The organism is Mesorhizobium sp. WSM4821, assembly GCF_055901555.1.
On sequence record NZ_CM148371.1, the window covers coordinates 3,419,290 to 3,638,035 of the forward strand.

The 218,746-nt window shown below is 63.0% G+C and carries 234 protein-coding genes, 1 tRNA gene and 11 pseudogenes (2 of these 246 running past the window's edge); 156 read left to right on the plus strand and 90 right to left on the minus strand.

Going from position 1 to position 218,746, the window contains the following annotated elements; genetic code table 11:
- A pseudogene (locus tag AC0NID_RS16445) lies at window positions 1-595 on the plus strand (Zn-dependent hydrolase) (it extends 628 nt beyond the left edge of the window).
- 57 nt (window positions 596-652) lie between these two features.
- On the opposite strand, the gene AC0NID_RS16450 reads toward AC0NID_RS16445, so the two are convergent.
- Window positions 653-1,075 (minus strand): VOC family protein, encoded by a 423-nt coding sequence (locus tag AC0NID_RS16450; protein WP_473453662.1) that lies wholly within the window; start codon window positions 1,073-1,075, stop codon window positions 653-655.
- Between the two features lie 278 nt (window positions 1,076-1,353).
- On the opposite strand from AC0NID_RS16450, the gene AC0NID_RS16455 reads away from it, so the two are divergent.
- The 4 genes from AC0NID_RS16455 to AC0NID_RS16470 all read left to right on the plus strand — a co-directional run bounded on the left by AC0NID_RS16455 (window position 1,354) and on the right by AC0NID_RS16470 (window position 5,641).
- Window positions 1,354-2,559, plus strand: a complete 1,206-nt coding sequence (locus AC0NID_RS16455) for an MFS transporter (protein ID WP_473453660.1) — start codon at window positions 1,354-1,356, stop codon at window positions 2,557-2,559.
- Between the two features lie 335 nt (window positions 2,560-2,894).
- Window positions 2,895-3,869, plus strand: coding sequence for a UDP-glucuronic acid decarboxylase family protein (locus tag AC0NID_RS16460; RefSeq protein WP_473453658.1), 975 nt, complete (start codon window positions 2,895-2,897; stop codon window positions 3,867-3,869).
- Window positions 3,866-4,840 (plus strand): UDP-glucose 4-epimerase GalE, encoded by a 975-nt coding sequence (gene galE / locus AC0NID_RS16465; protein ID WP_473453656.1) that lies wholly within the window; start codon window positions 3,866-3,868, stop codon window positions 4,838-4,840. Before AC0NID_RS16460 ends, galE begins: the two co-directional genes overlap by 4 nt.
- 516 nt (window positions 4,841-5,356) lie before the next feature.
- Window positions 5,357-5,641: a hypothetical protein gene (locus AC0NID_RS16470; RefSeq protein ID WP_473453654.1), complete on the plus strand. Its 285-nt coding sequence runs from the start codon at window positions 5,357-5,359 to the stop codon at window positions 5,639-5,641.
- A 35-nt stretch (window positions 5,642-5,676) separates the two neighbouring features.
- Here AC0NID_RS16470 and AC0NID_RS16475 read toward each other — a convergent pair whose 3' ends face one another.
- The 5 genes from AC0NID_RS16475 to AC0NID_RS16495 all read right to left on the minus strand — a co-directional run bounded on the left by AC0NID_RS16475 (window position 5,677) and on the right by AC0NID_RS16495 (window position 11,635).
- Window positions 5,677-6,912, minus strand: a complete 1,236-nt coding sequence (locus AC0NID_RS16475) for an ABC transporter ATP-binding protein (protein WP_473453652.1) — start codon at window positions 6,910-6,912, stop codon at window positions 5,677-5,679.
- Between the two features lie 5 nt (window positions 6,913-6,917).
- The gene (locus AC0NID_RS16480) at window positions 6,918-8,546 is read right to left on the minus strand and encodes a glycosyltransferase family 2 protein (protein WP_473453650.1); all 1,629 of its coding nucleotides are present in this window, start codon (window positions 8,544-8,546) and stop codon (window positions 6,918-6,920) included.
- Between the two features lie 233 nt (window positions 8,547-8,779).
- Window positions 8,780-9,730, minus strand: a complete 951-nt coding sequence (locus AC0NID_RS16485; RefSeq protein ID WP_473453648.1) for a glycosyltransferase — start codon at window positions 9,728-9,730, stop codon at window positions 8,780-8,782.
- Between the two features lie 88 nt (window positions 9,731-9,818).
- Entirely contained in the window at window positions 9,819-10,664 is an 846-nt protein-coding gene (locus AC0NID_RS16490; protein WP_473453646.1) for an ABC transporter permease, read from the minus strand.
- Entirely contained in the window at window positions 10,664-11,635 is a 972-nt protein-coding gene (locus AC0NID_RS16495; protein WP_473453644.1) for a polysaccharide deacetylase family protein, read from the minus strand. Before AC0NID_RS16495 ends, AC0NID_RS16490 begins: the two co-directional genes overlap by 1 nt.
- Before the next feature lie 373 nt (window positions 11,636-12,008).
- Between AC0NID_RS16495 and AC0NID_RS16500 the strand changes: the two genes are divergently transcribed.
- Complete coding sequence (locus AC0NID_RS16500) at window positions 12,009-13,145, plus strand: glycosyltransferase family 2 protein (RefSeq protein WP_473453642.1); 1,137 nt, start codon at window positions 12,009-12,011, stop codon at window positions 13,143-13,145.
- 104 nt (window positions 13,146-13,249) lie between these two features.
- Here AC0NID_RS16500 and AC0NID_RS16505 read toward each other — a convergent pair whose 3' ends face one another.
- On the minus strand, window positions 13,250-14,242 hold the full coding sequence (locus tag AC0NID_RS16505) for a glycosyltransferase family 2 protein (protein WP_473453640.1): 993 nt from the start codon (window positions 14,240-14,242) through the stop codon (window positions 13,250-13,252).
- A gap of 927 nt (window positions 14,243-15,169) precedes the next feature.
- Between AC0NID_RS16505 and AC0NID_RS16510 the strand changes: the two genes are divergently transcribed.
- The 4 genes from AC0NID_RS16510 to AC0NID_RS16525 all read left to right on the plus strand — a co-directional run bounded on the left by AC0NID_RS16510 (window position 15,170) and on the right by AC0NID_RS16525 (window position 17,370).
- Window positions 15,170-15,382, plus strand: coding sequence for a hypothetical protein (locus AC0NID_RS16510; protein WP_473453638.1), 213 nt, complete (start codon window positions 15,170-15,172; stop codon window positions 15,380-15,382).
- Between the two features lie 359 nt (window positions 15,383-15,741).
- Window positions 15,742-15,933 (plus strand): hypothetical protein, encoded by a 192-nt coding sequence (locus tag AC0NID_RS16515; protein WP_473453636.1) that lies wholly within the window; start codon window positions 15,742-15,744, stop codon window positions 15,931-15,933.
- Window positions 15,934-16,115: 182 nt separating this feature from the next.
- The gene (locus AC0NID_RS16520) at window positions 16,116-16,922 is read left to right on the plus strand and encodes a class I SAM-dependent methyltransferase (RefSeq protein ID WP_473453634.1); all 807 of its coding nucleotides are present in this window, start codon (window positions 16,116-16,118) and stop codon (window positions 16,920-16,922) included.
- A gap of 142 nt (window positions 16,923-17,064) precedes the next feature.
- Complete coding sequence (locus AC0NID_RS16525; protein ID WP_473453632.1) at window positions 17,065-17,370, plus strand: hypothetical protein; 306 nt, start codon at window positions 17,065-17,067, stop codon at window positions 17,368-17,370.
- Window positions 17,371-17,402: 32 nt separating this feature from the next.
- On the opposite strand, the gene AC0NID_RS16530 is transcribed toward AC0NID_RS16525, so the two are convergent.
- On the minus strand, window positions 17,403-18,233 hold the full coding sequence (locus AC0NID_RS16530; RefSeq protein WP_473453630.1) for an aldo/keto reductase: 831 nt from the start codon (window positions 18,231-18,233) through the stop codon (window positions 17,403-17,405).
- 469 nt (window positions 18,234-18,702) lie between these two features.
- Here AC0NID_RS16530 and AC0NID_RS16535 point away from each other — a divergent pair, with 469 nt between their 5' ends.
- The 3 genes from AC0NID_RS16535 (at window position 18,703) to AC0NID_RS16545 (ending at window position 21,342) form a co-directional block, all read left to right on the plus strand.
- Entirely contained in the window at window positions 18,703-19,953 is a 1,251-nt protein-coding gene (locus AC0NID_RS16535) for a PQQ-dependent sugar dehydrogenase (RefSeq protein ID WP_473453628.1), read from the plus strand.
- A gap of 159 nt (window positions 19,954-20,112) precedes the next feature.
- The gene (locus tag AC0NID_RS16540) at window positions 20,113-20,346 is read left to right on the plus strand and encodes a c-type cytochrome (RefSeq protein WP_474033453.1); all 234 of its coding nucleotides are present in this window, start codon (window positions 20,113-20,115) and stop codon (window positions 20,344-20,346) included.
- An 87-nt stretch (window positions 20,347-20,433) separates the two neighbouring features.
- Window positions 20,434-21,342 (plus strand): alpha/beta fold hydrolase, encoded by a 909-nt coding sequence (locus AC0NID_RS16545; RefSeq protein ID WP_473453624.1) that lies wholly within the window; start codon window positions 20,434-20,436, stop codon window positions 21,340-21,342.
- 79 nt (window positions 21,343-21,421) lie between these two features.
- Here AC0NID_RS16545 and AC0NID_RS16550 read toward each other — a convergent pair whose 3' ends face one another.
- Entirely contained in the window at window positions 21,422-21,940 is a 519-nt protein-coding gene (locus AC0NID_RS16550) for an SRPBCC family protein (RefSeq protein ID WP_473453622.1), read from the minus strand.
- Window positions 21,941-22,096: 156 nt separating this feature from the next.
- Between AC0NID_RS16550 and AC0NID_RS16555 the strand changes: the two genes are divergently transcribed.
- The 10 genes from AC0NID_RS16555 (at window position 22,097) to AC0NID_RS16600 (ending at window position 32,034) form a co-directional block, all read left to right on the plus strand.
- The gene (locus AC0NID_RS16555; RefSeq protein WP_473453620.1) at window positions 22,097-23,563 is read left to right on the plus strand and encodes an FAD-binding oxidoreductase; all 1,467 of its coding nucleotides are present in this window, start codon (window positions 22,097-22,099) and stop codon (window positions 23,561-23,563) included.
- 10 nt (window positions 23,564-23,573) lie between these two features.
- Entirely contained in the window at window positions 23,574-24,305 is a 732-nt protein-coding gene (locus AC0NID_RS16560) for a FadR/GntR family transcriptional regulator (protein ID WP_473453618.1), read from the plus strand.
- A gap of 2 nt (window positions 24,306-24,307) precedes the next feature.
- Window positions 24,308-24,745, plus strand: a complete 438-nt coding sequence (locus AC0NID_RS16565) for a VOC family protein (protein ID WP_473453616.1) — start codon at window positions 24,308-24,310, stop codon at window positions 24,743-24,745.
- 68 nt (window positions 24,746-24,813) lie between these two features.
- Window positions 24,814-25,860 (plus strand): ABC transporter substrate-binding protein, encoded by a 1,047-nt coding sequence (locus AC0NID_RS16570; RefSeq protein ID WP_473453614.1) that lies wholly within the window; start codon window positions 24,814-24,816, stop codon window positions 25,858-25,860.
- Window positions 25,860-26,636, plus strand: coding sequence for an ABC transporter ATP-binding protein (locus AC0NID_RS16575; RefSeq protein WP_473453612.1), 777 nt, complete (start codon window positions 25,860-25,862; stop codon window positions 26,634-26,636). Before AC0NID_RS16570 ends, AC0NID_RS16575 begins: the two co-directional genes overlap by 1 nt.
- A complete protein-coding gene (locus AC0NID_RS16580; RefSeq protein WP_473453610.1) occupies window positions 26,633-27,391 on the plus strand; it encodes an ABC transporter permease in 759 nt (252 codons plus the stop codon). Before AC0NID_RS16575 ends, AC0NID_RS16580 begins: the two co-directional genes overlap by 4 nt.
- Window positions 27,392-27,552: 161 nt before the next feature.
- A complete protein-coding gene (locus tag AC0NID_RS16585; protein WP_473454035.1) occupies window positions 27,553-29,076 on the plus strand; it encodes a serine hydrolase in 1,524 nt (507 codons plus the stop codon).
- A 106-nt stretch (window positions 29,077-29,182) separates the two neighbouring features.
- Entirely contained in the window at window positions 29,183-29,602 is a 420-nt protein-coding gene (locus tag AC0NID_RS16590; protein ID WP_473453608.1) for a DOPA 4,5-dioxygenase family protein, read from the plus strand.
- A 362-nt stretch (window positions 29,603-29,964) separates the two neighbouring features.
- The gene (locus AC0NID_RS16595; protein WP_473453606.1) at window positions 29,965-31,737 is read left to right on the plus strand and encodes an adenylate/guanylate cyclase domain-containing protein; all 1,773 of its coding nucleotides are present in this window, start codon (window positions 29,965-29,967) and stop codon (window positions 31,735-31,737) included.
- Between the two features lie 144 nt (window positions 31,738-31,881).
- Window positions 31,882-32,034, plus strand: a complete 153-nt coding sequence (locus AC0NID_RS16600; RefSeq protein ID WP_474033476.1) for a sulfotransferase — start codon at window positions 31,882-31,884, stop codon at window positions 32,032-32,034.
- Between the two features lie 268 nt (window positions 32,035-32,302).
- On the opposite strand, the gene AC0NID_RS16605 is transcribed toward AC0NID_RS16600, so the two are convergent.
- Complete coding sequence (locus AC0NID_RS16605; RefSeq protein WP_473453604.1) at window positions 32,303-33,253, minus strand: transcriptional regulator GcvA; 951 nt, start codon at window positions 33,251-33,253, stop codon at window positions 32,303-32,305.
- Window positions 33,254-33,423: 170 nt separating this feature from the next.
- On the opposite strand from AC0NID_RS16605, the gene AC0NID_RS16610 reads away from it, so the two are divergent.
- The 3 genes from AC0NID_RS16610 to AC0NID_RS16620 are packed head-to-tail and all read left to right on the plus strand — an operon-like array spanning window position 33,424 to window position 34,908.
- Complete coding sequence (locus tag AC0NID_RS16610) at window positions 33,424-33,624, plus strand: DUF1127 domain-containing protein (RefSeq protein ID WP_473453602.1); 201 nt, start codon at window positions 33,424-33,426, stop codon at window positions 33,622-33,624.
- Between the two features lie 41 nt (window positions 33,625-33,665).
- Window positions 33,666-34,127, plus strand: coding sequence for a VOC family protein (locus tag AC0NID_RS16615; protein WP_473453600.1), 462 nt, complete (start codon window positions 33,666-33,668; stop codon window positions 34,125-34,127).
- 49 nt (window positions 34,128-34,176) lie between these two features.
- Window positions 34,177-34,908 (plus strand): SDR family oxidoreductase, encoded by a 732-nt coding sequence (locus AC0NID_RS16620; protein WP_473453598.1) that lies wholly within the window; start codon window positions 34,177-34,179, stop codon window positions 34,906-34,908.
- On the opposite strand, the gene AC0NID_RS16625 is transcribed toward AC0NID_RS16620, so the two are convergent.
- On the minus strand, window positions 34,905-35,141 hold the full coding sequence (locus tag AC0NID_RS16625; protein ID WP_473453596.1) for a hypothetical protein: 237 nt from the start codon (window positions 35,139-35,141) through the stop codon (window positions 34,905-34,907). The genes AC0NID_RS16620 and AC0NID_RS16625 overlap by 4 nt on opposite strands.
- Before the next feature lie 77 nt (window positions 35,142-35,218).
- On the opposite strand from AC0NID_RS16625, the gene AC0NID_RS16630 reads away from it, so the two are divergent.
- The 4 genes from AC0NID_RS16630 to AC0NID_RS16645 all read left to right on the plus strand — a co-directional run bounded on the left by AC0NID_RS16630 (window position 35,219) and on the right by AC0NID_RS16645 (window position 37,849).
- A complete protein-coding gene (locus AC0NID_RS16630; RefSeq protein WP_473453594.1) occupies window positions 35,219-36,178 on the plus strand; it encodes a GlxA family transcriptional regulator in 960 nt (319 codons plus the stop codon).
- A gap of 87 nt (window positions 36,179-36,265) precedes the next feature.
- A complete protein-coding gene (locus AC0NID_RS16635) occupies window positions 36,266-36,967 on the plus strand; it encodes a DJ-1/PfpI family protein (protein WP_473453592.1) in 702 nt (233 codons plus the stop codon).
- A gap of 113 nt (window positions 36,968-37,080) precedes the next feature.
- Window positions 37,081-37,467, plus strand: a complete 387-nt coding sequence (locus tag AC0NID_RS16640; protein WP_473453590.1) for a RidA family protein — start codon at window positions 37,081-37,083, stop codon at window positions 37,465-37,467.
- 67 nt (window positions 37,468-37,534) lie between these two features.
- Window positions 37,535-37,849 (plus strand): hypothetical protein, encoded by a 315-nt coding sequence (locus AC0NID_RS16645; protein WP_473453588.1) that lies wholly within the window; start codon window positions 37,535-37,537, stop codon window positions 37,847-37,849.
- Window positions 37,850-37,911: 62 nt separating this feature from the next.
- Here AC0NID_RS16645 and AC0NID_RS16650 read toward each other — a convergent pair whose 3' ends face one another.
- Both AC0NID_RS16650 and AC0NID_RS16655 read right to left on the minus strand, forming a co-directional pair.
- Window positions 37,912-38,730, minus strand: coding sequence for a hypothetical protein (locus AC0NID_RS16650; RefSeq protein WP_473453586.1), 819 nt, complete (start codon window positions 38,728-38,730; stop codon window positions 37,912-37,914).
- A gap of 10 nt (window positions 38,731-38,740) precedes the next feature.
- Window positions 38,741-39,352, minus strand: a complete 612-nt coding sequence (locus tag AC0NID_RS16655; RefSeq protein WP_473453584.1) for a hypothetical protein — start codon at window positions 39,350-39,352, stop codon at window positions 38,741-38,743.
- 222 nt (window positions 39,353-39,574) lie between these two features.
- On the opposite strand from AC0NID_RS16655, the pseudogene AC0NID_RS16660 reads away from it, so the two are divergent.
- The 3 genes and pseudogenes from AC0NID_RS16660 (at window position 39,575) to AC0NID_RS16670 (ending at window position 40,743) form a co-directional block, all read left to right on the plus strand.
- Window positions 39,575-39,995: pseudogene (locus tag AC0NID_RS16660) on the plus strand (hypothetical protein).
- A gap of 105 nt (window positions 39,996-40,100) precedes the next feature.
- Window positions 40,101-40,580: a tetratricopeptide repeat protein gene (locus AC0NID_RS16665; RefSeq protein ID WP_473453582.1), complete on the plus strand. Its 480-nt coding sequence runs from the start codon at window positions 40,101-40,103 to the stop codon at window positions 40,578-40,580.
- Between the two features lie 25 nt (window positions 40,581-40,605).
- Window positions 40,606-40,743: a hypothetical protein gene (locus AC0NID_RS16670; protein ID WP_473453580.1), complete on the plus strand. Its 138-nt coding sequence runs from the start codon at window positions 40,606-40,608 to the stop codon at window positions 40,741-40,743.
- Between the two features lie 272 nt (window positions 40,744-41,015).
- Here AC0NID_RS16670 and AC0NID_RS16675 read toward each other — a convergent pair whose 3' ends face one another.
- The 9 genes from AC0NID_RS16675 to AC0NID_RS16715 form a co-directional block, all read right to left on the minus strand.
- Window positions 41,016-41,261 (minus strand): MoaD/ThiS family protein, encoded by a 246-nt coding sequence (locus tag AC0NID_RS16675; protein WP_473453578.1) that lies wholly within the window; start codon window positions 41,259-41,261, stop codon window positions 41,016-41,018.
- A 68-nt stretch (window positions 41,262-41,329) separates the two neighbouring features.
- Window positions 41,330-43,588, minus strand: coding sequence for a xanthine dehydrogenase family protein molybdopterin-binding subunit (locus tag AC0NID_RS16680; protein WP_473453576.1), 2,259 nt, complete (start codon window positions 43,586-43,588; stop codon window positions 41,330-41,332).
- A gap of 2 nt (window positions 43,589-43,590) precedes the next feature.
- The gene (locus AC0NID_RS16685) at window positions 43,591-44,067 is read right to left on the minus strand and encodes a (2Fe-2S)-binding protein (protein WP_473453574.1); all 477 of its coding nucleotides are present in this window, start codon (window positions 44,065-44,067) and stop codon (window positions 43,591-43,593) included.
- Window positions 44,067-44,927, minus strand: coding sequence for an FAD binding domain-containing protein (locus AC0NID_RS16690; RefSeq protein WP_473453572.1), 861 nt, complete (start codon window positions 44,925-44,927; stop codon window positions 44,067-44,069). The genes AC0NID_RS16685 and AC0NID_RS16690 overlap by 1 nt, the downstream gene beginning before the upstream one ends.
- Before the next feature lie 340 nt (window positions 44,928-45,267).
- Window positions 45,268-46,203 (minus strand): hypothetical protein, encoded by a 936-nt coding sequence (locus AC0NID_RS16695; protein ID WP_473453570.1) that lies wholly within the window; start codon window positions 46,201-46,203, stop codon window positions 45,268-45,270.
- 105 nt (window positions 46,204-46,308) lie between these two features.
- Window positions 46,309-47,553: a GGDEF domain-containing protein gene (locus AC0NID_RS16700; protein WP_473453568.1), complete on the minus strand. Its 1,245-nt coding sequence runs from the start codon at window positions 47,551-47,553 to the stop codon at window positions 46,309-46,311.
- Window positions 47,554-47,803: 250 nt separating this feature from the next.
- The gene (locus AC0NID_RS16705; protein ID WP_473453566.1) at window positions 47,804-48,436 is read right to left on the minus strand and encodes a TetR/AcrR family transcriptional regulator; all 633 of its coding nucleotides are present in this window, start codon (window positions 48,434-48,436) and stop codon (window positions 47,804-47,806) included.
- Window positions 48,437-48,701: 265 nt separating this feature from the next.
- Window positions 48,702-50,594 (minus strand): putative bifunctional diguanylate cyclase/phosphodiesterase, encoded by a 1,893-nt coding sequence (locus AC0NID_RS16710; RefSeq protein WP_473453564.1) that lies wholly within the window; start codon window positions 50,592-50,594, stop codon window positions 48,702-48,704.
- A gap of 102 nt (window positions 50,595-50,696) precedes the next feature.
- A complete protein-coding gene (locus AC0NID_RS16715; protein ID WP_473453562.1) occupies window positions 50,697-51,227 on the minus strand; it encodes a putative pterin-binding protein in 531 nt (176 codons plus the stop codon).
- 647 nt (window positions 51,228-51,874) lie between these two features.
- Here AC0NID_RS16715 and AC0NID_RS16720 point away from each other — a divergent pair.
- From AC0NID_RS16720 to AC0NID_RS16745, 6 genes are all read left to right on the plus strand, one after another.
- The gene (locus tag AC0NID_RS16720) at window positions 51,875-52,372 is read left to right on the plus strand and encodes a (2Fe-2S)-binding protein (RefSeq protein ID WP_473453560.1); all 498 of its coding nucleotides are present in this window, start codon (window positions 51,875-51,877) and stop codon (window positions 52,370-52,372) included.
- A complete protein-coding gene (locus tag AC0NID_RS16725; RefSeq protein WP_473453558.1) occupies window positions 52,369-53,352 on the plus strand; it encodes an FAD binding domain-containing protein in 984 nt (327 codons plus the stop codon). The genes AC0NID_RS16720 and AC0NID_RS16725 overlap by 4 nt, the downstream gene beginning before the upstream one ends.
- Window positions 53,349-55,670, plus strand: coding sequence for a xanthine dehydrogenase family protein molybdopterin-binding subunit (locus tag AC0NID_RS16730; protein ID WP_473453556.1), 2,322 nt, complete (start codon window positions 53,349-53,351; stop codon window positions 55,668-55,670). Before AC0NID_RS16725 ends, AC0NID_RS16730 begins: the two co-directional genes overlap by 4 nt.
- Window positions 55,671-55,818: 148 nt before the next feature.
- Entirely contained in the window at window positions 55,819-56,562 is a 744-nt protein-coding gene (locus tag AC0NID_RS16735; RefSeq protein WP_473453554.1) for a 2OG-Fe(II) oxygenase, read from the plus strand.
- 267 nt (window positions 56,563-56,829) lie between these two features.
- Entirely contained in the window at window positions 56,830-57,918 is a 1,089-nt protein-coding gene (gene pstS, locus AC0NID_RS16740; RefSeq protein WP_473453552.1) for a phosphate ABC transporter substrate-binding protein PstS, read from the plus strand.
- A gap of 75 nt (window positions 57,919-57,993) precedes the next feature.
- Window positions 57,994-59,724, plus strand: a complete 1,731-nt coding sequence (locus tag AC0NID_RS16745) for a Na/Pi cotransporter family protein (protein WP_473453550.1) — start codon at window positions 57,994-57,996, stop codon at window positions 59,722-59,724.
- A gap of 69 nt (window positions 59,725-59,793) precedes the next feature.
- Here the strand turns inward: AC0NID_RS16745 and AC0NID_RS16750 are convergent, their stop codons facing one another.
- Complete coding sequence (locus AC0NID_RS16750) at window positions 59,794-60,558, minus strand: pseudouridine synthase (RefSeq protein WP_473453548.1); 765 nt, start codon at window positions 60,556-60,558, stop codon at window positions 59,794-59,796.
- Window positions 60,559-60,780: 222 nt separating this feature from the next.
- Here AC0NID_RS16750 and AC0NID_RS16755 point away from each other — a divergent pair, with 222 nt between their 5' ends.
- From AC0NID_RS16755 to AC0NID_RS16765, 3 genes are all read left to right on the plus strand, one after another.
- Complete coding sequence (locus AC0NID_RS16755) at window positions 60,781-61,509, plus strand: gamma-glutamylcyclotransferase (protein ID WP_473453546.1); 729 nt, start codon at window positions 60,781-60,783, stop codon at window positions 61,507-61,509.
- Window positions 61,493-61,738: a hypothetical protein gene (locus tag AC0NID_RS16760; protein WP_473453544.1), complete on the plus strand. Its 246-nt coding sequence runs from the start codon at window positions 61,493-61,495 to the stop codon at window positions 61,736-61,738. Before AC0NID_RS16755 ends, AC0NID_RS16760 begins: the two co-directional genes overlap by 17 nt.
- A 64-nt stretch (window positions 61,739-61,802) precedes the next feature.
- The gene (locus tag AC0NID_RS16765; protein WP_473453542.1) at window positions 61,803-63,371 is read left to right on the plus strand and encodes a winged helix-turn-helix domain-containing tetratricopeptide repeat protein; all 1,569 of its coding nucleotides are present in this window, start codon (window positions 61,803-61,805) and stop codon (window positions 63,369-63,371) included.
- 152 nt (window positions 63,372-63,523) lie between these two features.
- Here the strand turns inward: AC0NID_RS16765 and AC0NID_RS16770 are convergent, their stop codons facing one another.
- Together AC0NID_RS16770 and AC0NID_RS16775 are read right to left on the minus strand one after the other, a co-directional pair.
- Window positions 63,524-64,198, minus strand: coding sequence for a GntR family transcriptional regulator (locus tag AC0NID_RS16770; protein WP_473453540.1), 675 nt, complete (start codon window positions 64,196-64,198; stop codon window positions 63,524-63,526).
- 626 nt (window positions 64,199-64,824) lie between these two features.
- On the minus strand, window positions 64,825-65,046 hold the full coding sequence (locus AC0NID_RS16775) for a hypothetical protein (RefSeq protein ID WP_473453538.1): 222 nt from the start codon (window positions 65,044-65,046) through the stop codon (window positions 64,825-64,827).
- Window positions 65,047-65,345: 299 nt separating this feature from the next.
- Between AC0NID_RS16775 and AC0NID_RS16780 the strand changes: the two genes are divergently transcribed.
- From AC0NID_RS16780 to AC0NID_RS16815, 8 genes are all read left to right on the plus strand, one after another.
- The gene (locus tag AC0NID_RS16780) at window positions 65,346-65,609 is read left to right on the plus strand and encodes a metal-sensing transcriptional repressor (RefSeq protein ID WP_473453536.1); all 264 of its coding nucleotides are present in this window, start codon (window positions 65,346-65,348) and stop codon (window positions 65,607-65,609) included.
- Window positions 65,606-66,637, plus strand: coding sequence for a cation diffusion facilitator family transporter (locus AC0NID_RS16785; RefSeq protein WP_473453534.1), 1,032 nt, complete (start codon window positions 65,606-65,608; stop codon window positions 66,635-66,637). Before AC0NID_RS16780 ends, AC0NID_RS16785 begins: the two co-directional genes overlap by 4 nt.
- 39 nt (window positions 66,638-66,676) lie before the next feature.
- The gene (locus AC0NID_RS16790; protein ID WP_473453532.1) at window positions 66,677-67,081 is read left to right on the plus strand and encodes a hypothetical protein; all 405 of its coding nucleotides are present in this window, start codon (window positions 66,677-66,679) and stop codon (window positions 67,079-67,081) included.
- 130 nt (window positions 67,082-67,211) lie between these two features.
- Window positions 67,212-70,307 carry an ATP-binding protein gene (locus AC0NID_RS16795; protein ID WP_473453530.1) on the plus strand — a complete coding sequence of 1,032 codons (3,096 nt, stop codon included), beginning with the start codon at window positions 67,212-67,214 and terminating at the stop codon, window positions 70,305-70,307.
- A gap of 51 nt (window positions 70,308-70,358) precedes the next feature.
- Window positions 70,359-71,459, plus strand: coding sequence for a YcaO-like family protein (locus AC0NID_RS16800; protein ID WP_473453529.1), 1,101 nt, complete (start codon window positions 70,359-70,361; stop codon window positions 71,457-71,459).
- Window positions 71,460-71,463: 4 nt separating this feature from the next.
- Window positions 71,464-72,189, plus strand: coding sequence for a TfuA-like protein (locus AC0NID_RS16805; protein ID WP_473453527.1), 726 nt, complete (start codon window positions 71,464-71,466; stop codon window positions 72,187-72,189).
- 67 nt (window positions 72,190-72,256) lie between these two features.
- Window positions 72,257-73,471 carry a gluzincin family metallopeptidase gene (locus tag AC0NID_RS16810; protein ID WP_473453525.1) on the plus strand — a complete coding sequence of 405 codons (1,215 nt, stop codon included), beginning with the start codon at window positions 72,257-72,259 and terminating at the stop codon, window positions 73,469-73,471.
- Between the two features lie 29 nt (window positions 73,472-73,500).
- Window positions 73,501-74,232: a hypothetical protein gene (locus AC0NID_RS16815; RefSeq protein WP_473453523.1), complete on the plus strand. Its 732-nt coding sequence runs from the start codon at window positions 73,501-73,503 to the stop codon at window positions 74,230-74,232.
- 250 nt (window positions 74,233-74,482) lie between these two features.
- Here AC0NID_RS16815 and AC0NID_RS16820 read toward each other — a convergent pair whose 3' ends face one another.
- Entirely contained in the window at window positions 74,483-74,848 is a 366-nt protein-coding gene (locus AC0NID_RS16820; protein WP_473453521.1) for a VOC family protein, read from the minus strand.
- A 143-nt stretch (window positions 74,849-74,991) separates the two neighbouring features.
- On the opposite strand from AC0NID_RS16820, the gene AC0NID_RS16825 reads away from it, so the two are divergent.
- The 3 genes from AC0NID_RS16825 to AC0NID_RS16835 all read left to right on the plus strand — a co-directional run bounded on the left by AC0NID_RS16825 (window position 74,992) and on the right by AC0NID_RS16835 (window position 76,968).
- Complete coding sequence (locus AC0NID_RS16825) at window positions 74,992-75,297, plus strand: hypothetical protein (RefSeq protein WP_473453519.1); 306 nt, start codon at window positions 74,992-74,994, stop codon at window positions 75,295-75,297.
- 10 nt (window positions 75,298-75,307) lie between these two features.
- On the plus strand, window positions 75,308-76,216 hold the full coding sequence (locus tag AC0NID_RS16830; RefSeq protein ID WP_473453517.1) for a sigma-70 family RNA polymerase sigma factor: 909 nt from the start codon (window positions 75,308-75,310) through the stop codon (window positions 76,214-76,216).
- Window positions 76,217-76,527: 311 nt separating this feature from the next.
- Window positions 76,528-76,968: a hypothetical protein gene (locus AC0NID_RS16835; RefSeq protein WP_473453515.1), complete on the plus strand. Its 441-nt coding sequence runs from the start codon at window positions 76,528-76,530 to the stop codon at window positions 76,966-76,968.
- 251 nt (window positions 76,969-77,219) lie between these two features.
- Here AC0NID_RS16835 and AC0NID_RS16840 read toward each other — a convergent pair whose 3' ends face one another.
- Window positions 77,220-77,585, minus strand: coding sequence for a VOC family protein (locus AC0NID_RS16840; RefSeq protein WP_473453513.1), 366 nt, complete (start codon window positions 77,583-77,585; stop codon window positions 77,220-77,222).
- Between the two features lie 190 nt (window positions 77,586-77,775).
- Here AC0NID_RS16840 and AC0NID_RS16845 point away from each other — a divergent pair, with 190 nt between their 5' ends.
- On the plus strand, window positions 77,776-78,027 hold the full coding sequence (locus AC0NID_RS16845; RefSeq protein WP_473453511.1) for a hypothetical protein: 252 nt from the start codon (window positions 77,776-77,778) through the stop codon (window positions 78,025-78,027).
- A gap of 81 nt (window positions 78,028-78,108) precedes the next feature.
- Here the strand turns inward: AC0NID_RS16845 and AC0NID_RS16850 are convergent, their stop codons facing one another.
- Entirely contained in the window at window positions 78,109-79,263 is a 1,155-nt protein-coding gene (locus tag AC0NID_RS16850) for a sulfite oxidase (protein WP_473453509.1), read from the minus strand.
- Window positions 79,264-79,381: 118 nt separating this feature from the next.
- Complete coding sequence (locus AC0NID_RS16855; RefSeq protein WP_473453507.1) at window positions 79,382-80,440, minus strand: class I SAM-dependent methyltransferase; 1,059 nt, start codon at window positions 80,438-80,440, stop codon at window positions 79,382-79,384.
- Window positions 80,441-80,623: 183 nt separating this feature from the next.
- Here AC0NID_RS16855 and AC0NID_RS16860 point away from each other — a divergent pair, with 183 nt between their 5' ends.
- Window positions 80,624-81,508 (plus strand): LysR family transcriptional regulator, encoded by an 885-nt coding sequence (locus AC0NID_RS16860; RefSeq protein ID WP_473453505.1) that lies wholly within the window; start codon window positions 80,624-80,626, stop codon window positions 81,506-81,508.
- 35 nt (window positions 81,509-81,543) lie between these two features.
- Here AC0NID_RS16860 and AC0NID_RS16865 read toward each other — a convergent pair whose 3' ends face one another.
- The 4 genes from AC0NID_RS16865 to AC0NID_RS16880 form a co-directional block, all read right to left on the minus strand.
- The gene (locus AC0NID_RS16865; RefSeq protein WP_473453503.1) at window positions 81,544-82,443 is read right to left on the minus strand and encodes a dihydrodipicolinate synthase family protein; all 900 of its coding nucleotides are present in this window, start codon (window positions 82,441-82,443) and stop codon (window positions 81,544-81,546) included.
- A gap of 222 nt (window positions 82,444-82,665) precedes the next feature.
- Complete coding sequence (dinB, locus tag AC0NID_RS16870) at window positions 82,666-83,907, minus strand: DNA polymerase IV (protein WP_473453501.1); 1,242 nt, start codon at window positions 83,905-83,907, stop codon at window positions 82,666-82,668.
- 260 nt (window positions 83,908-84,167) lie between these two features.
- Complete coding sequence (locus AC0NID_RS16875) at window positions 84,168-84,626, minus strand: GNAT family N-acetyltransferase (RefSeq protein WP_473453499.1); 459 nt, start codon at window positions 84,624-84,626, stop codon at window positions 84,168-84,170.
- Between the two features lie 113 nt (window positions 84,627-84,739).
- Complete coding sequence (locus AC0NID_RS16880; RefSeq protein WP_473453497.1) at window positions 84,740-85,099, minus strand: hypothetical protein; 360 nt, start codon at window positions 85,097-85,099, stop codon at window positions 84,740-84,742.
- Window positions 85,100-85,302: 203 nt separating this feature from the next.
- On the opposite strand from AC0NID_RS16880, the gene AC0NID_RS16885 reads away from it, so the two are divergent.
- Window positions 85,303-85,605, plus strand: a complete 303-nt coding sequence (locus AC0NID_RS16885) for a hypothetical protein (protein WP_126044084.1) — start codon at window positions 85,303-85,305, stop codon at window positions 85,603-85,605.
- 241 nt (window positions 85,606-85,846) lie between these two features.
- Here the strand turns inward: AC0NID_RS16885 and AC0NID_RS16890 are convergent, their stop codons facing one another.
- On the minus strand, window positions 85,847-86,539 hold the full coding sequence (locus AC0NID_RS16890; protein WP_473454032.1) for an XRE family transcriptional regulator: 693 nt from the start codon (window positions 86,537-86,539) through the stop codon (window positions 85,847-85,849).
- Window positions 86,540-87,717: 1,178 nt separating this feature from the next.
- Here AC0NID_RS16890 and AC0NID_RS16895 point away from each other — a divergent pair.
- Genes AC0NID_RS16895 through AC0NID_RS16910 form a run of 4 tightly spaced genes read left to right on the plus strand, consistent with a single transcriptional unit; the run spans window position 87,718 to window position 93,064 of the window.
- Window positions 87,718-88,698: a glycosyltransferase family 2 protein gene (locus AC0NID_RS16895; protein ID WP_473453495.1), complete on the plus strand. Its 981-nt coding sequence runs from the start codon at window positions 87,718-87,720 to the stop codon at window positions 88,696-88,698.
- A gap of 16 nt (window positions 88,699-88,714) precedes the next feature.
- Window positions 88,715-90,352, plus strand: coding sequence for a hypothetical protein (locus tag AC0NID_RS16900; protein WP_474033454.1), 1,638 nt, complete (start codon window positions 88,715-88,717; stop codon window positions 90,350-90,352).
- Window positions 90,345-91,322, plus strand: coding sequence for a lysylphosphatidylglycerol synthase transmembrane domain-containing protein (locus tag AC0NID_RS16905; protein ID WP_473453491.1), 978 nt, complete (start codon window positions 90,345-90,347; stop codon window positions 91,320-91,322). Before AC0NID_RS16900 ends, AC0NID_RS16905 begins: the two co-directional genes overlap by 8 nt.
- The gene (locus AC0NID_RS16910) at window positions 91,319-93,064 is read left to right on the plus strand and encodes a hypothetical protein (RefSeq protein WP_473453489.1); all 1,746 of its coding nucleotides are present in this window, start codon (window positions 91,319-91,321) and stop codon (window positions 93,062-93,064) included. The genes AC0NID_RS16905 and AC0NID_RS16910 overlap by 4 nt, the downstream gene beginning before the upstream one ends.
- Before the next feature lie 16 nt (window positions 93,065-93,080).
- On the opposite strand, the gene efp is transcribed toward AC0NID_RS16910, so the two are convergent.
- Window positions 93,081-93,647, minus strand: coding sequence for an elongation factor P (gene efp / locus AC0NID_RS16915; protein ID WP_473453487.1), 567 nt, complete (start codon window positions 93,645-93,647; stop codon window positions 93,081-93,083).
- Window positions 93,648-93,776: 129 nt separating this feature from the next.
- Here efp and epmA point away from each other — a divergent pair, with 129 nt between their 5' ends.
- Window positions 93,777-94,823 carry an EF-P lysine aminoacylase EpmA gene (epmA, locus tag AC0NID_RS16920; protein WP_473453485.1) on the plus strand — a complete coding sequence of 349 codons (1,047 nt, stop codon included), beginning with the start codon at window positions 93,777-93,779 and terminating at the stop codon, window positions 94,821-94,823.
- Between the two features lie 51 nt (window positions 94,824-94,874).
- On the opposite strand, the gene AC0NID_RS16925 is transcribed toward epmA, so the two are convergent.
- From AC0NID_RS16925 to AC0NID_RS16940, 4 genes are all read right to left on the minus strand, one after another.
- Window positions 94,875-95,471 carry a DUF922 domain-containing Zn-dependent protease gene (locus AC0NID_RS16925; RefSeq protein WP_473453483.1) on the minus strand — a complete coding sequence of 199 codons (597 nt, stop codon included), beginning with the start codon at window positions 95,469-95,471 and terminating at the stop codon, window positions 94,875-94,877.
- 198 nt (window positions 95,472-95,669) lie between these two features.
- The gene (locus AC0NID_RS16930; protein ID WP_473453481.1) at window positions 95,670-97,652 is read right to left on the minus strand and encodes an acyltransferase family protein; all 1,983 of its coding nucleotides are present in this window, start codon (window positions 97,650-97,652) and stop codon (window positions 95,670-95,672) included.
- A 293-nt stretch (window positions 97,653-97,945) separates the two neighbouring features.
- Entirely contained in the window at window positions 97,946-98,308 is a 363-nt protein-coding gene (locus AC0NID_RS16935; RefSeq protein WP_473453479.1) for an SPW repeat protein, read from the minus strand.
- 196 nt (window positions 98,309-98,504) lie between these two features.
- On the minus strand, window positions 98,505-98,726 hold the full coding sequence (locus AC0NID_RS16940) for an alkylphosphonate utilization protein (RefSeq protein WP_473453477.1): 222 nt from the start codon (window positions 98,724-98,726) through the stop codon (window positions 98,505-98,507).
- 175 nt (window positions 98,727-98,901) lie between these two features.
- Between AC0NID_RS16940 and AC0NID_RS16945 the strand changes: the two genes are divergently transcribed.
- Window positions 98,902-99,252, plus strand: a complete 351-nt coding sequence (locus AC0NID_RS16945; RefSeq protein ID WP_473453475.1) for a cupin domain-containing protein — start codon at window positions 98,902-98,904, stop codon at window positions 99,250-99,252.
- A gap of 146 nt (window positions 99,253-99,398) precedes the next feature.
- Here the strand turns inward: AC0NID_RS16945 and AC0NID_RS16950 are convergent, their stop codons facing one another.
- Both AC0NID_RS16950 and AC0NID_RS16955 read right to left on the minus strand, forming a co-directional pair.
- Window positions 99,399-99,629 carry a hypothetical protein gene (locus AC0NID_RS16950; protein WP_473453473.1) on the minus strand — a complete coding sequence of 77 codons (231 nt, stop codon included), beginning with the start codon at window positions 99,627-99,629 and terminating at the stop codon, window positions 99,399-99,401.
- Window positions 99,630-99,862: 233 nt separating this feature from the next.
- The gene (locus AC0NID_RS16955; RefSeq protein ID WP_473453471.1) at window positions 99,863-100,066 is read right to left on the minus strand and encodes a hypothetical protein; all 204 of its coding nucleotides are present in this window, start codon (window positions 100,064-100,066) and stop codon (window positions 99,863-99,865) included.
- A gap of 369 nt (window positions 100,067-100,435) precedes the next feature.
- Here AC0NID_RS16955 and AC0NID_RS16960 point away from each other — a divergent pair, with 369 nt between their 5' ends.
- The gene (locus AC0NID_RS16960) at window positions 100,436-101,374 is read left to right on the plus strand and encodes a hypothetical protein (protein WP_473453469.1); all 939 of its coding nucleotides are present in this window, start codon (window positions 100,436-100,438) and stop codon (window positions 101,372-101,374) included.
- Between the two features lie 200 nt (window positions 101,375-101,574).
- A complete protein-coding gene (locus AC0NID_RS16965; RefSeq protein ID WP_473453467.1) occupies window positions 101,575-103,566 on the plus strand; it encodes an AI-2E family transporter in 1,992 nt (663 codons plus the stop codon).
- 15 nt (window positions 103,567-103,581) lie between these two features.
- Here AC0NID_RS16965 and AC0NID_RS16970 read toward each other — a convergent pair whose 3' ends face one another.
- From AC0NID_RS16970 to AC0NID_RS17005, 8 genes are all read right to left on the minus strand, one after another.
- Window positions 103,582-104,511 carry a phosphatidate cytidylyltransferase gene (locus AC0NID_RS16970; protein WP_473454031.1) on the minus strand — a complete coding sequence of 310 codons (930 nt, stop codon included), beginning with the start codon at window positions 104,509-104,511 and terminating at the stop codon, window positions 103,582-103,584.
- Between the two features lie 11 nt (window positions 104,512-104,522).
- A complete protein-coding gene (locus AC0NID_RS16975) occupies window positions 104,523-105,185 on the minus strand; it encodes a lysophospholipid acyltransferase family protein (RefSeq protein WP_473453466.1) in 663 nt (220 codons plus the stop codon).
- 8 nt (window positions 105,186-105,193) lie between these two features.
- On the minus strand, window positions 105,194-105,622 hold the full coding sequence (locus tag AC0NID_RS16980; RefSeq protein WP_473453464.1) for a hypothetical protein: 429 nt from the start codon (window positions 105,620-105,622) through the stop codon (window positions 105,194-105,196).
- On the minus strand, window positions 105,619-106,986 hold the full coding sequence (locus AC0NID_RS16985; protein ID WP_473453462.1) for a phosphatase PAP2/dual specificity phosphatase family protein: 1,368 nt from the start codon (window positions 106,984-106,986) through the stop codon (window positions 105,619-105,621). Before AC0NID_RS16985 ends, AC0NID_RS16980 begins: the two co-directional genes overlap by 4 nt.
- Before the next feature lie 2 nt (window positions 106,987-106,988).
- Window positions 106,989-108,779, minus strand: a complete 1,791-nt coding sequence (locus AC0NID_RS16990; RefSeq protein ID WP_473453460.1) for a bifunctional alpha/beta hydrolase/class I SAM-dependent methyltransferase — start codon at window positions 108,777-108,779, stop codon at window positions 106,989-106,991.
- 30 nt (window positions 108,780-108,809) lie between these two features.
- Complete coding sequence (locus AC0NID_RS16995; protein WP_473453458.1) at window positions 108,810-109,406, minus strand: CDP-alcohol phosphatidyltransferase family protein; 597 nt, start codon at window positions 109,404-109,406, stop codon at window positions 108,810-108,812.
- A 197-nt stretch (window positions 109,407-109,603) separates the two neighbouring features.
- Window positions 109,604-110,026, minus strand: coding sequence for a BA14K family protein (locus tag AC0NID_RS17000; RefSeq protein WP_473453456.1), 423 nt, complete (start codon window positions 110,024-110,026; stop codon window positions 109,604-109,606).
- 33 nt (window positions 110,027-110,059) lie between these two features.
- Entirely contained in the window at window positions 110,060-110,485 is a 426-nt protein-coding gene (locus AC0NID_RS17005) for an EF-hand domain-containing protein (RefSeq protein ID WP_473453454.1), read from the minus strand.
- 243 nt (window positions 110,486-110,728) lie between these two features.
- Here AC0NID_RS17005 and AC0NID_RS17010 point away from each other — a divergent pair, with 243 nt between their 5' ends.
- From AC0NID_RS17010 to AC0NID_RS17030, 5 genes are all read left to right on the plus strand, one after another.
- On the plus strand, window positions 110,729-111,178 hold the full coding sequence (locus AC0NID_RS17010; RefSeq protein WP_473453452.1) for an EF-hand domain-containing protein: 450 nt from the start codon (window positions 110,729-110,731) through the stop codon (window positions 111,176-111,178).
- 62 nt (window positions 111,179-111,240) lie between these two features.
- Window positions 111,241-111,624 (plus strand): hypothetical protein, encoded by a 384-nt coding sequence (locus tag AC0NID_RS17015; RefSeq protein WP_473453450.1) that lies wholly within the window; start codon window positions 111,241-111,243, stop codon window positions 111,622-111,624.
- Between the two features lie 22 nt (window positions 111,625-111,646).
- A complete protein-coding gene (locus AC0NID_RS17020; protein WP_473454030.1) occupies window positions 111,647-112,252 on the plus strand; it encodes an RNA polymerase sigma factor in 606 nt (201 codons plus the stop codon).
- Entirely contained in the window at window positions 112,249-112,710 is a 462-nt protein-coding gene (locus AC0NID_RS17025; RefSeq protein WP_473453448.1) for a hypothetical protein, read from the plus strand. The genes AC0NID_RS17020 and AC0NID_RS17025 overlap by 4 nt, the downstream gene beginning before the upstream one ends.
- A 32-nt stretch (window positions 112,711-112,742) precedes the next feature.
- Window positions 112,743-113,111: a periplasmic heavy metal sensor gene (locus tag AC0NID_RS17030; RefSeq protein WP_473453446.1), complete on the plus strand. Its 369-nt coding sequence runs from the start codon at window positions 112,743-112,745 to the stop codon at window positions 113,109-113,111.
- A gap of 119 nt (window positions 113,112-113,230) precedes the next feature.
- Here the strand turns inward: AC0NID_RS17030 and AC0NID_RS17035 are convergent, their stop codons facing one another.
- Both AC0NID_RS17035 and AC0NID_RS17040 read right to left on the minus strand, forming a co-directional pair.
- A complete protein-coding gene (locus AC0NID_RS17035) occupies window positions 113,231-113,767 on the minus strand; it encodes an Hsp20/alpha crystallin family protein (RefSeq protein WP_473453444.1) in 537 nt (178 codons plus the stop codon).
- A gap of 57 nt (window positions 113,768-113,824) precedes the next feature.
- Window positions 113,825-114,289, minus strand: a complete 465-nt coding sequence (locus tag AC0NID_RS17040) for an Hsp20 family protein (protein ID WP_473453441.1) — start codon at window positions 114,287-114,289, stop codon at window positions 113,825-113,827.
- A 230-nt stretch (window positions 114,290-114,519) separates the two neighbouring features.
- Here AC0NID_RS17040 and AC0NID_RS17045 point away from each other — a divergent pair, with 230 nt between their 5' ends.
- The 6 genes from AC0NID_RS17045 (at window position 114,520) to AC0NID_RS17070 (ending at window position 118,384) form a co-directional block, all read left to right on the plus strand.
- Window positions 114,520-114,738 (plus strand): hypothetical protein, encoded by a 219-nt coding sequence (locus AC0NID_RS17045; RefSeq protein WP_473453439.1) that lies wholly within the window; start codon window positions 114,520-114,522, stop codon window positions 114,736-114,738.
- Window positions 114,739-114,901: 163 nt separating this feature from the next.
- Window positions 114,902-115,159: a DUF982 domain-containing protein gene (locus tag AC0NID_RS17050; protein WP_473453437.1), complete on the plus strand. Its 258-nt coding sequence runs from the start codon at window positions 114,902-114,904 to the stop codon at window positions 115,157-115,159.
- Window positions 115,160-115,422: 263 nt separating this feature from the next.
- Window positions 115,423-115,737, plus strand: coding sequence for a co-chaperone GroES (locus tag AC0NID_RS17055; protein ID WP_473453435.1), 315 nt, complete (start codon window positions 115,423-115,425; stop codon window positions 115,735-115,737).
- A gap of 57 nt (window positions 115,738-115,794) precedes the next feature.
- Window positions 115,795-117,423 (plus strand): chaperonin GroEL, encoded by a 1,629-nt coding sequence (gene groL, locus AC0NID_RS17060; RefSeq protein WP_473453433.1) that lies wholly within the window; start codon window positions 115,795-115,797, stop codon window positions 117,421-117,423.
- 26 nt (window positions 117,424-117,449) lie between these two features.
- Complete coding sequence (locus AC0NID_RS17065) at window positions 117,450-117,722, plus strand: hypothetical protein (protein ID WP_474033455.1); 273 nt, start codon at window positions 117,450-117,452, stop codon at window positions 117,720-117,722.
- Window positions 117,719-118,384, plus strand: coding sequence for a DUF982 domain-containing protein (locus tag AC0NID_RS17070; protein WP_473453429.1), 666 nt, complete (start codon window positions 117,719-117,721; stop codon window positions 118,382-118,384). The genes AC0NID_RS17065 and AC0NID_RS17070 overlap by 4 nt, the downstream gene beginning before the upstream one ends.
- Before the next feature lie 39 nt (window positions 118,385-118,423).
- Here AC0NID_RS17070 and AC0NID_RS17075 read toward each other — a convergent pair whose 3' ends face one another.
- The 6 genes from AC0NID_RS17075 to AC0NID_RS17100 all read right to left on the minus strand — a co-directional run bounded on the left by AC0NID_RS17075 (window position 118,424) and on the right by AC0NID_RS17100 (window position 123,586).
- Window positions 118,424-118,921, minus strand: a complete 498-nt coding sequence (locus AC0NID_RS17075) for a GNAT family N-acetyltransferase (protein WP_473453427.1) — start codon at window positions 118,919-118,921, stop codon at window positions 118,424-118,426.
- Between the two features lie 46 nt (window positions 118,922-118,967).
- Entirely contained in the window at window positions 118,968-119,984 is a 1,017-nt protein-coding gene (locus tag AC0NID_RS17080; protein ID WP_473453425.1) for an ABC transporter permease, read from the minus strand.
- The gene (locus AC0NID_RS17085; protein WP_473453423.1) at window positions 119,981-121,570 is read right to left on the minus strand and encodes a sugar ABC transporter ATP-binding protein; all 1,590 of its coding nucleotides are present in this window, start codon (window positions 121,568-121,570) and stop codon (window positions 119,981-119,983) included. The genes AC0NID_RS17080 and AC0NID_RS17085 overlap by 4 nt, the downstream gene beginning before the upstream one ends.
- A 224-nt stretch (window positions 121,571-121,794) precedes the next feature.
- On the minus strand, window positions 121,795-122,745 hold the full coding sequence (locus AC0NID_RS17090; protein WP_473453421.1) for a substrate-binding domain-containing protein: 951 nt from the start codon (window positions 122,743-122,745) through the stop codon (window positions 121,795-121,797).
- Between the two features lie 426 nt (window positions 122,746-123,171).
- Complete coding sequence (locus tag AC0NID_RS17095) at window positions 123,172-123,348, minus strand: hypothetical protein (RefSeq protein ID WP_473453419.1); 177 nt, start codon at window positions 123,346-123,348, stop codon at window positions 123,172-123,174.
- A 16-nt stretch (window positions 123,349-123,364) separates the two neighbouring features.
- A complete protein-coding gene (locus AC0NID_RS17100; protein ID WP_474033456.1) occupies window positions 123,365-123,586 on the minus strand; it encodes a hypothetical protein in 222 nt (73 codons plus the stop codon).
- 102 nt (window positions 123,587-123,688) lie between these two features.
- On the opposite strand from AC0NID_RS17100, the gene AC0NID_RS17105 reads away from it, so the two are divergent.
- Window positions 123,689-125,236 carry a LuxR C-terminal-related transcriptional regulator gene (locus tag AC0NID_RS17105; protein WP_474033457.1) on the plus strand — a complete coding sequence of 516 codons (1,548 nt, stop codon included), beginning with the start codon at window positions 123,689-123,691 and terminating at the stop codon, window positions 125,234-125,236.
- A gap of 7 nt (window positions 125,237-125,243) precedes the next feature.
- Here the strand turns inward: AC0NID_RS17105 and AC0NID_RS17110 are convergent, their stop codons facing one another.
- Window positions 125,244-126,251 carry an aldo/keto reductase gene (locus tag AC0NID_RS17110; protein ID WP_473453409.1) on the minus strand — a complete coding sequence of 336 codons (1,008 nt, stop codon included), beginning with the start codon at window positions 126,249-126,251 and terminating at the stop codon, window positions 125,244-125,246.
- 473 nt (window positions 126,252-126,724) lie between these two features.
- On the opposite strand from AC0NID_RS17110, the gene AC0NID_RS17115 reads away from it, so the two are divergent.
- The 9 genes from AC0NID_RS17115 to AC0NID_RS17155 all read left to right on the plus strand — a co-directional run bounded on the left by AC0NID_RS17115 (window position 126,725) and on the right by AC0NID_RS17155 (window position 137,742).
- A complete protein-coding gene (locus tag AC0NID_RS17115; protein WP_473453407.1) occupies window positions 126,725-126,949 on the plus strand; it encodes a hypothetical protein in 225 nt (74 codons plus the stop codon).
- Between the two features lie 109 nt (window positions 126,950-127,058).
- Entirely contained in the window at window positions 127,059-129,539 is a 2,481-nt protein-coding gene (gene ligD, locus AC0NID_RS17120) for a DNA ligase D (protein WP_473453405.1), read from the plus strand.
- A gap of 91 nt (window positions 129,540-129,630) precedes the next feature.
- Window positions 129,631-130,536 carry a non-homologous end joining protein Ku gene (gene ku, locus AC0NID_RS17125; RefSeq protein WP_145719105.1) on the plus strand — a complete coding sequence of 302 codons (906 nt, stop codon included), beginning with the start codon at window positions 129,631-129,633 and terminating at the stop codon, window positions 130,534-130,536.
- 14 nt (window positions 130,537-130,550) lie between these two features.
- Window positions 130,551-131,642 carry a tetratricopeptide repeat protein gene (locus tag AC0NID_RS17130; RefSeq protein WP_473454028.1) on the plus strand — a complete coding sequence of 364 codons (1,092 nt, stop codon included), beginning with the start codon at window positions 130,551-130,553 and terminating at the stop codon, window positions 131,640-131,642.
- Between the two features lie 5 nt (window positions 131,643-131,647).
- Window positions 131,648-132,310, plus strand: a complete 663-nt coding sequence (locus AC0NID_RS17135; protein WP_473562960.1) for a hypothetical protein — start codon at window positions 131,648-131,650, stop codon at window positions 132,308-132,310.
- A gap of 35 nt (window positions 132,311-132,345) precedes the next feature.
- Window positions 132,346-132,993, plus strand: coding sequence for an alpha/beta hydrolase family protein (locus AC0NID_RS17140; RefSeq protein WP_473453402.1), 648 nt, complete (start codon window positions 132,346-132,348; stop codon window positions 132,991-132,993).
- Between the two features lie 7 nt (window positions 132,994-133,000).
- Complete coding sequence (locus AC0NID_RS17145) at window positions 133,001-133,771, plus strand: exodeoxyribonuclease III (protein ID WP_473453400.1); 771 nt, start codon at window positions 133,001-133,003, stop codon at window positions 133,769-133,771.
- Window positions 133,772-133,895: 124 nt separating this feature from the next.
- On the plus strand, window positions 133,896-135,596 hold the full coding sequence (locus AC0NID_RS17150; RefSeq protein WP_473522299.1) for a WD40 repeat domain-containing protein: 1,701 nt from the start codon (window positions 133,896-133,898) through the stop codon (window positions 135,594-135,596).
- A 133-nt stretch (window positions 135,597-135,729) separates the two neighbouring features.
- Complete coding sequence (locus AC0NID_RS17155; RefSeq protein WP_473453396.1) at window positions 135,730-137,742, plus strand: amidase; 2,013 nt, start codon at window positions 135,730-135,732, stop codon at window positions 137,740-137,742.
- A 647-nt stretch (window positions 137,743-138,389) separates the two neighbouring features.
- Here the strand turns inward: AC0NID_RS17155 and AC0NID_RS17160 are convergent.
- Window positions 138,390-138,719, minus strand: a complete 330-nt coding sequence (locus tag AC0NID_RS17160; protein WP_473453394.1) for a hypothetical protein — start codon at window positions 138,717-138,719, stop codon at window positions 138,390-138,392.
- 312 nt (window positions 138,720-139,031) lie between these two features.
- Between AC0NID_RS17160 and AC0NID_RS17165 the strand changes: the two genes are divergently transcribed.
- The 14 genes and pseudogenes from AC0NID_RS17165 (at window position 139,032) to AC0NID_RS17230 (ending at window position 149,326) form a co-directional block, all read left to right on the plus strand.
- On the plus strand, window positions 139,032-139,277 hold the full coding sequence (locus tag AC0NID_RS17165) for a hypothetical protein (protein WP_473453392.1): 246 nt from the start codon (window positions 139,032-139,034) through the stop codon (window positions 139,275-139,277).
- Window positions 139,278-139,480: 203 nt separating this feature from the next.
- On the plus strand, window positions 139,481-140,317 hold the full coding sequence (locus tag AC0NID_RS17170) for a hypothetical protein (RefSeq protein WP_473453390.1): 837 nt from the start codon (window positions 139,481-139,483) through the stop codon (window positions 140,315-140,317).
- Between the two features lie 183 nt (window positions 140,318-140,500).
- Window positions 140,501-141,052, plus strand: a complete 552-nt coding sequence (locus AC0NID_RS17175; RefSeq protein WP_473453388.1) for an isochorismatase family protein — start codon at window positions 140,501-140,503, stop codon at window positions 141,050-141,052.
- 29 nt (window positions 141,053-141,081) lie between these two features.
- Window positions 141,082-141,558, plus strand: coding sequence for a GFA family protein (locus AC0NID_RS17180; RefSeq protein WP_473453386.1), 477 nt, complete (start codon window positions 141,082-141,084; stop codon window positions 141,556-141,558).
- Window positions 141,559-141,671: 113 nt separating this feature from the next.
- Complete coding sequence (locus AC0NID_RS17185) at window positions 141,672-143,294, plus strand: ABC-F family ATP-binding cassette domain-containing protein (RefSeq protein WP_473453384.1); 1,623 nt, start codon at window positions 141,672-141,674, stop codon at window positions 143,292-143,294.
- A 528-nt stretch (window positions 143,295-143,822) separates the two neighbouring features.
- A complete protein-coding gene (locus tag AC0NID_RS17190) occupies window positions 143,823-145,127 on the plus strand; it encodes a mechanosensitive ion channel family protein (protein WP_473453382.1) in 1,305 nt (434 codons plus the stop codon).
- A gap of 146 nt (window positions 145,128-145,273) precedes the next feature.
- Window positions 145,274-146,398, plus strand: coding sequence for a KamA family radical SAM protein (locus AC0NID_RS17195; RefSeq protein ID WP_473454027.1), 1,125 nt, complete (start codon window positions 145,274-145,276; stop codon window positions 146,396-146,398).
- Between the two features lie 129 nt (window positions 146,399-146,527).
- Window positions 146,528-146,986: a mobile mystery protein A gene (locus AC0NID_RS17200; RefSeq protein ID WP_473453380.1), complete on the plus strand. Its 459-nt coding sequence runs from the start codon at window positions 146,528-146,530 to the stop codon at window positions 146,984-146,986.
- Window positions 146,983-147,291, plus strand: a complete 309-nt coding sequence (locus tag AC0NID_RS17205; RefSeq protein WP_473453378.1) for a hypothetical protein — start codon at window positions 146,983-146,985, stop codon at window positions 147,289-147,291. The genes AC0NID_RS17200 and AC0NID_RS17205 overlap by 4 nt, the downstream gene beginning before the upstream one ends.
- The gene (locus AC0NID_RS17210) at window positions 147,174-147,494 is read left to right on the plus strand and encodes a mobile mystery protein B (protein ID WP_473454026.1); all 321 of its coding nucleotides are present in this window, start codon (window positions 147,174-147,176) and stop codon (window positions 147,492-147,494) included. Before AC0NID_RS17205 ends, AC0NID_RS17210 begins: the two co-directional genes overlap by 118 nt.
- 69 nt (window positions 147,495-147,563) lie before the next feature.
- A pseudogene (locus tag AC0NID_RS17215) lies at window positions 147,564-147,834 on the plus strand (KamA family radical SAM protein); the annotation flags it as partial.
- Window positions 147,835-148,076: 242 nt separating this feature from the next.
- Window positions 148,077-148,715 carry a BA14K family protein gene (locus AC0NID_RS17220; protein ID WP_473453376.1) on the plus strand — a complete coding sequence of 213 codons (639 nt, stop codon included), beginning with the start codon at window positions 148,077-148,079 and terminating at the stop codon, window positions 148,713-148,715.
- Between the two features lie 129 nt (window positions 148,716-148,844).
- Window positions 148,845-149,162, plus strand: a complete 318-nt coding sequence (locus tag AC0NID_RS17225; protein WP_473453374.1) for a DUF2934 domain-containing protein — start codon at window positions 148,845-148,847, stop codon at window positions 149,160-149,162.
- A 14-nt stretch (window positions 149,163-149,176) separates the two neighbouring features.
- Window positions 149,177-149,326 (plus strand): hypothetical protein, encoded by a 150-nt coding sequence (locus tag AC0NID_RS17230; protein WP_473453372.1) that lies wholly within the window; start codon window positions 149,177-149,179, stop codon window positions 149,324-149,326.
- Window positions 149,327-149,585: 259 nt separating this feature from the next.
- Here AC0NID_RS17230 and AC0NID_RS17235 read toward each other — a convergent pair whose 3' ends face one another.
- Window positions 149,586-149,765: a hypothetical protein gene (locus AC0NID_RS17235; RefSeq protein ID WP_473453370.1), complete on the minus strand. Its 180-nt coding sequence runs from the start codon at window positions 149,763-149,765 to the stop codon at window positions 149,586-149,588.
- A 136-nt stretch (window positions 149,766-149,901) separates the two neighbouring features.
- On the opposite strand from AC0NID_RS17235, the gene AC0NID_RS17240 reads away from it, so the two are divergent.
- Both AC0NID_RS17240 and AC0NID_RS17245 read left to right on the plus strand, forming a co-directional pair.
- Entirely contained in the window at window positions 149,902-150,162 is a 261-nt protein-coding gene (locus AC0NID_RS17240; RefSeq protein ID WP_473453368.1) for a hypothetical protein, read from the plus strand.
- Between the two features lie 3 nt (window positions 150,163-150,165).
- Window positions 150,166-150,426, plus strand: a complete 261-nt coding sequence (locus tag AC0NID_RS17245) for a hypothetical protein (protein WP_473453366.1) — start codon at window positions 150,166-150,168, stop codon at window positions 150,424-150,426.
- Here AC0NID_RS17245 and AC0NID_RS17250 read toward each other — a convergent pair.
- Entirely contained in the window at window positions 150,423-151,136 is a 714-nt protein-coding gene (locus tag AC0NID_RS17250) for an SOS response-associated peptidase (protein WP_473453364.1), read from the minus strand. The genes AC0NID_RS17245 and AC0NID_RS17250 overlap by 4 nt on opposite strands.
- A gap of 257 nt (window positions 151,137-151,393) precedes the next feature.
- Here AC0NID_RS17250 and AC0NID_RS17255 point away from each other — a divergent pair, with 257 nt between their 5' ends.
- The 4 genes from AC0NID_RS17255 to minE all read left to right on the plus strand — a co-directional run bounded on the left by AC0NID_RS17255 (window position 151,394) and on the right by minE (window position 153,904).
- Entirely contained in the window at window positions 151,394-151,834 is a 441-nt protein-coding gene (locus tag AC0NID_RS17255) for a hypothetical protein (RefSeq protein WP_473453362.1), read from the plus strand.
- A 169-nt stretch (window positions 151,835-152,003) separates the two neighbouring features.
- A complete protein-coding gene (gene minC / locus AC0NID_RS17260) occupies window positions 152,004-152,783 on the plus strand; it encodes a septum site-determining protein MinC (RefSeq protein WP_473453360.1) in 780 nt (259 codons plus the stop codon).
- A 36-nt stretch (window positions 152,784-152,819) separates the two neighbouring features.
- Window positions 152,820-153,635 (plus strand): septum site-determining protein MinD, encoded by an 816-nt coding sequence (gene minD / locus AC0NID_RS17265; protein ID WP_473453358.1) that lies wholly within the window; start codon window positions 152,820-152,822, stop codon window positions 153,633-153,635.
- The gene (gene minE, locus AC0NID_RS17270; protein WP_473453356.1) at window positions 153,632-153,904 is read left to right on the plus strand and encodes a cell division topological specificity factor MinE; all 273 of its coding nucleotides are present in this window, start codon (window positions 153,632-153,634) and stop codon (window positions 153,902-153,904) included. The genes minD and minE overlap by 4 nt, the downstream gene beginning before the upstream one ends.
- Before the next feature lie 129 nt (window positions 153,905-154,033).
- Here the strand turns inward: minE and AC0NID_RS17275 are convergent, their stop codons facing one another.
- Entirely contained in the window at window positions 154,034-154,774 is a 741-nt protein-coding gene (locus tag AC0NID_RS17275) for a sulfotransferase family protein (protein WP_473453354.1), read from the minus strand.
- A gap of 328 nt (window positions 154,775-155,102) precedes the next feature.
- On the opposite strand from AC0NID_RS17275, the gene AC0NID_RS17280 reads away from it, so the two are divergent.
- Both AC0NID_RS17280 and AC0NID_RS17285 read left to right on the plus strand, forming a co-directional pair.
- The gene (locus AC0NID_RS17280) at window positions 155,103-155,330 is read left to right on the plus strand and encodes an exopolysaccharide production repressor protein (RefSeq protein WP_473562961.1); all 228 of its coding nucleotides are present in this window, start codon (window positions 155,103-155,105) and stop codon (window positions 155,328-155,330) included.
- A 743-nt stretch (window positions 155,331-156,073) separates the two neighbouring features.
- Window positions 156,074-156,583 (plus strand): GNAT family N-acetyltransferase, encoded by a 510-nt coding sequence (locus AC0NID_RS17285; RefSeq protein WP_473453350.1) that lies wholly within the window; start codon window positions 156,074-156,076, stop codon window positions 156,581-156,583.
- A 114-nt stretch (window positions 156,584-156,697) separates the two neighbouring features.
- Here AC0NID_RS17285 and yghU read toward each other — a convergent pair whose 3' ends face one another.
- Complete coding sequence (yghU, locus tag AC0NID_RS17290) at window positions 156,698-157,564, minus strand: glutathione-dependent disulfide-bond oxidoreductase (protein WP_473453348.1); 867 nt, start codon at window positions 157,562-157,564, stop codon at window positions 156,698-156,700.
- 283 nt (window positions 157,565-157,847) lie between these two features.
- On the opposite strand from yghU, the gene AC0NID_RS17295 reads away from it, so the two are divergent.
- Complete coding sequence (locus AC0NID_RS17295) at window positions 157,848-158,750, plus strand: S1C family serine protease (protein WP_473453346.1); 903 nt, start codon at window positions 157,848-157,850, stop codon at window positions 158,748-158,750.
- 28 nt (window positions 158,751-158,778) lie between these two features.
- Complete coding sequence (locus AC0NID_RS17300; protein WP_473453344.1) at window positions 158,779-159,726, plus strand: LysR family transcriptional regulator; 948 nt, start codon at window positions 158,779-158,781, stop codon at window positions 159,724-159,726.
- Here AC0NID_RS17300 and AC0NID_RS17305 read toward each other — a convergent pair.
- Both AC0NID_RS17305 and AC0NID_RS17310 read right to left on the minus strand, forming a co-directional pair.
- Window positions 159,677-160,408 carry an SDR family oxidoreductase gene (locus AC0NID_RS17305; RefSeq protein ID WP_473453342.1) on the minus strand — a complete coding sequence of 244 codons (732 nt, stop codon included), beginning with the start codon at window positions 160,406-160,408 and terminating at the stop codon, window positions 159,677-159,679. The two genes, AC0NID_RS17300 and AC0NID_RS17305, sit on opposite strands and share 50 nt — an antisense overlap.
- A 120-nt stretch (window positions 160,409-160,528) precedes the next feature.
- Window positions 160,529-161,140 carry a hypothetical protein gene (locus AC0NID_RS17310; RefSeq protein ID WP_473453340.1) on the minus strand — a complete coding sequence of 204 codons (612 nt, stop codon included), beginning with the start codon at window positions 161,138-161,140 and terminating at the stop codon, window positions 160,529-160,531.
- Window positions 161,141-161,407: 267 nt separating this feature from the next.
- Here AC0NID_RS17310 and AC0NID_RS17315 point away from each other — a divergent pair.
- Window positions 161,408-162,006, plus strand: a pseudogene (locus AC0NID_RS17315) (YdeI/OmpD-associated family protein).
- 92 nt (window positions 162,007-162,098) lie between these two features.
- Here AC0NID_RS17315 and AC0NID_RS17320 read toward each other — a convergent pair.
- A complete protein-coding gene (locus AC0NID_RS17320) occupies window positions 162,099-162,293 on the minus strand; it encodes a hypothetical protein (RefSeq protein ID WP_474033458.1) in 195 nt (64 codons plus the stop codon).
- Between the two features lie 125 nt (window positions 162,294-162,418).
- Here AC0NID_RS17320 and AC0NID_RS17325 point away from each other — a divergent pair, with 125 nt between their 5' ends.
- From AC0NID_RS17325 to AC0NID_RS17335, 3 genes and pseudogenes are all read left to right on the plus strand, one after another.
- Window positions 162,419-162,775 (plus strand): helix-turn-helix domain-containing protein, encoded by a 357-nt coding sequence (locus AC0NID_RS17325; RefSeq protein WP_474033315.1) that lies wholly within the window; start codon window positions 162,419-162,421, stop codon window positions 162,773-162,775.
- 38 nt (window positions 162,776-162,813) lie between these two features.
- Window positions 162,814-163,392, plus strand: a pseudogene (locus AC0NID_RS17330) (IS3 family transposase); the annotation flags it as partial.
- A gap of 339 nt (window positions 163,393-163,731) precedes the next feature.
- Window positions 163,732-164,058: pseudogene (locus AC0NID_RS17335) on the plus strand (helix-turn-helix domain-containing protein); the annotation flags it as partial.
- Here the strand turns inward: AC0NID_RS17335 and AC0NID_RS17340 are convergent.
- Window positions 164,049-164,210 (minus strand): annotated as a pseudogene (locus AC0NID_RS17340) (winged helix-turn-helix transcriptional regulator); the annotation flags it as partial. The pseudogenes AC0NID_RS17335 and AC0NID_RS17340 sit on opposite strands and share 10 nt — an antisense overlap.
- 225 nt (window positions 164,211-164,435) lie before the next feature.
- Here AC0NID_RS17340 and AC0NID_RS17345 point away from each other — a divergent pair.
- From AC0NID_RS17345 to AC0NID_RS17360, 4 genes and pseudogenes are all read left to right on the plus strand, one after another.
- Window positions 164,436-164,609, plus strand: a pseudogene (locus AC0NID_RS17345) (DUF1330 domain-containing protein); the annotation flags it as partial.
- A 231-nt stretch (window positions 164,610-164,840) separates the two neighbouring features.
- Window positions 164,841-165,371: a hypothetical protein gene (locus AC0NID_RS17350; RefSeq protein ID WP_473455316.1), complete on the plus strand. Its 531-nt coding sequence runs from the start codon at window positions 164,841-164,843 to the stop codon at window positions 165,369-165,371.
- Window positions 165,372-165,600: 229 nt separating this feature from the next.
- On the plus strand, window positions 165,601-166,806 hold the full coding sequence (locus tag AC0NID_RS17355) for an NAD-dependent formate dehydrogenase (RefSeq protein WP_473455300.1): 1,206 nt from the start codon (window positions 165,601-165,603) through the stop codon (window positions 166,804-166,806).
- A 145-nt stretch (window positions 166,807-166,951) separates the two neighbouring features.
- Window positions 166,952-169,048 carry an EAL domain-containing protein gene (locus AC0NID_RS17360; protein ID WP_473455299.1) on the plus strand — a complete coding sequence of 699 codons (2,097 nt, stop codon included), beginning with the start codon at window positions 166,952-166,954 and terminating at the stop codon, window positions 169,046-169,048.
- A gap of 135 nt (window positions 169,049-169,183) precedes the next feature.
- Here AC0NID_RS17360 and AC0NID_RS17365 read toward each other — a convergent pair whose 3' ends face one another.
- The 8 genes from AC0NID_RS17365 to AC0NID_RS17400 form a co-directional block, all read right to left on the minus strand.
- Window positions 169,184-169,369 carry a hypothetical protein gene (locus tag AC0NID_RS17365; protein ID WP_473455298.1) on the minus strand — a complete coding sequence of 62 codons (186 nt, stop codon included), beginning with the start codon at window positions 169,367-169,369 and terminating at the stop codon, window positions 169,184-169,186.
- A gap of 167 nt (window positions 169,370-169,536) precedes the next feature.
- Window positions 169,537-169,956, minus strand: coding sequence for a helix-turn-helix domain-containing protein (locus AC0NID_RS17370; protein WP_473455297.1), 420 nt, complete (start codon window positions 169,954-169,956; stop codon window positions 169,537-169,539).
- Window positions 169,956-170,252 carry a type II toxin-antitoxin system HigB family toxin gene (locus AC0NID_RS17375; protein WP_473455296.1) on the minus strand — a complete coding sequence of 99 codons (297 nt, stop codon included), beginning with the start codon at window positions 170,250-170,252 and terminating at the stop codon, window positions 169,956-169,958. The genes AC0NID_RS17370 and AC0NID_RS17375 overlap by 1 nt, the downstream gene beginning before the upstream one ends.
- A 588-nt stretch (window positions 170,253-170,840) precedes the next feature.
- Complete coding sequence (locus tag AC0NID_RS17380) at window positions 170,841-171,023, minus strand: DUF3606 domain-containing protein (RefSeq protein ID WP_473455295.1); 183 nt, start codon at window positions 171,021-171,023, stop codon at window positions 170,841-170,843.
- 82 nt (window positions 171,024-171,105) lie between these two features.
- A tRNA-Gln gene (locus AC0NID_RS17385) sits at window positions 171,106-171,179 on the minus strand.
- 116 nt (window positions 171,180-171,295) lie between these two features.
- The gene (locus tag AC0NID_RS17390) at window positions 171,296-171,811 is read right to left on the minus strand and encodes a hypothetical protein (protein WP_473455294.1); all 516 of its coding nucleotides are present in this window, start codon (window positions 171,809-171,811) and stop codon (window positions 171,296-171,298) included.
- Between the two features lie 522 nt (window positions 171,812-172,333).
- Window positions 172,334-172,807, minus strand: a complete 474-nt coding sequence (locus AC0NID_RS17395) for an Lrp/AsnC family transcriptional regulator (protein WP_473455293.1) — start codon at window positions 172,805-172,807, stop codon at window positions 172,334-172,336.
- 195 nt (window positions 172,808-173,002) lie between these two features.
- Window positions 173,003-173,209: a hypothetical protein gene (locus AC0NID_RS17400; protein ID WP_473455292.1), complete on the minus strand. Its 207-nt coding sequence runs from the start codon at window positions 173,207-173,209 to the stop codon at window positions 173,003-173,005.
- Between the two features lie 398 nt (window positions 173,210-173,607).
- On the opposite strand from AC0NID_RS17400, the gene AC0NID_RS17405 reads away from it, so the two are divergent.
- Window positions 173,608-174,354, plus strand: a complete 747-nt coding sequence (locus AC0NID_RS17405; RefSeq protein ID WP_473455291.1) for a tryptophan 2,3-dioxygenase family protein — start codon at window positions 173,608-173,610, stop codon at window positions 174,352-174,354.
- Window positions 174,355-174,408: 54 nt separating this feature from the next.
- Here AC0NID_RS17405 and AC0NID_RS17410 read toward each other — a convergent pair.
- Window positions 174,409-175,351: pseudogene (locus tag AC0NID_RS17410) on the minus strand (IS110 family RNA-guided transposase).
- A gap of 422 nt (window positions 175,352-175,773) precedes the next feature.
- Between AC0NID_RS17410 and AC0NID_RS17415 the strand changes: the two are divergent.
- Entirely contained in the window at window positions 175,774-176,208 is a 435-nt protein-coding gene (locus tag AC0NID_RS17415) for a DoxX family protein (RefSeq protein ID WP_473455289.1), read from the plus strand.
- Window positions 176,209-176,242: 34 nt separating this feature from the next.
- On the opposite strand, the gene AC0NID_RS17420 is transcribed toward AC0NID_RS17415, so the two are convergent.
- Both AC0NID_RS17420 and AC0NID_RS17425 read right to left on the minus strand, forming a co-directional pair.
- Entirely contained in the window at window positions 176,243-176,548 is a 306-nt protein-coding gene (locus AC0NID_RS17420; protein WP_127293368.1) for a hypothetical protein, read from the minus strand.
- Between the two features lie 160 nt (window positions 176,549-176,708).
- Window positions 176,709-177,326 (minus strand): methyltransferase domain-containing protein, encoded by a 618-nt coding sequence (locus AC0NID_RS17425; RefSeq protein ID WP_473455287.1) that lies wholly within the window; start codon window positions 177,324-177,326, stop codon window positions 176,709-176,711.
- A gap of 127 nt (window positions 177,327-177,453) precedes the next feature.
- Between AC0NID_RS17425 and AC0NID_RS17430 the strand changes: the two genes are divergently transcribed.
- The 3 genes from AC0NID_RS17430 to AC0NID_RS17440 all read left to right on the plus strand — a co-directional run bounded on the left by AC0NID_RS17430 (window position 177,454) and on the right by AC0NID_RS17440 (window position 178,694).
- Complete coding sequence (locus AC0NID_RS17430; RefSeq protein WP_473455285.1) at window positions 177,454-177,747, plus strand: portal protein; 294 nt, start codon at window positions 177,454-177,456, stop codon at window positions 177,745-177,747.
- A gap of 294 nt (window positions 177,748-178,041) precedes the next feature.
- Window positions 178,042-178,482 (plus strand): hypothetical protein, encoded by a 441-nt coding sequence (locus AC0NID_RS17435; protein WP_473455284.1) that lies wholly within the window; start codon window positions 178,042-178,044, stop codon window positions 178,480-178,482.
- Window positions 178,470-178,694, plus strand: coding sequence for a hypothetical protein (locus tag AC0NID_RS17440; RefSeq protein WP_473455283.1), 225 nt, complete (start codon window positions 178,470-178,472; stop codon window positions 178,692-178,694). The genes AC0NID_RS17435 and AC0NID_RS17440 overlap by 13 nt, the downstream gene beginning before the upstream one ends.
- Window positions 178,695-179,095: 401 nt before the next feature.
- Here AC0NID_RS17440 and AC0NID_RS17445 read toward each other — a convergent pair whose 3' ends face one another.
- Window positions 179,096-179,410: a YMGG-like glycine zipper-containing protein gene (locus AC0NID_RS17445; protein ID WP_126043094.1), complete on the minus strand. Its 315-nt coding sequence runs from the start codon at window positions 179,408-179,410 to the stop codon at window positions 179,096-179,098.
- Between the two features lie 591 nt (window positions 179,411-180,001).
- On the opposite strand from AC0NID_RS17445, the gene AC0NID_RS17450 reads away from it, so the two are divergent.
- Window positions 180,002-180,376: a VanZ family protein gene (locus AC0NID_RS17450; RefSeq protein WP_473455282.1), complete on the plus strand. Its 375-nt coding sequence runs from the start codon at window positions 180,002-180,004 to the stop codon at window positions 180,374-180,376.
- Window positions 180,377-180,609: 233 nt separating this feature from the next.
- On the opposite strand, the gene AC0NID_RS17455 is transcribed toward AC0NID_RS17450, so the two are convergent.
- The gene (locus AC0NID_RS17455) at window positions 180,610-180,780 is read right to left on the minus strand and encodes a hypothetical protein (RefSeq protein WP_473455281.1); all 171 of its coding nucleotides are present in this window, start codon (window positions 180,778-180,780) and stop codon (window positions 180,610-180,612) included.
- A 697-nt stretch (window positions 180,781-181,477) separates the two neighbouring features.
- Between AC0NID_RS17455 and AC0NID_RS17460 the strand changes: the two are divergent.
- A pseudogene (locus AC0NID_RS17460) lies at window positions 181,478-181,981 on the plus strand (transposase); the annotation flags it as partial.
- 316 nt (window positions 181,982-182,297) lie between these two features.
- Here the strand turns inward: AC0NID_RS17460 and AC0NID_RS17465 are convergent.
- From AC0NID_RS17465 to AC0NID_RS17485, 5 genes are all read right to left on the minus strand, one after another.
- On the minus strand, window positions 182,298-182,498 hold the full coding sequence (locus tag AC0NID_RS17465; RefSeq protein ID WP_473455280.1) for a hypothetical protein: 201 nt from the start codon (window positions 182,496-182,498) through the stop codon (window positions 182,298-182,300).
- A gap of 114 nt (window positions 182,499-182,612) precedes the next feature.
- Window positions 182,613-182,828, minus strand: coding sequence for a hypothetical protein (locus tag AC0NID_RS17470; RefSeq protein ID WP_473455279.1), 216 nt, complete (start codon window positions 182,826-182,828; stop codon window positions 182,613-182,615).
- A gap of 123 nt (window positions 182,829-182,951) precedes the next feature.
- Window positions 182,952-183,137, minus strand: coding sequence for a hypothetical protein (locus AC0NID_RS17475; RefSeq protein ID WP_473455277.1), 186 nt, complete (start codon window positions 183,135-183,137; stop codon window positions 182,952-182,954).
- Between the two features lie 57 nt (window positions 183,138-183,194).
- Complete coding sequence (locus AC0NID_RS17480) at window positions 183,195-183,377, minus strand: hypothetical protein (RefSeq protein ID WP_473455276.1); 183 nt, start codon at window positions 183,375-183,377, stop codon at window positions 183,195-183,197.
- Between the two features lie 181 nt (window positions 183,378-183,558).
- Window positions 183,559-183,729: a hypothetical protein gene (locus AC0NID_RS17485; protein ID WP_473455275.1), complete on the minus strand. Its 171-nt coding sequence runs from the start codon at window positions 183,727-183,729 to the stop codon at window positions 183,559-183,561.
- Window positions 183,730-184,083: 354 nt separating this feature from the next.
- Between AC0NID_RS17485 and AC0NID_RS17490 the strand changes: the two are divergent.
- The 6 genes and pseudogenes from AC0NID_RS17490 to AC0NID_RS17515 all read left to right on the plus strand — a co-directional run.
- Window positions 184,084-184,387 (plus strand): annotated as a pseudogene (locus AC0NID_RS17490) (hypothetical protein); the annotation flags it as partial.
- Window positions 184,388-184,531: 144 nt separating this feature from the next.
- Entirely contained in the window at window positions 184,532-184,825 is a 294-nt protein-coding gene (locus AC0NID_RS17495; protein WP_473455274.1) for a hypothetical protein, read from the plus strand.
- Window positions 184,826-185,254: 429 nt separating this feature from the next.
- Window positions 185,255-185,590, plus strand: coding sequence for a hypothetical protein (locus AC0NID_RS17500; RefSeq protein ID WP_473455273.1), 336 nt, complete (start codon window positions 185,255-185,257; stop codon window positions 185,588-185,590).
- A 320-nt stretch (window positions 185,591-185,910) separates the two neighbouring features.
- A complete protein-coding gene (locus AC0NID_RS17505) occupies window positions 185,911-186,210 on the plus strand; it encodes a DUF1236 domain-containing protein (RefSeq protein ID WP_473455272.1) in 300 nt (99 codons plus the stop codon).
- A gap of 107 nt (window positions 186,211-186,317) precedes the next feature.
- Window positions 186,318-186,518, plus strand: coding sequence for a hypothetical protein (locus AC0NID_RS17510; RefSeq protein WP_126043069.1), 201 nt, complete (start codon window positions 186,318-186,320; stop codon window positions 186,516-186,518).
- Window positions 186,519-186,630: 112 nt separating this feature from the next.
- Complete coding sequence (locus AC0NID_RS17515) at window positions 186,631-186,870, plus strand: DUF2934 domain-containing protein (protein WP_473455271.1); 240 nt, start codon at window positions 186,631-186,633, stop codon at window positions 186,868-186,870.
- 125 nt (window positions 186,871-186,995) lie between these two features.
- On the opposite strand, the gene AC0NID_RS17520 is transcribed toward AC0NID_RS17515, so the two are convergent.
- On the minus strand, window positions 186,996-187,322 hold the full coding sequence (locus tag AC0NID_RS17520; protein WP_473455270.1) for a hypothetical protein: 327 nt from the start codon (window positions 187,320-187,322) through the stop codon (window positions 186,996-186,998).
- Between the two features lie 416 nt (window positions 187,323-187,738).
- Here AC0NID_RS17520 and AC0NID_RS17525 point away from each other — a divergent pair, with 416 nt between their 5' ends.
- From AC0NID_RS17525 to AC0NID_RS17570, 10 genes are all read left to right on the plus strand, one after another.
- Window positions 187,739-187,963 (plus strand): hypothetical protein, encoded by a 225-nt coding sequence (locus AC0NID_RS17525; protein WP_473455268.1) that lies wholly within the window; start codon window positions 187,739-187,741, stop codon window positions 187,961-187,963.
- Window positions 187,964-188,273: 310 nt separating this feature from the next.
- Window positions 188,274-188,999, plus strand: a complete 726-nt coding sequence (locus tag AC0NID_RS17530; RefSeq protein ID WP_473455267.1) for a GntR family transcriptional regulator — start codon at window positions 188,274-188,276, stop codon at window positions 188,997-188,999.
- Between the two features lie 3 nt (window positions 189,000-189,002).
- Window positions 189,003-190,046: an ADP-ribosylglycohydrolase family protein gene (locus AC0NID_RS17535; RefSeq protein WP_473455266.1), complete on the plus strand. Its 1,044-nt coding sequence runs from the start codon at window positions 189,003-189,005 to the stop codon at window positions 190,044-190,046.
- Window positions 190,043-191,038 (plus strand): PfkB family carbohydrate kinase, encoded by a 996-nt coding sequence (locus AC0NID_RS17540; RefSeq protein ID WP_473455264.1) that lies wholly within the window; start codon window positions 190,043-190,045, stop codon window positions 191,036-191,038. Before AC0NID_RS17535 ends, AC0NID_RS17540 begins: the two co-directional genes overlap by 4 nt.
- A 52-nt stretch (window positions 191,039-191,090) precedes the next feature.
- A complete protein-coding gene (locus AC0NID_RS17545; protein ID WP_473455263.1) occupies window positions 191,091-192,152 on the plus strand; it encodes an ABC transporter substrate-binding protein in 1,062 nt (353 codons plus the stop codon).
- 28 nt (window positions 192,153-192,180) lie between these two features.
- Complete coding sequence (locus AC0NID_RS17550) at window positions 192,181-193,050, plus strand: ABC transporter permease (protein ID WP_473455262.1); 870 nt, start codon at window positions 192,181-192,183, stop codon at window positions 193,048-193,050.
- On the plus strand, window positions 193,050-193,838 hold the full coding sequence (locus AC0NID_RS17555; protein WP_473455261.1) for an ABC transporter permease: 789 nt from the start codon (window positions 193,050-193,052) through the stop codon (window positions 193,836-193,838). Before AC0NID_RS17550 ends, AC0NID_RS17555 begins: the two co-directional genes overlap by 1 nt.
- Window positions 193,838-194,905 carry an ABC transporter ATP-binding protein gene (locus tag AC0NID_RS17560; protein WP_473455260.1) on the plus strand — a complete coding sequence of 356 codons (1,068 nt, stop codon included), beginning with the start codon at window positions 193,838-193,840 and terminating at the stop codon, window positions 194,903-194,905. Before AC0NID_RS17555 ends, AC0NID_RS17560 begins: the two co-directional genes overlap by 1 nt.
- Before the next feature lie 63 nt (window positions 194,906-194,968).
- Window positions 194,969-196,219, plus strand: a complete 1,251-nt coding sequence (locus tag AC0NID_RS17565; RefSeq protein WP_473455259.1) for an aconitase X — start codon at window positions 194,969-194,971, stop codon at window positions 196,217-196,219.
- The gene (locus AC0NID_RS17570) at window positions 196,216-196,656 is read left to right on the plus strand and encodes an aconitase X swivel domain-containing protein (RefSeq protein WP_473455258.1); all 441 of its coding nucleotides are present in this window, start codon (window positions 196,216-196,218) and stop codon (window positions 196,654-196,656) included. Before AC0NID_RS17565 ends, AC0NID_RS17570 begins: the two co-directional genes overlap by 4 nt.
- Here AC0NID_RS17570 and AC0NID_RS17575 read toward each other — a convergent pair.
- Both AC0NID_RS17575 and AC0NID_RS17580 read right to left on the minus strand, forming a co-directional pair.
- Complete coding sequence (locus AC0NID_RS17575) at window positions 196,653-197,738, minus strand: SIP domain-containing protein (RefSeq protein WP_473455257.1); 1,086 nt, start codon at window positions 197,736-197,738, stop codon at window positions 196,653-196,655. The genes AC0NID_RS17570 and AC0NID_RS17575 overlap by 4 nt on opposite strands.
- Before the next feature lie 2 nt (window positions 197,739-197,740).
- Window positions 197,741-199,870 carry a TonB-dependent hemoglobin/transferrin/lactoferrin family receptor gene (locus tag AC0NID_RS17580; protein ID WP_473455255.1) on the minus strand — a complete coding sequence of 710 codons (2,130 nt, stop codon included), beginning with the start codon at window positions 199,868-199,870 and terminating at the stop codon, window positions 197,741-197,743.
- 187 nt (window positions 199,871-200,057) lie between these two features.
- On the opposite strand from AC0NID_RS17580, the gene AC0NID_RS17585 reads away from it, so the two are divergent.
- Window positions 200,058-201,011, plus strand: a complete 954-nt coding sequence (locus AC0NID_RS17585; protein ID WP_473455254.1) for a heme/hemin ABC transporter substrate-binding protein — start codon at window positions 200,058-200,060, stop codon at window positions 201,009-201,011.
- A 53-nt stretch (window positions 201,012-201,064) separates the two neighbouring features.
- On the opposite strand, the gene AC0NID_RS17590 is transcribed toward AC0NID_RS17585, so the two are convergent.
- Entirely contained in the window at window positions 201,065-202,096 is a 1,032-nt protein-coding gene (locus tag AC0NID_RS17590) for a LacI family DNA-binding transcriptional regulator (protein WP_473455253.1), read from the minus strand.
- A gap of 355 nt (window positions 202,097-202,451) precedes the next feature.
- Between AC0NID_RS17590 and AC0NID_RS17595 the strand changes: the two genes are divergently transcribed.
- The 15 genes from AC0NID_RS17595 to purU all read left to right on the plus strand — a co-directional run bounded on the left by AC0NID_RS17595 (window position 202,452) and on the right by purU (window position 217,505).
- Window positions 202,452-204,065 (plus strand): extracellular solute-binding protein, encoded by a 1,614-nt coding sequence (locus AC0NID_RS17595; protein WP_473455252.1) that lies wholly within the window; start codon window positions 202,452-202,454, stop codon window positions 204,063-204,065.
- Window positions 204,066-204,146: 81 nt separating this feature from the next.
- Window positions 204,147-205,007: a carbohydrate ABC transporter permease gene (locus AC0NID_RS17600; RefSeq protein ID WP_473455251.1), complete on the plus strand. Its 861-nt coding sequence runs from the start codon at window positions 204,147-204,149 to the stop codon at window positions 205,005-205,007.
- Window positions 205,004-205,981 carry a carbohydrate ABC transporter permease gene (locus AC0NID_RS17605; protein WP_473455250.1) on the plus strand — a complete coding sequence of 326 codons (978 nt, stop codon included), beginning with the start codon at window positions 205,004-205,006 and terminating at the stop codon, window positions 205,979-205,981. Before AC0NID_RS17600 ends, AC0NID_RS17605 begins: the two co-directional genes overlap by 4 nt.
- Window positions 205,978-207,063 carry an ABC transporter ATP-binding protein gene (locus AC0NID_RS17610; RefSeq protein ID WP_473455249.1) on the plus strand — a complete coding sequence of 362 codons (1,086 nt, stop codon included), beginning with the start codon at window positions 205,978-205,980 and terminating at the stop codon, window positions 207,061-207,063. The genes AC0NID_RS17605 and AC0NID_RS17610 overlap by 4 nt, the downstream gene beginning before the upstream one ends.
- 3 nt (window positions 207,064-207,066) lie before the next feature.
- Complete coding sequence (locus AC0NID_RS17615) at window positions 207,067-208,143, plus strand: ABC transporter ATP-binding protein (protein ID WP_473455248.1); 1,077 nt, start codon at window positions 207,067-207,069, stop codon at window positions 208,141-208,143.
- Window positions 208,144-208,177: 34 nt separating this feature from the next.
- A complete protein-coding gene (locus tag AC0NID_RS17620; RefSeq protein WP_473455314.1) occupies window positions 208,178-209,266 on the plus strand; it encodes a Gfo/Idh/MocA family protein in 1,089 nt (362 codons plus the stop codon).
- A gap of 26 nt (window positions 209,267-209,292) precedes the next feature.
- A complete protein-coding gene (locus AC0NID_RS17625) occupies window positions 209,293-210,207 on the plus strand; it encodes a sugar phosphate isomerase/epimerase family protein (RefSeq protein ID WP_473455247.1) in 915 nt (304 codons plus the stop codon).
- Window positions 210,208-210,237: 30 nt separating this feature from the next.
- Window positions 210,238-211,179, plus strand: coding sequence for a sugar ABC transporter substrate-binding protein (locus tag AC0NID_RS17630; RefSeq protein WP_473455246.1), 942 nt, complete (start codon window positions 210,238-210,240; stop codon window positions 211,177-211,179).
- 85 nt (window positions 211,180-211,264) lie between these two features.
- Window positions 211,265-212,245, plus strand: a complete 981-nt coding sequence (locus AC0NID_RS17635) for an ABC transporter permease (protein WP_473455245.1) — start codon at window positions 211,265-211,267, stop codon at window positions 212,243-212,245.
- Window positions 212,242-213,024 (plus strand): ATP-binding cassette domain-containing protein, encoded by a 783-nt coding sequence (locus AC0NID_RS17640; protein WP_473455312.1) that lies wholly within the window; start codon window positions 212,242-212,244, stop codon window positions 213,022-213,024. Before AC0NID_RS17635 ends, AC0NID_RS17640 begins: the two co-directional genes overlap by 4 nt.
- A gap of 33 nt (window positions 213,025-213,057) precedes the next feature.
- Complete coding sequence (locus AC0NID_RS17645) at window positions 213,058-214,239, plus strand: aldose 1-epimerase family protein (protein WP_473455242.1); 1,182 nt, start codon at window positions 213,058-213,060, stop codon at window positions 214,237-214,239.
- Between the two features lie 91 nt (window positions 214,240-214,330).
- Window positions 214,331-215,419 carry a fatty acid desaturase family protein gene (locus AC0NID_RS17650; RefSeq protein WP_473455240.1) on the plus strand — a complete coding sequence of 363 codons (1,089 nt, stop codon included), beginning with the start codon at window positions 214,331-214,333 and terminating at the stop codon, window positions 215,417-215,419.
- 53 nt (window positions 215,420-215,472) lie between these two features.
- A complete protein-coding gene (locus AC0NID_RS17655) occupies window positions 215,473-215,787 on the plus strand; it encodes a MocE family 2Fe-2S type ferredoxin (RefSeq protein ID WP_473455239.1) in 315 nt (104 codons plus the stop codon).
- Between the two features lie 39 nt (window positions 215,788-215,826).
- Window positions 215,827-216,627 carry a 3-methyl-2-oxobutanoate hydroxymethyltransferase gene (locus AC0NID_RS17660; protein WP_473455238.1) on the plus strand — a complete coding sequence of 267 codons (801 nt, stop codon included), beginning with the start codon at window positions 215,827-215,829 and terminating at the stop codon, window positions 216,625-216,627.
- Complete coding sequence (gene purU / locus AC0NID_RS17665; RefSeq protein WP_473455237.1) at window positions 216,624-217,505, plus strand: formyltetrahydrofolate deformylase; 882 nt, start codon at window positions 216,624-216,626, stop codon at window positions 217,503-217,505. The genes AC0NID_RS17660 and purU overlap by 4 nt, the downstream gene beginning before the upstream one ends.
- Before the next feature lie 10 nt (window positions 217,506-217,515).
- On the opposite strand, the gene AC0NID_RS17670 is transcribed toward purU, so the two are convergent.
- Window positions 217,516-218,746: the 3' portion of an HAL/PAL/TAL family ammonia-lyase gene (locus tag AC0NID_RS17670; protein ID WP_473455236.1), read on the minus strand. It continues 251 nt past the right edge of the window; 1,231 of the gene's 1,482 nt are visible here — the last part of the coding sequence; the start codon falls outside the window, past its right edge — the gene reads right to left on this strand; it ends in the stop codon at window positions 217,516-217,518.

Consider the following 218,746-nt stretch of genomic DNA (forward strand, 5'->3'; position numbering starts at 1 on the left):
CTGGCTGGAAGTCTGCATTCAGGGTGCCGCGGGTCATGCCGGCACGACCGGCCTTGCATAGCGTAGGGATCCGATGGTTGCCGCCGTTGCGGCGATGCACAGGTTGCAGGCAACGATCATGTCGCTCGACGCCGACGCACGGCTGACAGTGGGCCGGATCGCAGCCCAGCCAGGGTCGATAAACGCGATACCGCAATCGGTGATCTTCGCCGTCGACCTGCGGCATCCGCAACCGGAGCGGCTCGATGCCATTGAGGCCGAGGTGCGCCAGGTCTGCCGGACGGAGGCCGAGGCCCGGAACTGCACGGCAGCGATCGCGCGATCGTTCGATATGCCCGGGGCAGCATTTTCGCCGGATATGATTGATGTCGTCGAAGAAGCCGTCAATTCTCTGCGGCTACCGCATAAGCGGATGATTTCGGGCGCTTTCCATGACGCGCTGTTCATCGCCCGCGTGGCGCCGGCTGCAATGATCTTCGTGCCGTGCCGCGACGGGCTCAGCCATAATGAGGCCGAATATGTCGAACCTGCTCATGCGATCACCGGTGCGCGGGTCCTGTTGCGGGCAGCCATCGTGGCGGCCTCCGCGCGATGAGAACCACCGCGAGGCGGGCGGTTCGCTGAAATCGCATTCGCCGGCAGTCCGAAACAGCTAAAACGTAATCTTCACCGAAGCGGCGCTGCGGTTGGCCGGCCCGTGATAGACGGCCTCGATGTTGTTGCCGTCGGGGTCGAGCAGGAAGGCGGCATAGTAGCCGGGATGGTAGTGCTGCCGCTCGCCCGGCACGCCATTGTCGGTGCCGCCGGCCTCGAGCCCGGCCTTGTAGAAGGCGTCGACCATCGCGCGGTCCTTGGCCTGGAACGCAAGGTGGTGGCGCCCAGTCAGTTGTCCGATGGCGGCCCGGCTGTCGATGCTGGAGACGAACAGCTCGTCGGCCCAGAAATAATCCTCGGCGCTGCCGCCTATGGGAACATCAAGCACCTTGAAAACCGCCTCGTAGAACCGCCGGCTGGCCTTGAGATCGCTGACCACCAGCTGGACGTGGTCGATGAGACGGCCGCGACGAAGTTCCATGCCTGATAGCTCCTGATCGCCAGGTTGGAAATCTAGCTTCGGAGGGCGCAGGGTCAATGCCATGAGCAATTGAGTGGCGCGTTTTCCTGGACTGGATAAAAAATGCAACCGGATTGTAGGATTCGAATTGGCGCCATCGTCCTTCGGACGCAAGCGGCGCCGCGAAGCACGAAAGGTCGCGCCGTCGAACACGGTCCAGACCATGATCCCAAAAAGTGGGAACCGGTTTCCGGAACCGATCATGGTCAAACAAGATGCCTCTGGCATGGGAGAAACATATGAGCCATTCCTATCGTTGGGTCATCGTCGCGGCTGGCGCCGTGATGACCTGTGTCGCCATTGGCGCGATGTTTTCGCTGGCGATCTTCCTCGAACCGATGGCGCTGGACACAGGCTGGTCGCGCGCCGGCATATCGAGCGCGATGACGCTGAACTTCCTGGTGATGGGCCTTGGCGGCTTCGCCTGGGGCGCGATCTACGACCGCCTCGGAGCCCGGCCCGTGGTGATGGCCGGCGCGGTGCTGCTCGGGCTGGCGCTGGTTCTGGCGAGCCGCACCAACTCGCTGCTTGTCTTCCAGGCAACCTATGGCGTGCTCGTCGGCCTCGCGGCAAGCGCCTTTTTCGCGCCGATGATCGCGCTGACCACCGCCTGGTTCGACACCAACCGCAGCCTTGCCGTTTCGCTGGTTTCGGCCGGCATGGGCGTGGCGCCGATGACGATCTCGCCCTTCGCGCGCTGGCTGATCACGGCCTATGACTGGCGCACCGCCATGTTCGACATCGGCATCATGGCGTGGGTGCTGCTCCTGCCGGCCGTGGTTCTGGTGCGTCAGCCGCCGGTGCCTGCCGCCGGGGACGCCGTCGCCTCGGGGCCGGTCGCCGAAGGCGCAGGCATGTCGGTGCGCCAGGCGCTGCTTTCGCCACAGTTCATCGTTCTGGCGCTCACCTTCTTTGCCTGCTGCGCGGCGCATTCGGGGCCGATCTTCCATATGGTGAGCTATGCCATGCTATGCGGCATAGCGCCGATGGCGGCGGTCTCGATCTACAGCGTCGAGGGCTTGGCCGGCCTGGGCGGCAGGCTGTTGTACGGCGTGCTTGCCGACCGGCTGGGCGTCAAGCCGGTGCTGATCGCGGGGCTGGCGATACAGGCCGTGGTGATCGCGGCCTATCTGGCGGTCAGTGAGCTTGGGCAATTCTATACCCTCGCCATCATCTTCGGCGCCACTTATGGTGGTGTCATGCCGCTCTATGCGGTGCTGGCGCGCGAGTATTTCGGCCAACGCATCCTCGGCACGGTGTTTGGTGCCGCGACCATGCTGTCCAGCATCGGCATGGCCTTCGGCCCGCTCGCCGGCGGCATGGTGTTCGATGCCTATGCCAGCTATTCCTGGCTGTTCATCGGCTCGGCCCTTGTCGGGCTTGGCGCGGTGGCGGTGGCGATTGCCTTCCCGCGGCTGCCACGCAGGGAATTGCAGCCAGCGTAAGGGAGTGCGAAGGATGGCCGCCTTGGGGCGGCCATCGATCAGCATCAGGCTTGAGCCGAACCGCCGAAAAGCGCTCCCGTCCGGTATCGGCAAGGTGCCGGTATGCTGCGCCGCAGTGCTCCCATGCGGATGCGTCCGCGCGGTCACGAAACCAGTTGCGCAAGGGCATTGATTATCAATGCGATGGGAGAGGGACGGGAACGGGTGCTGGAAGACGGCCGCCTTCGAGGAGGATTTCTTATCGTTAATGCTAAGTGAAGGCAGGCCTCTGGTAAATCACCATGTCGTCGGGTTAGCTTATTAGGTTGGGGTAAACTGGCGTGAGGATCCCGAAAATGCAGCGGGCAAAGCGAGTCTTGGTGACTGGGGGTGCAGGTTTTCTGGGATCGTTCCTATGCGAGCGGTTGCTTGGTGAAGGCCACGAGGTTGTATGCGTCGACAATTTCTTCACGGGAAGCCGGAGAAACGTCTCGCATTTGCTCGACGACAGGTCCTTTGAGATCATTCGCCACGACGTGACATTTCCGCTCTACATAGAAGTGGATGAAATATACAATCTTGCCTGCCCGGCAAGCCCCGTTCACTACCAGTTCGATCCGGTCCAGACGACAAAGACCAGCGTCCATGGGGCGATCAACATGCTGGGGCTCGCCAAGCGGGTTCGCGCAAAGATCCTTCAGGCGTCCACGTCCGAAGTCTACGGCGATCCCGAGGTTCACCCGCAGACCGAGGACTATTGGGGCAGGGTAAACCCGATAGGGCTCCGTTCCTGTTACGACGAAGGCAAGCGGTGTGCCGAAACCCTGTTTTTCGACTATTGGCGGCAGCACAGGCTGCGGATCAAGGTAGCGCGCATCTTCAACACCTACGGTCCGAGGATGCGTCCGGACGACGGCCGCGTCATTTCCAACTTCATCGTGCAGGCACTGCAAAACCAGCCGATAACCGTGTACGGCAACGGCCAGCAGTCACGTTCATTTTGCTATGTCAACGATCTCATCGACGGTCTGGTTCGCCTGATGCAAACAGCCGACGATGTCACCGGTCCAATCAATCTGGGCAACCCGGTCGAATTCACGATGCTCGAACTCGCCAATCTCGTGATCGAACTTACCGGGAGCCGATCCAAGATCAAGTTTTTACCTTTGCCCGCCGACGATCCGAGGCAGCGACAGCCTGATATCGGGTGTGCCTTGCGCGAACTTAATTGGAAGCCAAGAATCGCATTGCGCGATGGTCTCGCCAAGACCATTGCCTATTTCGATGACTTGGTCTCATCGGGGCATGCTGGGTCCGCTGCAGCCGAATGAAGACGGTCTTGGTCACCGGCGGGGCCGGCTATATCGGCTCACATTGTTGCAAGGCATTCGCCGAATCCGGTTGGTCGGTCATTGCGTATGACAACCTCTCGCGCGGCTGGCGCGACGCGGTCAAATGGGGACCGCTTGTCGAGGCCGATATTTGCGACGCCGCAGCGGTGGCAGCAGCGCTGCACCAGCATCGGCCGGATGTGGTGGCGCATTTCGCCGCCTACGCCTATATTGGCGAGTCCATCGAGCGCCCGGAACTCTACTACCGAAATAACAGTTTTGGGACGCTGGTCCTGCTCGAGGAAATGCTGAAGATCGGCGTCGACAAGCTGATCTTGTCGAGCACCTGCGCGTCTTACGGTATTCCGATCCGTTCTCCGATTGACGAAACGCATCCGCAGTCGCCCATCAATCCCTATGGATGGTCGAAATTCATCGTAGAACGAATGGTTGACAATCTTTCGGACGCTCATCGCCTCAACGCGGTTGTGCTCCGGTATTTCAACGCCGCCGGATGTGACCCCGACGGCGAGGTCGGCGAGCGGCATGAACCGGAAACACATGTCATTCCGCTCGCTATCGAGGCGGCGGTTGGATCGGGCCGGATCTTTACCATCAATGGCACCGACTTCGACACCCGCGACGGAACCGCGGTGCGGGACTATGTCCACGTCACCGATCTCGCCCGTGCGCACGTTCTGGCAGGGGAGAAGCTTCTCCGCGATCGGGGGGTTCACGTCTACAATCTCGGCACCGGGAACGGGACGACGGTGAACGAGTTGGTCGATGCCGTGCGCCGGGCTTCGGGAACGCGCCTCCCGGTGGCCTACGGTCCGCGCAGGGCAGGTGACCCGCCTGCGCTCGTAGCCGCTGCCGGCAAGGCCGCCCGGGAACTCGGCTGGATGCCCGAGCAATCCGGAATCGACCGGATCGTCGAAACGGCGCTGGCCTGGTATCGCAGCCGGTTGTGACGATCTTTTTTGCGGAGGGGTCCTACCGCTTGGTCAACAAGCATCGAGAGCAGTCGGCGACCGCGGCAAGCGAGAGATATTGCTCTATCCGCTTTCGCGCCGCCCGACCCAGGCGTTCCCGCAAGTGCGGATCGTCCTTCAGGCGCTTCAGGGCATGCGCAATTTCTTCCGGCTGATCCTTTCGAACCATCAGGCCGCCGACTCTTGGCCATTTGCCAATATGTCGGGAAGCCCCTGTGCATCGGTGGCAACGATGGGAAGACTGCAGGCATCGCCTCCAGCGGTGCGACCGGCATGCCTTCGATGCGGGACGTCGTGACGTAGGCATCCGCCGCCGAAAGTAGTGTCTCAGTTTGAAATTTGAAGCGTCGCTTCTCGCGATCCTGCCCGAACTCCTATATGCTTAGCGCAACGCCTACATGATGGACGCAGTTGCGCCCAAACCGGGCAAGCGCGGGCCGCACAAAACGAAAGCCGTCGCCTGATGCCGACAAAAGATAGCACCGGGCGAGCCGCGTGAAACGCGCGTTTCTATTCGGGCTCACGGCCCAGCTAATCCTCATTAGCGCGGTCTTTCTTGTTTTTGATGATCTAATGCTTCCGATGACGCGGTCTCCGGTCATTGGCATTGTCGCATTGGGTTTGGGCGTCGCGAGCGCATTTTTCGCTTGGAGGGCGACCCCTCATCCGTCCTGGCTGGTCAAAATCGGGATGTGGATTGCCGGCTTTCTTGCCATCTACGTGGCAATCCCCTTCATCGAAGTCGTCGTCGTGCTGATCATTCCGCTTATTTCAAACTGAGACGCTACCCGCCATAACCAGTGCCTCCACGCGCTTCAATCCACCTTAAGCAACTGGGCAGAATGCGACAGTCGCACAATCCCGTGCTCTTTCAGATATGGCCAATAGGAGTCATTGACTGTTGCCGCAACAACGTCGAACGTTAGCAAGTTCTCGCTTGCGAGGTCAGGGTCGTCCTCTCCCCACGCATAGAGAGCCGCTCCAGCGCTATAGGTGCCAGGCAACAATCCCAACGATCGCACGCTGAATACGACCTCGGCCTGCCCAACTATGTCAAATTGACCAACACCTTCCGCGAGGCTTTCGAGCACAGAGATCAAGTTGCCTTCCTGATCAAAAATCTGGATATGAACCACGCTTCGGTAAAACGAATCTTTCGCGCCCAGCTTCAGCACAAAATCGTAATCGCCGCCAAACTTGAGCTGGTTGCAGCGCTCGCGCGTACCCGGATACACAATAGCCACCTGCATCCAGAGGTCATCATTGCCAACGCGCTCGGCTCCATCGCTGCTCGGGACGGTGTTCGACAGGTACGCATCGATGATCGATGATGCCTCGCCAAAGTCCTTCAGAAGGCCGCGGTCCAGATAAACCGCTTTTGTGCAATGCTGCCGAACCATGGCCATGTTGTGGCTCACGAACAGCACGGTGCGACCTTCACCCGCAACGTTCTTCATCGTGCCGAGACATTTCTTTTGAAATTCAGCATCGCCGACAGCAAGCACCTCGTCGACGACGAGAATCTCCGGCTCCAGATGAGCAGCGATCGCGAAGGCAAGCCGAACATACATGCCGGACGAATAACGCTTGACCGGCGTTTCGAGAAAGCTGCCGATATCGGCAAACTTGATGATCCGGTCTAGCTTACGCGTGATCTCGGCCTTACTCATGCCGAGGATCGCGCCGTTGAGGTAGATGTTCTCGATTCCGTCGAGATCCGGATGGAATCCGGCTCCTACCTCCAGCAAGCTTCCGATCCGGCCCCGCATCACTGCTTCGCCTTCATCCGGAGCCGTGATAGAGGTCAAAACCTTGAGCAGCGTGGTCTTTCCCGAGCCGTTGCGTCCGATGATACCGCACACGGTACCAGTCGGAACGGAAAAAGTGATGTCCTTGATGGCGAAGAATTCGTTGGGGGAAGCTTCGGCTTCCCGCGAGCGCAAACGCGCGACAAGTTGTTCGACCTCCTCACGCAATGAGCGCACGCCGATCGCGCCGCGCCGGTAGCGCTTGGAAAGTCCTCGGACCTCAACGGCTGGCAATTCTGTCATCGATCTCAAGCCGTAACATTTGCGGTTCGACTGCCGGATCGATCCGCGGTCAGCCCGTCCTTCACGACGCGCGCCGTGACAACGACAGGATAGGCGGTATCCCGGACGTCGAGCTTCTGGTCAGAGACTTCTTCCTTGGCGAGTCCCTGGAGAAAACAAACTGCCGCAAAGACGTTGCCGTGGGTTTCGAGCGCCATATTCGCCGTGCTGAAGGATTTCGCAAGCAACTTCGCCAACGCCGCCTGCGTCAATGACCAGAACCATGTGCTGCCCCACTCGCCGCGATCGACCGGGGTGATGCCCGGAACAGTCAGCAGCAGCACGCCTCCGGGCTTGAGCGCTTCGGCCAGTGCAGCGACCGCGGCCGACATGTCGAAGATCAGATGAAGCGTTTGCGTGAGGATGATGCAGTCGAAGGCGTTTGACGGCAGGACTCCGGGTTGCGACAGGTCGCCTACGATGGTCGCGTTTGGATTGTCGGAATCAACATGCAGCACGTCGCTCTTGACGACATGAGCACCACCAAAATGCATCGTGTAGCTGTTGTCGCCGATTTCCAGCACGCGGCCATGTATGTCGGCCGCATTCAATTGCAGGAAATTCTCGATATAGTACCGATCTATTGGCTTGCCGCGATCATATCCGAATGAGCGGCTTATCGGCATCGTGCGCGCGAAATCCCCAAACCGCACCGAACCGACGAGCGGAGCCCGCCAATCGGCGCCGGAAACTCCGAGCAGCCGTTGCACATGCCTGCCGACCTTGCGCTTTATCCTAAATGCCGCCGTTTGCAGCATGATCGGCGGCGACATCTGCAAAGCCCCCCGCAGCATGCGAATAGCTTTGGCGGGCTCGGCGCGGATCGTGCGCAAGGCCTCAGTGGTCAACTCTCCGGTATAGTAGGTCTTCCAGAACCGCCTACCATCGCGGACTGCAAGACGCACATCGTCGTCAACCGGACCTGCCAACTGCTTGTCAAGCACCGACAATGCTGCAGCGAGCATCATCGTTCGATTGTTCGACATGTTGTCGCCGTGCATGCGGTACTCGGCGACGACATTGCCGTGCGTTACGATCGAACCGCGCCGGGCGATTCGCAAGAATAGCTCATAGTCTTCGCAGAACCGCATTGAAACGTCGAACCCGCCCATGGCCGCGAGCCTCTCCCGCCGATAAACCACGGTCGCATGCATCGCAATGAAGTTTCCCGTCCGCAGTAGCTGAAGATAAGGATCTTCAATAAGGCCGACGTGATGGTTGTCCGACTCGATCGCACCGCTTCCATTGATGAAGCGATGAGCTCCGTAAGCAAGAACCGCATCTGGATGCGCAACCAGCATTCGCACGCCCGCCTCAATGGCATTCGGAAGGAGACGATCATCCGCGTCCAGAAAGGTTATGTAATCGGATCTGGAAGCCGCCAGTCCGGTGTTTCGGGCGGCCGCGAGCCCGCAATTGTCCTGCCTGATCAGGCGCACGCCTGGATGACGCTCGACAATCGATGCCGGATTGTCTGTGGATCCGTCGTCGACGACAATAATTTCATCCATCGGCCGGCTTTGACGAAGACAGCTCTGAATGGCTTCCTCAACAAAGCGAGCATGGTTGTAGGTTGTTATGACGACTGCGATCATGAAACAGCCAAATTCTCCTTAGCTTCGCAGAGAGGCAACGGGCTGGTGTTCGTGAAATCCAACGCGACCCTCGGCGTCACAACAGAATTTGGCACAGAAATGATGGACACTCGTCACTTTTAGCACGTCGCCCCCAGTGAGGCGATGCGACTTGTCATTCACGTAAACGGTATCGTCAATATCAGAAATCTCAGGCTCGGTCGCGATCCAATCCGCGACACCGGTCCTGCGCACTATTTCCGTACTCTCGTCAGCAGCCTGAACACCTTCGACAGGATGCGGCGTGGCGTCAGCCGCCGAACGAACCGGCGGCCGTCTTCGACGGCAAGGTCAAACCTGTCGCGAAGTGTCAGGGGCCGACGCTGGGCCGGATAGCGCGCAAATGCGAAGCGGAGCGCCCGTTGCAACTTCGGCGTCATCAATCCCGAGGCCGACGCATGCATCTCAACCCATTCGAGGAAGCCGATGCGAGCAGCATGCGGGCGCAGTCGATCGTAGATGCCGGAAGCAGTCGCCTTGGCCGATGTAGATTCGAGGTGCTGCCTGTATCGGCCGGTGGGCGTGGATGTCACGAATACCGGGTAGCGCAACAGCAACTTTACCAGAAGGGTCTGGTCTTCGTAGAGCTCGAACGCCTCATCGAAACCGCCCACCGCTGCCAAGGCTTCGCGATGAACCATGATCGAGCAGATGCACGGCACATGAGCCCGCTGGCGCACGATGACCTGATCGAGCAGGTCGGGCGGCATGTGCACACGGTCCGATTGGCGTGGCATCCAGTCGGTCCAGTTCCTGTGCGGCTCATCGGGGAACCACCACAGGGTCGGTCCGTAAAGGACCTTAACGCGAGGATGCGCATCAAAGATCGCAAGTTCCGTCTCGAATTTTTCCGGCTCAAAAATATCGTCGCCATCCAGGAACGTGAAGAACATGCCCGACGCGGCCGCGATTCCGGCATTGCGCGCCGCGGCGGCGCCGCGACGCTGGCCGTTCGGTCGAATGAAACGGATTCGCGGATCGCCGGTTGCTGCAGCCACCGCGATCGCAACGCTCCCGTCGGATGATCCGTCGTCAATGAGGAGCATTTCCCAGTCGGTGAAGGTTTGCGCGCGCACGCTTGCGATCGCGGCCGGAAGAAACCGCTCGACGTTGAGGAAAGGCGTGATGACGGAGATCAATGGCATCGGCGTCGTGCCCATCGTGCAGAATGCGCGGCGGCCGACGAAAGGCGACCATCACTCTCTACGGGACCGCAAGGGTTGTCATTTCCCTTCACAGCATGTCCATGGCCGTTCGTTCGACGCGTTGAAAGATCACGATGCCGATGAACAACACGACCGAGGTCGTGACGAGCGCTGCAGCGATCTGTGGCGCACCGACTGCCGAGGTGCCGAAGAAGCACCAGCGCCCTTCATCAATTATGACAGCGAGCGGATTCAGAAATCCGGTCAGCGTCCGGTACTGCTCGGGAATAGCCGAAAAAGGAAAGATGATCGGCGTCACGAACAGCCAGATTTGAATGAAGAATGGAGTCATATGAGCTGTATCGCGGTACTTCGCGGTTGACGCTCCTAGACAAAGCCCAACAGCCAACGAGAATGCCGCGATCTGGATGATGACCAGCGGAAAGAGCGCGAGGCGCCACGTCAGCCCGTCCACTTTTCCTGTCAGCTGGTACCAGAGCAAGAAAGCGAATGCGACGCCAAGCTGGATCGCCAGGGCCACACCGTTCGACAGCAGCGACGACACGGGAACGACGAGTCGCGGGAAGTAGATCTTGCTGAAAAGATGACCGTTAGCGATGAAGACTTGGCTCGCGGTGGAGACGACTTGGGAAAAATACGACCACAGCACCAGCGCTGTCAGATAAAAGATTGGCGCGGGATGGCCGCCGGTTGAAATGCCCGCGATACCGCTGATGACGGTGGTCAAGGCTGCGGTAAGCGCCAGGGGCTGCAGGATCAGCCAAGCCGGACCAAGCAAGGTCTGCTTGTAGCGGACTTTGATGTCGCGCATCGCGAACAGGAGCAGCAGATCGCGATAGCGCCACAGATGCCAGAAATCGAGGTCAAACCAGCCGCGTCGAGGGGTGATAATGGTAATCTGCTGTGCGTTCATCAGAACAGATGATCCTCGATTTTTCGCAGGAATTCATCTCCTGACCAGTTGCCGACATACAACCGAGGTAAACGCAGCACGTCTGCCTCGGGCGCAACGCACGCGGCGCGCGTCGTGCATGCGAACTCAAATCCCGCTTCCCTGACGGCAGATACCGACAGAGCGTCATGGTCTCCGAATGGATATGCAAAAGAAAGAGCGCGTTTTCCGGTCATTTGCTCACAGGCCGAACGGCCGTCGACGATCTCGCGAAGCTGAGTCGCGAACGAATGTGCCGGAAGCGTGGGATGACTGACAGTATGACCGCCGATCGTTATCAGGTCGTCACTGATGTCACTAACCTCCTCGGGAGTCATAGTACAGTGCTCTGGCCTGGCGTCGAGACCAACGCCCGCCCATTTCGCGATGTCTTCGAGGTGTGCGTTCTGTCGCTCATAAGGCAGCGTTCGGAGCGCCGACCACACCTCCCGGTAGACTTTGTCACGGCCGGCCTGATCCACCATCTTCGGGACAAGCCAGTGATGCCTTCCTCCCTCGGTCGTGATGTCGAGTATGTCAGGCAGTTCAGGCGTCTCAAGAAAGATGCGCGTGAGCGCATCCCACCAGAATTCTCTGCCGCTTCCGATTGCTCCCGTCGCAACAAACAGCGTCATCGGGCAGTCGTGACGCTGCAGGATCGGGCGAGCGTTGCTGTAGACGTCGTGATAGCCGTCGTCAAAGGTGACAACCGCAAGCGGTTTGCCCGGCTTTCCCCGTGCGATGACATCGAACAGCTCATGCAAATGCACCACCCGCCGGCTCCGCGTCAGCGCTTCGATCTGTTCTTCGAACCTCGCCGGATGGACGGCTAGCCCCCACGGATCGACGGTGATATCTGCAACGCGATGGTACATCAGTATGATGGGAGCGCGGCGCAGGCGTCGACGCCGCACCATCCGACCAAGCTGCAGGAGAACGCGCGGGATCACCATCGGTCTCCCGCCGCAGGAACCGCAAGAATCACGCCCATGCCCGATCGCGGATGCCATCCCGATCGGCAGAAACGCAATACATGTGAGTGTTCAAGCATATAGCTGATGGCAATAACACCACGAGGCCACGGGCACGGATGTGAGCGAAATAAAAGGAAGCATGAAGGCATCCACAAGTTTGGGCGGATTGAAACCGGCATATTAGCATGTCGCCGCCGTTAGTGCGAAGACCGGGCGAATTCTCAGACGTTGACGTAGCCGGTAGGGGGAGGCGCGGCTTGATACCATTCCGCTCGAGCATGCTAGCTAGTATTTAGGCTGGTGGCGCTCCCGTCTTTCTTTCATCCTTCATCGAAAGCAGGTTTTTTTCGATATGCAACCCGCAGTTTCCGTCATCATTCCTGCTTACAATGCGGAAAAGACCATCCCACACACCCTCCGGTCGGCCGCCTCGCAAACATTCAAACAGCTAGAGATCATAGTGGTCGATGACGGGTCGACCGACCGGACCGCTGAGGTCGTCGAGGCATTTGCAACCAGTGATCCGCGAATTTCTTATCTGAGACAGCAGAACCAAGGGGTTGCTGTCGCCAGAAATCTGGCAATTCATGCGGCGAAGGGTGAATTTATAGCGCCACTTGATGCGGATGATGTGTGGCACCCGACAAAGCTGGAAAAGCAGCACCGCCTCTTTCAGTCGCGGCCGTCTCTCGGCCTGGTCTACGCCTGGTATCGGGTCATCGATGATGATGATTGGGTGATCGAATGCTCCCCGCCAATTCTCGCTCGCGGGGACGTCCACAACTGGCTGCTGGTTGAGAATTTTATCGGCAATGCAAGTTCACCGCTAATCAGGCGATCAGTTCTTACGGCAACCGGGGGATACGACCCGTCGCTCAGAGCAGCAGGCGCCCAAGGAGCCGAAGACTTGCAGATGCAGCTCAACATTGCCGCGATCTGCGATTATGATGTCGTTCCGGAGTATCTGGTTGGTTACCGGCGATCACCATCTTCCATGTCGACCAGGTATGTCGTCATGCTGGCATCGCACCGGATCGTCCTTGAAACGGTCCGCACGCAACATCCCAAGCTAGCATCTTTCCTGTTTCGTTGGTCCGATGGCGTGGCCTCAGCGTATTACGGCACCGAAGCCGCCCGCACCTCGCCAGGCGCGGCCATCGCTCCCCTTGTCCACGCAATACGGATCGATCCGGCCGCGCTGTTTCATGTCTTCGCAAAGCCGTTTGCACAAGACCGGTGGCGGCGGCTGCGTCGCTTTGTGCGGAGGCCGCTTGCCGTCAAACAGCGCATGGTCCCGACCTCACCGCATTCCATCTGTACCTCAGGGCGTTTTTTCGACGCCGATCCGACCTTCATCTGCCAGCCATTTCCTCCGGAGTGGCTTCGAAGGCGAGTCCAGGTGGCCCTCAAGACGCCGACGCCGCGCCAGCTTCGCGAGTCAGGTCCAAGGAGTATTGATCCGTCCGCTCCGGTCGAAGGCGGCGCTTAAGATCTTGAACACAAGGTACCGGCACCCTGGACACCCGTGATCTCTGACCCGCTAAAATGGCGGATGCAGCCGCCGCAACCGCTCGAACTGTGAGTCGCTCACATTCACCAGCTGGTCTCTTCATAAAGCGGACGGAACTTGGCGTTCTTGTTGCGCATCCGTTTCACTCCAACCTTGATCCAGCGAGGCACCAACCTGGCCCTGCAGTAAACGTCCACCATGTTGGGCAGGCGAGAAATCGCCGTGCGCGGATCCAGGACGAAGAGTTTCCTCGACAGGTTGCAGGCCGCGTAAAGCCGCCCGCCGATCAAAGCTCTCACCGCAAGCCAACAAATCATGTCGACCAGGTGGGCATCGAGATCGCTGCCGAACTGCGGATATTTTTCGCGAAACTCGTCAAGAACAATCTCACAAGAACGAAGCATCTGCATGACATCGCTCGACATGTTGACGTTCGTTATCCGGTAACCCACGAGATGCTGAGGCACGACGCGGAATTCGTAACTTTCCGCTATTCTGAGGCACATCAGAAGATCCTCGCAACCTTGCGCATTCCTGGCCCTCAGGGAAGGATCAAATTGTCCCGCCCGCTCGAATGCGGAGCGACGCAACAGCATCGAACTTCCGTTGCCGACAAAATTCATTCTGCACATCCGTTGCAGAACGCTGCCATCGGCATCGGGCCGGTATAGCGAGAATACCCGGCCGTCCTCGTCGATCTGTGCAAACCAGCAATATGCCAGGCCCGCCGAAGAGCCGCCTTCCTGCAAGGCGCGCAGTTGCAGCGCGATCTTGGATGGGGCCCAGAGATCATCCGCGTCGACAAACGCCAGAAACTCCGCATCGGTAGAGGCGGCACCAATATTGCGAGCCTGCGCGACACCGGCGTTCGACTGCCTCATAAGGCGTATACGCCGGTCTTTCGCAGCACAGGAGGCCACAATCGAGGCGGAGTGGTCCGTCGACCCGTCGTCCACCACGACAATGTCCAGCGCCTGATGGTCCTGCTGGCAGATGCTGGTCAAGGTGGCGCGAATGGTCCGTTCGGCATTGAACATCGGCACCACCACGCCTACCGTGGCATTGTCCTGGATCATCGGAGCCTTCGTTTTCTCTGCAAGAACTGGTAAACAACGGATGGCGCCAGCATTGCAATCAGCACCGCTCTTCCATGATCGGGGCGAATTCGAGGCAAATCAGGTCAGTCATCCTATCAGTCTGGCCTATCGTCGCTGGCGAATCGTGACGAAGCAACACCAAGTCCGAAAAGCAGACACAAGGATCCGTCGCGTTACGCCTCCTTATTAGCCTTTGCTGAATGAGCCGGTCAACCGGCGCCGCGCTGCCGAGAGCCTGCCGGCGGCCGCACGACCATCGTCAACAGCCATCGCCACGGCACCATCTCATTCTGCGACGAAGTGGTGGTCCTGAGCGAGCCGTGTGAAAAAGCAGGCGCCTTTCGCCGCTCTGGCAGCGCCAGCATGGAGGAACTTGTCGGCATGAACGGCCGGTGACGCTCCACATGGGGGAGAATGTCAATTGTGCGGTGGCAGTCTGCAACAACGCTGTGCCCGGCCTTCCCGCAGAACCCACTCCAGACCGGCGAGATATACCCCCCGCCGGTCCGCGACAACCAAAGTCGACATGCGAACACCGTTCGTAGGAAACGCAGCAAACTTGATTTAATTGTCGGCAAATTAGGAAAGCAGGGCCCCGATCGGTTGCAAAGAAATCACTAATATACGTGTACCTATGGCGTAACCCCAGGTCGGCGATGTCAGGCCCGGCTCCCCCAGCCTGGGCCCCCTGCGTAGCGCCGGTAACCGTCGCCGATGCTGCGTCGGGCTGGCTCGCGACGCGCTTTAGGCCGCCAAGGCGTGCCTGGCGTCCGGGGTTCCGGGAATTGCGGCCGCCATCGCAGCACGCTTTACAATCTCCGATTTGTGGACTCGCTCGACGCGCTCGAAGTTAATGTTGCCCTAGCGACAGAGGAGGGGGGAACGTCGCGAACGGGAGGAAACAAAATGAAAGAAAAATACGATCTGACGATCGACTACGATCACTATGACGACGACCCCTATGATTTAGCCACTTTCGCGGAAAAGCACGGGCTCGACGTCCGAGCCGCCGAGCTTCTCCTTTTCGCCAAGGGACCGTCTCGGGTTGCGTGCGATGCAGCAGCATTAGCCTTCCTCGCAGCAGTCGCCGCACAGGCCAAGAGACACTCGGCGCGCTAACTTTCGTGCCGCCTCGCGTGGAATATTCGACACGCCGCTCGGCTTTAGCCTGAATGATGCGGTGACAATCATGCGGCGTGGCGCAAGCGCCACGAGACATGGAAATCCCAGCGTGAAGCGGCTTGACGCAGCCATTGGCTCCAACCCGGCGACAGTCAAGAAAAGACCCGCCCCGGTAAACGGAGCGGGTCTGTTGCCTGAGGCGGAACTCAACACATGGCCGCGACGGCGATGATCGCCGCGGCACCATGAAGATCAGGTTAACGGGCGAATTTGATTCAAATGCGCCTGTGGATATTTGCCTGGGAGTAAGCCGAGCCGACCATGTTTGCCGGACGGCGGGCAATAAGGAGAAGCTTATGAGAAGCGACTTTGCCGCCGCACACCTCCATCTTGAACGAGCCTGCCACTACCTGCGCGGCGACGATGAGACGAGCAGCCAAACCCGTGCTGCCCTGGATATCCTGATCGATGCAATTGTCGCAGCCCAGTACAAGCGCTCGCCCGGAGAGGTCGTGGAATTTCCAAGAACGGCAAAGCAGCAACGATAGTCGACGAGCGGCCCAGAGGGCCGCACGAACCAGCGGCCGATCGCCTGTGTCAGCAGGCGATTTCCTCGGGACCGGAGAAGTCCAGGCGTCTGGTCCCCCGTGCTTGTGCATTTCGAGCTCAATGGTGACGGCGTATTCTTGCCGCGGCCAAGTGGCTGAAATTGTCTCGGGAGGAGATGGCGATGGCTGAGGCAACGCGTCACGACGCCTGGCAGGCCGGGAATAGCTACGACCTTTATATGGGGGGATGGAGCCGTCAGATCGCTCCACTGTTCCTGGATTGGCTCGATCCGGCGGAGGGGCTGGATTGGCTGGAGGTGGGTTGCGGAACCGGAGCGCTGTCCGCAGCCATCCTGGCGCGCTGCAATCCCAGGAGCTTGGCGTCCATAGACCCGTCGGAGGGCTTTCTCGCCAAGGCGCGTGCAAACGTGCCCGATAAACGTGTCGAGTTTCTCGTGGGCGATGCGCAGGCGCTGGCTGTCGAATCGGCCAGCAAGGACATTGTCGTGTCGGCGCTTGTTCTCAACTTCATCCCCGACAAGGAAAAGGCGCTCGCGGAAATGAGGCGGGTTGCCCGCCGCGGCGCGACGGTTGGATTTTATGTGTGGGATTATCCCGGCGGCGGGGTGGAATTCATGCGGGCCTTCTGGACCGCTGCGACGGCGCTTGACCCCGGCGCCATCGACCTTACCGAGGACAGACGTTTTCCATTTTGCACACAGGACGGATTGACCGATCTCGCCAAGAAGGCCGGCCTGGTTTCCGTCGACTGTACCCGGATTGAAATGCCGGCTGTATTCAAGGACTTTGAGGACTACTGGCACCCCTTCACCCTTGGTGCAGGGCCGGCGCCCGGTTATTGCACGAGTCTCGAACCGGCAGCTCGCCAGAAATTGATGGAGAGGCTCCGCGAGAGCCTGCCGCGCGGCGAGGGCGGGTCGATTCCCCTGAAGACGAGAGCCTGGGCAGTCAGGGCCAGGGTTCGCTGATGACCGCAAGTCCACGTCGCGCCCGACCGGCAGGCCGCCAAACTATAGACTGTCCTGTGCAAAGTTCGGGTTGACCGGCCTTGTACGCGAAGCGACTATTCGTCCAGCCGAGGTCGTCATGCCGGCGCCAGGAGGAAATGCGATGGACGAGCCCGATCGGTGGCGTCACATGTCGAGTGCGCCAAGGGATGGCAGCCGGATCCTTGTCACGGTTCGGCCGTCCGAACAGGGGCCGGCGGAAGTCGACCTGGCTTATTGGTCTCGAGCCGACCAGTTCGGCAGCGAAGGGTGGCGCGCTTCCGACTCCTCGCCCGGACGCGTGGTCGAATACGCCGAACCCGAGCTGAAATGCTGGATGCCGCTGCCGACAGCCAATCTAAGCAGGGGTTCATTGCCCAGCCCCTGGGAGGGTGAGGATGTTCCGCTGCTGGACGGGTCCGGGATATGAGGCTGGTCGACGCGTGAGCAGCCTCAGGTCCGTCAGAACAGGAATGCTGCCGTGGCGGGGTTCGCCCCGGTGCGGCCGCCTGATGAATCCATGCCTCGAATGAGCTTTAGGTCTTCCGCGTCCAACTCGAAATCGAAGACATCGAAGTTGGCGGCGATGCGATCCTGGTGGATCGACTTTGGAATAACGATCAGCCCTTCCTGAATGTGCCATCGGATGATCGTCTGCGCCACGGACTTGCGGTGTTTTCCGGCGATCTTCTCAAGGGTCGGATCGCTCAGCAGCCGGCCGCTGCCCAGCGGGCTCCAGCTTTCGATGCGGATGTCGTGCTCGATATGGAATTCTCTGACGTCGCGCTGCTGAAACCGGGGATGGAGCTCGATCTGGTTGACGACTGGCGTGACTCCGGTCTCGCCGATGATCCGCTCCAGATGATCCCGATTGAAGTTCGAAACGCCGATCGACTTGATCCGGCCGCCTTGCCTGAGTTCGATCAGCGTCTTCCAGGCTTCGACGTATTTGTCCTGGCTGGGCACCGGCCAGTGGATCAGAAACAGGTCGATCTGTTCGATCCCGAGCTTGTTCATCGTCTCGTCGAAAGCCCGAAGAGCGGCGTCACGTTGATGGGCGCCGTTGCGCAGCTTCGAGGTGATGAACAACTCCCGTCTCGGCACGCCAGCCGTGCGGATAGCTTGCCCGACGCCTTCCTCGTTCTGGTAGCCTTCGGCGGTGTCGATCAATCTGTAGCCGGCCTCGATCCCCCAACTCACGACCTGGGCCGTAATGGCCGGATCGACTTGCCACACGCCAAGGCCGATCCGGGGAATGGCGGAGCCGTCGTTCAATGGTATCTGTTCGGGCATATTCACGTCCTTCTGCAACGGGGTTCCCCGCCCAGCGCATAGTCTATCTAGTCCCGGCGGCCGGCAAGGCGAGTCGACCGGCCGACAACGTGCGGCGCGAGGCCCCCTGTCGAACCAACGGCGAAGGACTAATCTGCACTTCCGACCGCGCGAGGTCACGGACCGCCTTCCCGTCGCGGTCGGTCGAGAGGGCGGTTGCAAGCCTCGGCCCAGGTGCCCCTCAACCCAATCGGGTGCGGCCGGCTTGGCGTTCATCATTGGTGCCCGGCGAGCCGACATGCTATGCTGTGGCGGCAAACCAGCTACCGTCCCAGGTGATCGTCAGTTGGGTTGAGTTATGCAACGTTTTCGGTCGTCAAGCCCGACCGGCAGATCATGCTCGGCGCTGGTAATTTCACACAAAGCAACCGCCCGCGATGTTGTATCTAGCTACACAGATGCCGCAAAGCTGGCCACGTGGGAGGATATCGTGATCAAGAAACTCGCTTTCGTTTTGACATGCGCTGCCACCTTTTGCGTAACGTCCGCCTTTGCGCAGGACACCAATCTCGAGAAACTCGGCGGCTTCAAGACTACCGGCACACCGATGATGGAGCCGATCCCGCAGACGGGGGAAAACGCCGAAGCCCTCAAGGCGATTGCAGCGAAAGTCAAAGTCCCAGATGGCTTCAAGATCAGCCTCTATGCCATCGTTCCCGACGCGCGTCACATGGCCGTGGGACCACAGGGTGTGGTGACGTTCGTCGGTACCCGCAAGGAGCTGGTCTATTCCATGACCGACCGCAACAAGGATCGTGTCGCCGATGATGTGAAGGTCTTCGCGCCTTCGATCAAAATGGCAGTTCCGAACGGCGTCTGTTTCTCCAGGGATGGCCACCTCTACCTCGCCGAACAGAACCGCGTCTTGTGGTTCCCGGCCGCCGAGTTTTTCTACGAAGGCCCCGACGTCGCGGCCTTCGCCATCGTCAAGCAGGGCGAACTGATACCTGCATCCGACGAGAGCTACAATCACACGGCTCGCACCTGCCGCATCGGCCCCGATAACCGCCTCTACATCACCATCGGCCAGCCCTTCAACGTGCCGGCGCCCGAACTGCTCCCGGAATTCGAGAAGCTGGGCATCGGCGGCATCATTAGCATGAAGCAGGACGGTACCGACCGCAAAATCTATGCGCGCGGAATGCGCAATCCCCTCGGTCTCGATTTCAATCCAAAGGACAAGACACTTTGGGTGAACGACAACCAGGTCGACGGCATGGGCGATACCATCCCTCCGGGTGAAATGAACCGTGTCACCGGACCGGACCAGAATTTTGGCTTCCCCTGGTACGGCGGCGGCAAGACCCGTACGGTTGAGTATAAGGACGCCACGGTGCCCGAAGGCGTGATCTTCCCGGAGGTCGAGCAAGACGCTCACGCGGCCGATCTCGGCCTGTCGTTCTATACCGGCAAGCAGTTCCCCGAAAAATACCGGGGCGGCATCTTCTCGACCCAGCACGGTTCGTGGAACCGCGTCGACCCGGTGGGCGCTCGAGTCATGTTCACCTCGCTCAAGGAGGACGGCACGGCAGACAAAACTGAAGTGTTCGCTGAAGGCTGGCTGAACGAGAATGGCGAGTATCTCGGCCGGCCCGTCGATGTTCAGGTGCTCAACGACGGCTCGCTGCTGGTGTCCGACGATCTGGCCGGCGCCGTCTGGCGGATCTCCTACGGCGACTAACGACTCCGCCAGGCGGCGGACATTTGCTGCCGCTGCCTGGCTCATTCCTGTGGATATTGGAGATTCCCAGTGCGAGGTTTGATCGTTAGTCTGGCTGTGCTCCTTGCCTGTTCGTCTCTCGCGGAGGCCGGAGGTGATGCCGCTTCGGGCAAAAAAATCATGCTGAAGTGCCAGGTTTGCCATGGCAAGGACGGCATCGCCAAGCTGCCCGAGGCGCCGAACATAGCCGGGCAAAAGGAGACCTATCTTGTCAAGGCGTTGATGGCCTTCAAGGCAGGCGAGCGTAAGAACGAGCAGATGACTGTCGTGACCAAGAGCTTGAGCGATGAGGATATAGCGAATGTCGCCGCCTATTATTCATCGATCAAGATCACCGTTCAGGTTCCGCCCTGAGACCAAGGCGCGTCGCGTGCTTCTGTGAACCGATATTTCATGTTGCGAGGCGGCCTTGAGTAGGCGTGGAGGAAACGGACGACTTTGATGGCTGAAGTGCGGAAGATACGCTTGTCGTCGGGCGGCGAGGTGGCCGTCCGGACGGCTGGTAACGCTTCCAGACCCGCGCTTGTCCTGCTGCACGGCTTCCCCAATTCCTCCCGGATGTTTCGCGACGTGATCGTCCCGCTCTCCGGCAGCGTCTTTGTCGTGGCGCCTGACCTCCCGGGCTTCGGCGCCTCCGATCCGCCCCCCGAGCCATCGTTCGACATGCTCGCCAGCTCGATTGAAGAGCTGCTCTCGCGCCTCGGCGTGGGCCGCAGGTTCCTCTACCTGCATGATTTCGGAGCCCCGGTAGCGCTTCATCTCGCCATGCACGCTCCGGAACTCGTCGAGGGTCTCATCATCCAGAATGCCAATGCCCACCGCTCCGGCTTCGGTCCGCAATGGGCGGACACATTGGAATTCTGGGCTGCGCCGAATGCTGCGAACGAGCAGGCTGCCACCGCCCATCTGACCCTCGAGGGGACCCGCGACCAGTACGTCGCCGGCGTGCCACCCGAGATCGCGGCGCGGATCGATCCAGGTCGCTGGATTGAGGACTGGCGGATCATGTGTCTGCCGGGACGGCTTGATCTGCAGAAGGCGCTCTTGGCCGACTACGGCCGATATGTCGACCGGTTCGGGGAGGTGGCTGACTACCTGGCGAAGCATCAACCCCGGGCAATGCTTCTTTGGGGTCGCCACGATGACTTCTTCGACATTGCGGAGGTTCAGTCGTGGCTTCTGGATCTCCCCCGAATGGAGGCTCACGTCTTCGACGCAGGCCACCTCGTTTTGGAGACGGATGCGCTCAGGGCTGCTGAACTGATGCTGGAGTTCGTCGATGGCGGGCTGACCAAGGGCAAATCGAGCGACCGGCGTTTGGGGGTGGCTCACCAAACGCCAAACGCCTGATCGATCTGTCGGTGGGGTCTTCTCCGCTGCGGCCGTTTTTGCTGATCCCATATTCCTGCACGGTGAGTTCCGCTCGGCCTCACTCGAACTGTTGGTCTTCGATCCCCTTTGGATAGCGATCGAGCGTCACGTTCAACTGGATGCCGTGCTCGAGCCACGCCTTTAGCCCCGCAAGCAAAAGCGTGAAGCCTTGGGTGGAATCGGCGACGTAGCGCATGAGCTGGTCGGCGTCTCCCGTCCATCCGGATTCCTGCACGCGTACGAAAGTCGTGCCGTCCGGAATGGATTGGAACGTCCATTGCACAGTTGTCGGGCCGCTATAGCCAGGCCATTCAATCACCACGCGCTTTTTGGGTTCCACGACCTTCGGCGTCACCTCGATGGAGACATCGTGGCTCTCCCATTCCCACGTGACCGCCTTACCGGTCTCAAGCCTTCCGCTGCCTTTGCTGAACCAGAACTTCGTCGTGATCTCCGGATTCACGATCGCTTCGAACACAGGCTCGACCGGCTTGCGGATGAGCATTCCGGTCTTGGCGATTGGAATGCGTGTGAGCTGCGGATTTTTCATGAGCTTTCTTTTGCCGATCTCACGCAAAACGTCATCTCGCGTGGATGGTTCCGCCGCCGGGATTTCGCTTGTGGACCCGGGAAACTGAGTCCATCCGCGGCTCAGGCTGCCTGGCTTGAAGGTCGAGCGGGTCCCGTTCCATCAAGGCGAATTGGAGGCTTGCCTGAGTTGTAGGATGACCCTATGATAGGACTCATGATCACGGATTACCCATCCCCTCAACGCGAAGCTTTTGGCGCAATTGTTGAGTTGCCTGCACAGTTGGCGGGTGATGCGCTGATAGACGGGCGGTCGCCGCTGGCCGAGCGCTACCTCATCGATTGGAGCCGAGAAAGGCGCGGAAGTGCCCGCTTCATCGTGCGTCCAGGATCCGTGGAGGACGTCCAGGCGCTCGTGAGATGGTGCTCGCGGAGCGGCGTCGCCATCGTCGTGCAAGGTGGCAACACCGGACTTGTCGGCGGCGCGCTTCCTGAGAATTCGGACTGCGCCGTGCTGTCGCTCGAGCGTCTCAACCGGATACGTTGCGTCGATCCGCTGGACTTCACGCTGCAGGCTGACGCCGGCGCCGTGCTGCAGGACGTCAAGGACGCGGCCGAAGCATGCGACATGATCTTCCCTCTCGCGCTTGGTGCGCAGGGGTCGTGCACGATCGGCGGCAATGTCGCGACCAATGCCGGCGGCATCAATGTGCTGCGGTACGGCATGACGCGCGATCTGGTGCTCGGGCTTGAGACGGTCCTGCCAGACGGCACATTGTGGAACGGCATGAACGGGCTGAGCAAGGACAATCGCGGCTACAGCCTGAAGCAACTGATGATCGGCTCGGAGGGGACGCTCGGGGTCGTCACGGGTGTCGAGGTCAGGCTCTCGCCCCGGCCGACGCAGGTCGAGACCGCCTATGTCGGACTGGGCAGCTTCCGCCAGGCGTGCGAGCTTTTCCGGATGGCGCGGCATCTCTGCTCCGACCTTCTCAGCGCGTTTGAGGTGATCGGGGAGGAGTGCCTGCCGCTGGCCCATCTCATCGATCCGAACCTGCGCTCGCCATTGACGCAGGCGTGTCCGGTTCATGCGATCGTCGAACTCGCCTGTGGGCCGGGGATAGATGCCGGCGGGCTTCTTGAAGCGATGCTGACGCGTGCCTTGGAGGCCGAGCTGATCAGGGACGGCGTCGTCGCGCAAAGCCGCTCCCAGGCCGCCGCATTCTGGGCCATCCGGGAGGGCCTGGTCGAGGGGCAGGCGCGGCGCGGCTTTCATGTCCGCACCGACCTCTCGGTTCGCCTCAGCGACGTGCCGAAGCTGATCGAGCAGGCCCGCTCGTGCATCGTGCGCGAATGGCCAGGCTGGACATCGCTGACCTACGGCCACGCGGGCGACGGGAACATCCATTTCAACGTGCTGCCTCCCATGGATTGCGACCCTGGCCAAGCGAGGGCCGTGGGTCAGGCGGTCTTGATCAGACTCTATGAACTGGTCGGAGCGCTCGGCGGCTCGTTCAGCGCCGAGCATGGCGTCGGTCGCAGCCGCAGTGACGTGTTCTGGGCCGGTCTGTCGCAGCGCGAGCGGCAGATTCACACCGCGATCAAGGCAGCCTTCGATCCGGCAGGCCTGTTCAACTCCGGGTGTCTCATGTCTGATCGGGGCGATTTGTAGGGGAAACCGCATGAAGCAGCGTTCGTCCATCATAGGCAGCGTGGAGGCGCTTCCGCATCGCGTCGCCTCGCATCTGAGCCGCGAGATCGAGGGCGGCGACATCATCCCGGGAGCCCGGCTTCCCACCGAAAGCCAGCTCGCCGACAAATTCGGCGTTAGCCGCAATGTCGTCAGGGAGGCGATCGCGCAGCTTCGCGCCGATGGCATGATCGAGGCGCGTCAGGGCGTGGGCGCATTCGTCATGGCGCCGGAACAGCGGACGGCCATCCGGATCGACCGCGAAGCGCTGAAAGACCAGCGCAACATGGAGCAGCTGTTCGAGCTGCGCGGCATCCTGGAGACCGAATCCGCCACACTGGCCGCGGCGCGCTGCACATCCGACGATCTTGACGCGATCAAGGCCGCGCTGGACCGCATGGGTGGCGAGGAGCGCTGGGAGGATGGCAGCATCGAGGCCGATCTGCTTTTCCATAGGGCGATCGCCCGGGCGACGGGCAATAGCTACATCTACACCTTCATTTCCTTCGTCTGCGAGCAGATCCGCCAGTCGATCCACTATGCCCGCCTCACCAACCCGCTGCACGACCTGGTCGAGGTCAACGTCGCCGAGCACGTGCGGATCTACGACGCGCTCGCCGCGCACGACCCGCAGGCTGCCGGTGAGGCGATGCGCCGGCACATCGATGGCGCCGCATCGCGCGTCGGCGTCGAACTCACCGCAGAGATCAATCGAGGCAAATGACCATGTCGCTCGGGCAGACCAAGGCAATCACCGATATCTGCCTCCTTGTGGAGGATATCGACCGCACGATCGACTTCTATACGGGGAAGCTCGGCTACCGGATCAGACGCCGTGCCGAGGGCTTTGTCGATTTTCATTCCGAGCGCGTGACGCTCGCCGCATGGGAACTGGATCACATCAATCGCCACTGCGGCGTCTCGAATGTCCGCTCGCCGAAGCAGGCGCACAAGGCATGCGTTGCCATGGAGCTCGAAAGCGCCGGGGAGGTAGACCGGCTCTACGCCGAACTGTCGGAGAAGGGGGTGCCGTTCGTCGGGCCGCCCCGCGACTATGTCTGGAACGCGCGCTGCGCCTACTTCCACGACCCGGACGGGACGCTGTGGGAGCTCTACGCCTGGACCGGCGCGGGACCGGGCGACTATCACGACACGCAAGAGTGATTCCGATCGCGACGGCCTCGCAAGAAGGGCCGCGCCGCATGCAAACAATCCAACAATGGAGCAAGAAGATGAGTGGGAACACATCGCAGTGGAATCGCAGATCGATCCTGAAGGCCGGCGCCGCCGGCCTGGTGGCTTTCGGGCCGGGACTTCAGCTGCTCGGCGCCAGCGCCTCGGCCGCCGCCAAGATCGTCGTCCAGTATGACTGGCTGATGTCGAACGGCCAGATCGGCGACGTGGCGGCCGTGGCCAATGGCTACTTTGGGGAAGCCGGGCTCGAAGTCGAGTTCAGTCCCGGCGGACCGAACGCCGCGACCGTGCCGCCGGTGGTGTCCGGGGCCGCCCAGCTCGGCCAATTCTCCGAATCGCCTCAACTCTATGCCGCGCGGGCGAGCGGCGTTCCGGTGAAGATCATCGCCTGCGGCTATCGCACCGGGCCCTATGCGCTGACCTCGAAACCGGCAAGGCCGATCCGGTCGGTGGCGGATCTGAAGGGCATGCGGATCGGCACGCAGCCGACCGCGCGCTTTGCCATCGACGCGATGCTCGCGAAGAACAAGATCGACCCTTCCGAGGTCACCATCGTCAATGTCGGGTTCGACAAGGCGCCGCTGGTTCGCGGCGACGTCGATGCGATCGGCGGCTGGATCACCAACACGCAGGCGCTCAGCGTCGTCGGCGATGACCGCATCGATCTTCTGTTGTCGGAGCTGGGCCTGGCGTCCTATGCCGACGTCTACTTCGCGACCGACAGCGCCATCGAGTCCGATTCCGAGACCCTGGCGAAATTCATCGGCGCGGTCGCCAAGGGGTGGGGCTGGGTCCACGCCAATCCCGAGCAGGCGGTCGACAAGCTCGTCGCCGCCTATCCCGAGATCGACGCAGGCTGGGAAAAGAAGACGATCCCCCTGGTGCTGAAACTGTCGTTCGACGACGCCACGAAAAAGGATGGATGGGGCACGTTCGATCCCGCCTCCATCGAGAGCCAGATCGCGCTGCTCGACCAGATTGGCCAGTATCCGAACGGCAGGCCGAAGGCTGAGGACGTCTATACGACCAAAATCCTCGAACTCAGCGCGGCTGAACGGCCGAAGCTCGGCGCGCCCGCCTCCTGATGGCCGCGCCGGCCATCGAGACCTCCGGGCTCGACGTCGGCTATCCCGGCCGGCGCGCGCCCGTGGCGGTGATCTCCGGTCTCGACCTGACGGTCGAGGCCGGCACCTTCCTGTCGATCCTCGGACCCTCGGGCTGCGGAAAGTCGACGTTTCTGCGGGTTGTCGCCGATCTGCTGGCGCCGCTCGCGGGCACGATACGGGTGATGGGCGAGACGCCGTCGGCGGTGCGCTCCGGCCGCGGCGTGGGCTTCGTCTTCCAGGACGCGACCCTTTTGCCATGGCGCACGGCGCGCGAGAATGTGCGGCTGCCGATCCAGGTGGGCCGCCGCAGCCTGTCGCGCATGATTGACGACCGGGCCGATGAGCTGCTCGAACTCGTGGGCCTGTCGGCGCTCGGCGACCGCCTGCCTCATCAGCTTTCCGGCGGACAACGCCAAAGGCTGGCGATCGCCAGGGCGCTGCTTGGCGAGCCGCGCCTGCTCCTGATGGACGAGCCCTTCGGCGCGCTCGACGAGATCACCCGCGATCGCCTCAACGACGAGCTGCTGAACCTTTGGCGGCGGACCGGAACGACCGTGCTGTTCGTCACGCATTCCATTGCCGAAGCCGTCTATCTCGGGCAGCGCGTGATCGTGCTTGCGGCGCATCCGGGACGGATCGTCGCCGACCACGACCTTCGTCCGCTGAAGGGGCCGGACAACAGATGCTCGCGCGAGGATCCGGCGATCGTCGCGGCAATGGCCAGGATGCGCTCCGCCCTTGGAGCGGCCTCGTGAACCGGGGTCCGCTTTTTCCGTTCGCACAGACCGTGCTGCCGATCCTCGGCGCCGGCTCGCTCATTCTCGCATGGCAGATCCTGCTGCCGCTCGCAGGCGTGCCCGCCTACATCGTTCCGACGCCGACCGCGATAGCGGGCGTGTTTGCCAGGAACGGGTCGCTTCTCATGTCGAACCTCTGGCCGACGGCCATCGAGGCGCTCTGCGGCTTCGTGCTCGGGAACCTCGCCGCCGTGCTGCTGGCGGTGGCCTTCGTGCACAGCCGTACGCTTCAGGCCGCCTATTTTCCGGTCGTGCTGTTCTTCAACACGATCCCGGTTCTTGCGCTGGCCCCGATCATCATCCTGATCTTCGGCCTCGGCATGCTGCCCAAGATCGTGATCGCGGCAGTGATCTGTTTCTTCCCGACGCTCATCAACATGATCCGGGGGCTGGAATCGGCGAGCGCCAGCGAGCACGAGCTCTTCCGCGTGCTCTCGGCGACGCGTTGGGAAGTGTTCTGGCGCCTGCGCCTGCCGCGTGCGCTGCCGATGCTTTTCGCATCGCTGCGGATCGCCTCGGCGACCGCGGTGATCGGCGCGATCGTCGGCGAATGGATCGGCTCCGACAAAGGCCTCGGCGCGCTGATCATCCAGGCGACCTTCAACTATCAGTCCGATCGGCTCTACGCCGCCATCGTGCTCTCATCCCTGTTGTCGATCGGGTTCTTCATGACGGTCGTCGCCGCTGAGCGGTGGTCGGTTCGATACCGCTGACCGGCTGGCTCCCCTCGGATGGCCACTTGGGGTCGCACAGCGGGCTTCACGCTATCGCGCAGGGTAGGGTTGGCCTTCCCTGCGCCGGCCTGTAGTATGACCAGTGCTTGCAGGGGAGGGCATCGAGCGTGGGGCTGGGTCGGAATTTCCGCCGTTTGGAGATGTGGGCCTTCATCGCCATCACGGCGCTTTCGCCGAAGGCGGCGTCGGCCGATACCATCACGCCCGACCGGATCGCTGCGGCCCTGTCGAAACTCGAATTGCTCGCCGAAGGCGCCGTCGCGGACGGTGGCGTACCCGGTCTCGCCATCGGGGTCGTGCATGGCGACGAGGTGGTCTTCCTTAAAGGGTTCGGGCATCGCGAGGCCGGCAAACCGGAGGCCGTCGACACTGACACGGTGTTCCAGATCGCCTCCCTCTCCAAGCCGGTCTCCGCAACGATAGTGGCGGCGCTGGTCGGCGAGCGGATTGTGGCCTGGGATTCGAAGATCGCCGACCTCGATCCGGCCTTCCGTCTGGCCGAGCCCTATCCGACCAGCGAACTCACGCTCCGCGACCTGTTTTCGCACCGCAGCGGGCTTCCGGGCACGGCCGGAGATGACCTCGAGGATATTGGCTATGACCGTGCAGAGATCCTGCGTCGTCTGCGGTTCGTGTCGCCATCGTCGAGCTTTCGTGTCGGCTACTCCTACAGCAATTTCGGACTGACCGAGGGTGCCGTCGCGGCCGCCAAGCCAACGGGCAGGCCCTGGGAGGAGATCGCCGAGGAGAGGCTCTACCGTCCGCTTGGAATGGCCTCGACCAGCTCCCGTCATGCGGACTTCATCAGGCAAGCCAATCGCGCCGCGCTACACGTCAAGATCGACGGGGACTGGACCGCGAAGGTGAAGCGCGATCCAGATGCGCAGGCGCCCGCAGGCGGCGTCAGCTCCACGGTACGCGACCTCTCGCAATGGGTGCGCCTCGTACTCGGCAGTGGGGTCTATGCCGGCAAGCCCCTTATTGAAGCCGATGCACTGGACCAGACGCATGTTCCCCTGATGGCGCGCGGCAAGAACCCAGTCTCCGGCGGCGAGTCCTTCTACGGCCTCGGCTGGAATGTCGAATTCGGCCGGCACGGCCTGAGCTGGGGCCATGCCGGCGCCTTCAGCGTCGGCGCCCGCACGTTGGTGACGCTCTTTCCCGAGCAGAAGCTTGGCATCGTGATCGTCGCCAACGCCTTTTCGACAGGCGTGCCGGAAGGGCTGTCCGACAGCTTCGCCGACATGGCCTTTGACGGAAAGGTCGAGAAGGACTGGATCAAGGCATGGGATGACGCCTATGCGGGCCTGTTCGGCCCGGCGGTCGCGGCGGCCAAGGCCACCTATGCCAAACCGCCCACTCCAGCGAGACCGGCCGGTCCGGCCAACGCCTATAAAGGCCGCTATTTCAACGACTTCATCGGCGATGCGGTTGTGTCTGGTGAGGGCGACGGCCTTGTGCTCAAGGTCGGGCCGGGCGGCTCCCGGTCCTATTCGCTGGAGCATTTCGACCGCGACATGTTCCTGACCTATCCGGACGCCGAGACGCCGGACGCGCCTTCTGGCGTAAGCTTCGTTGTCGGCCCCGACAGCAAGGCGTCGGCCATGACGATAGAGTTTCTCGACGGCAATCATCTGGGCACGCTGGCGCGCGTGGGTGACTAGGGTGGTAGTGAGACGATTGTCCCGGTCATCCCCCGCAATACGCGGCATCAATCGACAAGGTCGACCTTCCATGCTTCGGGTCTAATCATCGAAGGAGAGCATCAAGGTGAACGAAGACGCCGCCAGTCCAAGGTCGCTTTCGGAAATTGCCAGCTATCACGCGCATATCTACTACGACGGGCAGGCCGAGCGGCAGCATGCTGAATGGCTGCGCCTGCGCATCGGCGAGCGTTTCCGCGTGCGCCTGGGCAATTGGCGCGACGAGCCGGTCGGCCCGCACGAACAGGCCATGTACCAAGTCTCCTTCGCCACCGGGATTTTCGCCACGCTCGTTCCGTGGCTGATGCTGAACCATGGCGGCCTGAGCATCCTCATCCACCCCAACACCACCAACCCCAAGCGCGACCATCTGGTCGACCCGATCTGGATCGGGCAGGCGTTGGTGGTGAAGGGCGAGGTACTTGGCGAGGAGGATGAGGCGGAGGAGGCGCTGGAGGTGAATACGGAGCCGACGCTGGGGGCCTAGGGGGCGTAGAGGGGCGAGTTCGGCATATGAGGTTCGGCGTCGGAAATCGCGTGTTCCTGCAGTGCAGTTTAGACGGGCATGACCGGCCGCTTTGCGCCCATTTCGGCCTAACAGGCAAAGATCGTCGTTACCCTGAACCGGACACCATTAAGCTGAGGGCCGTGGTTGCGACTCTCCCCGATCAGGGAAACATTTCCCTCTATCCAAGCCCCATGGAAGGCACGAGACTCGACCATGAGTGGGACGGCTCAGCCCATACCAAGACGCAAGAATTTAGGGTACCTTTCTGGGACTGAGCTGTCGCGACTTATGGTCGGGTCGCATCATGTGGGAGACCTTTCTCCAATCTCAAAGCCGCTTCCATGCGTCGATCGCTTTTTCAGAAGTATTTTCTAGTCTTGTTCGCGGCGGCCATTTTTCCAATGGCTGCCGGTGGCATCAGCAACACGTGGTTCAGCTATGTCGACCAGCGAGCGATCCTCAGTGCCCTGCTGCGGTCCGAGGCAACTTCGGCGGCTGACAAAATTGAGAGCTATCTTGACGGCATCAAGATTTCGCTCGGCTCCACGATCCCGGAGGACGTGTGGGCCAATGCCAGCGTGAAACAGCTTCGGCTTCTTGTCTTGCGAGCGATGCACCAGGTCCCGGGAATTCTCAGCATCAGTCTTGTCGACGGTACTGGCGCGGAGCGGCTGCACATCTCTCGCACTGGCTCAAACAGGACGGAAGGCGGGGCGGATCGCTCGGGCGATCCCGCTGTCGTCGGCGCCAGGACGGCGAAGGTCTGGTATGGCCCAGTCATTTATCGCCAGGGTTCCGAACCGTCGGTAACTATGGCGATGGCGAACTACGACGATACAGTCCTAGAAAACACGATCATCGCCGAAATCAGTCTGAAACCTGTCTGGCTCATCGTTTCCGAGATTCGCGTCGGCCGCACCGGCCAGGCATTTGTCGTCGACCAGACCGGCCACCTCATCGCTCACCCCGCGATCAGCAAAGTGATGCAGGGCGCCGACGAGAAAGCAGCGTTGGCACTGCGCGGATTGCGGGATGCGATCGCCGCCGCGGGCGGCACTGCGATTGCAAGCCGCAACGCCGAGAATGAACGCGTTGTGACCGCTGGCGCGCCGGTTACCGCGGCCGGCTGGACGGTATTTGTCGAGCAGGCTCAGGCAGAGGCTTTTGCACCCCTATACGCTTCATTGTGGCGGACCGGCTGGTTGTTGCTCCCCGCCACAGTCCTTGCGGCGGTACTCGCATATTGGCTTGCCAGACGGATGAGCGGGCCCATCCGATTGCTGGAAGAAGGCGCCCTCAAGATCGGTGCCGGACAGTTCGATCACCGGATCAACATTGTCACTGGAGACGAACTTGAGCGGCTGGCTGCGCGGTTCAACCAAATGGCGCAGGAACTCGCCATATCGCGGGACCGCGATGAGCGAATGATGCGTTTGAAGCGCTTCCTCGCACCGCAGGTGGCGGAGCTTGTAGAAAAGGCTGGCGACGAGAAAGTGCTCGCCGGACAGCGCGCGGAAGTGGTCGCTGTTTTTTGCGATTTGCGTGGCTTCACCGCATTTTCGGCGCACGCTGAGGCTGAGGACATCATGCAGCTCTTGCGTGAGTACTACGAGGCGCTCGGCGTGATCATCACCCGGTATGAGGTGACGCTGACCAGTTTTTCTGCGGATGGATTGATGATTCTCGTCAACGCCCCGGTTCCATGTGAAGAGCCGGCGCTTCATGCCGTAAAAATGGCTGTCGACATGCAAGATTCCACACAAGAGCTCATATCTGGATGGCGGCAGCGTGGTTATGAGATTGGCTTCGGCATGGGGCTCGCTATGGGGTGGGCAACGGTGGGTCGAATTGGCTATGAGGCCCGCGCTGACTACACCGCAATTGGCAATGTCGTGAACTTGGCGTCGAGGCTGTGTTCGTCCGCTGAAGATCGACAAATCCTTATCGATTATTCCGTGACGCGCCATTTGCCTGGCAACATGCCGATCGTTGACCTCGGTACTCGCCAGTTCAAAGGCCTTGAAGGGCACATTCGCGTCTACAATGTTGAGACGCAAGGGATCGAGCGGCCGAATTTAGATCCTGCTGCGAATGACGCCACGGCAAAGGGCTAGGCCCCTCTGCATCGACGTCCGCTATCGTTCTTCCCTGCACCACAAGCGGACCACTGCTATCGGCCCCAATTCTGCCCGTCTTCGGCGGCCGGCCGCACGATCGCCAATGCGATCGCCGTCTACGAAGCCAATGTAAGGGCGGTCATTGCGACAGTGCCGCCGGGTCGGCTGCTGGTCCACAATCTGGGAGACGGATGGGAGCCGCTCTGCCTGCATCTCGGTGTGCCGGTGCCGGACCAGTCCTATCCCAATCGCAACAACACCAAGGACTTTCAGTCGGCCCTTGCACAGAACTAGTCTGACCGTATGCAATGGGTCAGGTCACGACGATGCTCGCGACGACGGTCAGAACCTGAGGTGGGGTAGCGTCACTTTTTAACCCACAACGGCCGCCGTCCCATCAATTTTCAACGACGGCTTTGCGCCCAGTCACTTAGCTCAGCTCTGCCACTACCTGAAAGCTGACCTGCCGACGGAACGCTTTGCGATTAGCGAGATTAACGGCTGTTCAGCACTAAACACTGAATTTGAAATGACACAGGCTCGCGTAACATGCGGCACGACATTAACGGCGATCGCGTGGACGAGAGGGGCGATCAGGCACAGGAGAACGCCTGTGTGCATCAGGCTGATCAGCCCGCATCTCGGCAAAGATCCAGTCACGGAATGCCTTAACCTTCTTCTGCCGCAGCGCGCCTTCCGGATAGACGACGTAATATTTCGACCGCGATTTCAGTGCGAGGTCGAAGGGCCGCACGAGCCTCCCTGCCGCGAGGTCAGCAGAAACCAGCGAGCTCCGGCCGAGCAGCACGCCTTCGCCGTGCACCGCCGCCTCGACGGCATAAGTGGCGGAATCGAACTTCACGCCGCTGCTCGAATTTATGCCTTCGACACCGGCGTGTTGCAGCCACGTCGCCCAGTCGATGCGGAAATTGTCGTGGATAAGCGTGTGATGTTTCAGGTCGCGCGGCAAACGGAGCGAATGCTCCCCTTTCAGCAGCTCCGGACTGCAGACGGGTGAGACATCCTCCTCGGACAAGAATTCCGACACTACCCCTTCATAACCGCCGGCGCCGTAGCGGATGGCGATATCGATACCGTCGCGAATGAAATCCGCTAGCACACCGGATGTGGCGAGCCGCACATCGATGTCGCGATTGTCGCGGTGGAACCGATACAGCCGCGGCACCAGCCAGCGCCCGGCAAAACCGTCCGACGTACTGACGGTCAGCACATTCGCCGAGCGCGCCGCTGTGGCGACGAGCGTCGCTGCACCGATCCGGTCCAAAGCCGCGCCGATTTCCGCAGCGTAGATGGCGCCCGCGGGTGTGAGCTTAACGGACCGTGTTCCCCGCTCGAACAGCTGCACGCCGAGCCTGTCCTCGATGTTGCGGATCGCCCGGCTGATCGCGCCGTGCGTCAGGTTCAGCTCCGCCGCGGCATTGGTGAAGCTCAAATGGCGGGCGGCGGCGTCGAAGGCCGGGAGAGCGGTCAGAGGCGGGAGTTTCCGGGGCATGGCTATTTGTGAGCGTTGATCACAAATCCTGCACAATTACTCGTTTGTCGTCCAGCCCCGAATTGCCCAGATTACAGCCATTCCACCCGCCGCCAACACCGGCGCAACCGTGAAAGGAACAAGCTGTGAGCACTGTTCATGCAACATTAAACACCTGCGGACCCGTCGAAATGACCCGCGTCCACTCTCCGCTGGAGGCATTCAACGCGCTGCGCAACGTCGCGACCGCGTTTGCCGCCCGCCTGACCGCCGGCATCCAGCACCGCTGGACGATGCGCACCTTTGACCGCTTCTCCGACCGCCGCCTGCGCGACCTCGGCTTCGAGCGCGACTGGGACGGAACGGTCATCCCGATCGTCGACGGCAAATAACTCAACCGCGTCCTCCCCAACAATCATTAAGGACAAGAGCCATGCCAAAGATCTTCCCCCACCTCTGGTTCCAGAACCAGGCCGAAGAGGCGATGGAATTTTACATATCCGTGTTCAAGGACTCGAAGGTCCTGAGAACGACAAACATCCCGGACCCCGAGATCTCAGTCATGCGCTTCGAACTGGCCAAGCTGCCGATCGTTGCTCTCAACGCGAACTCGCCGACGCGATACAGCGAAGCGTTCTCCTTCCTCGTCGAGACTGAGGACCAAGACGAGACCGATTATTACTGGAACGCGCTGATTGCCGACGGCGGCAAGGAACAGCCCTGCGGCTGGCTGACCGACAAATTCGGCGTCTACTGGCAGGTCACGCCGACCGCGCTCTTGAAGATGCTTTCAAATCCAGACCGCGAGAAGGCGGAGCGCGTTCTGCAGGCCATGTACAAGATGAAGAAGATCGTCATCGCCGACCTCGAAGCGGCTGCCGCCACCTGCGGCTGACGGCCCTCATCTATCATCCACCACCACATCATTTTATCGGAGCAATGTCATGACGTCTCTCGACGGCAAGAAGATTCTTATTTTTGGTGGCAGCCGCGGCATCGGCCTCGGCGTCGCGAAGGCAGCACTCGAACGGGGCGCGGAGGTGTTCATCGTCGGCCGCTCGCCGGAAAAACTGAAAGCGGCCGAGAAGGTGCTCGGCAAAAGCGCGAAGGTGCACGGCATCGCAGCGGACATGACGAAGGAGGCAGACGTCGCCCGCGCCTTCAAACAGGCCGGCGCGATCGATCACTTCATGACGACGGCCGGTACGCCGCCACCCAACGACTCGATCGGCGATATCGACATCGACGCAACGCGCCGCTTCATCGACGAGAAGATGATCAGCTCGATGACGCTCGCCAAGCACGCGTCGAAAGCCTTGAAGCGCGGCGGCTCAATGACGTTCACGTCCGGCATCAACAAGGACAAGCCGCCGGTCCCCGGCGGCTCGGTGGTGGCTGCCGTCGCCCAGTCGTTCGACGCCTTCGCTCGTGCGCTGGCACTCGAACTTGGACCGACGCGCGTCAATGTCGTCTCACCTGGTTGGGTCGACACGCCGATGTTCGACGAGATCGTCGGTGACGCGAAGCACTGCTATTTCGAGGAACTCGCTGCCCGCCTGCCGTCCGGCCGCATCGCCAAACCCGCGGACGTCGCGCCCGCCTACATATACCTGATGGAGAGCGACTTCACGACCGGCGAGACGGTGCACATCGACGGCGGCCACCGGCTGATCTAGCGAAGCTCGCCCGAAGTCGATGCAAGGGATGCGCCGATCGGCCGGCGAGCGCGGATGTCGATGATCTCCTCGCTCGCCAGCCCGATGTCCGCCAGCAGGCGATCGTCGAGATGCGCGACGCTGGCGAAGCGTTTGCGGCGGTGCCAATGCTCCGGCGCTGTCAACAGATCCAATGTTCTGGCGAGTGCGTGAAGTACCAGATCAAGGCTCTCGGTGATCACATGCGTGTTCATGAGGATTCTCCTTTCCGCATTTGACTGCCGAAGTATGAGCACTATAGCCATTGTCCCCCTCGTTTCAGGCCATAGCGATGACACGACAGATTGGCGTCCTGATCTATCCCGAGTTCCAGCTGCTCGATGCAACCGGACCTATCTCCACGTTCGAGCTCGCGACGCGTTTTGCGCCCGATGCCTACCGCATCCGGTTGTTCGCCGAGGAGCCGGGGCTGGTGAGAAGTTCTTCAGGGGTCGCCCTGCAGGCCGAACCCTTGCCCAACCGGCCTCTCGATACCCTCGTCGCGGTTGGTGGTAATGGCTCGCTCGCCGCAGCGGGATCGGCAAAAACCATCGCGTGGATCAAGAAAGCAGCGCGTAGTACACGGCGCGTCGCGAGCGTCTGCGACGGAACCTACCTGCTCGCAGCCGCCGGCCTGCTCGACGGGCGCAAGGCGACCACGCACTGGGAGGTGAGTGCCGATTTCGCCCGGCGTCACCCGAAGGTGCGGCTGGACGTGGAGCGCATCTTTATCAAGGATGGCAATATCTGGACCTCCGCCGGCATCACGGCCGGCATCGACCTGGTGCTGGCGCTGATCGGTGAGGATCTTGGCGAAGAGGTTGCGCGGCGCACGGCGCAGAAGCTGGTCGTCTATCATCGCCGGCCGGGCGGGCAGTCGCAATTCTCCGGATTGATCGAGGTGGATCGTCAAGACGGGCGGTTCGCCGAACTGCTCGACTGGATGCGTTTACATCTGGACGAGCCGCTCACGGTCGAGCGGCTCGCCGATGAAGCCGCGATGAGCCCGCGCCACTTCTCTCGCGCCTTCACTTCGGAGACCGGCATGACGCCTGCGAAGGCCGTGGAGCGGCTGCGCGTGGAAGCTGCGCGGGCGCGCGTCGAAAGTTCGAGCGATCCGATCGACCAGATCGGCCTTGCGCTCGGCTTCACGGACCCAGAGCGCATGCGCCGCGCATTCGTTCGAGCATTCGGCCAGCCGCCGCAATCGCTCAGACGTGCCGCGCGCGGCGCTGGCGTAACGCTGAACTGAATGGCAGGAAACGAGGGAAGTTAGACATTTCTGCCCTGGCGCCCGTGTGCATACTTGAACCCATCGATCAAACGAGGAGTTCAGATCATGACCCACACGACCACACACATCGTCTTTCCCATCTTCGACCGGATGACGCAGCTCGACTTCACGGGACCGCATCAGGTCTTCAGCGGCGTCTCCGACGCCCGCATCACTGTCGCCTCGGTGGAGGGCCGGGACGTTGAAGCCGTCGGCGGTCCTGTCTTCACCCGGCTCACCGATCTCAGCAAGGTCGAGAGCTGCGACGTGCTGTGCGTGCCGGGCGGCTCCGGCACCAGCGACGCGATCACCGATGAAGCCTACATGCGCGAGATCCGCCGCCTCGCCGGCAGCGCGAAATACCTGACGTCGGTTTGCACCGGCTCGTTCATCCTTGGCGCTGCCGGACTGCTCAAGGGCAAGCGCGCCGCGACGCACTGGGCACGGCGCGAGCTTCTGCCGGCCTTCGGTGCAATCCTCGACGAGCGCCGCGTGGTGCGCGACGGCAATGTGATCACCGGCGGCGGCGTCACCGCAGGCATCGACTTCGCGCTTACCGTCGTCGCGGAGATCTTCGGCCGGGATACGGCCGAGGCGCTTCAGCTTCGCTACGAGTATTCTCCGGCGCCGCCGTTCGAAACCGGCCGGCCGGAAGATGCGCCGCGCGAGTTCGTCGCGAGCGTGCGGCAAAGTCTCAGCAAGTCCGAGGCATCGCTGCGCGCGGCGATCGACAAGGTGCTGGGTGCGAAGGTCTCTCGCGTCGGCTAATCGATCGCAGGCAACACGCCACGACAGCGACCGTGGGGCACCAGGCGGACGGAGTGTCCGACCGCTCCGTCTGCCAACTTGGCAACACAGGCCCCACAGAAAGGACCAGCATCATGCTAAAACGTGTTTCTACGACTCCAGACGTCTACGAGCCTTTCCTCCTTTCCGAGGGCATCCGCCTGGGCGACGTCCTCTACATATCCGGACAAGCCGGCTACGACGATGACGGCAAGATCGTCGGCGGAGGGTTCCGCGCTCAGGGAGAGCAGGCGTTTTTAAACTTGCGCCGCGCGCTCGAAGCAGGAGGCTCGAACCTCGCTCATGTGGCAAAGGTCACGATCTACCTGACGGACATGGGCTACTTCAAAGAGGTGGTCGAGCTGCGACGGAAATACTTCTCCCCGCCTTATCCCGCCAACACGATTGTCGAGATCAAGGCGCTCTACACGCCCGAGGCAATGATCGAGATCGAGGCGGTCGCAGCCGTCGTCACGACTTGAAACGCAAAACGATGAACCGGAATCGGAGCGGCCTTCGCGCCGCGACGACGAAAACAGGAGCGAGACAATGTCAGTTTATTTGTTCGCTTATCATGGCGCCCGTCTGCCGCGAGACAACGCCAGGGAAGCCGATGCGATCACCGTCTGGCGTGTCTGGATGGACCAGCTTGGCGATGCACTGGAAGGCAGCAACAACCCGGTCAACGTCACCAAGACAATCAACGCCGGCGGCTCCGTCAGCGACGGTGGTGGAGTCAATCCCGTCGCCGGCTTGAGCTTCGTCACCGCAGACAACATCGACGCCGCTATCAAGGCCGCCAAGACATGTCCGCAGCTCGCGGCCGGCGGCTCGATCGAAATCGCGGAACTGATACCCAGATAGGTGACGCCGTACTGAATGATCTACGAGCGCAGGTCTAATGCCTCTTGTCCTGTGCTCGCGACTTATTTGGTGTAGCCGCCGCCAAGGCGTGATGCCGTGATCGGAATTGTTTGGGCAGGCATGCCCGCAACCATGTGAGCCAACGCGACCTTACCCTCGTCAGTGTTGGACCAGAAGGCCTTGCCAACATCATCCAGAAGCCAGATCGTTTTTGCTGCTTCCGACAAGCTCGGCCCATTATCAGCTGAGAGATACCAATCGGCCTGACCGCGGGTGCTCCAAATCAAAAGCCGCTGGCCGCTGCCCTCAAATCTGTATTGCTTGTCGCCGGGCCAGCCATTGGTCCTCACGTCTTCGCGAAAGCCGAGGCGCAACCGCTCAAGGGTTGCTTCGGTAAGCGGCACGTTCTGTGCCTGGATCAGAAAATTGGACGCCAAGACCAAACCCCAATCCCAGATGCCGGAATAGATGTAGTCCGAGAATGTATCGCTGTGCGGCTGCCAGCCGGTGAGACCGTCAAGGTCGTAAGTCACCACAACGGGTGGATCATCAAGGTCGTCCGACTGTACTGCCCACAGACACACGCCCTGATTCTCGGTGCGAATGTGCAGCAATCCCTCCGACACCAAGTCGCGGGCCTCGTCGTGTTTCCTGCCTATGCGAGAGGGTCGCCCCAGATCGTCTAGCACGACCGGCGGATCCTGATTGCTGTAGGTCTGCAAAATGGCGCACGCCCCCTCGCGCATGTACCAATCGCGAACGGCCGCAGGAAGGGAGCGGCCAATGCGCGCCTCGACGTCGGCGATTTTTACGACACCGGCCGCGGATATTTCGGGGACTATCGGCAGGAGGCGCAGCGCTTTGTCGTGAAATCCCGTCATGATCGGTCCCTCATCGTATGATCTGCGGAAGCGAGCAGTCCGCGACCAGCAAGCGATCGAGATTGGGCAAGGCGCAATGCGGCACGCCGATCGCGTCTAGATAGGTCGAGAGCATCTCCGGTGTCAGCCGGTCACGCTTTCGTCGAGATCCGTAAGCATCGACATTTTCGAACGCGTATGGCGCGCCGAACTGCTGGAACACCCATTTGCCGCCATCATTGGCCGCCGCGATGCTGCGACGCACGTGCAATGTCTCTTCTGGCGCCGCATGATCGTACACCTCGAACACCGTTGCAGGATACTTCCCCAACGAATACGACGCGCGAACGACAAGGCACCGGAGATCCCGACAGGCATGGAACGGCAAGACCCCAAGGTCGGTTCCCAGCGGTCCATTGTCCAAAAGCAAGGTCCACGCGCCGTTTTCCATCAGCACATATCGGTTCAGGATGCTCGCTGGCTGAACCAGGGCAAGGACCTGATTCAGGGATGATGCCGAAAGCTGTTTCAGGCGCCACTGCGAACCGAGGGCCTTGACCAGCCAAGCGCCAAGTTTATCAAGCGGGCACGCGAAAAAGCCAACCGTACTGGCAGCTGGCTGCGCTGGCGATGGAAGCAACATCGGGGCACCCACGTTCGTGGTAACCAATCGAACTCTAACGTTTTTCACACGAAAGTCTCGGCAGCCGAAGTGGGTCTCCTGGATCGGGTATCTCGGCTAGGCCGGGAACATACTTAAGCGGCAGCCGGTCGATCACCTGCAGCACGCCGTCTCTCGGCCGCAACGGCTCATCCTTAATTTGTTGGCCTACCTTTCCGACCAACTTTTGATGGGGAGGAAGCAATGGAAGCCGTCAATCGTAGATCCACTTTTGCACTCGGTCTTACAGTGGCCGCAACCCACTGATCGCTTGGGCAACCCCAGCCGCCGCACAGACTTACGGCCCCTATGAGGGCAAGGAGGTCGGCCCCGGTGTCAGAGTTGTAGCACTTGGTGAGCGGACTTCGGTCATACCAGCTTATAAAACGGTCATGCTACGCGATGTTGTTATCCAACCCGGGGCGAGGACGCCGGACAACATGATGACGAACGACATGCTCTGCCACATGACTGAGGGAGAACTTTCGGTCGTTCACAACAAAGAAAAGTTCACAATCAAGAAGCGCGATGTTGGGCCTGCGCTAACGGCGCTACGACAGAAGGCACGCAGAACACGAGCAGTGCGTTCGCGATTATGCGGGTCATCGATTTGATGCCCGTATGAGGTAAGCGATGGATGGAAGTGCGGCTATGGCCGCCCTAACGCGCCGTTGAACTCGACCCGGGGCTCGCGCGCGCTTGGGTCGAGCTCTATCACGCGTATGGCGTCATGCCCAGTTTCGGCGCCGATTTCGAGAGTAGCTTCGAGCTTGCAGCCGAGGCTGCTGAACGAGCGGTCATACTCGATCCGAGCGACGCGGAGGCGCACGCCGTGCTGGGCTTCAGTTTTGGCGACAGGAACGATCTTGCACGCGCCAAGATGGAATTCGAGACGGCGCTACGCATGGCGCCGAACCAGTTCGAAATTCTGACCTTCTACGCTTTCCTGGCATCCAGCTTCGGCGAGCCGCAGCGCGGCGCCGAGATGGTCGATCAGGCAATCCGCCTTAACCCGAACTACCCGATTTGGAGTAGGAGGCCCTTGGCTGCCGCCTATTTCATGGCCGGACGCTATGAAGACGCGCTTCGCATGCAGGATCAGATGGGTCCGGAGAACTACGGTCGACGGATGTGGGTGTATCGTCCAGCCGCGCTGGCCGCCACCGGCCGCGAAAACTGCTCTCACACAAGAACTGAAATGGTTTCCTGACCTTACCATAGAGGGATTTGTGAGTATGCCTGATACAAATGAAGACGACAGGCGACGGCTCATCGAGACCATGCGGCTCGCCGGTTTCCCGCCTTGTGCAAAACCAGAGGCGCTGGCCCGTTTCGAAAAGCCTGTGCGCCTGCCAGAATGCATCGAGCGCTGAGTCAATCTTGAGCCCGTAGGGCGGGAGCGGCAACGTCGAAGGCCTGACTTGGTCCGGTCCTTGCGGCCGCGCGTCGCAATAGCAAGCGACGTGGTAGGGGGCAGATGACGTCGCCATGAACCGCCGACAGGACCAAGATGGCTCAGGTTACGACGATGCCCGCGCCCAACCTTAGTGCCCGCTCTGGACGATCCGCAGACCGAAGCGGCCGGACTGTTCTCGGCCCCATCAACGACGTTCGAGGCCTTGATGGTGGGCGATGGCGGAGGCAGCTACCCCCCAGCCAACCGCGGCAGCAGAAAAATCTCCGCCTCTTTTGGCAATTCCTTCGACCACGTATCCCGATAAATCGTGCCATCGATCGCAACCGCGATGCCCTTATCGATCAAGGGCTCGAGGCCGGGATACTGCTCAGCCAGTTTCCTGAACAGCTCCCGAATATCCTTGGCCTCGATCTCGACCTTGTTCTTGCCTCCGGCGAGCGCGCCAAGCGATCCCCAGAGCGTTACTTCGACCATCAGCGCCGGGCCCTTATTGGAGCATGATGTCTGTCCGAAAACCGCTGCGCACTTTTCGGCATCATGCTCTAGCGTTCAGCCTCGATCGCCGCCAGAATCCGTGGCGGCGACATCGGTATATGCGTCATGCGTACGCCCGCGGCGTTCGACACCGCATTGGCGATCGCCGCCAGCGGCGGCACGATCGAGGTCTCGCCGACGCCACGCACCCCGTAAGGATGGTTGGGATTGGGAATCTCGAGGATCTGCGTGTCGATCATCGGCAGGTCCGAGCAGACCGGGATGCGATAGTCGAGGAAGCCGGGGTTTTGGAGCCGCCCGTCCTTGCCGTAGATATATTCCTCGTTGAGCGCCCAGCCGATGCCTTGCGCGGCACCGCCCTGATACTGCCCCTCGACATAGGTCGGGTGCACCGCCTTGCCGGCGTCCTGGACGACTGTGTAGCGCAGGACCCTTGTGGCGCCGGTCTCGGGATCGACCTCGATATCGCAGATATGGGTGGCGAAGGACACGCCGGCGCCATCGGCGACGAGCTCGCTGTGGCCGGCGATCGGCCCGCCGGTCGTGCCCGATTTGGCCGCGATCTCCTTGAGGGACAGCGCCGCAAGGTTGCCGTACTTCTCGCCTTTGGCGATGGCGTGACCCTTTTCCCAGACCACGTCCTCGACCGGGATGTCCCACGTCTGCGCGGCACGCTCGCGCAGGATCTTGATGGCGTTGCGTGCGGCCGAAATGGTCGCCATCGAGGAGGAGAAGGTGCCGCGGCTGCCGTCGGTCATGTCGTTGTAGCCGAGACTGGAGGTGTCGGCGACCACCGCCTTGACCTGCTCATAGGCGATGCCGAGTTCCTCCGCCGCGACCAGCGACAGCGACGCGCGCGAACCACCCACATCGACGGTGCCGACGGCTAGCGAGACCGAGCCGTCCATGCCGATGTTGAGGTCGGTGCAGGTCTGGCCGCCGAAATTGAACCAGAAGCCGCAAGCCATGCCACGGCCCTGGTTCTTGCCCAGCGGCGCCTTCATGTGCGGATGGTTCTTCGCCGCTTCCAGCGTCGGGGCGATGCCGATCGGGCCGTATACCGGGCCGTAGGACGATCTGGTGCCTTCCCGGGCGGCGTTCCTGATGCGGAACTCGACCGGGTCCATGCCGACCTCCTTGGCCAGCTCGTCGACGGCACTTTCCACCGCGAACGCCGCCATCGGCGCCGATGGCGCGCGATAGGCCGCCGTCTTCGGCCGGTTGACCAGCACTTCGTAGCCGACCGTCTTGACGTTATCGAGCCTGTAGCAGGCAAACGCGGTCATGGCGCCGAGCTCGGCCCACATGCCGGCATAGGGGCCGCAGGAATAGCGCAGCGTCGCCTCGGCCGCGGTGATCGTGCCGTCCTTGCGGGCGCCGATCCTGACGTCGATCGAAGTGGCACTGGTCGGCCCCGAGGCGCGGAACACCTCGTCGCGCGTCATGACAAGCTTGACCGGCCGGCCGGCCTTGCGCGACAGCGCCAGCGCCACCGGCTCGGCCCAGACATGGGTCTTGCCGCCGAAACCGCCGCCGATCTCCGAGGAGGTGACGCGCAGCTTGGAAGCTTCCATGCCAAGCAGTTGGGCGCAATGCTGGCGATAGACGAAATGGCCCTGCGTGCAGACCCAGAGGTCAGCGGTGCCGTCGGAGCTGAAATTCGCCACGCAGGCATGCGGCTCGATATAGCCCTGGTGCGTCTGCTCGGTCTTGAACGAGCGCTCGACGACGAAATCGGCCTGGCCGAAACCTTCATGGACGTCGCCATGGCCATACTGGGTGCGCTTGGTGACGTTGGAAGGCTTGACGGGCTTCTCCTCGAGGCCTTCGGTGAAGATGGCGTCGTTGAGCACGGGCGCCGAGTGCTTCATCGCCTCGTCGACATCGGTCACATGCGGCAGCACTTCATAGTCGACCTCGATCAGCTTCAGCGCCTGCCTGGCGGTGCGGGCATCGACCGCGGCGACCGCGGCCACCGCATGGCCGTCATAGAGCGCCTTCTTGCGCGCCATGCAGTTGTCGAGGATGTCGTACATGGCGGCATCGCCGTCGGTGAGGTCGGGCAGGTCGGCGGCGGTGATCACCGCCTTCACGCCGGGGAGCTTCTGCGCCTTCAAGGTGTCGATCTTCCTGATCGTGGCGTGCGCGTGCGGGCTTCTCAGAACACGCCCGACCAGCTGGCCGGCCATGTTGAAGTCGGCGCCGTAGCGGGCGCGGCCCGTCACCTTGTCGACGCCGTCGGGACGGATGGGGCGGGTGCCGACCGAGGTGAAATTGCGCCCCGCGAAACGTGGATCGAAATTCATCGTCAGGCTCCCTTCATCACGCTTGCCGCGTCCTGGACGGCGCGCACGATCTTGTCGTAGCCGGTGCAGCGGCAAAGGTTCCCGGCGAGGCCGAAGCGGATTTCCTCCTCGGTCGGGTCGGGGTTCTTGGCCAAGAGGTCCTTCGCCGCGATCAGGAAGCCCGGCGTGCAGATGCCGCATTGCAGCGCTGCGTGCTCGAGGAACTTCTGCTGCAGCGGATGCAGCCTGTCGCCATGCGCCATGCCCTCGATGGTTTCGACGCGCCGGCCCTCGGCCTCGGCGCCGAGCACCAGGCATGAGCACACCAGCCGGTCGTCGAGGATGATGCTGCAGGCGCCGCAGTCGCCGGTGCCGCAGCCTTCCTTGGCGCCCGTCAGCCCCAGGCGGTCGCGCAGCACATCGAGCAGCGTCTCGTCCGGTTGGCAAAGGTACTCGACATTGTCGCCGTTGATTGTCGTTGAGATTGCTACACCAGCCATCATTTGCCTCCTGCACGTGCATAGGCGGTCGTGGCGGCCCGCCTGGCCAGCACACCCGCAACTTTCCTTCTGAACTCGACGGTGCCACGCTTGTCGTCGATGGGCCGGCAGGCCCCCGAACAGACCTTGGCGAGCCGCTCCAGCGCTGCTTCATCCAGCTTCCTGCCGATGAGGGCCTCGGCGGCCTCGTCCACCAGCAGCACCGTCGCGGCCACGGCGCCCAGCGCCACGCGGGCCGATTTGACGACACCTTGCTCATCGAGCGTCAGGTTCACCCCGGCGCTTACCACGGCGATGTCCATCTCAGTACGTGGAATGAAACGCAGATAGGCATCGCTGGAGCGCGGCGGACGCTTGTCGAGCAGGATCGCCTCGATGATCTCTCCCTTGGCGAGTGACGTCTTGCCTGGCCCGGTCGGCACGGCTTCCACGGCAACCGTGCGCCTGCCTCCTGGCCCGGCTATCAATGCCCTGGCGCCGGCGGCTACCAGCGCCGGCACGCTGTCGGCCGCCGGCGAGGCGTTGCACAGGTTGCCGACGATTGTGCAGCGACCCTGCACCTGCTTCGAGCCGATCAGCTTCGCCGCCTCGACGACGCCCGGCCACGCCTTATTCAGGGCCGCGTTCTCTCCCAATACGGCGCAGGGGACCGCAGCACCGATGCTGAAGCCGTCCGCCGTTTCGCGGATTTCACTCAAGCCCTCGATCGTCTTGATGTCGACAATCAGGTCGGGTTCGATAAAGCCGCCCTTCATCCTCACCAGGAGGTCGCTGCCTCCGGCGAGAATGGCGGCCGTGCCGCCCGATCCGGCCAACTGGCCAACGGCATCTTCCATTGAAAGCGGACGTATGTAGCGCATCGTCTCCCCTTGAACATCGAAATCCTGTCGGCCTGTTATAGAGCCTCGGATCGGGATGGCTATCCTCTTCCGCATTCCCGGCGATTGGGCCAGGCGCCGCAAGATCGAGTCCCAATCTACCGTGCGGACTATATCGCATCAACGAAACGGGCGGCCCGAGCGGGAAATCACAACGACACCGCTTTAGAGCGGCTCCCTGTATGGCAGAACTGGGCACTTTCTCGTTCCAAACGACGAGACAACATTCCACCCCCATATCGGCCATCGGCGGTAGCGTCAGCTGGCTGACTCTGAGCCCTGGAGCGCCGGGGCGGCGAGCCTTTCCGGCTCGTTACTCAATTCAGGACGCCGGACCGAACTGCAGCAATTTGAAGCAGTCGCCGCTTCCCGACGCCAACTGCGTCAGGAAGGGCTTCGACCGATCGATCCATTCCTGGTGCGACCTGGCGTCGGCTTCGATCTCGTTGACCGGTCCAAGGTTGACGAAGCTGCGCCCCTCGCTGAAAAGCCAGCACGCACGGCCGAGAAGTCTCCTGCTGCGCTGGCGCAAGAGATCAGCATCATAAAAGATGTCGAGCACCTCCTGCTTGATCTTCCGCTCCTTTTCGGGATTGGCGACCGCGATTTCGATTGATTCTCCGCCGATCGCATCCTGCAGGTCCTTGTAGTCGAGGGCGAGCTGAGTGGTGGCATATTTGATCTCGCTCTCATCCCGGACGATGTTGAACCACAGCGCGGGATCGAGTTCGTTGACGACGAACGATGCTTCGAAATCGCGCGATAGGTTCAGGATCTCGAACGCTTGGACCTCAACGTCGCGCTCAACCAAAAGGATACTGGCGACCTGCTTGCCGAGTTCCGCCCCGTGTGCGCTGATCGCGGCGTTCGTCCCACCGAGTTCCGGACTGATGTAGGGCCTGCCATCATCCAGCAGCGCATCGAATTCGCCGAGGTATTCGACGACGGCGGCGCCGCGAGCAATGCGTGCGGCCAGTTTGGCGAGAACCAGCTGGAGCTCCGTTTCGCGTTTGCGCTGGTCCTGATAATTCTGCTGAAAAAAGAAGATGAACAGGGAAACGCCAATCCCGATCAGGATCACGCCGAGCTGGGAAAAGATATTGCGATAATATTCCAGCAGCTTTTCGCGATGGCGCATGTCGTGGCGTACGCTGTGTGCCACACGAACATTGACGATCAGCGAAAGGATCAAAAGCCCGGCACCGACCAGGATGAGGCCGCCGATGAGGAAATAGCCATGGCCTGAGCTGAAATCCATTCTTCTGCCGCGCCCCTGAAGCCCCAGATCGCGCAGACTAATACCATTCCGCTTCAACACCTATGTTTTCGTAGGCGCGTCAAACCCAGGAAATGCGCGACGGTCTCACCGTGTCGACTGAATATGTTTGCGCCCGGATTCCGATCTGTGGAGTATCACTCGGTTGCGGCCGGTTTGCTTGGCAAGATAGAGTGCCGCATCCGCCTGACGCTGTAACTGCTCCGGTGAGATGGCCTCGTCAGCCGCCTGGACCGCAACTCCAATACTGAGAGTGACGCGGCGCGACACGCGAGATGCGGGGTTGGGAAGAGCGGCGGCCTCAACGCTTTCACGAATTCGCTCAGCCACAGAGATGGCCTCTTCCTCGTCCACCCTGGGCAGGAGCACGAGGAATTCTTCGCCGCCGTAGCGGGCCACGTGATCGCAATCGCGCCTCACGTTTTCCCGGATAATGTTGGCGACCTCGACCAGACAGCGATCGCCCTCGGCATGGCCGAGGTGATCGTTCAGCTTCTTGAAGTGGTCAATGTCGCACATCAGCATAGCGGCACCGTCCGGGCATTTTCTGCCACCGCCCCATAGGTGGTCGAGCGTTTCCGTCATCCAGCGCCGGTTGGCGATGCCGGTGAGCGGATCGGTACTCGCCAGGAGCTCCAGCCGATCGTTCGCTTCCGCCAGTTCGGCGACTCTGCGCCGGTCGCGAAGCTCAAATAGGAAAGTCTTCTGAGCGAGAATTGTCATGATGCGCCGCGCCGCGACCGTTGCGAAGATGCCGCTGGCGAAAAACAGCGTCGCAGCCACGGCGCTGCCAAATTCGATGCCCGGATTCCGCAGCTGAAAACCGAGATAGAGACCGAGCGCCAAGGCGGCAATAGTCACCGTCCAGGCGAGCGGGATGCCAAAGATGATGATGGCCGTAATGGCCACGAACAGCATGACGTTCAAGTGCCGTTCGTAGAACTCGCCACCAGCGCTGACGCCGACCAATGCAACCGACAACAAGATGAGAAACATGCCCGCGATCAGCGAAGCCCCTTGGAGCCAGGGCGCCTGGGGCTTTCGCCAGACAAGGACGACGACCAGAACGACGGGCGGAATGATGGCGCCAGGCAGGAGCATGGACAGCGCGATCGCCCTTGGAAGCATCAACATGTTGAGCGCCAGCGTCAGCACATCCAAGAAAGCCACCCAGATCATCCAGGCGCGGATGATTTTTGCCGTTTGCGACCAGACACGTGCTCGAAACAGGCGTTTGATCTCGCCTTTGAGACGGATATCGCGCGTGCGGCGCGCCAGAAGTCGGTCAACTTCCGCAGTTATGGCAGGGTCATCCTGCACTTCGAGGTGCATCCGATCTGACAATCGATTGGCCCTTAAACTGCTTTCTCCTGAAGATCCATCCGAGTGATCCGGTCGTCGGCGATGGGCAAGGATGCCAAGTTATCCTGAAGATTTGATTTCTAGCGGAAACTGATTTGCGTATTCAGTTATAACCCGACTTGAGCCCTTGCGCGAAGGTCGGCTTTGGAAGCGCCGGGAATATCAAGAAATGGCGAAAAGCGGACTTCGTTCTAGCGCCGCGCTTTCGGCGGCCCAGCCTTCACTCGCCACCCTTCGCAGATTTCGCAGCCCCAAACCGCAGCCCGTCCATCAAGAGCGAGACCAGCCGGCGCGAGCGGTCGCGCCAGTCCTCGGTGTCGGGCGCCGAATAGATGCCGCCCAGCGCGTGCAGCACATCGGAGGCGTCGACGTCGCCGCGGATCGAGCCGTCGGCCGCCGCCGCGTCGACCAGCCGCCGCAAGGCTAGCGACACCCTGCCGGACATGTCCGAGAACAGCGTTGAATTGGTGTTGAGCAGGATGCGCAGGCTCGTGGCCAGGCCGCGCTTGGTGGCGATGTAGTCGACAAAGCGCTGCATCCATTGCTCGAGCGCGACTTCGGGCCGATGATGCAGGGCGAGTTCGTCTGCGGCGTGGCACAGGCTTTCCACTTCGCGCCGGTAGACCACCTCGACCAGATGCTCGCGCGTCGGAAAATGCCGGTAGAGGGTGCCGATGCCGACGCCGGCCTGGCGCGCGATCTCCTCCAGCGAGGCATCGACGCCATACGCCGCAAAGGCAGCTGCCGCGACCTCGACCAGCGCGTCGCGGTTGCGCTGGGCGTCGGCGCGCAGCCGCTTTGCCGCCGCGGTTTCGGCCTTGTCTCCAAGCGTGGCGGGCGGCTGCGAGGCCAATCTTCTCTCCAATATCGGTCCGGGCTTGAACCGGGCAGGGGAGGGTCCGGCTGGCCCGTTAATATAATCACGGGATCGAGTATGTCATGTCCTTCGAGCCCGCAAGCCTGCTTCCGGTCGCGACCGACTGCCAGTGCAGATCGGCAAAATGGCCGGACACCGGTTAAAGCGCGTCGCGTCTGAAAGGATTCATGCGACGCGCTTTGAGTTCTTGTTATGCATGCCGCTATCCCAAAACCGCTGCGCACTTTTTGGGCGGCATGCATTAGGCAGATAGGCTCAGCCTGAACTTGTCCGCGTCTTTCATCCGGCCTTGCCTGGCGATCAGGTGTTTTGTCAGCAAATTTTCTTCGATGGGCTGTGACATGAAAAACCCCTGAGCGCTGTGACATCGCTCGGCGATCAGGAAATCAAGCTGCGTTTCGTTTTCCACGCCCTCCGCCACAACGGTCAAACCGAGGGAATTGGCTAGCGCTATGATGCCTCGAACAATGTTCTGTTTCTTCTTCGACGATTCCAGGCCGCTCAAGAACGATCGGTCGATCTTCAGCTGATCCAGGTTGAAATCGGCAAGGTAGCCGAAACTTGAATAGCCGGACCCGAAATCGTCGAGTGCCAGGCCGACCCCGATATTCCGAATTTCCGCCAGGGTGTTCAAGGCGTTTCGGCTGTTCTGGATAAATACCCCTTCCGTTATTTCCAGTTGCAGGCGCGACGGCGGCAGTCCTGTCTGCTGCAACACCAGAAGGAGGTGGGCGAAGTATGCGTCGTTCTGAAGGCTCTTGCCCGAAAGGTTGACCGAGCAAACAAAATCATCGGCGCAAACAGGCATCCATCGAGCTGCCTGCAGGCAAGCCTTGCTCAACACAACCTTGTCGATTTCCAGTATCAGGTCGCTTCGTTCGGCGGTTGGAATGAACGACACCGGCAGGCGAATCGCCGCCGCGGCGGGGTCGCGCCAACGCACAAGCGCCTCGGCGCCGGTCATGCGGCCGGTCGCCAGCTCGAATTGCGGTTGCCAGACCAGGAAGAACTCGTCGCAGTTGAGCGCCCGCTTGATGCCGGCCTCCTCGCCAAGCTGCATGTTGAACTGATTGAGGATTGCAGGCGAAAACGTGACGAAGCCGGAGCGTCCTTCAGCTTTGGCTACATAAAGAGCACTGTCAGCGTTGCGCAACAGGGTGGAAATATCCGAACCATGCTCGGGAAAACATGCCATGCCGATGCTGGCTCCCATGCGCACGTGATGGCCTTCGAGTTCGGCAAACCGGTTCAATTGCTCCCGAAGCCGATCTCCGAGAGCATCGGCTGCGGCGTGCCGGTCGCCAATCGCCATGATGGCAAACTCGTCTCCGCCCAAACGGACAGCGACCACTTCGTCGGGCCGTTCGACCGATTGCAGGACTTCGGCTACGGCTTTCAGCAGCAGATCACCGATATGATGACCGAACGTATCGTTCACGCTCTTGAAATGATCCAGGTCTATCAGGAAAAGCCGGAGTTGCTTGCCGGCCAGCCTTGCTCGGTCCAGCATCACGTCCCTGTTGGCTGACATCCAGGCACGATTCTTCAATTCCGTCGTCGCGTCGCGCCAGGCCAGAAATTCCAGTTTCTTTATCGTTTCCCGACGACCGATAAGCAATACGGCAGTTCCGATCGCCAGCAGCGACAAAACCGCCAAGGCGAAAGCAATCTGGTAATTGAATCTATTCAGACTTTTTTCTGTGGAATAGAGGTCTACGTTGATCTCATCTCCATACTTATAATATTCGTCATTCATCCTCTCCACGAGATTCTCGAGCTCAAGCCCCGTTTCTTTCAGGTTCTTTTCGTCGAGAGGCAGCCCTGCCGCGATCATGGCATCAAGCCGTGTCACCGCGTCGACGACACGCGGCACGATACTTGCGTAGGCGGGAATTTCGCTCGTTGTCCCGGTGCCGTCGATCCGCTTGAAACGAATGTAGACCAGGTCGTTCGCCGCCGATAATTGCTCAAGGCTGTCCGCGGACCCCGGGGCGGCCTGGGCGAGCGAAGTCATGTCCCTGAGGTGGGTTACGTCGCGTATCGCAATGTGGAACTCGCGGACGGCGAAAAAGCCGAACCGAGGCAGCGATGATTCGATCTTGCTCAGGCTGAGAAACAATACGGTGATCAACACGGCCGAACAGCCTACGGCAGCCGCAATGGCGGTCCCGTAGGTGAGCGGAACGCGCCAGCCTCTCGGGCCAAATCGTACCATGCGAGCCACGCCGGAGCTCGATCAGCCGCCGGGCTCGAGCGTCTGGATCAGCCAGACCCATCGCGGTTTGTGGACTGGCGTATCGAAGGCCGGATGGTCATTGAGCGGGTAGACCAGCCGGGTGGGACCCTGCATGCGCCGGGTCAGCAATTTTCCGTCCTGGCGGGTGGCAAGCAGGAGAGGGCCTTGCGTCCAATCTTCGCGCGGAATTATCTGTACGTATTCGTCCACCGCCCGCAATGTAACGGAATCCTCGCCCTCCAATCCAACGAGCTTGAGCACATCGCGGAACAGAACGCCTTCAAATGTAAGCTCGCCCTTTTCATATGGGCTTGGTGTAGTGACCCTGTAGAGACCGAGCTTTTCCAGATGTCGCAGGGTAACCGGAACCGACTTGCCGTCCTTCTGAACATTAAAAGCCACCGTGTCTGGCGGCTCCGGGAGATCAGCCGGTTCCAAAGCCCTCGCCGGCAGAATGCCAAGCGCCAAAACCGCCAGTATGATGAGACTGCGCCTAAGCGGCAAAAGTCCGGTGTTGAGCAAGGATGACATGCAGCAATCCTTTCTTCTCGATGGGCAAGCACCCAGCCGTTGTCTGACCTTCATTCGGCCAGACCGGTTACAGGGCGCAGACTGGTCACAGTGCCATCAATGCTTAATTTTTCCGTTAGCTTTTGTTCAGGTGGGCGGAGACCGTTGTTCCGATGCAGGCTTCTGAGGCCGCAGAAGGTCGGACGGTCTCAAACCGGCAGCGGACGAGGATTTTCGAGCCACAGTGAATTGCCGACGACTTCGGCTCCGCCAACGTTCTGGTATCGAATGTGCAGCCGGTCCGGCGGTGTCGATTCCGATTAACGATGCGCGCACAGCGGCTTTGCGGGTTCGCCTCAAAGCGTAGCGGGCGGCTGCGAAGCCAATTTTTTCTCCACTGCGAAGACAGGGCTTGAACCGCGCCGGGTCAGCCCCCAAGTAATAAACGGAGGCGCCTCCGTTTTAGTGGAGAAGCTTTATCATATAATCAGGGGAACCGGTATGTCACGTGTTGAGAGCCTGCAAGCTGGGCGAAGGCAATGGAGAGGCTAATCTCCCCCCTCAAGGAGGGAGATTAGCCTTTATCAACCCCTAGTGACCCTTGCCGCTCCCCGGCCGGGCATCAGATCATTCCCCCTCCGCGTCAAGCAACTGGAGCCAGACGCCCCATGACAAGCAATACGACGAGCAAAACCCGAATCCCCATCCAACTTCAAATCAACGGACAACGCCATGAACTGGAGGTCGAGCCGCGCGTCACGCTGCTCGACGCCTTGCGCGACCATCTCGGCCTGACCGGTACCAAGAAGGGCTGCGACCACGGCCAATGCGGCGCCTGCACCGTGCATGTCGACGGCCAGCGCGTGCTCGCATGTCTGACGCTAGCCGCCCAGGCCGAGGGCAGGGCGGTCACATCAATCGAAGGGCTTGCCGAGGGCGACGGCACGCTGCATGCGGTGCAGGCCGCATTCCTCGAACAGGACGCCTTCCAGTGCGGCTACTGCACACCGGGCCAGATCATGTCGGCGGTCGCCTGCATCCGCGAGGGCCATGCCGGCTCGGATGACGAAATCCGCGAATATATGGCCGGCAATCTCTGCCGCTGCGGCGCCTATCCGCACATCGTCGTCGCCGTGCGCCAGGCGGCCCTGGAGGTCGCGTCATGAGGGACTTTTCGTATCTGCGCGCCAATTCCATCGACGCGGCACGCCAGGCGGCGGCGCTGCCGGGCGCCATGCTCTTGGCCGGCGGCACCACGCTCATCGATCTCGCCAAATGCGGCGTCACCGAGCCTGAAACCGTGGTCGACATCACCCATCTCACGGGACTCGATAGGATCACGGTCGATGACCGGGGCGCCACGATCGGCGCGCTGGCAAGGATGAGCAGCGTCGCCGACCATGCCGACATCAAGAGCCGGTTCCCCGCCGTCTCGGAAGCGCTGTGGCAGGCTGCATCGGCGCAGCTCCGCAACATGGCGACCATCGGCGGCAATCTGATGCAGCGTACGCGCTGCCCGTATTTCCGCGATCCGGCGAACTTTCCCGCCTGCAACAAGCGTTCGCCCGGCAGCGGCTGCTCGGCGATCGGCGGCGTCACCCGCGGCCATGCCGTGCTCGGCACCAGCGAGGCCTGCATCGCCACCTATCCGGGCGATCTGGCGACGGCGCTGGTCGCCTTCGATGCCATCGTTCATCTCGGCGACCGCCAGATCGCGGTCGACGACTTTTTTCTCCTGCCGGGCGCCACGCCCGACAGGGAACATGCGATCGCGCCGGGCGAGGTGATTACCGCGATCAGCATTCCCAACTCCGCAGCGGCGCAACGTTCGACCTATCTGAAAATCCGCGACCGGCAGTCCTATGAGTTCGCCGCGGCGAGCGCCGCCGTCGGCATCGAGTTCGAAGCCGACGGAATGACGATCAGGGATTTGCGCGTAGCGCTCGGCGGTGTCGCCACCAAACCGTGGCGCGCCCGCGCCGTGGAAGAGGCGCTCAAGGGCAAGGTGCTGGAACCGGACACGGCCAGGCGCGCCAGCCTGCTCGCCATCGAAGGCGCCGTCGACCACGGCGCCAACCATTACAAGATCGAACTGGCGCCGCGCGTCGTCGCCCGCGCCATCCTGAAAGTGGGAGAAGCTGCATGACCGCTCACGAGATCAGAACCAGACATGGCGATTCGAAGAGGGGCGACGCGTCGGACGGCGCCGTTCTCGCGGAAGCCGTGGGCGGGCGGCTGTCGCGCGTCGACGGCCCGGCCAAGATCACCGGCGCCGCAAAATACGCGGTCGAGCAGCGGCTCGACGGGCTTAGCCATGCCGTTCTCGTCGAGAGCACGATTGCGGCGGGCCGGGTGCGTTCGATCGACACCGCCGCCGCCGAAACCGCACCCGGCGTGCTGCTGGTGCTGACGCCGGACAATGCGTTGCGCCTCAACACCGCTACGGACTGGCTGGGCACGCCGCCGCCTGACGCCCCCTATTGTCCGTTGGCGCGCGACATCACCTTCAGCGGCCAGCATGTCGCGGCGGTGGTGGCCGAGAGTTTCGAGCAGGCGGTCGCGGCCGCGGCCCTGGTCAAGGTCAGCTATGACGAGACGCCGGCAATCGTCGACCTTAGCGATCCGAAGGCCGGCGACGGCATTCCGATCGACACGATGACCAAGGAATGGGGCGACGCGGAAGCGGCTTTCGCTTCGGCGCCGGTGCGGATCTGCGCCGCCTACAACACGCCGCGCGAATACCAGTCGCCGATGGAGCCGCATGGCCTGATCGCGCACTGGCAGGGCGACCGGTTGACGGTGTGGGAGCCCAGCCAATGGCTCGACGGAATGGCGCGGACCTATGCCGAATGGTTCGGCGTGCCGTTCGAGAATGTGCGCCTGGTCTCGCCCTATATCGGCGGCGGTTTCGGCTCCAAGGCGTTCGCATACGGCTATAGCGCGGTGGCGGCGATTGCCGCGAAAATGCTGGGACGGCCGGTGAAGCTCGCGGTCACGAGGCCACAGACCTTTACCGCCTATGGCGGACGGGCAGCGACGCGCCAGACGGTGGCGCTCGGTGCCGAAGCGGAGGGCCGGATCCAGTCGATCGTGCACCGCGGCGTCAACGAGACTTCGGTCGACGGCATGTGGGTCGAGCCGCTCGGTTCGGTCACCTCGATCATGTATGCGACGCCGAATTTCTCGTCGCGGCAGAATGTCGTGCGGGTGAACACGGTGGTGCCGGGTGCCCTGCGCGCGCCGGGCGAGAACCCGAGCGCCTTCGGGATCGAAAGCGCCATCGACGAACTGGCTTACGAGGTCGGCGTCGATCCGCTGGAAATCCGGCTCAGGAACTACGCCGAACAGGATCCGGAAGCGAAAAAGCCGTGGTCTACGCGGCAGCTGCGCGAGGCCTTCGCGGTTGGCGCCGAGGCCTTCGGCTGGTCGAAGCGCACACCCGAGCCGCGCTCGATGCGCGACGGCAATCAGCTGATCGGCTGGGGCGTTGCCGCCGGCACCTATCCGGTGCGGCGCGCCTATGGCGAGGCTGTCGTGCGCATCCTCGCCGACGGCTCGGTCGAGGTCGAAAGCTCGAGCATCGACATGGGGCAGGGCACCTATACGATCCTGGCGCAGACCGCAGCCGAAGTGGTGGGCGTGCCGGCTGAAAACGTCGTGGTGAAGCTGGGTGACTCCCGCTATCCCCGCGCCGGCGTCACCGGCGGGTCGCGGCTGGCCGGCGTAATGACCGGCGCCGTGCACAAGGCAGCGACAGCCGCGCTCGACCAGTTGGTCGGGCTGGCGATCAACGATCCAAATTCGCCATTCCATGCATTGCAGGCCAACACGCTGGTCGTCGCCAACAGCCGCATCGCCTCGCCGCGCGGCGACGGCCCTGAGGTCTCGATCGCCGAGCTGCTGGCCAGCATCGGGCGCGATCGGATCGAGGCGATGGGCGACACCATGCCGGCGGATTCCACGCCAGAGGATCGCTACAAGAACTACACCACCATCACCACGGCGCTGTCGCACACCGAGGGCGACTATTCACGGCACAGCTGGTGCGCGCATTTCATCGAGGTGCGCGTCGACGAGGACTTCGGCACGGTTCGCGTGTCGCGCGTGGTGTCGGCGCTGGATTCGGGCCGGCTCTACAATCCCAAGCTCGCCGAAAGCCAGTGGAAGGGCGGCATCATCATGGGCATCGGCCAGGCGCTGCTGGAGGAAGGCATCGTCGACCGCCGCCATGGCCGCATCGTCAACAACAACCTGGCCGACTATCTCATCGCGACCAATGCCGACATTCCCGCCATCGAGGTGATCTCGGTCGGCATCCCCGACCCGCATTCCTCCGTGCTCGGCGGCAAAGGTGTGGGCGAGTTGGGCATCGTCGGCGTGGCGCCGGCGATCGCCAACGCGGTGTTCCATGCCACCGGCAAACGGGTGAGGGATCTGCCGATCACGCTGGAGAAGCTGATCTAGGGGTGGGACGGCGAGGCTGCTGATCTCCCTCTGGCGCAGATCGGCAGCTTCAACTCTGTGCGTAACCTCATTGGCAGGAAACGGGTGGTTCGCACGCGCTGTTCACCCATCTGTCGGCAGAAGGCTACGAGCCAGAGGAGGCAAGGCCATGACCATTCATTCGATAGGTTCGAGGGCACGGGTCCGATCGGCGGAGGCGCGGGTCGGCGGATATGATTGGCAGGTATTGGCCGAGGGGATGAGCGGCTATGGCTGCGCGGTGATGGAAAAGCTGCTGACTCCGCAGGAGTGCAGGCAGATCTCAGCGCTCTACCCAGACGAAAGCCATTTCCGCAGCCATGTCCATATGGCGCGGCACGGTTTCGGCAAGGGCGAGTACCGTTACTTCCGCTATCCCTTGCCCGAGCTGATCGGCGGCCTGCGCACCGCGCTCTATCCGCGCCTCGCCGTGGTCGCCAACGACTGGAACGAGCGTTTGGGGCTTGCGCAGCGCTATCCGGACGAACACGCCGCGTTCCTCAAGCAATGCCACGACCAGGGCCAGACGCGGCCGACCCCGCTGCTGCTGCGATATGGTCCCGGCGACTTCAACTGCCTGCATCAGGATCTCTACGGCGATCTTGCCTTCCCGCTGCAGGTGGCGATCCTGCTGTCGGAGCCGGACAAGGATTTCACCGGCGGCGAGTTCGTGCTGACCGAGCAGCGCCCGCGCATGCAGAGCCGCGCCGAGGTGGTGCCGCTGCGCCAGGGCGACGCCGTTGCTTTCGCGGTCCACAATCGGCCGGTCCAGGGCAGCAAAGGCAGCTACCGGGTCAATCTCAGGCACGGCGTCAGCCGGCTTCGCTCAGGCATGCGCCACACCGTCGGCATCATCTTCCACGACGCGAAGTAATTTGCCCCAGACTTCACAGGCGCTGCGCAGAGCCGTTCATCGGCTCTGAGGTGGTCGAACGATTCTCCAGGGCAAGTGCTGCGGTTGGAAGGATTCGAATAAAAAAGAGTCGTCCCACCACATCTCTGTCATCCAATCGTTAACCAAGGTTCATACGATGAGCGATGTGCTCTTCCGGCCAGCGTCCGCTCGCCGGACGGATGACTGTTGATATCTGGCAAGACTGAAAAATAGCTACCCGTATGCGCAGTATAGTGGGGGACCGTCATGATACTTGCAGCCGGCTTTGCTTCACTGCGGGGTAAATGGGCGAAGATAACGAGCGGCGCCTTCACGCTTGCCGTTGCCGTGGCGATCGAGGCCGCTGCACAGGCTGAGCCCATTCGCGGCGCCGGATCGACACTGGCCGCACCGATCATCGGCAAATGGGCAGCGGCCTACGAGAACGCGCGCGCCGATGGCGGCGACTATGTCTCGCCCGACTGGAAGGTGGACTATGAAATCGTCGGCTCGCTCGCGGGCGTCCTGCGTCTCGATCAGCCGGACATGGATTTTGCCGCGACGGATGCGCCGATCAACGCCGACGACCTCAGGAAGGCCGGCCGCCAGCAGTTTCCGATCGTGATGGGAGCCATCGCCGTCGTCGTCAATCTCGACGGCATTGGCCCAGGCAGCCTTCGCCTGACCGGGCCGCTTCTGGCCGACATCTACCTGGGCAAGATCCAGTCATGGTCCGATCCCGCGATCAAGGCGGTGAATCCGGATTTGACGCTGCCCGATCTCAGGATCAGCATTCTTCACCGCAAGGATGGTTCCGGCTCGACCTTTGTCTTTACCGAGTATCTGTCGGCGACCAGCGAGGAGTGGAAGGCGAAATACGGCGCCAATACGCTGATCTCGTGGCCGCTCGGCACTGACGCGGAAGGCACGCAGAACCTCATCCGCGCCGTGCACGACACGAAAGGCGCGATCGCCTATGCCGAGTCCGGCCAGGCCCAGCGCGCAAACCTCTCCTACGCGCTGATCCAGAACAAATCCGGCACCTTCGTCAACCCGGGGCCGGAGGGCGCTCAGGCTGCCGCGACCTCCATCGACTGGGCGCGAACGACCGATTTCTTCGCTTCGCTGACCGACCGGGACGGCGATGCCGCCTATCCGATCAGCACGGCGGTGTTCGCGGTCGTTCAGGTCTCGGGACGCTCGGAACATCGCTATCGCCGCGTGCACGACCTTTTCCGGCTCGCCTTCGCACAGGGCGCGGGCGAGGCCGCGGCGCTCGGCTATGTGCCGCTGCCAAAGGCGCTCGTCGACCAGATCGAACAGTACTGGGCAAGGCAAGCGCCCGTCGGAAACTGAGCCGGGTGAAGGGCCGGGCCGCCTCGCGCGACAATTGAACCCGCCGCGGTGGCGGCTTGTTGGGGACTGCGTGACATGGATATAGATATCTTCAAGGACATCTTCGTGCCGGTGATCGGCGGGTTGGGCATCTTCATGCTCGGCCTGGATTTCATGGCAAATGGCATCCAGGCGCTTTCGGTCAACCGGATGCGCGCCTTTCTCGCCAAAGCCGCGGGAACGCCGATCAAGGGCGTGCTGGCGGGAACGCTGATCACGGGCGTCATCCAGTCGTCGACCGCGATGAGCGTCATGGTCGTCGGCCTGGTCAATGCCGGCGTCATCGCCTTGAGACCGGCGATCAGCGTGATCATGGGCGCCAATATCGGCACGACGCTGGGCAACGGGCTCATCGCCCTGCCGCTCGGTCCGCTCGGGTTGATCCTGGCCGGCGTGTTCTCGCTGGTCTACTGCTTCGCCAAAAGCGAAAAGATCAAGAACACAGCGCTCGCCTGCATGGGCTTCGCGCTGATCTTCTATGGCCTCAACCTGATGACCGGCGGCCTGCGTCCGCTTCGCAACCTGCCCGAAGTCATGGCCCTGCTGCAGACGCTGACGGCCGACTCCTACCTCAACCTTCTCAAATGCGTGTTCATCGCCGCCGGCGTGACCGCCATGATCCATTCGTCCTCGGCGACGATCGGCATCGTGATGGGCCTTGGCGCCGCCGGCATTCTCGACTGGACAACGGCGGTCGCCTTCTCGCTCGGCGCCGATCTCGGCACCACGATCACCTCGTGGATGGCTTCGCTCAACCTTTCGAAGAACGCCAAGCGGACCGCGTACGCGCACATCTCGTTCAACATCATCGGCGTGTGCATCACTATTCCGCTGTTCTTCGTCTCCATCGAGATCCTCGCATGGGTCATGCAATTCTTCGGCGGCGATCCCGCCGTTCCGGTGATCGTCGACGGCAAGGAAACCTTCCCCCTGGTGCCGGTCGCTGTCGGCGTCTACTCGACCTTCTTCAATGTCTTCAACACGTTGTTGCTGTTCCCGTTCACCGGGATGTTCGAGCGGGTCCTGTCGCGTGTCGGGCACACGGACGACGAGGACGCCGAGGATTTCTCGACGCCGAGGTTCCTCGACCGCAAGCTGGCCGGCGATTTTGCCAAGGCCGTTCCCGCCGTTCAGCAGGAGACGGCCCGGCACCTCCAGGCCGGCGCCATGTTCCTCGACATCGCACGCTCGTCCAAGAAGGCGCCGTCGGATCCGGGCGAGCACTATCTCGCAACCGACATCCTCAGCCGTGATATCCGTGCCTACACCGCCGATCTCATGAAGGAGGATCTGCCCTACGACCAGCTCGATCTGATCGCCAGCCTGATCGAAGAGGCGGACTTCACGGCCGCCCTGACGGAATCGATGCATCAGGTGGCGCGCCGCGTGCGGCGTGAGAAGTTCAGCAGCCCGGCGCAGGCCATCGTCGACGTCGCGTTGAGCAAGCTCGACGTCTCGCTGCGGGAGATCCTGCCGACCTACGGCATTTCCGACCCGCAGATGCCGGCCGGTCATGTCAATCTCCCGGAGGTCGAGGAATTGCGCGCCCGCACGCTGGCGCTGGGACCGAATGCGGGCGCCGCCGAACGCGGCACGATCCTGGCCCTGCTCGGGTCGATCGAGCGCGCGGAAATCCTGATCCAGCGCATCGACGCCGAGCGCAAATCGGTCAACCGGCAGAGCGTGCTCGCCCGCGCCTCGGCACGCATGGAGACCAGGCCGCGCTCGATGGGCGATCCCGGCCTCAGCCCGGTCCCGGCCGAGTAGGCCGGACGGCAGGGCTGCCCTTTTCCTTCTCCCAAAAGGAGGGGAGAAGGAAGAGCGATGTGTTCCCGCTCAGGCCGCAAACAGCGCCAGCTCTTCGGCGGTGAGATGGCGTGCCTTGCCTTTGGCAAGGTCACCGAGGCGCAGTGGGCCGATCGCCACCCGCACAAGGCGCAGCACCTCGATATCATGCGCGCCGAGCAGCCGGCGGATATGGCGGTTGCGGCCTTCGTCGAGGGTGATTTCCAGCCAGGCGGTGCTGGTGCCGCTGCGCAGGATTTCGATCGACCGCGCCGTCAAAAACTCACCATCGACGGTCGCGCCAGCGCGCAACCGGGCCAGCATGGCCTCGTCGGGCAGGCCGCTGATCCGCACATGATAGACCTTGGCGACATGCGAAGCGGGATCGAGCAGGCGCTGCGCGAAGCGCGTGTCGTTGGTCATCAGGAGAAGGCCCTCGCTGGCCTTGTCGAGACGGCCGACCGGCGACACGAAGGGCAGGGCGAGTTCTGCCAGGCAGTCATAGACGGTGCCGCGGTCCTGCGGGTCGTCGCGGGTGGTCACCAGGCCGCGCGGCTTGTTGATCATCAGGTAGATCTTGCGCTCGGCAACGACGCGGCTGCCGTCGACCTCGATGCGGTCGCGGCCGGGATCGACCCGCATCGAGCCGTTGCGCACGACCTTGCCCGCGACCCGGACGCGCCCTTCGGCGACCAGAACCTCCGCCTGCTTGCGCGAGCACAGGCCGAGTTTCGACAGCGCACGGCAGAGGCTGACGCCTGGGGGATTGGCTCCAGCGGCGGGGCGTGGCCGGCCGATTCCGGGTCGTGGCGACATGGGTCTTACGTGTGGGCTCCTGTGTCCGGGGCATCCCAGTATAACCGGCTGCCGGTTCTGTCCACGGGACAGGGAACAGAATGTCGCCGCTGGTGGAGCGAGGCGGCCTGCTGTTTTTCGACGGCTGATGCTCATTCGATTTCAGCACAATATCAGCGTTCGTTCAGGACGCGGAGGCCATGCCGCGGCGATGCTCTCGGGAGACAAACCCGATGAGCGGCCATGACAATCGCCCTGACAGAAGACCTCCTTGCCAGAATCGATCACAGCATCGAAGACGCGGGCCCGGCGTCGGGACTGCGCAGCCTGGAGGATCGCGACTATGCCGCCATTCGCAAGCAACTGCTTGCCGCACGCCCACGCGACGTCTGGGTGTTCGCCTATGGCTCGCTGCTGTGGAACCCATGTTTCGAATTCGTCGAGGAGCGGCCGGCGACCGTACATGGCTGGCATCGGCGATTTTCGCTATGGCTGACCCGCTGGCGGGGCACGCGTGAGCGGCCGGGCCTGATGCTTGCGCTCGACCGTGGCGGCAGCTGTCGCGGCGTCGTCTACCGTCTCCCCGATCGTGACATCGACGCGACAATCGACCGGTTGCTGCGCCGGGAGATGAGCGCCAACCCGCCGACCAACATTCCCCGCTGGGTCTCCGTTCGAGGCGCAGGTGGGAATTTGCGGGCCATCGCCTTCGTCGCCAACCGGAGCGGCCCCGCCTATGCGGCGAACTTGCCCGAGCAGACCACCGTGGAAATCCTGTCGCTCGCCGCCGGCCACATCGGCAGCTGCGCCGACTATCTGCGCCGCACCGTCGTCCAGCTCGAAGCCCGAAACATCCGGGACGCGACGCTATGGCGGCTGCAGGGCAAGGTCGCCGCCTATCTCGGATCATTGCAATCCGGCACGCCCTTGCCGGCGCCAACCGTGGAGATCGATTATGCATGCGAAGGTTGAAGGACTATCCCTCCCGTCGATCACCGCACAGGAAGCGGTGCATCGGCTCCTGTCGACGGGCAGCGTTGAATTTTGTGGCGGCGAAACTGTGCAGATGCTGCACTATCTCGACGCTCTGACGGCCGGCGGCACGATAATGATCCCTGGCGAGGCACGGCCAGATCTCTGGCAGCGCGTTACCAGGCTGTTTCGGACCAGCCTCATTCAGCCCGGCATTTTTCGGACTTGACCTTTACCGGCTTCTGCGGCTCCGATGATTGCTGTGCGATCAGGCGCAGCGATGGTGCAGTGGCTTGGTACAACAGATCGGCAGCACGGTTCTCGATCTCGAGCGCGGCACGTTGCGGCGCGACGGCGAGATCGTGCCGGTCAGGCCAAAGACTTTCGACCTGCTTGCCTTCCTGGCGCGCAACCCGGGCCGCGTGCTGAGCAAGGACGAACTGTTCGAAGCGGTGTGGCCCGGCATCATTGTCACCGAGGACTCGCTGACCCAGTGCATCCGCGATGTGCGCAAATGCATCGGCGACGAAACCCAGTCCCTGGTCCGCACCGTGCCTCGGCGCGGCTACATGTTCCAAACTGGCGAAGACAGCCTGTCCGCTTCGCTGCCGCCTGCCGCCGCTGCGGTTGCAGCCGGCCGAACGCCCGAACCGATGGTCGCGGTCCTGCCGTTTCGCGTCGACGTCGACGATACGACGGCAAAGCCGCTCTTCGATGGCGCGGTCGAGGAGATCATCAACGCGCTTTCCTACTTCAAGACCATCGCGGTGCTGGCGCGCCATTCGGCCTTCGCGCTTGCGCAATACTCCGACCAGGACATCTGGTTGACCGCCGAGCGTCTCGGCGCCGACTATGTTGCGGAAGGCGCTGTCAAAAGCGCCGACGATGGCTATGACGTGCGCGTCGTGCTGTCCGAAACAGCGTCCGGCCGACGCATCTGGGCGCAGACGTTTTCATTCAAAACCAGTGAGATTTTCGCTTTTCAAAGAACGGTGGCGCAACGGATCGCGACGGCGCTGGTCGCCAACATCGAGAGTGCTGCGATGCGGCGTGTATCTCCAGCCGCCGCCGCCAATGTCGAGGCGTATGTCCATATTTTGCGCGGCATTGCGTTGCTGCGCAGTTATGGCGAGGGGGTGAACCAGCAAGCGCGCGCGCATCTGCTGAAGGCGCTGGAACTCGATCCGGAGTCGGGCCTCGCCCACGCCTACCTCGCTCTGGCGGACACGATCATCGGTGGGTATACCAGCGCGCCGCGGTCCGTGCTCGATCAGGCGCGCGACCGGGCCTTGCACGCCATGGCCCTCAGTCCCGACGAGGCGCGATGCCACCGGATCCTGGCATTGATCCTGCTCTACCGGCACGATTTCGAGGCCGCAGCGCTGCATTTGGCCCGGGCGCTGGAACTCAACCCCTACGATGCCGATACACTGGCACAGACCGGCTTTTTCCACACGCTGCTCGGAAATGCCGAGACGGGCCTGGCGCTCCTCGATCAGGCCGTCAATCTCAATCCGATGCACCCACCCTGGTACTATTACGACAGGGGCGAAGCCCTGCTTCACGTTGGTCGGTATCGAGAAGCCGCTGTTTCGTTCTCCTGCCTGCCACGCAAGAGTGCCTGGCAATTGGCCCGGCTGGCGGCATGTTACGGCCTCGACGGCGACCTCGACAAGGCGCGCTCTTGCGCCCGGGAGGGCCGGCAACTCGAACCTGGCTTAACTGTCCAGGCGATCATTGGAGACCTTCGCCTGCAGCGCCTCGAAAATCGGGAACGGATTCGGACAGGCCTCAAACGTGCCGGCTGGGACGAGGAGCAAACGCAGGAAACCCCATTACCAGAGACACCAGTGAAAGGATGACAGCTGCTTTTCGAAATCGAGGCCGCCTCCTTGCGCGAGCACAGGCCGATTTTCGACAGCACCCGGGAAGATTGATGCCGGGGCACTGCTGGAGGACACGCGTTACCGGCCAAGCCCGGTGGTGACGTCACCGTCTTGCGTGATCCTTTCGGTCAGGACTCTCTCGCTAACCCATCTCCAGCCTCGACGAGCGTTTTCACGCCTTCGCCGAGATGTTTTTTCAGGAGGCGAACGGCCGCCTTGGCATCGCGGTGGCGACAGGTCGTCAATATGTCCCAGTGTTCCGACTGCGAGCGGCTGCGATAATTGAGGTTGGGCAGAAGGACGCGAACGTAGCGGTCTGCCGCATTGTGGTGGGCTTCGATCAGGCCGATCAATCGGGCGTTGCCGCAGGCGCTGTAGAGGGCCAGATGAAAGACGCGGTTCAGTGTTCCCCAGCGGCCGACATTCGGATCGGCGTCGATCTGCTTGAGCAGGTGGCCGGCCTCGTCGAGCTTCTCCTTGGCGAGATTCGGAACCGAGAGCCGCAGCGCTTCGCTTTCGAGCAATGCGCGGACCGCGAAGATCTCCCTGATCTCGGTGACGTCCATCCTGGCGACATGCGCGCCCTTGGTCGGATGGATCGAAACGATGCCTTCGGCCTCGAGCTGGCGAAGCGCATCGCGGACCGGCATGCGGCTGAAGCCGAAGCGCTCGGCAAGGTCGTCCTGGCGCAGCGGCGTGCCCGCCGCCAGGCTGCCGTCGGCGATCGATTCGCGTAGCACATTCGCAACCTGCTCCGCCACCGTCTGCGGTCTCTGCATCAACCCGTCGCCAAGTCCGCGCAATCGATTCTCCTCTCAAGTGCACCTTGCCTAACAGAATGCCGCCCGAGCGGATATCTGTTTCCCGTATACGGGTATCCGAACTCTGCTGTATATGGCGGCATGGGCTTGATCGGCATGCACGCAACACCGGCCACGGCGCGCTGGCCGGTAGGGGCTGTGCTTTCGGACAAACGGCAACCCGACGCAGCAATGACTGCGCCCGGGCCGGCTGGGGGAACCGAGGGCCTGCCGCTTTGCCGCCGTTGCGATGGCGCAATGGAATGCCTCTCGAACAGATTCACTCCGGCGTGTATCGTGTTGAGACAAAAGAGGATTTTATTGCCGACGTTGCGGGGAAGCGCCCTGGGAAGCGCCCCCTATGTCCTGCCGGACATCTCCCCTCCAAGACTCACCGGAGCCGCTGCGCTTTTCTTCACAAGTTGGAAATTAGCGAAAGCCGAGACGGCATCTCCAAATCTCCCCATAGAGGGTAAGAGGCAGGGAGTATCGTAGAGCACCTTGATGGCGATGGACACCGCGCCAGGCGCAGTTGCAGCGTCAGGAACATGGTCGCCCGTCTTGGGGGCGCCACCGCCTTGGCCTTCGACGCGGTGCCTGGCTGATCGCCAGGGTTTACGACCGTCAACTCAGTTCGACGCGTGGTCGTCCAGCGCCTCGACGACGAAAGACGCTGCAATCAGGTCGTCGGCATGCAGCCGAAGGGAGCCTTCACTTCCTCCCATGATGGCGGCGACCTTCTGAAAAGTTTTCATCTCGTGCTCGGTAATCCGGGCGCTCCGCATCTTTGCCTTGAGATCAGCGACACGCAGGCTGAGCGTATGGGACGTTCCAATTTCACGGTTCGACATGATAACATGCTCCTCCCCAACCCATGCTTGTTTGCTCCCACCGGTATTCGCCCGTCTCCCATGTTGCCTAAATATGAGGCATCGCGAATACAGCGCCCCGAACGCGTGATGCGAAGGAAGGTTCCAGCGCAACACGGTCACGAAATAATACGACGCGGTCGGCGGCCAGCAAGCTATCCCTAGGGAGGGTGGCAGATCGCTGGGCGGGCCGGCGGTTTTCCTGGAGCCGCAGGACGCTTCGACGGCGAGTGAATCCAAAAGGATTGACCGTATCCTCGGGGGGAGGATACGAAAGAAGCATGGTCGAAGGCATCCACCATTCGCATCCCGCTATCGTGAAGCGTCTGAAGCGCGCGCAAGGCCATCTTGCGGCGGTGCTGTCCATGTTCGAGGCGCATCGTCCTTGCGTTGATCTGGCGCAGCAACTCCATGCCGTGGAAAGCGCCATCAGCAGCGCAAAGCGCGAACTGATCCACGATCATATCGAGCATTGCCTGACGGACACCGCGGAAACCGGCGGCAACTCGCTGGCGGAACTCAAGCAACTGGCGAAATACCTGTGAGCGGTCTCGGCATGCGCATCCTCGACTGGCTCGGGTTCGGGGCGCGCGATCACGCCGTACATGGTCACGACCACGGCAGCGGGGCGCATGCGCATATCCACGGGGTCATCGATGCGACCATAGCGACGACCGACCGGGGCATCTGGGCGATAAAATGGTCGTTCGTCATCCTGGCCATCACGGCAGCGATGCAGATGGTCGTGGTGGTGCTGTCGAGCAGCGTGGCGCTGCTGGCCGACACGATCCACAACATCGGTGACGCCACCACCGCCATTCCGCTGTGGATCGCCTTCATACTGGCCCGGCGCAAGCCGTCGCCGACGTTCACCTACGGCCTTGGCCGGGTCGAGGACGTGGCCGGTATCGTCATCGTCGTGATCATCCTGTTCAGCGCCATCGTCGCCGGTTATGAGGCCATCGAGCGTCTGATAAATCCTCGATTGGTGATGCATCTCGGCTGGCTGGCGGCGGCAGGCATTATCGGCTTTCTCGGCAATGAGGCCGTCGCGGTGTTCCGCATCCGCGTCGGCCGGGAAATCAACAGCGCCGCACTCATTGCCGACGGCTACCACGCCCGCACCGACGGCCTGACCAGCCTTGCGGTGGTCATCGGGGCGCTCGGCGTCTGGCTCGGTTTTCCACTGGCCGACCCGATTGTCGGCCTGCTCATCACGCTGGCGATCTTCGGCATCGTCTGGCAGTCGGCGCGCTTGGTGCTGATCCGCATGCTCGACGGCATAGAGCCTGATGTCATCGGCGAAATCCTCCATGCCGCCGCGCATGTGCCGGGAGCGCGCCTTGTCGACGCCAAGGCGCGGTGGATCGGTCACCGGCTGCACGCCGACATTGCCATCGCCGTCGAGGAAAGCCTGCCGGTCTCAGAAGCGAAAAAAATCAGCACGGCGCTGGAAGCCGAGCTTTTCGAGCACATGCCGGCGCTTGCGGCGGCCAATATCAGATTTGCGAGCGCGGATGCGGATCATCGCCATGGACATGCGCACGGCGAACACGACGTTCGCAGGCACTAACGGTCGCCCAGAGCGGCTGGTTTCTGTTACCCTTGGCTGATGTTCCAAATTCTTGTCGAGTTCCAACGAACGATCTATCTGGCGGTCGGCGAGCAGATCAAACTGCTCTCAGTGGCAGGCGACTGGCTGGCGTTCATGGGCTTCCTGCCCATAGGCGTCGTCTTCGGCGCTGCGCATGCGCTGACGCCTGGCCACAGCCAGGCCGTGCTGGCGACATATCTTGCGGGCTCGGATGCAAATGTTCCGAGCGGCCTTCTCGTACCGATTGCGCTGTCCTTCACGCATGTGACGATTGCCGCTTTGATTGTGGTTTTCTCGCTGCCGCTGGTCTCCATCGCCTTGGGCAGCGTCGGCCGTGCTCCGCTTCTGGAGGATATCAGCCGGGGGCTGCTCGGCCTGATCGGTGTCCCATTCCGACGATTGCCGCTCTTTAGCTCTTTATAATGTTCCCATTTGTTCCCGGCCATACTTTTGCTAGTATTCCCGCTCCTCCCGGCGAGAGCATCGCGTCATGTCAGACAGTGGACGAGTCGACGTTCCGAGGACCGGCTCCGGCGTGGCCCCCGACCGCGGCTTGATCGACGACAGCGCCGGCCAAGCCCGTCACGAACGGCGGATACTGACCGTCCTATGCTATGATCTCGTCGGCTCGACCGACCTGCTCGGACTACTCGACATCGAGGAATTCGACGACCTAATCACGGCGTTTCAGCGGGCCGCCGGTGAAGCGATCACGTCCTGCTCGGGGACAGTGAAGGTCGAGGTTGGTGACGGAGGGGTCGCTGTATTCCCGGTCGATTTGGGTGCCAAGGATGCGGCGTCGCTGGCAATTCGTGCCGGCCTGCATATCGTCAAGGCGTGCCGGCGCCTCGCGGCGGATAAGGGGAGGGACGACCTGCACGTGAGGGTCGGGGTCGCGACTTCGATGGCGCTTATCACGAAGGGCGACTCCCCCGAGGCGCAGGACACCGTCGCCGGGCCAGCGCTTGCCCTGGCACCTAGGCTGCAGACAATCGCCAGACCAGACACGGTCTTCGTCTGTAACGAGACGCGTAGTTTGACGCGGCGTTCACACGTGTTCAGCTTCTGCGGCGCCCACATGATCAAAGGGTTCGCGCAACCCGAACAAGTCTGGCAGGCGCTAAACCACAAGTTGGCGGTAGACCGCTTTTTTGCGTTTGGACGCCTGGCCAGCCCCTTGGTCGACCGCACAAACGAGGTTGAGCTGATTCTTCAATGCTGGAGCGAGGCTATTTTGGGACGGGGTCAGGCTATCCTGATCGAAGGCGAAGCCGGCATTGGGAAATCGCGCGTCCTGCACGAAATACGTCGGCGAACGCGGGTCCAGCGAGATAAATTGCTCTTCTTCCAGTGCACGCCAGGCGACTCGCGCTCGACGTTGTATCCGCTGCGGCAGGCCATGCTGGGCAATTTCGATGACGGCGAGCATCCGCTGACTTCGACGTTTGTAGCCCAGGAGTTCGCTGCGCACGATGTTCACGACGCCGAGGTAGTCGACATCTTTTCCTTGCTGCTCGGTGCGGAAGGAAGTTCCGAGCTACGGAAGATGGGTCCGGAAGCGATCCGAGAAAGGGCCGTCTGGGCAGTACGCCGGGCTCTGCAAGCAACGTGTGCTCATGGCCCGGTGGTGCTGATCGTGGAAGATATTCACTGGATCGACCTGACGTCGAAGGAGTTGCTCAACGAGCTTGCAAGGATGGTTCCCAACTATCCCGTGCTCCTGATCGTGACGACAAGGCCTGGATTCAGCAGCTGGCTGAACGGACATTGCAAACAGGTCTTCCTTGCACCACTGGAGCATGCCGATACCCTGCGCGCAATCGCAACGATGTGGCCCCCAGGCAAGGGATCTGCTGCGCCCGAGTTGATTGAAATCATCGAGCGCGTCACCGGCGGTGTGCCACTGTTCATCGAGGAGGTTTGCCAATGGTTGGCAGAAAATGCCGCCAGCGGCACTGAGAAACTGCCGCAAGGCGCTGCGCACGGCCGCGCGTCGGTGCTGGAGACGGTGCTCGACGCTCGGTTGCAGCCGCTTGGTCCCGCCCGCGATGTCGCGATATCGGCAGCGGTCGCCGGCAATCGGTTCAGCCTCGACCTACTGTCGATACTTTTACCTGAATTGAATCAGGAAACACTCGCCGGCGCGCTCGATGTCTTAGCTGATGCGGGCTTTGTGGTCCGCGCGAGGCATGCGGGCCTTTCGCTGTACGCGTTCCGGCACGCACTTATCCAAGAGACGATTTATAATGGAACGCTGCGGAAGCGGCGGCAGGCCCTGCATCGACGTCTCTACGCGGCGGCGAGCGGTAACCGCAACCTTGCTGGCTGGCTGTCGACAGCGGCACTTGCCGAACATGCCTTGCGAGCAGGCCTACTGGAGGAAGCGATCGGCGAGTTTGTCAATGCCGGCATGGAAAGCTCATCTCGGTCGGCCATGATCGAGGCAAGACAGTTGCTCGAACACGCGATTGCACTTTGCGAGCAGGTTCCCGACCTGGGCAAACAAGATACATTGCGGCTTTCGGCGATGGTCGCACTCGGGCCGATACTGACAGCTTCCGAGGGGCCAAATTCGGAGCACGCCCGCAAGCTCTATGATGAGGGCGTAAGGCTGGCTCGGCGGCGGCCAATTGCCGAGCGCGCCAAGTGGTTCCCGATCTATTGGGGTTGGTGGTTCACTGGCTCGGTCGTCGATGGCGAGCGAGCACAGGCCGTCGTCAACGACCTAAAGGAGGTTAACGACCCCGAAATCCGGCTGCAAGCTCAGCACTGCTTGTGGGCCGTCGATTTCAATCGAGGCGACCACAACGGATGCATGGCGGCGATTGACGCCGGATTGCCATTCTATGATGAGGGTCAGGGGCGCGAGAATGCCACGCGTTTCGGGGGGCATGACGCGCGTGTTTGCGGTCTGGCGCATCGTGCATTGTCGCTCTGGTTCTCGGGACGTGCAACGGGCGCTCTCCGCTCTATGGCCGAGGCCCGGCGCTGGGCGCAGCAGACCGGTCACGTCAGCAGCATAACGCATGCGTGCATCAATGACGCTATGCTCAGTTGCTATCGCCGCGATTTCGTCGCACTGCGCAGCGTAATTGCGGATCTGCGACAGCTGATCGCGCTTCACCTCCTGCCTTCGCTTGCCGTCTCAGCGCAAATCTTCGAGGGCTGGTGTGAAGGCAACGCTGGCCATCTTGAACTAGGTAAAGACAAGATGCGTGAGGGCCTCGGCTTGCATGGAAAAGTGCAGACGCCCGAGGATGAGCCCGTCTACTGCGGCATGCTGGCGGAACTTCTCGTGCGCTCGGGTGAGATCGACCAGGCGCTCGCGCTGCTTAACTCGGCGGTGGCGCAGGCCGAGGCAGGCGGCAGTCGCTACTGGTTGGCAGAACTTCACCGGCGAACTGCCCAACTTCTTGTCCTCAACAAGGCGGAAGCTGGCCAGGCAGCAACTGCCTTTGAGAGGAGCCTCACCATTGCGGCCGAGCAGAACGCAGTGCCTATCCTGATCGGAGCCTACGAGACACTCAGCTCGTCGAATATCTCGACCGACCTGCTCCGGCGTTTCAGCGACCGCGTCGAAGCAGCAAAGATGTCGATCGAGCCTGGCGAACCGCTGATCGTGAACCCCGAGCCGGCACTGCGGAGCTAACCGACAGTGGAACAATATGGGCGCCTTGGTCCTCCACCAGACAAGGCGCTGATGTATCTGATGTCGATTCGAAAAGCATTGGGCATCACGCGCATTGCGGATATTACCGGCCTGGATCACGTCGGCATCCCGGTCGTGCAGGCGACGAGGCCATTCTCGTTTTCGAACGCGGTTGCGCAGGGAAAAGGCACCAGCCTGGCTCGCGCTGCGATTTCTGCCATTTTGGAATCCGCTGAAAGTTTTTTTGCCGAGCGCATCGAATACTTTGATGCCGTTCGCGGTTCGGCCAGATCGCTCGATATCCCCCCCGCGCGATTTGAAACTTACCTGCGAGGGTCTGCACCTGCCGATTGGCGCGAAAGAGAAACGGCTTGGGTCTTGGCGGAGAACCTTCTGGGCGACCGAGACTTCGTTCCGCTGGAGTTGGTGCACACCGCCTATCTCGTGCCGTCCAGCCCATGCGACGGAATTTTCGCGGCAACGACAACCGGGCTGGCGGCCGCCCTCGACGAGACAGACGCCATCACGCACGGGATATTGGAGTGCATCGAACGGGATGCGATCGCGCGCGCGCACACTACACATGGTTTTTTGCAACGTCAGCGTATCGATCCAGCGACCATCGAAGAAGCAACGGTCCTGGCTTTATTGGATGAACTTGCAGGAAAAGGCCTGATCGCCGGTCTTTGGCTCGCTCCGTCCCCCGTCGGCCTACCCGTGATCTGGTGCCATGTGATGGAGAGCAATCCCCGCGAGACGGCACTTCTTCATCTGCCAGCCGACGGCTCGGCCGCCGCGTTTGACCCGGCGGCTGCCGCTGTCCAAGCCATACATGAGGCGGCGCAGGCGCGGCTTGCGGCGATCTCGGGCGCACGGGATGACATGACCCGGGCGAACTACCCGGCATACCCGGACTGGCAGCTTATCGCAGCGCACCGGCGGCTGATTATCAACGGGCCGAGAGATGTGAATTTCGCCAGCCTGCCCGTCCATCGGGCAACGGGGGGCCAGACCCTGCTGTGCAGCCTACTCGCCAAGCTCGAGGAAAGCGGAATCCACGCCGTGCACATGATCCGCCTCGACACGAGCCCTTGGAACCGGCTGTCGGCCGTCAGGTTAGTCATCCCCCAATTGTATCCGCTGGTGGAGTGACCGGATGCGGCCCAAGCTCGTTTTCACCGGCCCTACGCTATCGCATCGAGAGGCACAGCAGGTGGCTGGCGTGATCTGCCTTCCTCCGGCCGCGCAAGGGTCGATCATAGCTGCGGTGCGGTGTTACGACCCGGCTGCCATTCTCATCATCGACGGCGCTTTCCAGTCCGAGCCGGCAGTGAGGCACAAGGAGATCCTGTGGGCGATCGCCCAGGCCATCCCGGTGATCGGGGCCGCAAGCATGGGTGCTTTGCGTGCCGCCGAACTCCATCCATACATGCATGGCGTCGGCCTAGTCTATCGATGGTACCGCCGCTTTGCTTTCGCGCCGGATGACGCGGTGGCAGTGCTGCATGGCCCGAAGGAGGTGAATTTTTCGCCGCTGACGCACGCTTTGGTTGATCTGCGAATGACCATCCGAGCCGCTTGGCGGCGGAAACTGATGTCCGCCGACCTGTCAGGAAAGCTCGACAATGCGGCCCGAAACCTCAATTTTCGCGAGCGTACGCTGTCGCGAATGGTGCGCGATGCATTGGCGGCGTCCGATGACGATGAGATCGAGGCCTGCCTGCAAATCCTCGCCGGAGCTTTCGTGCAGCAAAAAAAGCGCGACGCAGTTTTGGCTTTGCAACTCCTGCGCGACAATGTCTTGGTGCCAAAGGAATTGAAGGATTTCAAAATGACGATCGCCTTCGTCAAAGATTTGGAAGACGCCGGCTTAGCAGTCTGACGTTAGAGTCGCCGGCGATACTTGGCGCAATTTACGAGGGGTAAGCTTCATGGTAGTGTCCTAGACTATGGGAGGGGCCGCAGTGGGAGGGGCCGAGCAGTCGAACGCGCTCGATGTCGCCGGTGGGGCAACCCTGTCGGCCGGAACCCGTTTCCTTCTTTATCCCCAAGCGCCTCATCTTTCCGGATATGAAAAACCCGAGACGGTCTGGATTTCAACGTCGCCCGGACGGATCCATCCAGGCCCAGAGGATCACCGCATGTACGTGCGTGACCCGGTGCTGGACAAGCAGCCATACGAGTATCCCTACCTGCCGCCCTTCGTTGGCGCGATCTTTCCACCGGCCGAACCCGGTTTTGATGGTCATTTCGACGAGCTCTCTCATGAGTCGCGTCAGTTCCTGGCAGCACATTCATTTGCGGCTGTGAGCCGGGTGCTCGACATCTGGGAAAGCTATTTGGGCAAGCCGATTGTGTGGTTTTTCGCCGAAACATACGAGCGGCTCGAAATCATTCCCTGGGTCGACTGGGAGAATGCGCAATCCGGATTTGGCTATCTGGAACTAGGCCGGGAGCGTGGCGCCGACGGGCGCGGCCATCCCTACGCCCTCAACTTCGACGTGATCGCGCATGAAGTGGGTCACGCCATACTCTTTTCTCTGTTCGGAGTGCCGACGGCAGGCCTGGGAGACGGCGATTTCGGACCGTTCCACGAAGCGAACGCCGATCTGATTTCGCTGCTGTCGTTCCTGCATTTCGACAGCGGGATGGATCGATTGCTGAGGCACAGCCAAGCCAACCTGCTTGTCCTCAACGAGCTCAACCGCATCGCCGAATTGACCGGCGATCGCCAGATCCGCCTCGCCAGCAACTCCCGAAAAATGCGGGAGGTGAGCGAGGAGATACATGACAGGTCACGCCCGTTCACGGGCGCGGTATTCGATACGTTGGTCGACCTTTATCACGCCGGCCTGGTGCGGCAGGGCTTGGCCGACGAGCGGCTGCTTGGAGTAGACATCCGGGAGGTCGGCCAGGCAGAGATGACGCATATCTCCAACTTGACAGGCGATGCCTTCCGGGCCCGTCCGTTCCTTTTCAAGAGCGAGTTGGTCAAGGCGCGCGACGAGGTCGCGCTCGCGCTCGCGCTCGCATGGCCGCGCCTCGATGCCGACAATCTCACATTCGCAGGCGCGGCTACCACCATCGTCGAACTGTCCGACCGCATCCGCCCGGCAGTAGCTGCAAGCTTCGAAGAGAACTTCAGGTGGCGGGAAATTTTATGAACTGGTGATTACAACGGAGGAGAAGCAACATGAGCGACGATTTTCACCGACCCACACTCACTTTTCCTGCAGGGGTCTACAACGCGAGCCAAGTAAGGCTCTATGGTCTACCCGGAAGTGGAGGTTTGATATTCCCTGGAAAATCTATGGTAATGGAAAATAACCCCGTCAATTTTTCAACGAATATTTCTACGGGAAAACCTTCCGATGACAAAAAAATAAATGCCCAGATAAAAGAAATAATTGGCAGAATAGAGAATGATAGCGATGCTGAATTAGAATTTTTTAAACAAAATTCAAAATCGCCATTTCCGCCGTTTCCGTATCCAGCAGGTTTTTCATTTCAAATATCTTTAGACATGAGGAATTTTGGAAGCATTGTATTGTCGACAATTATCACTTTAGATGAGGCAGCTAAGCAGCAAAGGTTACTTTCTTGCGGAATTATCGTGGGCTACTCATACGAGGGTCATTGCTATGACCTGCCCAAACCAAAAATCATGCTGTTGCCGACCTTTCCAGAGGACATCCCGCGGGACGATTGCGGATACGACAAGAAAAATGACCGGCCCCCAAACCCGGTGACCAGATACAAGCTCTGGATCGTCGACAAGCTGGACGAGTGCGTCGAATTCGAGATGAGCCAAGGATTCATCGAACAGCTCGTACTCGATGCAAATCTGCCCGGCAAGCGCACGCCCACAATGTACGCGTCCAGGATGATGATGGGACACCGCGGTGGAAGACTAGGCGAGTCATAGACGGGGAAGTGCGCGAAACGGCCGCTCGCGAGCAGCCATAGGCCAGCCTCAATCAGGGTCGCAGGTTGGTCGTCCAGATTCAGCCGGTTCATGGCGGCTGTACACCGTTGCGGCGGCCCGCGGTCGGCGAACTCGTAAGTCTCGACATATTTACCGACCAGGCCGGGCGAGATGCTGTTCTTCTCCAGCATGATCTGCTTGCGCTCGCAAGAGAACGACAATTGCCGGCCCGCTCAGCGACCGGCCCCGCTCATTGGCTGGCGACCACCATGCGGTTGCCTTCGCTATCGCGAAATTCGGCCACTGTGCGGCCCGGCTGCCAGGGCGCCTCCTGCGGTTCGGTGATGATCTCGACGCCGCCCGCCTTCAAAGCAGCGATCGTAGCCTCGACATGCTCGTCGACCAGCACCAACACCGGCTCCGCGCCTGGCGTGTCGTCGGCGCGCCTCACGAAATGCAGGTTGGTGACAGCGCCGGGAAATGTCAGCTCGATCCAGCGCCAGCCGTCATCGCCCATTGGCTGGTCGGCCGCGACCCTGCAGGCGAGATGCCTGGTGTAGAACGCCTTGGCGCGGTCCTGGTCGAACACCGGCAGCTCGGCAAACTGGATATGCATTGGTCTGATCTCCTCTCCTTGATGATTGCGCGGCCCACAGGTGAAAGACGATGTGGGCAGCCAAAAAGATTCGCCGCATGCGAGAATCTTTTCGGCAACGCGAAACGTCTTTGGTTCAGGTCAACCATTCGAGGAGACGGACGATGGGCTACACTCTCATTCGCTACAGCGTGAAGGACACCGAGCTGGAAGCAAACCGCGCGCTGGTGGCGAAGGTGTTCGAAGCGCTCGGCGAAGCGGCGCCGCGGACGGCGCGCTATCTCGTGCTCGAACTGGAGGACGGCGAGTTCGTCCATGTCGTCGGTGAGGGAAGCGCCGAACTCACCGAGCTTGCGGCGTTCAAGGCGTTCACGCAAAACCATGCGGAACGGCGCTCGACCCCGGTCAAGCGATCGCCTGCCAGGATCATCGGCAATTACCATATCCTCGAGGACGGCAACGCCGGATAGCATGGACGTGATGAGCACACAAAAACTCGCCCGCCCCGCCCTGGAGGCGATGCTCTCCGGGCTGCGTCCGAAACTGCATCGCTACTGCGCCCGCATGGCCGGCTCGGTGATCGACGGCGAGGACATCGTGCAGGAGACGCTGCTGAAAGCGCTGCAGGCGGTCGACGGCAGCGCGGCGGTCGAGCGGCCGGAACAATGGCTGTTTCGCATCGCCCACAATGCCGCGCAGGATCATCTGCGCCGGCGCCAGCGGGAGAGGTCGCGCATCACCGAGGCCGACATGACCACCATCGAGGATCCGTCCGGCAATGCCGACGCACGGCTCGCCGCCGCCGCCGGCCTGCGCAGCTTCATGCAGCTTTCGGTGGCGCAGCGCGGCGCCGTGATCCTGGTCGACGTGCTTGGCCTTTCCCTGCACGAGACCTGCGAAGTGACCGGCGCGACACTGGCCGCGACGAAGGCGACGCTGCATCGCGGGCGGGCGCAGCTGCGCATGCTGGCGGCGGAGCCCGAACAGGTCGCCGCGCCCAGGCTCGACGCCGATGACGAGCGGCGGCTGCGCCGCTATGTCGATCTGTTCAACGCGCGCGACTTCGACGCGGTGAGGGCGCTGATCGCCGAGGACATCCAGCTCGAAGTCGTCAACCGCACCCGGCTGCGCGGCAAGGCCGAAGTGTCGACCTATTTCGGCAATTACGACCGTGTGAGCGACTGGGCGCTGTCGCTGGGCTTCGTCGACGGCCGGCCGGCGATCCTCATCCGCGACCCGCGGGCACCGGATGGGCCCGGGGAGCCGGATGGCGCCGTGCGCGGCTTCGTGCTGGTCGAATGGCGGGACGAGCGGGTCGCCCAGATCCGCGACTTCCGCTACGCGCCCTGGTGCCTGCCCGACGCGGAGATCAGCACGGTGGAGCGGTGAGGGAGGGCTGGAATAGCTCGGAGATGGCGCGAAGGCGACGTGGCCAGGGGTGCGCCACTTTGCGCATCCCTTCGCTTTCGTGGCTGTAGCCTTCGTGCGGGCGATCCTGAGTCAGCCAGCGTTGGCTGCCACCGGCGCTGCCATCGAGACTATGTTTGCCATCCGCCTCGTTTCGTGGCGGCCTTCTCGCAGCCGGATTCAGGCCGCGTGCTTGGAACAAATGACGGGCGAGACTGTTCAGCTGTGGCTTTGGCATGACGCTGACGTGCCCTCCTGGCTGGGTCAGCGGCGATCTTGAGGAGACTCGCATCATGAAGATTTCGTCCAGATTTCGTTCAGTCGCGGCTGCGGTTATCGCTGCAGCAGGAGTCAGCTTTGCCGGCTCCGCGCATGCCGACAGCGGAACGATCCGCTTCTCCGTCTACAAGGCTGCCTTCTTTGTGGGTGGCTCTGGAGGCGAGGGCACGCTGACCTTCCACGGTCGCCGCTATCCAATCTCTGTCAGCGGCATCTCGGGCGGCCTCGCCTTCGGGGTTTCCAAGACCTATTTCCATGGCACCGTGCGCCACATTCGACGCGCCCGAGATGTGACGGGGGTTTACGGTGCGGCGGGCGGTGGCGGCGCGCTCGGCAAAGGGGCCCAGGTGATCGTCATGACCAATGACAAGGGCGCCCAACTCGAACTCTCTGGCAAGCAGGTAGGCCTGCAAGTCAACGCCGATCTCAGCGGCATTGCCATCACGGTGAAGTAAGAGCCGTCGTCCCTGCGGTCGGCCCACTACGCTGAATACAAAGTCGTCTTTCCAGCGCTACCATGTAGGAAGCGGCCGTTCCACTGTCGGTCGAAAACTGGAACGGCTATAAACGACGTCGCCGGGGTGGGGTCAGGCTCGTCCGCTTTGGTCAAAGACGGCAGAAATCTGCCGTCGGTGGCGGAACGCGACATGACCATGAGCAGACGTGTCAAAACCAACCGCCCGCCGCCACCAGCTTTACGTCGGGCTCAGCCCTTCTTGAACTCGAATAGCTCGATGACGTTGCCCGATGGATCTTCAAGCAAGATGGCGCGACCGGCACCGCCGTCGCTGATTTCGCCGCGGAATCTTGCACCAGCCCGGCGCAACCGCTCAATGAGGACATCGACCTCGTTCGTAACGATCATAAATCGGTTCCACCCGCCTGGCTTCGGATCGCCGCCCGCCTGACCACCGCTCCCCGCACCTGGGGCGCTGAGATACAGCGTCAAGTCGTCGCGCAGCAGCGCGGCGAACTTGCCCGGATTGTGCATGTCGATCTTGAAATCGAGATTGTCTCGATAGAACGCGACCGCCTCGTTGACGTCCGCAACGATGTATCGGACGGATGCCATTCAACCTTCTCCTCTGCCTTGTAGCTACAACAGTCAACTCGCGCAAAGGTTTCCCTGTCGATCGTCCTGACACTGCCTCCCTTGGCGGGGTTTCCGCCACGCAGGTAATTCCCAGATGGACCAAGCGACGCGGTGAGGGCGCCCAGGATATCCAGCTCGAGGTGGTCAACCGCTGCGCGGCAAGGCCGAGGTGTCGACCTATTTCGGCAATTACGACCGCATCAGCGACTGGGCTCTGTCGCTGGGCTTCGTCGACGGCCGGCCGGCGATCCTCTCCCCGGGGAAGCGGATGGTGCCCGTGCGCGGCTTCATGCTGGCCGAATGGCCGGGACGAGCGGGTCGTCCAGCTCCGCGACTTCCGCTACCGCCCTGGTGCCTGGTCCATGCGGAGATCAGCATGGTGGGCGGTGACGGGAAGGCTGGAATGGCAGCAAGTTCTTAGAGCGGTTCCGGTTCCGTGGAACCGGTAACTCGCCGCGTTTATGCGGACGCCAAATCATTCCATTTGGCTGCAAAAAATGCTCTAGACACGCACGCGGCGCGTCACCTGGCCATTGCTCTCCCAGTATGTGTGCTTTTTGGCGATCAAGGGATCGTCCATCTCCGGCTGAATTTGCCCCGTGGTGCTGACCGCGCGCGAGGTCACCGTGTGTTCTCCGGGAGAGGGATTTGCCCAATCCAGGGACCAGATCTTCCAGGCGTGCTCGGCCTCCTCACTGCGGTCGATGGTCGCTGGAGCCCAATGCCCTTGATCGATTTGCACTTCGACCCGGTCGATCGGCGCCCCCCAGGCCGCTCCGATAATGGAGTAATCCGAGTCTTTCCGGGTAACCTTAGCAGGCGCGGACTTTATCAGTGCTCGCCCGACTGAGGTCTCGGTCCACACAGTCTCGCCATTGTGGTCTTCCTCCCGGATGGTGACATAGTCACGGGCCATCAGAAGGCTCATGAAGCGGGTGTCGCGAACCTCGATGCGCTTCAGCCACTTGACGTTGGCGATCCCGTACCAGCCTGGAGCAATGAGCCGCACCGGGAAGCCGTTGGCCGCCGGCAAGGCGGCTCCGTTCATTTCATAGCAGAGGAGATTGTCGGGGCTCATCGCGTCGGCGAGCGACATGCTGCGCGCGAAGTTCTGCTGCATCTTGACGTCGCGTATCGGCACTTCGCCTGTGTCAGTGCCGAAAAAGACGACCTCGATGCCCTTCTCCAGAACGCCGGCCTCCTCGAGGATCGGGGCCAGCGGCGTCCCTGCCCAGCGGGCATTGCCGATGCCGCCGGTGAAGAACGGAAAACCGTGGTTGCCCGAGCATTCCACTGTGAAAACGACCTCCTGCCGCGGCCGTGCCCTGATGTCGGCGAGCGTTAGCGTCAAGGGTTTCTTGACCAGGCCTCCGATCTCCATGGACCATGTCTTCTCGTCGATCGTTGGTCGGTTGAAATGCGAGATGCTGAAGAACTTGTCGTTTGGGGTTATCCAGCTATCCAGATCCTCCCAGACAAGCTGGTTCTGGATACCTACCGGATTGGGATTTTCGGTCGGTTGATCCAGCCACGGAACAACTTCCTCGCCCGCCTGTGTTGGAAAAGCGTAAGCCCGACGCGAAGTATAAAGAGCAGCAATAGCGGCAAGAGCCGCGCTTCCTTGAACGAGAAGTTCTCTGCGTTGAAGACTATGCATGTTGTTTACTTCCCAGTTGATCCGGAACAGGCTGCAACGTGCGTTAGGCCGTAGCCTGATCACGGATAGGCGACACAATGGAAGTTCTGCCAAGTGATTCCACCTGGCCGCAAATGCGCTAGGGGCGGGCCTCCAGCACCATGTTGAACGGCGTCTCCGTGGCGCGACGGAATCGCTTGAAGCCGCCACCGGTCACCACCTTGCGCAGCCTCGCCTCACCGGCCTGGGCGCCAAGCCCGAGCCCGACTTCCTGCGACAGGGATGCGGGCGTGCACACGAACGTGGAGGCGGCATAGTAGACGCGTCCGACGGGGTTGAGGTTCGCCGCCAGATGATCATGCGCGAACGGCTCGACGATCATCCACGTGCCATCCGGCTTGAGCGACCCGTGGACATGGCTGGCGGCGCCCGCCGGATCGCCCATGTCGTGAAGGCAATCGAAGAAAGCGACGAGGTCATAGGTTCCGGGGTAGGTCTTGGCGGTCGCGACCTCGAAGCGCGTGTTGGCGCCGACTCCGGCTTCCTCGGCGGCCTTGCGGGCACGCTCGATCGAAGGGGCGTGATAGTCGAAGCCGACGAAGCGCGAATTAGGGAAAGCACGGGCCATGAGCACGGTCGATGCGCCATGACCGCATCCGACATCCGCGACCTCCGCGCCGCGTCCGAGTTTCTCGACGACCCCCTCCAGGGCCGGTAGCCAGGAGTCGATCAGGTTGGCATTGTAGCCTGGACGGAAGAACCGTTCCGTCCCGCGAAACAGACACGCGCTATGATCGTGCCACGCGACGCCCTTGCCGGACTGGAATGCCTGCCTCACCTTTTCTTCGTCGAGCCACAGCGAGGACAGGACCTCGAATGCGCCAGCCATGAAGGCCGGGCTTTCTTCATCGGCGAACACCAGCTCCTGCTCGGCGTTGAGATAGAACGCGTCGCTGCCTTCATCGTAGTCGACGTAGCCCGCCGCCGCCTGCCCGGAAAGCCATTCCCTTACGAGGCGTTCCTGGGTGCCGGTGCGTGTCGAAAGTTCGGCGGCCGTCATCTTGCCGCCTTCGCGCAATGCCTTGAACAGGCCGAGCCTGTCTCCCAGCAAGACTCCCGCGCCCGTAGCGATCGCACCGAGATCACCGACCATTTTCCCCAAGAATGCGTCCAACTTTTCCTGACTGGCTTCAGACATCGGAATCTCCCTTTGGGCTAGATCTCTCCAACCGCGTTCGGTGACGCCGATCCTGGTTTCGGATCGGCTCCGACAGCAGCCAAGCCGCCATAAAGTCGGTGAAGTTTACTTGAGCGTGAGGGAGGCGGATAATGCCGAATTGTCATCGCGGCGATGCAGGCGAGACATCGGCGGGGGCGGATCATGGAGATGCACGAAATCCGCTATTTTCTGGCGGCCAGCGAGACTCTCAACTTTCATCGCGCGGCAGACCTCGTTCACGTCGGCCAGCCCGCGCTGACGCGGGCCATACAGAAGCTGGAGGCGGAACTTGGCGGCTATCTTTTCCACCGCGAGAAAACCCGCGTCCGGCTCACCGATTTTGGCTGCCTGATGCGCACCCATCTGGACGAAGTGCTCCAGCGTTCGGAGACAGCCAAGAGGACCGCCAGGAGCTTCCTCTCCCTGGAAACCGCGTCGCTGACGCTCGGTGTTATGTGCACCATCGGCCCGCTGCGCTTCATCGGTTTCCTCAATGCCTTTCGGGAGCGCTATCCAGGCGTGGAAGTGACCGTGATCGAGGGCGCGGCAAGCCATCTCACCGACCTTCTGACCGAGGGCAAGCTTGACGTCGCGCTGCTGGCCAGGCCCGAACCATTCGACCATGGCCTGAAGGCGGAACCTGTTTACCGGGAGCGCTTCGGGCTCGCCTTTTCGACCGGCCATCCTTTCGAGATGCGCAATACGCTTCATCTTACCGACGTCCGCGGCGAAGCCTATCTTGAGCGCATCAATTGCGAATATGGCGATCATATAGACGGCCTCTGCCGGAATATCGGCTTGGATGTCCGCAGCGCCTTTCGCAGCGAGCGTGAGGACTGGATCCTGGCGATGATCGCCGCCGGCATGGGCGTCTGCTTCATCGCGGAGTACTCGGCCAGCCATCCCGGTGTCTGTCACAGGCCTGTCGTCGACCCTGAAATCATCCGCGAGGTGTCGCTCGTTTCAGTGGCCGACCGCTTGCCTTCCCCTGTTGTCTCGGCTTTCGCCAAGGCGGTGAAGGAGCACGACTGGCAAACGGCCCAATAGGAGCTCCGGCTAAAGTGCAGGTGCGTCGAGTTGCATCAGAAGCCGACGCACCTGCCGAGAATCGCTTCGAGATCGTGCCCGAGCTTTGCGCTCTCGGCGGCTGGGAGCGCCGCCAGCGGCGGCAGCGGCGAGGCGTAGGAGGGGTCGGCCATCATGGCGGCAACCATCGCCTTGATGCCGGGGATCAGCGGGCCGGAAGCCACGCGCTTTCTGATCGCGGATGCGGTGGCGAGCGCGTCGGCATCGCCGTCGCGCCAGGCCGCGGCGCAAAACCTGCTCGAGAGATTGACGGTGGCGGAGATGCATCCGGCGAAGGCGCCGCCTCTCGCCTCGATCAGCGAGCCCTCGTCGCTGGGAAAAACATCGAAGTCCGGCACCGCAGCGGCCACCGTCCGGGAATAGGCCAGGTCTCCCGACGAGTCCTTGAGGCCGTGGAGGCGCGGGCCGATCCGCTCCCGCAGTGCCGCCACCAAAGCGGGGTGGAACGGAACGCCTGACAGAGCCGGGAAATGATAGAGGTAGAGCGGCGTCCGCTGCGCCGCCGTCATCTCCGCGACGGCGCTGAAATAGGCGATCACGCCGTCGTCGGGAACGTTCTTGTAATAAAAGGGCGGTAGCAGCAGCGCGCCGGCGAAGCCCAGTTCCCCGGCATGGCGGGTGAGCTCGATCGCGTCGGCGACCGCCGCGGCCCCCGTGCCGACCATCAATCGGTCGCACGGCAAGGCCTTGGCGGCGGCGGACATCAGGGCCTTGCGCTGGGCGAGGCTCATCGACGTCGCCTCGCCGGTGGTGCCGCATACATTGAGCGCGTCGCAACCTTCGTCCAGAAGCCTGCCGGCCAGCCTGACGAAGCGGACCAGGTCGGGCTCGAGCGCCCCGGTGAACGGGGTTGGAATGGCGGCGATCACACCGCGCAACCTGCTGTTGCCTGTCATTGCGGTTCTTTCGTTCGACGGGGTGTTGGTTCAGCCGGCCTGTCGAAGCAGCCTAGCTCGGGCGCGGCGGATCATTCACATGCGGATGCAGTTCGTCAACCGAGCGCGGAACATGCCGCGAAATTGGCCGGAGGATGCGGCGGCGCAGAATGGAAGCAGATCCTTCGCGCCCTCCCGCATCATTCCGGCGACGTGGCAAACCAAATTGCAATCGATGGCGGCTCACAATTCCTTTTCGGCCAGCTCGCGGAACGCGTCGGGGACCGAGCGCGACAAGCCGAGCGTGACCGAGGCGTAGCCGACCGCCTCCCAGCCGAAGCGGTCGCGGATCTTGTCGATGGCGCGATCGGCGGTCCAGCGCGCCGCACCCTTTCGAGTGCCGGGACGGCGCCGGTCGTCGGCAAGCCCGAGCGGCAGTTCCAGCTGCAGGCCGGCCTGCTGTTCCAGATGCGAGACGGCGATCGCCAGCAGCGAGATGGTCTTTTCGTGCGGATGATCGGCAAGCACCTTGCGCACCAGCGCCTCGGCGATCTCGGCCAGCATGGCGGTTGCCGAAATCGGCTGGTCGAGGGTGATCGAGCGCGTCACCGAACGCAGGTCGGCGAAGCGGACGCGAACCGTCACCGTGCGGCCGGGCCGCGATTTTGCCCGCAGCCTGGTGGCGACCCTGTCGGCCAGATGCAGCAGGGTGGGGACGAACACGTTTTCCTCGGCGGGTTTGCGGCCGAGCGCCGATTGCGCGCCGGCCGACCGCGCCCGGCGCTGCGTCTCGAGCTTGCGCGGATCGCGGTTCCACGCCAGCGCGTTGAGCTTTTCTCCCGCCGCCGGGCCGAGCAGCCGCTCCAGCGCCCCACCGTTGGTCTTCGCCAGTTCGCCGATGGTGTTGACGCCGATGCCGGCCAGCCGCTGCCTGATCACCGGACCGACGCCCCACAGCAGCTCGACCGGCAAATCGTGCAGGAACTCCAGCTCGTGGCGCGGATCGACCACCACCAGCCCGTCGGGCTTGGCCACCTGCGAAGCGATCTTGGCCAGATGCTTGGTGCGCGCCACGCCGACCGAGATCGGCAGGCCGAGCTCGGCCCGCACGCGGCGGCGGATAGAAGTGGCGATCTCGGCCGGCGAGCCGAACAGATGGGTGCAGCCGGCGACGTCGGCAAAGGCCTCGTCGATGGAAATGCGCTCGACCACCGGCGTGAAATCGCCGAGCACCTTGATGGCTGCATCGCCCAGCCGCTGGTAGTCCTTGAAGTGGCCGCCGACGAAGATCAGCCCGGGGCAGAGTTCGCGTGCGCGCCGCCCCGGCATGCCGCCACGCACGCCGAACGCCTTGGCTTCGTAGGAAGCGGCCAGCACGACGCCGCCGCCGACGGCGATCGGCTTGCCGCGCAGGGCCGGGTCGAGCAACTGTTCGACCGAGGCATAGAAGGCGTCCAGATCCGCGTGGAGGATGTTGGCTTCCATCCGGCCCGTTCGCCCATGGCGGTCCGAACGCCGCATTTGTCTCGAGAGTGGTTTTGTATGGAACATAAAAAGAACATTGCGGTCGGATTGTCAAGGAGCGCTGAGACTGGTGGGGGCAGTCGCTTCAGGTTCGCGCCGCTCATCGCCCTGCCTTCCAGCGCTGATGGTTGGCGAAAGCTGAAGCGGCATCCGATCTCCCCCGCAAGGGGGGAGATTGGCAGCTTCACCGGCAGCGCCTCCTCCGGAATGTTTAAGGCGCCTTACAGCGCCATCTTGTAGCCGAGATGGCTGGCGGTGAAGCCGAGGCGCTCGTAGAAAGCGTGCGCCTCGCGTCGGCTCTTGTCCGTGGTGAGCTGGACGGAGCTGCAGCCCCGCGCGCGGCACGCTTCAACCGCCCATTCGACCATCCGTTTGCCGACGCCGCCGGACCGCCGGTGCCGCGCAACGCGAACGCCTTCGATCTGGCCTCGCCAGGCGCCTTTCCTCGAAATGCCCGGAAGGAAGCTGAGCTGCAGGGTTCCGACCACTTGCCCGGCTTCGACAGCCACGGCCAGCAGTTGGTTGGGGTCTGCATCGATTGCCCTGAAGGCATCGAGATAGGACGGGGCGAGCGGCGTCGACGGATCTTCCCGGCCCGCGCCGAGCGCGTCATCGGCAAGCATTGCAACAATCGCCGGCAGGTCGGGCGCTTGCGCGCGACGGAACTCGATCTCGCTCATCGAGGGGATGACATACGGCGCGGTGTCGGCGACGGCAAGTCCGGTTCAATCATTTGCGACACGCGCGGTGCGGCGCGACCGGCATTCGCGGCCGATGGCGTCAGCGCCTCGGCTCAGGCGGCCTGCCGTGACCAGAGGTGGCGGCGGAAGAAGTGCGCCAGGAGCCGCTGCTGCCTGGCGCGGGCGAGATCGGCGCCGCGTCTTTCCTGGCGCCAGCGCGGCATGTTGCGGTAACAGGCGATGAAGCGGGCGGCGTCCTCGATCGCCTCCTCGGCCGATTGCGCCGGACGGATCGCTGCCAGGAACAGGGCCTCGCCGTGCTTCAGCCGGTCGACGACCGCCTTGCGCTGGTCGTGGCCTTGCCGCGCCTTGCCTATGCCGTCGAGGCGGATGGCCGCGAAGGCCGCCAGCATGGCCGGGCTGTCGCCGGTATAGCCGCAATCGCGGGCGAATTGGGCGGAGAGGGTGTCCATCCTTGGTTCCTTGCTGCAGGCGGGCGCGGCGCATGCCCAGTCCCGCCGCCCAATTCGTATCGTCCGGGCGGTATATCTGTATAAGAATAACTCAAAAATTGGTACAAGTTAAACTTTTGATTGGGTTTGAGCGGAACCGACTCGACTCTTCGGGAAAAACCCATAATGTTGTGAACAAAACAGGAACGGAGGCGTATGGGGCGATGGCATTGCCGGGCAAGGAAGCGACGATCGCCGAGGTCGTTTCGATCGCGGTGGAGTGTATCGATTGCGGCCGCAACAGATGGTGGAAGCCGGCCGAACTCAAGCGCTTCGGGGTGACCGCGCAGACGCCGCTGGCGGCGCTTTCGGGGCGCCTCGTCTGCAAGGCCTGCCGAGCCGACGGATTGCCGGGCGGGGCGGTTTCGATCCAGGCGGCGTTCATCGACGAGCAGCAGCAGCGCCGCGCCGAGGCGCGGATGCTCAGCGAGCGCGAGGTTCCCCTGGAGAGATCCAGGCGGGCTTGACGGGGTGGCGGAAACGTCATCTCCTCACAAGGAGGCAGGGCAATCGCATATGGGGGTCCCCCTCATCCGGCCCTTCGGGCCACCTTCTCCCCCTGGGGAGAAGAGGCTAGGCATCAACGCTGGCGACCTCCTCTCCCCTCGGGGGAGGTCGGATTGCCCCGAATTGTCCTTCGCAATCCGGGTGGGGGGCTCTTGCCCCATGTGCGATTGCCCTCCTGCGCAAGGGAGAGAAAACAGCCCCTCAGTATCCCAGCAGTTCCTTGAGCGGGATGACGCGCCAGACGTGCTTGATCGCGTAGCGGTTGAAGGTCAGTGTCTTCGGCGGATTGTACTGCTCGACGACCAGCTCGGCGGCGGTGCGCTTGACCAGCTTCTTGATGAAGGCCTTGCCGTTGCGCTCGTTTTCCTCAGGGAACATCTCGATCACCACATGGTCGCCGGGCACGGCGTCGCGGCCGCCGCAATAGAGCATCTCGCCGGGTTCGTAGCGCGGCACCATCGAGTCGGAGAGCACATGCAGCGCGAACACCTTGCGCAAATGGGCGATGCCGGGCGGGCGCTGGACATAGCCGGCGACCTCGCCGTTGAAGGTGAAATCGCCGTCGTCGCCGCCGACCGCGGCGCCCAGAAGCTCGATGTCCATCGGGCCGGCGGGCAGGGGGGCGGAGTCGGTGACGATCTCGGCGTCGGCGACATTGTCGGCGTCGTCGAAGACGACCTCGCCCTTGCCGAGCGCCACCGGGTCGACGCGCAGGAAGGCCGCGGTCTTCAAAAGGTTCTCGGTCTTGGGCAGGTTGCGGCCGGTTTCCCAATTGCCGACGGCGGCGACGTCGGTGTCGTTGTGCTCGGCAATGTGGCGCATCACCAGGCCGCGCTGCTTGCGCGCCTTGCGGATCGCCGCCCCGACCTTGATCGACAATGAGGTTTTCGCCATGGCGCCATCTGAAACATAAGAATCGGTTTCGTCCATGAAAGAATGGCTTTCATATATTTTTGAGTTATGCTTATATATAGCCATACACAAACCGCATCGCCCCATTTCGCTTTCCTCGTCCCGGCTGTCCTCCCCTGCCGGGACGAAGCCCGAGGCCAGCGCCTCGGATCCGGCCGCCCTTCCGTCACCGGCGGCGACCGGAACGGCCGGAGCCGCCCCCCTCACGGCTCCGGCCACCCGTCTGGTCCGGCCCGGCCCGGTTCACCGGGTCGGGACTACAGGCTGCATCCGTCTTCGACCGGCAAACGGGCCGGGCGGTCTCCGGCGCCCGCCGCGAGGCGGCAGAGGCGAAGCTTGGCCGACGGAGGTGACCACCGTCTCCCCTGTGAACGGGGAGGGGGCAGCTTCGGTATTCACACAATCTCTTGAGACGGATCGATACCATGCCCCGCCTATACCGACGCGGAATTGCAAAGCATCGCCAGCTGGCTGAAGGACGGATTGTCCGCCGCCAGGATCGCAATCCGACTGAGCGCGCTGCGCGGCAGCCCGGCCTCGCGCAACGCCGTCATCAGCATCGTCCACCGCAACGCCGACTTGCGGCGGCGGCCGCGGGGTAACAGGCAACTGGTGATGCCGGCGCCGGGCAATCACCGGGCAATCAAATGCTGGCTTGCGACCCGACCGCATTGGCCGCTGACCATCGGGGGAGGCGGGTGACCGATCGGCAGGATTTGCGGCGCCCCCCGACATTTTCCGTGGAACTGCCTTCCCGGTCCGCCCGTTTAGATAGGAAACCAACATGGGAAGCACCCGATGAACTCTTGGCAAATCAACACTTTGGAGGCGTGCTGCCTTCTCGCCGTTCCGCTGTCGCTCATCCTAACGGTGCTGGCGGCGGGTCTCATCCTTGGGTGAATCTGTCAGTATCGGCTCCTGTCACCGAGAGAGGTCAAGCGGGAGCATCGCATGAAGCATCAGGCGAGGAGAGCCAAGGCATTCCCCCTGCAGGATTTCTGGGACAACGTAGCTGACGAAGGCTAGCCCGCGAGCCCACGAGGGCGGCGAGCGCGTTGAACTGACTAGCGCATTGCCGCACCCCCACCTTTTCCGTCTTCCTAGTTCCCCGGGGATGGGATATCCGGGTCTTCTTTACGTCGACCCTGATCGGTATCCCCTTGAAACTGATTATCCAGATACCTTGCTTCAACGAGGAAGCGTCGCTGGCGGAGACACTTTCCTGCCTGCCGCGCAGCGTGGCCGGGTTCGACGCCGTGGAATGGCTGATCGTCGACGATGGCAGCACCGACGGTACCGTCGAGGTGGCGCGGAAGGGCGGTGTCGACCACATCGTCCAGTTCCCCTTCAACCGCGGCCTTGCCAAGGCTTTCGTCGCCGGCATCGAACGCGCGCTGGAGGAAGGCGCCGACGTCATCGTCAACACCGACGCCGACAACCAGTACGATGCCAGCGACATTCCCTCCCTCGTCCAGCCGATCCTGGACCGGCGCGCCGACCTGGTTGTGGGCAGCCGCCCGATCAGGACCATCGATCATTTCTCGCCGACCAAGAAATTGCTGCAGCGGCTGGGCAGCTGGGTGGTGCGCTTCACCTCGGGCGCGGATGTCGCCGACGCGCCGAGCGGGTTTCGCGCGCTGTCGCGCGAGGCGGCGATGCGCCTGCACATCTTCGATTCCTACACCTACACGCTGGAATCGGTCATCCAGGCCGGGCGCTCCGGGCTGAAGATCGTTTCGGTGCCGATCAGGGTCAATGGCGAGACGCGGCCATCGCGCCTGGTGCGCAGCATCCCGCGTTACGTCTTTCGCTCCAGCATTTCGATCCTGCGCTCGGCGTTCATCTATCGTCCGGGCCTGACCTTCTTCCTGCTTGGTCTCGTTCCATTCGCCGTCGGCTTCTTTCTCAGCGTGCGTTGGCTCGTGCTCTATTTCGAAGGCACCCAGCGCACGCACATACCCAGCCTGATCCTCGCGGCGATCATGATGATCGCCGCATTCCTGTGCTGGCTTTGCGCACTTCTCGGCGAAATCAACGGCATCAATCGAAAACTGCTCGAAGATGTGAGATACGGATTGCGGCGCAACCGTTTTGGCGGCAGTGGCAGGATCGGCAGCAGGAATGGCGGCGACAGCCAGTAGGAACAAGGGCAGGACCGTGCAGTTTGAAGATGTCCGGCGCGGCGTTGCGAGCCTTGTCCTGGCCGAAATCCCCAAGCTGCTCACCTTGCTCGACCGCACGCCGGTCAGCGCCACCTATGGCTGCTTCGACCGCGCCTACTGGCATTACCGTATGATGGATTTCCCCTGCGGCATGTCGCAGGAATTCGTGCTGCCGCTGGCGCTTGTCTGGTCGATGGACGAGCTGCCGGGCAATGTCTATCACCGCGACCCGCAGATCCGCGAATACATCCTGGCTGCCATCAGGTTTGCCGCCCGCTCGGCCCATGCCGACGGCTCGTGCGACGACTACTATCCGTTCGAACGGGCGGCCGGGGCGGCCGCCTTCTCGCTGTTTGCCATTCTCGAAACGCTCGATGTGATCGAGCTTACCGCCGATCCGGAAATCGACGCCTTCGTGCAGCGCAGGGCGCATTGGCTGGCCTCGCACACCGAAAGCGGGCGGCTCTCCAACCATGAGGCGCTGATCGTCTCCTGCCTCGAACGCGCCGGCCGCCGCTATCCTGGCGCGGGCTTCGAGGCAGCGCTGGCGACGCGCCTGCGGCGGCTGCTTTCCTGGCAGCACGCCGAAGGCTGGTTCGACGAATATGGCGGCGCCGATGTCGGCTATCTCTCGCTCACCATCGGCCTGCTCGCCGATCTGGACCGGCGCCGGCCGGATCTCGATTTGAGACGGCCGCTGACCGCGGCGATCGATTTCCTGGCCAATTTCGTCCATCCGGACGGGACCGTCGGCGGCGAATATTCGAGCCGGTCGACGCTCAACTTCTTTCCGTTCGGCTTCGAGATCGCCGGCGCCTGGCACGAGGATGCGCTGCGGATCAACAACCTGGCCTTGCTGCCGCTCGTCGAGCTCAGGCCGCCCTGCTATTCGGACGACCGCATCATCGGCCATCATTTGTGGGGCTGGCTGTTCACCTTGCGGGAATTTCGCTGCGACAGGCCGCTCGACCAGCCGCAGCGGACCGGCCGCGCCTGGTTCGACGGCTGCGGGCTGTTGGTCGACAGAACCCCGTCGACCTTGCTGGTCGCGGCGCTGTCGCGCGGCGGCGTCTACAAATATTTCGCAGACGGCAGGCTGGTCGCCAGCGACACCGGGGTCACGCTTGCGCTCAGCGGCCGCGGCAAGGTTGCCGTCAGCCATCTCGGCGGCGCGACGGTCGCCGTGTCGGACACGCATATCGACGTTTCGGGCGAGATGGCCTGGGCCAAGAGCACGCGGCTGACGCCGGCCAAGAACATCGTGCTGCGCATCGTCATGCTCGGCTTCGGCCGCTTCTTTCCCGATCTCGTGCGGCGTCTCCTGCAGAAGGTGCTGGTCACCGGCAAGTCCGCCGCCCCGTTCAGCTTCCGCCGGCAGTTCGAAAAGACAGCGCAGGGGTGGCTGGTGCGCGACGAGATCTCGGCCGCGCAAGGCTGGCAGGATGTCGGCAGGATCGGCATCTCGGGCCATCAAAGCTCGACCACGACGATCATGGCCCGCGTCTATCAGGAAAGCCAGCTGGTCCCGTTCATCGACCTTGCGCCGCGGCTGAAAGGCCTGGCGGCCGGCGACCGGCTGAGCTTCGAACGGCATCTGCAAGGCGGCCATTTGCAAGGCGGCGGCGATGCGTAAGATCGCCGGTCTCCTCGTCAGCGCGGCCCTGCTTGGCCTGCTCTATGCCTTCATCGACGTCGACGGACTGTGGCGGGCGGCGCGCGCGGCCGATCCATGGTGGCTTGTCGCCGGAATCCTGTTCTTCATACCGCTGACGCTGTTGACCGCCTGGCGCTTCACGCTGGTCGTCATCGGCCGCATCGGCTTTGTCGAGGCCAACCGGCTGATCCTGGCGGCGAGCACGCTCAACATGTTCCTGCCGTCCAAGCTCGGCGACCTCGCCAAGGCGCATGTGCTGTCGCGCCGCCATGGCACAAGCCCCAGCATCGCCTTTGCCATCGTGGTGCTCGAAAAGTCGCTCGACATGATGTCGCTGCTCGCCTGGGGCGTGTTCGGGCTGGTCGTCGTCGGCGTCGGCCGCCCGGCGATGCTTTGGTTCCTGGTGCCGGTGGCCGGGCTGTGCGCGCTGCTTGTCCTTCTGATCCTGCCGCTGCGCATCCTGCCGTTTTTCCTGTCGCATTTCGGCAGGCTGCTGCCGGGCCGCCTTGCCGGGGCGCTTTCGGCCTTCGCCGGCAGCTGGCAGGAGATGTCGGAATGGTTCTGGGCGACGCCGGTGCGCGCGCTCGGCGTCATCCTGCTTTCGGTGGTGATCTGGGGCGCGCATCTCCTGCAGTTCTGGCTGTTTTCGCAGGCGCTGAACGGCCATGTGCCGGTGCTCGAAAACGCCGCCTTCGCCACGCTGTCGATCCTGGTCGGCCTGTTGCCGTTCACCTTTGCCGGCATCGGCACGAGGGACGCGGCGATCGTCTATTTCTATGCGCCGTATCTGTCGGCGGGGGCCGCCGCCGTGCTCGGCATTCTGGCGACGCTGCGCTACGTGCTTCCGGCCATCGCCGGGGCGCCGTTCGTCGCCGATTTCCTCGGGCTGGTGCGGCGGTCCGATCCGGCCGGCGGCGGCTTGCGGCAGTCGCAGGAGCGCAAGAATTGAACGCGTCGACGGCCGGCCAGTCCGGACTGGCCGCGTTTGTGGCGTTCCTCAGGCAGCGGCTGGAACGCCGCGACGACGAGGATCATGTCTGGCTGCCGATGTCGCTGGGCTTCGGCCTGATCGCCAGCCTGGCGTTCCTGGTGGCGGTGTTCCGCGTCGAGGGAACCATCCAGGACGACGCGCGGATGTTCCTGTCCTGGATGGGCCGCTGGGACGATCCGGAGCTGCTCAAGGGCGATCTCGTCGCCGACTATTGGTATTCGGTCAGCCCCTGGCTCTACCGCGCCGTCTTCAGGGCAGCCTGGCTGGTCGGCATCAAGCCGCTCGTCTTCGTCAAGATCCTGCCGGCGCTGCTGTTTCCACCGATCGCCTACTTCAGCTACCGACTGCTGAGGGCGATGCGCGTCGACCCGCTCGCCGCCTTCGTCGCGACGGTCTTCATCCTCAACGTCATGGTGCGCGACGACATCGTGGTCAGCGGCACGCCGCGCGCCTTCTGGCCGCTGCTGCTTCTGGCCGGTCTCGACGGCGTGGCGCGCGTCAGGGTCCTGCAGGTCGCACTGGCGCAGCTGTTGATGGCCGGCGTCTATCCGCAGGTCGCCCTGGTCATGTCCGGAGTGATCGGACTGTCCGTGCTGACACCCTGGCAGCGCCCGTGGATCGATCTTGGCCGCCGGCGGCTGGCGCTGGTCGTGCTTGCCGCGGTGGCGACGGTCGCCGGCATCGCGCCTTTCCTGCTCAGGGAGAGCCAGTTCGGCCCGGTATTCACGCTCGCCGAAGCCAGAACCATCCCGACCTTCCTGTACGGGCGCGGCAGGATTCTCGGAGCCGACGGCTCGGCCGATTTCCTGTGCCAGACGCGGCTCGGCATTTTCGCCGGCGGATGCAAGGGCCTGCTCGATCCGCGGCTCTATCTGCTGGTCCTTGCCAACGGGCTTGGCCCCGTTGTCCTGCTCATGCGCATGTCCCGCCCCGGGCCGAACCCCGGCGCCGGTTCGCCGCTGCCGTTCTACCTGCTGGTCAGTTCGCTGATCTGCGCGGCGCTGTCGGCGGCGGCGCTGTTCAAGCTGCATCTGCCCAGCCGCTATGCGTCAGGCTTGCTGCTGCTGCCCTGGCTGGCCACTTTGCCGGTCCTGTCCGACTGGGTCCGGTCGCAGCTTTCGCCGCAAAGGCTGATCGAGCGCTACAGCGGCAGGACCTTGGCTATCGGCACCGGCATTGCGGCGCTGGCCGGCGTGCTCGCGGTCAGCATCGTCAAGACAGGCAACGCCCTGCCGGCCGACCGCGAACTGATCGCGGCGATCCGGTCGCTGCCGAAAGACGCCGTGGTCGGCGGTTTCGCCGAAGACCTCAATTTTTCACCGGTTCTGACGGGACGTTCGACATTGTTCAGCCGCGAACTCTCCATCGCCTATGAGAAAGGCTACTATCAGAAGGTGCACCGGCGCATGGAGGTCATTCGCGATCTGGTGCTGACGACCGACGCGTCGGTCCTTGCCGACCGGATGCGGGAGCTTCCCGTCGACGTTCTCGTCGTCACCAGGGACACGCTTGCCCAGGCGCGCATCCCCGTGACCTTTCGCGGCTTTTTCGGTGCCGAACTGGCGCAGATGGAGGCGCGGGCCGCCCAGGACGGGTCGACGCTGGTCGCCCGCCTGGCGCCAGGCTGCACCATGGGCGCCTACCGCGACACCGTCATGCTGGACGCGCATTGCCTGGTTCGGGAGGTGACAGCGCCGTGAGCGATCCCTTTGCCGCTCAGTCCTTGGCGCGCTCTACATAGGCGCCGTCGGCCGTCATCACCACCACGCGGGTGCCGGCGCTGATGTGCGGCGGCACCAGCGTGCGCACGCCGTTGGACAGCGTCGCCGGCTTGTAGGACGAGGACGCCGTCTGGCCCTTGGTCACGGGCTCGGTCTCGACCACCTCGAAGGCGGCGCGCTGCGGCAGCACCAGCGAGATGGCGATGCCATTGTGCTGCGAGATCTGCACCGCCATGCCTTCCGTAAGATAGGGCGCCATCTCGCCAACCACGCTTTCCGGCACCGCGACCTGGTCGTAGGTTTCCGGGTTCATGAAATGGAAGCCTTCCGCGTCGCTGTAGAGGAAGGTGTGCTCGCGTTCCTCGACATAGGCGCGCTCGACCTGCTCGGTGGTGCGGTAGCGCTCCGAGACCTTCACCCCATCGGAGATGCGGCGCATGTCGAGCTGGGTCACTGGCGTGCCCTTGCCCGGATGGATGTTTTCGGCGAATAGGATCACATAGAGCTTGCCGTCCTTGTCGACGACATTGCCTTTGCGTAGAGAACTGGCGATGACCTTCACGGGCTTTATTCCTAAGTGCGTTGACTGGCCTGGGAGCGCCGGCTGGCGCAAATCGGCTGCGGCAGCCGTCCGGTGCGGCCTAGCGCATCTTGGCTGCAATCGCCAGTCCTCCATGCAAATCCGCGTGCCATGACCGCCGCCTCGCCCTGGTGGACGCCTGATGTTCACGCCGACCGCCGGCCGCGGCTGATCGCGCGCAATGCCATAACCGCGGCCCTGCGCGACTGGTTTGCCCGCCGCGACTTCGTCGAGGTCGAGACAGCGGCGCTGCAGGTCTCGCCCGGCAACGAGGCGCATCTATCGGCCTTCGCCACCGAGGCGATCGGCCCGGACGGGCATCACCACCCGCTCTATCTGCATACCTCGCCGGAATTCGCCTGCAAGAAGCTGCTCGCCGCCGGGGAGAAGCGCCTCTTCAGCCTGAGTGCCGTCTATCGCAACCGCGAGCGTGGCGCCTTGCACCACCCGTCCTTCACCATGCTCGAATGGTACCGGGCCGATGAGACCTATGAGAGCCTGATGCAGGATTGCGCCGGGCTCGTCGCGCTGGCCGCCGAGCGGGCAGGCGCCAGGCGGTTTTCGTTTCGCGGCCGCGAGGCCGATCCGTTCTCCGAGCCGGAACGGTTGAGCGTCGCCGAGGCTTTTTCGCGCCATGCCGGCATCGACCTGCTGGCCACGGTAGCCGCCGACGGCAGCACCGATCGCGACGCGCTGCACGCGGCTGTGGTCCAGGCGGGCTTGCGCACCGCGTCGGACGACAATTGGGCAGACCTGTTCAGCCGGGTGATGGTGGAAAAGATCGAGCCGGCGCTGGGGCAGGGGCGTGCCACCATCCTCCATGGCTATCCGATTTCGGAGGCGGCACTCGCCCGGCCGAGCGCGGATGATGCGAGGGTCGCCGAGCGCTTCGAGCTCTATTGCTGCGGCGTCGAGCTGGCCAACGCGTTTGGCGAACTGACCGACGCCGCCGAGCAGCGCCGGCGCTTCATCCTCGAGATGGACGAGAAGCAGCGCGTCTATGGCGAACGCTATCCGATCGACGAGGATTTCCTCGCCGCGCTCGCGATCATGCCGCAGGCCAGCGGCGCCGCACTCGGCTTCGACCGGCTGGTGATGCTGGCCACCGGGGCGGGTAAGGTGGAGGATGTGATGTGGACGCCCGTGGCGAAGTTGTAAGAAGTGCCCGGTGCTCTACGGCGCCCCCTGCCGTGGTTTCCATCCCCACTGCTACCGCCCCATCAGCAAAGCGACGATGAGCAGTTGCATATTGCCGCCCTGGCCGAATTCGACCCGGTCAAAATCGCGGCTTGCCTGCCGCTGCGCCTGGGAGATCTCGGCAAGCCGCCTGGTCAGCTCGGTCCTGATCTTGCTGCAGCGGGGGTCGCCGGCAACGGTCAGGCCGACGCTCACGGATTCGATCTTGCGCACCATCTCGACGATGGAGTCGCCATGCACCTTTTCATGGGCGGCGAGCCCGGCGGCAAAAGCCTCCCAGCTCTTTTTAACGGCGGCCGGCAGCCGCCCGTTCGACTTCGGCAAAGTATAGGTGATGATGAGCTTTGGCCGCGCCGAGGCCAGCACGCAGGCATCGCCTCGCGGCTGGTAGTCCCTGACCCAGGTCAGCTTGAAATTGGTGTACGCGATGACGCGGTGCTTGCTCTTGCCGACCATCGGCCCCCGCTCGCCAATCGAGGTATAGAGTTCGAGGCCGGTCTGCCCTGAAACGGCGTAGGTCTCGACCTTTTCGATCGGCTTCCATTCCGCCTGCGCCGGCGACGCCAGGAAACAGGCAAGAAGCAGAGGCATCAGAACGGCTGTTTTCATGGGAATCCCGGGCTGGTGCGAATGGCGTGGCGAATTCGCAAATCACTTGGAAGAGCGCGAATTTCGATTTCAAAGCCACTACAACAGTCTGCGTGAGATCATCAACAGGAGCCGTCAGCTGCCGACGGCAAGGGCGCCGATCGAGCTGCTCGAGGCGCTGGACGACGAAGACCTGCCTGAGCGGCAGTCGCCTCCCGCCTACTTCACGGCGGTGGTCACCCTGTTCGAGAACAACGCGCGCTCGATCGGCGGCTCCAGCGATTGCGCAAAGGGCGTCGCCATGTGGTGGCGATCGCGGTAGGCCAGCTTGCCGTCGATGAAGACATGGCAGGTCTTGGCATCGCAGAACCGGTCGGTCATATCGATATAGGTCGCGCTGGGGATGGTGCGCACGATGTCGCGCTCCACCGCGGCAACGGCGTCGTTGGCGGCGTCGGTTCGCGGCGCGTCGCATACCGACGGCGGCTCTCCCTGCCACAGCGCGCGGGCCACGCAAGTGTCGACAAACCTGTCGTTGAAGGGTACATCGCGAATGAAGGCGACTTTCAGCCCGGCCTGGCTGAACGCCTCCAGTGTTGCGCGCAGGCCGGCCTGCCAGTCCTGGTCCTGGCTGTCGGGCACCTTTACGTCGGGCGACAGTTTGTGCGAGCTGGTCAGCGAGATTTCCGAGATCACCACCAGGCTCGGGCGCAGGGCGATGATCTCCTTGATCGACTGCTCGCGCCATTGATCGCACTCGGTGTAGTCGCGCTTCAGCTTCGAGCTCCAGACCGTCAGCCGCGAGGCCCGGCAGGCGGATTTGAGCCAGGTGACGACCTTGTAGTCGTTCTTCTTCGCCGCCTCGATCAGCGGCGTCGACCAGTGGTCGGCATGCGAATCACCGAACAGCGCGATCGAGCGCTCGGCATTCTTGTCGCCGAACTCGCAGGCCTTCGGCGTGACGGTCTCGTAGTCGAGAACGCAGCCGACCTTGGCGCGCGCGGTGGAGGGTTGTGCGGCAGTCTCGGCAATGATGCGTTGTGAGGGGTCGAGATCGTGCACGGCAAGGCGCGCGTTGGCGTAGGTCGCCACCACGCCGGCGCCGGTCAGCATCGCGGCGGGGATGAGCGCGCGCGCCGCGTTCGCCATCAGCCAGACGTTGCGGCGGATCGGGTTCTCGATGAGATTATAGGTGAAGATGGACAGCGCCAGCGTCAATGCCCCGCAGGCAAGCCGCCCGGGCCAGGAGAGGTCGGGAACCATCATCGTCGCATAGACGATGACCGGCCAGTGCCAGAGGTAGAGCGAGTAGGAAAGTTTCCCCACCCATTGCAAGGGCGACAGCGACAGCACGCTGATTGGTAGGTTCTGCGCCGCGCTCCGGCTTGCACCGCTGCCGCTGAGCAACACCAGCACGGTGCCGGCGACCGGCACCAGCGCAATCACCCCGGGGAAGGGGGAATCCTCGCTCACCATGAGATAGGAGCCGGCGATCAGCGCCAGGCCCAGACATGACTGCGCTGCGCTGAGTCGCGGCCGGTCCCGCCAGAATCTTGCCGGGGCCATCGTCGCCAACCCGCCGGCGGCGAATTCCCAGGCCCTGAGCGGCGAGAAATAGAAGGCCCAGGGCTGCGACACGGTGGTGAGCCAGGCGCAGACGGCGAATGACACCACGCCGGCGAGGCCGACCACCAGGATTGCCGCGCGCTTGCCCGGACGCAGCCATGCCGCCAGCAGAAGCAGCGCCGGCCATACGAGATAGAACTGCTCCTCGACCGAGAGCGACCAGAAATGAATGAAGGGATTGTTCGCCGCATCGGGGGCAAAATAGTCGAACGACCAGCGGATCAGCCAGAAATTGATCGCATAGGCCGACGCGTACATGGCGCCTCTCGAATAGAGCGACTGTTCGTCCGGCGACAGGATGAAGTAACCGGCGACAAGCGTCGCGAAGATGACGAACAGCGAGGCCGGCAACAGGCGCCTGGCGCGCCTTGCGTAGAACCGCCACAGGTTCAGCCTGCCGTCCTCGGCGATCTCCCGCAGCAGCTGGCCGGTGATCAGATAGCCGGAGATGACAAAGAAGATGTCGACGCCGGTGAAGCCACCCGGCAGGTCCGACAGGCCGAAATGGAACGCGACGACGCCCGACACCGCCAGCGCACGCAGCCCCTCGATATCAGGCCGGAATGATGCTGACACGGCGAAACCTCGTGTAGATCGTTGGAAAAGAGCCCACCCGCTGCGAAGACTCAACGCGATGCGTCAATATTGCAAAGCAACAAATCTAACGCAGTGCAACATAAGTGGAAATTCACGGAGTTCCGCCCCGGCGTTTACATCAGTAAGCGCTGCGTTCGCGCAGGCATCCGAACGCGCGGCGGCCGATTTTCGGCACAGCAATGATTAGCCCGGCTAGCGGGCTGCGCACCGATCTCAGACTTTAGAGGAGCCTGCCGCTCGCGCGCCGGGCTCCTCCCCTAAATTGTCACCGATCACGCATGCGCTGGCGGATGATGACGGTAGTCCCAGACTGCCCAGGCCGATGCTGCGACCACCAGCACGCCGAGGACCACATGGGTCCCCATCGCGTGGACGTTCGCCATAAAGCCGAGCAGCCAGGGCGAAACGATCAGCCAAAGCCCGACAACAAGGTTCACCCACTCTTCCCATTCGGCGAATGCCGAAAGCGTGGCGAGAGCCAGGGCGCCGAGCACGATGCCGGCAATCCAGGCGTTCCACGCAGGATAAGTTTCAGCAGCGAAGCCGATGATCCAGGGTGAGATGAACAGGCAGATCGCAAGGACAAGATTGATCCAATCCTGGCCTTTCTTTCCTTCCATCATTTTAATTGCCATGACAACCTCCACAGATGAAGCTTGACCAAAGCACGACGTTTCGCGTGCACCGCACGCTTAGTTATTGATATAGTTGCGTTTCAATGGCCTTCAAGAGACCCGCCCCGGCGCCGGGCGTGGCGTCGGTTCTGCGCGGAACCAATGGCAGCGCCAGGCTGGGGCAGCGAGAGGACGCAGGCATCCGCCCCTCGGGCGGTCACGCCTTTTTCAGGAACTCGGTTTTCAGCACCAGACCCTTCACCTGCTTGGTGTTGCACTCGATCTCGCCGGCATTGCCGGTGAGACGAATGTTCTTCACCAGCGTGCCGCGCTTGATCGTTTCCGACGTGCCCTTGACCTTCAAATCCTTGATCAGGGTCACGGAATCGCCCTCGTTCAGCTCAATGCCGTTGCTGTCTCTTACGATCGCGTCTGTCATGTCGGGTCTTTCATTGGAGCCGGACACCGGACTATCCGGTGGATGGCGGCAAGGTCAAGCGTGGCGGCACGCCCCAAATCACGCCATCGTCTCCTCGTGAAACTGGCGGGCACCTGCGTTTGCAGATGCTTCGGCTATAGGCCGGCAGCCGACACAGTTCAAACGGAGCCCGACCATGACAGAGAAGACCATCCTCAAATTCGGCGCGGTCGAAAACGCCGAGGCGGGCGATCTCGCGGGCTGGGTTGTGGTCGACGGTAGCCCGACCATGAAGACCGCCGTCCAGCACACCAGCGCGGATGGCAAGGTCATATCGGGAACCTGGCAGGCCACCCCCGGCACCTACCACGCAACCTACAGCGACTATGAATTCGTGCACATGATATCAGGCCGCATCATCATCACGCCCGATGGCGGCACGCCTGTCGAAGTCGGTCCGGGCGATGCCTTCGTGGTTGAAGCCGATTTCAAGGGAACGTGGAAGATCATTGAGCCGGTGACGAAGCACGTCGTCAGGATCGACTGAGCCGGAAGCGAACTGGTCAGTCCCATCGGGGCCTGACGCGCCGCCGCCAAGCATGTTGATCCCCGGGGCCCATCGATCCCGGGCACCGCAAGCGTGGTGCGGTCGAACAAAAGATAGAGCCCCATCAATTAGGGAAGGACGAGACTCTAGAAGTTGAAATAGATCGCCGGCGGATACGGACTGGACACGTTCTTGTCGGCTGGCGCCGCCATCAGACCAGACGACGCGTTAATCCCGCCCGTAGGCTTGTTGTCGAGCAACGAACGGCTTTTCTCTGCTTTGGCTGCTTTCGCATCGGTGACAACGGCTTTCGTTTTAGCCTCGACGGTTTGCGACAGTGCGAGGACAGCGAAAAGCACAGACAGCGCGAGTTTCATGACGGTGTCCCTCCTTAGGTTAACGTAAGGTTAACACTGTCCGCCAGGTCGAGCGCGGCGGCTGTGTGGAACGGCGTGGAATTCTGCGGAAATTCCATGGAACTGGGCTTGTGGAAGAGCGCAGGCTGCAGGGAGGGGCAGCCGAATCACGCGGCCGAGGCCTGGAGTGGGAGGCCAGACATCTGGTCGCGCTTGGCCGCTCAATGTCGCGGCCAGCGCTGATGTGGTGAAGGTCAGTTCTTGAAGCCGGTCGAGTCGACCAGGGCGACCTGCTTGCCGTCGATGTAAAAGCGTATCACGTGCGCGTCGCCGTCGACTTCAATGCGTGTGGGTTGGATGGCCGGCGAGGCAGAAGCCTGGTTTTCATATGTCGCTGCCGCGCGCGAGCCGGCAGCAGCTCGCGACGGTCCGTCCGGCCCGAAGGTCAGCAGCAGCAATGCAGCGGATCCAGCCGCAATCGCGGTTAGGGGGAGTTTGGGAGGGGCAATCCAGGACATAGAACTATTCCTTCCTTGGTGAGGCGGCGGTTCGTCTGCGGCCGGAGAGCCCGATTTCGCGATTGCTCAATCGGCCGTGCCACGACCGCGACAAAGGAAGGGATTGCGTATTCAAGCCCAGATAGTGCGAGTTTTATGACGGTTACCCCTACCCTCCGCGACCTTAGCGCCGCCCGCTGGGGCGAAAAGGGCAGGCGCGTGGAACGGTGTGGAATTCTCCGGAATTCCTGGAATATTAGCTTATGGAAAAATACGACGGCAACTGCTGGCACGTGTTATGCTTCTGGCGGGCATAAAGGGGCGGGTGGGATGGCACAGCATATCGCGCAGAAGTTACGGCTGACTGCGGCCCTGCTGGGAACCGTCACCCGCAAAGACCTTGCGGCGGCGTTCCGGAGCGTCAATCCGAAGACGGCGTTCGATCTCGGCCGTGCCGACAAATGGCTGCAGGGCCGTGCCCAGCCACGCGAGCTCAGCGTCTACGACGATTGGGCGAAGCTTCTTAAGCTGGACCAGCCCGGCCCATGGATCGCCGAGAGCGACCTGCCAGGCTTCACGGCGGCGGTCTGCGCCCGGCACGGCATCGAGAGGGCGGAACTGGAACGTCGCGCCGGTGCACATTTCGAGACGGCCTCCGGGCATGAGGAGCGAAGCGCTGGATTAGCCCTCGCCGGAACCTACGCATGCTATTCGCGCGCCTTGTCGTCCTATCATCGCGGCCAACTGATCAGGGGCAGCCTGTCGATAGCGACCGGGCCGGGTGCACATGGCCTGACCGCGGCCTATCGCGAGGTATTGCCGACCGGGCAACTGCTGGTCGGCGGGCCAGTGACGCCGGCAAAACGCGGCCTCTATGCGCTTCTGAAGGAAACCGGCGGCGATGCCCATTTCTTCCTCTGTCTGTTCCCGCAGTCGCGGCCGGGGAGCGTGCTTGGCGGCTACATGTGCGGCGGCGCCATCATCGGTCCGGAGCCGCAGCCATCCCTGACCAGGATCCTGATCATCCGCTTACGCGATCCGGCGCCCCAGGCATGGGGCGGATATCTGCCGCCCGACGGGTCGATCGCCAGGGACTTGGCTTCGCTTGGCCTGACGCTCGAGCAGCCGGAAGCGGTCGACCGGCAGCTGGCGCAATTCCTCGCCGGAGACAGCAGGGACGGCGGCGCCAGCCAGATCCCGCCGGCCGAATTTCGGGGCATTCTCGACGTGTTCGACCGCCATTGGCTAAGCCATTCCGGCCAAGCCTGACCTCGTCTTCCGCCTCCGCGGAACCCGATCACCATGTCAGTTGTTGTGTCCGGCGATCAAAGCGACCCTCCGGCTATCCGGTTGGGCCGCCAGGCGCCGCTTTTGCCGCTTGCGTCTTCGAACTCGCCTGCGCGAAGAAGCGAAAGTTGCACGCCGGCTCAACATGCCTGATCATGGCTCTGGCAGGGCGGAGGTATCAAGTGGCGGCCAATCGTCGAAACGGCATGCACCCCGCCGAGGCTGGGATGATGGGCATTGTTTCCTCCGCCAGAACTCTTCCGCGCATGTCATTGCCCACCATCGCAACTGTCGTGGCAGCGGTCGCGGCCCTGTATTTCGGGCGCGAGGTTTTTCTGCCGATCGCCATCGCTCTGCTGCTTACCTTCGCGCTCGCGCCCATGGTTTCGGCACTCAAACGAATCGGCATTCCGCGTCTTCCTGCCGTCATCGCCAGCGTGCTGGGCGCATTCACGGTCCTTGCGCTGTTCTCCTTCATTGTCGCAACGCAGGTCAGCGAACTGGCGCAGAATATCCCGCTTTACCAGTCGAATATCCTGACCAAGGTCCGATCCCTGAAGGAGACCGGCATCGGCGGAGGCATCATTGCCAGGCTGAGCGGGGTGATCGAAAGCGTTGGCCAGGAACTCGACAGGCAGGAAGCCTCACCACCCGCCGCAGATCAGCCACGGCGCGAGCCGGTGCCTGTCGAGATCATCGCGCGAGAAAGGCCGCTCCAGGTTCTCCAGAACCTGATCGGGCCGCTGATCAGCCCGCTGGCATCGGCCGGCCTGATCATCGTCGTCGTCATCTTCATGCTGCTCGAGCGCGAGGACCTGCGCGATCGTTTCATACGCCTCGTCGGCTACGGCGATCTACATCGGACCACCGAGGCGCTCCAGGAAGCGGGCAAGCGGGTCGGCCGATATCTGCTGATGCAATTGGTTGTGAACATCGTTTATGCCGTGCCGATTGCATTCGGGCTTTGGGTTCTCGGCATACCCAATGCACTGCTGTGGGGATTGCTGGCGCTGGCGCTGCGCTTTGTTCCTTATATCGGTCCGATCATTGGTGCGCTGCTGCCTCTGTTCCTGGCGCTTGCCGTGGCTCCCGGCTGGTCGCTCGTGCTGTGGACCGCCGGGCTGTTCGTGGCCATGGAAATGATAACCGGCAACGTCGTCGAACCGTGGCTTTACGGTTCACGAACGGGGCTTTCACCATTGGCCATCATCGTTGCGGCTATCTTTTGGACCTGGCTTTGGGGTCCTCTGGGCTTGGTTCTGTCGACGCCGCTCACTGTCTGTCTCGTCGTGCTCGGCAGGCACGTGCCGCAGTTCGAATTCCTCGATGTTCTGTTCGGCAACGAACCCGTTCTCGAACCCCACGCCCGGCTCTACCAACGGCTGCTTGCCGGCGATCCGGAGGAAGCCACAGATCACGCCGAGGAGATCCTGGAGGAAAAATATCTGTTCGAATTCTATGACAAGGTCGCCATTCCGGCACTTCTGCTCGGTGAACAGGATCGCGTGCGAGGTGTCATGACCGATGAGCAGAGACGGCAGGTGGCGGCCAGTGCGCAGACGCTGGTGGCGAACCTCGACGACAGCGCACAGGAGGAAGCGCAAGAGGATGATGATCCGGCTGCGGCCGAGCCTGCCACAGCGGACAAGGAAAAGCGGGATCAAGGGGAGGGCGAGGACGACACCGAACTGCCGGACGGCACCGATATGTCGGTGCTTTGTGCCGGCGGCCGCGGGGAACTCGATGATGCCGTCGCCGCCATGCTGGCGCAGGTGCTCGAAGTCCAGGGGGCGACGGTCTCGAAGGCGAGCTTTGCCGACATGGAACCGGCGAACATTCGCCGGCTCGAGTTCGACGCTGTCGACACGGTGGTGGCCGGATTCCTGAACCGGGACTCCGTCAAACACGCCCGTTTCCTGATTCGTCGGCTGAAACGCGCCAAGCCGGCGCTGCGGGTCGGCATCGTGTTCTGGTCGGAGGACGACGACGATAAGGAGACAGCCGTCAAATTGGCCAATGACATCAACGCCGATTTTGTGGCGTATGGCATGGTCGATGCCGTTCTGGGCGCGTTGTCGAGCGATCCGCCGGTCGTCCTGAAGGTCGCTGCCAAGCGCCGCATGCGCCGCCGGCCGCGCCCTGCCAAGAAAGCGCCGCTCGCCGCCGCCGGCTGAGACCGTAATTCGTTCTCAGGTCCAGAAGTAGCGCACGGTGTGGAAGAAAACCGGGGCGGCAAAGACCAGGCTGTCGGCGCGGTCCATCATCCCGCCATGGCCGTCGATCAGATGGCCCCAGTCCTTCACCCCCTGGTCGCGCTTGATGGCGGAGGCGACCAGCCCGCCGAGGAATCCCATCAGGCAGGCGATGAAGGCAACGCCCGCCGCTTGGAGCGGCGAAAAAGGCGTTAGGAACGACAGCAGCGCGCCGAGCAGGCTCGACGTGGCCAGCCCGCCGACCAGTCCCTCCCAGGTTTTCGACGGCGAAACCTTGGGCGACATCAGGTGCCTGCCGAACAGCTTGCCGAAGATGTATTGCAGCACGTCGCTGCCTTGAACGGTGATGATCAGGAAAGCGATCAGCAACAAATTGCGGCCCTCGAAGCCGGGCACGTCGAGCGTCAGCAGCGCCGGCACATGACTGACGCAATAGACCGAGATCATGACAGCCCATTGCTGCGCCGAGACGCGCTCCAGAAAGCGCTCGGTGTCGCCGTGAAGCGCGGTGATCGCCGGCATCAGCAGGAAGCAGTAGACCGGAATGAAGATTGTGAAGAGGCCGTACCATGCGGTCCACACCAGCCAGTACTGGAACGGGATGATGATGCCGAACATGCCGAGCAGCACCCAATGGTCGCTGCGTCTGCTGTGCGTCAAAGTCACGAATTCGCGCAGCGCCGCAAACGAGATCAGCGCGAACAGGATCGTCATGCCGGGGCGACCGAAGAAGAAGGCGACGGTGATCGCCAGGACCATCACCCACCAGGCGTTGACGCGCTGGTTGAGGTTGATCAGCGTCGAGGGCAGCGGCTTCGGCGCGCGCCACGACAGAATGCCGGCGACCAGGCTTGCCGTTATCAGCACCGCAGTGAGTCCGACAATCAGAATGAGGATTTCGCGCATTGGCATGTTGTCTAGTCGTCCCTTTGCGGGCGGGGGTTGAGCGCAAGCAGCGTCTGGCGGGCGCGGTCGAGAAAGGCGCGTCGTTCCTCACCCGGTGCAAGGGCGATCGGCGCGCCGAAGATGACGCGGCAGAGCAGCGGCACCGGCACGAACTGACCCTTGGGCAACACGCGCGACATGTTCTCAATCCAGCACGGGATGAGTTCGACGTCGGGCCGCGCCATCGACAGGTTGTAGAGGCCGGAGCGGAACGGCAGCAGCGGCGCGTCGGTCATGTTACGCGTGCCTTCGGGGAAAATGATCAGCGAATGACCTTTGTCGAGAACCGACAGCATGATCACGATCGGATTCTGCGCCTCGTCGGTCCACTGCCGGTGGATGAGCACGGAGGACAGCATGTCCTGCGCGATGAAACGGCGCAGCCGCGATTTCCCCCAATAATCGGCGGCGGCGACGGCATGGGTGCGGGCGCGCTCCTTCTCGTCGAGGCAGGCCGACAACAGGATGAAGTCGCCGTGGCTGGCATGGTTGGCGAAGTAGATACGCTGCCGGTCCGACGGCTGGCTGCCGTTCCAGATCGGCCGCACGCCGGTCACCGCCCAGGCCAGCGCCGACAGGCCGACCGAGGTGACGGTCTGCAGCAGGGTGAAGCTGCGGGTGCCAAGCTTGCTCATTGTCCGGCTCAAAAAGACAAGGCGACGGCGGATGCCGCCACAAACAGGCCGAGCGCGATGCGTTGTTTCATCAGCAGGCGCCGCGTGCCCGCGATGCGCCGGTCAAGCGAACGAATGCCGGCAGTGGCCGGTTTTACGCGCATGCGCGCCAGCACGTCGTCGACCGAGGCACCGCCAGCGGCCTCGCTGATATGGCTCGCCATCAGCCAGAACAGCAGCGCGTCGAACACGAGCAAAGCCGAGACAGCGATGGTGATCACGCCGCTCGCTGCCGCGACCAGCCAGGCCGCCGCCGCAAGCGTCGTAGCCTGTGGCTGCGTTGCCACGGCAATGACCGGTGCAGCCGCCAAGACGGCGAGCACCAGCAGCAGCGGCCACACCGCCTGTGTCATCAGGCTGGCGGCGAATGTTTCGGCCCTGTCCCGATTGGCACTCATGCCGGCTCGTCCACCGCGATCGCAAGATGCACCGGCCGGCCCGATGCCGCGAGCCGCTTGTGCGCGTGCGCCGGTGTCGGCGAGCGGCCGCTGGCAACCAGCCACTCGGCGACGACGCCGGCGCTGCGCTGGAAGCCGAGCGCGCAGCAGACCAGCACGGCGCCGTGACCGCGCGCGTCCTCGATCATCGCCACAGCCTCGGCAAGCCTGCCCCGAGGCGGCGGCAAGAGGTCGAGCATGGCAAGACTGGTCCAGTTTCTGGTGACGCCGCGCGGCCGCTCCAGCTCGCCGGCAAGATCGATCACCGTGCCGAAAGCATCGGCCTCGGCGGCGGTGGGAAAGCGGCCGAGGAAGACGCCGTCGGCAACCGCGATCTGTGCTGGCAGCTTACGCGTCCATGCCCATATGTTGACTTTCGCGCCAAGCCGGTAGGGCAGCAGCAGAACACGGCTGGCCAGCGAGACGCTGCCGTCGTCCGCCTTCTGGAACACCTTGGCTCCGGCCCCGGCATAGGCGAAGGCGACGATGGCCAAAGCCAGCGCCGGCCACAGCAGAATGAGCCACAGCGCCGAGGCGAACGCGCCGGCCACGGCGCCGGCCAACGCAAGCGCGGCGCCAAGCGCGTAGAACAGCACCAGCCGCCTGGCCTTGGCGTCGGCGGTCAACCGGAAACCGGCGAACGGTAATTCGCCGTCGCGCGGAAACAGCCACAGGGCGAAGAAGCCGAGCAGCGCGCCGGTCGGGATATCGATGACGTGGTGCTGCCATGTCGTCAGCACCGAGGCGCCGATCAGAAAACACCAGGCATGCCAGACGATGCCGGCCATTCCCTTGAGGCGATAGCGCCAGTGATCCCAGATGATGACCAGCAGCGCGATGTGCAGCGACGGCGCCTGGTTGAACGGCTTGTCGAAGCCGCCGAGCACCGCGAACATGAAGCCCGGCAGGCCTGATGTTTGCGGCTGCGTGAAGGTCACCGTCAGCGGGAACAGGATGAAGCAGGCGACGGCGATGATCTGCGCGGTGAGATACCGGCCGGCGAGGCGGTCGACGCCGCTTTTCGTATCGTTCAGCAGCAGCGACAGGCCGTAGAACAGGTTGATCGACCAGTAGGGCACGATCGTCCAGGCGATGAACGGGATGGCGCGCTCCCAGGCGAAGACGATGCTGCCGACATCGTCGCGCCGGGACGCCAGCCAGTTGGCGAAGCCGTAGGTCGAATAGAAGAACGGCGCCAGAAACGCCAGCCACAACGCCGCCCGCAGCACCACGCCGGCATAGCGCGCGCGGGCAGGGGCAGTCCCGTGACGAGAAGGCCCGTGGGAAGGAGCGGCAGCGGCGGGGCCGGGGGCAGGCGAGGCCATGCTCAGACGCGCCGCGCGACCGAAACGGTGAAGATGCCCCATTGATCGATGCGCTGGTCGAGCTTCTCGAAGCCGGCCGCTGTCACCAGCTGGTCCATCTCGCCTTGCGTGCGCCGGCGCATCACCCAGGCCTGGCCACCGCGGTGCGAGGTCAGGCTGCGCGCGATCATCTCGAGCTGCGGATGCCAGGGCTGGTTGGTGTAGAGAAGCAGGCTGCCGGGCTGCATCGCCTTGGCCAGCCCACCCAGCGAGCGGGCGATCATGGCGTTGTCGGCAAACAATTCGTAAAGCCCGGAGACGACGGCGAGATCCGGCGCCGGCTCCAGCCCGGCAAGCATTTCGGCGTCGAAGGCGTCGGCCTGATGGAACGAGACGCTGGTCGACAGATGCCGTTCGGCAATCAGCTTGCGTCCGAGCGAAACGTTGAGTTCGGAGAAATCCTGCAGCCGCACGCTGGCCGGCGGCTGAGCGCATTTGGCGACGGCGTCGAGCACGTAGCGGCCATGGCCGGCGGCGATATCGACGATATGGACCGGCCGGCCGTCGGACTTCAACGTCTCGGTGGCGCTGCCGATCAGCTCTTCCAGATTGAGCTTGCGCTGGCGGATGCCGCGCCAGCCGATGGCGTCGAGAAAGGTGCGGTCGATCGTGCGACCAAGCGGACCGGTGCCCCGCGCCTCGTTCTCATAGACATAATCGAGCGTCGAGCCGGAATCGAAGCCGGTGGCAACCCCCGTCTTCATGCCCGACGACAGCCATGCGCCCATGCGGATCGAGGCGCGGCTCATGGCCCAGTAGAGGCCCTTCGGCGACAGCAGGGCGAGCGGCGACGCCAGCCGGTCGGCCTCGTCGCGCGTGTAGCCGGCGCGATCGGCTTTGGTCAGGTCGACCGGCTTCTCCGGCGCCGTGAACTGTCTTTCGAGGAACGGCCGGATCAGGTCGAGCGCCTGGCTGCGGTCGCGCTCGCCCAGCGTATCGTGGAAGAATCCGGGCAGCACATGCCGCTCCTTGGCGGGGCTGGCGAGATTGACGAAGAACTCGTGCTGCGGACCATGCCGCACCACCCAGTCGCTGCCCGAGATCAGGACTTGCGTCGGCACGGTGATGGCGCGCGCGTCCGATACGATGCGCGCGGCGTGGTCGTAGAGCTCGACCAGGATGTTGGAGGCGATCGGCCGCGTGATCAGCGGATCGGCCTCAAAGGAGGCGATGCGCTCGGGGTCGTGCGTCAGGAACTTGGCCTTGACGTAGGAATTGACGAAGAAGCGGCCCTTGATCTTCTGCCACAGCGCAATGCCCTGCTTGGCGAACGGCACGTAGAGCTTGACCGAGAAGGCCGGCGAGGCCAGCACCAAAGCGCGAATCCGCGGGGCATAATCATGCACCCAGGCGGCGGCGAGCACGGCGCCGAAGGATTGCGCGATCAGCGCGATGTCGCGCTGGCCGAACCCGTCTCTGCCGATCTCGCGCACAAAACAATCGATGTCGCGCACCAGCGCCGCAAAGGAGGGCGCGTAGCCGCGCTCGCCGGCCGAGCGGCCATTGCCGCGCGCGTCCCAGGCGTAGAAGGCCTGGCCGGGCATATCGAGTTCGTCGACCAGATGGGCCATGCGGCCGCCATGCTCGTGGCCGCGATGAAACAGCAGGACCGCGCCCTTGCGGCTTTCCGACAGCGCAGGCCAGTAGCGGTAGAAGATCTCGGTGCCGTCATGGCTCTTGAAGCTGCGCTCCTGCGCCACTCGCTTGAGACTTGCCACGGCCGCGGCGGCGGCAATCGTCTGTTCGTGAAGCATGTTGTTCCCCTGGCGGTTGCGACCGGAATTTCAGCTCCGGTTAAGGCCGCTGCGTATCCGGTTGATGGCGGTCACCAGCGAGAATGTAGCCATGGCCGGAAACACAAAGGGCGCGATGGCCTCGATCCACAGGCCGCAGGCGACAAGCACGGCGATTATGCCGAGCGCCAGCGCCCGGTCGCTCTTGCCGAACGGCCCGGCATAGTTGCGCCCCGTGCCCGCCGCTATGCCGAGCACGCCGGCGAATTCCACGATGTTTGCCGCGATGGCGAAAGCGACGACGCCCCAGGCTGGGAAGACGGCGGCAAAGGCCAGGATCAGAGCGAGATCGGAGACGATGTCGCCGAGTTCGTTGAGATACATGCCGAGTTTTGAGGCTTGCCCGTGCTCCCGCGCGAGCATCCCGTCGATGGCGTTCAGCGCCATGCGCGCGAACAGCACCACCGGCATCAGCAGGAAGACCGCGCGATGGCCGGCAAGGGCCGCGACCAGGATCCCGGTGGCGACCGACAGGGCGGCGGCCAGCAGCGTGATCTGGTTTGCAGTGGCGCCGGCCATCGCCAGCCGGTCGGCCAGCGGCCGCAGCTTCGCCTGGAAGGCCGGTTTCAGCGCATAGAGCGTCGGCATGTGCGAACCCCCCGGCCGCGGTGCAATCGATGTCGGCGAGGATGGTCAATTAGCACGCAAGACGCAAGGGCGGCGAGCGGTTGAGGTGGCTCGCACGCTGGTCGATCTCAACCTGGCCGCGATCCGACGGGGAAGGTTGTCTACCGCGACCGCCAAGGTCAGGCGCTCGCGCTTGACTGACGTTCCTGCCGCCCGTCTCAGCTATAGGGCGACCAGCACTGCTGGCGGGGACCGTTATAGGGCTGATAGCTGTTGTCCCAGGCGCGGTACGAGACATAGCGGTCGTAGCACCAGCGGACATGCGCGGCGGCGAGCCGCGCGGCAGGTCGTGGTGGCGGGGCGGCGGTTGCCGCCGCAACGCCGGCGGCGAAGGCGGCGGCGGGAAACCAGTAGCCATTGTAGTAACGATAGCCGGGGCGCACGTGCACATAGCCCCGGTGGCCGTTGTAGTAATAGGCGCCGCCGACGACATAGAAGCCGCGCCGGTGGCGGATGGGCTCGGGCGCTGTGGTAGCCGATGTCAGGCCCGAAGCGGGCACTGTCGGTAGGGCATTGGCAGGCGAAGCAAGTACTGAAGCGCCGAGCATCAATCCGCAAAACGCTGTGATTGTCTGTCTCATCCTATCTGTCCTTTGGTATTGAAAGGTTGCCGGTCACCGACGCCTGAGCGTCCGCAGTTCGGAAAGCGAAAGCGAGCGGTCGCCGTTCTTGTCCGCCCGCAGCAGCCGGTCGGGAATGAAGCCGGCAAACTCGTCGCGCGAAATTTTGCCGTCGCCGTTGCTGTCCATGCGGCTTGCCTGCGCCTTGAAGCCCGCAACCTGCGCGCTCTGGAAGTCGCGTTTGGCCTTGACCTGTTCCACGGCGGTGCGCACCTCGTCCGGATCGAGCCGGCCGTTGCGGTTGGCGTCCATTCGGTCGAACATCTGTGCCCGCGCCGCCTGGATCTCGCCGAACTGCAGCATCCGGTCCCGGTTGGTGTCGATGCGCTGGAAGATTTCCCTTGCTCCGGACCCGTTTGCCGCCCAGGCGCCACTTACGCCAAGCAACAGGCCCGCGCAGGCCATGGCGATCTTGTTCATGCTGGTCTCCACTTTCGATCGGACGGGCCGCCGCGGACCGTCCTTGCAGGGCCTTCTACGCGCGGCCCTGCCTGCTCCTACGCGGCACGCGGTGATTTTCTTTCGACGCCCCGGGTGGCGGCTTCGGCCGCGCCGGGGCGGGTGGCGCGAAGTTTTTTTGCCGGCGAGCGTAGGGGCAGGGTCCTTCCTGCGTATCGGTCAGCAGTCGCCGCTTACGGCCATGACAGTGAAAGGATTATCATCGTGAAACGTTCAACACTCATCGCGGCCCTGGTTCTGGTGCTCGCACCGCTTTCCGTCGCGCAGGCCCAGGAGATATCGGGCAAGGACATGCCGGGCCAGCGCATGCTCCAGCGGGTCGACACCAATGGCGACGGCACCATTTCAAAGGACGAGATGCTTGCGGCGCGCGAGCGTATGTTCACGAAGCTCGACCGCAATGACGACGGTGTCATCGACGAGAAGGAGATCGAAGGCGCCCGCGACGCCATCATGGACCGCGCCGACGCCGCGCAAGCCAGGCTCGGCACCCGCTGGCGGCGCATGGACGGGAATGGCGACGGCAAGGTCTCGGAGGACGAGTTCCGCAACCGCATGCCGCTGTTCGACCTTGCCGACCGCAACGGCGACGGCACGCTATCGGCGGATGAGGTCGCCGCCATGCGCAAGTTCTTCGCCGATCGCGCCGGCTGACGATCCGATCGCATTCCCTGCTCAGAAAAATCCGTTCTTTCAATAGAATCAAGGAGTACAACATGCTTCCTTCGGCGAAGATTCACCTGTTTTGCCTCGGCGCGATGCTTGTGGCGTCGACTGCCGTGCCGGCCGCCGCCGAAGAATGGCAACGGCCGACGGCGCGTGGCGGCGAGATCAGCCGCAGCGTCAGCCGGGAGGGTGGCGTCTATACCGGCTCCACCACGCGCACCGGTCCTAATGGCGGCACCTATACGTCGAGCTCCAAATGCGTGGCGGGCGTTGTTGACCGCTGCGCCAGAAGCTACTCTGGCACCGGGCCGGACGGGCAGTCCTTCTCCGGCAAGCGGGTGTCGGCGCGTGGGCCGTTCCGTGGCCGCTCGGCCGGCAGCTTCACCGGCCCGGGCGGGAACACGGCTTTCGGGTTCCGCCGCTGGCGCCGTTGACGTTCAGGAGCCTAGCCAGTTGGTGCCCGCCGCCGTGCAGCATGAGGAGCCCCGTGACGACGAACTGCTGGCACGGGTGGCTACGGGCAACCAGGGCGCCCTGTCTGAGCTCATCGCCCGCCATGGCCGGGGCTTGCGGATTTTTGCGGCGCGCTATCTCGGCAATGCCGGCGATGCCGAGGATGTGGTGCAGGAGGTGTTCGTGACGATCTGGAAACAGGCCGCCCGGTTCGACCCGGCCAGGGGGCGTGCCTCGACCTGGCTGTACAGGATCACCGCCAATCGCTGCATCGACCAGCGCCGGCGTCGGGCGCTTCGAACCTTCATCGGTCTCGACGACGTCCGGGATGAGCTTGCCTCGCAGGAGGCCGATGCCGAAACGACGACCGCGGCGCGGCAGGAGCTTGCAATCGTCCGCGACGGCCTGTCGCGCCTGCCGGAGCGGCAGCGCATGGCCGTTCTGCTGCGGGCCGTCGGCGATCTCGATATAGCGGCAATCGCCGAAGTGATGGGCGGCAGCGCCGGCTCGGCGGAGCAGTTGCTTGTCCGCGGAAGGCGGGCGCTCAGGGACCATTTGCGGGATCATTTGGCAATGGCGGCCGAAGGCCGCGAAAGGAAGTCCTCATGAGACGGGATGAGTTCGAACGAAACAAGCGCCGCTTCGGCGACGACGTCGACGCTTGGCCGGCTCCCTTCCGGCAGCAAGCACTAGCCTTTATGGCGGGCGCAACAGACCGATCGCCGCAAGATGATCCGGATCGCGCGCTTGATCGCCTCGTGCTGGATGCGGTCCTGATGGACAGCGACGAACAGGCGCTGGCGCGCAAGGTGCTGGCGCGTATCGACGTCGGCCGGGCGCGGCCGTCGTTCCTGCCGGGGCTCCTCCTTGCGCCGGCAGGGCTGGCGGCTTGCGCCGCCGCCTTTCTGGCGGTTGCGACACTGGCCGGCTACCAGGTGGCGCGGCTGCAGGACGACCTGCCGGATTCGGAGCTTCTGGCGCTGGCTTCCGGCGCGCGGCTGTCTGACGACGGCCTATCTGGCGACGGCATCGCCGCCGATCCGGCGGCAGGGGAGGATTCGCTTTGACGAGGCGTTCCCTGATATGGACCGCGACGCTCGTGCTGCTCGGTCTTTCGCTCGCGGGCAACTTCTTCCTGCTCGGTTACGCCGCTCACGGCCTGCGGCCAGATGGGGCGGGACGCGTGCTGATGACCGAGATCGCCAGGGCCTATCCGCCCGAGGTGAGGAAGGAGTTCCGCAGCATCCGTCGCGCAAACCGTCCGCGTACCTTGGCGGCACTGCACGAGCTGCGAATGGCGCGGGCCAAGCTGGCGGCAGCGCAGCAGGCTTCGCCCTTCGACGAAGCAGCCGTGAAGGACGCGATGACGGCGGTACGCACCGCCACAACGAACCTTCAGGCCACCATGCAGGAGTATCTGTTGACGGCGCTGAAGAACATCAAGGCCAAACCCGCTGCCGGAAGTTGATGCCGGCAGGGGTGTCCTTCCAAGTGTATCTGGCCCAAGTATATGGCCCAAGTGTATCGGGCCCAGTGTATTAGGCCCCAGCACGGCCGGGCGCGAGTTTCTTCGCGCCCGGCGCTTTGTCAGTGCTTGCTCTTGCCGGGACCGGCGGCACTGCCACTGATGGCGATGCGCCTGGCCTTTGCCTGCGCACGCTGGGTCTTCGGTAGCGTCACTGTGAGCACGCCGTTGTGGAAGTCGGCGTTCACCTTGTCCTCCTCGACCTCGTAGCCGAGCGGGATGCGGCGCTCGAAGCGGCCGTAGAACCGCTCGGAGAACTGCCTGCCCTTGTCCTCGGTCTCGGAGCGCTTCTCGCCACGCAGCGTCAGCACGCCGTCATCGAGCATCACCTCGATGTCCTTCTCGTCCATGCCGGGAATTTCCGCGGTCACGCGGATCTCCTTCTCGCCGTCGGAGATTTCGACGCTCGGCCAGCTGCCGCGCGCCGGCGAAAATCCGCTGAAAGACGGCATGCGCGTTTCAAAACCGCGGAACGCGTCGTCGATCAGGCGGTTCATCTCGCGGTGCAACGCCATGAAGGGGTCCCGGTCATCGTCACGATAGAAGCTGGAAACCGGGCTATTCTCCCGGCCCCAGGGAATGAGATCACGAATAGCCATTGACGTTCTCCTTTCTCGACTGGCTGTGCCAAAGGCGGCGCCAGAGCTCGCCTTCGCTCAGGCAGCCTGCTTCGGCTTCTCGACCTGCCCGGCTTTCGGCGCGCCGCCTTCCCCGGCGATCGTGATACGACGCGGCTTCATCTCCTCGGGCACTTCGCGAACGAGGTCGATCGTCAGCAGGCCGTTGTTAAGCGAAGCCCCGGTGACCGTCATGTGATCGGCAAGCTCGAAGCGCTGTGTGAACGGCCGCACCGGAAGGCCCCGATGCAGATATTCAACCTTGTCCTGTTCCTTGCGCTCGCCCGAGACGATGAGAAGGTTCGGCTCGTGGCTGACGTCGAGATCGCGTTCGGAAAAACCGGCGACGGCTATCCTCACGCGGTAGCTGTTCTCGTCGCTTCGCTCGATATCATAAGGCGGCCAGCTGTCGGCTGCCTGAGGCGCGTTTTCCAGCAGGTTGAAGATGCGGTCGAAACCGATGCTCGACCGATAGAGCGGGGAAAAGTCGAATGCGGTTCTCATAGCTACATCCTCCATTGAGCAACATAGTACGAGGGACGCCAAAGAGCTGGCGCTCCCTGGGTTCTGCCGGCCCCATTCGGCAACCGGCAATTTTGATTTGGTCATTGTCAGCCCGAAATCAAGACCCAGATTCTGTCCCGCTGCCAGATTTTGTTGCCAGATTTTTGGCGGGCAATGCCGGTTTCAACCGTCGATTGAGGGTCGCGCCGGCACGGCACATGGAGGACATCATGACCATGACACGCGACGATATCATTTCCGTGCTGGGCCCGGTGGACGACGCCGTTATCGCCGACATCGTCTCGACCGGCGCGACGATCGAAGAGTTGCGCGAGGCCTTTGCCTGGGTCGGCGCCGATGAGGCGCTGGTCAACGAGGGACGTCCGCTGCCATCGGCAAGGGTGGCGACGCTGATCGGGCTTCTCGAGCCGCCGGACGACGAGATATAGCCGGCCTCGGCGCCTGCATAGCGGACGGGGTTTGCGGCAGGGAGGCCTTGAAGCCCGCAGGCAAACGAACCATCTCGTCCACCGGCGCCGGTCCGAGAACGGCTGCCTTCCTGCTTATTCGAGGATGTTACTTGCTCTAAGAAACGGAAAGAAGGAGGAAGTGATGAATGACGTCCCATTTTCCGAGCCGATCACGCTCAGGCTCCAATCCGCCGGAGAGCGCAAGGTCGCCAGCAGCTGGGAAGCCATCGAATGCATGCAGCAATGGCCGGACCGGGCGCGCGGCCGGAGCTGGCGCGCAGCCTATCGCGCCTGCCGCGATGCACTCGACGGCTGGCGCACTGCGCGCGAGGCGCGCAGCGCCTTCGTCAAGGCAGCTCGCACGGCCGGACTGCTTGTCCAGGGACGTAAATCCGCCTAATTGCCGGCGCAGGATGCGCGGTGCCGCAGAGGGTCGACACTTTCGAGCCGCCGGACCTGAATGTTTCCATGATTACAGTGCATTGGCACTCTTGGTCGGCGAGTGCTGAAATTTTTTCAGCGCCCTCTTGAAAGCCCCGAGCGCCAAACTAATTCGATATGCGCGCGCGATGCCTGAGCCAGGGTCGCGCACCCCGCGCCGGGCCGATATTGCCGGTCCGGTCTGGAGGCTTCGAAAACCTGTTTGTCCAAGAGGAGAACAACATGACGTTCCGTCCGTTGCATGACCGTATCCTGGTCCGCCGCATCGAGGTCGACGAGAAGACCGCCGGCGGCATCATCATTCCGGACACTGCCAAGGAAAAGCCGCAGGAGGGCGAGGTCATCGCCGCCGGTCCTGGCGCGCGCGACGATAGCGGCCAGCTGCAGCCGCTGGATGTCAAGGTCGGCGACCGTATCCTGTTCGGCAAATGGTCGGGCACCGAGATCAAGCTCGATGGCGAGGACCTGCTCATCATGAAGGAGAGCGACGTGCTGGGTGTGATCGAAGCCGCCGGCAATATGCAGAAGGCCGCCTGAGCGGGCCTCGACAAGCAATCAGTCAATGAAAAGCTGTCTATTTGAAGGAATTATCCGATGGCTGCCAAGGAAGTGAAATTCCATACCGAAGCCCGCGAGAAGATGCTGCGCGGCGTCGATATCCTCGCCAATGCGGTGAAGGTGACGTTAGGCCCCAAGGGCCGCAACGTCGTCATCGACAAGTCGTTCGGCGCCCCGCGCATCACCAAGGACGGCGTCACGGTGGCAAAGGAGATCGAACTCGAGGACAAGTTCGAGAACATGGGCGCGCAGATGGTGCGCGAGGTGGCTTCGAAGACCAGCGACACCGCAGGTGACGGCACCACGACCGCGACGATTCTGGCGCAGGCCATCGTCCAGGAAGGTGCCAAGGCGGTTGCCGCCGGCATGAACCCGATGGACCTGAAGCGCGGCATCGACAAGGCGGTCGACGCCATCGTCGCCGACCTCAAATCCAATGCCCGCAAAGTGACCAGGAACGACGAGATCGCCCAGGTCGGCGCCATCTCTGCCAATGGCGACGCCGAGATCGGCCGCTTCCTCGCCGAGGCGATGGAAAGGGTCGGCAATGAGGGCGTCATCACCGTCGAGGAAGCCAAGACCGCCGAGACCGAACTCGAAGTCGTCGAAGGCATGCAGTTCGACCGCGGCTATCTCTCGCCTTATTTCATCACCAACCAGGACAAGATGCGCGTCGAGCTCGAAGAGCCCTATGTGCTGATCCACGAGAAGAAGCTCTCCAATCTGCAGGCCATGCTTCCCGTGCTCGAAGCCGCCGTGCAATCGAGCAAGCCGCTGCTGATCATCGCCGAGGATGTCGAAGGCGAGGCGTTGGCGACGCTGGTCGTCAACAAGCTGCGCGGTGGCCTGAAGGTTGCAGCCGTCAAGGCGCCTGGCTTTGGTGATCGCCGCAAGGCCATGCTGGAGGACATTGCCATCCTGACCGGCGGCACGGCAATCTCGGAGGACCTCGGCATCAAGCTCGAGAACGTCACACTGGAGATGCTCGGCCGCGCCAAGAAGGTGCTGATCGAGAAGGAGAACACAACCATCGTCGACGGCGCCGGCCGCAAGGACGAGATCCAGGGGCGCATCACCCAGATCAAGGCGCAGATCGAGGAAACCACTTCCGACTACGATCGCGAGAAGCTGCAGGAACGGCTGGCCAAGCTCGCCGGCGGCGTCGCCGTCATCCGTGTCGGCGGCTCGACCGAGATCGAGGTCAAGGAGCGCAAGGATCGCGTCGACGATGCCATGCACGCCACACGCGCGGCGGTCGAGGAGGGTATCCTGCCCGGCGGCGGCGTGGCGCTGCTCAGGGCGGCGAAGGCGCTCGACGGCGTCGCCGTCGACAATCCCGACCAGAAGACCGGCGTCGAGATCGTGCGTCGCGCGATCGAAGCTCCGGTGCGCCAGATCGCCGAGAACGCCGGTGCGGAAGGCTCGATCATCGTCGGCAAGCTGCGCGAGAAGACCGACTTCGGCTATGGCTGGAACGCGCAATCCAACGCCTTCGGCGACCTGTACTCGCAGGGCGTCATCGATCCGGCCAAGGTAGTGCGCACCGCGCTGCAGGGCGCCGCCTCCGTTGCCGGCCTGCTGGTGACCACCGAGGCGATGGTGGCCGAGAAGCCGAAGAAGGAAGCGGCCGCGCCGGCAATGCCCGGTGGCGGCATGGATTACTGACGCCGCGCCTTCAAGGACAAACGGCCGTGCCCGCCGATGCGAAGGCGGGCACGGCCTCGCTCGGATCATATGCAGGTGTTGCCATGGACATTATGAACAGTTTTGGAGTGATCGCGACGCCGACCCTTCCCAAGACCGATTTCAACTATGAAACGGAGTGCAAGGCGGTGCTGGCGCCGCTTGTTGACGGATTGCTGGACGCAGTCGAGTCGGCCGGATGGGACCGCCGCAAGGCCGCCTACACGCTGATGTTCCTATCGGCTCAGCGATTGGGAGCCGGCAAGGAGGAGCGCAAATGATTGCGGCGCGGATGCGTGAGTGCCTGCGCCTGCTGAGATGGTCGGAGACAGATTTCGCCGAAGAGGCGGGCTATCCGGTTTCCAGGGCAAGGAACTGGCTCTGCGGGCGCGAGCATCCGCCTCTCGGCGTGGTGGCCTGGCTGGAGGCGCTGGTCAAGGCGCATCGGTTGCTGCCGCGCCCGAGCATGCCGGCCGCTCCTGCCCGCCGGCGCGCCGACGCCACGTCTTCCACCCTGATGTCAGCTGCGCCAGAAATTCGCGCGGTTCCGACAATTGAAGCCGGCCAGATCCTTGAACCCGGCCAGAATCTTGAACCCGCAGTTGAACCCCGAAAGGAGAGTGTCATGGATCGTTCTTCTTTTGAAAAGCCGGTCACCATCCTTACCGGCCTAGGCACACCGACGAAGATAGAAAGCGCGGCTGAAGCCTATGCGCTGCTTGCCGACTGGCCGGCGGCGAGCCGGACGACCGCGCATGACATCGCCGCCAAGGCCTGCCGGGCCGCGATGGACGGAGAGATCGACGCCGAGACGGCGCGGGCGACATTCATGGCGTTTGCCCGCCGCAACAATCTCCTCGCGCCGCAGACAAGCTCTACGGTCGCGGGCGGGACGATCGCCGATTGGGCGACGCGTTCTCAGCGCGTCAATGCGCCGGCCTGAGTGGAAGACGAGGCGCGCCGAGCGCGGGAACCATCCGACCTAAGCCCGTGGCAGCGGCCTGCGCATGATGAATGACGCGTGGCCTTCCGCGCCGTGGGACGCGGGCCTGCGCTCGACCACTTCGAACCCGTGCTTGCGATAGAAGGCCAGTGCCCGGTCGTTTCCCTCGATCACTTCGAGGGCGATGCTGGGGATGCCCGAATGGGCGGCAAAGACAGCGTGCAGCATATCGGCCGCCAGCCCTGTGCCGAACTCGCTGTTGTCGATGTGGAGCCGGTCGAGCATGACATCGCCGTTTTCATCCATCTCGGCCATCGCGTAGCCGGCGATCGAGCCGTCCGGCCGTTCCGCCACGAACGACATCTTGTTGTCGTCCGCCAGTTCCGCCGCGATCTTCTGCGGTGCGTGATGGTCATCCGAGATGCGTGCCGTGGTCTCGGCGCCGATGATCGGCGAATAGGTGCGGCGCCAGGACTTGCCAAGCAGCTGCGATACCGATGGCACGTCCTGTTCGGTCATGGTTCTGATCTGGGTCATCGCTGCTCCCCGGCAGTTTACGACATCGCAGTCTTCGCTCCTCGGATCACCGCTTCACCCGCGATTTCAGCCAGCGGTCGAAGGCCACGGCGAGGATGAGGATCAAGCCGATGACGATGCTTTGGGTGTAGGACGAAACGTTGTTGAATTGCAGCCCGTTCTGCAGCACGCCGATCAGTGCCGCGCCCACCACCGTGCCGCCGACGCTGCCGATGCCGCCGAACAGCGAGGTGCCGCCGATGACGACCGCCGAGATCACCGTCAGCTCGTAGCCGATGCCGGCGACGGCTTCCGAGGAATTGAGCCTTGCCGACAGCACGAAGGCGGCTAAGCCAGCGAAGAAGCCGACAATGACATAGACCGAGATCAGGATGCGGTCGACGCGCAGGCCCGATAGCCGCGCCGCCTCGGCATTGCCGCCGACGGCATAGACGGCGCGGCCGTAGCGCGTGTAGCGGAGCACGATGTGGCAGAGGATTGCAGCCGCCGCGAAGATGATCGCCGGAACCGGGACCGGGCCGATCAGGCCGGTGCCGAACCAGCGCATCGAGGCATCGAAGCCGGAGATCGGGCCGCCATTGGAGATCGTCAGCGTCAGGCCGCGAAACACGGTGAGGCCGCCGAGCGTGACGACGAATGGCGGCACTTTCAGCCTGGTGATGGCAAAGCCCTGGACGCCACCGGCCAGCGCGCCGACGACGACGGCGGCCAGGAGGGCGGCGAACCAGCCATAACCTTGCGTGCCGGACGTCGACAGCGACAGCGTGTTGGCCGTGCCGCCCTTGGCCACCACCGCCGCGACCATGCCGCAGAAGGCCAGCAGCGAGCCGACCGACAGGTCGATGCCGGCGGTGAGGATGACGAAGGTCATGCCAAGCGCGATCAGCCCGGTGATCGAGATCTGCCGCATGATGTTGAAGATGTTGATGGGGTCGATGAAGCTCGGCTTCAGGACGGTAAAAACGACGATCAGAACCGCCAGGAACATCAACGGGCCGAAGCTCATCAGCAGCCGCGCGATATTGATGCCGCCGCGCTGGCTCTGTTCGGTCGTGCTGGTCATTGCATTGCTTCCTGATTCTGGGCTTCCTGCTTCCGGTCGAGCGCCATCAATTCCATCAGTTTTTCCTCTGTCGCCTCGATGCCTGGCATCTCGCCGGTGATGCGTCCGCGCCGCATGGTTACGATCCTGTCCGACACCGCAAGCACCTCCGGCAATTCGGACGAGATCATCATGATGGCGATGCCGCGCGCTGCCAGCTGCACCAGGATCTGGTGCACTTCGGCCTTGGCGCCGACATCGACGCCGCGCGTCGGTTCGTCCACTATCAGCACCTTGGGGTCGCGCGCCAGCCAGCGGGCGAGGATGACCTTCTGCTGATTGCCGCCAGACAGCCCCTCGATGGGTTGCTCGGGCGAGGCCATGCGGATCGACAGCGTCTTCCTGTAGCTTGCCAGCGCTTCGCGCTCGCGCCGCTCGGTCATGAAGCCGGCGGCATTGGAATAGCGGCCGAGAGCGGCGATGGAAAAGTTGGTCAGGATGCCGAGCGCGGCGAAGATCGCCTGATGCTTGCGGTCTTCCGGCACCAGGCCGATGCCGAGCCTGATGGCATCGGCGGGTGTTTCAGGCGCGATCGGCTTGCCGTCGAGCGCGATGGTGCCGGCGGCAATGCGGTCGGCGCCGAAGATGGCGCGGGCGAGTTCGGTGCGGCCCGAGCCGACGAGCCCGGCGACGCCAAGGATTTCGCCCGCCCTGAGATCGAGATCCACGCCTTCGAGCACGATGGCATGCGGCGCCTGCGGATCGCGCACGGTACGCAGGCCGCGTACGGAGAGCCTGACATCGCCGGCCACATCGCGCTGCGTCGGCCTGGCATAAAGCTCGGATGCGGCGCGGCCGACCATCTTCTCGATGATTTTTGGCAGCTTGATCGGCCCGCCCTCGCGGTCGAGATGGCCGGCCAGCCTGCCGTCACGCAGCACCGTCATGCGGTCGCAGATGGCGGAGGCTTCTTCCAACCGGTGGGTGACGAACATGATGGCGACGCCGTCCTTGCGCAGCCGGTCCATGATCGACATCAGCTTCTGCACTTCGGTTTCGGTCAGCGCCGAGGTCGGCTCGTCCATGATGATGAGGCGGCTTTTCAGCGACAGCGCGCGGGCGATCTCGACCAGCTGCTGCTCGGCAACCGAAAGCGCCGATACCGGCGTCGCCGGGTCGAGGTCGAGGCCGACGCGGGCGATGATGGCGCGCGAGTCTTCCTCCATCTTCCGCCAGTTGACCAGCCCCAGCGGGCCCAGCGGCGCGCGGCTGATGAAGATGTTCTCCGCCACCGTCAGCGTCGGGATCAGGCTCAGTTCCTGGTAGATTGTGACGATGCCATGGCGCTTGGCATCCTGCGGATTGTGGGGATTGAATTCGACGCCGTCGAAGACGATGCGACCGCTGGAGGGCGGCATCACGCCAGACAGGATCTTGAGCAGCGTCGACTTGCCGGCGCCGTTCTCGCCGAGCAGACCAAGGATTTCGCCGGGCCGAACCTCGAGCGAGACGTCGCTGAGAGCCGTGACGCCGGCGAAATGCTTGGTGACGCCCTCGACGACGAGGAGGGCGGGGCTCTGTGATGGCTCCAAGGCTTCGGCTGGCAAAGGATGCTCCTTCGATGCAGTTGGTTCACGCCGCGCTTGAACACCCCCCTCTGTCCTGCCGGACATCTCCCCCGCAAGGGGGGAGATCGGATGTCGTCACGGCTTTCGCCAATCACCACCGTTGAAGAAAAGGCGCTGCTAGCGAAGCTGCCAATCTCCCCCCTTGCGGGGGAGATGTCCGGCAGGAGAGAGGGGGGTACTGTCCCGCCGGCTTTACCAATCAGCTACTTCGTCTCGCCGAGCCTCTCGGCCTTGTCGAGATTGTCCTTGCCAATGACGATCGGCGTCAGCAGCACAAGCTTTTCCTTCGGCTCGGTCTTGTCCTTGGCATAGGTGACCGCGATCTGCACGGCGGTGCGCGACTGCTCGCCGGGAAACTGTTCGACCGTGCCGGCGAGCTTGCCGTCGCGCACGGCGACCAGCGCTTCGGGAAGCGCATCGAAGCCGTAGATCTTGACGTCGGTGAAGCTGCGCGCAGCGCAGGCTTCGAGCGCGCCGAGCGCCATGTCGTCATTGGCGCAGATGATCGCGTCGGGCTTGCCGTTGGCGGCAAGGCCGGCCTCGGTCACCGTCAGCGCCTCGGCGCGTGCGAAGTTGGCGGTCTGCTCGTAGACGATCTGGTACTTGTCCTTCAGCGGATCGAGCACATTGTGCACGCCCTTGTTGCGATCGATCGCGGGGCCGGCGCCAGGCTGGCCCTGCAAATGGAACAGCTTGGCTCCGTTCGGGAACGCCGCCACCATGGCCTGCGCCTCGGCCTCGCCGCCCTTGACGTTGTCGGCGCCGACATGGGCGAGGATGCCCTCGACGCCATCGACACGGCGGTCGATGGTAACGACGGGAACGCCGGCCTGGACCGCTTGCTCGATGGCGGGCGCCAGCGCGTTGACGTCAAGCGGCGAAATCACGATGGCGTCGACCTTCTGCACAAGCGCCGCCTCGATGTCGGCGGTCTGCTTGGGCGCCGAGTTCTGGCCGTCGCTCTCGGTCAGGTTGACGCCTTGCGCCTGCGCCTCCGCCTTGATCTGGTTCAGCATGTGAACGAAGAACGGAAAGCCGAGGTTCGGCACCGAACCCAGGATGGTCAGCTTGTCCTGGGCGAAAGCCAGTTGCGGAGCGGCCAGCGCCAATGTGCCCATCGCCACGGACGACAGCAGGAACTCACGTCTGTTCATCGATTCAGTCTCCTCCACATGAACGCATGCCCCCGAAAGCCGGAATGGTCTCCGGCAGGCTCATGCGTCGATTCAAAAATGGAGTGTCCTTTGAGCGCCCATGGGGACGCAACGGCGCTCCAGCCGGTCCACCGCGACGTTCTCCTCCGCTCGGCGCCGGCGGGCGGATGCTAGCCAAGGCCGGAGGTTTGCGCAAGAACGGGCGGGATTCGGCGCCGGTCGGGTTCCCCGGCTTGTCCTTCGGCGCTTCGCAGAGGTTCGCCGGACCCTCCCGAGGCCGTTTTCTCAGTCCGCCAGCGCCGGCTTGCCGATTTCGGGTGATCGATCCAAATACGATCGCAGCTCCGACGGCTCCGGTTGGCGACAGGCGCTCGCCCAGGAATATGGCCGCGCCAACCGCTCCGAACACGCTCTCTGTGCTGACGATCACCTCGGCAGGGCCGGCGGACGCCAGCCCATACCCACGGCGCTGAGCGGATCGAGGTGATCCAGCACTGTCTTCTGCGCGACGTTGCCGAAGCCCCAGAAGGCAGCAGCAAGCAGCAGCAGGCAGTTGGCCTGCACCTTCGACATATCGATGTCTCGACAAAGCTTGCGCAGCAAAGGGCGGATCTGGTCGCTAGCGGACAGCCAGCTTGTCCAACCGTTTACAATACAGGCGGACGCCGACGGGGACGATCTCATAGCCGGCGTCGTTCAACTGCAGCTTCATCTCCTCGAAATGCCGCTTTGAGCCGCTGACGATCGATTCAGGCGCGTAATCCCAGCCGTTGCGGGCGGCATTGGCCAGGACGTCGGCATAGAGGCGCATGCTCGTGATCTTCACATCCGATTCCAGCACCTGCCTGCATCCTCTTGCGAATGACGGCGACTGGGCGGCGGAAAAACTCACGATCGTGCACGCCAGCATTATGAATACAGGACGCATGGAAACCTCCCCCGATTGCAGCTTGTTGCCGGAAGCGATCCTGCAATTTGTGCGCCCGCGGCGGGATCGGGCAGATGCAGTATTCGACCTCCTGCATTTGTAGTATTCTGTCCTGGGACGGGCTCCACGATGATACTGAACGACGCTTCGAAAACGCAGACGCTCGATGCCTTGTCGGGCCGCGAGCGATCGGTCGCGGAAAAATTCGCAGCCGGCATGACCTACCGCGAGATCGGCGAGGCACTTTTCATCGCGCCGACCACTGTTCGCACGCACCTTGCGACCATCTACGAAAAACTCGGGGTGCGTACCAAGATCGGGCTTGCGGCGTACTTCGCCGGCGCTTCCGGGCAACAGCCGGCTCCGTCCTTGTCCGGCGCCTCGCCGGTGCTCGCCGTATTCCCGATCGAATGCCTGAATCCCGAAGAGCGCTGGCGCCGCTTCGCCGACGGCCTGTCGTCTGACATCACCATAGACCTGGCGCACTACGCGGGTTTGCCTGTCATCGCCTTCCACACGATGAAATCGCTGGGCAGCAAGCCGGCCGATTTCGCGGCGGACGGCAAGGCGCTCGGCGTCACCTATATCGTGTCGGGCCAGTTGCGCGCCGACGACCAGAGGATTCGCTTGACGATGGAGCTTGCCGATGCCCGTAGCTGCGTCAGCCTGTGGAGGGAGCGTTACGACCGCCCGGTCGAGGATATTTTCGCGCTGCAGGACAGCCTGACCGGAAGCATCATCAATGTGTTGGCAGGCAGTTATGGAACGCTGGCCACTGTCGGCCGCAACGCCGTTCGCCGCAAGCCGCCGGCCAGCCTGCGGGCCTACGACCTCTATCTGCTCGCCCTCGAAAAGCACACAACGTTCAGCCGCGCCGGAAATTCCGAGGCGATCCGCCTGTTTTCACGCGCGCTGGAGCTTGACCCAACCTTCGCCAATGCCTGGGCCGAGCTCGCCTATGCCTATTCGGTCGAGGCCTGCAACGGCTTTGGCGACGACGTGCTGACATCGATCGAGAACTGGCGGACGGCTGTTGAAAACGCGCTGCGGCTCGACCCAACGGACAGCTGCGCCCATGCATGCCTTGGCAATCTCAGGGGATGCTTCGGCGATCTCGAAGGAGCGGAGCGCGCGCACCGGCGCGCGCTCGACCACGGCTTCAACCACGCCGGCATACTGGCGCTGCTGGCCGGCAGCAAGGCGCTTGTCGTCGGCGATCCGGCCGAGGCGATCCCGCTCATCGAGCGTGCCATGCGCCTCAATCCACTGGCCCCGCCCTGGTATTTCGGCATGCAAGGCCGCATCCTGTTCGCCGCCGGCAGGCACGCGCAAGCCATTGCAGCGCTCGGCAGGAGTTCGCCGGAGTCGCCGGACGTGCTGATGTTCCTGGCGCTCTCGCATGCAGCCATGGGCGAGGCCGGCGAGGCGGCGCGCGCCGCGGCCCGCTTGAGAGCCGAATTTCCGGGCTTTTCGGTCGAACGCTTCATCGCAGGCTATCCGGTGACGAACCGGGACGCGTTGCTTGCCATCCGGCATGCCGCCGAACTGGCGAAGCTGCCGTAGACGCCGCCTACCGGTCAACCATAGCCATGACGCGCTCGTTGTAGCGCTCACCCGAGACCTTGCCGGGCGCCAGTGCGTCGTCCAGCGCCGTCATCTCGGCTGCGTCGAGTTTGATCGCCGCGGCGGCGACATTCTCCTCGAGGTATTTTCGGCGCTTGGTACCGGGGATCGGCACGATGTCCAGCTCGAAGTCGCCGCCCTTGTGCAGCAGCCAGGCCAGGGCGATCTGGCCCGGCTTGACGCCCTTGGCCGTGGCGATGTCGCGGACAACGCCGGCCGCCTGCACATTAGCGTCATAGTTGGCGCCCTGATAGCGCGGGTCGCCGCGGCGGAAGTCGCCCTCGGGATAATCCTCGGCGCGCTTGACGTCGCCGGTAAGGAAACCGCGGCCGAGCGGCGAGAACGGCACCAAGCCGATGCCGAGTTCACTGAGCAACGGCATGATCTCCGACTCCAGATTGCGTTCCCACAGCGAATATTCGCTCTGCACGGCCGTCACCGGATGCACGGCGTGCGCCCGGCGGATGTTGGCGGCGCCGGCCTCCGACAGGCCGAAGAAGCGCACCTTGCCCTGGGTGATCAGCTCGCCGACAGCGCCGGCGACATCCTCGATCGGCACGGCCGGGTCGACGCGATGCTGGTAGAGCAGGTCGATATGGTCGGTGGCGAGCCGGCTGAGCGAGCCTTCCACCGCCTCCCGGATATGCTCGGGCCGGCTGTCGCGGTCGGTGCCGACCTGCTTGCCGTTTTCGATACGGAAGCCGAATTTGGTGGCGATCGTCACCTTGTCGCGCCGGCCCTTCAGCGCACGCCCGAGCAATGCCTCATTGGTGTGCGGGCCATAGACTTCCGCCGTGTCGAGGAAGGTGCAGCCGAGCTCGATGGCTCGGTGCAAGGTGGCGATCGATTCCGCCTCGTCGGCCGGGCCGTAGGACTGGCTCATGCCCATGCAGCCGAGGCCGATCACCGATACCTGCAGCCCCTGGCTGCCCAGCTTGCGTGTGCTCAAGGTCATGGATGAGATCTCCGGAAAGTGTCAACTTCGTGTGCCAGGACGATATAGAGCGCTTGCTCGATTTCCACAGCCGCCCGGCTCTGGGCCAGCCGCACGATCGCGTGAACAGTGAATATAGTTAGTCGTGACGTCGTCCCGTCTCGTGTGCAATTTTCACCATTCACCATTCACCATTGACCACTTGATCTGGGTCAACACGCATTCCCCTCAATGCGCCTACATGGTTTCCTGTCTTGGGAAGGACACGAGGCGGGCGGGTGATCCACTGAAGAGCTGGAAACAGCTCTGACGTGGATCACCCTTCATTGGCGCGGTTGCCGCCACGGTCATGGTCGTGGCAGAACGCGACCGTTCAAAATCAGCCGTGCTCGTGTCAATTCTCAGCGCGCGCCGCAGAAATTGACACGACCGTCTGTCTCGGCCATCCTTGTGCCAGCCGCCTTCTCCTGCGGTGGTGTGCGTATGAGCGTGTCATGGCCAGTTCCGTCACCAGCCAAAATTCCAAGCGCGCAGCGGTGCGCAGGGCGCTCGACCGCCACAAGGTCTACATCACCGCACAGAGCTTTTCCGCCGGCGCCTACAAAGCGCGCGTCCTCGTCGACGGCGAGGCCTACTGGGTCGACGAATTCCGGCTGAGCCAGCTCCAGCAGGGTCTGTCGCCGGCCGAGCTTGAACTGACGCCGGCCATCGACGATTGAGCTGTGTGAGGAACGACGTCGGCTTGCCGCATGCTGACAAAATGATTCAAGCGATGCGGGTCAAGTCCTTGTTTTTGCGCGGCCGAGGCATCCCGCCTGGCATGCGGACATGACGTCGAAGCTCAAGGCCTATCGCGCCAAGCGCGAATTCTCGAAGACGCCGGAACCCGCCGGCGGGCTGGTTGCCGGAGAAGGCAACCGCTTCGTCGTCCACAAGCACCATGCCACTGCCGACCACTATGATTTACGTTTGCAGGTCGGCGATGTGCTGAAGAGCTGGGCGGTGCCTCGCGGCCCGTCGCTCAACCCCGCCGACAAGCGGCTGGCGGTCGAGACCGAGGATCATCCGCTCGAATATATCGACTTCGAAGGCGTCATTCCCGAGGGCGAATATGGCGGCGGGCCGATGATCGTCTGGGACATCGGCGTCTGGGCGCCGATGGATGACGTGGAGAAGAGCCTGCGCACCGGCGCCTTCAAGTTCCGGCTGGCCGGCGAGAAGCTGAATGGCGGCTGGATGCTGACGCGGCTGAAGCCAAAACCGGGCGAGGACAGCGATAAGAAGAACTGGCTGCTGTTCAAGGAGCGCGACCTCGCGGCCGATCCAACGCTCGACATTCTTGCCGCCCGGCCGGAAAGCGTCAAATCCGGCCGCCGCATCGAGGAGCTGGTGGCGCCGCCGAAGCCAGTCCCCAAACCTGCCAAGCCGGTGGTGCTGAAACCCGGTGCGCTGACCGGCGCGGTCAAGGCGCCGGCGCCTGCCCGCATTGAGCCGCAGCTGGCATCGCAGATTCCGAAGCCGCCGGGCGGTGATGACCCCGCGGACCGCACCGGCGAAGTCTGGCTGCACGAGATCAAGTTCGACGGCTACCGTACCATGGCGCATCTCTCCGAGGGCGAGGTGCGGCTGATCACCCGCGCCGGCCTCGACTGGACGAGGCGCTATGGCGACCTGCCGCAAGCCTTGGCCAGGCTGCCCTGCCGCGAGGCCGTTATCGACGGCGAAATCGTCGTGCTCGACGCCAAGGGCATCAGCCGCTTTGCCCTTTTGCAGGACGCGCTGGCCGAAGGTGCTGGCAGCAAGCTGCACTTTTATGCCTTCGACCTGCTTTATCTCGACGGCTGGGACCTGAGAAAAGCACCGCTCGGCCGGCGTAAGGCGCTGCTGTCGCAACTGCTGTCCGGGCTTGGCGCCAACTCCGCCATCCAGTTCTCAGATCATGTCGAAGGCGACGGCCAGGCACTCTATGACCAGGCCTCCGAGATGGGGCTGGAAGGCGTCGTCTCCAAACGCGCTACGGCGACTTATCAGAGCGGCCGCACCAAGACATGGACCAAGACCAAGGCGCTGAAGACCGGCGACTTCGTCATCGCCGGCTATACCGTCTCCGATGCGGCCGAGGGGCTGGCCGCACTCGGTCTCGCCGAATTCGAGGACGGCGAATTGCATTATCGCGGCAAGGTCGGCACCGGCTTCGATGCCGGGATGGCCAGCGAATTGCTGGCTCGGCTGGAACCGTTACGCGAAGGCGCCAACGCACCCGAAGGCGTGCCGCGCGAGATCATGCGCGAGATGAACTGGGTGCGGCCGCTGCTCTCGGCCCATACCCACTACGCCAACCGCACCGGTGACAACATGCTGCGCCACGCGGTGTTCCGCGGGCTCAGGGATGTCGGCCTGTCGACGCCGGTGTCAGCCAAGCGCAAGCGGCTGATCGCCGAGGCCGACCTCGCCACGATCTGGGTGACCAACCCGACGCGGCGGCTGTTCGGCAAGACCGGACCGACCAAGCTCGACATCGCCGTCTATTACGCGCTGGTCGGCGACTTCATGCTGCCGCACATTCTGGGCCGCCCGGTGTCGCTGGTGCGCTGCCCGACCGGCAAGCCGCAGGACTGTTTCTTCCAGCGCCATGCCTTTACCGGCATGCCGTCATCGGTCGCGACCTTCGAAACGACCAATTCCGAGGGCGAGACCAAGTCCTATCTGTCGGTCGAGGATGCCAAGGGCTATCTGGCGCTGGCGCAGTTCGGCGTCGTCGAGTTCCACACCTGGGGCACCCATCGCACGCGGCTCGACAGGCCCGATTTGATCGTCTTCGACCTCGATCCCGGCGAGGGGGTCAGCTGGCGCGAGGTGGTCGAGGCGGCGGTGCATATCCGCGCCGGGCTGGAAGCGGTGGGGCTGGTGCCGTTCGCGAAGACGTCGGGCGGCAAGGGCATCCATATCACCGTGCCGGTGACGCAAAAACAGAACTGGAGGAAGCTGCACCAGGCCACCAGCGCCATTTCCTCGGCATTGGCGGCCACCGCGCCCGACACCTTCACCACCACCATGGGCAAGGACAACCGCAAGCGGCGCATCTTCATAGACTATCATCGCAATGCGCGCGGCCACACTTCGGCGGCGCCTTACTCGCTGCGCGCCCGCACCAATCTGCCGGCCTCGACACCGGTGAGCTGGTCCGACCTGGAATCCATCGACGCTCCGGAAGATTTGAATTATTCTTCGCTGCCTGGCCTTCTGAACACCTCCGGCGATCCCTGGGCGGACATGGAAGATTTCGCTAGGGATTTGCCGGTATTGTAGGGGCCATGTAGGATTTCCGCGGCGCCGTTCGTCCTCCGGACGAAGCGCTGTAAAACAGTTCGACAGTGCACGGCCGCGTAGGAGAGTTTTCATGGCGCCAAGGGCAAGTTGGAAAGGTTACCTCAAACTCAGTCTCGTCAGTTGTCCGGTCCGGCTCTATCCGGCGACAAGTGCGAGCGAGCGGATCAGCTTCAACCAGCTGCACAAGAAGACGCATAATCGCATCAACATGAAGCCGGTCGATCCCGAGCTCGGGCTGGTCGAGCGCTCGGACCTGGTCAAGGGCTACGAATACGAGGACAAACAGTACATCATCATCGATGACACCGACCTCGACGCGGTGCGCATCGAATCCAATCACACGATGAACATCGAGGCCTTCGTCGACGAGGGCGAGGTCGACGTGATCTACCAGGACGCGCCCTATTACCTGGCGCCGGATGGTGCGATGGCCGAAGAGACTTTCGCGGTGCTGCGCGAAGCCATGCGCAAGTCGGGCAAGCTGGCGATCGCGCGGCTGGTTCTGTCCAGTCGCGAGCGCGTGGTGACGATCGGCGCGCGCGAGAACGGCATGTTCGTCTGCACCTTGAGGAATCCCAACGAAGTGCGTGGCACGGCTGAATATTTCGGGAACATTCCAGCCGGCAAGCCAGACCCGGAAATGCTGCAGCTTGCCGAGGCGCTGATCAAGCAGAAGGAAACCACCTTCGATCCGAAGAATTACGAGGACCGCTACGAGATCGCACTGATGGCGATGATCCGCGAGAAGCTCAAGGGCCACAAGCCGATCATCGCCGCCGCCCCCGAACGCGGCAACGTCATCAATCTGATGGATGCGCTGAAGGCCAGCCTGTCGCAATCGGCCAAGCCGCCGGCCAAGTCGAAGAGCAAGGCCGATGAAGCGGCGAAGCCGGCGGCCAAGGGCAAGACTGCGGCGGCCAAGGAAAATCCGCTCAAGGCCAACCTTCTCAAGGCTGTCGGCAAGAGCAAAGGGTGACGGCGCCTACTGGCATAACACTCGCAGGTAGCGTCTTCGGCACCATCGGCGCGCTGGCGGCGTTCCCGCTCAGGCTGGCGGCGCGCGAGGTCGAGCGCCAGCACGGCCAGTTGCGGCGCGGCGTCACCAGGCGCACCACCCATGTGGTGTTCGGACGCATTTATCTCGCCAAGGCCGGGGATGCCGAGATCGAGCGCCGTGTCGCGGCCGAGCGCGCGGCCGGCCACAAGCTGATCAGCGAAAACGGCTTTTTGCGCCTGCTCGGTCTGATGAAGGCGCCTGAGGCCTCGGCCCTATCACGGCAATCGCTTCTCGATCAGTCGCGGCTGGCCGCATCCGACCTCGACCTTCTCAGCCTGTTCGATGCCTTCGAGCATGATTGCGAACCCTATTCGTTTCGCGACCTGATCCTGGCCCGCAAATATGCCGGGCTGGTTGCCGGCGGCGCCTCATGGGGCGCGATCGCGCGCTCGGTGCATCGCTCCGGTCCGGTCGCCTCGCTGACCGCCAAGTCGCTCAATGTCGGCTCGCAGCATGGGCGCGCCGATGCGATCTATCTCGAAGACGGCCAGAGCGAGCTCGACGGCCAGTTGCTGTTCGATCTGGGGTCGGCGGATGACGACACGCTGGAAGAGCTGTTCGCCGACGCCGAAGCCGCGGAAGAGGCTGAAGACCATGAACAGGCGGCGGCACTCTACCGGCGCTGCCTGGCCATCGATCCGACCGACGCCATCGCCGCCTTCAACCGCGCCAACTGCCTGCGCGCTTCAGGCCATGCGGCCGAGGCGGCGCACGACTATGCGCGCGCCATCAAGCTCGATCCCGGCTTTGTCGAGGCCTGGTTCAATCTCGCCGGGCTGATGAGCGACGAAGGCCGCGAGGCCTCGGCGCGCCGGCATCTGCAAAAGGCGATCACACTCGACGCCAACTATGCCGATGCGGTGTTCAACCTGGCACGGCTGGAGTTCGACGCCGGCAATCTCGCCGAGGCACGGTCGCGCTGGGTGCGATATCTCGAACTCGACGCCAGCTCCGAATGGGCCCGCATGGCGGCCAAGGGTATCCAGTTCGTCGATTTGCAGGTGGCGCAGAAATCGGCGTCCTGACCCAGATGCTAGATTCCAAGACCATTCGAAAAACAGTTTCAGAAGAACTTCATGCGCGCCTTGGGGCGAAATGGTTCAAGCCGGACCGCGGCAGGCTCGTGGTCTTTTCAAAGGACAATCCAACGGACTTCAGCATCGCGTTCGATTGCTATGCGGATCGCCGGTACGGGGAATATGACTGCTCACTCTCGGCCGTGTTCAAATGGAAGAAATTCGCCAGGTCATACAGGGCGGTTAAAGATCCAAGTTCGGCGCAGTTTAAAACTAAAAGTTCTGAGCAATTGAACAAACAATTCCTCGGAGTTACTTTCGATAGGATTGACGGAAACTTTTTATCTGGAGGTCGAGGCGTCTTCTGGGTTGCGAATGAACAGGGCCTTGGTGCGTTTATAGCCCAGTGCGTCGATGATTTGGATGGCAAGGTTGGCGAGTGGATCAAGCGGTGGTTCACTTGGTCTTCGGCGCTGGATGTCATGAACGGTAACGAGCAGTTGTGCGGAACGTGGCGAGATCATGCTTACTTTTGCCTTCTGCAACAGGTTCATGGGCGTGAAGCAGCTTGCTCCTGGGTTGGCGGTCTCGATCGGGCAAACTGGCCCGAATATCAGACAGCCCAGATCGAGTATCTGCAGTCGCAGGTTTGTAACGTGAGTGCAGCGCGGCCATAGTCGTTGCGGGCCTACCTTTTGGAGTTTGAAGCCCGATGCCAACCGCCTTCCTCCTCGACGGCCCCGAAACCGCCCCCATCACCATCCTTCTCGCTCATGGCGCCGGGGCGCCGATGGACTCGGCTTCGATGGCTACGACAACCAAAGCGCTGGCTGTCGCCGGCTTCCGGGTCGCGCGCTTTGAATTCCACTACATGGCCGCCCGCCGCTACGGCCATCGCAAGCCGCCGCCGCGCGCCGAGACGGTGAATCCCGAATACATCAAGGCGATCGCCGACCTCAGGGCGAAGGGCCTGAAGGGACCGCTCATCATCGGCGGCAAGTCGATGGGCGGGCGCGTCGCCTCGATGATCGCCGACGAGATGTTTTCGAAGGACGAGATTTCAGGGCTGCTTTGTCTGGGCTACCCCTTCCATCCGCCGGCCAAGCCGCAGCAACTACGCACCAAGCATCTCGCCGATCTCAAGACCCCGACACTGATCTGCCAGGGCTCGCGCGACGAGTTCGGCACGAAGGACGAGGTCGCGGGCTACGCGCTGTCAGATGCAATCGAGATCCTGTGGCTGGAGGACGGCGACCACGATTTGAAGCCGCGCAAGAGCGTCTCCGGCTTCTCCACGGCCGACCATCTGAAGACGATGGCTGATGCGGTGACGGCCTGGACGGGCAGGATCGCTTCCTGACCTGTCGATGAAGATCGCCACCTTCAACATCAACAACATCAACAGCAGGCTGCAAAACCTGCTGGCCTGGCTGACCGCCGCCAAGCCCGACATCGTCTGCCTGCAGGAACTGAAGGCAAGGCAGACGCAGTTTCCGCGCACGGCACTCGCCGCGGCCGGTTATGGCGCGGTATTCGTGGGGCAGCCGACCTGGAACGGCGTCGCCATTCTCGCGCGGGGTTCCGAACCAGTGCTGACCCGCGAGGCGCTGCCCGGCGACGAGAGCGACCAGCAGGCCCGCTACATCGAGGCGGCGGTCAACGGCGTCGTCGTCGCCTGCCTCTATGCGCCGAACGGCAATCCGCAGCCCGGTCCGAAATTCCAGTACAAGCTGGCTTGGCACGAGCGCCTGAACGCGCATGCCGCGGAACTGTTCGATACCGGCCTGCCGGTAGTGCTGGCCGGCGACTACAACGTCGTGCCCGAGCCGCGTGACATCTACCCGACCCGCTCCTATGACGATAACGCGCTGGTGCAGCCGGAAAGCCGCGCCGTGTTCGCAGCACTCCTCGCCCAGGGCTGGACCGACGCGCTGCGCAAGAAGCACCCGAAGGACACGCTCTACACATTCTGGGATTATCGTCGCAACCGCTGGCCGCGCGACGCCGGCTTGCGGCTGGATCACATATTGCTCAGCAGGAAGCTGGCGCGCCGATTGGCCGGGGCAGGGATCGACCGCGAGGTGCGCGGCGAGCCCGGCGCCAGCGACCACGCGCCGGTGTGGGTGGAGTTGCGGTGAGAACGGACGGCCAATCTCCGCCACAAGGGGGAGATTGGCCATCAAACAGAAGGACATCGACAAGCCCTGCGCTGACCGGCATCATTGCGGACGAGACGGATAGCGGCCCGAGGGGGGGAGCCCGATGAACAGGTTTACCGACAGGTTGCTCGCGGTGCTGCTGCTGGCGATCGGCATGCTCTGCTTCACACGTGTGTATTTCGCGCTGGGCGGCGAGGGCACCGGCGACGCTTTTGCCTCCGCGCGCCTGGCTTTTTTCGGGGCGGCGGGCGCTGTCTCGGCGCTTGCACCCCTACTGTTCTGGGCCGGCCTGTTGCCAGACCGGTCGGCGCTCGATCCGAAGGCGCCTCTGTTCGGCAGGGCTGCCGAAACGCAACCCGGCGGACGACCACGCCTGCGGAAGCTCTTCGCCGTCGTTGCGTTCCTTGCCGTGCTGGCTCTGGTGACCGAGCAGTTCGGCCCCTGGTCGCGGCAGCCACAGGACGTCGGCAAAAGCCTGACTGCCGAGCAATCCGCGCCGGGCGCGCCGAAAGGCGAAGACGTCGCCAGCGCACCAGCCCCTGCGCCGGAAGCGCCCGCCGCGTCGGGTTCGCCTGAGGCAGCGGATCCGCCTGAGGCAGCGGTCACGCCTGAGGCAGCGCCTGCCGAGGCCGCGCCTGCATCGCCGACCGAGGTGACGGCCGAACCGCCGCCGCAGAGCGGCAATGGCGATCAAACCGGCGATCCGAGCGCGGAGCCCGCCGGGGCCGAACAGATGCAACCGCCGGCTCCTGCCTCGCCAACCGAGGTTGCGCTTGCCCCGCCTGTCTCACCGCCGGAGGCTGTTCCGGCCCCGGCCCCGGCCCCGGCCCCGGCCCCGGCCCCGGCTCCGCCGCAGACCGTCGCGCCGCTGCCGCCGGCGCCGCCGCCGCGGCCGACGCAGCCCGATGGCCACCGCAAGCCCGTCGTCTGGCTGGCGGTGGCGTCTGACGGGCACTCGATCCTGAGCGCCAGCACCGACCACACGATCAAGCTCTGGGATATCGACGGCAAGCGCCTGATCCGCACCCTCGGCGTTCACAACGACATGGCGCGCACGGCGCTTTTCCTGCCCGGCGGCGCGCGGGCGCTGACGGCGGGCGACGATGGCGAGATCGTGCTGCGCCAGCTCTCAGACGGCGCGGTGCTGCATGTGTTTTCGTCGGGCCAGAACGGCGGCGTCAACAAGCTGGCGATCAGCCTCGACGGCAAGCGTGCCGTCAGCGGGCACGACACCGGCAGGGTCATCGTCTGGGACATCGAGAGACGCACCGTGCTGCATGTGATGCCGGGGCACGACTGGTCGATCAGCGGCGTCGCCGTCTCGCCGGACGGCACACGCGCGGTCAGCGGCAGCATCGAGGGGACATTGAAGCTCTGGGACATCGGCACCGGCAAGCAGCTGCGCAGCTGGCACGGGCATGAGCGCGGCCCCTATGGCGTGGTGTTCACGGCCGACGGGCGCCATCTGATCACCGGCAGCGGCGACTATACGATCAAGCAGTGGGATCTCGACACCGGCCGCGAAGTCCGCCGCCTCGAGGGCCATTCGGGCACGGTCTATGCGGTGGCGCTGTCGGCCGACGGCAAGCGACTGCTCTCCGGCTCGCTCGACGGCACGGCACGGCTATGGGACATGGACACCGGCAACGAGACCGCCCTGTTCGACAGCCGCTCCGGTCCGATCTATGCGGTGGCGTTCGCCGCCGACGGCACGATCCTGACCGGCGGCTACGACCGCGCCATCCGGGACTGGCCGGCGGGCGGCGGCGATGCGGTGGCGTTGTTCCCGGGCGCGCCGGAGTGATAGGGCCGATTTGAGACTGCCAATTTCATTGCTGGAGCTTGAACCTGTCCTGCCGGACAACCCCCCGCAAGGGGGAAGATCGGCAGCGTCGTCGACAGCGCCAACCGTCACCAACCTTGGGAAACACACCCTCGTGACCAATCTCCACATAGTCGAGGCTTCGATCGCGGAGCTGCGGCGGGCGTTGGAGGCTGGCACCGTCACCAGCGTCGAGCTGGTCGGCGCCTGCCTGCGCAGGATTGCGCATTACGACCGGCATGGGATCACCCTCAATGCCATTCCCGTGCTCAATCCTAAAATGTTCGAGGAGGCGGCTGCGTCCGACCGGCGCCGCAGGAACGGCGCGGCGCTCGGGCCGCTGGACGGCATCCCCTACACCGCCAAGGACAGCTACAAGGTGGCGGGCCTGACGGTCGCCGCCGGCTCGCCCGCCTTCGAACATCTCACGGCCAACGAGGACGCCTTTACCATCGCGCGGCTGAGGGCCGGCGGCGCGGTGCTGATCGGGCTCACCAACATGCCGCCTATGGCCAATGGCGGCATGCAGCGCGGGGTCTATGGCCGGGCGGAGAGCCCCTACAATGCCGATTATCTGACCGCGGCCTTCGCGTCCGGTTCGTCCAACGGCTCGGGCACGGCGACCGCCGCAAGCTTCGCCGCCTTCGGGCTCGGCGAGGAGACATGGTCGTCGGGCCGGGCGCCGGCGTCGAACAATGCGCTGGTCGCCTACACGCCGTCACGCGGCGTCATTTCCGTGCGCGGCAACTGGCCGCTGGTGCCGACGATGGACGTAGTGGTGCCGCATACGCGCAGCGTGCCGGACCTGCTTGAACTGCTCGACGTGATCGTCGCCGACGACCCCGATGCGAGAGGCGATTTCTGGTGCGCGCAGCCCTGGGTGGCGCTGCCGAAGGGCTCGGTCGTGCGGCCGCCACGCTACACCGGGCTCAGGCTGGAAGGCGCGCTGCAAGGTATGCGGCTCGGCGTGCCGCGCATGTATATCGGCCGCGATACGGAAGCTGGCGCCCCGATCCAGACTCGCGCGTCGGTGCTTGAGCTGTGGGAGCAAGCGGCGGCCGATCTCAGGCGGCTCTGCGCAACGGTGGTCGAAGTCGATTTCCCCGTCGTCTCCAACTACGAGCGCGACCGGCCGGGCACAAAGAACATGGTCGATCGCGGGCTGGTGCCGGAAGGATTCGCCGAGCGCGAGATATGGGACCTGTGCATCTTTGCCTGGGACGATTTCCTGCGCGCCAATGCCGACCCGGCCATTCCCGATCTCGCCTCGGTCGACGGCCCAAAGATATTTCCGCAGCCGCCGGGCACGCTGCCGGATCGTTATGGCGACAGTTTCGATCTGGCGGAGTATGTCGAGCGGGCGAAGCTGGGCGTGACACCCTTCGCCGATATCCCCGAACTGGAGGCCGGCCTGAAGGGCCTGGAGGCGACGCGGCGGATCGACTTCGAGGATTGGCTGGACGCGCAAGGACTCGACGCGGTGGTGTTGCCCGCCGTCGCCGATGTCGGACCGGCTAACGCGGATGTCGACGAGGCGTCCGCGGCGCTGGCGTGGCGCAACGGCACCTGGGTCGCCAACGGCAACCTGGTGCCGCGGCATCTGGGTATCCCGACCGTCACCGTGCCGATGGGCACGATGGCCGATATCGGCATGCCGGTCGGCCTTACCTTCGCTGGCAAGGCTTATGATGACGCCAGGCTGCTTCAGCTGGCCGGCGATTTCGAGCGCTCTGGCCGGCGCCGCATCCGCCCGCCACGCACGCCGGAGCTGGCCGACGATGTTTTCCCCGACCGGCCTGGCGCTCTCCGGCCCGGCGACGCGCCGCCGTTGATCGTTACGCTTGCCGCCGAGATACGGCATGCGGGCGGCCAGGACGAGATAGCGATCACGCTCGACCTGAGCGATGGCGCCGAGTCCGCCAGCGTCAAGGTGCATGCCAATGGCGAGGCTGTCGCCATGCACCGCAGCGGCGCGCGCTTTACCGGGCGTGCCCTTGTGCCGGCCGCCACGCACAAGTCGGTCCATAGCGTCTGGCGCGGCTCATACGGCTCGATCGTCACCGCTGTCGTGCGCCTCGAGGACGGAAGCGTCGCCGGCGCCTATGCGGTGACGGGCGGAATTGGGTGAGGGGACTGCTGCAAGCACAGATGCTGACGGAAGACAGCAGGCGGATAGGGAAAGCTCGGATGAGAAGATCTCTTGTAGTTGGCGCGATTATGCTCGCATTCCACGGCAACTCGCACGCTCAGAGCGTGGCCGAAGGCATTCACCGCAACGGGCAAGGCCCGTCAAGGATGTGCGGTTTCCACGGTGCTGACGCACTGGATTTGATCAGGCGAGTGAAGGCATCTCCAGTGCTGCGCGGGGTTTCTGCTTCATCCCGCTTCGAACTGTTCGTTTCTGCTGACGAGCTAACGCAGTGGAGTTTCACAAGACCCGCTGAACAGGCCTACCCCGCCATAACGTGCAGACGCCTCAGCAGGGATTGGCGAGGCAGCTGGCACCAAGAACGAACTATACGCTGCGAAGCAGGTCGCCGGGCTTGCGATAGGCTGTTTGCCGAGTTCCAGCGGCTCGACGAGCAATTCCGGCGCTCGCTGCGCAAATAGATCGGGCAGGAACGGCGCTACGCTTGGACTGCTGGACGGCATCGTCGCCAAGGAAAACTATGAGATAGAGGGCGTGACGACGGCCGCCAGCTTGCCCACCTTGGAGCATCTCACCGCCGATGGCAGCATTCAGCGCGCCGTTTTCAACCAGCTTCTCAATCTGCGTCAATCCGGCTTACAGGGGTCGGCCTTGGCCGCCGCTGTCTTGTCGCCTTCCTGCTGCGCCTCGGCATCCTGCTGCGACGTAGCAAGGTTCTTATCCCCGCCGCCTTCCTGTTTGGCAAGCGGCATGGTGTTGGCGTCCTTGTTGGCCGGGCCGCCTTCGACCCTGTTGCCGGCATTCGCGTCAGCTTCAAGGGGTGCACGCGTTGCGTCTTTCGCGACTCCTGATTGAGACTCGATCGATGCGGTCGTGTCGTGGCAGGCGGCGCTTGCCGCGCCGGCCGTCAGGCCGATCATAGAAGTGGCAAGCAAAATGGCGGTTAGCGTCTTCATCTCATACTCCTTTCAGTGTTTAATGCTATCTTCCTAAACTGACGTCGGCACCCGAGGTTCCGCCAATTCAGTTCATTCCGGACTGGCCATCGCTCCCAAGCCAACATCCCGAACTCTCGTTGGCGGCGTCGAGAAACAACCGAACCCAAGTAACTTGCCAACCGGACGTTGCATCAGCGCAGCCGCTGCTCGACACGGTACTTGCGCACTCGCTAAAATAATGGGATGTTGGTTTGGGGTTATGGGTATCGAGTATTGGGTAAGGGGGAAGGCGTCTCGGCTGTTGTAAGTTCCGGGACGGCTCTGAAAATCATGAATGTTGTGCAGTTCCTGGTGGGCATGCTCATCATGTCGTCCGTCGTTGCGACCTCGACTTATTGGGCGACGGGTTCAATCTGGAAGGCTCTCGGCTGGACGTTCATTGCCGTGGTCGTTTTGGAGGTTGGACATTTTGTGTACATCCTCTGGGTGACTTATGGGCCGGGCGCGGAAGCCGCAGACACTGATCCCCCGGATACGGCTATCTGGCTCGACCACGGATCTGGTATCTGCCTCTAACGGGTGCCGCGCCATCTCGGCATTCCGACCGTGACTGTGCTGCCCGCGCGGCCTGGACGTATTCCGGCCGACGAGCAAAGGGGCTCCACAGCTGGCGTGGTTTTTACCGCTCGATCGTCACCGCGATCGTGCGACATGAGGAGGTCCGCCGGCGCCCATGCGGTCACCGGCGGCATCGGGTGACAGAACAACACTGATCTGGCATGTTGGGCCAAAGGCCAGCAGGCTGCGGCAAGTATCGAGTAATCGGCAAGAGGGGGCTGTGTAAAGTGTACGGGTCGGCTCGGCTGAAGGGTCTTTTGCGCGTGCGGCTTTTGCAGGCGATCGTGGTGTCTGCTGCGCTGGCAGGCCTGATTGAGGGATGTGCCGGCCCTCACGTCATCGAGGGTGCGGTCCCGATGGCTCCCCGGGCCGCCCGGACCCTGCAATCCTGCACCGCGCAATGGCTGGCTCATCGCCACACGACCCAGTCGGCAGCCAAGGCCTTCGCCAAAAAATGCCTCCATGCGCAAGGCGCGGTGGAGCAGCAGTTGGACAGAAAGACGGTTGCGCGCAAGCTTGCGGCGCTGATCGACGCCGACAAACGGCTGACAGCTCTCGAACCGTCCGACGTTGGTGCGTTCTGCCCTGGTTACATGACGCAGGACCGAAAAGGGCGCGCGGTTTTCTGGCGCACGCTGTTGGTCAACCTGACCGGTGCGGAATCCGTCTACAACACCGCTACGGCCTATTGGGAAGCGGATCTGGGTTGGTACAGCATAGGGCTGCTGCAGCTCTCGCTGGCCGACGAGGAAAGATACAGATGCGGCTTCAGATCGGAGGCCGACATTACCGATCCCAACCGGAATCTCGTGTGCGGCGTCAAGGTCGTGACCATGCTCGTCGCCGAGGACGGCATGATTGGTGGTGGCGCCGGTCACGAGATGAAGGGTATCGGCGCCTACTGGCAGAACCTTCGGCGGCCGTCCAAGGTGCGTACCGAGTTGATGAACTCCACAAGAGCCATCTCGCAATGTCGGGTCGCCCCCCGAAACTCATAGTGGACGGAATCGGCGCTGGCAGCCGCGTTCGGTCATGCGCCTACGCGATCGCGGGCGGGATTGGATGCGGCGTTGCTGGCTGAGCGCGCAATCCTCCCCACCACAAAGGGAGATCGGCAGCTTCAGCGTCGACGGCGCCATTCCGATCCTTGATCGGCCTCGCCGCCGTGCTATGTGAAAAAGATGTCAGAACCAACACCCGCGCCCACTGCGCCGCTCGTCGTGATCGACCTCCAGACCGGCATGTTCGATGGCGTCGCCGAGCCACCGATCCATGATGCCGACGGCATTGCTGCCCGCGCCCGCGCGCTGATCGATTGGGCACGCCGCGGCGGGCGCAAGGTCGCCTTCGTCAGGCATGACGGGCCGGCGGGCGATCCGCTGGCGCCGGGCGAACCGGGCTGGCCGGTGTGGCCGGCGCTCGGCCAGGCTGGCGACGAGCCGACCTTTGCCAAGAGCGTGGGCGACGCCTTCAGCAATGCAGCGCTTGGCGAATGGGTGGCCGGGCAGGGCGCCGGCGAGGTCGTCCTGGTTGGCGCGCAGACCGACTTTTGCCTGGCCGCCACGGTGAAGGGTGCCTTCGCCTTGGGGCTTGGCGTGACCGTGGTTTGCGACGCCCACAGCACGCTCGATACCGCCAGCGAGACCGCGCCGGAGATCATCGCCCGGCACAATGCCGCCTTCGCCGATGCCGGTGTTATTCTGGTGACGACGAAGGCGCTGACCGGCGGCTGAGTTTCGCAAGCAAGACCTGGAGGAGTCCCGTGAAAAACCTTACCTTGCCTGCCGTAGGCGGATGCCGCTGCGGGCGCGTCCGTGTGAGGGTTTCCGCGCCGTCGCTGCTGACCATGGCCTGCCATTGCACGGGGTGCCAGCGTATGTCGGCCAGCGCCTATTCGCTAAGCGCCGCCATTCCTTCGGAGGCGTTCGCGGTCACGCAGGGAGAGCCGGAAATCGGCGGGCTGCACGGCGCCTCGCGCCATTTCTTCTGCCCATACTGCATGAGCTGGATGTTCACGCGGCCGGAAGGGTTGGACTGGTTCGTCAATCTGCGCCCGACCATGCTCGACGACCCAAGCTGGTTCACGCCGTTCATCGAGACGTGGACAAGCGAGAAACTGCCCTGGGCCAGCACGCCGGCCGTGCACAGCTACGAGGCGCTGCCGGCCATTGAGGAGTATGAGAAGCTGACCACCGAATTTGCCGGCAGCTTTGGCGGTGCGGGCAACGCTGGCGGCTGACCTGCCCCAGCTTCGGGGCAATTTGGCGCGGGTCCGCATGATTTGCGGGCTTCCTCTGGCGCAGCCGATCGCGTAAGGCCCGGGGAAATTCCCCTGAAGCCTCGCGTGGAAGCATGATACGTCTCGAAAACATCAGCAAGCAGAACGGCCGGCAGATCGTCTTCATCGAGGCCTCCGCCTCGCTGCAGAAGGGCGAAAAGGTCGGGCTGGTCGGCCCCAACGGCGCCGGCAAGACGACGCTGTTTCGCATGATCTACGGCGAGGAGCAGCCCGACGAGGGCCAGGTCTCGGTCGATCGCGGCGTGACCATCGGCTATTTCAGCCAGGATGTCGGCGACATGGAAGGCCGCAGCGCTGTCGCCGAAGTGATGGACGGCGCCGGGCCGGTGAGCGAAGTGGCGGCCGAGATGCGCGAGCTCGAAGCCGCCATGGGCGATCCCGATCGTGCCGACGAGATGGACGACATCATCGCCCGCTATGGTGATCTGCAGGCGCGTTTCGAGGAGCTCGACGGCTATGCGCTGGACGGCCGCGCCCGCGAGGTGCTGGACGGCCTTGGCTTCAGCCAGGAGATGATGGACGGCGACGTCGGAAAACTTTCCGGCGGCTGGAAGATGCGCGTGGCGCTGGCCAGGATCCTGTTGATGCGGCCCGACGCCATGCTGCTCGACGAGCCAAGCAACCATCTCGACCTGGAAAGCCTGATCTGGCTGGAGCAGTTCCTGAAGAATTATGACGGGGCGCTGCTGATGACCTCGCACGATCGCGAGTTCATGAACCGCATCGTCAAAAAGGTGGTGGAGATCGACGGCGGCTCGCTGACCGCCTACTCCGGCAACTATGAATTCTACCAGCAGCAGCGGGCGATCGCCGACCGGCAGCAGCAGGCGCAGTTCGAACGCCAGCAGGCGATGCTGGCCAAGGAGATCGCCTTCATCGAGCGCTTCAAGGCGCGCGCCTCGCATGCCGCCCAGGTGCAGAGCCGAGTGAAGAAACTGGAGAAGATCGACCGCGTCGAACCGCCCAAGCGTCGCCAGAAGGTGTCGTTCGATTTCCAGCCGGCGCCGCGCTGCGGCGAGGACGTGGTGACGCTGAAGAACATCCACAAGAGCTATGGCAGCCGCTCGATCTATGAGGGGCTGGATTTCCAGGTGCGCCGCCGCGAGCGCTGGTGCGTGATGGGCATCAACGGCGCCGGCAAGTCGACGCTGTTGAAGCTGGTGGCCGGCGCGTCAGAGCCGGACAACGGCACCGTGGCGCGCGGGCCTAGCGTCAAGATGGGCTATTTCGCGCAGCACGCCATGGAGGTGCTGGAGGGCGAGCGCACGGTGTTCCAGACGCTGGAGGATGCCTTCCCGCAGGCAGGCCAGGCGCCGCTCAGGGCGCTGGCCGGCTGCTTCGGCTTTTCCGGCGACGAGATCGAGAAGAAATGCCGGGTGCTGTCGGGCGGCGAGAAGGCGCGTCTGGTGATGGCGCTGATGCTGTTCGAGCCGCCCAACCTTCTGGTGCTGGACGAGCCGACCAACCACCTCGACATCGCCACCAAGGAAATGCTGATCACAGCACTTTCGCAGTATGAGGGCACCATGCTGTTCGTCTCGCACGACCGGCATTTCCTGGCGGCGCTGTCGAACCGGGTGCTGGAACTGACGCCCGAGGGCATCCACACCTATGGCGGCGGCTATACGGAGTATGTCGAGCGCACCGGGCAGGAGGCACCGGGGCTGCGGAGCTGAGGCGGGCAGCGGCGCTCGCCGCCACCCAAACGCTCGATTTCGGGGGCGCTGCTCAGCCGGCCAGAACAATTTCGCGCAGCGGTGTTTCTCCATCAATATCGAAGATGCGGACGATCCGGCCGACCTCCTCAACTGCCGCGACAGGGAACAGTGGGGGTACTCCAAAGCGCGTCCCGGACCGGGCGGAACCCCGAGCGGCCCGGCGTCGTAGCCTGAGGGGGGGAGGGACTGGCGCCGAGCCTAACCGGTTGGAGGGGTAGATCACCGGCCATTTATTTATATACGCTCAAGCTAATGTAAGAGCAAGCTAATGTTTTGCGTTAGCGATCTGAAGCCGGAGGGAATCGGCGCCTATGGCGACCGGTATCTGATATGTCGGGCGCGCCGGGCAGCAAGCGCCGGGGTTGCGCGGCTGAAGCGCAGAGCGGGGCATCCATGGTCGTCATGGCCGCCGGCTTGACCCCTCGCGAGGCCGGCGACATTGTGATGGCGAGTTGCTGTTCGCCAGTTCATAACGGTCGTGTGGAAATGGATTTTCGCAACGCCATCGACGAAGCGCTGGCCTGGGCCAGCCGATGGTTCGACTACGCCGTCACGCCGTGGTTTTTCTATCAGGCCGCAATCATCGTCGTGCTCTTCCTCGTCGCGAAGCTCGCGGCGCGGCGCATCGAGCCGCTCGTGGAGGACCGGGCGCGCCGGATCAAGGGACATCCCGGGCTGTTGAGGGTCGTGGTTGCCCTGTTGCGGCGCACCGACTGGATCCTGTTCACGCTCTTCCTGCTTGCCGCGCTCGTTCTCATGCGCGCCGTCACCTGGCCAAGCCGGACCCATTTCATCTATATCGCGCTGTCGCTGTCCCTCGCGTGGCTGTTCGCGTCGGTGCTGTCGCGCATCATCCGCAACCGCATCGTTGCGCGCACTCTCGCCTGGCTCACCTGGATCTATGCGGCCCTTGTCATCCTGGGCATCGATGACGAGACCGCCACTTTCCTGGACGGCCTCGCAATACCTTTGGGCGCGGTTCGCCTGTCGGCGCTCATGGTGCTGAAAGCGGCGCTGCTGCTGATCGCCACCGTTTGGCTTGCGGTGGTCGTCGGCAAATATATCGATGAGCGCGTCCGGATCTCCGAAGAGCTGACGCCCTCGATCCGCGTCCTCGTCGGCAAGGTCGCGAAGATCGGCCTCGTGCTGGTGGCGGGCGCCATCGCTCTGTCTTCCGTCGGTCTCGACCTGACGGCTCTGACGATATTCTCCGGCGCCGTCGGCGTCGGCCTGGCTTTCGGGCTGCAAAAGGTCGTTTCGAATTTCGTCTCCGGCATGATCATCCTTCTCGACAAGTCGATCAAGCCGGGCGACACCATTTCGCTCGAAGGCACCTTCGGCTGGGTACGCGAATTGCGGGCGCGGTTCGTCTCGGTGGTGACGCGCGACGGCCGCGAATTCCTGATCCCGAACGAAGACTTCATCACCCAAAGGGTCATCAACTGGTCGTTCAGCGACAACCTGGTGCGGCTCGATGTGAATTTCGGGGTCTCTTACGACGCCGACCCGCACAAGGTGAGCGAGCTGGCGATAGCGGCCGCCATGAGCGTCGGCCGGGTCGAAGCCGACCGGCGGCCGGTCTGCTGGCTCACGGAGTTCGGCGACTCCTCGCTCGATTTCGTCCTGCGCTTCTGGATTCACGACCCCCAGCAAGGCCTGACCAACGTGCGCGGCAAGGTGCTGCTGGCGCTGTGGGACACATTTAGGGAAAACGGCATCAGCATCCCTTATCCGCATCGCGAGATCATCATGAAGCCGGATGGACGCGCTGGGAGATCACGCGGGCGCTGAGGGTGCGGCAGGGTCGTGGCGCGGCGCGCCCCTTCGTCCGTGCATCCAACACCGCTTATTGCCTTCAAGACTTGGCTCCAATGCTGTATCCAGCCCGAATTCAAGGAGCTTCGATGACCTCACATCTCGACATCCCCGACGGCAGTATGGCTGTCGACGACGGCAGCATAGCTGCCGATGACGAGCGCGCCCCGGACGCCGACGCCGCGTGGCAGGACGATGTTCGCGGCGGCGTGCGGCATGTGCGCGATCTCGCCTCCCTGCCGCTCTCGTCGGCCGAGCGCGCTGCGGCGCAAGCCGCGGCCACGCGCCACAAGGTTCGCATCCCCAAAGCCTATCTCGACCTGATCGACTGGAGCGATCCCGCCGACCCCATACGCGCGCAGGTCATCCCGTCGCCCGACGAACTGGCCGGGCAGGAAAGCGAGCTCGACGATCCGATCGCCGACCACGCCTTCAGTCCGGTGCCGCGATTGACGCATCGCCATGCCGACCGGGTCCTGCTGTTCCCGACCTATCAATGCGCGGTCTATTGCCGGTTCTGCTTCCGCAAGGAATCGCTGACCTCGATCGGCCGCGGCTATACGCGCGAGGCGCTGGAGCCGGCCTTCGCCTATATCGAGGCCCATCCCGAAATCCGCGAAGTGATCCTGACCGGCGGCGACCCGCTGTCGCTGCCGGACAAGGCGCTGGCCGAAATCCGCGCCCGCATCGAGGCCATCCCGCATGTGCGGCTCTTGCGCATCCACACGCGCGTGCCCGTCGCTTTGCCGTCGCGCATCACGACAGGGCTGGTTCAGGCCTTGCAAGGCCGGCTGATGGTCACGGTCGTCACCCATTTCAACCACGCGCGGGAGATCACCGACGCCGCCGAGCAGGCCTGCCGCACGTTGCGGCAAGGCGGCTTCGTGCTGCTCAACCAGAGCGTTCTGCTGAAAGGCGTCAACGACACGGTCGAGGTGCTGGAGGAACTGTGCCGCGAGCTGATGTACCGCCTCGGCGTCAAACCCTATTACCTGCACCACGGCGACCTCGCGCGCGGCATGGCGCATAGGCGCACCACGATTGCCGAAGGACAGGCGCTGGCCGGCGCCTTGCGCGCGCGGCTCTCGGGCATCTGCAACCCCGTCTACGTGCTGGACCTGCCGGACGGCGGCGGGAAAGTGCCGCTGGGGCCGTGCCATGTCGAAGGGCGGGACGGGGAGACTTGGCGGATTCGCGGGCAGGATGGCGAGGTGAGGGCGTATAGGGAAGTTGTTGGGCATCCCTGAAAGCCTGGGACCGTGCGAAGCGGGGTCGCGCAACGACTGGTAATGTCAACATAAATATTGACACTTTAGAACACTCTGTATACATATACATTGACGACTTGATGAGTCACGTCAATATGTGAGTTTACAATGAGCGTCAAACACGCTGTTCGCGAGCAGTACCAGGCGACGGTGAACCTCGCCCAGGGCGGCAATATTCATATCCCTCCGGAAGGCTGGATCCGCACGGGGCGCAAGGCGCTCGGCATGTCTGGCGCGCAGCTTGCGCGGCGGCTAGGGGTTACGCGCGCCCGCATCGCGCAGGCGGAACGGGCCGAGCTCGATGGCGGCGTCACGCTGAAATCCATGCAGGCCGCCGCCGAAGCCATGGGCTGCCGTTTCGTCTACGCCTTCGTGCCGCCCGACGACATCGAGACTATTATCCTCGCGCAGGCTCGAAAAAAGGCGAGGGCGACCGTCGGCGCGGCAGCTAAGCACATGGCGCTGGAGGACCAGGCCGTATCGGACAGCCGGACGGAGCAGGAAATATTGCGCCTCATGCGCGAGCTTATGTACCAAATGCCGCCCGATTTCTGGCAGGACAAGTGACGTCAGCCATGGCGGTCAGGCTCGACTATCCCGAAGGCGCGACGCCTCTCGATCCGAACGAGCTTGGCGGGCTGAAGCACAGGCACGTCACCACCCAGGGCGAATTGGACGAACTGGAGCAGGCGAACATCGCATCCGGACTGCGCTGGCTGGCCGGCGCAGAGATATCCTCACCGACGATTTCGCGATCGAGCTTCACCGCCGCCTCTTCGGTGAGGTCTGGAGTTGGGCCGGCAGCTTCAGGAAGACAGGCAAGAACATCGGCGTCGATCCAGCTCACATCGGCATCGAATTGCGCGCCGTGATGGACGACGCGCGCTACTGGGCGGACCGTGGAACCTATCGGCCTGTCGAGATGGCGGTACGCCTGCACCACCACCTCCTATGGGTCCATCCCTTTGCCAACGGCAACGGCCGCCACGCCCGCATCATGGGCGACGTCGTGCTTGAGAAGATCTACGGGGCCGGCCCCATTGACTGGACTGCCGGCTCGGACCTTCATGAGTGAGCGCCGAGCGGCCTATATCGCGGCCCTCAAGGCCGCTGACAATCACGACATTGGCCCGTTGCTGGCCTTTGCCGAGACGCCAGAATAGGCGGCTTCGTGCTGCTCAACCACGGCGTTTTGCTGAAAGGCGTCAAAGACACGCCCAGGTGCTGGATGAGCTGTGCCGCGAGCTGATGTACCGCGTCGGCGTCAAACCCTAGTACCTGCACCATGGCGACCTTGCGCGCGGCAAGGTGCCGATTGGGCCGTGCCGCGTCGAGGCACGAGACGGGGAGACCTGGCGGATTCGGGGCAGGATGGCGAGGTGAGGGCGTATAGGGAGGTGGTCGGCGACCTTTGAAAGCTTGGGTTCCTCGCCCCGTGCAGCGCAGGGCGATCGCATATCGGTAAGTGCCCCTCACCCGGATTGCCAACCGAATTGCAAAGGGCAATTCGGGCAATCCGACCTCTCCCCGAGGGGAGAGGAGCCAGCGCTGACGCTTCTCTCTTCTCCCCGCCGGGGAGGGCGCGAAGCTCCCGCGCTTTCCTGGAACCGGATCGAATGCCTCGCATTTTAGAGATGACGGGGCAGAGGAGCGCAAGGTGAAAGCTTTACTGGCGGTACTTGGCGGCTTCGGGCTGACACTCGCCGTGTTCGCCAGCGGACTGGGCTTCGCCGTCTGGCTTCTTACCGCCAAGCCGGTGCGCCAGGTCGCCCCGGCTTCCAGCGTGGCCGAACTGTGGGCCAGGGAGCCGCGGACGGTGAACCCTGCTTCGCAGCGTCTCGAGCGCCTTCCCGCCCGCCCGGTCGATCGCACCTCGAAACCTGCCCGTGCCGCAACCTCGGCGCTCGACGCCATCGTTACCGGCTCTATCCAGCCGCCGGCGGACGAGCAGCAGGCGGTGCCTGCCGCCCATGTGGAATGGTGCGCAAGCCATTACCGCTCCTACAGGCCAGACGACGACCACTACACATCCTACAGCGGACAACAGCGCCCCTGCATCTCGCCCTATTTCCAGGCCGGTGCCACCGGGCGCACCTCGCCGCTCCCCGACGACGCCAGCTATGTCGAGGCGAACGACGCCTGGTCAATGGATGGCGACGTCGCGTCGGATGGAACCGGCGGCGCCTGGGTTTCGCCCGACCACGTGCAATATTGCTTCAGCCGCTACCGTTCGTACCGGCCGGAAGACAACAGCTACCAGCCTTACTCCGGCGGCCCGCGCCGGCAGTGCGAGTAGGCGGGGTTGGGTGCCGGCTGGTGGCCGCAGTGCATGGCGCCTTGCGCGACCCCACCCCACCGATCACGCAGATTTCTTGGATCGTTCGGGTCGGCGCGGCGTTCATCCGATACCAAAGGAGGAATCAACATGGGCGACGACCGGGAAGACAAGGTTCGTGAGCGCGCATATCATATCTGGGAACGTGAAGGCGGGATCCATGGCGATCCTGAGCGGCACTGGCACCAGGCCGAGATCGACAGGGAGGCAGCCCTGCCACTGACGGCAGGCGATGCCCTACCGGAAACCCGCGCGGTCGCGAGCTCCGACATCTTGACGGTAGAGGCCCTGGCCATGCGCACCGGGATATCGGGCGAACAGGCGCAGGAACTGATCGACAGGCTGGGCAACGATCGAGCGGCGATCGAGCAAGCTGCGCGCAACCTCAAGGGGAAGCGGCGGCCGTAGCCAAGGAGAGTCAGATGATCAGAAAACTCAAAGACGGAAAATACCGCCTCTATTCGCGCAAGAAGGACGAAAAGACCGGCCGGCGACGCAATCTCGGCACCTTCGATACCCGCGAGGCCGCCAAGAGGCACGAACGCGAGGTGCAGTATTTCAAGCGCCATTGAGGCGGCGCTGATGGCGGTGCTGTGCTTTGCTACACGAAGCGAGAACGAACGACGGCTGGGCCATGTGAGCGAAAGGAAGTCCTGGGATCGACTTCACACAGAGAAGATATTCCGTAACACATTCCAAGATGTCACCGTAACACACTTGAAAGACTACAATCTAACGTTGACCACCTATCAAACTCTGCAAGAGGCCATTGTAAGGAAATTCAACGACCTCGCAAGTTGAGCGAGAGATGGTAAATGCGTAATTACACTATTAGCTCCTCGCCCGACGCGCTCCCTCCACCGCATCCAGCCGCTCCTGCAAGTGCCCGTTCAGCACGATCATTTCCTTCAGCGCCTTCACCGCGTCGCCCTTGTGCTGGGCAATGAACCCGTCGGCGATAGCCTGCAGGGCCGCCTCCTGGCGGCTGTCCAGCGTCACGATGTGGTCCATGGTGATGCCTCCGATAGTTCCTGTTCAAAGTGAACAAATAGGGAACAAAGATGTCAAGGGCGAATTGACTCGGCGAGGAATGCCTTCCTATTTGTCAGCAGATGGGGCGGTTGCTCACAAACTGAGGAGAGCCGCGATGGGCAGACGAAACAGCCGTTACGATCGCTTGTTCGCGCGCGACGCGGAGACGATCATCAGCGATGCGCTGCGCCTGCGCGGAACAGTGCTTGCGGCGCAGCTGCACCTGAAGGCAAGTGGCGAGCTGTTCTGGCAGCTGAGCGGGCTGGTCGACAAGCCGCATGCCGTGATGGCGACCGTGGCGGAGAAGGAGCCCGACTTTCGCGCGGCGGGGCTCGGCCTGTTGCCGTTCCCCGAGGATTATTCCAGCCGGAAATGAGCCATGGCCGGGCCGATGGACAGCGTTGGACGTGCCGCGAAGGCCAACATGCTGCTTATCGTGGAGTGCGGCCACTGCTACCATGTCGGCCGCTTCCGGGCCAATGACGTGGCCAAGGTGGTGGGCTGGAACAAGCCGCTGGAAGCCATCAGGTTCAGGTGCAAACGGTGCAGCCGAACGGACACTACCGTGCGCACCCAATTCATCGACCAGGACCGGCCACTGAAGGGCTACATCTGGACGCTTCAGAAATTCAAAGTCTAGAACAGCGAGCCTTGGGCCGGCGCCTGCGGAGGCTGCGGTGGGAACTTGATTTGCGTCGCCGGCTTCTCGACGATCACCAGCGCGTCGTCCGGTGCCGTCGGCTGCAGGTGCCTGGCCTGCGACCATGGCGCGGTCAGCCAGGTTTCGGTTTCCTCCCGCGTGGTCAGGATGACGGGCATGGCCTTCTCGTGGATCGGCGCGATCAGGGCGTTGGGTTTGGTGGTCAGGAATCCGTAGAGCTCGAAGTCGCCGGGGCCGTCCTTGACCTTGCGCACGCCCTGCCAGCGCGTCCACAGGCCGGCGAAGAAGAACGGCGGCCGCTCCTCGTTCAGCGCGAACCAGTAGTTCCTCTGTATACCGGTATCCGGGTCCTTGTCGCCGGGCGTCGGGCTGGGCTCGGCGAAGCTGGTGAGCGGCACCACGCAGCGGTTTTCGACGCCGAGATATTGCTGCCAGTGGCCGTATTGCGGGTTGCGGATGTTGGTGGTGCCGTAGTCGGCCTTGCCCTTCACCCGCTCGATCGGCGTCGGCATGCCCCACAGCAGGTTGGCCAGCTCGCGCGTCCCGTCCGGCGCGTTGCGCACCACCGGGCCGGGCTGGTTGGGGTAGATGTCGATGGAGGGTTCGAGATTGCCGAGGATGTCGCGCAGGGCGCGCGTCCACCTGCGGATGGCCTCCTGCGACGTCGTGATGTTGTAGAGGTTGCACATGTCGAGCTCTCAGGGATGTTCAGGCATCTTGTGGGAAAGGGCGGGCAATTTCCAGCGCTGTCCGCTCGGCTGCTGACACGCTGCACCACAGCGCGCGATCACCGCCGCCACCCCGGCGATCGACCGCCCGGAAGGATACTACATTGCGCAGCGGCGAACGCTTACGCAACGCACGCCGGTTGTGCGCGTTCTACCTATCAGGAGGACCATGGCGGATGTGACCGCTGGTCTCATGCGCTCACAAACGGAGGCAAACCATGATGTCCAAGTTCAAAGATGCCCTTGATCGCGGGAAGGAAGCTCGCCGTGAGCAAGAGGGCAAGGTCCGCGATGAGAAGGCCGAGGGAGATGTGGCGGACTTCGGCGCGCAAGCCAGGGCCTGGCTAAACGACGTCGTGGTTGCGTCATTGCAAACGGCCAAGGCTGACGTGGCGGGCGAGGTGACTGTCGACATTGACACCGCGCCACCCCGCCAAGCCAAAGCGTCAACACCCTCTATTCGGTTCCAGATCTACAGGAAGCGAGAGGAGGAGGTGGTCAGAAGGACGTTCACGGTCAACGTTCAGCTGAGTGGGGAAGTGTCGGTCTCTTCGCCCGGTATCGTGGCGAGAGAAGTGGGAAACATAGGGGAGAAGGCTGACGAGCGGTTCTCTACCCTGCTGGCGGAACTGATCGAGGACGCAGCGAAGGGCACCTAGCCAGCAAGGTCGAGGAAAGGCAGGCAATTTTCAGCGCTGTCCGCTCGGCTGCTGACACGGCCGGGCATGTCAGTAATGGCGTTTCCGGATGCCGCAAACACTCCCCCCATTAACCTTTCGTTAACCATGCCTCACTAGCGTTTAACCACTCAGTAAGGATTCGCCGCCAGTGACCTTTGCCGCCCCCCTCGAGGCCAAATCCATTCGCTTTCGCGCCCGCTCTTTCGTCGCCTTCACGCTGACGCCGGAGGCGCCGCTTTCGGAGTGGCTGGAGAGCCTCGATCGCTGGATCGGCAATTCTCCCGGCTATTTTGCCGGCCGGCCGGTGGTGCTCAACCTCAACATTTTGAAGCCCGATGTCGGTGGGATCGAAACGCTGGTCGCCGAGCTTGGCCTGCGCGGCATCCGCATCTACGCCATCGAGCTCGACGGAACCACCGCGCTTGCGCCCAATCTGCCGCCGGTGCTGATCGGCGCCAAGGAGGCCACCGCCGGGCTGCTCATGCAGGCCGACGCCAAGGGCAGGCCGGAAGAGGCAAGCAGGCCAGAAGAAGCGGGCAGGGCGGAACCGGGCAAGCAGCCGGAAGGCGGGCAGCCGGAAGACAGGCAGCCGGCAGCTCCGGCCACGCTGATGGTCAAGACGCCGATCCGCTCGGGGCAGTCGGTGTTCCACGCGCATGGCGACGTCATCGTGCTGGGCTCCGTCGCCTCCGGCTCGGAGATCGTTGCCGCCGGCTCCATCCACGTCTACGGCACGCTGCGCGGGCGCGCCTCGGCCGGCGTGCTCGGCCATTCGGCGGCGCGCATCTTCTGCCGCAAAAACGAGGCCGAGCTTTTGTCGGTCGACGGCTGGTATTGCACCGCCGAGGAGATGGAACCGTCCTTGCGTGGAAAGGCGGTCCAGGCCTTTCTCGAAAAAGACACGCTGCGCATCGCGCCGTTCAACTGACAACAGCCGCTCAACAACAATAATGGAGGCATTTTCATGGGCAAGGTAGTGGTGGTCACCTCGGGCAAGGGGGGCGTCGGCAAGACGACCTCGACGGCCGCCCTTGGCGCCGCGGTGGCGAGAACCGGCAAGAAGGTGGCCCTGGTCGACTTCGACGTCGGCTTGAGGAACCTCGACCTGATCATGGGCGCCGAGCGGCGGGTGGTGTTCGACCTGGTCAACGTCATCCAGGGAACGGCCAAGCTGTCGCAGGCGCTGATCCGCGACAAGCGGGTCGATACGCTGTTCCTGCTGCCGGCCTCGCAGACGCGCGACAAGGATGCGCTGACCGAGGATGGCGTCGGCGAGGTGATCGACAAGCTGCGCTCGGTGTTCGACTACGTGTTCTGCGACAGCCCGGCCGGCATCGAGCGCGGCGCGCAGCTCGCGATGCGCTTTGCCGACGAGGCGGTCATCGTCACCAACCCGGAAGTCAGCTCGGTGCGCGATTCCGATCGCATCATCGGCCTGCTCGACGCCAGGACCGTAAAGGCCGAGCAGGGCGAGCAGATCGTCAAGCACGTGCTGGTGACGCGGTATGATGCCGCCCGCGCGGCGCGCGGCGAAATGCTCTCGATCGACGACGTGCTGGAAATACTGTCGACGCCGCTGCTCGGCATCATTCCCGAGAGCCAGGATGTGCTCAAAGCCTCCAATCTCGGTTCGCCGGTGACGCTCAGCGATCCCACCAATTCCGCTGCCCGCGCCTATATCGAGGCGGCCAAACGGCTCGAGGGCGAGGAGCTGCCGGTGGTCGTGCCGTTCGAGCGCAAGGGCTTTCTCGACCGGCTTTTTGGAAGGAGGGCAGCATGAACCTGTTCGACCTCTTCAAGCGGCGCGGCAGCGCGCCGGTGGCGCGCGAGCGGCTGCAGGTGCTGCTCGCCTATGAGCGCCGCAACCGCAGCCAGCCCGATCTCGTCTCGGTGCTGCGCGAGGAGATCATGGCCGTCATCGCCAGACATGTGCAGATCGACCAGGACTTTCTGCAGGTCTCGATGGATCGCGGCGAGACGATGTCGACGCTGGAAATCGACATCCAGATCCCCAACAAGAGCGCAAGGCCGCTCGCGATGGCGGGGTGAGCGGCGGAGTTGCGCCTGAAGTAATTTTTGACGCCGGCAGGACAGAGGGGGGCGCTGTCCCGCCGGCATCTCCAAGGCTGTCGCCTGAGCTGCAACCGCTGTCGGAGGGCCGGTCTTTGCTTGCCGCCACTACCGCAGCCACCACCAAAGCCCACCCAGCACCGCCACCACCCCCGCAATCGACAGCCCGAGCATAATGTACGATCCCTTGATGATGTCGCGGATCACCTTCTTGACGCTTTCCCGGTCATTGAGGTTCGGGAACGGCTCCTGTGGTTCCGCCACGCCGAGAAAACGGCACAGCGGCCCCCAGCCTTCGGTCACCGTGAACACCAGAAGCTTTTCCGGCGGCACGGCTGCCTTCACCTCCTCGGTGTAAGCGTTGTAGCGCGCGATCGCCCGCTCGCGGTCGACCATAACGCCGGCCAGCACACGGCCCCAGATCAGCTTGCGCGACATGTCGCCGAATTTTCGGCCGAACGGCGTCAGCCACTCCAGGATTTTGAACTGCCAGACATTCTCGGTGAAGTAGATCGTGTCGATCGTGCTGTCGTACCAGCCTTCGGCGCCGCGCGGGTGAAGCGTCAGCAGCACCTTGGCATCAGGGTATTCGGCCAGCAGTTCCCGCCACACGCAGCAGCCGGGATTGTCGACCGTCGCAGTGTAGTTGGCAAACACCCGTTTCCAGTCGTGCCGTGTTCCCGGCGGGCTGTTCGCCACCTTGCGCCAGAAGTCGAGATGGCCCTTGTTGGCCTTGTTGAGGATCACTTCCTGCATGTGATAGCAGGGAAAGCCGAGCCTGTTCAGCGCGGCAAAGGTCGACCACGTGCCCGTCCGCCCGAATCCCGCGCCGATTATCTTGAGCGCCATGCCATCCCCCATTTCTCCCCTGGACTGATATCCTTATTTTATGTCAGCCCGCGACGCCTACGTTGCGCCCGGACGCGCCCGGCGCGCAAGTTTCCATCACGCCTTCCGCAGTAGGTCCCTCTTTTTGAATGGGCCAACGCAGCCATGAAATGCTCAAGCAAAGGACGCATTAAACTTGCGTACACCTCTAATCCATTTGGCACTTGCGCAACCATCAAAAGGATGAAACCGTTGGTGTGGGGTAAATGGGTAAGGGAAGTCGTCTCGGCTGTCATCAGGTCCGGGGGCGGCCAAGAAGAAGATGAATTTTCCACAGTTCCTGGTGGGAATGACCACCGCGTCATCCATCGTAGCGCTCTCGACTTTCTTGAGGACGGGTTCGATCTGGACGGCGCTGGCCTGGACGCTCCTTAGCCTGATCCTCCTGCAGATCGGATATTTCGTGCTCGTCATCCGGCTGATCTATGGAGCCGGGGGGGAAGACGCAGAGACAAGTCCGCGGTCCGTGAGTGCTGTTCGGCCAGGGCATCGAGGCGGTGTCCGGCCCAGATCATGATCATCGGTCGAGCCGGACATGTTCGGTTCTGGGAATGTGCATTGGACGTTCCGTTATTTTAGCCAACTAATATATATCCCGATGCATAAGCCTGGGATCAGGCAGCGCGGAAGCCTGCCTGCGGCTTGTGCAATCCCGACGCCGGACGATGGAAAGCCCCTCTGCCTCGATCGGGCTCCAAGGCGCCGGCTGCCGTTTCGATCTCGCGGCAATCGTGGCGCTCGTGCATCAGGCTCGACAGGGCGGGAAGGGCGGGCACGAGGTCGGCCCGAAATCGCCGATTGTGCGACTTGGCCGGAGCGAGATGAGTGCTCGTCGCTCCGACCAAATGAAGAGGGGGGTCCATCGAATGACGAGGGGCCGATCGGATGAACAGGCCGATCGAATGAAGGCCATGGCGATCGACGATTCCGGATCGCCGCGCCGCCGGCTGGCCTTCGCGAGGCTGACATTCGATCGACCGAGCGCCCTTTCGCTTCGAGAATTGCCGGCCATGCCACAGGTGTGTTTCTTCCTACCGCTCCGACTTGGTGCTAACCTTGCAGGACTTTGCACTGGACCTGCCGGACAATGCCGGGGATCGACTTAGAGACTGTTTGGAAACTCTACTCTGGCGGCCATCTGATGGCGTTTTCTGCGCTTCCGGTGCTCACGGACCCAAATGTCCGCTGCGCTCCGGTTCTCGAAACCACCACCATATGACTCGCCAGAGCGAATTTCGAAACAGTCTCTTAGACCATCGGATGGCGACACGTGCCGATATGCCGGCGCTGACTGTACTGATGAATGCAGCCATCGGCGAGCTTCAGAAGCCTTTCCTCAGGCAGGAGCAGATTGACTCGAGCAGAGCAATCATGGGGCTGGATACGCAGCTCATCGACGATGGAACCTATTTTGTCGTGGAGCAGAATGGCGTCGTGGTCGGCTGCGGCGGATGGAGTCGGCGGGCAACCCTCTACGGAGGCGACCGTTCACCCGGGCGCGATGCCGCGCTGCTCGACCCCGCGCACGACGCCGCCCGCGTGCGTGCCATGTATACGCAGCCAGGCTTCACCCGCCGAGGGGTAGGGCGCCTGATCCTCACGCTGTGCGAGGATGCCGCCCGCGCCGAGGGCTTCACCCAGGTCGAGCTCATGGCTACGATGGCCGGCGAACCCCTCTATCAAGCCTGCGGCTATCAAGCGGTCGAGGACGTCGTCGACGCCAGAGGCGGAGCGGAGGTGCCGCTGTTGCGGATGAGGAAGGCGTTGTGAACGATCGTCAGGTGCGGATGGCGATGCGGCGCAAATCCTCGAGACGTCTGACCATGCGCTAGCCGGATAGCGTAGGCGCCGGAACCCTCCGGCGCCTACGCGTCTGGCTAAAGCTCACTCCGCCGCCAGCTTGTCCTGCGTCTTGGTGTCGAAATCGCTGGCGTCGTGACGCTCGTGCAGCTGCATCGCGGGCTCGCCGAAAGCGCGGTTGACCATGCGCCCGCGCTGCACCGCCGGCCGTGCGTCGATCGCGTCGGCCCAGCGCTGCACGTGTTTGTATTCCTGCACCGACAGGAACTCGCCGGCGTCGCTATACATGCGGCCCTTGGCCAGTCCGCCATACCAGGGCCACACGGCGATATCGGCAATCGTGTAGTCGTCGCCGCCCAGATATTCGCTTGTCGACAGGCGCCGGTCGAGCACGTCCATCTGGCGCTTCGTCTCCATGGCGAAGCGGTCGATGGCATATTCGATCTTTTCCGGCGCATAGGCGTAGAAATGGCCGAAGCCGCCGCCGAGATAGGGGGCCGAGCCCATCTGCCAGAACAGCCATGACAGGGTTTCCGCGCGCGCCGGCTGTTCGGTCGGCAGGAATTCGCCGAATTTTTCGGCCAGATGCATCAGGATCGAGCCGGATTCGAAGACGCGGATCGGCTTTGGCCCGCTCCGGTCCATCAGCGCCGGGATCTTGGAGTTGGGATTGACCTCGACGAAGCCGCTGCCGAACTGGTCGCCGTCGTTGATCCTGATCAGCCAGGCGTCGTATTCGGCGCCTTTATGGCCGAGCGCCAGCAGCTCCTCCAGCATGATCGTCACCTTGACGCCGTTCGGCGTCGCCAGCGAATAGAGCTGCAGCGGATGCTCGCCGACCGGCAGTTCCTTCTCATGCGTCGGGCCCGATATCGGGCGGTTGATGCTGGCGAAGGCGCCGCCGTTTGCCTTGTTCCAGGTCCATACTTTCGGCGGTGTGTATTGGTTCATCTCGGGAGGCCTCTTGATGTGAGCGGGAGGGTCTTGGGGAGGATCAGCTTGCGCGATAGCGGCGAGGGTTTGCATGGGACAGGATCATTTATAGCTGCAGGTCGTGCGGCGTACAGGTAGTGCGGTCCGCAGAAAGTTCAACTTGTGTTGAACTATCGTCGATGTCGGCGCAGAGCAAGCCTGCGCGATTGCCCTTGGCCCTTGCGCCTCGCCTTACCCGCCATACCTATAGAACAAGACATCGGGCCTTAGCCGGCCGCCATACATTGCCAGGATTGAAAGCATGATTATCGATACGATTTTGCGGTCCATCGTGGCGGTGCGCGCCTCGATCCCCGACGACGCCTTCACAGCGAATGCGCTGGGCACGAGCCGGGAAGGCAGCGGCGTGGTCATTCGCGACGACGGGCTGGTGCTCACCATCGGCTATCTCATCACCGAGGCCGAAGAAGTCTGGCTGACCGACCACAATGGGCAAGTGGTTCCCGCGCACGCGCTCGCCTACGACCAGGAAACGGGCTTCGGCCTGGTGCAGGCGCTGGCTCCGCTCCGCCTGCCCGCGGTGGCTTTCGGCGACGCGGCCAAGGCGATGGCCGGCGATCCCGTCGTGCTCGCCGACGGCATCGGCCAGTCGGTCAGCGCGCACATCGTCACCAAGCAGGAGTTCGCCGGCTATTGGGAGTATCTGCTGGACGAGGCGATCTTCACCGCGCCGGCGCATCCGTCATGGGGAGGCGCGGCCCTCATCGGGCAGGACGGCAGGCTGCTCGGCATCGGCTCGCTGCGCCTGCAGATGAGCCGCGCCGGCGAGATTGCCGACATCAACATGGTGGTGCCGATCGACCTTCTGCCGCCCATCCTCGACGACCTCCTGACGCGCGGCCAGGTCGCGAGGCCGCCGCGCCCGTGGCTCGGCGCCTTCTCCGCCGAGAGCAATGGCGAGGTCGTGGTGATGAGCGTCGCCGAGGGCAGCCCAGCCGCCGAAGCCGGCCTGCGCCAGGGCGACATCATCTCGGATGTGCGCGACGGCGAAGTCGACGGGCTGGCCGATTTCTACCGCAAGCTGTGGCAGAATCCGGCAGGCGCCGAGATCCCGCTGCGAGTGGTGCGCGACGGCCGCGAGACCTGGCTGCGGGTGAAGTCGGCCGACCGCAACAGCTTTCTCAAGAAACCGCAGTTGCAATAGGGCAGTCAATGTCGGTCAGATCGTCCTGATGCATCCTAGACTGTTCAAGACATTCCTCGCGGTGGCGCGATGTGGAAACATCACCCGCGCGGCCGCGGAGATCCACCTCGCGCAATCAAGCGTGAGCGATCAGATCCAGACGCTTGAAACCGAGCTTGGCACGGCCCTGTTCACGCGGTCGAGGCAAGGCCTGCAACTGACGCCGGCAGGCAACACGCTGAAGCCCTACGCCGAAGAGATACTGATGCTGGCCGAAGAGGCACGGGCTGCCGTGGACGCCAGTGCCGGACACGCTTCCGGATCGGTGACGATCGGCGCGCTGGAGACGATCGCCTCGGCGAAGCTTGCGCAATGGCTTCCGGATTTTCGAGCCTCCCATCCCGAGATCACTCTTCGGCTGAAGGTCGCGGGCAGCGGCGATCTGCTGCGCAAGCTGGAAGACGGCGAGATCGATGTCGCCTTTTGCTTCGACAGGGATGGTTTCGAGAAGGGCGCCCTCGACGAACGCTTCGCCAGGCGGATTATTTCGGTCGAACCATTGATCCTTGTCGTCCCACCAGGGGAGGTGGCGATGAGAGGCGATCTTGCGGCACTCGGCAACATGCGCTTCGTGATCACCGAAACCGGATGCGTCTATCGGCACCTGTTCGACAAGGCTTTTGCCGAGGCGGGCCTTGCGTCGCCAAAGATTGCCGCCGAAGTCGGCAGCATCGACACGATCGCGCGCCTGGTGGCGGCTGGTACTGGCCTTGGTCTGGTTCCGCGTCTGGCGGTGGTCGACGCGCTCGATCGTGGCGACATCATCGAAATGCCCTGGCCGGGTGCGGTCCGGACGGCTTGCCTCGTCATGATCTGGCGCCGCAGGCGGGTCCAGCCACCAGCGTTGAAACTGCTGCTGGCAGCCGCGGGCCACAATTTCGCGCCGGTCAGACCAATCGATGCCCGCCCTCGACATGCAGTGTCGTCCCTGTCGTGAAGGCGTTGCCCATCAAGAAGCCGATAGCGTCGGCGATATCGTCCGGTTGTCCGACCCGCCCGACCGGCAGCCGCTCTGCCATCGCACTCAGCGTGTCATCCTTCTGGTCGCCGGCAACGAAACTCCAGATCGGCGTGTCGACCCAGCCAGGCGAGACTACGTTGACCCGGATCGGCGCCAGTTCGATGGCGAGCGCCCGCACGAGCCCCTCCAGCGCCGCATTGACGGCGGCGACGACCGAGCCTCGCGCCGCCGGTCGATAGGCTGCGATGCCGGATGTGAAGGTGATGGAGCCCGTGGCTGAGAGCAAGGGCGCGCCATGTTTGGCCAAGAGCAACGGCCCGTAGAACTTGCTTTCAACGACCCTCTGGGCCGCCTTCAGCTCGAGAGCGGGCAACAGCTCATAGGCGCCTTCGATATCGGCTGCGGTGCTGACGATATGGTCGAGCCGGCCGATCCGTCTGAACAAAGCGGCGACCTGGTCCTCCCTTGTGATATCGACCGCGACGGTGTCCAGCGCGGCAGGGTTGCCCAATTCCTCGCGGGCGCAGTTCAGCCTGTCCTCATTGCGCCCGGCAATGAGGACTTGCGCGCCGGCGTCGAGACACCGCCTTGCCAGCGCCAGACCCATTCCTGAACTGCCGCCGACGATCAGAACTCTCCTGTTTGCCATATCCGCCATGCCCTTCGTTTCCGTGGACGATCACCTTGGCGATTAAGTCGAAGGTCGGTGTTCGAAAGGGAAACGGAAGAAAACGATAATGTCATCGGAAAATCCGATGACATGGCGGGGGCGCTGCCCTCACTCTCCGCAAGCGCTGAAGCCGGTTCCCGGGTTCCACTCCGCGAAGGGGATGTTATTCCCTTCGACCGAGACGATCTTCTGCACCGTTGTGCCATCCAGCCGCTTCCTGCTGCTTTTGCCCTTGCCGGTCAAAACATTGTAGTTGCAGTCGCTTGCGACATTTTCCTCAAGAAAATCGTGATAATCATAGGCAAAGCCGGCGACGATGAAGGCGCCGTTGCGGTATGCAAGCGTCAGCGTCTGGTTGGTCCGTTTGCTGCCGACCGGCATCGCCGGCAAGTACAGCTTGATCGAGCCGTTCGGCAGCGCGGTCAATTCCGGCTCGGTGTCGGAGGCCTCGTAACCCGGCCGGTCGTAGCCGTTCCACTCGCCGGTGATCTGCTCACGCACGATGCCGGCCGCTTTTAGAAAATTGGCCTCGCGGTCCCTGAGGAAGAAATACATGTCCATCGGGTCGCCGGGCTTGGTCTCGACGATCATCACCAGATCGATGCCGCCGTCGCCGTTCCAGTCGCCGGTCAGCGCCGTGATGATCTTCTGGGTTTCGATCGGTTCCGCCAGGGCCATGGTCGGCGCCAAAAGGGCAAGACCGAACAACATCGATCGCATGGCAAATACCCCCAGTTTGAAGCCCGCCGTTCGCGATGGCCGGGTCTGCCGGATTCCTACAGTACGGCGGGAAGAACCGCCATGGGCGCCGCGGGACAGCACCCCCTCTGTCCTGCCGGACAGAGGGGGCGGACTGGCAGATGCAGCCATCTGTTGACGCTTCCACGCCGTTGCTTCATCCAGGCGGGGCGCAGAGGGAGGAGCGATGACTGAGACATCCGATCGGTGGGCGCCGGGCGTTATCCGCGCAGGAAGGCAGGCCTTCTGATGGCGCCGGTCGAGGTCGACTCCGCCAAGGTGCGCGATTCAGCGATGCCGAAAGCTTTTACACATGGCTCGGCAAGCACCACGACCGGGAAAACGAGGTCTGGATCAAGATCCACAAGGTTGGTTCGGGACTGAAGTCGATCACGCCCAGGGAGGCCATCGACGTCGTTCTGTGCTGGGGCTGGATCGATGCCGTGCGCAAGGGGCTCGACGACAAGAGCTATTTGCAGCGCTACACGCCGCGCGGCAGGAAGAGCATCTGGAGCCGGATCAACGTCGACAACGTCGCCCGGCTGATCGAGGAGGGCCGGATGACCGGGCATGGGCTGAAACAGGTCGAGGCGGCCAAGGCCGACGGCCGCTGGGCGCGCGCCTATGGAAGCGGCAAGGACATGAAAATCCCCGGGGATTTGCAGGCGGCAATAGATGCGGAGCCCAAGGCCAAGGCGATGCTGGCAAAGCTCAGCGCGCAGAACCGTTTCGCGCTCGCCTTCCGCATCCACAACTTGAAGACCGAGGCCGGCCGCAGGAAGAAGATCGCGGCATTCGTCGAGATGCTGAAGCGCGGCGAAACGATCTACCCGCAGGGCAAGAACTAGTCCAAAGCCTATGCCGGGCGGTTATGGGCAATCAGGTGCCACCAGTCCGACGGACCGCCGTACCGGCGGGCATGGGGGAGCAATCGCCGTCGTCAGGCCGCTCGCTTCGGTTCGATCGCAAAGGGGCTGAGCCCCAGCCAGGTCTGCATCTTCCTTGCGATGTCATGGTTACCCGTCAAGGCGAGCTTCGCTCCGGCCCTCTCGACCGTGATCAGCCCCATCCAGATTTCGGTCATCGTGTGCAGTGAGCGGCCCGAGACATAGGTGACGATTTGTACCGGACACATAGTGTAGTGCACCCCGATTTTGAGACAGAAAAAATGGTAACAGTTCTCCGTTAGGAGGACTGATGAGGACGGACGATCCTGGGCGGCGGTTCAGTCGCGCGTTCAAGTTGACGGCGGTTCAGCGAATGGCTGCCGGGGCCAATGTCAGCAAGCTGTCACGCGAGTTGGGGATTTCCCGCAAAGGCCTGTATCAGTGGCAAAAGCAGTTCCGCACGGGCGGAGCGGCGGCGCTGCGCGAAGTCGGGCGCCCGAGACGCGGCGCGGCAACAGGCCATGAGCAAAAGGGAGGCGACGCGCTGCAGTCTTCGTCGAGCGACGAGCTTTCGAAGGCCCTGGCGCGGATTGCGGAATTGGAGCGGCTTGTCGGACAGCAAGCGGTCGATCTCGATTTTTTTCAACAAGCCTTGCAGCACGTCGGGAAAGCGCGCCAGCAGAGCGGCGCGCCTGGCGGGACGGCATCTACACGGTCATCGAAGCGATGATGGCGTCCGGGCTGCAAGGCCAGATCAGTGTGGAACGGATGTGCCGGCTGGCTGGGGTGAGCCGCGCGGGCTACTACCGCCATTGGCAGGCGATGGCGCCGCGCAGGGAGGAAGTGGGCCTGCGCGACGCCATCCAGCGCCTGGCGCTCGCCAACCCGCATTACGGCTATCGCAGAATTGGCGTGCTTTTGAGCCGGGAAGGCCGGCTGGCCAATCACAAGCGCGTGCTGCGGCTGATGCGGGAGGACAATCTGCTGTGTCTGCGCAAAGCGCCCTTCGTGCCGATGACAACCGACACCAGGCATGACTGGTGCATCGTGCCCAACCTGGCCCGAGGCCTTCAACTGACCGACATCGACCAGCTCTGGGTGGCCGACATCACCTACGTCCATCTCGCCGAGGAGTTCGCATTCCTGGCGATCGTCCTGGACGCCTTCAGCCGCAAGGTCATCGGCTGGGCGATTGCGACCCACCTGAAAGCGGAACTTGCCATTGCGGCGCTCGACAAGGCGATTGCGGCACGTCGGCCGGCACCGGGAAGTGTCATTCACCATAGCGATCGCGGCGTCCAATACGCCTGCGCTGACTACGCGGCACGACTTGCAAGCCACGACATCCAGCCGAGCATGAGCCGGATCGGCAATCCTTATGACAATGCCAAGGCCGAAAGATTTCATGAGGACCCTGAAGGAAGAGGAGGTGGATGGCCAAGCCTATCGCGACATAGACGATGCAACGACAAGGATCGGCGAGTTCATCGAGGTGGTCTACAACAGGCAGCGCCTGCACTCTGCCCTCGACTATCTCTCGCCGGACGCATACGAGACCAGTCTCATGCAACTACGGCAAAAGACACCAAACGCAATCCACAACAAGGAGAACTGTTACTGATTACTGTCTCACCGAAGGGGTGCAGTCCAATAGGTAACACTTTTGGCTTTTTGCCGGAGGTGTTGATGCCGTGGAAAGAGTGTTCGGTGATGGAGGAACGTCTTCGTTTCGTGGCTCGCCTTCTCGACGGGGAAGGTATGAGCGATGTGTGCCGGGAGTTCGGGATTTCGCGCAAGACCGGCTACAAGATCTTCAACCGCTACAAGGATGAGGGCCTGGAGGCGCTCACCGACCGTTCGCGGCGGCCGGTGCGCTATGCCAACCAGCTTCCCGACCAGATCGAGCGGCTGATCGTGGAGAGCAAGCGGGAGAAGCCGCACTGGGGCGCCAGGAAGATACGCGAGCTGCTGGTGCGCAAGCTCGCCGGCGACGTACGCGTCCCGGCCAGGAGCGTCGGCGACATTTTTGGCACGCCGCGGCGCAGATCGTTGAAGCCGGTCGAACCTGCCACCAATTCGCGCATCAGCACCATCGTCCAGCGGGTACACAGCACCTCGGCGGCCATCGATAGCGGGCAGAACTGTTTGTATCCGGCCTGGGTCATTGCGGTCTTTTCCTCCACCTCGACCGAGACCGTAGGCCTTCCCTGACAGCGCGGCGAGTACAGAAACTGTATCGGCCTAGTACAGTTAGCGGACTGGCTGACGCGGACCTTGGTATGCGAGCCCTTTGGCCGGTGCACGGGGATAGCCCTGTGCGCTCATAACCAGGAGACATGACCATGACCGCTTACATCATTGCAGACATCAAGGTGAAGGACCCGCAGTGGATGCCGGCCTACGCCGCTTCGGTCCACGACCTCGTTCACAAGCACGGCGGCAGATACCTGTCGCGCAGCGGCAACGTGAAGACGCTTGAAGGCAAGCCGCTCGACACGACCCTGATCGCGCTGATGGCGTTTCCATCCGAGGCGGCGGCCCGCGCTTTCACCAGCGACCCTGCCTACGCGTCCTTCGTGTCGGCCCGTCAGCGCGGCAGCGACAGCCGTTTCCAGTTGATCGACAACACCGATCTGGCTGGAACGATTTCGTATCTGCCGAAGGGGATGATTTTTCCGGCACTCGCCGCATCGAATTCGGGATCACCAAGCAACAACAGTCACAGCGCTGGCCTGCCGAGCCTCCGTATTTTCGGCGGCCGGCCCGCTGTGCTTTTCAAGAAGAATGGAATGAATATGACAATCAACTTTTGCAACAGGCCTCTCATGGCCGCGGCCGTGCTGTCCGCCTGCGCCACGTTCGCACAGGCGCATCAGGAGGTCGCGGCGCCTGAAACCGGTCTCAATCCGCTGGCCGACAAGGTACGGGCCGCAAACAGCCGGTTTCTCGACGTCAAGGCTGCCACATCGGAGGGCTATGCGCCCATCCCCTGCGCCAGCGGCATCACCGGCGGGGCCATGGGTATCCACTATGTCAACGGCCAGTATCTGAAGGACGACAAGATCGATCTGGCTCGTCCCGAAGCCGTCATGTACGAGCCGATGGCCGACGGCACGCTCAAGCTGATAGCGGTCGAATACATCTCCTCGAAGTGGCCGGCCGAGTTGGACGGACATCTGTTCAACTTCAACAGCGCGCCCAACCGCTATGGCCTGGGTGAATTCTACGAACTGCATGTCTGGGCCTGGAAGTGCAACCCGGCCGGCACTTTCGCCGACATGAATCCGAACGTGTCGTGCGACCCGACGACCACCCCAAGCCAGTAGGCGATCGGGCTGGGCGGCGCCACTGCCGCCTGGCCGTTCGGCCGTCTTCCGCCGACCTTGAAACCACGTTCGGCTCCTCCATCTAGTTCGCCATAGCGCGCAACTTTCGAAACGAGGAAGCGCCAGGAGTTGCTGGTCTCCGACAAACCAGAATGGCTGCCCGTTCGCTTTTGTCGGGCGCCGACAATCGAGCGTCTTCCTCATCGTTGTCAGACGAAGGGAGATCGAAATGGCAAAGGTCGTTTGCGTCCTCTATGACGATCCGGTCGACGGCTACCCGTCAAATTATGCCCGGGACGGGCTGCCGAAGCTCGACCGTTATCCCGGCGGCCAGACGCTTCCGACGCCGAAGGCCGTCGACTTCGAACCGGGGGTCCTGCTCGGCTCCGTGTCGGGCGAACTCGGCCTGAGGCCATTCCTCGAAGGCGCCGGGCACAGCCTGGTCGTGACCTCGGACAAGGACGGTCCCGGCAGCGTTTTCGAACGCGAACTCGGCGACGCCGAGATCGTCATCTCGCAGCCTTTCTGGCCGGCATATCTGACCAGGGAACGGATAGCCAAGGCAGACAAATTGAAGCTTGCGATCACCGCCGGCATCGGGTCCGACCATGTCGATCTGCAGGCCGCGATGGACCGCGGCGTCACCGTCGCCGAAGTGACCTACTGCAACTCGATCAGCGTGTCCGAGCATGTGGTGATGATGATCCTGGCGTTGGTGCGAAACTACATCCCCTCCTACCAGTGGGTCGTCAAGGGCGGCTGGAACATCGCCGACTGTGTCGCGCGTTCCTACGATGTCGAGGGGATGCAGATCGGAACCGTCGGCGCCGGCCGGATCGGCAGCGCGGTGCTGCGCCGGCTGCGGCCGTTCGACGTCAAGCTGCACTACACCGACCGCCACCGCCTGCCCGCGGCGGTCGAAAAGGACCTCGGCGTCACCTTCCACCCAGACGCCGCATCGATGGTCGGTATCTGCGACGTCGTGACGATCAATGCCCCTCTGCATCCGGAGACGGAGAACCTGTTCGACGAGGCGATGATCGCCAGGATGAAACGCGGCGCCTATCTGGTGAACACGGCGCGCGGCAAGATCTGCAATCGCGACGCCGTCGCCCGGGCGCTGGAGAGCGGTCAGCTCGCAGGTTATGCCGGCGACGTCTGGTTTCCGCAACCGCCCCCCAAGGACCATCCCTGGCGATCGATGCCGCATCACGGCATGACGCCGCATATTTCGGGATCGTCGCTCTCGGCCCAGGCGCGCTACGCGGCAGGCACGCGTGAAATCCTGGAATGCTGGTTCGAGGGCCGGCCGATCCGCGAGGAGTACCTGATCGTCGACGGCGGCAAGCTGGCCGGCGCCGGCGCGCATTCCTATAGCGCGGGCGACGCCACAAGCGGTTCGGAAGAGGCGGCGCGCTTCAAGGCCAAGGCGTGAGCCGGGCGGAATCAGCTGCGCCGCACTGCCAGAGGAGGCAGATTGGCTGCTTCGCAGGCGATCCACTTCCCCACCGCTTTGCGGTAACGGTTTCTTCTTTGCTTTGCCTCACAATGGCGACGACGGGGCGGGCGAAGTCCAGAGCATGGCCGACAGGAAGAATCGCGACGGAGAGTTCTGGCAGCTTGCGCTCGAACGCGCGCATCTTGGCGTGTGGGACTGGGATTTGCCGAGCGGAGACTGCTTTTACTCGGCAATGTGGTCGCAAATGCTCGGCTATGACGAGGGCGAGCTTGTCAAGACAAGCGATCTCTGGCTGCGGCTGACGCATCCCGACGATCGCGAGCGGGCGGTGGCCAGCGGCGAACGCCATATTGCCGGCCAGACCGCTTTCATCGAGACGGAGCTCAGGCTGAAGCACAAGTCCGGCCATTGGGTATGGGTTCTCGATCGCGGTGGGGTGGTCGAGCGCGACGCGGAAGGCAAGCCCATCCGGCTGATGGGCGTCCAGACCGACATCACCAAGCAGAAGCAAGCCGAACAGGAGCTCGAACAGGTGAATGTGCGCTTTCGCTTGGCATTGGCGGCCAGCGGCACCGGCATCTGGCATCACGATCTGGCGACACGCAAAAGCTACTGGGACGAGCGCACCAGGGAGATATTCGGGCTTGTCGCCGATGCTGACGAGGTACCGCACGACCTCTGGCACAGCTATCTGCATCCCGACGACAAGGACGATGCCGAGCGGGGCCACATGGTGCCGTTGCAAACGCAAAAGGTCGTCGCCGCGCAATACCGGATCGTCAAGCGGGACGGCGAGGTCCGGCACGTCGAATCGCTGCTGCGCTTCATCGCCGACGCTCAATCGTCAGGCCAGATCCTGGGCACGGTGCGCGACGTCACCGAGGCAAAGCAGCGCGAGCAGGAGCTTGCCCACGCGGCCCAACACGATGCCCTGACCGGTCTTTTGAACCGCGCCGCATTCGACCGGCTGCTGGCCGAGCATATCGCGACGGCGCGCCCGCTTGCGGTCTTCTACGTCGACCTCGACTACTTCAAGGCGCTGAACGATTTCGCAGGCCACGCCGCCGGCGACCTCGCGCTGAAGAGCGTCGCCAAGGGCATTTCGAGCTGTCTGCCGCCGTCGGCGCATGCCGCGCGGCTCGGCGGCGACGAGTTCGCACTGCTGGTGCCCGATTGCGACCCACGGCAAGCCGAGAAGCTGGCCGCCGCCGTTCTCGCCGCGGTTCGCGACGCCGCCCCCGGCTCGACGGCGACGTCACGCAAGCTCGCAGCCAGTATCGGCATCGCCCATGTCGCCGACCGGAATACCACGGTGGCCGACGCGCTCGCCTGCGCCGACGATGCCTGCTATGCGGCCAAGGCCACCGGTCGCAACCGCTTCGCGGTGTTCTCCCCCGAGGCAACATCCGGTTCCGGCGGACTCAATGCGGCGCGACTGGCGGCCGACACCGTCGATGCCATGGAAGACGGAAGGCTGAAACTGTTCGGCCAGGAAATCCATCGACTCGGACAACCCTGGGAAGAGAGCCGCCATGTCGAGGTCCTGGCGCGGCTGGTCGGACGCAACGGGCGGCTGATCCCACCGGGCGAATTCATCCCGGCGGCGGAACGGTTTGGCATTGCCTCGCGGCTCGATCGCTGGATCATCAGGACGGCGCTCTCGCTTCACGGTCCGGCGCTGAAGTCAGGGGCGCTCACGCTTGGCTTCAACCTGTCGGCGCAGACGCTGAGCGATCCTCAGTTGTGGGACTTCGTCGACGCCGTCATCGACGGGACCGGGGCGCCCCATTCCGGCATCGGCTTCGAGATCACGGAAACCGCCGCCGTCACCAATTTCACCGCTGCCGAACAGTTCGTCCGCAAGGCGCGCGAGCGGCGCTGCCGCGTCAGCCTCGATGATTTCGGGGCTGGGATGAGCTCGTTCGAATATCTCCGGCGCTTTCCCGTCGATGCGATCAAGATCGACGGTTCCTTCATCGAGCATATTGCGCAAAGCCGCTTCGACCGCGAAATCGTTTCGGCTATATCGGGCATCGCCAGAAGCCTCGGCTGCTCCGTGGTGGCCGAGAAGATCGAAGAGCAGGATGCGCTCGACGTCCTCAGGGATATGGGCGTTGCCTTCGGCCAGGGATTTCTGCTGCACCAGCCGGAGCCGCTGGAAGCGATCGTGACGCGGGCGAGCGCGCAAGCGGCTTTGCCGGTGGGTCGGCAAGCGTAGGGCTCCGTCACGGGCAGACGGGGGCGAGCCCGTGGGACTAAACGCGGCCTCCGCTCAATGCTGCGCGTGTTCGTCGTGGCGCTTAAGGATCCGCTGCTTCCTGGCCGATGCCTTGCCGCCCACCGCTGTGCGCGACTAATTCTTACGCTTGGCGGTTGAGGGCATCGTCGTGCTCACCCAGCCCTTGGCCTCGCGCATGATCTTCAGCGCCTCATCCCGCGTCAGTCCGCATTTCCGGGCAAAGTAGGTCGCCTCATAGGCTTCCGCCGCGGAGACCGCGGAAATGCCGGATGGTTCCGGTTTTGATTTCTTCTTGGCCATGCCGGCTCGTCGACTGTGAATCGATTAGTCAGCTAATGTAGCATCTTTGTTTGGCAAGGCAAATTCCCGGTCCTTCGAAGCAACCGGGGCGCGGGCAGGTGATCGACATCTGCCTGCGGTTCAAGCTCCATCGGTCGGCAAGGCAGCGTCCCACAGGGAGGGGAAGTTCATCCCGCAGCCGTGCGAGTCCGGCGCGGTTCGGCCTTTTCATCACCTGAAAGGTGGTAAGGCTGGATGAGCACCTCCGCCGGAATGTGCCAATTCTTGTGGATCTGGTGCACCATATCGATCGTCAGCAAGCGCTTCCTGTTCAAGATTTTCGAAGCCCGCGAAGTCGAGCCAATGACTTCGGCAAGGGCCACCTGCTTCAGGCCGGCCATTTCCATATGAGCGCGAATGGCTATGACAGGGTCCGGCGCCTCGATCGGATAATGCCTGGCCTCATAGGCCTCGATGAGATCGGCGAGTACATCGAAACGGTCGCCATCGGGAGAACCGACCTCGGGCTCGTTGTCGAAATATCGAGTGATCTCGGCGATGGCCCAGTCATAGTCAGCTTCGGTTTTAAGGGAGCGAATGTTTTTCATCACACGGTCTCCGCATCTATCTTATCGAATTCTGCATGGGTGCCGACGAATTTGATCAGTACCCGCTTGTAGGTGTAGTTGACATGAACGATGACCCGGTACTTGTTGCCGGCGATATCGAAAATCACACGGTTGTCGCTGACGATGTCCACGTTCGCGCCAAACCGATCCTTGATGTCAGCGGAGGTCTTCCATTTGACCTTGTCAACCGCCAGGTACCAGGCGGTGAGCGGCCCCTTCGCCTGCGGGTGCCTGGTCCAGAAGGCGACAAGGGTCATTCTGCTGACGATCTGCACGCCTTGATATAGCAAGTTCCCAAAACGGGAAATTCGCGCATCAGGGCAGAAGCCCGGTTGGGCATTACGCAGATCGATGAACTCAGTTCGGAATGCCGACCGCCTCAGCGCTGGGCAGCGCAACCGTCAGGAGGCTCGGCTCTGTCGAGCATCGGTCAAGCCTGTCTCGGAGCCGGTCTCGTTCAGAAGGTTGCAGAGCGAAGCCGCCTCGTCGCGACGCAGACCGATCAGCGCAAGTGCCGAAAACTGGGCCGGCTGATCGATTCTGGTGTCCCAGACCATCCACCGGCTGTTTGGCTCCATGACACATTCAAAGCGCAATGCACGGTCCGACATCCGGCCTCCCCAACGAATCTTCGCCGGACTGGTAGCGTCTCGAAGTAAACGAGGTGTTGTGTTGTTGAAACCTGACGTTGAATCCGGTCGATGGCAATAGCATACCGAAAGCCGGCGGCATGGTCATGCCGGCCGAACGGTCCGGATCGGGCCGCATGGCAGCGTTCACAGGTTCACTGCGAGGCAGGCCACGGCACCGATCGGCTCCTGGAATGCGAGGTTCCTTTGACCCGCGACGCTGCCGGATGCGGATCAGGCGTTGCGGCTCGCCATATGCGCGTCGAGTTTCTTCCTCGAAGGCCCGTACCGCTTGATGATGGTCGCGGCCTCGCTCGGCGGTATGCCGTATTTTTTCGCAAAAGCCGCTACTTCGTAAGGCTGCTCGCTGGAAACCAGCTTGCGATCCTGCTTGGTCTTGGATTTGTCGTCGGCCATGTCGTCCTCCGTCACATCTGGTCGTTATAGGGTTCCCTTGTCCGCCCGACCATCCTTGCCGATCGCCCGGCACGGGCGATGCTGGTTCCCGCTCATGGGCTCGAACCACGATTCACGCCTTCAAAGGGCGCTGTCCTACCATTAGACGAAGCGGGAGTAGAGGAAGTGGACGCTGTCTAACACTTTCTCTTCCGCACATGAAGCCGCTTGATGCCGTTACCTGCCTGAGTACCGTCGGCTGCGAAACCCTGCTGGATGGACGGGTCCTGAGCCTAGACGCGCGCAATCGCCAACAGCCACGCCAAAAGTTCGAGCAACAAGAGAAACAGGGCAAGCTGCAGCGAGATGCGCAGGCGTTGAATGATCCGCCAATTGCTGGCCATGTCGGTTTTGATGCGGAGCGCAAGCGCGCGGTGCATCCCGTCCATGGTTTCAGAAGGATTTTGATCGACAAAGTCGTGGAGCAGCTGCTCCGGATCGAAGCGGAACGTAAGATTGTAGTAGGGCCACAACATGATCACGACCAGCAGCCCGATCAGGAAAAGCAGCGCCAGCGCCAGCCAGCCCCACAGGCCCAGTCCCTCCGCCAGAGTCCTGCCGCCGAGAAGGGAACTGACGAAGGCGGTTGCGAAGATCAGATTGCCGGCGCGCGTGTTGAGGCTCTCCACCACATTCTGCTGGTGTTGGAGGCCACGCACCGCCTCCGCGTAAACGAAGGCCAGGCGAGGGTCGGGTGCCGCAGCGGGCTGGTAATGGCTTTCGCCCGCCGATGAAAAATGTTCGGGCATGAGTCCGTCCCACGTTCCGATGTGAACCACGATAAGGACAATGGCGGTTGCCTGTCTACCGCCTGTCGGGCCGCCGGCCTTGACGCCTGAACGATCCGCCCCAGATTACGCGGCGGAGTTTCAGATATGGGATACCATTGGCAGCGGCCGCCCAGATTCCTGGAACGGCATTTCGGCATTGTTATTGCAATCGGCCTGGTTGCAGGGCTGTCGGTCCTGGCCGCGCTGGGCTACACGCCTTGAAATTTCGGGTTTCAGCGGCAAAATCGCTAATGTAAGCGAAATGTGACGGTGCCGACGCAACCGAACGGGCGCCATGTGCATTTCAATGCATGACAATGCTTCGCCCCGATATCCCCGCGAAATGCTGCGCGTATTGCGGCGGGCGCGACCACGGCTACGAGGACTGCCCAAAGCGGAAAGCCGATGCCGGATCGCGGGAGGACGAGCGCATCGTTCCGGCCCCAAGTCCGGCACGATGGATAGACAAGCCCGACAAAACCGCAGCCTGAACCATCCCGGCTAAGGCATCTTCTGCGTATGTCCGACGGCATTGGCGAAAGAAATGTCGCCCTTGATCTCGCGCATGGCCATCGAGGTGATCGTGCGGCGCACGCCGGGCAGTCGGCTGAGTTCGACGCGCAGCATCCTGTCAAGCGCCGTCATGTCGACCGTCACGATCTGCAGGAGATAGTCGGCCTCGCCTGTCGTGGCGTGGCAGCGCCGGATCAGCGGGTGTGCCTGGACCGCGGCCTCGAAGGCCTCGGAAAGCTCGAAATCGATCGTCACCTGGATGAAGGCTTCGATGCCGAGGCCGAGTTTCGCCGGGTCGACGCGGGTCGAGTAGCCGCGGATGACGCCGGCGTCCTCCAGCGCCTTGACCCGCTTCCAGCACGGCGTCTTGCTCAGGCCGACCTCGTCGGCGAGCACCGCGAAGGAGATTCGCGCGTCGCGCTCCAGCGCCGCAACGATCTTGAGGTCGAGGGCATCCAGCACCAATCGTTCTCCTATGGCCGCCTCAAACCCGCTAATCGTCCTGCCTTTTCTGTTCCTGAACAACAACAAGAAAAAAATCAAGGCAGAGCGGCGCGCCCTGAAAGACAGTCGCCGAGCCATGTGCTTTCCTGTTGTGGTGCGCCCGGCAAGCGCGCCGTCAATCGGCAGCGCGGCTGGTCGCCCGGCGTGAGCCCGTCAGCCGGGAGGAGTGTAGAGCGGCTCCCTGCATCCATGAACCTGGCACTGGCCATCGCGGGTCGGCACATATGCGACCGCCGGGATTTCCGACCAGTTACACGCACTGCTGTATTGGCGGACGTAGAGGGCATAGGTGTTCGGACCTGTGGTCAGCACCACCGAGCCATGGCTCTGGATTAGCGCCTGCGTCTGTCGGCAGGTCATGGCTCGGGTGTCCGGCCGGGCCTGGGCATAAGTTGTGAAGCCAAGCATCATCGCTGCCGAGGTCAACGCAATCGGGCGAAGGGACATGTCGAGACTCCCATGATGAGACCTTGCCAGACTCGCATGTCGCAGATGGGTGCGCAATGGCCGGGAAGGATCGATGGACGGGATCTGGCGACGCGCCCTCGCACGCTGTAGCACCGCGACAATCCTGAGGTCGAGGGCATCCGGCACCACCAATCGTTCTCCAAAGTTGACACAATGGCTGACTTTCGTCCTTCATTTCCTGCTATTTGAATAACAGAAAGGAACAATATTCAAGCCGAAAGCGACTACACTACGGTCTCGGACCGAACAGATGCCCTGAGCCGACGGGCCGGGCACAAGGAGCAGCTGCCATGCACAAGCCGGACTATTACGCCCGCATCGAAACGCCTGAGATGCGCGACTACGGCGTCTACCTCAAGTGCGACAAGCTTCTCGCCTGCCAGAAGCCGCTGGCCGAGATGGTCAATGCCGACGAGCTGCAGTTCCAGATCGTGCACCAGGTCGAGGAGCTGTGGATGAAGCTCATTACCTACACGCTGGTCGACGTCGTCGACTTCCTCGAGCAGCAGAACACGCACCGCGTCGTCACGCTGATGGGGCGCGTGCATCGGCTGATGCGCATGATGACGGCGCAGCTCGACCTGCTCGAAACCATGTCACCCAAGGAATACCAGGAGATCCGGCTGCAGCTCGGCAATGGCAGCGGCCAGGAATCGCCGGGCTTCAAGCTGCTCTTGCGCATGCCGCCGGATCTGTGGCGGGCCTTCAAGGCGTCCTATCTCGATGGCCGCGGGCTTTCGGTCGAGGATGTCTACGATATCAGGTATGACCACGGCGACAGCTATGTCGTCGCCGAGGCGATGATCGAATTCGACGAGCTGTTCCAGAAATTCCGCGCCAACCATCTGTACCTCATCCATCGCTCGATCGGGCTGGGCTCCAAGTCGCTGAAGGGCCGTCCAGTCGAACTGCTGGCGGCCGGCGCCCGCCACCGCTTCTTTCCGGAGCTGTGGGATGTCCGCTGCGACATGACCGACCGCTGGGGCAGCCAGTACGGCACGGTGCGGGATTCAATCAGCCACCACGCGGCGGAGTAGATCTGACCTGGGTCCTCGCCCCACGAAGGTGGGGGAGAGCGACTATCTGGGGTGTCAAGTTGCAATTGCGAACTCGTTGCGCGCATCGCGTGCTTTTGCATTGAGGATGACGAGAAGTTTTCCGGCGAGTGCGATGCGGATGAGCATTTTTGGCTTTCCCGCCTGTTGCAACCGTTGCGCGAAAGCTTTGAGATGAGGATCGAATTTGGCCACGATGGCTGCGACGATGAAGAGGATACCACGCGGCCCGGCGCGTCCGCCTCGCACATGCCTGTTGCCGGTGCGCTTGCCGCTATCGTTGGCGAAGGGAGCGAGGCCTGCCAACTTGGCGATGGCCTTGTTGGAGATGAGGCCGATCTCGGGCAGTTCGGCCATCAGGCGGGCGACGGTGCGTCCGGCCACGCCCTTGAGCAAACGAAAGGCCCGCTCCAGCCTGGCCCACAGCGGATCGTCATCGATCATCAAGGCAATCTCGCCTTCCAGCCGCCGTTGCTCGCGCTTGAGGAAGACCAGCATCGCCTCGATGCTGGCGCATACCACGGCGTCGCGTGCGGCACTTCTACGCTGCTTGTTGATGGTCGCATCGCCGACAATCTGGCAAAGTCGGCCAACCAACGCGGCAAGCCGCTGCTGGGCAGCGCTTGGCGGTGGCGTCGGCACCGTGTTCTTGACTACGCCATAATGGGCGATGACAGCGGCGTCGATCCTGTCGGTTTTCTCAAGATAGCCCATCGCCTCGGCGAAACGGCGCACGCTCTTGGCATTGACCACGCCGCACGGCATGCATGCCGTGCGCCCACAAGAGCATGAACCCCAGCCGTTCATAGCCGCCCGATGCCTCCATCACCGCAAGGACTGCGTCATGGCTGCGGCAGAACAGCCAGAGAGCTGCGATCCCCGCCGCGTCGTTGGCGAAGCGCGCTGCCGCTCCGCCAGGCCAGACATGCGCGTCCAGCCAATCTTTCGAAACATCAACTCCACAAATAATCCTGTTCACGGTAACCTGCCTTGTGCGTACGGTTGGAACCAAGCGACTGTTCGGTCGTGCGCGATGAAGGCGAAGATCCCAAGCTCTCCCGCGGCTGTAACCTCAGGTGGTACGGGCGACTTCGCCAAGCCAAGGTCCGGGCAGCCACCCGGACCTTGGCTCAATCGCTCTAATCCCACGAAATCTCTCTCGTGTAGATACAAGGTGGCTCGGCGAAGCCGAGACGGAGAGGGGGCCGCGCCCTACGAAAGCCCCCTCTCCGGCCGATTACGCGGCCACCTCTCCCCCACTTTCGTGGGGGCGAGGAACCCAAGTCCTGCAAGGCCCGCCCGCAGGCCGTTTGTATCGGCCAAGTTTCTCAGGGGCGGCGTGTCGGGTTTGCGGCTGGTGTATCGTCCTTGGGGCGAAACCCGTCGCAACTGGAGGACGTCATGTCGTTGGAAATCGCTCAATCACCCGTTCAATCACCGTGGCAGACCGCGGCAATCCTCGTTGGCCGGCTGATCTTCGCGGCAATCTTCGTGATGGCGGTGGCCTTCAAGTTCATGGATATGGGCGCCACCGCAGGCTACATCGCCGCCGCCGGATTTCCGTTCCCGCTGTTCCTGGCCTGGTGCGCGGCGCTGCTCGAAGTGGTGCTGGTGCTGTGCTTCCTGACCGGCGCCTTTTTCACGCCGGCCGCGCTCGTTACCGCCGTCTACGTCATCTTCCTCGGCTTTGCCTTCCACGGGCCGTCGCACTGGGCCGGCAACCAGGCCGAGTTCGGCTTCTTCGTCGACCATTTTACTTTCCTCGCCGGCCTGCTGTTTGCCGCCGCGCACGGGCCTGGCCGCGTGCTGACGCTGAAGCCTCGGTCCGCAAGCTGATCCTGCGGTCGGCCCGCTGGTGCGGGGAGGGGCGTCACATCTGGTCGTTGTAGGGCTCCTTCATCTGGCCGACCATGCGCGCCAGTTTCGAGAATGACGGCATATCCGCCTCCGGCTGACACTGATTGGCCAGTTCCAGCAGCCGGATCGGGAAATTGACCGCATCGCGGCTCGACGCCGACATGCCTTCGGACCGTTCCTCGCTCGTCTCGCTGGCCTCGGCCTTGCGCAGGGCGATGTCTATCTCCTCGACCGAGAGCACGCCCTTGCGGACAAGGACCTGATTGATCGAGGCGACGGCCATCAGCAGGCCCTCGAGTTGCAGATTGGCGACATTCATGGCTTCGCTCCCATTGGCTAAACTGCAAACGCGCGAGCGCCGGTTCCGATCCGGATGGGCTACGTGGATGATGCCGGCGGATCGCCCGAAGTCGGCTGCTCCTTCACTCGCCATTGACTTTGTGACGGCAGCTAAGGCGGGAGATTAAGCTCTCAACCACTCACCCCGCTCTCCGCGCAAACGCCCAGACCATCAGCGGGTATTCTTCGTCGTTGGAGAGGTCGCGCCACATGCCGTAGGAGCGTACTGGTCCGCCGATATGGGCTTTTGCGCAGGCCTTGTTGCCCCAGCTGAACACCTCTATGCCGGCTTCCGGAAAGCCGCCTTCGAACAGCAACTGCTTCAGGCCGGCGGGGGTCCAGCGGTTGTAATCGTGCGGCCTGGCATGCACCCTGAACAGGAACGGCGTCGCCACCATCGCCCAGCCGCCCGGCCTTGTCATGGCGTGGATATTCTCAGCCGCGGCCAGCGGCCGCTGCACATGCTCCAGCACCTGATCGGCGATGACGATCGCATATTGCCTCTCGGTGCGGTCCTTGCAGATGTCGAATTCGGGAAAATCGACCGACGTATAGCTGGAGCACAGCGTCTTCCAGTAGCGGTTCCAGCCGGGCGAAACCTCGATCACAGGGGAAGATTTCCGGCCGTCCGCTTCAAGAAACGCGGTGAACGCCTCGATCTGCCTGAGGCGCAGCCAGTTGCGGGAGTCGTAGCCGAGCAGCCGTTTTGCAGCCTGTTTGCTGCGTCTCTTCAAGGTACCGGGCAGGCTTTCCGTCATTGTCACATCGATCTCCTTAAGGCCCGCCGCGCGCCCCCGTTGAACATTGCAAAAGCGAACAAAATTCGACCTGGCCTTGACAATATCTGGGCTTCGAACAGGCGACACCACCCGAAGAAAGAATGCCATGACGAGCGATTCCCGTGCCCATGCTATCCTGTCGCGACAGGCGGAACTCGAGACCGAGCGCAGCCAGCATGAGGCTGTCTGGGAGGCCGTGTCGGAAATCTGCGATCCCGACGCGCCCGACATCTGGGGCCGGCAAGCCGGCGCGGCCTCGAAGGCCGAGCCGCAGGAGCGGCGCGGCGCCCGTGTCTACGCCAACACCATCAACGCGGCCGCCAACCGGCTGGCCGCCGGGCTGGAGAGCCTGATCATCCCGCAGTCGGAAAAATGGCACGGCTGTCGACCGCCGCCATGAACGACGAGGAGACCGACGAGGAAAGGAATGGGCGAAAGCGCTACGCGATTTCCTGTTTGCGCTGCAGTACTCCGCCAATTCGAATTTCGCGCCGGCGACGCAGGCCTGCCTGCGCAATGTCGTGCGCTACGGCCCGGCCTATCTCTATGTCGAGGAAGGCTTTGGCGGCACGCCGACCGCTATGCCTCGATTCCCGTGGTCGAGGGCTATCTCTCGCGCAACCGCTGGGGGTAGGTCGACACCTTCCACCGCCGCTATGAGCGCACATCGCGGCAGGCGGCGCAGCTCCTGGCTATGATGCCGGCGCGGATCAAGGTGCTGGTCGACGACCCCTCGAAATGCGAGACGAAGATCGCGCTAATCCAGTGCATCCAGCCGCGTGACGAGCGCAGGATGTACCGGTTGGGAGACACCTACCAATATCTCGACACGGCGTTCGCCTCCTATCACGTCATCGAGGACGAGGAGGCCGCCGCCAGGGAGAGCGGCTTCCGCTCCTTCCCGGTGTCGTGCTTCAACTGGCGCGGCTACGAGGGCGATCACGATGCCGCGGTGCGCGAGGAAACGCCGTGCGCCGCTCGGGTCTGGGGGCGCTGCAGCAGATCACCGATCCGGCCACTGCCTGCAAGGCACGGCTCGACTATGTCTCAGTGGCCAAGACGAAGACGGCTCGAACTGCACAGCGCCTTGAGCAATGCCCGGCCGAAGTGGTGCAGCACATCATGGGGTTTCTGACGCTGGATGAGGCGCAACTGGCGGCGCTGGAGAAGTGGCGTGGTTGGGGGGAGGTAGGGCTGGTGAAGCTGCGCTACGATCAAAATTTGCTCAAATCCACGGTGAGTCGCATCGGACTGGCTTTGACGTCTGCCGGCGAACACCTCTGGATCGATTTCGCTGGGCCGCTTCTGCCGCCGCCTCTGAATGTGGTTCATAGGAAACAACAGTGATCGATTTGACCTTGCCGGCCTTGTCCAAGGTTACCTCGAAAATGGCTTTGACGTGATTCTCGACTGCGGCCACCGGCAAGACCAGGCATTCGCCGATTCTCTCGACACTGACAGCCTATCTGGCGTGTGCGGAAGCCGAACAAACAACCAGCAGCGAAGTCATCAAAAATTGCATCGTCGCCCCCATGTCGGAACGGACGATAGCGCCGATCCCCGATCAGGGTAAGGACCAAGCATCAGGGGGAAAGAATGCATCGAGGCCGAAGATGCGTCCCTCGCCCCGTTTACGGGAGGATGCCGGCAGGCAGGTGAGGGGCGGTGCCAGCATTTCAGAATTTTGCGCTGCCCCCTCATCCCCTGCCGGGACCTTCTCCACGTATGGTGACGGGGAGAGCTGTCGCTCAATAATCGCCGCTGTAGTAGCGGTCGTCGCAAGGCGCGGTGTAGATGCGGCCGCTGTTGCGATCCTGGTAGCGGCAAAGCTGTTCGCCGCGCCGCTGCGGCGTCGTGGCGCTGCCGACGACCGCACCAAGCAGGGCGCCGCTGGCTGCACCGATGACCGTGCTCTTGGTGTTGCCGCCTATGGCCTGACCGACGAGAGCGCCGCCCGCGCCGCCGACCAGAGCGCCCGTGGTGGCCCTCTGCTGCCCTTCGGTCTGCGCACACCCTGCCAGAACGGCAGTCAGAAGCGCGGCGGCAATGGCTTTCTTGATCATGTAAAGGTTCTCCTTTTAAGCCCAAAGGGCCGAATACCTTGCCAAGTGCGGCGGCATTGCGGCGGAACATGGGCACCACGCCTCACGAAATGAGACATGGTTTCTTTCGGCTTGATGACCGAGGCCTTTGATTCGGAAAGACCGTGGTCAAACAAGACGATAAGGTGCGTTTCTATCGACATGAATCAGGCTTCAGGCGGCAGCGGTTCTGCCTAGGTTCAGCCGACCCCTCAAACCTCCACGAATGGAGAACGCCGTGGATGACGCCTAGGCCTGCCTGTCATCGCCGTTGGCTGTTAACCATGCCTCCCCCACTCTGGCTCAGTCATTCGCTTCCATGCGCGCGGTGCCATGCAACCCATTCGGCATGCGTCGGCAGCTCTTTGAAAGCTGGCTGATACCCTCGTTGGTCATAGTCAATCTTTGACAAAAGCATGGAGTTCTTCTGCTATCGCGCTGTCATCAGCCGGTGGTCTGATTGTGGTCATGATGGTAGCCTATGGTGTGCTGTAGCCTCCAAATCGTCGCGCAAGCGGTGGTGCCTGCCGGGCCATGCCAGCTAGACTTTTCAGATGAAGGATTGACCTTATCTTGTTGCGTTCAGACTCTTATCCGGTGGCGGCAAGGATCGTTTTCCTGGTCACCTTGGCCGGCGTTCTCCTGCTCGCTTTTCTGCCGGCGCAGCTCACGCCGGATATCGGCTGGGCCGCCCATCAGGACAAGCTCAACCACGCCGCGGCCTTCGCCGTGTTGGCGGCCTTGGGAAGCCTCGGCTGGCCCGAACGCAAGGTAAGGCTGATCGTTCTCCTCACTTTCACGGGTGCTGCGATCGAGGTTCTCCAGGGCGCGCAGCTGATAGGACGCGATATGGATGCGTTCGACTGGGTTGCCGACTGCGGCGGCATGGCGTTCGGGCTGACAATCGCAAGCTGGACAAAGAGACGGCGCGTTGGCGAATTGCCATAGGCCGTAGCGTTTTTTGAGCGCTCACAGGACAAGACCCCGGCTGAACCAACCGCGTCTCTTCCGCGCCTCAAAGCGCGTCGCGTTTGAACGGATTCATGCGACTCGCTTGATATTATGCATGTCGTTGTAGCAAAACCGCTGCACACTTATGCGCGTCATGCATTAGGGGCGGATCTTTCCAAAACGCACACACGTCATGGACCGCCTGTCCTGCGGGCGCGCGATGCAACCTTTCAAGCCTCGTCGACGGCGCGGAACCATTCGCCTTCGCTGACGGTGTAGATGCCGTTCTGTCTCTGGTCGGCCTGGTCGTTTACCAGCACCCGGTCGCCAACCTCGCACGGCACGCCGCCGATGGCCTGCAGGCCTCGTAGGAAGATGTTGGCCGTGGTCGCCAGACGCACGGGTTCGCGTTCGAACGGCGCCAGTTGCAGGTCGGGCCATCAGGCTTGCTCCATGAAAGCCCCGCGAAGCGTCGCTGACGCAGGTTCTGATCACAGCGCCTGGCTCGTACACAGTCGCGCCGAGCTTCAGCTTCGCGGCGTCGGCGGGATTGGCCGATTCGGCCGCTGCAGTCGTACTCGGCAGGAAAATTGATGTCGGTGAATATTTCTGGACAGAGGTTTCAACCGGTGTCCTTGGCCTTTACAGTGTAACGGCTGGACCTGTTGCGACGGATACGGGGCTCAGGTCACGACGTCTGACTTGATTTCGAACGTCGATAGCTTAGCGATGATCGAAGGCCTCAGTGTTCTGACAGCCCGGCTCACAGAGGCCGCAGGGTCGGTAAGCCCATCCGTCTACCGACCCTACTCTTTTGTCGGGCGACATGATCGAGCACGTGGTTGTTGCCAAGGCTGGAGAACGAAGCGCCCTGCAGCTTATCCGAGTGCCGGTGCGGCCTACATAGCCAACTTCAATATCGAAGAAGGTGTCGTCGCAAGGAGCTCGGGCGCGAATATCGTCAGCACCGCCATCACAGACCTCGGCTCCGGAGGTGACGTGAACGTGAACAGTCACCAGATCCCATGGGGACGGATGGATAGCGGCGAGTGCTCTGGCAGAGTGACGCTGCTAACAAACACCCCGTGGAGGAATACCATGCATGTAGTGGCCGACCGATCCGAAACTCTGACTGCTATCCGGACTGATCTGGGCGCAATCTTCGTGTCGCTGGAGCTCAGCCGTTCAACCTGGCTGATCACGTCGTTGTCGCCAGGTGGCGGCGAGAAGTTGTCGAAACACAGTGTCCCCAGTGGTGATTTATCCGCCTTGTTCCGTCGCTTCGATAGCGTGCGAGAGAAGGCAAGAGCACGCATGGGGCGAGACTTCCCCGTCGTCACTATCCAGGAAGCCGGGCTCGATGGCTTCTGGATCCATCGGGTTCTGAGCAAGGCGGGGATCGAGAGCTACGTCGTTGATCCCGCTTCTATCGCAGTGTCTCGTCGCAGTCGCCGAGCCAAGACCGACAAGATCGATGGTGAAACACTCGTTCGCTCTCTTCTTGCCTTCAAGCGAGGCGAACCGCGCATATGTGCAATGGTCAAAGAGCCAACACCGGAGCAGGAGGACCGCCGGCGTATCTGTCGCGAACGCAAGGTACTTACTGATGGCTGTTTTGCGGCTTGTCGTGAGAGCCGTGCTGGCTGTTCGACCACCAGATAAAATACAGCGAACCGACCTTCATGACCGGCACGCGGCGATCGCGTTCCCGCCCTCGCAATTCGCGATAGACTTTCATCTTTAGGGTGCCGCCCGGCAATTTGATTCGCACTGCCATCGGTTTACTCCCGCCGTACACCGCAAGATTGATGTGCAATGCAGCAATTGGAGAACTTCCCTTGCGGAAGAGTCAACAGCCGACGGGCGAGTTTTTCTGACTGTTCCGGAAGGATTTGAGCGGAGACGCCCGATGAGGGCGTCAAGGCATTGGGTGGGGCCGATCACGATCCTCCGGCGCACCCGTTTGGTTGTCCAGAGGGCGCTGACTGTTCGACCACCAGGTTAAATAGACCGAACCGATCTTGACGACAGGTATGCGGCGCTCGCGCTCGCGGGCGCGCAATTCACGATAAATTTTCATCTTCAAGGTGCCGCCCGGCAACCTGATACGTACTGCCATTGCTCCCAACCCCGTTGTGCAATGCAGCAATAGGAGAGCTTCCGTTGCGGAAGAGTCAATGGCCGGCCTTGACTATTTCTGGGGGCTATTTCCGAAAGGAAGCCGACGCGAACGTCAGCGCGGGGCGTGGTCAGGATCATCCGGTGCGCGGTCGTGTGCCTCGCTTTTTTTGATCGAGGATGGACGATCCGACACGCTGCTCGGCCACCAGACGATGTAGTAACTTCCGACCTGCCAGACCGGAACCTGGCGCTTTTGCTCGCGGCGGCGCAGCTCGTCTTTTTTCTTGATCTTAAGGGTTCCGCCCGGAAGCCTGATCCTGATTGTCACGTTCCCTCCCGCACCTTGTCTCCCACAAGGTACGAACGGTTCATGGGAGCAGTTTCATCCCGGCTAAGCAATTTCGGTTCAGGCGGCGACACGGATGAAGCTGTTCTCAAATGGCTGACACCGTCACTTGAAGAGATCTGCCATGCCCTGGATGGCAAGGAACGCGTAGAGGATCGGGCCGGCGACCAGACCGCAATAGAGACAGACGATCGCTGCCAGCGCCACAAGCAGGGTTTTGTCGCGGCCCACGGCGCGGAGTTCGGCCTTCACCGTCCAGCGCGCCGCGGCCGTTCCTTCGCCTTGCGACATGGGCAAATCCTCCCCTGTCATCCCCTTGGTCTCATTTCACACAATCGCTCGCAAACATCAACCTGGCTGCGAGGGAGGACACGCATGGACACCATTTTCAAGGGCGCCTCCAGGCGCCTGGACGATCTCGATCGGCCGAGGCTTGGCGCCAGGATCGGCGTCGGCGAGGATGAGATCCACGCCCTTCTCGATGTCGAGACCAGCGGGCACGGCTTCGACGCCCAGGGCCGTGCCGATCATCCTGTTCGAGCCGCACGTATTCTTCCGCAACCTGTCGGGGACGGCGCGGGCGCAAGCTGTCGCGGCTGGCCTTGCCTGTCAACGGGGGGCAAAAACCTTATCCCCGGGACCGCTATTCGCCCCTAAAAGCCGCCTACCGCGATCGACGAGACCGCAGGGCTCAGATCGGCGTCGTGGGGTCTCAGCCAGGTTCAAGATCTTGATGAATGTCGTCCGCGACGGCATCACCGGCCTCGTCAGAAAACAGCCTGCAATGGAGGGCAATTGAGATGTGGGTTGTGCTTTCCATTCTGAACGCGCTCGCCGGCAACAAGACGATCATGGCAATCTTCGCCGCGCTGGTCGGCGGCATTCGGCCTCTACGTCGCTGGCGGCATCAGCCGGGCGAAGCAGGACGCGGCGAAACAGGCGGCGGAAAAACTCGCCGCCGCGCAGGATCGCCTCGAAATGGACCGCGAGGCGACCGATGCCGAACGCGCGGCGCGCGACCTCCTGGACGAAGCGGCGAGGCGGGAGGCAATGCGATGGGCAAAGCACTGATCCTCTGTCTATTGCTCGCCGGATGCACAATGCCGGTTTCGCCGGACAACCCGCGCCAGGTCTGGTGCGACCACAACCAGTTGCGCCGTCCGTCAGCGGTCGTCGTCGCCGCCATGACGCGGCCAGAGCTCGACGAGGTGAACGCCTACAACGGGAAGGGCGCCAAATGGTGCGGGTGGAGGCCGTGGTGCACGAGCTCCTCGATACGCTCGGCATCAAGGCGCCGGTCGTGGTCGCCGGCCTTTCCGGTGGCATTTTGAGAGCCTTGTCGCGCCACCGCCACAAGGTCCGCGAGATGGTTGCGTCGCCGATCTGCGGCGCGCTGGCAGCGGCGTACCTGACATTGCCAGTGGTGCAACTTCCGCGCTACCGGCTTGGCTGTTCCGTCGGCCGACGATGACACCACGACGCTGGCCGCGGCGTTCCTCATCGGCGTGTCGGCGATCGTCTTCGAGGTGGTGGTGAAGCGGTCAAGCCGGAGAAGGAGGAGTGAGCGCCTGTCTTATTGCACCGCCGTAGTAACAGCCTTCCCGCGAGAGATGCCACTCCGGGTTGAAGGTTGCGGAACCACGAGCGAAGGTGCGCGTTAGGCACGACCCTCGCGAGGATATAGCATGCCAGCTCGCCCGATAGTTACGACAGCCGCAGCGATCCTGCTTGCCGCCACAAGCATGGCCTACGCCCGGCCGGATGCGCGCACCATGACATGCGAACAGACCCAGCAGCTGATCCAAAGCCGGCGCGCGGTCGTCCTGACGACCGGCCGCAACACCTATGATCGATATGTCCGCCGATTCGGCAATGAGTGCGACTGGCCCGAGGTGCCGACCGCCGCCTATGTCTGGACGCGTGACGGTCAATGCCGGGTCCATCGATGCGAGGAACCGGTCTTCGATTTTCCGGACTGAGACGCAGCCGGCGCCCGCCTCAAGGATTTTCGCGCGAAACCGAGGGATGCTCTAGAAGCCGAAGAATTGCCAGCCGACCAGATATCCAAGCGCAACGACCACCAGGGGAAACAAGGCCGGGGCCAACCGGCTGAGAGCGGAGCTCCTTGCCGGTTCCCTGGGGATGTTCCTGACGGCATTTCCGAGGTCCTTGGTCATGATCCCGTATAGTAGCAATCGCTGATTAACGATTTCTCAACATGCCCGCCCGCAACGGAGCGTTTTTTGCGTCTTCAACGCATGTCTTCCTCATTGCCGGCCAAAAGCTATTGTCGGTCGGACAGGAGTAACGGAGCCAGCATGGAACCGGGGCGCGTTGCCGCATGCGGGAACCAATCGCGGCCCACCTGCTTTGGCAAGGAGATTATCCTTCGCGGGAAGGAGTTCGACATGAAACCTTTCGCGTTCTTGCCAATCACGTTGAGGCTGGGCGTGCTGGGCGCACTGGCATTGGCGGCGCCGGTTGCCGCCCAGACGGACAACCAGGCACCCAACCAGGCGCCTTCTCAGTCCGGTCCCTGCCAGGCCGAACCGCTGAACGGCCAGCAGCACAAGCCGCCCGTCAACAACGGTGGCAAAAGCCTGACAGACACGCTTGACCCTTGCAACGGCGTACTGCTGCCACCGCCGACGGGCGATCGGGGCGTGGCCGTGCCGCCGCCGGACGAAGGCAAGACACCCGTAATCAAGCCCGGCGACGTGCCGGCGCAGCCACCGAAACAATAGACCGGCGCGACGGTTCGCGACGGGGCAAGCATTTTCGCTTTCGGTCCGGAACATTAGTTATTGCTAATTGTTCTTGTCGAAGCAGTCGATATCATTCCCCCACCGGTATCGCTGCTGATCGGGAAATCCGATCGGCCCGCGTTCCTGCGACAGGAACGCGGGTCATTGCGGTTAACCGCAGCAACACCCCAAGGCAGCGCCACTGCGACGATCAATTAGCCGCCACTCACGGAACAAGAAGGTTGCGTGGGCGTTTGCAATCCAGGCCCGCCGTTCCCCGATTGTGGAAGGCGGAGCCCGCAACCAGACAGGAGAAGACGATGAAAATCCACCTTGTTCCTGCCGCCGCCGGGCTGATTCTGCTCGCCGGTGTCGGCGTGGCCACCGCAGACCAGGTGATTGTCACGCCCGAGCAGCAGACGGTAATCCGCGAATATGTGGACAGGCAGCCGCTGGCGTCGATCAGCCTTCTGGGCGTGGAGCTCAATGTCGGTTCCACATTGCCTGACACGGTTGAACTTCAGCCGATTCCCGACGTGGAATACAGATATGTGGTCGTCGACAATCACACCGTGCTGGTCGACCCCGGCACACGCAGGATCGTGCAAGTCATCGACTGACCTGCACCCGCCGCTCTCTCTCGGGAAGACGCAAGAGGGGGCGGCGGCTCGCCGGCGGGTCGCCGGCTGCTGATCGTCTTGCCGCGGGACGGAAAGGAGCATCTCCCATGTTGCCGCATGTCGAGTCAGCCAATGTGGCCGCATCTGTAGACAAATTGCTTGCTGAACGGGGCACTGCCCTGTTGTCGATGAAGGAGCTGATTGCAGCGGTGCGTGAGCGAACTGGAACGGAGCGCTCAGACGCGGATCTGGCGGGGCTGATCACCAAGAAGGCAGCACTCCTCGGTGTCGCGGTTCTGTCCGACTAGGCTTCTGGCCGACTAGGCTTCTGTCCGACTAGGCTGGGGGCCGTTCAAGACGCCGATCGAAATTTCAGCTAAATAGTTGTCGCTCAAGGATTTGAAAGCAAGGGAGACAACAGTGACGGACGACAGGCAGGAACGCATTCGTCGGCGGGCTCACGCGATCTGGGAACAGGCCGGTCGGCCCGAGGGCGCGCATCAGCAGCACTGGGACCAGGCCACTGCCGAGATCGACGGTGAGAAGAGCAAGCCGAAAGCGAAGGCGGCTCGCACGAAGGGGAAGGCAGCCGCCAAGGATGGCAGGTCCAAGGACACCAAGCCAAAGGCCGCTCGGCCGCGCAAGGCTTCAGCGAGTTAGGGGCGGGGAGTCTCCAGCACAATCGGCGATCAGCTTTCTGAACTGCCGAATAAATTGCTTTTGGCCGCGGGACGAAACTCCGCGGCCGAAAAGCAAAAGCGTGAATTACCGAAGTTTCGATCCGGTTACTTGCCGCAGTGGTTATCGTTGACGGTCGGTGAAACCGTGCCGGGAGCCTTGTTCGTCGCATCAGGCATCGCGCCCTGCGGGCTTAAAGGGCAGTTCTGATCGGCATTGGAATTCAAGCCTTCAGGCCCCATGATGCTACCGGTGGTCCCGTAATCGACAACATTCGGATCGGCCCGGTTTGGATCGATCGGGGCCGGGTCGGTGACGATGCTTCTGTCGCTGCCAGTACCCATGTCAGCGCTTGGGTCAGTGGCATCCTGAGCCATCACAGAGGTAGCCAGACCGGCGGCGAGCACGGACGCTGCGAGGATTTTCCTAAGCATGGTTTGTCTCCATTTGTATTCATATTTGGCTTGTCGCCGCATTTGCGACTATAGAAAAAAACCGCTCGGAGTGGCGAAGGTTCCCACAAAATTCCAGCCTGCAACTAACCGTACGGCAAGTATGTTCCTCAGTGCCTGATGCGCGAGTTCGTCGATCAGTGCGATCACCTGTCCGATCGTGGCTTCAGACGTCACGAATATCAAAGCTCATCACTTTTTCTTGGCGCGCAATTCGCTGTCCAGGCGTGGCCGGCGGAATTAGTGTCGGCGCTGGTGCCTCCGTCGGCATTAACGCTGGACTGGGCGCCTCCGTCGGTAGCGGCGGTGGCATCAACGCTGGACTGGCGCCTCTGTCGGTGGCGGCAGTGGCATCAATGCTGGCCTGGGGGCGTCGGTTGGCGGCAACGAGGGTATTAATGCTGGCGCCGGCGCATCGGTCGGCGGCGAGCGGCCTCACCGCTGGTGCCGGCGTCGGCGTCGGCAGCGGCATCAATGCCGGTCTCGGCATCGGTATCGGCGGAACCAGCCCAACCAATCCGTCCAATCCGAGCAACCCGGGCCTCCCCGGCGTCGTCGCCAGCATGTCGAAAAGCCAGTTGATGAGGGTGAAGAAGCGTTGCGTGGATGTGCTCAGCACGTAGGCACTTAGTGGTCGCGCGCCGCTAAGCCAGATGCCATCCGGAATGGAAGTGTCGAACCAGCCGTGAGGCTTCGTTTACACTCTCCTAGCCAGCCCACGGTTCGTCAAAAAAGCCCGCCATACCGAGTGGTGGACCCGCCACACTGAGTGGCGGGCTTTTTTGCTTTTTTTGACGCAATCGTGCCGGAATGACGACTTGCCCGGCGAGGGTATGCCGGGAAGGCAATAAGCGTACCGGCCACGAGCCGTTGACACGACTGTCACGCCAGGATATTGAACAGGATTATACAGGTTTACTGAACAGGTATTCCATGGCACGTCGCACGCCTCTGTCGTCTCCTGGTACGGGCAAGCCCGAACGGATTGCGACCGTCCTCGAACACGAGATCCGCTCCGGCGTGCTCGGTTTCGGCGACCGCCTGCAGAGCGAGAACGAGCTCGTCCAACGCTTTTCCGTCAGCCGCAACACCATCCGCAAGGGGCTCGAGGAATTATCCAGCCGCGGGCTGATCACCACGAGGGTCGGCATCGGCTCGTTCGTCACCTTCGACGGCATGCCGGTCGACGACGCGGTTGGCTGGTCGCGGGCGCTGGCCAACGCCGGCGCGAATGCCGATACACGCACGCTCAGGCTCGAAGTCATGCAGGATGCCGATCTTGCTGCCAGGCTCGGCGTCGAAAGCCCGTTCTTCATCGCCGTTGACCGTGTCCGCACCAACGCTGAAGACGGCCATGCCATCTCGATCGAGCGCAGCCGGTTGCCGCTGTCGCCCGAACTGGAGGATGTGCCATTGCGCGGCCTGCGCGAGGGCTCGCTGCACCAGACGTTGCGTGGGGCGGGGCTTGTCCCCGATCACGGCGAGGAATGGGTCGATATCGAGATGCTGAGCGCCGAGGACGCGGCCATTCTCGACTGTTCGCCTGGCTCGCCGTTCCTGCGCACGCGGCGGTTGACGCGCGCGGCCGACGGCCGCGCCATCGAGTTCGTCACCAGCCTGCTTAATCCGGCGCATTTCGCCCTTCATCTGGAGTTCTGACCCATGCCGGACATGGCTTTGGCCGAAATGATCGACCGGGCGATGGGCGCGCTCATCGGCGGTGCGCTGGGGGATGCGCTCGGCATGCCGACGCAGCTTTTGTCGCCGGCCCGCATCGCCGAGCTCTACGGCCACGTCGAGGATTTCGTCGCGCCGGTCGCCGACCATCCGGTGTCGAAAGGGCTGCCGGCCGGCACCATTACCGACGACACCGAACAGGCGCTGCTGCTCGGCCGTATCCTCGTTGTTTCAGGCGATGGCTTCGATCACAGGCGCTGGGTCACCGCGCTACTCGACTGGGAGCGTGAGGTCAAGGCGCGCGGCAGCTACGATCTGCTCGGGCCATCGACCAAGCGCGCCATCGACGCCATCAATGACGGCGTACCGGCCGAGGAAGCGGGGAGCGGCGGCGACACCAATGGCGCCGCCATGCGCATCGCGCCGGTCGGCATCATGATGCCTCCGGAACCGCTCGACACGCTGGTCGCCAAGGTCGCGGAAACCTGCCGCGCGACGCACAACACCTCGATCGCCATTGCCTCGGCTGCGGCCGTCGCCGCCGCCGTCAGCTGCGGCACTGCCGGCGGCGACTGGCGTGCCGCTTCGGATCGGGCGGTTGCGGCTGCAAAGCACGGCGCGGCACTCGGCCATTGGATCACCGGAGGCGATATCGCTGCGCGTATCGACTGGGCGAGGGGCCTCGTTCGCGGCAAGGCTGTCGCTGATGGAATTCGGCTGATCGTCGACCTGATCGGCACCGGCGTTGCAAGCCAGGAATCGGTTCCGGCGGCCTTCGCGGTGCTGGAAATCGCCGGCGGCGATCCTTGGCGGGCGGCCGTCATCAGCGCCAATCTCGGCGGCGACACCGACACGATTGGCGCCATAGCCGCCGGCATGGCCGGGGCTTGCACAGGTTTTTCCCGATTGCCACAGGAACACATCGCCCGGCTTAAGGGCATCGATATTGCGCAGGTGCGCGCTCTAGCCGCCGACTTGGTCGCTGTGCGGATGGCGAAAAGCAGTTCAGGCAAGGACGCGGCGGCATGAGCAGAGCTCAGCCTGACAAGAGCGGGCGTCTCGTCCATGTCGGCAGCGCGGTGGTGGACTATGTCTACCGCATCGACGCCTTGCCGGCGCCCGGCACGGAGAAGACGGCATCGAGTTTTGCCCAGGTTGCCGGTGGGGGGTTCAACATGATGGTCGCTGCCAGCCGAACCGGCATGAAGGTCGTGTTCGGCGGCCAGCTCGGTAGCGGACCCAATGGCGATTTCTTGCGCGCTGCCTTCGCTGCTGAAGGCATCGAAACGCTGACGCCGCCGTTCCCCCTGATGGACAGCGGCAATTGCGTCGCCATGATCAGTGGCGATGCCGAGCGCACTTTCGTCTCGTGGCCCGGCGCCGAGAGCGTGCTCGGCCTTGAAATGATGGCGCCGGTCCGGGTTGCGCCGGACGATTGGGTGTTCGCCTCCGGCTACACGCTGAGCTATGCCGGCAGCCGCGACGCGCTGTCCGACTGGATCGAGACGCTGCCGGCGGAAATTCCCTTTGCCTTCGACCCGACCCCGGTTGTGTCAGACATCCCCCGCGCCATCCTTTCACGCGTGCTCGCCCGCACCACATGGCTGAGCTGCAACGCCGCCGAAGCGACGGAGATCGCCGGTCCTGGCGACATCGAGGCCGTGGCGGCACGGCTCCTGGCCGGCCACTGCTCCAAGGCGGCGGGCGTCGTCATCCGCGCCAGTGCACAAGGCTGTTTCGTGCGGCTGGCCGACGGTATCGCACGGGCCGTGCCTGGTTTCGATGTTGCCGCCGTCGACACCAACGGCGCCGGCGATACCCATATCGGCGCCTTCGTCAGCGCGCTGTCCCACGACGTGCCGCCCTTCGAGGCGGCGCGCTATGCTAATGCGGCGGCGGCGCTTTCGGTCACCCGCCATGGCGGGTCGTCGGCGCCAACCGATCAGGAGATCCAGACATTCCTCAGCCATGGCGATCGGTCGACGACCGCGCATGGCCGGAAGCAAGAGGCCCGTTTCTGACAGCCTGAATGACGTAACAAGCCCAACCGGGCAGACAATGAGAGGAACGAACATGCGCATGCCCAAACCGACTGCTTTTCTGACGTCAATCGCCGTCTTCGCTTCTGCACTGACGCTGGCTGCCAAGGCCGACGAGGTGCATGTGCTCAACTGGAAGGGCTACGGCGCCGACGAGCCCTGGGCCGTCGCCGCCTTCGAGAAGGCGACCGGCAACAAAGTCGTCAATGACTTCTTCAATTCCGAACAGGAAATGCTGACCAAGCTCAGGACCAATCCCGGCCTCTACGACGTCGTCATGATCAACGCCGCCTTCAACGACCAGGCGATGGCGGAAAAACTGATCCGGCCGATCGATGTATCGAAGATTCCCAACTATGCCGATATCAGCCCGGACAAGGCGGGCTCGCCGATGCTTGCCCGTGACGGCAAGGTCTATGGCGTGCCATGGGTGTGGGGGCTGACGGCGCTCGCCATCAACGAGAAATCCTTCGAGGCGCCGCCGACCAGCATCACCGAAATGTGGAACGAGGCCCGTAAGGGCCGGGTGGTCATTCGCGATGATGCCGTCGAAGCGGTCCAGTTCGGCGCCATCGCCACCGGCCAGAACATCAACGACATCAAGGACATGGAGGCAGTCAAGGCGAAGCTGACGTCGCTGATGCCGCAGATCAAGACGTTCTGGAGCTCGGAGAACGACTGGAACCAGATGGTCGCTTCCAACCAGATCGACATCGGCACCTATTGGAGCGGCTCGGCCGACCGCGCCAAGACGCATTTCAAGCTGCCGGTCTCTCTGGTCATCCCGCAGGAAGGCGCTGTCGCCTGGCTCGACGCCTTTTCGATTCCCGTCGGCGCCAAGAACGTCGCCGGCGCCGAGGCCTTCATCAACTACATGATCGATCCCGGCTTCTATGTCGAATGGGTCACCAAGGTCGGCGCGCCGGTGTCGGCCAACACGAAGGCGGTGGAAGCGCTTCCCGAAGACTCTTTCAACCGCAAGGTGATGGGCGATCCTGATGTCGCCAAGCGCATCCAGTTCCAGGCGCCGATCACCGATGCGCAGCGCGAGGCTTATCTGGCGTTGTGGCAGCAGCTCAAGGTCGACGTGAAGTAGCGGCAGGCTTTTCGGGGAGAAGAAGGCCATGGCTGGACAGGTCGCGATCGGTTCGAGGAGCGGTTTTCGATCGGCTTTGCCTTTGCTTTTGCCCGCCTATCTCTGGCTGACGGTGGCGATCTTTCTGCCGCTGTCGGCCATGGTGTTCTTTTCATTCATGACCGATCTGCCGCTGTCGGGGAAGGCGTGGTCGTTCACGCTGCACAACTACACCACCTTCTTCTCGCAAGGGCTGTATCCGACGCTGCTGCTGGCCTCGCTCAGGCTCGGGCTCGAGGTGACGCTGTGGTGCGTCGCCATCGGCTATCCCGCAGCCTATGTGCTGGCCAAGGTGCTGAAGGGGCGCAGCCGCGAGGCGATCTTCCTCCTCGTCATCCTGCCGTTCTGGTCGAACGGGCTGGTGCGCATCTTCTCCTGGGCGATGGTGCTGCGCGAAGGCGGCATTCTCGACACGGCGCTCAACGCCGTGCTGCCGTTCAAGATCAACATCGACCTGATGTATTCTTACCCGGCGGTCATCGTAGGGCTGGTGCATTCCTATGTGCCCTACATGGTGCTGACGTGCTACCTCACGCTGCAGGCGATAGACGATTCGCTGATCGAGGCTGGGCGGTCGCTCGGCGCCTCGCGGCTGCAGATGCTGAAACGGGTGATCATCCCGCTGTCCATGCCGGGGCTGGTCGCCGGTGCGGTGCTGATCTTTGTTCCCGTCGTTGGCTCTTTCATGGAACCACGCATCCTCGGCGGCCGCACCGGCACTTTCTACGGTACGATCATCGAGGACCAGTTCGTCGCCGTCTTCAACTGGCCGCTCGGCGCGGCACTCTCCTTCATCCTGCTGGCCGTCGTGCTGGTTATCCTGGCGCTGGCATCGCCGGTGCTGAAGAGGGCTGCGTGATGGCGACGACGCGTATCCTGGAATGGCTTGGCCGTGTCTACGTCTGGCTGCTGCTTGCCTTCCTCTATCTCCCGATCATCATCATGGCGCTGATGTCGTTCAACGTCTCGCCCTTCTACCAATTGCCGTTCGAATGGACGACGGAGTGGTATGCCTCGCTGTGGCAGAACGAGGGGTTGATCTCGGCAACCTGGAACAGTATCAAGATTGCTGTCATCACCACCGTGATTTGCACGGTGCTTGGCTCGGCGGCATCTCTGGCGCTCTACCGCTATGAATTTCGCGGCAAGAAATTCCTGCAGGCACTGTTGTTTCCGCCGATCGCCATTCCGTGGCTGATCACCGGCACCGCGATGCTGATCTTCTTCTTCGGTGTCGGCATCGGGCGGGGGCTGTTTGCAATCCTGCTCGGCCATGTGGCGCTTGCGCTGCCCTATGTGATCGTGGTCGTCTCGGCCCGGCTGCAGACCTTTGCGCCGGAACTGGAAGAGGCAGCGCGTTCGCTCGGCGCCAACCAGTGGCAGGTGACTTCGCGCGTGACCTTGCCGTGGATCATGCCCGGTGTCATTGCCGGCGGGCTGTTCGCCTTCGCCGTGTCGTTCGACCAGTTCGTGGTGTCCTACTTCCTCTCGACGCCGGGCCAGACGACGTTGCCGGTCGAAATCTACGCCGCGATCCGCAAGGGTTTCACGCCCGAGATCAATGCGGTCTCGACGATCATCATCGTCGTCTCGATGGCGCTGATGCTGCTTACGGCGCGCTTCTTCAAATTCGGCGGAGAAAAATAATGGCCGGCGTCCAAGTATCGAATGTGTCTCGCAGTTTCGGGGCGCACAAGGCGTTGGACGACGTCTCGATCGATTTCGCCGATGGCGCGTTCTATGCGCTGCTCGGGCCGTCGGGCAGCGGCAAGACCACGCTCTTGCGGCAGATCGCGGGTTTCGATTTTCCCGACTCCGGCCGCATCGCGATCGGCGGCGAGAGCGTCGAGCGAGTGCCGGTTGAGAAGCGGCGGATCGGCATGGTGTTCCAGAACTACGCGCTGTTTCCCAATATGAGCGTTGCCGACAATGTCGCCTTCGGCCTGTCGGTGCGTGGCGAAGCCAAGGCAACCATCGCCAGCGAGGTACAGCGCGCGCTCGACCTCGTGCAGCTCGGCAAGCTCGGCAGCCGACGACCGCACCAGCTGTCCGGCGGCCAGCGCCAGCGCGTCGCGTTGGCGCGCGCCATCGTGACCAAGCCGCGCGTGCTGCTGCTCGACGAGCCGCTGGGTGCGCTCGACAAGGCGCTGCGCGTCGACATGCAGATCGAGCTCAAGCGCATCCAGCGCGAGATCGGCATCACCACCATCTTCGTCACCCACGACCAGGAGGAGGCGCTGACGATGAGCGACCGCATCGGCATCCTGCGCGACGGCAGGCTGGTGCAGGAAGGGCCGCCCGAGGACATCTACGACAGGCCGAAGAGCGAGTTCGCCGCCACCTTCCTTGGTGATGCCAACATATTGCGCGGTGACAGCACCGGCAGCGGCATTCGCTTGGCCGATGGCACGGCGATCGCCGCCAGGACGGGCGGGACGCTTGCCGCCGGCGCCAAGGCCAGTTGCGCGGTACGGCCTGAACGCATCCGCATCGCCACCTATGCCGGAAACGCGGACCAGGCCAAAGGCAATGTGCTGCGTGGCCAGGTCTCCAAGCGTATCTTCGCCGGCAACAACAGCACGTATTTCGTCGAACGCGACGGTCAGACGCTCAAGGTCATCGTGCAGAACACCGGCATCGAGCGGCTGGCGGAGGGGCAGGATGTGATGCTCAGCTGGTCGCCGGAGAGCACGGTGTTGATCGCGGCGAACTAAGCTGAAAAGTTGGCGATCCTCCCACTCCCTCTGTCGGGCATAGTGGGTCACCGGAGCATGCCGATGACGCTGGAATTGATGGCCGATGACCAGTCGATGCTGCAGGGCGAGCAGGGGCCGGCCGTGGCCGCCGCGATGAAGATCCTGGTCGCCTTTTCCAACACGGTCGGGGCGCGGAAGCTGCTGGATATTGCTGGAGCCCATATCGATGGCTGCCTCTATCACGGCAAGGCTGGCCTTGATTTCGTTGAGCGGCTTGTCGAGGGCGGAGGGCGGGTCAAGGTGCCGACAACTCTCAATGTCGGCTCGTTCGATCTCATCCATCCCGGCATGGTGAAGATGCCGCCGTCGCAAGAGGCGCCGGCGCGGCGGCTGATGAAGGCGCACCTGGAACTCGGCTGCCAGGCGACCTTCACCTGCGCGCCGTACCAGACGCGGTTCCGGCCAAGCTTCGGCCAGCAGATCGCCTGGGGTGAATCCAACGCCATCGTCTTTGCCAATTCGGTGATTGGGGCGCGGACCAACCGCTATGGCGATTTCATCGATTTGTGCTGCGCGATGACCGGACGCGCGCCGGCATGGGGTCTGCACTTGAGCGAAAACCGGCGCGGCCAGGTTCTGTTCGAGTTGACCGATCCTGACCCGGAACCGAGCGACAGCCTGTTCGTCGCCATCGGGCTGATTATCGGGCAGGCGAGTGGCGATCGCATCCCGGTGATCTCGGGCATGCCAAGACCGCGCGATGAGGACCAGCTGAAAGCGCTAGGCGCAGCCGCCGCGACAACCGGGGCCGTGGCGCTGTTCCATGCGGTTGGCATCACGCCGGAAGCGAACACGCTCCAAGAGGCATTTCATGGCATGGCGCCAGAGGAGACAATCCGCATCACGTGTGCCGACCTCGACGATGCGCTGGCCGGGTTATCGAGCGTACCCGACGGCGCGCCTTTGGCGGCCGTGTCATTGGGTACGCCGCATTTCTCGCATGACGAATGGATGCGGCTGTTGCCATTGCTGCGAAAGGTCGCGCCGGAGAGGGGCATTCCGATCTACGTCAACACCGGGCGCGCGACGCTGACGCGTTTGCAGGATGAGGGGGTGCTGGCCGGCATGGAGGCGTTCGGGCTTATTCCAGTCGCCGACACCTGCACCTACGTCACCGCGATCCTCGAGCGGCTCGACGGCGTGGTGATGACCAATTCCGGCAAATGGGCGCATTACGCGCCCGGTAATATCGGTGTGTCCGTCGCCTTCGCCGACATGAGGGATTGCATCCGTTCGGCGGCAGCGGGTCACGTGGTGCGGGGTGCGCCATGACGCGGTCGGCCGAAACAGGCCCCGTCGAACGCAGCGGCACGTTCCAGCTTGCCGGCGAGACGCAGGGATCGGCGCTGGTGCTGCCGCAGGCGCTCAGTTTCTGGGGCGGGATCGATGTCGAAACGGGCAATATCATCGACAATTCGCATCCGGCTCTGGGCGGCAATGTCGCCGGCAAAATCCTAGTGATGCCGAGCGGACGCGGCTCGTCGTCCTCATCTTCGGTTCTTGCCGAGGCGATCCGCAGGGGCACGGCGCCGGCCGGCATCATCCTGGAGCGGCCGGACCCGATCCTTTCCGTCGGCGCCATCGTCGCCGAGTTCCTCTACGACATCGGCATGCCGCTGGTCGTCTGCGACATATCAGGCATTGTCTCCGGCGACCGGATCGCGATCGGCACGGCTGAGGATGGCCGGGCGATCGTGAGCAAGATCTAGCCGGCCATCAGTCCTGCCGCACCTCGCCGCCAATAGGCCGCGGCAAGCGTCTGGTCGCGGCCGAGCCCGAGCGTGCCGCGCCAGTGCTCGCGCACCGTCCTCGCAGCAGCCGCTTCCGCCGCAAACCAGCCGAAGGCCGAACCGCTGCGAGGCCACTCCACGGACCGCACGGCATTCGTCAGCCGCTCCTCGGCTCCGGCCGCAACACCGTCCCGTGTCAGCCAGTGCAGCTCGATACCGGTGGCGTTGTCGATCTCCTGTCGTTCGCCATCGTCGGCGATCTCGACGAAGGCTACGCCCTTGGTTTCGGCGGGCAGCGTCTCCAACAGCCGCGCCAGCGCCGGCAGGCCGGTTTCGTCGGCACCCAGCACATACCAGGCCGCCGGCGGAACCGGACGGCCTACCGGCCCCATGATGCCGACCTTCATGCCGGGCGCCGCTTGCATGGCCCATGCGGCACCGACGCTTTCGCCGGGATGGACGAGGAAGTCGACATCGATGACGCCGCTGCCCACGTCGAGCGCGCGGATAGTGTAGACGCGCGCCACCGGGCGCCGGTCATCCGATGGCCAGACCGGCAGACCATTGGTGCCGAGCAGGGGCCAGAGCGGATCGGGCACTTTGCTGGTCGGGAACAGCATGCGGATGTGCATGCCGCCGAATTTCGCGAAACGCTCCAGATCCTCGCCGGCGAAGCGGATGCGGCGCATAAGCGGCGTAAGATCGCCGACTTGGGTGACGCCCATCTCGCGGAACTGGGCGAGGCGGGTGTCATCGGCGAGATCGCCGGTCCAGACGATCTCGGGGTTTTCATCCCTGGCATAGACCTCGACCGCGGTGGCCAGCAGATCCTTGATGCGCGCCAGCCCATCGCGGTCGGCGGCGTTGGCCCGCATCACCAGCCGGTCCATGTCGAAGGACGCGCCGCCAAAGGCGAAGCGGAAATCGATCCGCTGTCCCTCCTGCGAGGCATCGGCATCGAAGCTCTGCAGCCTGTCACTGATGCGGTCCATGTAGCGCGGCAGGTTGCGCAGGTTCAGGCGTGCTTCGCAGGCCAGTTCGCTTGCCGATGCTTCGCTCACCCTCAACCTCCGATCCTGCCGGTCAGCGCCACCTTGAAGGTGCGGCCCTTGCCCTGTTCCGTTGCCGCCGACGTCGACCAGGCGCTTTGCGGGTCGGTGTAGGCGGTGTTGAAGATGTTATCGACCGCGAAGTCGAGCCTGGCATGGTCATTGATGCGCCAGTTGGCGAAGACATTGACCAGGTCGAAGCCGTCATTGACCACCGGCACGGCGTTCGGGTTGGTGCGGCTGGTCCGGGTGACCTTGCCGACGCTCAGGTATTGCGCACCGACGGTGAGCTGGTCTTCCAGCATCCGGAAGCCAACGGTCGCCGAGAAGCGGTCGAGCGGCGTGTTGTTGAGCGCCTGGCCGGAGTAGACGCCGCTGACGACCTTTGCGTCGACCAGCGCGCCGGCAAGGTTCACAAACCCCCAACCATAGTCATAGACGGCCTCGGCCTCGATGCCCTTCAGCCGCGCATCGCCGATGTTGATTGCCGTGCGTGGCAAGACGGTCAGGTCGACGTCGATATAGTCCTCGATATCGGTGTGGAAGACGTTGACCTTGGCACGAAACAGGTCGCCCGGGCTCAGCACGTCGTCGTATTTCAAATTGACGCCCGCCTCCCAGCTTTTCGCCGTTTCGGGCTGGAGGAGCAGGTTAGGCTCGTAGGTGTCGGCACCGCCATGTGCGCCGCCGCCGCGATAAACGTCCTGCAGGCCTGGCGCCCGGTAGCCTTCGGAATAGGTGCCGTAGAGCTGAAAGCCTTCGAGCGGCGTCACGCCTACGGTGAGGCGCGGCGACCATCGGTTGCCCGAGATCGAGGCTTCCTCCGGCGGCACGGTGTTGGTCTCGCCGTCGAGCTGATAGCCGTCATAGCGCATGGCGGCGATGAACTGCAGCCTCTCATAGTCGCCCTGCCATTGCAGGAAGCCACCGTAGCCCTGCTGCTCGCCGGCACCGAAATGCGCGGCTTCCGACGAGGCCTCCAGATAGTAGTAGTCGAGACCGTAGGTCAGCGTGTGGGCCAACTCCAGGGCATCGAAACGCGAGGAGTTCTTCACGTTGAAGCCCGTCGTGGCGACGTCGTAGTAGCGGAAATTGCCGATCGCGGAAATCGGCCAGACCTGCGTCTGTTCGGCGCGCGTGCGGTTGTGGTAGGCGTTGGCGCTGAAGTCGATCAGCGCGTTGTCATCAGGCTTCCAGGTGTAGGCTGCCGTGTAGGTCTGGTTGGTCGTGTTGGTGTCGTAGCGACTGAGCGTCGGCGAGGTCGAGCCGCTAGAGCCGGTGATCTGGTCGCTGTAGCGTTGCAGGATGGCGCCGAGATTCAGCTCGTGGCCGTCGGCCGGCCGCAGCGTTGTCTTCATATAGCCGCTGGTGATGCTCTCGCCGGTCCATGGCACCGTGTCGCCATTGCCGTCGGTGTAGCTGTCGCGGTCGCGGTAGATGAGATTGCCGATGATATCGGCGTCGTCGCTGAAGCGGTAGGCGCCTGTGGTGCTGGTGGTGAAGCCGTCGCCATTGCTTTCATGGCCAAGCTTCTCGCTCAGCGCCCAGCGCTCCTCCGGCTTGAGGAAGTCGCCGGCGTCCTTGGTCTCGAAGGAGACGACGCCGCCGATGCCACCCGAACCGTAGGCATTCGAGACCGGGCCGCGAATGACGGTGGCTTCCTTGATCAGGTCGGGCTCGACATAGAACGATCCCGAACCGTGGCCGACCCGCCAGTAGTCCTGGCGCGCACCGTCGAGCGTCACCACCACGCGGCCATATTGTTCCAGTCCGCGAATGTTGATGGCGGTCGCCGGATCGTCGCCGTTCATCGAAGCGGCGACGCCGGGCGTGGTGCGGAAGATGTCGGCGGCGGTGTCGGGTTGGATGCGCTCGAGCTCTTCCTGATCGACGGCACTGATGGAAGCCATCGATTCGATGACCGCCGTCTTGATCATCGTCGCCGAGATGGTGATCAGGTCGAGCACGGTCGGCTCGTTCGTTCCGGTTTTAGCCTGTTGGGAGGCCTTGGCCGGCCGGTCGGCCTTGGCGGCGGCGCCTTGCTTCTCCTCCTCCTGCGCGGCGGAGGGCGGCGCGGCACAGAGGCCAAATGCGAAGGCGAGCGCTGTGCTGGCCATCAAGGTCTTGTTGTTTGTCAGTCTCATGCGATGCCGCCCCTGGGAAAAAGCAAAGATTGCTGGCGGCGGCCGTCGGCCCTGGCTGGCATGATGAAGAAGCCTCGACCAGCCGGTCGGGCAGGGCTACTTATTAAAACATGATGAGATTAGTCAACTTTAATTTTATGGGCCATGACCATCATCGAAGACTCATTAGGCACGGGAGCAAAACGGCATGGTCGGCAGTGGCAGCGGGCGCAGGCAGACGCGCTGGTTTCAACCGGACAGGATCGCGGCAGTGCTGCTGCTGGCACTGTCTGTTCTTGCGCCGTCCTGCGGGTTCAAGGCGCTGGCAGCTGAGGCGGTCGTCGACGCGCTGGGGCGGACGATCGCGACCGGTCCGGGAACCAGAATCCTGACGCTCGGTTCCGACGTTACCGAGATTGTCCATGCGCTGGGCGCCGGGGAGCGGATCATCGCCGTCGATCGCGGCAGCAAGTATCCCGCCTCCGTCGCGCAAAAGCCTGATGTCGGCTACCGGCGCCAGCTCTCGGTGGAAGGGTTGGTCGCGCTCCGCCCCGATCTGATCCTGGCGGCGCAGGACAGCGGGCCGCCAGAGGCTATCGAGGTGCTCAAATCACTGGCGATCCCGGTCGTCTTCATTCCGGAAGACAACAGCCCGCACGGCATTGAGCGCAAGATTACCCTGATCGCCGCAGCCCTTCACCTCGAGGACAAGGGCAGGGAGGTTTCAACGGATGTGCTCGATGCCTTTCAGTCAGCCGCGGATCTCGCCGCGAAAATTGCACCCGAGCACCGCAAGAAGGTGGTGTTCTTCCACGGCCTGGTGCGGCTGAGCGCGGCCGGCGCGGGCACCGCGGCCGATGCGATCATCCGCTACGCCGGCGGCATCAATCCCATGGCCGTGGTGCAGGGCTACAAGGCTGCGTCGGAGGAAAAGCTGATCGAAATGGCGCCCGATGTCATCTTGATGATGAGCGACGGCAAGGGCAGGCCTGATACCGAGCAGGTGTTCGGAACGCGCGCGCTGGGCGCCACGCCGGCGGCTGAGACAAAGGCGCTGATCGTACTGGACGGCGCCTACATGATCGGCTTCGGCCCCCGCACCGCCGATGCGATCCACAACCTGGCGCAGGCACTTTATCCGGAGGTTGCGGGCGCGGACTAGGTCAGGCCACACCCAGTGCTGGTTGGCATGCCCCTCCTGTCACGGAGCTTCGTTCAGATCTCCGGGATGCTTTCCCTGAAGATCACCTGCAGCCTCGGCTGGTGCAATTCGTAAGGCAAGCCCCTGACCGCATGGGTCAACGCGTTGAGCGCTTCGCGGGCCTCGACGCGCGGATTCTGGTCGATGACCGCGTCGAGCGTGCCGTCGAGCAAAAGGTCCTTGGTGCCTTCCGTCACCTCATGGCCCAGGAAGACCGTCGACAGCGCGCGTCCGCGCTCCTTGAGCGCCCTGGCAATGCCGGTGTTGCCGGCGCCGACATTGTAGATCGCAGCCAGGTCCGGGTGCCGGTCCAGCAGGGCGGAGGCCTCTGAATAGGCCTTTTCCCGATCATCGAGCATCTCGCGCATCTCGACGATCTGCAGATTGGGCGATTCCTCCGTCAGGATGTGGCGGAAGCCCATCTCGCGTTCCTCATGGCCGCGATAGGAGAGCGAGCCGGCGAACAGCGCGACCTTGCCCGGATGCCCGGCGCCCATGAAGCGATTGAGCAGATAGCCGGCGAGCCGGCCGGCGGCGCGGTTGTCGATGCCGATATAGGCGACCCTGGGCACATGCAGGATGTCGGAGGCGATGGTGACGACCTTGACGCCGCTGGCCGAGAGCGAGCGGATCGCCTCGCGGACCGTCGGATGGTCGAGCGCGATGACGCCGACGCCTTGCGTCTGACCGTGCAGATCGTGCAGCAAGCGGGCGAGCCGGTCCGGATTGAAGCCTTCGATCGTGGCGACGCGGACGTCGAGATCGGGTCGCGACTGCGCCTGCGCCTCAATATGCCGGTGCAGCATCTTGATGAAGGAGTTGGTGCCGGCGGGCAGGGCGAAGTCCAGCCGTATGACAGCGCCGGGCGAGGTGCCACGCTGGGTCGGGCTGTTCGAGTTCTCGGCAATATAGCCAAGCCGCTGCGCCATCTCGATCACGATTTCACGCGTGCGCGCCCGGACACCGGGGCGGTTGTTCAGCACACGGTCAACCGTGGCGGCGGAAACGCCAGCTTCGCGAGCTATGTCTGTCAGGGTGGACCGCACAGTCGACTACCTCATTGCAAACATCAAAATCGCGCAACTTTCGATCGAACCCGGAGAACGGCTCGTCGCCGGCAGCGATTCTGATGGGAAATGATGTAACCGGCCTTGGCCGATGCGCAAGCCGCCGGGCTAAACCAAATCGCCGGGCAGCATGGAAAAGAGCGGGATCGGAATCGAGTTCCCTCAAATTCAAGCAACGGGCGCGATGCGAGAACCTTGGTGGACTGCATTCTTTCCCTCATTTGCGATGTTGTGATGTGTTTTGATCATCTATGATGTTGACAGGCTTCCTGTCATGCCGTCAATATCCATCATAAGGGCCGTGGAGGAACAGGGCCCCGAGGGAGGACTTCCAATGTCAAATTTGATCCGCATGTCGCGGCGCCGTTTGCTGGCGTCCGGTGGAAAGGCGGCCGTGTTCGTGGCCGCAGCAGGTATTGCCCCGCAATTCATCCGTCCAGGCCGCGCCTATGCGGCCGATGCGCTGGCGCCCGGCATGATCGGCGGCCCGACGGGCTTCGACGGCTCGGAGCGCTACCAGTACGGTCCCGACACGCCGGAGGGCCGGGCCATCGAGGCGGCCAAGGCGATGAAGGGCGCCGGCAAGGCGCCGGTCAAGATCGTGCTTGGCCTGTCCGACGGTTCGATCGGCCAACTGACGCAGCCGTTCCCGGCCGGCGCGCCGTCGATCAAGGATCTGTGGGAAAAGGAAACCGGCATTTCGCTCGAGATCGTCGGCGTGCCGAACGGCCAGGAATTCACCAAGACGATGCAGGACATCTCCACCAAAGGTGGGGCCTATGACATCTACGCGGTCGAATGGAACCGTCTCGGCGACCTCGCCGAAACCGGCGGTATCCTGAAGCTCGACGACTTCGTCGCCCAGTACAAGCCGGAATGGGACGATCCCGAACGCGGCTATGTCAACGGCGCCAAGGGCGTCTCGCTGCTCAACCAGTATCGCGGCTCGACCTATGGCGTGTCACTGGACGGTGATTTCCAGACCTGGGTCTACCGCACCGATCTGTTCGGCGACGCAACCGAGAAGAAAGCCTTCTCCGACAAGCACGGCTACGAGCTGGCGCCGCCGAAGACCTGGAAGCAGCATGACGAGATCGCGGCCTTCTTCCAGCGCCCGGACAAGGGCCTGTTCGGGTCGACCGATCTGCGTAACCAGGGCTGGGGCTACACCAACTGGTACCAGCGTTATGTCTCAATGGCTTCGCCCAATCAGTTCCTGTTCGACGATACCGGCAAGCCGCTGATCAATTCCGAGCAAGGCGTAGCTGCAACCAACGAGTACATCGCATCGCTGGTCCATCATTCGCCCGATGCGATCTCCTGGGGTTGGCCGGAGCAGTATGGCAATTTCGCCAAGGGCGGCTCCGCCATGACCTGCGCCTTCTCCAACCTGCCGAAATTCCTCGACAATGCCGGCAACAAGGATTCCCAAGTCACTGGCAAGATCGGTTCGATGCTGCCGCCCGGCCGCGAGATCGACGGCAAGCTGATCAGCCGCTCGGTGCTGTGGCTCAATTTGTCGGCTTCGGTGTCCTCGCAGGCCAAGAACCCGGAGGCCTGCTATCTCTTCCTGCAGTGGCTGGGATCGAGCCGCATCTATGCCTGGATGACCGCCAATCCAGGCGGCTATTTCGATCCGTTCCGGCTGTCGGATTTCGCCGATCCGCTGGTCCGTCAGACCTATCACGCCTATCACATGGATGTGGTGCGCGAGACGGTCGCCCGCACTGTGCCGACCATCAACTATCCTGGCGCCACCGCCTTCCATAACGCGCTGGACGAGAACCTTGTCGCCGCGTTGACCAAGGCCAAGACCGCCGAGCAGGCGATGGCCGACACCGAGGCCGAATGGAAGAAGATCGCTCGCCGCACCGGCGAGGAGAAGCTTCTCGAAGCCATCAAGACGAACAAGGAGGCCTGGCCCACCGTTCTCGACCCGGTCAGCTGATCCTTCCTCCCGGGATCACAATGGAGGGGAGGAGTGATTGTTCTTCCCCTCCGCAAACGATGACTCCAGCAAAGCTGCAAGATGAAGCGTTCCGTTCCCTTCGAAATATTCCGCTACGCAGCGATCCTTGCGGCCATGGCGGTGACGCTGGTGCCGATCCTGTGGATGGTGTCGATGGCTTTCAAGCCGATCGCCGAATGGTCGGCGACCGGGGCCGACCTTACCTGGTGGCCGAAGGAGCCGACGCTCAGCAATTTCCACTTCGTATTCGGTGAATCGACCAACACACTGATCGTCGCGCTCGACCGCACCGCCCTGAAGCCGATCCTGTCGTCGCTGCTGTCGGCCACGTTCGGAACGGCGATCGCGATGTCGGCGGGCACCGCGGCGGCCTACGGGCTGTCGCGCTTCGGTTCGGGCCAGAACCTGCCGCTGGCGCTGATCCAGCTTCGCCTGTTTCCGCCGATGGCGGTGATGACCCCGGTGATGATCATGTGGGCCTTCCTCAACTTCACCGACAGCTGGTGGGGGCTGTCGCTGATCTACGGCATCGTCACACTGCCTTTCGCTTTCTGGCTGATGAAGACCTTCTTCGACGACATGCCGCGCGAGATCGAGGAGGCGGCGCTGGTCGAGGGCTGCTCGCGGCTGCGCGTCTTCACCCGCATCACGCTGCCGATGATGCGCGCGCCGCTGGCCAGCGCCGCGCTCTTCGTCTTCATCCTCAACTGGTCGGACTATCTGATCGCGCTGCTTCTGACGACGCGCGAATGGGTGACGGTGCCCGTCTACATGGCCTCTCTGTCCTCCTCGATGACCGGTCAGCTCTACGGCGCCAAGGCAGCACTTGGCCTCATCGCCGCAGTGCCGCCGGTCATCATGGGCATCGCCATCCAGCGCCATCTGGTGCGCGGGCTGACCTTTGGGGCGCTCAAGCAATGAGCGCGGTGACTGCCAGGATTCCGGAGGACGCCCCCATTTTGGACGACAACGGGAAAACCGTCCAGGCAACGCCAGCTCTTCGGGACGAAGGGGCTAAGCTCGGCTTCCGGCTGACGCTGCCGGCGCAGATCCTGGTGCTGTTCATCGCGGTCTTCCCGCTGCTCATGCAGCTCTACATCAGCCTGACCGACTGGTCGCCGCTGTCGGGCCTCGGCTGGTGGAGCGCCTGGTCGCTTTGGAACAATTTCGCCAACTACACCGACCTTGCCGCCGACGCGCGCTTCTGGAGCGCGCTGAAGCGCACGGCGATCGTCATGATCGTCTGTGTGCCGGCGGAATTCCTGCTGGGCTTGGCGCTCGCCACGCTGTTTGCCGACGAATTTCCAGGCAAGCGGATCTTCTACTCGATCCTGCTGATGCCGATGATGGTGGTGCCGGCGGTGGCTGGCTACATGTTCTTTATGCTGTTCCAGTCGGGCGGTCCGGTGAACGACCTTTTGTCGGCGATATCGGGCTTTCCCGTCACCATCGCCTGGTTGTCTGACCCGACGCTGGCGCTGATCGCCGTCATGGTCGCCGACATCTGGCAGTGGACGCCGCTGATGTTCCTCATCCTGCTTGCCGGTCTGGTCGGCGTGCCCGAGGACCAGGTCAAGGCAGCGACGCTGCTCGGTGCCAATCCATGGCAGCGCTTCATCACTATCGTGCTGCCGAAGATGAAGACGATCATCATCATCGCACTGGCGATCAGGGTGATCGAGAACTTCAAGGTCTTCGACACGCTCTACATCATGACCGGCGGTGGTCCCGGCGTCGCCACCGAGACGATCTCCGTCTATATCTACAAGCTCACCACCCAGGACCTGATCTGGGGCTATGTGGCGGCGATCGCGCTGGCCATCCTGATCGTGCTGTCGATCGCCGCGGTCCTTGCGATCAAGCGCATGGCCCGAGCGCGGGAGGTGCCGGCATGAGCGCCATCCATCTGCAGAACCTGGTCAAGAAATTCGGCGATTTCACTGCGCTGAAGACGATGGATCTGGCCATCGCAGACGGTGAGTTCATGGCGCTGCTTGGGCCGTCGGGCTGCGGCAAGTCGACGACGATGAACATGATCGCCGGCATGGAGGAACCGACGGGCGGAAAGATCCTGTTTGGCGAGCGTGACATGGCCGGCGTGCCGATGGGACGGCGCGGCGTCGGCTTCGTCTTCCAGAGCTATGCGATCTTCACCCACATGACCGTGCGGCAGAACCTAGCTTACGGCCCAAAAATGCGCGGCGCCGCGAAGGCCGAGATCGACCGCCGCGTCGGCGCCATTGCCGAGATGCTGCAATTGACGCCGCTGCTCGACCGCAAGGCCGACAGGCTGTCGGTCAACATATTGCAGCGGGTGGCGATCGGCCGTTCGGCAATCATGGAGCCGGCGATCTTCCTGCTGGACGAGCCGCTGTCCAATGTCGACGCCGCCTTCCGGGCTGTCATGCGGACCGAGCTGAAGCAATTGCAGCGCCAGTTCCGGCAGACCATGGTCTATGTCACACACGATCAGCTCGAAGCCATGACCATGGCCGATCGCATCGCGGTGATGGACCATGGTGTGCTGCAGCAGGTCGGGACGCCGCTCGAGGTCTACAACAGTCCGGCCAATGTCTTCGTCGCCCGTTTCATCGGTGCGCCGGGCATGAACCTGCTCAAGGGCAGGCCGGCGGAAAGCGACCGTGGCCTCGTCGTCGATCTCGGGGCGCTGGGCGTCACGCCACCCTTGTCGGACGATCTCGCCCCGGCGGTGAGGGCTGCGCGTGGAGATGTGCTCTACGGCTTCCGGCCGGAGCAGGTGACTGTCTCCGACCGCGGCCTGTCGATGCCGGTGAGCTTCGTCGAGCGGATCGGTGCGCGCACCATCGTCCATCTGGGCGAAGGTGAGTGCGCGGTCAAAGCTGTGTTCGAGAACGATATCGGGTTGGCGATCGGCCAGACCGCGATCGTCGCTCCGGCCGAGTCCTCGGTGCGCGTCTTCGATGCCGCCACCGACCAAGCGATCAAGGCGGACTGAGCCATGGCCGATATCGTCTTCCGCAACGTGACGAAACGCTATGGCAGCACGCTCGCCGTCGACGACGCCTCGTTCACCGTCAACGACAACGAGTTCTTCTGCCTCTTCGGGCCGCCGCTGTCGGGCAAGTCGACAATATTGCGCCTGGTGCTCGGTCTTGAGACGCCGGATACGGGCGAGATATTGATCGGCGGCAGGCCGGTCAACGCGGTATCGCCGGCCGAACGCAACGTCGCCATGGTGTTCCAGAATCTGGCGCTGTTTCCGCACATGAGCGCGCTGGAGAATGTGCGCTTTCCTTTGGTCGAACGCAGGGTTGCCGAGGCCGAGATCGAAAAGCGCGTCGCCGATGTCGCCTCCAAGCTGCATATCGGCCATATCCTGCACAAGCCGCCGGCACAGCTCTCAGGCGGCGAGCGGCAACGCGTGGCGATCGCCCGCGCGCTGGTGCGCGATCCCGCCGCCTATCTGATGGACGACCCGATCTCGGCGCTCGATGCCCGGTTGCGCGAGGAGACGCGCGTCGAGCTGAAGCGTATCCAGCGCGAGCTCGGCAAGACGCTGATCTATGTCACCCACGACCAGGAAGAGGCGATGTCGGTCGCCGACCGCATCGCCATCCTGGAGAACGGCAAGATCAGGCAGATCGGCGCGCCGGCCGAGATCTACGACCGGCCGGCGAGCACCTATGTGGCGCGGCTGCTGGGGTCACCGATGATGAACATACTAGCTTCGGTGCGAGGTGAGCGCGGCGTCGAGGCGGCGGACGGCACGATCCGCATCGCCGACAAGGCTGCTCCGGCCGATGCCGTGGAGATCGGGCTGAGGCCCGAGGACATCAAGGTCCGACCCTGGTCGGACGATGGATGCGCGATTGGGAGTGCGGGCCGCCCGGCGCGCGTGTTCGAGGTCGAACCGCTCGGCGGCTACACCGTGGTGACGCTCGCCGCCGGGCAGGCGCGCCTCAGGGCGCTGCTGCGCGGCCAGCCGGACATCAGGCCGGACGCGATGGTGGCGATATCCTGCGAGCCGGCCCGCGTGCATTATTTTGGGCAAAGCGGAGGAGCGCTGGCACGATGACAGCGGCTGCAAGAACGAGCTTCTGGAGGAAGACATGGTGAGCAAGGGTTTCGAGCCGGACGTGACGGTTCGCACCAGAGAATACAAGATCGGCTGTGTCGGCGCCGGCATGATCATGGCCGAATGCCATCTTGCTGCCTATAAGGAAGCCGGCTTTCCGGTGGTGGCGATCGCCTCGCGCACCAAGGCCATCGCCGAGAAGGTCGCCAGGCGCTGGGATATCCCGACTGTCCACGACACGCCGGAACAGCTCATCGAGGACGAAATTGTCGAGATCATCGATCTTGCCTTTCCGCCGGACCAGCAACCGGCGCTGATCCGCCATGCGCTGAAGCAGAAGCATATCAAGGCGATCCTGGCGCAGAAGCCGCTGGCGCTGTCGCTCAAGGACGCGATCGAACTGCGCGACGAGGCTGCCAAGGCCGGCAAGATCCTCTCGGTCAACCAGAACATGCGCTACGACCAGTCGATGCGCGTCCTGAAGCAGATCATGGACAGCGGCGCGCTCGGCGACATCGTCTTCGCGCAGATTGACATGCATGCGATCCCGCATTGGCAGAGCTTTCTCGAGGACTACGACCGGCTGACGCTTGCCAATATGAGCGTCCACCATCTCGACGTGTTGCGCTTCCTGTTCGGCGATCCCGACGAGATCACCACGCTGACGCGTAAGGATCCGCGCACGAAGTTCGACCATTCCGACGGCATCACCGTCTCGACGATGCGGTTTCCGTCAGGCGTGCTTGCCGTGTCGCTGGAGGATGTCTGGTCCGGCCCGCGCCAGGAAGGCTACAAGGATGACCAGCACATCAACTGGCGCGTCGATGGTACGAAAGGCGTCGCCAAGGGCACGATCGGCTGGCCGACAGGCTCCGCTTCGACGCTGACCTATGCCTCGACCGAGACCACCGGCGGCGAATGGGTGACGCCCAGGTGGGACACGATGTGGTTCCCGCATGCCTTCATCGGCGTGATGGAGCAGCTCCAACACGCGGTGAAGACCGGTGAGCCGCCCGCCCTTTCCGTCGCCGACAACGTCAAGACTATGGCGCTGATCGAAGCCGGCTATCGCTCGATCGACGAGGGCCGCACGGTCGGGCTGTCCGAAATCTCAATTAACTGAATCACTTACAGGGAGGACTTCATACCATGATGCAGGCAGGTATTTTTACGGGTTATTTCCCGTACAGCCTCAAGGAAACCGCGCAGAAGATCCGCGCACTCGATTTCAACACCGTGCAGCTCGACCTGCATTTCAGGGATGTCGACCTGTCGGCCGGGCAGATCACCAAGGAAAAGGCGAGGACGGTGCGCGACACCTTCCGCGATCACAATCTGCCGGTGTGCTGCGTGTCGGGCTACACCAACATCATCCATCCGGACATGGCGGAGCGCGAGAAGCGCGTCGGCTATCTCAAGGAGATCATCCGCAGTGCCCGCGATTTCGGTTCGCCTTACGTGATCTCGGAAACCGGCACCTACAACACCGAGTCCGATTGGGTGCACCATCCCAAGAACAAGACCGAGGAAGGCTTCGAGGAATGCCGCAAGGTCATCGCCGATCTTGCCCAGACGGCCTACGACCATGGCGCGGTCTTCCTGCTCGAAACCTATGTCAACAATGTCGTCGGCTCGGTCGAGGAGACGGTGAAGATGTTCGCACAGGTCGACCATCCAGGCCTCGGCCTTTTGATGGACCCGACCAATTATTTCGAGACGCACAATATCGACAGGATGGACCAGATCCTGAACCAGGTGTTCGACACGCTGACCGACAAGATCAAAATAGCCCACGCCAAGGACGTCAAGCGCTCGGGCGGCGACAAGTCGGAGAAGCACGCCGACATCGGCGACGAGGACGCGCTGGAGAGCCACACTTTCCGGGGCGTCGGCGAGATCGAGTTGCCGGCGCCCGGTCTCGGTTCGCTGAACTACGACCTCTATCTCAAGCGGCTCGCCGAAAAGCACCCGAACATCCCCGTCATCATCGAACATCTCTCGGAGGATGACGTGCCGCGCGCCAAGAAATTCCTCGACGGCAAGTTCCGCGCCAACGGCCTCTGACAGGTCGCGCACCACAATGGAGGAAGCGAAATGTTGAAATTCGGATTGAAAGTGGCGGTAGCCGCGACTTTGTTTGCAGGGATAGGGTTGGGCTCGCCGACATTCGCACAGGACGGCCAGAAGACGTTCTATCTCCTGTCGCATGGCGGCCCGTCGGATGCGTTCTGGCTCGACTGGAATGCCGGAGCCACCAAGGCCTGCGACCAGCTCAAGGTGACCTGCAAGATCTCCTTCAGCGGCGGCGACATGGCGGCGCAGAAGGAAGCCTTCAACTCGGCACTTGCCGCCAAGCCCGACGGCATCGGCACCACCTCGGCCCAGCCCGGCCTGTGGACGGAAGAGGTAAAGGCGGCCAGGGCCGCAGGCATCCCGATCGTGTTCTTCAACACCGACGATCCCGCGACTGGACGGCAGGCCTATGTCGGTGCTGATCTCAAGGAAGCCGGCGCCATCTGGGCCAAGTACCTCGTCGACAACAAAATGGTGAAGCAGGGCGACAAGGTGTTCCTGCCGGTAGAAGTGCCGGGTGCCAGCTACCAGCAGTTCGAGACCGAAGGCATCGCCAGCGTCTTCGATCCGCTCGGCATCAGATACGACGTGGTCGATTGCGGCACCGATCCGGCCGGCATCATCGCCAAGATGACCGACTATATGGTGGCCAACAATCCGCCGGCGATTATTGCGCTCGGCGATTCCGTGGCGGCCAGCGTCAAGCGGGTATTCGACGGCGCCGGCGTGCCGGCGGGCAAGATCCCGGTGGTCGGCTGGGGCAACTCCAGGGAAACCGCGGAAGCCGTCAAGGCCGGCTTCGTCAACGCGGCCGCCTGGCAGTTCCCTTCGGCGCAAGGCTTCATGCCGGTCGCGCTGCTCGGGCTCGCCGCCTCGGGTGAGCCGATCGGCTACGACATCCACACGTTCAGCCTGTACGACGCGACAAGCGTCGAACCGATCCTGAAACTCTACGACAAGTGATGGAAACTGACGCCCGCCGCGCAGGCGGCGGGCGTCGCCCTGAAATATGGTTCAAGCAGTCATGACAATTGCCGCGGAAGAGGAAATGCCGGTGGGGAAACGCAGGTCGAGCCTGGTCCGCTCGCCGCAATTCTCCTCGCTCATCATCCTCATCGTGCTGCTGGCGGTGTTCGCCATCGCCGACGCCAATTTCCTGTCGCCGCTCAACATCTCCAACATGATGGCGTTCCTGCCCGAGCTCGGCATCATCGCGCTCGGCATGACGCTGCTTCTGACGGCGGGCGAGTTCGACTTGTCGGTGGGCGCGGTATTCGGCCTGGCGCCGGTTGTGGTCATGCTGCTGGTGCAGAATGGCGAGGCCAGCATCGGCGTGGCGTTGCTCGTCGGGCTCATTCTGTGCGTGGCGATCGGGGCCACCAACGGCCTCATTGTCACCAAGATCGGCATTTCTTCCTTCCTGGTCACGCTGTCGATGCTGCTCGTCGTGCGGGGTGCCGCGCTCTACATCACGCAGGGCTTTCCGCTGAAATCCTGGGACCAGCCCGGCTTCTTCGTGACGCTGCTCGCCGGCAGTTTCAACATCGGATCATTCCGGTTCTACACCTCGCTGTGGTGGTTCGTCGGCCTGTCGCTGCTGGCGATTTACGTGCTGCGCTACGCCAAGCTCGGCAACTGGATCAGCGCCATCGGTTCCAATCGCAACGCGGCGGTGGCGCGCGGCGTGCCGGCCGATACGGTCAAGATCTGGCTGTTCATCCTGACCTCGGTGCTGGCGGGTCTCGCCGGCATGATCAGCGCTTTCCGCATCTCGGCCGCCTCGCCGGTGGCCGGCACCGGCTATGAACTCGAAGTCATCGCCATGGTGGTGGTCGGCGGCACGGCGCTGACCGGCGGGCGCGGCACCATTCTGGGCACCATCGTCGGCGCGCTGATGCTGCGCAGCATCCGAAACGGCATCGTGCTGATCGGCGTGCCGGGGCTCGCCTACAATATCTTCGTCGGTGTCATCATCCTCGCGATGCTCATCCTGCACGCCTTGCTGCAGAAGAACGCCGCCAGGAGCTGACCATGGAAGTGCTTCGACTGCAGAACCTGCAAAAATCCTTCGGCAGCGTCCGCGCGCTGAAGAACGCGTCCTTCACGCTTGGCGAATGCGAGGTGGTGGCCTTGCTGGGCGACAACGGGGCCGGAAAATCCACGCTGATCAAGGCGATCTCAGGCGTCTTTCCCGTCGACCGTGGCGAGATCTATGTCCGTGGCCAGAAAGTCTCCATCCGTTCGACGCGCGACGCGATGGATCTCGGCATCGAGACCATTCATCAGGACACGTCGCTGGCGCCGGACCTCAGTATTGCGCGCAATCTCTTTCTTGGCCGCGAGCCGGTCAATCTCAAGTGGTTGGGCGTGTTCGCGCCGCTCGATCTCGCCAAATTGCGCGATGCGGCTTCCGCCCTTTTGAAGCGCGTCGGCATCTCGAAAAAGCTCGACGCCGATGCGCTGGTCAGCACGCTGTCGGGCGGCGAGCGCCAGTCGATCGCGATTTCGCGGGCCATGCAGTTCGCCGCCAAGGTCATCATTCTCGACGAACCGACCAACAATCTCGGCGTCGAGGAGACACACGGCGTTCTGCGCTTCGTCAAGGAGGTACGCGCGGCCGGCCATTCCGTGCTTTTGATCACCCACAACATCCACCACGTCTTCCAGGTCGCCGACCGCATCGTCGTCATGCGCCGCGGCGAGATCGTCGCCGAGCAGACGGTCGCCGATACCGACCTGTTGACCGTGGAGAGCATCATCACCGGCGCCGACATGTCGGCCCTGCTCAAGGAGACTCGTGCGAGATGAAGGCGGGAGCAAAGTGAACGAATTGGCCGTCACATGGTAGAGCTTTACGGCAAGACGCTGTCGCGCCGGCAGGTCTCGGAGCGGTCCGGCATGCTGTCGCAATTCGCCGGCGTGCGGCTGATGACGCTTGGCGACGGCGTGGAGCGCGGCATCCGCATGCTCGAATTCCGCACCGGCTCCGGCCTGCGCTTCACCGCGCTCGTCGACCGGGCCCTCGATATCGCCGACTGCGACTTCAAGGGGCAGGCGATCGGCTGGCATTCGCCGAGCGGCTTTCGCCATCCCGGCCTGCACGAGTACGAAGGCGAGGAGGGGCTGGCTTGGGCGCGGTCGTTTTCAGGCCTGCTGCTGACCTGCGGTCTCGACCACATCCTGTTCATGAATGAGGTGCCGGCCGACAGCTACAACTATCCGCCGAAGAGGACGGTGCGACATTCGCTGCACGGCCGCGTCGGCACCATCCCGGCGCGATTGACCGGCTATGGCGAGACATGGCACGGCGACCGCTGCGCGCTCTGGGCCGAGGCGATCGTCCAGCAATCGACGGTGTTCGGCGAGGATCTGCATCTGTTGCGGCGGATCGAGGCCGATGTCGGCGGCAACGAGATCCGGCTTTCGGACCGCGTCGTCAATCATGGCTTCAACCGGACGCCGCATATGTATTTCTACCACATCAATGTCAGCCACCCCGTGCTCGACGAAGGCTCGCGCTATCTGGCGCCGATCCGGGATGTGGTCTGGGCCGGGCATGCCGGCGACCGCTACGAGGCGCAGAAGGTCGGCTACCGGACGGTGCCGGCGCCGCAACTGGGTTTCAAGGAACAGGTCTGGCAGCACGAACTCGGCGCTGACGCCAAGGGCGAGGTGCCGGTAGCGGTGGTCAACGACCGTCTTGGCCTCGGCCTTGAGGTCATCACGCGCAAGGACCAGCTGCCGTGTGCCTATGAGTGGCAGAATTTCCAGGCGGGACAGTATGCGCTGGGCATAGAGCCGTCGACGCATCACGTGCTCGGCAACCTGGCCGCGCGCGAACGCGGCGAGATGATCTGGCTGGAGCATGGCGATAGCCGCTCCTATAATGCGGTGTTCCGGGTTCTCGATGGCGCCGGCGATATCGCGACCGTTGAAAGCCGGATCGCGGAGATCGCCAGGCAGCCGCAGCATGATTATCCGCAGCCGTCAGGCAATTTTCCGGTTCTCGGAGGCAGGTCGTGATGATGGCGAGGACGATGCAAAGCACCAGTTTCAAGATTGGTTCCGGTCGGAGCGGGGAGGGTTCGCGGCCTATCGGGATTTGGAGGTCACAATGGCTGGCTCAATGAAGCGCGACTATAGCCTGGTCGGCGAAAGCACGCGCAGGGCGATCGAGACGGGGCTGGCGTCGGCCGAATGGTACCACACCGACGTCTCCCGCAAGGCAATGAAGGAGTTGATGCAACGTTCCGATAGTCCGGCAATCCGTGATACGATCATCTGGATCGTGGCCATCCTGGGTTCCGCTGCCGGCGGCATCACTTTCTGGGGCACTTGGTGGTGCGTGCCGTTCTTCTTCGTCTATGGCGTGCTCTACGCCTCCGCCAGCGACTCGCGCTGGCATGAATGCGGCCATGGCACGGCCTTCCGGACGCGCTGGATGAACGATGTGGTCTACCAGATCGCCAGCTTCATGCTGATGCGCAATCCGGTGACCTGGCGCTGGAGCCATGCCCGCCATCACACCGATACGATCATCGTCGGACGCGACGCCGAGATCGCTGTGATGCGCCCGCCGGACCTTGTGCGCGCAGCGCTTGCCTTCACCGGTATTCTCGATTTTCGCTATTCGCTGCCGACGCTGGTGCGCAACGCGTTTGGCAACATTTCGCCTGATGAGAGGAGCTTCATTCCGGAGATGGAGCTGCCGAAGGTCGTCACCGCCGCGCGCTGGCATGTCACCATCTACGTCGCGACCATCGCGGTCGCTCTTTACATGTGGTCGTGGCTGCCGCTGGTGCTGATCGGCCTGCCTCGCCTCTACGGCACCTGGCACATGGTGCTGACCGGCCTGCTGCAGCATATCGGCCTGGCCGACAATGTGATCGACCACCGGCTCAACAGCCGGACCGTCTACATGAACCCGATCAGCCGGTTCATCTATTGGAACATGAACTACCATGTCGAGCACCACATGTTCCCGATGGTGCCCTACCATGCGCTGCCCAGGCTGCATGAGCTGATCAAGCACGATTTGCCGGAGCCAAACCCGTCGATGTGGCATGCCTATCGCGAGGTCTGGCCGGTCCTGCTCAAGCAGCTCAGATATGAGGATTATTTCCTCAAGCGCGAGCTGCCACCGACGGCGCAGCCCTACCGTGGCGAGTTCCATGACGTGACCGTCTCGGCGGCGGCGGAATAGGGCTTTTGGCCTGCGGCTGCCGGTTGCCGGACCAAAGATTTCAGGAGACAGAGATGGCCGATTGGGTTGAGGCGTGCGCCGCGGACGATGTCGAGGAAGAGGACGTGATCCGCTTCGATCATGGCGGCCGCACCTTTGCGATCTACCGTTCCCCTGGCGACGAATTCTTCGCCACCGACGGGTTTTGCACCCATGAGAAGGCCCATCTGGCCGACGGGCTGGTGATGGACGACATCATCGAATGCCCCAAGCACAACGGCCGCTTCAACTACAAGACCGGCCAGGCCAAGGGCGCTCCGGTCTGCGTTGATTTGCAGACCTATCCGGTCAAGGTCGAAGCGGGCAAGGTGATGATCCAGATCGCCTGATCGGCCTGCTGCAGCACGCAACAAAAGGAATCAAAACCGATGAGCCGGAAAAGACCCACGATCGCAGATCTGCGCGCCATGAAGGGCAAGCGGCAGCTGACCATGCTGCGCGTTTTGACGATGGACGAGGCCGAGGCGGCCGAACGGGCCGGGGTTGACATCGTCTCGGTGCCGCCGGAGCTGGTGCTGAACCCGCAATACCGCGATGCCGCACCCAGCCTGTTTACCATGCCGGGCGACAATTTCTACGAGATCGGCACCGCCGACGACTTCGTGCGCTGGGCGTTCCGGCTCTATAAGGCCAGCGCCGACGCGGTCTACTGCAGCGCCGGCTTCGCCACCGTCAAGCGGCTGGCCGATGACGCCATTCCGGTGATCGGCCACGTTGGGCTCATTCCATCCCGCGCGACCTGGACCGGCGGCTTCAAGGCCGTCGGCAAGACCGCCGACAGCGCCATGCAGATTTACGAGGCGGTCAAGCAGTATGAGGCCGCAGGTGCTGTCGGCGCCGAGATCGAAGTGGTGCCAGTCGAGGTGGCCAAGGCGATTTCGGAACGAACTTCGCTGATCATGCTCTCGATGGGAGCGGGCACCGGCTGCGACGCGCAATATCTGTTCGCCGATGACATCCTTGGTCAGAACCGCGGCCATATGCCCCGCCACTCCAAGGTCTATCGCAATTTCGCCGCTGAATATGACCGCCTGCAGGCGGAACGCATCGCCGCTTTTTCCGAATATGTCGCCGATGTGAACAGCCTGGCCTATCCCGAAGACAAGCATGTGGTGCATATGGACCCGGACCAACTTGGTCTGTTCATGAAAAGGGTCGACGGCGCGTGAAACCTGACGGCAATGCTGCAACTGGCGATGTAAGGCCGGTTCATATTCTCAATCTATCGTGTGAAGACCGGCCAGGGGTCGTTGCCGCGGTCACCACGGAGCTTGCCGCGAACGGCGCCAACATCGCGCAAAGCAGCCAGTTCTGGGACCGGCAGACCAATCGCTTTTTCATGCGGATTGCATTCACCAGCCCGGTAGGCGCGACGAAGGACGATCTGGAGCGAGCCCTGAAATCGTCCGTCGACCGGTTCGGGATGAAAACCGCGCTGGTCGACCAGGCTCGTCGTCCAAGGATCGTCGTCATGGTTTCGAAGTTCGACCATGCGCTTCTCCATCTGCTTTACCAGATCAGGGTCGGCTGGCTGAATGCCGAGGTCGCCGCCGTCGTCTCCAATCATGAAGATGCCCGGCGCTTCGCCGAGATGGAAGGCATCCCCTACCACCACTGGCCGACGACCAGGGAAAACAAGGCCGAACAGGAGCAGAAGCTGCTGAATCTCTTGCAGGAGACGGGGTCGGAGCTCGTCGTCCTGGCGCGTTACATGCAGGTCTTTTCAAAAGGCCTGTCGGACCGGCTTTACGGGCGGGCGATCAACATCCACCATTCTTTCCTGCCGAGCTTCAAGGGTGCAAAACCCTATCACCAGGCCTTCGACCGCGGCGTCAAGCTGATCGGCGCGACAGCACATTACGTCACGTCCGATCTCGACGAAGGGCCGATCATCGAACAGGAAACAGAGCGCGTCAGCCATGCGATGAGCGCGGAGGATTTCGTGGCCGTCGGTCGCGACATCGAAAGCCGCGTGCTGGCGCGGGCCGTCAAGCTGCATCTTGAAGCCCGCGTCATGCTCAACGGCCACAAGACAATCGTCTTTTGACGAGCGCTCTCTAGGCCCGCCACTCCCCACTGGCGAGCCTGGCGTAAATCGCCTCGGCGTCGGTGCCGAGCGGACGGTCCTCCTTGAGCGGCAGAACAAGGCCGCGCACCGCCGCATGAATCGCGGCGGTCGCCGGCGCCAGCGTCAGGCCGTCGCGCAGGTCGACTGCCTGTGCGGCCGCCATCAGTTCGAAGGCGATCAGCCGCTGCCACAGCACGATCATGTCGGTGCATTTCAAAACGGCCAGCGGTGCTTGCGTCGCATGGTCCTCGACGCCTTCCGAGACCGGCAGAAAGTCGAGCATCACCGGGTTGGCCTTGTGGCGGATGGCGGCGAGGATAGCGGTCACAGTCTTTTGCAGCGGCACGAAGCCGGCCGAGGCGCCGCCGGCCGGCGACAGATATTTGGGCAGGCCGTTGCGGCCCGAGCCGGTGAGCTGGATGAAGCGGGCGGTGGAGGCGGCCGCACATTGAGCGATGGCCAGGCCAAGCGTCTCGAAGGCAAGCGCCAGCGACGGGGTGTGGAAATTGCCGGTCGACAGCACCATGTCGTCGTCGCCCAGCACCAGCGGGTTGTCGGCGGCGGCGTTGAGCTCGATCTCGACGGCTTGCCCGGCCTGATCGATTGCCTGCAGCAGCGCGCCATGGATAGACGGCATGCAGCGGATCGACAGCGGGTCCTGCAAGGTCGTCGGCATCTGCGCCTTGTCGCGCGCAAGCAGGTCGCGCAAGCCTTTTGCCGCCTGCTGCTGGCCGGCGGCCGGTCGCGCCGTCTGCAGGCGCGGATCGAGGATCGTCTGGTTGGCGCCGATGCCTTCCATGGTCAGCGCGCCTGCCTGCTGTTGTTGCGCGAAGGCGGACAGTGCGTCACCCACCGCCAGCGCGCCGCTGCCGGCGGACACAGCCGAGGCGCTTATCAGCGACAGCCCGTCCTTGGGCGCGAGGCTGACAGGGGCGAGGCGCGCCATCGCCAACGCCTTGGCCGCCGGCATGCGCCGGCCCTGAAAGTCGGCCTCGCCGTCGCCGGTCAGCATGCGGCCGAGCGTAGCCATCAGCACAAGGTCGCTGTCGCCGATCGAGCCCAGCGAGGGCATCACCGGATGCACGCCGGCATTGAGCGCTTCAATGAGAGCGACGAAAACCGCTGATGAAATACCCGAACCGCCGACTGAGAACATCGCCGCGCGGGCAAGGATTGTCGCCCGCACGATGTCTTGCGGCAGCGCGTCACCCACCGCGCCG

Excerpts from the sequence above, each read along its gene's own strand:
- AC0NID_RS16450 (WP_473453662.1), bottom strand. The coding sequence starts at position 1,075 with ATGGAACTTCGTCGCGGCCGTCTCATCGACCACGTCCAGCTGGTGGTC.
- AC0NID_RS16455 (WP_473453660.1), top strand. The coding sequence starts at position 1,354 with ATGAGCCATTCCTATCGTTGGGTCATCGTCGCGGCTGGCGCCGTGATG.
- AC0NID_RS16460 (WP_473453658.1), top strand. The coding sequence starts at position 2,895 with ATGCAGCGGGCAAAGCGAGTCTTGGTGACTGGGGGTGCAGGTTTTCTG.
- galE (WP_473453656.1), top strand. The coding sequence starts at position 3,866 with ATGAAGACGGTCTTGGTCACCGGCGGGGCCGGCTATATCGGCTCACAT.
- AC0NID_RS16475 (WP_473453652.1), bottom strand. The coding sequence starts at position 6,912 with ATGACAGAATTGCCAGCCGTTGAGGTCCGAGGACTTTCCAAGCGCTAC.
- AC0NID_RS16480 (WP_473453650.1), bottom strand. The coding sequence starts at position 8,546 with ATGATCGCAGTCGTCATAACAACCTACAACCATGCTCGCTTTGTTGAG.
- AC0NID_RS16485 (WP_473453648.1), bottom strand. The coding sequence starts at position 9,730 with ATGCCATTGATCTCCGTCATCACGCCTTTCCTCAACGTCGAGCGGTTT.
- AC0NID_RS16490 (WP_473453646.1), bottom strand. The coding sequence starts at position 10,664 with ATGAACGCACAGCAGATTACCATTATCACCCCTCGACGCGGCTGGTTT.
- AC0NID_RS16495 (WP_473453644.1), bottom strand. The coding sequence starts at position 11,635 with ATGGTGATCCCGCGCGTTCTCCTGCAGCTTGGTCGGATGGTGCGGCGT.
- AC0NID_RS16500 (WP_473453642.1), top strand. The coding sequence starts at position 12,009 with ATGCAACCCGCAGTTTCCGTCATCATTCCTGCTTACAATGCGGAAAAG.
- AC0NID_RS16505 (WP_473453640.1), bottom strand. The coding sequence starts at position 14,242 with ATGATCCAGGACAATGCCACGGTAGGCGTGGTGGTGCCGATGTTCAAT.
- AC0NID_RS16510 (WP_473453638.1), top strand. The coding sequence starts at position 15,170 with ATGAAAGAAAAATACGATCTGACGATCGACTACGATCACTATGACGAC.
- AC0NID_RS16515 (WP_473453636.1), top strand. The coding sequence starts at position 15,742 with ATGAGAAGCGACTTTGCCGCCGCACACCTCCATCTTGAACGAGCCTGC.
- AC0NID_RS16520 (WP_473453634.1), top strand. The coding sequence starts at position 16,116 with ATGGCTGAGGCAACGCGTCACGACGCCTGGCAGGCCGGGAATAGCTAC.
- AC0NID_RS16525 (WP_473453632.1), top strand. The coding sequence starts at position 17,065 with ATGGACGAGCCCGATCGGTGGCGTCACATGTCGAGTGCGCCAAGGGAT.
- AC0NID_RS16530 (WP_473453630.1), bottom strand. The coding sequence starts at position 18,233 with ATGCCCGAACAGATACCATTGAACGACGGCTCCGCCATTCCCCGGATC.
- AC0NID_RS16540 (WP_474033453.1), top strand. The coding sequence starts at position 20,113 with ATGCTGAAGTGCCAGGTTTGCCATGGCAAGGACGGCATCGCCAAGCTG.
- AC0NID_RS16545 (WP_473453624.1), top strand. The coding sequence starts at position 20,434 with ATGGCTGAAGTGCGGAAGATACGCTTGTCGTCGGGCGGCGAGGTGGCC.
- AC0NID_RS16555 (WP_473453620.1), top strand. The coding sequence starts at position 22,097 with ATGATAGGACTCATGATCACGGATTACCCATCCCCTCAACGCGAAGCT.
- AC0NID_RS16560 (WP_473453618.1), top strand. The coding sequence starts at position 23,574 with ATGAAGCAGCGTTCGTCCATCATAGGCAGCGTGGAGGCGCTTCCGCAT.
- AC0NID_RS16565 (WP_473453616.1), top strand. The coding sequence starts at position 24,308 with ATGTCGCTCGGGCAGACCAAGGCAATCACCGATATCTGCCTCCTTGTG.
- AC0NID_RS16570 (WP_473453614.1), top strand. The coding sequence starts at position 24,814 with ATGAGTGGGAACACATCGCAGTGGAATCGCAGATCGATCCTGAAGGCC.
- AC0NID_RS16575 (WP_473453612.1), top strand. The coding sequence starts at position 25,860 with ATGGCCGCGCCGGCCATCGAGACCTCCGGGCTCGACGTCGGCTATCCC.
- AC0NID_RS16585 (WP_473454035.1), top strand. The coding sequence starts at position 27,553 with ATGTGGGCCTTCATCGCCATCACGGCGCTTTCGCCGAAGGCGGCGTCG.
- AC0NID_RS16595 (WP_473453606.1), top strand. The coding sequence starts at position 29,965 with ATGCGTCGATCGCTTTTTCAGAAGTATTTTCTAGTCTTGTTCGCGGCG.
- AC0NID_RS16605 (WP_473453604.1), bottom strand. The coding sequence starts at position 33,253 with ATGCCCCGGAAACTCCCGCCTCTGACCGCTCTCCCGGCCTTCGACGCC.
- AC0NID_RS16610 (WP_473453602.1), top strand. The coding sequence starts at position 33,424 with ATGACCCGCGTCCACTCTCCGCTGGAGGCATTCAACGCGCTGCGCAAC.
- AC0NID_RS16615 (WP_473453600.1), top strand. The coding sequence starts at position 33,666 with ATGCCAAAGATCTTCCCCCACCTCTGGTTCCAGAACCAGGCCGAAGAG.
- AC0NID_RS16620 (WP_473453598.1), top strand. The coding sequence starts at position 34,177 with ATGACGTCTCTCGACGGCAAGAAGATTCTTATTTTTGGTGGCAGCCGC.
- AC0NID_RS16625 (WP_473453596.1), bottom strand. The coding sequence starts at position 35,141 with ATGAACACGCATGTGATCACCGAGAGCCTTGATCTGGTACTTCACGCA.
- AC0NID_RS16630 (WP_473453594.1), top strand. The coding sequence starts at position 35,219 with ATGACACGACAGATTGGCGTCCTGATCTATCCCGAGTTCCAGCTGCTC.
- AC0NID_RS16635 (WP_473453592.1), top strand. The coding sequence starts at position 36,266 with ATGACCCACACGACCACACACATCGTCTTTCCCATCTTCGACCGGATG.
- AC0NID_RS16640 (WP_473453590.1), top strand. The coding sequence starts at position 37,081 with ATGCTAAAACGTGTTTCTACGACTCCAGACGTCTACGAGCCTTTCCTC.
- AC0NID_RS16645 (WP_473453588.1), top strand. The coding sequence starts at position 37,535 with ATGTCAGTTTATTTGTTCGCTTATCATGGCGCCCGTCTGCCGCGAGAC.
- AC0NID_RS16650 (WP_473453586.1), bottom strand. The coding sequence starts at position 38,730 with ATGACGGGATTTCACGACAAAGCGCTGCGCCTCCTGCCGATAGTCCCC.
- AC0NID_RS16655 (WP_473453584.1), bottom strand. The coding sequence starts at position 39,352 with ATGTTGCTTCCATCGCCAGCGCAGCCAGCTGCCAGTACGGTTGGCTTT.
- AC0NID_RS16665 (WP_473453582.1), top strand. The coding sequence starts at position 40,101 with ATGCCCAGTTTCGGCGCCGATTTCGAGAGTAGCTTCGAGCTTGCAGCC.
- AC0NID_RS16670 (WP_473453580.1), top strand. The coding sequence starts at position 40,606 with ATGCCTGATACAAATGAAGACGACAGGCGACGGCTCATCGAGACCATG.
- AC0NID_RS16675 (WP_473453578.1), bottom strand. The coding sequence starts at position 41,261 with ATGGTCGAAGTAACGCTCTGGGGATCGCTTGGCGCGCTCGCCGGAGGC.
- AC0NID_RS16680 (WP_473453576.1), bottom strand. The coding sequence starts at position 43,588 with ATGAATTTCGATCCACGTTTCGCGGGGCGCAATTTCACCTCGGTCGGC.
- AC0NID_RS16685 (WP_473453574.1), bottom strand. The coding sequence starts at position 44,067 with ATGGCTGGTGTAGCAATCTCAACGACAATCAACGGCGACAATGTCGAG.
- AC0NID_RS16690 (WP_473453572.1), bottom strand. The coding sequence starts at position 44,927 with ATGCGCTACATACGTCCGCTTTCAATGGAAGATGCCGTTGGCCAGTTG.
- AC0NID_RS16695 (WP_473453570.1), bottom strand. The coding sequence starts at position 46,203 with ATGGATTTCAGCTCAGGCCATGGCTATTTCCTCATCGGCGGCCTCATC.
- AC0NID_RS16700 (WP_473453568.1), bottom strand. The coding sequence starts at position 47,553 with ATGCACCTCGAAGTGCAGGATGACCCTGCCATAACTGCGGAAGTTGAC.
- AC0NID_RS16715 (WP_473453562.1), bottom strand. The coding sequence starts at position 51,227 with ATGTCATCCTTGCTCAACACCGGACTTTTGCCGCTTAGGCGCAGTCTC.
- AC0NID_RS16720 (WP_473453560.1), top strand. The coding sequence starts at position 51,875 with ATGACAAGCAATACGACGAGCAAAACCCGAATCCCCATCCAACTTCAA.
- AC0NID_RS16725 (WP_473453558.1), top strand. The coding sequence starts at position 52,369 with ATGAGGGACTTTTCGTATCTGCGCGCCAATTCCATCGACGCGGCACGC.
- AC0NID_RS16730 (WP_473453556.1), top strand. The coding sequence starts at position 53,349 with ATGACCGCTCACGAGATCAGAACCAGACATGGCGATTCGAAGAGGGGC.
- AC0NID_RS16735 (WP_473453554.1), top strand. The coding sequence starts at position 55,819 with ATGACCATTCATTCGATAGGTTCGAGGGCACGGGTCCGATCGGCGGAG.
- pstS (WP_473453552.1), top strand. The coding sequence starts at position 56,830 with ATGATACTTGCAGCCGGCTTTGCTTCACTGCGGGGTAAATGGGCGAAG.
- AC0NID_RS16745 (WP_473453550.1), top strand. The coding sequence starts at position 57,994 with ATGGATATAGATATCTTCAAGGACATCTTCGTGCCGGTGATCGGCGGG.
- AC0NID_RS16750 (WP_473453548.1), bottom strand. The coding sequence starts at position 60,558 with ATGTCGCCACGACCCGGAATCGGCCGGCCACGCCCCGCCGCTGGAGCC.
- AC0NID_RS16755 (WP_473453546.1), top strand. The coding sequence starts at position 60,781 with ATGACAATCGCCCTGACAGAAGACCTCCTTGCCAGAATCGATCACAGC.
- AC0NID_RS16760 (WP_473453544.1), top strand. The coding sequence starts at position 61,493 with ATGCATGCGAAGGTTGAAGGACTATCCCTCCCGTCGATCACCGCACAG.
- AC0NID_RS16775 (WP_473453538.1), bottom strand. The coding sequence starts at position 65,046 with ATGTCGAACCGTGAAATTGGAACGTCCCATACGCTCAGCCTGCGTGTC.
- AC0NID_RS16780 (WP_473453536.1), top strand. The coding sequence starts at position 65,346 with ATGGTCGAAGGCATCCACCATTCGCATCCCGCTATCGTGAAGCGTCTG.
- AC0NID_RS16790 (WP_473453532.1), top strand. The coding sequence starts at position 66,677 with ATGTTCCAAATTCTTGTCGAGTTCCAACGAACGATCTATCTGGCGGTC.
- AC0NID_RS16800 (WP_473453529.1), top strand. The coding sequence starts at position 70,359 with ATGTATCTGATGTCGATTCGAAAAGCATTGGGCATCACGCGCATTGCG.
- AC0NID_RS16805 (WP_473453527.1), top strand. The coding sequence starts at position 71,464 with ATGCGGCCCAAGCTCGTTTTCACCGGCCCTACGCTATCGCATCGAGAG.
- AC0NID_RS16810 (WP_473453525.1), top strand. The coding sequence starts at position 72,257 with ATGGGAGGGGCCGCAGTGGGAGGGGCCGAGCAGTCGAACGCGCTCGAT.
- AC0NID_RS16815 (WP_473453523.1), top strand. The coding sequence starts at position 73,501 with ATGAGCGACGATTTTCACCGACCCACACTCACTTTTCCTGCAGGGGTC.
- AC0NID_RS16820 (WP_473453521.1), bottom strand. The coding sequence starts at position 74,848 with ATGCATATCCAGTTTGCCGAGCTGCCGGTGTTCGACCAGGACCGCGCC.
- AC0NID_RS16825 (WP_473453519.1), top strand. The coding sequence starts at position 74,992 with ATGGGCTACACTCTCATTCGCTACAGCGTGAAGGACACCGAGCTGGAA.
- AC0NID_RS16830 (WP_473453517.1), top strand. The coding sequence starts at position 75,308 with ATGAGCACACAAAAACTCGCCCGCCCCGCCCTGGAGGCGATGCTCTCC.
- AC0NID_RS16835 (WP_473453515.1), top strand. The coding sequence starts at position 76,528 with ATGAAGATTTCGTCCAGATTTCGTTCAGTCGCGGCTGCGGTTATCGCT.
- AC0NID_RS16840 (WP_473453513.1), bottom strand. The coding sequence starts at position 77,585 with ATGGCATCCGTCCGATACATCGTTGCGGACGTCAACGAGGCGGTCGCG.
- AC0NID_RS16850 (WP_473453509.1), bottom strand. The coding sequence starts at position 79,263 with ATGCATAGTCTTCAACGCAGAGAACTTCTCGTTCAAGGAAGCGCGGCT.
- AC0NID_RS16855 (WP_473453507.1), bottom strand. The coding sequence starts at position 80,440 with ATGTCTGAAGCCAGTCAGGAAAAGTTGGACGCATTCTTGGGGAAAATG.
- AC0NID_RS16860 (WP_473453505.1), top strand. The coding sequence starts at position 80,624 with ATGGAGATGCACGAAATCCGCTATTTTCTGGCGGCCAGCGAGACTCTC.
- AC0NID_RS16865 (WP_473453503.1), bottom strand. The coding sequence starts at position 82,443 with ATGACAGGCAACAGCAGGTTGCGCGGTGTGATCGCCGCCATTCCAACC.
- dinB (WP_473453501.1), bottom strand. The coding sequence starts at position 83,907 with ATGGAAGCCAACATCCTCCACGCGGATCTGGACGCCTTCTATGCCTCG.
- AC0NID_RS16875 (WP_473453499.1), bottom strand. The coding sequence starts at position 84,626 with ATGAGCGAGATCGAGTTCCGTCGCGCGCAAGCGCCCGACCTGCCGGCG.
- AC0NID_RS16880 (WP_473453497.1), bottom strand. The coding sequence starts at position 85,099 with ATGGACACCCTCTCCGCCCAATTCGCCCGCGATTGCGGCTATACCGGC.
- AC0NID_RS16885 (WP_126044084.1), top strand. The coding sequence starts at position 85,303 with ATGGCATTGCCGGGCAAGGAAGCGACGATCGCCGAGGTCGTTTCGATC.
- AC0NID_RS16890 (WP_473454032.1), bottom strand. The coding sequence starts at position 86,539 with ATGGCGAAAACCTCATTGTCGATCAAGGTCGGGGCGGCGATCCGCAAG.
- AC0NID_RS16905 (WP_473453491.1), top strand. The coding sequence starts at position 90,345 with ATGCGTAAGATCGCCGGTCTCCTCGTCAGCGCGGCCCTGCTTGGCCTG.
- epmA (WP_473453485.1), top strand. The coding sequence starts at position 93,777 with ATGACCGCCGCCTCGCCCTGGTGGACGCCTGATGTTCACGCCGACCGC.
- AC0NID_RS16925 (WP_473453483.1), bottom strand. The coding sequence starts at position 95,471 with ATGAAAACAGCCGTTCTGATGCCTCTGCTTCTTGCCTGTTTCCTGGCG.
- AC0NID_RS16935 (WP_473453479.1), bottom strand. The coding sequence starts at position 98,308 with ATGGCAATTAAAATGATGGAAGGAAAGAAAGGCCAGGATTGGATCAAT.
- AC0NID_RS16940 (WP_473453477.1), bottom strand. The coding sequence starts at position 98,726 with ATGACAGACGCGATCGTAAGAGACAGCAACGGCATTGAGCTGAACGAG.
- AC0NID_RS16945 (WP_473453475.1), top strand. The coding sequence starts at position 98,902 with ATGACAGAGAAGACCATCCTCAAATTCGGCGCGGTCGAAAACGCCGAG.
- AC0NID_RS16950 (WP_473453473.1), bottom strand. The coding sequence starts at position 99,629 with ATGAAACTCGCGCTGTCTGTGCTTTTCGCTGTCCTCGCACTGTCGCAA.
- AC0NID_RS16960 (WP_473453469.1), top strand. The coding sequence starts at position 100,436 with ATGGCACAGCATATCGCGCAGAAGTTACGGCTGACTGCGGCCCTGCTG.
- AC0NID_RS16970 (WP_473454031.1), bottom strand. The coding sequence starts at position 104,511 with ATGCGCGAAATCCTCATTCTGATTGTCGGACTCACTGCGGTGCTGATA.
- AC0NID_RS16975 (WP_473453466.1), bottom strand. The coding sequence starts at position 105,185 with ATGAGCAAGCTTGGCACCCGCAGCTTCACCCTGCTGCAGACCGTCACC.
- AC0NID_RS16980 (WP_473453464.1), bottom strand. The coding sequence starts at position 105,622 with ATGAGTGCCAATCGGGACAGGGCCGAAACATTCGCCGCCAGCCTGATG.
- AC0NID_RS16985 (WP_473453462.1), bottom strand. The coding sequence starts at position 106,986 with ATGGCCTCGCCTGCCCCCGGCCCCGCCGCTGCCGCTCCTTCCCACGGG.
- AC0NID_RS16990 (WP_473453460.1), bottom strand. The coding sequence starts at position 108,779 with ATGCTTCACGAACAGACGATTGCCGCCGCCGCGGCCGTGGCAAGTCTC.
- AC0NID_RS16995 (WP_473453458.1), bottom strand. The coding sequence starts at position 109,406 with ATGCCGACGCTCTATGCGCTGAAACCGGCCTTCCAGGCGAAGCTGCGG.
- AC0NID_RS17000 (WP_473453456.1), bottom strand. The coding sequence starts at position 110,026 with ATGAGACAGACAATCACAGCGTTTTGCGGATTGATGCTCGGCGCTTCA.
- AC0NID_RS17005 (WP_473453454.1), bottom strand. The coding sequence starts at position 110,485 with ATGAACAAGATCGCCATGGCCTGCGCGGGCCTGTTGCTTGGCGTAAGT.
- AC0NID_RS17015 (WP_473453450.1), top strand. The coding sequence starts at position 111,241 with ATGCTTCCTTCGGCGAAGATTCACCTGTTTTGCCTCGGCGCGATGCTT.
- AC0NID_RS17025 (WP_473453448.1), top strand. The coding sequence starts at position 112,249 with ATGAGACGGGATGAGTTCGAACGAAACAAGCGCCGCTTCGGCGACGAC.
- AC0NID_RS17035 (WP_473453444.1), bottom strand. The coding sequence starts at position 113,767 with ATGGCTATTCGTGATCTCATTCCCTGGGGCCGGGAGAATAGCCCGGTT.
- AC0NID_RS17040 (WP_473453441.1), bottom strand. The coding sequence starts at position 114,289 with ATGAGAACCGCATTCGACTTTTCCCCGCTCTATCGGTCGAGCATCGGT.
- AC0NID_RS17045 (WP_473453439.1), top strand. The coding sequence starts at position 114,520 with ATGACCATGACACGCGACGATATCATTTCCGTGCTGGGCCCGGTGGAC.
- AC0NID_RS17050 (WP_473453437.1), top strand. The coding sequence starts at position 114,902 with ATGAATGACGTCCCATTTTCCGAGCCGATCACGCTCAGGCTCCAATCC.
- AC0NID_RS17055 (WP_473453435.1), top strand. The coding sequence starts at position 115,423 with ATGACGTTCCGTCCGTTGCATGACCGTATCCTGGTCCGCCGCATCGAG.
- groL (WP_473453433.1), top strand. The coding sequence starts at position 115,795 with ATGGCTGCCAAGGAAGTGAAATTCCATACCGAAGCCCGCGAGAAGATG.
- AC0NID_RS17070 (WP_473453429.1), top strand. The coding sequence starts at position 117,719 with ATGATTGCGGCGCGGATGCGTGAGTGCCTGCGCCTGCTGAGATGGTCG.
- AC0NID_RS17075 (WP_473453427.1), bottom strand. The coding sequence starts at position 118,921 with ATGACCCAGATCAGAACCATGACCGAACAGGACGTGCCATCGGTATCG.
- AC0NID_RS17080 (WP_473453425.1), bottom strand. The coding sequence starts at position 119,984 with ATGACCAGCACGACCGAACAGAGCCAGCGCGGCGGCATCAATATCGCG.
- AC0NID_RS17090 (WP_473453421.1), bottom strand. The coding sequence starts at position 122,745 with ATGAACAGACGTGAGTTCCTGCTGTCGTCCGTGGCGATGGGCACATTG.
- AC0NID_RS17110 (WP_473453409.1), bottom strand. The coding sequence starts at position 126,251 with ATGACCTTGAGCACACGCAAGCTGGGCAGCCAGGGGCTGCAGGTATCG.
- AC0NID_RS17115 (WP_473453407.1), top strand. The coding sequence starts at position 126,725 with ATGGCCAGTTCCGTCACCAGCCAAAATTCCAAGCGCGCAGCGGTGCGC.
- ligD (WP_473453405.1), top strand. The coding sequence starts at position 127,059 with ATGACGTCGAAGCTCAAGGCCTATCGCGCCAAGCGCGAATTCTCGAAG.
- ku (WP_145719105.1), top strand. The coding sequence starts at position 129,631 with ATGGCGCCAAGGGCAAGTTGGAAAGGTTACCTCAAACTCAGTCTCGTC.
- AC0NID_RS17135 (WP_473562960.1), top strand. The coding sequence starts at position 131,648 with ATGCTAGATTCCAAGACCATTCGAAAAACAGTTTCAGAAGAACTTCAT.
- AC0NID_RS17140 (WP_473453402.1), top strand. The coding sequence starts at position 132,346 with ATGCCAACCGCCTTCCTCCTCGACGGCCCCGAAACCGCCCCCATCACC.
- AC0NID_RS17145 (WP_473453400.1), top strand. The coding sequence starts at position 133,001 with ATGAAGATCGCCACCTTCAACATCAACAACATCAACAGCAGGCTGCAA.
- AC0NID_RS17150 (WP_473522299.1), top strand. The coding sequence starts at position 133,896 with ATGAACAGGTTTACCGACAGGTTGCTCGCGGTGCTGCTGCTGGCGATC.
- AC0NID_RS17160 (WP_473453394.1), bottom strand. The coding sequence starts at position 138,719 with ATGAAGACGCTAACCGCCATTTTGCTTGCCACTTCTATGATCGGCCTG.
- AC0NID_RS17165 (WP_473453392.1), top strand. The coding sequence starts at position 139,032 with ATGAATGTTGTGCAGTTCCTGGTGGGCATGCTCATCATGTCGTCCGTC.
- AC0NID_RS17170 (WP_473453390.1), top strand. The coding sequence starts at position 139,481 with ATGTTGGGCCAAAGGCCAGCAGGCTGCGGCAAGTATCGAGTAATCGGC.
- AC0NID_RS17175 (WP_473453388.1), top strand. The coding sequence starts at position 140,501 with ATGTCAGAACCAACACCCGCGCCCACTGCGCCGCTCGTCGTGATCGAC.
- AC0NID_RS17185 (WP_473453384.1), top strand. The coding sequence starts at position 141,672 with ATGATACGTCTCGAAAACATCAGCAAGCAGAACGGCCGGCAGATCGTC.
- AC0NID_RS17190 (WP_473453382.1), top strand. The coding sequence starts at position 143,823 with ATGGATTTTCGCAACGCCATCGACGAAGCGCTGGCCTGGGCCAGCCGA.
- AC0NID_RS17195 (WP_473454027.1), top strand. The coding sequence starts at position 145,274 with ATGGCTGTCGACGACGGCAGCATAGCTGCCGATGACGAGCGCGCCCCG.
- AC0NID_RS17200 (WP_473453380.1), top strand. The coding sequence starts at position 146,528 with ATGAGCGTCAAACACGCTGTTCGCGAGCAGTACCAGGCGACGGTGAAC.
- AC0NID_RS17225 (WP_473453374.1), top strand. The coding sequence starts at position 148,845 with ATGGGCGACGACCGGGAAGACAAGGTTCGTGAGCGCGCATATCATATC.
- AC0NID_RS17230 (WP_473453372.1), top strand. The coding sequence starts at position 149,177 with ATGATCAGAAAACTCAAAGACGGAAAATACCGCCTCTATTCGCGCAAG.
- AC0NID_RS17235 (WP_473453370.1), bottom strand. The coding sequence starts at position 149,765 with ATGGACCACATCGTGACGCTGGACAGCCGCCAGGAGGCGGCCCTGCAG.
- AC0NID_RS17240 (WP_473453368.1), top strand. The coding sequence starts at position 149,902 with ATGGGCAGACGAAACAGCCGTTACGATCGCTTGTTCGCGCGCGACGCG.
- AC0NID_RS17245 (WP_473453366.1), top strand. The coding sequence starts at position 150,166 with ATGGCCGGGCCGATGGACAGCGTTGGACGTGCCGCGAAGGCCAACATG.
- AC0NID_RS17250 (WP_473453364.1), bottom strand. The coding sequence starts at position 151,136 with ATGTGCAACCTCTACAACATCACGACGTCGCAGGAGGCCATCCGCAGG.
- AC0NID_RS17255 (WP_473453362.1), top strand. The coding sequence starts at position 151,394 with ATGATGTCCAAGTTCAAAGATGCCCTTGATCGCGGGAAGGAAGCTCGC.
- minD (WP_473453358.1), top strand. The coding sequence starts at position 152,820 with ATGGGCAAGGTAGTGGTGGTCACCTCGGGCAAGGGGGGCGTCGGCAAG.
- minE (WP_473453356.1), top strand. The coding sequence starts at position 153,632 with ATGAACCTGTTCGACCTCTTCAAGCGGCGCGGCAGCGCGCCGGTGGCG.
- AC0NID_RS17275 (WP_473453354.1), bottom strand. The coding sequence starts at position 154,774 with ATGGCGCTCAAGATAATCGGCGCGGGATTCGGGCGGACGGGCACGTGG.
- AC0NID_RS17280 (WP_473562961.1), top strand. The coding sequence starts at position 155,103 with ATGACCACCGCGTCATCCATCGTAGCGCTCTCGACTTTCTTGAGGACG.
- AC0NID_RS17285 (WP_473453350.1), top strand. The coding sequence starts at position 156,074 with ATGGCGACACGTGCCGATATGCCGGCGCTGACTGTACTGATGAATGCA.
- yghU (WP_473453348.1), bottom strand. The coding sequence starts at position 157,564 with ATGAACCAATACACACCGCCGAAAGTATGGACCTGGAACAAGGCAAAC.
- AC0NID_RS17295 (WP_473453346.1), top strand. The coding sequence starts at position 157,848 with ATGATTATCGATACGATTTTGCGGTCCATCGTGGCGGTGCGCGCCTCG.
- AC0NID_RS17300 (WP_473453344.1), top strand. The coding sequence starts at position 158,779 with ATGCATCCTAGACTGTTCAAGACATTCCTCGCGGTGGCGCGATGTGGA.
- AC0NID_RS17305 (WP_473453342.1), bottom strand. The coding sequence starts at position 160,408 with ATGGCGGATATGGCAAACAGGAGAGTTCTGATCGTCGGCGGCAGTTCA.
- AC0NID_RS17310 (WP_473453340.1), bottom strand. The coding sequence starts at position 161,140 with ATGCGATCGATGTTGTTCGGTCTTGCCCTTTTGGCGCCGACCATGGCC.
- AC0NID_RS17320 (WP_474033458.1), bottom strand. The coding sequence starts at position 162,293 with ATGTGTCCGGTACAAATCGTCACCTATGTCTCGGGCCGCTCACTGCAC.
- AC0NID_RS17325 (WP_474033315.1), top strand. The coding sequence starts at position 162,419 with ATGGCTGCCGGGGCCAATGTCAGCAAGCTGTCACGCGAGTTGGGGATT.
- AC0NID_RS17350 (WP_473455316.1), top strand. The coding sequence starts at position 164,841 with ATGACAATCAACTTTTGCAACAGGCCTCTCATGGCCGCGGCCGTGCTG.
- AC0NID_RS17355 (WP_473455300.1), top strand. The coding sequence starts at position 165,601 with ATGGCAAAGGTCGTTTGCGTCCTCTATGACGATCCGGTCGACGGCTAC.
- AC0NID_RS17360 (WP_473455299.1), top strand. The coding sequence starts at position 166,952 with ATGGCCGACAGGAAGAATCGCGACGGAGAGTTCTGGCAGCTTGCGCTC.
- AC0NID_RS17365 (WP_473455298.1), bottom strand. The coding sequence starts at position 169,369 with ATGGCCAAGAAGAAATCAAAACCGGAACCATCCGGCATTTCCGCGGTC.
- AC0NID_RS17370 (WP_473455297.1), bottom strand. The coding sequence starts at position 169,956 with ATGAAAAACATTCGCTCCCTTAAAACCGAAGCTGACTATGACTGGGCC.
- AC0NID_RS17380 (WP_473455295.1), bottom strand. The coding sequence starts at position 171,023 with ATGGCCGACGACAAATCCAAGACCAAGCAGGATCGCAAGCTGGTTTCC.
- AC0NID_RS17390 (WP_473455294.1), bottom strand. The coding sequence starts at position 171,811 with ATGCCCGAACATTTTTCATCGGCGGGCGAAAGCCATTACCAGCCCGCT.
- AC0NID_RS17400 (WP_473455292.1), bottom strand. The coding sequence starts at position 173,209 with ATGACCTGCCGACAGACGCAGGCGCTAATCCAGAGCCATGGCTCGGTG.
- AC0NID_RS17405 (WP_473455291.1), top strand. The coding sequence starts at position 173,608 with ATGCACAAGCCGGACTATTACGCCCGCATCGAAACGCCTGAGATGCGC.
- AC0NID_RS17415 (WP_473455289.1), top strand. The coding sequence starts at position 175,774 with ATGTCGTTGGAAATCGCTCAATCACCCGTTCAATCACCGTGGCAGACC.
- AC0NID_RS17420 (WP_127293368.1), bottom strand. The coding sequence starts at position 176,548 with ATGAATGTCGCCAATCTGCAACTCGAGGGCCTGCTGATGGCCGTCGCC.
- AC0NID_RS17425 (WP_473455287.1), bottom strand. The coding sequence starts at position 177,326 with ATGACGGAAAGCCTGCCCGGTACCTTGAAGAGACGCAGCAAACAGGCT.
- AC0NID_RS17430 (WP_473455285.1), top strand. The coding sequence starts at position 177,454 with ATGACGAGCGATTCCCGTGCCCATGCTATCCTGTCGCGACAGGCGGAA.
- AC0NID_RS17435 (WP_473455284.1), top strand. The coding sequence starts at position 178,042 with ATGATGCCGGCGCGGATCAAGGTGCTGGTCGACGACCCCTCGAAATGC.
- AC0NID_RS17440 (WP_473455283.1), top strand. The coding sequence starts at position 178,470 with ATGGGGTTTCTGACGCTGGATGAGGCGCAACTGGCGGCGCTGGAGAAG.
- AC0NID_RS17445 (WP_126043094.1), bottom strand. The coding sequence starts at position 179,410 with ATGATCAAGAAAGCCATTGCCGCCGCGCTTCTGACTGCCGTTCTGGCA.
- AC0NID_RS17465 (WP_473455280.1), bottom strand. The coding sequence starts at position 182,498 with ATGGCAGTACGTATCAGGTTGCCGGGCGGCACCTTGAAGATGAAAATT.
- AC0NID_RS17475 (WP_473455277.1), bottom strand. The coding sequence starts at position 183,137 with ATGTCGCAAGGCGAAGGAACGGCCGCGGCGCGCTGGACGGTGAAGGCC.
- AC0NID_RS17480 (WP_473455276.1), bottom strand. The coding sequence starts at position 183,377 with ATGATCGGCACGGCCCTGGGCGTCGAAGCCGTGCCCGCTGGTCTCGAC.
- AC0NID_RS17485 (WP_473455275.1), bottom strand. The coding sequence starts at position 183,729 with ATGCCGCCGACCAGCGCGGCGAAGATTGCCATGATCGTCTTGTTGCCG.
- AC0NID_RS17495 (WP_473455274.1), top strand. The coding sequence starts at position 184,532 with ATGCCAGCTCGCCCGATAGTTACGACAGCCGCAGCGATCCTGCTTGCC.
- AC0NID_RS17500 (WP_473455273.1), top strand. The coding sequence starts at position 185,255 with ATGAAACCTTTCGCGTTCTTGCCAATCACGTTGAGGCTGGGCGTGCTG.
- AC0NID_RS17505 (WP_473455272.1), top strand. The coding sequence starts at position 185,911 with ATGAAAATCCACCTTGTTCCTGCCGCCGCCGGGCTGATTCTGCTCGCC.
- AC0NID_RS17510 (WP_126043069.1), top strand. The coding sequence starts at position 186,318 with ATGTTGCCGCATGTCGAGTCAGCCAATGTGGCCGCATCTGTAGACAAA.
- AC0NID_RS17520 (WP_473455270.1), bottom strand. The coding sequence starts at position 187,322 with ATGCTTAGGAAAATCCTCGCAGCGTCCGTGCTCGCCGCCGGTCTGGCT.
- AC0NID_RS17525 (WP_473455268.1), top strand. The coding sequence starts at position 187,739 with ATGCTGGCGCCGGCGCATCGGTCGGCGGCGAGCGGCCTCACCGCTGGT.
- AC0NID_RS17530 (WP_473455267.1), top strand. The coding sequence starts at position 188,274 with ATGGCACGTCGCACGCCTCTGTCGTCTCCTGGTACGGGCAAGCCCGAA.
- AC0NID_RS17535 (WP_473455266.1), top strand. The coding sequence starts at position 189,003 with ATGCCGGACATGGCTTTGGCCGAAATGATCGACCGGGCGATGGGCGCG.
- AC0NID_RS17540 (WP_473455264.1), top strand. The coding sequence starts at position 190,043 with ATGAGCAGAGCTCAGCCTGACAAGAGCGGGCGTCTCGTCCATGTCGGC.
- AC0NID_RS17545 (WP_473455263.1), top strand. The coding sequence starts at position 191,091 with ATGCGCATGCCCAAACCGACTGCTTTTCTGACGTCAATCGCCGTCTTC.
- AC0NID_RS17550 (WP_473455262.1), top strand. The coding sequence starts at position 192,181 with ATGGCTGGACAGGTCGCGATCGGTTCGAGGAGCGGTTTTCGATCGGCT.
- AC0NID_RS17555 (WP_473455261.1), top strand. The coding sequence starts at position 193,050 with ATGGCGACGACGCGTATCCTGGAATGGCTTGGCCGTGTCTACGTCTGG.
- AC0NID_RS17560 (WP_473455260.1), top strand. The coding sequence starts at position 193,838 with ATGGCCGGCGTCCAAGTATCGAATGTGTCTCGCAGTTTCGGGGCGCAC.
- AC0NID_RS17565 (WP_473455259.1), top strand. The coding sequence starts at position 194,969 with ATGACGCTGGAATTGATGGCCGATGACCAGTCGATGCTGCAGGGCGAG.
- AC0NID_RS17570 (WP_473455258.1), top strand. The coding sequence starts at position 196,216 with ATGACGCGGTCGGCCGAAACAGGCCCCGTCGAACGCAGCGGCACGTTC.
- AC0NID_RS17580 (WP_473455255.1), bottom strand. The coding sequence starts at position 199,870 with ATGAGACTGACAAACAACAAGACCTTGATGGCCAGCACAGCGCTCGCC.
- AC0NID_RS17585 (WP_473455254.1), top strand. The coding sequence starts at position 200,058 with ATGGTCGGCAGTGGCAGCGGGCGCAGGCAGACGCGCTGGTTTCAACCG.
- AC0NID_RS17595 (WP_473455252.1), top strand. The coding sequence starts at position 202,452 with ATGTCAAATTTGATCCGCATGTCGCGGCGCCGTTTGCTGGCGTCCGGT.
- AC0NID_RS17600 (WP_473455251.1), top strand. The coding sequence starts at position 204,147 with ATGAAGCGTTCCGTTCCCTTCGAAATATTCCGCTACGCAGCGATCCTT.
- AC0NID_RS17605 (WP_473455250.1), top strand. The coding sequence starts at position 205,004 with ATGAGCGCGGTGACTGCCAGGATTCCGGAGGACGCCCCCATTTTGGAC.
- AC0NID_RS17610 (WP_473455249.1), top strand. The coding sequence starts at position 205,978 with ATGAGCGCCATCCATCTGCAGAACCTGGTCAAGAAATTCGGCGATTTC.
- AC0NID_RS17615 (WP_473455248.1), top strand. The coding sequence starts at position 207,067 with ATGGCCGATATCGTCTTCCGCAACGTGACGAAACGCTATGGCAGCACG.
- AC0NID_RS17620 (WP_473455314.1), top strand. The coding sequence starts at position 208,178 with ATGGTGAGCAAGGGTTTCGAGCCGGACGTGACGGTTCGCACCAGAGAA.
- AC0NID_RS17625 (WP_473455247.1), top strand. The coding sequence starts at position 209,293 with ATGATGCAGGCAGGTATTTTTACGGGTTATTTCCCGTACAGCCTCAAG.
- AC0NID_RS17630 (WP_473455246.1), top strand. The coding sequence starts at position 210,238 with ATGTTGAAATTCGGATTGAAAGTGGCGGTAGCCGCGACTTTGTTTGCA.
- AC0NID_RS17635 (WP_473455245.1), top strand. The coding sequence starts at position 211,265 with ATGCCGGTGGGGAAACGCAGGTCGAGCCTGGTCCGCTCGCCGCAATTC.
- AC0NID_RS17645 (WP_473455242.1), top strand. The coding sequence starts at position 213,058 with ATGGTAGAGCTTTACGGCAAGACGCTGTCGCGCCGGCAGGTCTCGGAG.
- AC0NID_RS17650 (WP_473455240.1), top strand. The coding sequence starts at position 214,331 with ATGGCTGGCTCAATGAAGCGCGACTATAGCCTGGTCGGCGAAAGCACG.
- AC0NID_RS17655 (WP_473455239.1), top strand. The coding sequence starts at position 215,473 with ATGGCCGATTGGGTTGAGGCGTGCGCCGCGGACGATGTCGAGGAAGAG.
- AC0NID_RS17660 (WP_473455238.1), top strand. The coding sequence starts at position 215,827 with ATGAGCCGGAAAAGACCCACGATCGCAGATCTGCGCGCCATGAAGGGC.